179 protein-coding genes, 2 tRNA genes, 2 pseudogenes and 1 riboswitch (1 of these 184 cut by a window edge) are annotated in these 208843 nt (G+C 61.8%); of the genes and pseudogenes, 63 read left to right on the forward strand and 120 right to left on the reverse strand.

What is annotated here, in order from left to right; genetic code table 11:
- Positions 1-771, forward strand: the final stretch of a protein-coding gene (locus tag BLS51_RS22205; RefSeq protein ID WP_139168760.1) for an NACHT domain-containing protein. It extends 2979 nt beyond the left edge of the window; 771 of the gene's 3750 nt are visible here — the last part of the coding sequence; the start codon falls outside the window, past its left edge; its stop codon occupies positions 769-771.
- The gene (locus BLS51_RS22210) at positions 768-1943 is read left to right on the forward strand and encodes a hypothetical protein (protein WP_139168761.1); all 1176 of its coding nucleotides are present in this window, start codon (positions 768-770) and stop codon (positions 1941-1943) included. Before BLS51_RS22205 ends, BLS51_RS22210 begins: the two co-directional genes overlap by 4 nt.
- 689 nt (positions 1944-2632) lie before the next feature.
- Here the strand turns inward: BLS51_RS22210 and BLS51_RS22215 are convergent.
- The 5 genes from BLS51_RS22215 to acs form a co-directional block, all read right to left on the reverse strand.
- Positions 2633-3001, reverse strand: coding sequence for a hypothetical protein (locus BLS51_RS22215; protein ID WP_090189648.1), 369 nt, complete (start codon positions 2999-3001; stop codon positions 2633-2635).
- Positions 3002-3239: 238 nt separating this feature from the next.
- On the reverse strand, positions 3240-5450 hold the full coding sequence (locus BLS51_RS22220; protein WP_175472656.1) for an AAA family ATPase: 2211 nt from the start codon (positions 5448-5450) through the stop codon (positions 3240-3242).
- Positions 5447-5671, reverse strand: a complete 225-nt coding sequence (locus tag BLS51_RS22225) for a helix-turn-helix transcriptional regulator (RefSeq protein WP_090189644.1) — start codon at positions 5669-5671, stop codon at positions 5447-5449. The genes BLS51_RS22220 and BLS51_RS22225 overlap by 4 nt, the downstream gene beginning before the upstream one ends.
- 205 nt (positions 5672-5876) lie before the next feature.
- Positions 5877-5966 (reverse strand) — tRNA-Ser (locus BLS51_RS22230).
- Between the two features lie 63 nt (positions 5967-6029).
- Positions 6030-8015 (reverse strand): acetate--CoA ligase, encoded by a 1986-nt coding sequence (gene acs, locus BLS51_RS22235; RefSeq protein WP_090189642.1) that lies wholly within the window; start codon positions 8013-8015, stop codon positions 6030-6032.
- A 211-nt stretch (positions 8016-8226) separates the two neighbouring features.
- On the opposite strand from acs, the gene BLS51_RS22240 reads away from it, so the two are divergent.
- The 4 genes from BLS51_RS22240 (at position 8227) to BLS51_RS22255 (ending at position 11392) form a co-directional block, all read left to right on the forward strand.
- Entirely contained in the window at positions 8227-8823 is a 597-nt protein-coding gene (locus BLS51_RS22240) for a YqhA family protein (RefSeq protein ID WP_090189640.1), read from the forward strand.
- 25 nt (positions 8824-8848) lie between these two features.
- Complete coding sequence (locus BLS51_RS22245) at positions 8849-10378, forward strand: fumarate hydratase (protein ID WP_090189639.1); 1530 nt, start codon at positions 8849-8851, stop codon at positions 10376-10378.
- Positions 10378-11208, forward strand: coding sequence for a glutamate racemase (gene murI, locus BLS51_RS22250; RefSeq protein WP_090189637.1), 831 nt, complete (start codon positions 10378-10380; stop codon positions 11206-11208). The genes BLS51_RS22245 and murI overlap by 1 nt, the downstream gene beginning before the upstream one ends.
- A 108-nt stretch (positions 11209-11316) precedes the next feature.
- A tRNA-His gene (locus BLS51_RS22255) sits at positions 11317-11392 on the forward strand.
- A gap of 156 nt (positions 11393-11548) precedes the next feature.
- On the opposite strand, the gene BLS51_RS22260 is transcribed toward BLS51_RS22255, so the two are convergent.
- The 3 genes from BLS51_RS22260 to BLS51_RS22270 all read right to left on the reverse strand — a co-directional run bounded on the left by BLS51_RS22260 (position 11549) and on the right by BLS51_RS22270 (position 13223).
- A complete protein-coding gene (locus BLS51_RS22260) occupies positions 11549-11998 on the reverse strand; it encodes a hypothetical protein (RefSeq protein WP_090189635.1) in 450 nt (149 codons plus the stop codon).
- A 188-nt stretch (positions 11999-12186) separates the two neighbouring features.
- Positions 12187-12702: a MuF-C-terminal domain-containing protein gene (locus BLS51_RS22265; RefSeq protein ID WP_139168762.1), complete on the reverse strand. Its 516-nt coding sequence runs from the start codon at positions 12700-12702 to the stop codon at positions 12187-12189.
- A gap of 29 nt (positions 12703-12731) precedes the next feature.
- A complete protein-coding gene (locus BLS51_RS22270; protein WP_139168763.1) occupies positions 12732-13223 on the reverse strand; it encodes a helix-turn-helix domain-containing protein in 492 nt (163 codons plus the stop codon).
- Between the two features lie 409 nt (positions 13224-13632).
- On the opposite strand from BLS51_RS22270, the gene BLS51_RS22275 reads away from it, so the two are divergent.
- Together BLS51_RS22275 and BLS51_RS22280 are read left to right on the forward strand one after the other, a co-directional pair.
- A complete protein-coding gene (locus tag BLS51_RS22275) occupies positions 13633-14316 on the forward strand; it encodes a hypothetical protein (protein WP_139168764.1) in 684 nt (227 codons plus the stop codon).
- Positions 14313-14924 carry a DUF6988 family protein gene (locus BLS51_RS22280; protein WP_090189627.1) on the forward strand — a complete coding sequence of 204 codons (612 nt, stop codon included), beginning with the start codon at positions 14313-14315 and terminating at the stop codon, positions 14922-14924. The genes BLS51_RS22275 and BLS51_RS22280 overlap by 4 nt, the downstream gene beginning before the upstream one ends.
- On the opposite strand, the gene BLS51_RS22285 is transcribed toward BLS51_RS22280, so the two are convergent.
- The gene (locus BLS51_RS22285; RefSeq protein ID WP_090189625.1) at positions 14925-15713 is read right to left on the reverse strand and encodes a DNA adenine methylase; all 789 of its coding nucleotides are present in this window, start codon (positions 15711-15713) and stop codon (positions 14925-14927) included.
- A 151-nt stretch (positions 15714-15864) separates the two neighbouring features.
- Here BLS51_RS22285 and BLS51_RS22290 point away from each other — a divergent pair, with 151 nt between their 5' ends.
- Positions 15865-16677, forward strand: coding sequence for a hypothetical protein (locus BLS51_RS22290; protein ID WP_090189623.1), 813 nt, complete (start codon positions 15865-15867; stop codon positions 16675-16677).
- A gap of 28 nt (positions 16678-16705) precedes the next feature.
- Here the strand turns inward: BLS51_RS22290 and BLS51_RS22295 are convergent, their stop codons facing one another.
- From BLS51_RS22295 to BLS51_RS22470, 36 genes are all read right to left on the reverse strand, one after another.
- On the reverse strand, positions 16706-17131 hold the full coding sequence (locus BLS51_RS22295; protein WP_090189621.1) for a DUF1353 domain-containing protein: 426 nt from the start codon (positions 17129-17131) through the stop codon (positions 16706-16708).
- Positions 17128-17718, reverse strand: a complete 591-nt coding sequence (locus BLS51_RS22300; protein WP_090189620.1) for a hypothetical protein — start codon at positions 17716-17718, stop codon at positions 17128-17130. The genes BLS51_RS22295 and BLS51_RS22300 overlap by 4 nt, the downstream gene beginning before the upstream one ends.
- Before the next feature lie 50 nt (positions 17719-17768).
- Complete coding sequence (locus BLS51_RS22305; protein WP_229207717.1) at positions 17769-18242, reverse strand: glycoside hydrolase family 73 protein; 474 nt, start codon at positions 18240-18242, stop codon at positions 17769-17771.
- Positions 18239-18565, reverse strand: coding sequence for a hypothetical protein (locus tag BLS51_RS22310; protein ID WP_139168765.1), 327 nt, complete (start codon positions 18563-18565; stop codon positions 18239-18241). Before BLS51_RS22310 ends, BLS51_RS22305 begins: the two co-directional genes overlap by 4 nt.
- A 61-nt stretch (positions 18566-18626) precedes the next feature.
- Entirely contained in the window at positions 18627-19055 is a 429-nt protein-coding gene (locus BLS51_RS22315) for a hypothetical protein (RefSeq protein WP_139168766.1), read from the reverse strand.
- Entirely contained in the window at positions 19052-20656 is a 1605-nt protein-coding gene (locus tag BLS51_RS22320) for a hypothetical protein (protein ID WP_090189613.1), read from the reverse strand. The genes BLS51_RS22315 and BLS51_RS22320 overlap by 4 nt, the downstream gene beginning before the upstream one ends.
- Entirely contained in the window at positions 20656-21825 is a 1170-nt protein-coding gene (locus BLS51_RS22325) for a hypothetical protein (RefSeq protein ID WP_090189611.1), read from the reverse strand. Before BLS51_RS22325 ends, BLS51_RS22320 begins: the two co-directional genes overlap by 1 nt.
- A 7-nt stretch (positions 21826-21832) precedes the next feature.
- On the reverse strand, positions 21833-22396 hold the full coding sequence (locus BLS51_RS22330; RefSeq protein ID WP_090189609.1) for a putative phage tail protein: 564 nt from the start codon (positions 22394-22396) through the stop codon (positions 21833-21835).
- Entirely contained in the window at positions 22397-23515 is a 1119-nt protein-coding gene (locus tag BLS51_RS22335) for a baseplate J/gp47 family protein (RefSeq protein ID WP_090189606.1), read from the reverse strand.
- Positions 23515-23961 (reverse strand): phage GP46 family protein, encoded by a 447-nt coding sequence (locus BLS51_RS22340; RefSeq protein WP_090189604.1) that lies wholly within the window; start codon positions 23959-23961, stop codon positions 23515-23517. The genes BLS51_RS22335 and BLS51_RS22340 overlap by 1 nt, the downstream gene beginning before the upstream one ends.
- Positions 23958-24575: a phage baseplate assembly protein V gene (locus tag BLS51_RS22345; RefSeq protein WP_090189601.1), complete on the reverse strand. Its 618-nt coding sequence runs from the start codon at positions 24573-24575 to the stop codon at positions 23958-23960. The genes BLS51_RS22340 and BLS51_RS22345 overlap by 4 nt, the downstream gene beginning before the upstream one ends.
- On the reverse strand, positions 24572-25633 hold the full coding sequence (locus BLS51_RS22350; RefSeq protein WP_090189599.1) for a phage baseplate assembly protein: 1062 nt from the start codon (positions 25631-25633) through the stop codon (positions 24572-24574). The genes BLS51_RS22345 and BLS51_RS22350 overlap by 4 nt, the downstream gene beginning before the upstream one ends.
- Before the next feature lie 16 nt (positions 25634-25649).
- Positions 25650-27152 carry a DNA circularization protein gene (locus BLS51_RS22355; RefSeq protein ID WP_090189597.1) on the reverse strand — a complete coding sequence of 501 codons (1503 nt, stop codon included), beginning with the start codon at positions 27150-27152 and terminating at the stop codon, positions 25650-25652.
- Positions 27149-29440, reverse strand: a complete 2292-nt coding sequence (locus BLS51_RS22360) for a hypothetical protein (protein WP_090189595.1) — start codon at positions 29438-29440, stop codon at positions 27149-27151. The genes BLS51_RS22355 and BLS51_RS22360 overlap by 4 nt, the downstream gene beginning before the upstream one ends.
- A 120-nt stretch (positions 29441-29560) precedes the next feature.
- Positions 29561-30151 (reverse strand): phage tail assembly protein, encoded by a 591-nt coding sequence (locus BLS51_RS30015; RefSeq protein WP_090189593.1) that lies wholly within the window; start codon positions 30149-30151, stop codon positions 29561-29563.
- 1 nt (position 30152) lies between these two features.
- Positions 30153-30521, reverse strand: a complete 369-nt coding sequence (locus BLS51_RS22370; RefSeq protein WP_090189591.1) for a phage tail tube protein — start codon at positions 30519-30521, stop codon at positions 30153-30155.
- Between the two features lie 12 nt (positions 30522-30533).
- Positions 30534-32018 carry a phage tail sheath subtilisin-like domain-containing protein gene (locus BLS51_RS22375; protein WP_090189589.1) on the reverse strand — a complete coding sequence of 495 codons (1485 nt, stop codon included), beginning with the start codon at positions 32016-32018 and terminating at the stop codon, positions 30534-30536.
- Positions 32018-32203 (reverse strand): DUF2635 domain-containing protein, encoded by a 186-nt coding sequence (locus BLS51_RS22380; RefSeq protein WP_090189587.1) that lies wholly within the window; start codon positions 32201-32203, stop codon positions 32018-32020. The genes BLS51_RS22375 and BLS51_RS22380 overlap by 1 nt, the downstream gene beginning before the upstream one ends.
- 8 nt (positions 32204-32211) lie before the next feature.
- The gene (locus tag BLS51_RS22385; protein ID WP_090189585.1) at positions 32212-32847 is read right to left on the reverse strand and encodes a hypothetical protein; all 636 of its coding nucleotides are present in this window, start codon (positions 32845-32847) and stop codon (positions 32212-32214) included.
- A complete protein-coding gene (locus tag BLS51_RS22390; RefSeq protein ID WP_090189583.1) occupies positions 32840-33169 on the reverse strand; it encodes a head-tail joining protein in 330 nt (109 codons plus the stop codon). The genes BLS51_RS22385 and BLS51_RS22390 overlap by 8 nt, the downstream gene beginning before the upstream one ends.
- Positions 33166-33369 (reverse strand): hypothetical protein, encoded by a 204-nt coding sequence (locus BLS51_RS22395; protein WP_090189581.1) that lies wholly within the window; start codon positions 33367-33369, stop codon positions 33166-33168. Before BLS51_RS22395 ends, BLS51_RS22390 begins: the two co-directional genes overlap by 4 nt.
- Positions 33370-34422 carry a major capsid protein gene (locus BLS51_RS22400; protein ID WP_090189579.1) on the reverse strand — a complete coding sequence of 351 codons (1053 nt, stop codon included), beginning with the start codon at positions 34420-34422 and terminating at the stop codon, positions 33370-33372.
- 70 nt (positions 34423-34492) lie between these two features.
- Positions 34493-34906: a head decoration protein gene (locus BLS51_RS22405; RefSeq protein ID WP_090189577.1), complete on the reverse strand. Its 414-nt coding sequence runs from the start codon at positions 34904-34906 to the stop codon at positions 34493-34495.
- Positions 34907-34936: 30 nt separating this feature from the next.
- Positions 34937-35512, reverse strand: coding sequence for a hypothetical protein (locus tag BLS51_RS22410; protein WP_090189575.1), 576 nt, complete (start codon positions 35510-35512; stop codon positions 34937-34939).
- Positions 35513-35532: 20 nt separating this feature from the next.
- Positions 35533-36393, reverse strand: a complete 861-nt coding sequence (locus tag BLS51_RS22415; protein WP_090189573.1) for a S49 family peptidase — start codon at positions 36391-36393, stop codon at positions 35533-35535.
- Positions 36390-38018 carry a phage portal protein gene (locus BLS51_RS22420; protein WP_090189571.1) on the reverse strand — a complete coding sequence of 543 codons (1629 nt, stop codon included), beginning with the start codon at positions 38016-38018 and terminating at the stop codon, positions 36390-36392. Before BLS51_RS22420 ends, BLS51_RS22415 begins: the two co-directional genes overlap by 4 nt.
- Positions 38018-38281, reverse strand: coding sequence for a gpW family head-tail joining protein (gene gpW, locus BLS51_RS22425; protein WP_090189566.1), 264 nt, complete (start codon positions 38279-38281; stop codon positions 38018-38020). Before gpW ends, BLS51_RS22420 begins: the two co-directional genes overlap by 1 nt.
- 10 nt (positions 38282-38291) lie before the next feature.
- A complete protein-coding gene (locus BLS51_RS22430) occupies positions 38292-40367 on the reverse strand; it encodes a phage terminase large subunit family protein (RefSeq protein WP_090189564.1) in 2076 nt (691 codons plus the stop codon).
- A complete protein-coding gene (locus tag BLS51_RS22435) occupies positions 40315-40833 on the reverse strand; it encodes a terminase small subunit (RefSeq protein WP_139168767.1) in 519 nt (172 codons plus the stop codon). Before BLS51_RS22435 ends, BLS51_RS22430 begins: the two co-directional genes overlap by 53 nt.
- A 111-nt stretch (positions 40834-40944) precedes the next feature.
- Entirely contained in the window at positions 40945-41631 is a 687-nt protein-coding gene (locus BLS51_RS22440) for a hypothetical protein (RefSeq protein WP_229207716.1), read from the reverse strand.
- A gap of 145 nt (positions 41632-41776) precedes the next feature.
- Complete coding sequence (locus BLS51_RS29805; RefSeq protein WP_175472657.1) at positions 41777-41938, reverse strand: hypothetical protein; 162 nt, start codon at positions 41936-41938, stop codon at positions 41777-41779.
- A gap of 195 nt (positions 41939-42133) precedes the next feature.
- Positions 42134-42595, reverse strand: a complete 462-nt coding sequence (locus BLS51_RS22450) for a hypothetical protein (protein ID WP_090189558.1) — start codon at positions 42593-42595, stop codon at positions 42134-42136.
- A 334-nt stretch (positions 42596-42929) separates the two neighbouring features.
- Complete coding sequence (locus BLS51_RS22455; RefSeq protein WP_090189556.1) at positions 42930-45668, reverse strand: DUF5906 domain-containing protein; 2739 nt, start codon at positions 45666-45668, stop codon at positions 42930-42932.
- Entirely contained in the window at positions 45669-46088 is a 420-nt protein-coding gene (locus BLS51_RS22460) for a hypothetical protein (protein WP_090189554.1), read from the reverse strand. It lies immediately after the preceding gene.
- On the reverse strand, positions 46088-46570 hold the full coding sequence (locus tag BLS51_RS22465) for a YmfL family putative regulatory protein (RefSeq protein WP_090189552.1): 483 nt from the start codon (positions 46568-46570) through the stop codon (positions 46088-46090). The genes BLS51_RS22460 and BLS51_RS22465 overlap by 1 nt, the downstream gene beginning before the upstream one ends.
- A 58-nt stretch (positions 46571-46628) precedes the next feature.
- Positions 46629-46871: a transcriptional regulator gene (locus BLS51_RS22470; RefSeq protein ID WP_090189550.1), complete on the reverse strand. Its 243-nt coding sequence runs from the start codon at positions 46869-46871 to the stop codon at positions 46629-46631.
- 103 nt (positions 46872-46974) lie between these two features.
- Here BLS51_RS22470 and BLS51_RS22475 point away from each other — a divergent pair, with 103 nt between their 5' ends.
- A complete protein-coding gene (locus BLS51_RS22475) occupies positions 46975-47379 on the forward strand; it encodes a helix-turn-helix transcriptional regulator (RefSeq protein WP_090189547.1) in 405 nt (134 codons plus the stop codon).
- Between the two features lies 1 nt (position 47380).
- Here BLS51_RS22475 and BLS51_RS30660 read toward each other — a convergent pair whose 3' ends face one another.
- The gene (locus tag BLS51_RS30660) at positions 47381-47632 is read right to left on the reverse strand and encodes an Arc family DNA-binding protein (RefSeq protein ID WP_090189545.1); all 252 of its coding nucleotides are present in this window, start codon (positions 47630-47632) and stop codon (positions 47381-47383) included.
- A 100-nt stretch (positions 47633-47732) separates the two neighbouring features.
- On the opposite strand from BLS51_RS30660, the gene BLS51_RS22485 reads away from it, so the two are divergent.
- The 10 genes from BLS51_RS22485 (at position 47733) to BLS51_RS22535 (ending at position 55874) form a co-directional block, all read left to right on the forward strand.
- Positions 47733-48008, forward strand: coding sequence for a hypothetical protein (locus tag BLS51_RS22485; RefSeq protein ID WP_090189543.1), 276 nt, complete (start codon positions 47733-47735; stop codon positions 48006-48008).
- A gap of 332 nt (positions 48009-48340) precedes the next feature.
- Positions 48341-48817, forward strand: coding sequence for a hypothetical protein (locus tag BLS51_RS22490; RefSeq protein WP_139168768.1), 477 nt, complete (start codon positions 48341-48343; stop codon positions 48815-48817).
- A gap of 16 nt (positions 48818-48833) precedes the next feature.
- Positions 48834-50981: a ParB/RepB/Spo0J family partition protein gene (locus BLS51_RS22495; protein WP_175472658.1), complete on the forward strand. Its 2148-nt coding sequence runs from the start codon at positions 48834-48836 to the stop codon at positions 50979-50981.
- Positions 50982-51090: 109 nt separating this feature from the next.
- Positions 51091-52293 (forward strand): hypothetical protein, encoded by a 1203-nt coding sequence (locus tag BLS51_RS29545; RefSeq protein ID WP_139168769.1) that lies wholly within the window; start codon positions 51091-51093, stop codon positions 52291-52293.
- Positions 52293-52871, forward strand: a complete 579-nt coding sequence (locus tag BLS51_RS22510) for a phiTE_072 family protein (RefSeq protein WP_090189533.1) — start codon at positions 52293-52295, stop codon at positions 52869-52871. The genes BLS51_RS29545 and BLS51_RS22510 overlap by 1 nt, the downstream gene beginning before the upstream one ends.
- On the forward strand, positions 52868-53092 hold the full coding sequence (locus tag BLS51_RS22515) for a DUF4224 domain-containing protein (RefSeq protein WP_090189531.1): 225 nt from the start codon (positions 52868-52870) through the stop codon (positions 53090-53092). Before BLS51_RS22510 ends, BLS51_RS22515 begins: the two co-directional genes overlap by 4 nt.
- The gene (locus BLS51_RS22520) at positions 53058-54266 is read left to right on the forward strand and encodes a site-specific integrase (RefSeq protein ID WP_090189529.1); all 1209 of its coding nucleotides are present in this window, start codon (positions 53058-53060) and stop codon (positions 54264-54266) included. Before BLS51_RS22515 ends, BLS51_RS22520 begins: the two co-directional genes overlap by 35 nt.
- A 370-nt stretch (positions 54267-54636) precedes the next feature.
- Positions 54637-54921, forward strand: coding sequence for a hypothetical protein (locus BLS51_RS22525; RefSeq protein ID WP_090189527.1), 285 nt, complete (start codon positions 54637-54639; stop codon positions 54919-54921).
- A 65-nt stretch (positions 54922-54986) separates the two neighbouring features.
- Positions 54987-55253, forward strand: coding sequence for a hypothetical protein (locus BLS51_RS22530; RefSeq protein WP_090189525.1), 267 nt, complete (start codon positions 54987-54989; stop codon positions 55251-55253).
- 171 nt (positions 55254-55424) lie between these two features.
- Positions 55425-55874 carry a hypothetical protein gene (locus BLS51_RS22535; RefSeq protein ID WP_090189523.1) on the forward strand — a complete coding sequence of 150 codons (450 nt, stop codon included), beginning with the start codon at positions 55425-55427 and terminating at the stop codon, positions 55872-55874.
- A 292-nt stretch (positions 55875-56166) separates the two neighbouring features.
- Here the strand turns inward: BLS51_RS22535 and BLS51_RS22540 are convergent, their stop codons facing one another.
- The 6 genes from BLS51_RS22540 to BLS51_RS22565 all read right to left on the reverse strand — a co-directional run bounded on the left by BLS51_RS22540 (position 56167) and on the right by BLS51_RS22565 (position 61303).
- Positions 56167-56586, reverse strand: coding sequence for a hypothetical protein (locus BLS51_RS22540; protein ID WP_090189521.1), 420 nt, complete (start codon positions 56584-56586; stop codon positions 56167-56169).
- Positions 56587-56726: 140 nt separating this feature from the next.
- Positions 56727-57074, reverse strand: coding sequence for an energy transducer TonB (locus tag BLS51_RS22545; RefSeq protein WP_090189519.1), 348 nt, complete (start codon positions 57072-57074; stop codon positions 56727-56729).
- A 67-nt stretch (positions 57075-57141) separates the two neighbouring features.
- A complete protein-coding gene (locus BLS51_RS22550) occupies positions 57142-57471 on the reverse strand; it encodes an energy transducer TonB (RefSeq protein WP_090189518.1) in 330 nt (109 codons plus the stop codon).
- 109 nt (positions 57472-57580) lie between these two features.
- Positions 57581-59338, reverse strand: a complete 1758-nt coding sequence (locus BLS51_RS22555; RefSeq protein ID WP_229207715.1) for a methyl-accepting chemotaxis protein — start codon at positions 59336-59338, stop codon at positions 57581-57583.
- 338 nt (positions 59339-59676) lie between these two features.
- A complete protein-coding gene (gene dusA, locus BLS51_RS22560) occupies positions 59677-60702 on the reverse strand; it encodes a tRNA dihydrouridine(20/20a) synthase DusA (RefSeq protein WP_090189860.1) in 1026 nt (341 codons plus the stop codon).
- Positions 60703-60736: 34 nt separating this feature from the next.
- Positions 60737-61303: a helix-turn-helix domain-containing protein gene (locus BLS51_RS22565; RefSeq protein ID WP_090189857.1), complete on the reverse strand. Its 567-nt coding sequence runs from the start codon at positions 61301-61303 to the stop codon at positions 60737-60739.
- Positions 61304-61346: 43 nt separating this feature from the next.
- Between BLS51_RS22565 and BLS51_RS22570 the strand changes: the two genes are divergently transcribed.
- Positions 61347-61799, forward strand: coding sequence for a GNAT family N-acetyltransferase (locus BLS51_RS22570; RefSeq protein WP_090189514.1), 453 nt, complete (start codon positions 61347-61349; stop codon positions 61797-61799).
- Positions 61800-61859: 60 nt separating this feature from the next.
- Complete coding sequence (locus BLS51_RS22575; protein ID WP_090189512.1) at positions 61860-62984, forward strand: alpha-hydroxy acid oxidase; 1125 nt, start codon at positions 61860-61862, stop codon at positions 62982-62984.
- Here BLS51_RS22575 and BLS51_RS22580 read toward each other — a convergent pair whose 3' ends face one another.
- The 14 genes from BLS51_RS22580 to BLS51_RS22645 form a co-directional block, all read right to left on the reverse strand.
- Entirely contained in the window at positions 62985-65225 is a 2241-nt protein-coding gene (locus BLS51_RS22580; RefSeq protein WP_090189855.1) for a DUF3141 domain-containing protein, read from the reverse strand.
- A gap of 124 nt (positions 65226-65349) precedes the next feature.
- Entirely contained in the window at positions 65350-67182 is a 1833-nt protein-coding gene (typA, locus tag BLS51_RS22585; protein WP_090189510.1) for a translational GTPase TypA, read from the reverse strand.
- Between the two features lie 88 nt (positions 67183-67270).
- Positions 67271-68197, reverse strand: coding sequence for a tRNA pseudouridine(55) synthase TruB (gene truB, locus BLS51_RS22590; protein ID WP_090189508.1), 927 nt, complete (start codon positions 68195-68197; stop codon positions 67271-67273).
- Positions 68197-68586, reverse strand: coding sequence for a 30S ribosome-binding factor RbfA (rbfA, locus tag BLS51_RS22595; RefSeq protein ID WP_090189505.1), 390 nt, complete (start codon positions 68584-68586; stop codon positions 68197-68199). The genes truB and rbfA overlap by 1 nt, the downstream gene beginning before the upstream one ends.
- Before the next feature lie 70 nt (positions 68587-68656).
- Positions 68657-71533 (reverse strand): translation initiation factor IF-2, encoded by a 2877-nt coding sequence (gene infB / locus BLS51_RS22600; protein ID WP_090189504.1) that lies wholly within the window; start codon positions 71531-71533, stop codon positions 68657-68659.
- 46 nt (positions 71534-71579) lie between these two features.
- The gene (gene nusA / locus BLS51_RS22605) at positions 71580-73145 is read right to left on the reverse strand and encodes a transcription termination factor NusA (RefSeq protein WP_090189503.1); all 1566 of its coding nucleotides are present in this window, start codon (positions 73143-73145) and stop codon (positions 71580-71582) included.
- On the reverse strand, positions 73142-73630 hold the full coding sequence (gene rimP / locus BLS51_RS22610; protein WP_090189502.1) for a ribosome maturation factor RimP: 489 nt from the start codon (positions 73628-73630) through the stop codon (positions 73142-73144). The genes nusA and rimP overlap by 4 nt, the downstream gene beginning before the upstream one ends.
- Before the next feature lie 237 nt (positions 73631-73867).
- On the reverse strand, positions 73868-76033 hold the full coding sequence (rluB, locus tag BLS51_RS22615; protein ID WP_090189500.1) for a 23S rRNA pseudouridine(2605) synthase RluB: 2166 nt from the start codon (positions 76031-76033) through the stop codon (positions 73868-73870).
- A complete protein-coding gene (gene scpB, locus BLS51_RS22620; RefSeq protein WP_090189498.1) occupies positions 76020-76694 on the reverse strand; it encodes an SMC-Scp complex subunit ScpB in 675 nt (224 codons plus the stop codon). The genes rluB and scpB overlap by 14 nt, the downstream gene beginning before the upstream one ends.
- Positions 76695-76937: 243 nt before the next feature.
- Positions 76938-77963, reverse strand: coding sequence for a glucokinase (locus BLS51_RS22625; RefSeq protein ID WP_090189496.1), 1026 nt, complete (start codon positions 77961-77963; stop codon positions 76938-76940).
- 192 nt (positions 77964-78155) lie between these two features.
- Positions 78156-79106: a VTT domain-containing protein gene (locus tag BLS51_RS22630; protein ID WP_090189494.1), complete on the reverse strand. Its 951-nt coding sequence runs from the start codon at positions 79104-79106 to the stop codon at positions 78156-78158.
- A 25-nt stretch (positions 79107-79131) separates the two neighbouring features.
- The gene (locus BLS51_RS22635; RefSeq protein ID WP_090189492.1) at positions 79132-80715 is read right to left on the reverse strand and encodes an ABC transporter ATP-binding protein; all 1584 of its coding nucleotides are present in this window, start codon (positions 80713-80715) and stop codon (positions 79132-79134) included.
- Positions 80712-81695, reverse strand: coding sequence for an ABC transporter permease (locus BLS51_RS22640; RefSeq protein ID WP_090189490.1), 984 nt, complete (start codon positions 81693-81695; stop codon positions 80712-80714). The genes BLS51_RS22635 and BLS51_RS22640 overlap by 4 nt, the downstream gene beginning before the upstream one ends.
- Positions 81692-82612, reverse strand: a complete 921-nt coding sequence (locus BLS51_RS22645) for an ABC transporter permease (protein WP_090189488.1) — start codon at positions 82610-82612, stop codon at positions 81692-81694. Before BLS51_RS22645 ends, BLS51_RS22640 begins: the two co-directional genes overlap by 4 nt.
- A gap of 461 nt (positions 82613-83073) precedes the next feature.
- On the opposite strand from BLS51_RS22645, the gene BLS51_RS22650 reads away from it, so the two are divergent.
- The 3 genes from BLS51_RS22650 to BLS51_RS22655 all read left to right on the forward strand — a co-directional run bounded on the left by BLS51_RS22650 (position 83074) and on the right by BLS51_RS22655 (position 89069).
- The gene (locus BLS51_RS22650) at positions 83074-85884 is read left to right on the forward strand and encodes a TonB-dependent receptor (protein WP_229207713.1); all 2811 of its coding nucleotides are present in this window, start codon (positions 83074-83076) and stop codon (positions 85882-85884) included.
- A gap of 174 nt (positions 85885-86058) precedes the next feature.
- Positions 86059-86190 (forward strand): hypothetical protein, encoded by a 132-nt coding sequence (locus BLS51_RS30470; protein ID WP_255369073.1) that lies wholly within the window; start codon positions 86059-86061, stop codon positions 86188-86190.
- A 212-nt stretch (positions 86191-86402) separates the two neighbouring features.
- Entirely contained in the window at positions 86403-89069 is a 2667-nt protein-coding gene (locus BLS51_RS22655; RefSeq protein ID WP_307188164.1) for a TonB-dependent receptor, read from the forward strand.
- Positions 89070-89107: 38 nt separating this feature from the next.
- Here the strand turns inward: BLS51_RS22655 and BLS51_RS22660 are convergent, their stop codons facing one another.
- The gene (locus tag BLS51_RS22660; RefSeq protein ID WP_090189484.1) at positions 89108-91996 is read right to left on the reverse strand and encodes a TonB-dependent receptor domain-containing protein; all 2889 of its coding nucleotides are present in this window, start codon (positions 91994-91996) and stop codon (positions 89108-89110) included.
- A 251-nt stretch (positions 91997-92247) separates the two neighbouring features.
- Positions 92248-93327: a 3-deoxy-7-phosphoheptulonate synthase AroG gene (gene aroG / locus BLS51_RS22665; RefSeq protein ID WP_090189481.1), complete on the reverse strand. Its 1080-nt coding sequence runs from the start codon at positions 93325-93327 to the stop codon at positions 92248-92250.
- A gap of 522 nt (positions 93328-93849) precedes the next feature.
- On the opposite strand from aroG, the gene BLS51_RS22670 reads away from it, so the two are divergent.
- On the forward strand, positions 93850-96486 hold the full coding sequence (locus BLS51_RS22670) for a TonB-dependent receptor (protein WP_229207712.1): 2637 nt from the start codon (positions 93850-93852) through the stop codon (positions 96484-96486).
- 46 nt (positions 96487-96532) lie between these two features.
- On the opposite strand, the gene tldD is transcribed toward BLS51_RS22670, so the two are convergent.
- From tldD to BLS51_RS22685, 3 genes are read right to left on the reverse strand one after another with little or no spacing between them, the layout of a single operon-like run.
- Positions 96533-97993 (reverse strand): metalloprotease TldD, encoded by a 1461-nt coding sequence (gene tldD / locus BLS51_RS22675; protein ID WP_090189477.1) that lies wholly within the window; start codon positions 97991-97993, stop codon positions 96533-96535.
- 42 nt (positions 97994-98035) lie between these two features.
- Positions 98036-98836 carry a carbon-nitrogen hydrolase family protein gene (locus BLS51_RS22680; RefSeq protein ID WP_090189475.1) on the reverse strand — a complete coding sequence of 267 codons (801 nt, stop codon included), beginning with the start codon at positions 98834-98836 and terminating at the stop codon, positions 98036-98038.
- Complete coding sequence (locus BLS51_RS22685; RefSeq protein ID WP_090189473.1) at positions 98833-103014, reverse strand: YhdP family protein; 4182 nt, start codon at positions 103012-103014, stop codon at positions 98833-98835. The genes BLS51_RS22680 and BLS51_RS22685 overlap by 4 nt, the downstream gene beginning before the upstream one ends.
- A gap of 78 nt (positions 103015-103092) precedes the next feature.
- On the opposite strand from BLS51_RS22685, the gene glnE reads away from it, so the two are divergent.
- From glnE to BLS51_RS22700, 3 genes are all read left to right on the forward strand, one after another.
- Positions 103093-105834 (forward strand): bifunctional [glutamate--ammonia ligase]-adenylyl-L-tyrosine phosphorylase/[glutamate--ammonia-ligase] adenylyltransferase, encoded by a 2742-nt coding sequence (gene glnE, locus BLS51_RS22690; protein ID WP_090189471.1) that lies wholly within the window; start codon positions 103093-103095, stop codon positions 105832-105834.
- 100 nt (positions 105835-105934) lie between these two features.
- On the forward strand, positions 105935-106387 hold the full coding sequence (locus tag BLS51_RS22695; protein WP_090189469.1) for a cache domain-containing protein: 453 nt from the start codon (positions 105935-105937) through the stop codon (positions 106385-106387).
- A gap of 241 nt (positions 106388-106628) precedes the next feature.
- Entirely contained in the window at positions 106629-109511 is a 2883-nt protein-coding gene (locus tag BLS51_RS22700) for a TonB-dependent receptor domain-containing protein (protein WP_090189467.1), read from the forward strand.
- A 49-nt stretch (positions 109512-109560) separates the two neighbouring features.
- Here BLS51_RS22700 and gap read toward each other — a convergent pair whose 3' ends face one another.
- The gene (gap, locus tag BLS51_RS22705; RefSeq protein ID WP_090189465.1) at positions 109561-110571 is read right to left on the reverse strand and encodes a type I glyceraldehyde-3-phosphate dehydrogenase; all 1011 of its coding nucleotides are present in this window, start codon (positions 110569-110571) and stop codon (positions 109561-109563) included.
- Positions 110572-110619: 48 nt separating this feature from the next.
- Positions 110620-112614: a transketolase gene (tkt, locus tag BLS51_RS22710; RefSeq protein WP_090189462.1), complete on the reverse strand. Its 1995-nt coding sequence runs from the start codon at positions 112612-112614 to the stop codon at positions 110620-110622.
- Between the two features lie 120 nt (positions 112615-112734).
- Here tkt and BLS51_RS22715 point away from each other — a divergent pair, with 120 nt between their 5' ends.
- Entirely contained in the window at positions 112735-113460 is a 726-nt protein-coding gene (locus BLS51_RS22715) for a 16S rRNA (uracil(1498)-N(3))-methyltransferase (protein ID WP_090189460.1), read from the forward strand.
- A gap of 165 nt (positions 113461-113625) precedes the next feature.
- Positions 113626-114921 carry an aspartyl/asparaginyl beta-hydroxylase domain-containing protein gene (locus BLS51_RS22720; protein WP_090189457.1) on the forward strand — a complete coding sequence of 432 codons (1296 nt, stop codon included), beginning with the start codon at positions 113626-113628 and terminating at the stop codon, positions 114919-114921.
- A 107-nt stretch (positions 114922-115028) separates the two neighbouring features.
- Here BLS51_RS22720 and BLS51_RS22725 read toward each other — a convergent pair whose 3' ends face one another.
- Positions 115029-117923, reverse strand: a complete 2895-nt coding sequence (locus tag BLS51_RS22725) for a TonB-dependent receptor domain-containing protein (protein WP_229207711.1) — start codon at positions 117921-117923, stop codon at positions 115029-115031.
- Between the two features lie 472 nt (positions 117924-118395).
- On the opposite strand from BLS51_RS22725, the gene BLS51_RS29550 reads away from it, so the two are divergent.
- Complete coding sequence (locus BLS51_RS29550; RefSeq protein WP_139168770.1) at positions 118396-118620, forward strand: hypothetical protein; 225 nt, start codon at positions 118396-118398, stop codon at positions 118618-118620.
- A 331-nt stretch (positions 118621-118951) separates the two neighbouring features.
- Complete coding sequence (locus tag BLS51_RS22730; RefSeq protein WP_090189453.1) at positions 118952-120613, forward strand: NAD(P)/FAD-dependent oxidoreductase; 1662 nt, start codon at positions 118952-118954, stop codon at positions 120611-120613.
- Positions 120614-120646: 33 nt separating this feature from the next.
- On the opposite strand, the gene BLS51_RS22735 is transcribed toward BLS51_RS22730, so the two are convergent.
- Entirely contained in the window at positions 120647-122005 is a 1359-nt protein-coding gene (locus tag BLS51_RS22735; protein WP_175472659.1) for a GAF domain-containing sensor histidine kinase, read from the reverse strand.
- Between the two features lie 316 nt (positions 122006-122321).
- Between BLS51_RS22735 and BLS51_RS22740 the strand changes: the two genes are divergently transcribed.
- Positions 122322-124997: a TonB-dependent receptor gene (locus BLS51_RS22740; RefSeq protein ID WP_090189449.1), complete on the forward strand. Its 2676-nt coding sequence runs from the start codon at positions 122322-122324 to the stop codon at positions 124995-124997.
- 54 nt (positions 124998-125051) lie between these two features.
- On the opposite strand, the gene corA is transcribed toward BLS51_RS22740, so the two are convergent.
- A complete protein-coding gene (gene corA / locus BLS51_RS22745) occupies positions 125052-126020 on the reverse strand; it encodes a magnesium/cobalt transporter CorA (protein ID WP_090189447.1) in 969 nt (322 codons plus the stop codon).
- Positions 126021-126092: 72 nt separating this feature from the next.
- Positions 126093-126986 (reverse strand): AraC family transcriptional regulator, encoded by an 894-nt coding sequence (locus BLS51_RS22750; protein WP_090189445.1) that lies wholly within the window; start codon positions 126984-126986, stop codon positions 126093-126095.
- Between the two features lie 93 nt (positions 126987-127079).
- Between BLS51_RS22750 and BLS51_RS22755 the strand changes: the two genes are divergently transcribed.
- A complete protein-coding gene (locus BLS51_RS22755; RefSeq protein ID WP_090189443.1) occupies positions 127080-127817 on the forward strand; it encodes an SDR family oxidoreductase in 738 nt (245 codons plus the stop codon).
- On the opposite strand, the gene ntrC is transcribed toward BLS51_RS22755, so the two are convergent.
- From ntrC to glnA, 4 genes are all read right to left on the reverse strand, one after another.
- Positions 127814-129328, reverse strand: a complete 1515-nt coding sequence (gene ntrC / locus BLS51_RS22760; protein ID WP_090189441.1) for a nitrogen regulation protein NR(I) — start codon at positions 129326-129328, stop codon at positions 127814-127816. The two genes, BLS51_RS22755 and ntrC, sit on opposite strands and share 4 nt — an antisense overlap.
- 63 nt (positions 129329-129391) lie before the next feature.
- The gene (gene glnL, locus BLS51_RS22765) at positions 129392-130504 is read right to left on the reverse strand and encodes a nitrogen regulation protein NR(II) (protein WP_090189439.1); all 1113 of its coding nucleotides are present in this window, start codon (positions 130502-130504) and stop codon (positions 129392-129394) included.
- Complete coding sequence (locus BLS51_RS22770) at positions 130501-130995, reverse strand: DUF4124 domain-containing protein (RefSeq protein ID WP_229207710.1); 495 nt, start codon at positions 130993-130995, stop codon at positions 130501-130503. The genes glnL and BLS51_RS22770 overlap by 4 nt, the downstream gene beginning before the upstream one ends.
- Before the next feature lie 114 nt (positions 130996-131109).
- The gene (gene glnA, locus BLS51_RS22775) at positions 131110-132525 is read right to left on the reverse strand and encodes a type I glutamate--ammonia ligase (protein WP_090189435.1); all 1416 of its coding nucleotides are present in this window, start codon (positions 132523-132525) and stop codon (positions 131110-131112) included.
- 238 nt (positions 132526-132763) lie between these two features.
- Here glnA and BLS51_RS22780 point away from each other — a divergent pair, with 238 nt between their 5' ends.
- On the forward strand, positions 132764-133222 hold the full coding sequence (locus tag BLS51_RS22780) for a rhodanese-like domain-containing protein (protein ID WP_090189433.1): 459 nt from the start codon (positions 132764-132766) through the stop codon (positions 133220-133222).
- An 87-nt stretch (positions 133223-133309) separates the two neighbouring features.
- On the opposite strand, the gene BLS51_RS22785 is transcribed toward BLS51_RS22780, so the two are convergent.
- The 7 genes from BLS51_RS22785 to BLS51_RS22815 form a co-directional block, all read right to left on the reverse strand.
- Entirely contained in the window at positions 133310-134644 is a 1335-nt protein-coding gene (locus BLS51_RS22785; RefSeq protein ID WP_090189851.1) for a TAXI family TRAP transporter solute-binding subunit, read from the reverse strand.
- Positions 134645-134748: 104 nt separating this feature from the next.
- A complete protein-coding gene (locus BLS51_RS22790) occupies positions 134749-137877 on the reverse strand; it encodes a transglycosylase domain-containing protein (RefSeq protein ID WP_090189430.1) in 3129 nt (1042 codons plus the stop codon).
- A gap of 219 nt (positions 137878-138096) precedes the next feature.
- Positions 138097-138882 (reverse strand): competence/damage-inducible protein A, encoded by a 786-nt coding sequence (locus BLS51_RS22795; RefSeq protein WP_090189428.1) that lies wholly within the window; start codon positions 138880-138882, stop codon positions 138097-138099.
- The gene (locus BLS51_RS22800; protein ID WP_090189427.1) at positions 138879-139697 is read right to left on the reverse strand and encodes an EI24 domain-containing protein; all 819 of its coding nucleotides are present in this window, start codon (positions 139695-139697) and stop codon (positions 138879-138881) included. The genes BLS51_RS22795 and BLS51_RS22800 overlap by 4 nt, the downstream gene beginning before the upstream one ends.
- A complete protein-coding gene (locus BLS51_RS22805) occupies positions 139697-140689 on the reverse strand; it encodes a sterol desaturase family protein (RefSeq protein WP_090189425.1) in 993 nt (330 codons plus the stop codon). Before BLS51_RS22805 ends, BLS51_RS22800 begins: the two co-directional genes overlap by 1 nt.
- A complete protein-coding gene (locus BLS51_RS22810; protein WP_090189424.1) occupies positions 140686-141441 on the reverse strand; it encodes a polysaccharide deacetylase family protein in 756 nt (251 codons plus the stop codon). The genes BLS51_RS22805 and BLS51_RS22810 overlap by 4 nt, the downstream gene beginning before the upstream one ends.
- A complete protein-coding gene (locus BLS51_RS22815; RefSeq protein WP_229207709.1) occupies positions 141441-142364 on the reverse strand; it encodes a YVTN family beta-propeller repeat protein in 924 nt (307 codons plus the stop codon). The genes BLS51_RS22810 and BLS51_RS22815 overlap by 1 nt, the downstream gene beginning before the upstream one ends.
- 127 nt (positions 142365-142491) lie before the next feature.
- Here BLS51_RS22815 and BLS51_RS22820 point away from each other — a divergent pair, with 127 nt between their 5' ends.
- A complete protein-coding gene (locus tag BLS51_RS22820) occupies positions 142492-142848 on the forward strand; it encodes an FKBP-type peptidyl-prolyl cis-trans isomerase (RefSeq protein ID WP_090189421.1) in 357 nt (118 codons plus the stop codon).
- 9 nt (positions 142849-142857) lie between these two features.
- Here the strand turns inward: BLS51_RS22820 and BLS51_RS22825 are convergent, their stop codons facing one another.
- Positions 142858-143640 carry a hypothetical protein gene (locus BLS51_RS22825; RefSeq protein ID WP_090189419.1) on the reverse strand — a complete coding sequence of 261 codons (783 nt, stop codon included), beginning with the start codon at positions 143638-143640 and terminating at the stop codon, positions 142858-142860.
- 175 nt (positions 143641-143815) lie between these two features.
- On the opposite strand from BLS51_RS22825, the gene BLS51_RS22830 reads away from it, so the two are divergent.
- On the forward strand, positions 143816-144133 hold the full coding sequence (locus tag BLS51_RS22830; protein ID WP_255490429.1) for an HU family DNA-binding protein: 318 nt from the start codon (positions 143816-143818) through the stop codon (positions 144131-144133).
- 171 nt (positions 144134-144304) lie between these two features.
- The gene (locus BLS51_RS22835) at positions 144305-144556 is read left to right on the forward strand and encodes an acyl-CoA-binding protein (RefSeq protein WP_090189417.1); all 252 of its coding nucleotides are present in this window, start codon (positions 144305-144307) and stop codon (positions 144554-144556) included.
- A gap of 35 nt (positions 144557-144591) precedes the next feature.
- Here BLS51_RS22835 and BLS51_RS30355 read toward each other — a convergent pair whose 3' ends face one another.
- Together BLS51_RS30355 and BLS51_RS22845 are read right to left on the reverse strand one after the other, a co-directional pair.
- Entirely contained in the window at positions 144592-145377 is a 786-nt protein-coding gene (locus BLS51_RS30355; RefSeq protein WP_090189416.1) for a PEPxxWA-CTERM sorting domain-containing protein, read from the reverse strand.
- A gap of 98 nt (positions 145378-145475) precedes the next feature.
- Positions 145476-145757: a polyhydroxyalkanoic acid system family protein gene (locus BLS51_RS22845; protein ID WP_090189414.1), complete on the reverse strand. Its 282-nt coding sequence runs from the start codon at positions 145755-145757 to the stop codon at positions 145476-145478.
- Positions 145758-146001: 244 nt separating this feature from the next.
- Here BLS51_RS22845 and fdxA point away from each other — a divergent pair, with 244 nt between their 5' ends.
- The 5 genes from fdxA to nth all read left to right on the forward strand — a co-directional run bounded on the left by fdxA (position 146002) and on the right by nth (position 150271).
- Positions 146002-146325, forward strand: coding sequence for a ferredoxin FdxA (gene fdxA / locus BLS51_RS22850; protein ID WP_090189412.1), 324 nt, complete (start codon positions 146002-146004; stop codon positions 146323-146325).
- A gap of 33 nt (positions 146326-146358) precedes the next feature.
- The gene (locus BLS51_RS22855) at positions 146359-147426 is read left to right on the forward strand and encodes an NAD(P)/FAD-dependent oxidoreductase (RefSeq protein WP_090189410.1); all 1068 of its coding nucleotides are present in this window, start codon (positions 146359-146361) and stop codon (positions 147424-147426) included.
- A gap of 221 nt (positions 147427-147647) precedes the next feature.
- The gene (locus BLS51_RS22860; protein WP_090189408.1) at positions 147648-148883 is read left to right on the forward strand and encodes a polyhydroxyalkanoate depolymerase; all 1236 of its coding nucleotides are present in this window, start codon (positions 147648-147650) and stop codon (positions 148881-148883) included.
- 69 nt (positions 148884-148952) lie between these two features.
- Positions 148953-149627, forward strand: a complete 675-nt coding sequence (rsxB, locus tag BLS51_RS22865) for an electron transport complex subunit RsxB (protein WP_090189407.1) — start codon at positions 148953-148955, stop codon at positions 149625-149627.
- A complete protein-coding gene (gene nth, locus BLS51_RS22870) occupies positions 149624-150271 on the forward strand; it encodes an endonuclease III (RefSeq protein ID WP_090189404.1) in 648 nt (215 codons plus the stop codon). The genes rsxB and nth overlap by 4 nt, the downstream gene beginning before the upstream one ends.
- Positions 150272-150339: 68 nt before the next feature.
- Here the strand turns inward: nth and proB are convergent, their stop codons facing one another.
- From proB to rplU, 4 genes are all read right to left on the reverse strand, one after another.
- The gene (gene proB / locus BLS51_RS22875) at positions 150340-151458 is read right to left on the reverse strand and encodes a glutamate 5-kinase (protein WP_090189402.1); all 1119 of its coding nucleotides are present in this window, start codon (positions 151456-151458) and stop codon (positions 150340-150342) included.
- Positions 151459-151620: 162 nt separating this feature from the next.
- Positions 151621-152730 (reverse strand): GTPase ObgE, encoded by a 1110-nt coding sequence (gene obgE / locus BLS51_RS22880; RefSeq protein WP_090189400.1) that lies wholly within the window; start codon positions 152728-152730, stop codon positions 151621-151623.
- Between the two features lie 101 nt (positions 152731-152831).
- A complete protein-coding gene (gene rpmA, locus BLS51_RS22885) occupies positions 152832-153092 on the reverse strand; it encodes a 50S ribosomal protein L27 (protein WP_090189398.1) in 261 nt (86 codons plus the stop codon).
- A gap of 37 nt (positions 153093-153129) precedes the next feature.
- Positions 153130-153441, reverse strand: coding sequence for a 50S ribosomal protein L21 (gene rplU / locus BLS51_RS22890; RefSeq protein ID WP_090189396.1), 312 nt, complete (start codon positions 153439-153441; stop codon positions 153130-153132).
- Positions 153442-153689: 248 nt separating this feature from the next.
- Between rplU and ispB the strand changes: the two genes are divergently transcribed.
- Positions 153690-154679 (forward strand): octaprenyl diphosphate synthase, encoded by a 990-nt coding sequence (gene ispB / locus BLS51_RS22895; RefSeq protein ID WP_090189394.1) that lies wholly within the window; start codon positions 153690-153692, stop codon positions 154677-154679.
- Between the two features lie 126 nt (positions 154680-154805).
- Positions 154806-155705, forward strand: coding sequence for a TIGR03571 family LLM class oxidoreductase (locus tag BLS51_RS22900; RefSeq protein WP_090189392.1), 900 nt, complete (start codon positions 154806-154808; stop codon positions 155703-155705).
- A gap of 69 nt (positions 155706-155774) precedes the next feature.
- Here BLS51_RS22900 and arsC read toward each other — a convergent pair whose 3' ends face one another.
- From arsC to BLS51_RS22915, 3 genes are all read right to left on the reverse strand, one after another.
- A complete protein-coding gene (gene arsC, locus BLS51_RS22905; RefSeq protein ID WP_090189390.1) occupies positions 155775-156122 on the reverse strand; it encodes an arsenate reductase (glutaredoxin) in 348 nt (115 codons plus the stop codon).
- 41 nt (positions 156123-156163) lie between these two features.
- Positions 156164-158491, reverse strand: a complete 2328-nt coding sequence (locus tag BLS51_RS22910; RefSeq protein ID WP_090189388.1) for a TonB-dependent receptor — start codon at positions 158489-158491, stop codon at positions 156164-156166.
- 93 nt (positions 158492-158584) lie between these two features.
- Positions 158585-159499, reverse strand: coding sequence for a LysR family transcriptional regulator (locus BLS51_RS22915; RefSeq protein ID WP_090189386.1), 915 nt, complete (start codon positions 159497-159499; stop codon positions 158585-158587).
- A 100-nt stretch (positions 159500-159599) separates the two neighbouring features.
- On the opposite strand from BLS51_RS22915, the gene BLS51_RS22920 reads away from it, so the two are divergent.
- The 4 genes from BLS51_RS22920 to pyk all read left to right on the forward strand — a co-directional run bounded on the left by BLS51_RS22920 (position 159600) and on the right by pyk (position 164883).
- On the forward strand, positions 159600-160688 hold the full coding sequence (locus BLS51_RS22920) for a tartrate dehydrogenase (protein WP_090189384.1): 1089 nt from the start codon (positions 159600-159602) through the stop codon (positions 160686-160688).
- A gap of 79 nt (positions 160689-160767) precedes the next feature.
- Positions 160768-162147, forward strand: coding sequence for a dicarboxylate/amino acid:cation symporter (locus BLS51_RS22925; protein WP_090189382.1), 1380 nt, complete (start codon positions 160768-160770; stop codon positions 162145-162147).
- Positions 162144-163460 carry a glycerate kinase type-2 family protein gene (locus BLS51_RS22930; protein ID WP_090189380.1) on the forward strand — a complete coding sequence of 439 codons (1317 nt, stop codon included), beginning with the start codon at positions 162144-162146 and terminating at the stop codon, positions 163458-163460. Before BLS51_RS22925 ends, BLS51_RS22930 begins: the two co-directional genes overlap by 4 nt.
- A 1-nt stretch (position 163461) precedes the next feature.
- Positions 163462-164883: a pyruvate kinase gene (gene pyk / locus BLS51_RS22935; RefSeq protein ID WP_090189378.1), complete on the forward strand. Its 1422-nt coding sequence runs from the start codon at positions 163462-163464 to the stop codon at positions 164881-164883.
- A 3-nt stretch (positions 164884-164886) separates the two neighbouring features.
- Here pyk and BLS51_RS22940 read toward each other — a convergent pair.
- The 6 genes and pseudogenes from BLS51_RS22940 to BLS51_RS22960 form a co-directional block, all read right to left on the reverse strand.
- Positions 164887-165581, reverse strand: a pseudogene (locus BLS51_RS22940) (PEP-CTERM sorting domain-containing protein).
- Positions 165582-165810: 229 nt separating this feature from the next.
- The gene (locus tag BLS51_RS22945; RefSeq protein WP_090189374.1) at positions 165811-166029 is read right to left on the reverse strand and encodes a hypothetical protein; all 219 of its coding nucleotides are present in this window, start codon (positions 166027-166029) and stop codon (positions 165811-165813) included.
- On the reverse strand, positions 166013-166840 hold the full coding sequence (locus tag BLS51_RS22950) for a chemotaxis protein CheB (protein ID WP_090189372.1): 828 nt from the start codon (positions 166838-166840) through the stop codon (positions 166013-166015). The genes BLS51_RS22945 and BLS51_RS22950 overlap by 17 nt, the downstream gene beginning before the upstream one ends.
- An 81-nt stretch (positions 166841-166921) precedes the next feature.
- Positions 166922-167710, reverse strand: a complete 789-nt coding sequence (locus BLS51_RS30665) for a hybrid sensor histidine kinase/response regulator (RefSeq protein ID WP_373994425.1) — start codon at positions 167708-167710, stop codon at positions 166922-166924.
- 7 nt (positions 167711-167717) lie between these two features.
- A pseudogene (locus tag BLS51_RS30670) lies at positions 167718-170843 on the reverse strand (chemotaxis protein CheB).
- A gap of 36 nt (positions 170844-170879) precedes the next feature.
- Positions 170880-171245: a hypothetical protein gene (locus tag BLS51_RS22960; protein WP_090189370.1), complete on the reverse strand. Its 366-nt coding sequence runs from the start codon at positions 171243-171245 to the stop codon at positions 170880-170882.
- A 301-nt stretch (positions 171246-171546) separates the two neighbouring features.
- Between BLS51_RS22960 and BLS51_RS22965 the strand changes: the two genes are divergently transcribed.
- The 3 genes from BLS51_RS22965 (at position 171547) to BLS51_RS22975 (ending at position 178849) form a co-directional block, all read left to right on the forward strand.
- The gene (locus BLS51_RS22965) at positions 171547-174270 is read left to right on the forward strand and encodes an exo-rhamnogalacturonan lyase family protein (protein ID WP_090189850.1); all 2724 of its coding nucleotides are present in this window, start codon (positions 171547-171549) and stop codon (positions 174268-174270) included.
- On the forward strand, positions 174267-176456 hold the full coding sequence (locus tag BLS51_RS30365; RefSeq protein ID WP_175472660.1) for a GDSL-type esterase/lipase family protein: 2190 nt from the start codon (positions 174267-174269) through the stop codon (positions 176454-176456). The genes BLS51_RS22965 and BLS51_RS30365 overlap by 4 nt, the downstream gene beginning before the upstream one ends.
- 62 nt (positions 176457-176518) lie before the next feature.
- The gene (locus BLS51_RS22975) at positions 176519-178849 is read left to right on the forward strand and encodes a TonB-dependent receptor (RefSeq protein ID WP_090189368.1); all 2331 of its coding nucleotides are present in this window, start codon (positions 176519-176521) and stop codon (positions 178847-178849) included.
- Here the strand turns inward: BLS51_RS22975 and BLS51_RS22980 are convergent.
- The 3 genes from BLS51_RS22980 to BLS51_RS22990 form a co-directional block, all read right to left on the reverse strand.
- Positions 178846-180549 (reverse strand): rhamnogalacturonan acetylesterase, encoded by a 1704-nt coding sequence (locus tag BLS51_RS22980; RefSeq protein WP_229207707.1) that lies wholly within the window; start codon positions 180547-180549, stop codon positions 178846-178848. The genes BLS51_RS22975 and BLS51_RS22980 overlap by 4 nt on opposite strands.
- Positions 180549-183644, reverse strand: coding sequence for a TonB-dependent receptor (locus BLS51_RS22985; RefSeq protein WP_090189365.1), 3096 nt, complete (start codon positions 183642-183644; stop codon positions 180549-180551). The genes BLS51_RS22980 and BLS51_RS22985 overlap by 1 nt, the downstream gene beginning before the upstream one ends.
- A gap of 297 nt (positions 183645-183941) precedes the next feature.
- Entirely contained in the window at positions 183942-184310 is a 369-nt protein-coding gene (locus BLS51_RS22990) for a M17 family peptidase N-terminal domain-containing protein (RefSeq protein ID WP_090189363.1), read from the reverse strand.
- Positions 184311-184426: 116 nt separating this feature from the next.
- Between BLS51_RS22990 and solA the strand changes: the two genes are divergently transcribed.
- The 5 genes from solA (at position 184427) to BLS51_RS23015 (ending at position 188786) form a co-directional block, all read left to right on the forward strand.
- Positions 184427-185593, forward strand: a complete 1167-nt coding sequence (gene solA, locus BLS51_RS22995) for an N-methyl-L-tryptophan oxidase (protein ID WP_090189361.1) — start codon at positions 184427-184429, stop codon at positions 185591-185593.
- Positions 185594-185877: 284 nt separating this feature from the next.
- Positions 185878-186267, forward strand: coding sequence for a nucleoside diphosphate kinase regulator (rnk, locus tag BLS51_RS23000; RefSeq protein WP_090189359.1), 390 nt, complete (start codon positions 185878-185880; stop codon positions 186265-186267).
- 36 nt (positions 186268-186303) lie between these two features.
- A complete protein-coding gene (locus BLS51_RS23005) occupies positions 186304-186879 on the forward strand; it encodes a TetR/AcrR family transcriptional regulator (protein WP_090189357.1) in 576 nt (191 codons plus the stop codon).
- A 54-nt stretch (positions 186880-186933) separates the two neighbouring features.
- A complete protein-coding gene (locus tag BLS51_RS23010; protein ID WP_090189355.1) occupies positions 186934-188091 on the forward strand; it encodes an iron-containing alcohol dehydrogenase in 1158 nt (385 codons plus the stop codon).
- Between the two features lie 14 nt (positions 188092-188105).
- The gene (locus BLS51_RS23015) at positions 188106-188786 is read left to right on the forward strand and encodes a type 1 glutamine amidotransferase domain-containing protein (RefSeq protein WP_090189353.1); all 681 of its coding nucleotides are present in this window, start codon (positions 188106-188108) and stop codon (positions 188784-188786) included.
- Between the two features lie 35 nt (positions 188787-188821).
- Here BLS51_RS23015 and BLS51_RS23020 read toward each other — a convergent pair whose 3' ends face one another.
- From BLS51_RS23020 to BLS51_RS23035, 4 genes are read right to left on the reverse strand one after another with little or no spacing between them, the layout of a single operon-like run.
- Entirely contained in the window at positions 188822-189592 is a 771-nt protein-coding gene (locus tag BLS51_RS23020; RefSeq protein ID WP_090189351.1) for a class I SAM-dependent methyltransferase, read from the reverse strand.
- A 29-nt stretch (positions 189593-189621) separates the two neighbouring features.
- Positions 189622-190194 carry a hypothetical protein gene (locus BLS51_RS23025; RefSeq protein ID WP_090189349.1) on the reverse strand — a complete coding sequence of 191 codons (573 nt, stop codon included), beginning with the start codon at positions 190192-190194 and terminating at the stop codon, positions 189622-189624.
- 23 nt (positions 190195-190217) lie between these two features.
- Positions 190218-191630 carry a PepSY domain-containing protein gene (locus tag BLS51_RS23030; protein WP_090189347.1) on the reverse strand — a complete coding sequence of 471 codons (1413 nt, stop codon included), beginning with the start codon at positions 191628-191630 and terminating at the stop codon, positions 190218-190220.
- 2 nt (positions 191631-191632) lie between these two features.
- Positions 191633-193726 carry a TonB-dependent receptor gene (locus tag BLS51_RS23035; RefSeq protein ID WP_175472661.1) on the reverse strand — a complete coding sequence of 698 codons (2094 nt, stop codon included), beginning with the start codon at positions 193724-193726 and terminating at the stop codon, positions 191633-191635.
- A gap of 137 nt (positions 193727-193863) precedes the next feature.
- A riboswitch (cobalamin riboswitch) is annotated at positions 193864-194083 on the reverse strand.
- 97 nt (positions 194084-194180) lie between these two features.
- On the opposite strand from BLS51_RS23035, the gene BLS51_RS23040 reads away from it, so the two are divergent.
- A complete protein-coding gene (locus BLS51_RS23040; RefSeq protein ID WP_090189342.1) occupies positions 194181-194972 on the forward strand; it encodes a HoxN/HupN/NixA family nickel/cobalt transporter in 792 nt (263 codons plus the stop codon).
- Here BLS51_RS23040 and BLS51_RS23045 read toward each other — a convergent pair.
- Positions 194962-195855, reverse strand: a complete 894-nt coding sequence (locus BLS51_RS23045) for a LysR family transcriptional regulator (protein WP_090189340.1) — start codon at positions 195853-195855, stop codon at positions 194962-194964. The two genes, BLS51_RS23040 and BLS51_RS23045, sit on opposite strands and share 11 nt — an antisense overlap.
- Positions 195856-195942: 87 nt before the next feature.
- On the opposite strand from BLS51_RS23045, the gene BLS51_RS23050 reads away from it, so the two are divergent.
- Positions 195943-197109: a mandelate racemase/muconate lactonizing enzyme family protein gene (locus BLS51_RS23050; protein ID WP_090189338.1), complete on the forward strand. Its 1167-nt coding sequence runs from the start codon at positions 195943-195945 to the stop codon at positions 197107-197109.
- Positions 197110-197134: 25 nt separating this feature from the next.
- Here BLS51_RS23050 and BLS51_RS23055 read toward each other — a convergent pair whose 3' ends face one another.
- The 5 genes from BLS51_RS23055 to BLS51_RS23075 form a co-directional block, all read right to left on the reverse strand.
- Positions 197135-197968, reverse strand: a complete 834-nt coding sequence (locus BLS51_RS23055; RefSeq protein WP_217636481.1) for an alpha/beta fold hydrolase — start codon at positions 197966-197968, stop codon at positions 197135-197137.
- A 264-nt stretch (positions 197969-198232) separates the two neighbouring features.
- A complete protein-coding gene (locus BLS51_RS23060; RefSeq protein ID WP_229207706.1) occupies positions 198233-199939 on the reverse strand; it encodes a glycoside hydrolase family 9 protein in 1707 nt (568 codons plus the stop codon).
- A 65-nt stretch (positions 199940-200004) separates the two neighbouring features.
- Positions 200005-200352, reverse strand: coding sequence for a hypothetical protein (locus tag BLS51_RS23065; protein WP_090189334.1), 348 nt, complete (start codon positions 200350-200352; stop codon positions 200005-200007).
- 62 nt (positions 200353-200414) lie between these two features.
- Positions 200415-200702 (reverse strand): alpha/beta fold hydrolase, encoded by a 288-nt coding sequence (locus BLS51_RS23070; protein ID WP_229207705.1) that lies wholly within the window; start codon positions 200700-200702, stop codon positions 200415-200417.
- A 66-nt stretch (positions 200703-200768) separates the two neighbouring features.
- Complete coding sequence (locus tag BLS51_RS23075; protein ID WP_090189330.1) at positions 200769-201656, reverse strand: LysR family transcriptional regulator; 888 nt, start codon at positions 201654-201656, stop codon at positions 200769-200771.
- Between the two features lie 103 nt (positions 201657-201759).
- Here BLS51_RS23075 and BLS51_RS23080 point away from each other — a divergent pair, with 103 nt between their 5' ends.
- Positions 201760-202128: a DoxX family protein gene (locus BLS51_RS23080; RefSeq protein WP_090189328.1), complete on the forward strand. Its 369-nt coding sequence runs from the start codon at positions 201760-201762 to the stop codon at positions 202126-202128.
- Here BLS51_RS23080 and BLS51_RS23085 read toward each other — a convergent pair.
- Genes BLS51_RS23085 through BLS51_RS23095 form a run of 3 tightly spaced genes read right to left on the reverse strand, consistent with a single transcriptional unit; the run spans position 202118 to position 205971 of the window.
- Complete coding sequence (locus tag BLS51_RS23085; RefSeq protein ID WP_090189325.1) at positions 202118-202900, reverse strand: isocitrate lyase/PEP mutase family protein; 783 nt, start codon at positions 202898-202900, stop codon at positions 202118-202120. The two genes, BLS51_RS23080 and BLS51_RS23085, sit on opposite strands and share 11 nt — an antisense overlap.
- Before the next feature lie 10 nt (positions 202901-202910).
- A complete protein-coding gene (locus tag BLS51_RS23090; protein WP_090189323.1) occupies positions 202911-205280 on the reverse strand; it encodes a DNA polymerase II in 2370 nt (789 codons plus the stop codon).
- A gap of 34 nt (positions 205281-205314) precedes the next feature.
- The gene (locus tag BLS51_RS23095) at positions 205315-205971 is read right to left on the reverse strand and encodes a hypothetical protein (protein ID WP_090189321.1); all 657 of its coding nucleotides are present in this window, start codon (positions 205969-205971) and stop codon (positions 205315-205317) included.
- Between the two features lie 128 nt (positions 205972-206099).
- Between BLS51_RS23095 and BLS51_RS23100 the strand changes: the two genes are divergently transcribed.
- Both BLS51_RS23100 and BLS51_RS23105 read left to right on the forward strand, forming a co-directional pair.
- Positions 206100-206792, forward strand: a complete 693-nt coding sequence (locus BLS51_RS23100; RefSeq protein ID WP_090189319.1) for a response regulator transcription factor — start codon at positions 206100-206102, stop codon at positions 206790-206792.
- Positions 206792-208717, forward strand: a complete 1926-nt coding sequence (locus BLS51_RS23105; RefSeq protein ID WP_090189317.1) for a sensor histidine kinase — start codon at positions 206792-206794, stop codon at positions 208715-208717. Before BLS51_RS23100 ends, BLS51_RS23105 begins: the two co-directional genes overlap by 1 nt.
- Positions 208718-208843: the final 126 nt, after the last annotated feature.

Here is a 208843-nt window from a genome sequence, read left to right on the forward strand (position 1 = left end):
GGATACGCCACCGCGTCAGTTTGGGCGCGTATTCTTGGCGTCGGTGCTGAACGCATTGCCAATGTTGGAGACCTGCTTTGGCCTCTGTTTGAACACACAGACTTACTTGAACATCCTGGAACGCGGCGCGATGCGATCAAGTTTTTTGCGGCCGCCTGGCCATCGCGTTCGTCAGAAGCGCGCCTTCGCTTTGAGACGATGGCACTGGACGAATCTCGGTTTGCCGAGAAGGCGGATCTGGATCGTTGGCAAGCGAGCCTTGGCCGAATTTTAACTACAGTGCCTGAAGAATCGCTTCAATCAGAACGGCTATTCGGAAGACGCCGCACCTTCGAAGCCAGCGTTAGTGCAGCTAGCGATGAATTTAAAATTAACACTTTCATAACACCAGTTAACCATGATGAGCGAACTCGGGAACTGCTACGCCGCGACGGCATTAACACGGACGCGGGGCCCGACCGACAAGTGCTAGATGCCTCGGAATCGCTTAATGCCCTTGTCAAGCAGGCGACGCCCGACAGCGATGCCTCACTGCTCGCAGTCCTATGGAAACAGGCAGCCGCCTTGCTGAAACTGCTCGACGCTTCCCCCACAATCCACGAACGGATCAGTCATTCTGGATGGGGCCACGTGGCAAACGCGGTCTTGCAGGTGGCCTCAGGCAAAAACTACGTGCCCGGAAAGAACGAGATGCCAGAACTTGCTATGATGTTCTCGATGCTCGACCGCCTATCATCGAGCCCGTACCCCATGCCTTCCGAGGAGCCATGATGACCATGTTTTGGAATGGGTGGGATGTACGCGTCGACGCAGCACAAGCATGGATGCACCTTGCGCAACGTAATGCCGCGACACATCCTATTATCCTCGATCGGGTAGCGGCGGTACTGGAAGACCCGGTGGCGACAGTGCGCTTGCAGGCGGCGGGAGATATCGCCATTATTGGCAATTCCTCGCCCGAACGCATGTGGGAAATGGCGGAACGAATTGCGGCTCAAGAAACCAACGCCGAGGTTCTGGCCTCCTTCCTTTGTTCCCTACGTCATTTCAGCCATGCTGCCCCTGAACGCTGCGAGACATTGCTGAACATGATTATGACGCGATGGGCTGAAGGACTTATCGATGAAAATTCGGGGGGCAATCATCTTTCTGAGGCGCTAGGTAATTGGATTGCGCAGTTGTTCATCGGGCAGGCACGAGACTACGCGCGCGACTGGTTGACACAATGGGCTGTCGACCCTTTACGCTTCAGTAATCAGCTCCATGCGCTTATCGGCGTGCTACGCGCCTCGCTATTCCTTCGCTATGCCCCTCCCCCGGAGGCCGAAACGTCGGCCATGAGCGACCGCGCACAGCAAGCTGTTGAGCTTATTATCTCGTCCGCGATTAGGATTGCCAGCGATGCCCATGCGACAGCTATCCTTGAGTCCGTGTCCGAAACCGACAAGCAACAGGCAATCGCACAGTTCCAAGCGGCGGAAGCTGTGATCCTGCACACGGTGAACCAGTTCTATTTCGGCTCGGGCGCTTTTGGGGAAAATGGCATCGAAGATGGGCCAGGCCTGCGAGACGCAGCTACCATGACTCGGTTCCTCACTGATTACTCCAGTACGCTCGCCATGTTAGCCGACACACGCACTCCCGAAGCGCTGCACCACTTGATCGAGTTGTATCAGTTCCTGATCCCTGCGAATCCATCCGCTGTTTTCGGAGTTGTTCATGCGATCCTGCTTGGTCGCGGAGAACAGGAAGGGTATCACTACGAAACGCTTGCCATCGACGTCGTCGTAGGCATCGTACGACGCTACCTTGCCGACTATCGCGCAATTTTCGAAGATGAGGCCAGACGCCAAGATCTGGTTGCCATTCTTAACCTGTTCGCCGACGCGGGATGGCCGGACGCGCTACAACTACTCTACGACCTTCCCGACCTGTTGCGCTGACACCTTGGTCGCCACTATGCTGCTCACAGTGCTTAGGCAAGTACCTCATGCACTGTCCTCGACACCGACAATTTAATCAACGGCGGAGCCAATTGCGGACTGCGGCATAGTGAGTTTTACTCAACTCGCCTAGTTGTTGAACCTGTCGCAGATGGCGCTTCCGCCAAACCCGTGGTAAGCGTCCGGACAAATAACTGCTATCGAGCGGCCTGATTTGGGCTATAAGTTTAGCTCGCGCTAACCGGGCTCGCTCCAGCGGGGTGGACGCCAGATTACTCCGATACCGAAGCGCATGACAATGCCGGCACGCCAGCTCCCCACCGCGCCAGTACAGCGACTGAAAATTTCCCTCATGCGCGCGGGGACATTTTAGGAGGGGACGCACTCGGTCATTTAGGCACGGCACGGACACAATGTCCGCCAACCACACCCGGCCACCCAGATGGACCGCCAGGCGCGTCTCTGACAGCACGGCGACGGTACGCTCGGCTCCATCAACCAGAACGACCTCCGGCCGCCCAGCGGCCTTGATAGCGCGCTGGATCTTGGGCAGGTTCACCTCGAAGGCGCTTTCCAGCACCGGGACTCGTGGAGCTTTTGCTTTTTTCATCTCAGCTACCTAAAACAAAAGCGAACCGGGCACGTTCACGCGCGGTTCGCTTGGTGGGGCTACTGTCGGCTGCGCAAAATCAGCGCAGGTGCGCCTGTGACCATGCCATCGGCTCTATGATGTAGTTGTGGCAATGACGGCCAATCAGGGTAACCGCAATGGGTTTATCCAGTTCGCCCAAGCTGGCGCTCAAACGCTTGCGGAATGCCTCCATGCGCTTGTCGTCCAGATCTGCGTTAACTACGTCAACAACATAGCCCAGTGCTTTGTAGAGGTCGAACATATCGAACGAGCGCGGGCTAATGAAGGAAACGTGGCGGAAGTTTCCCAACGTACGCAGGCACTCCAGATTGCGAATGGTGCCGAATGCGTTCAGCAGTGCAACGGCATCAGCGTGTGGAAGTTTTTTGAAGTCGGCCTTCTGCGGCCATTGGTTGCGTTTGCTCATGAGTCTCCAATGTGAACTATCCCGTCCGAACGGATCGGGCAGTTACCATCATGGCCGGCGAAAGACAATTCGACTTTTTGATGGCAAGCTTTTTTTGATTGGACTTAAACCGGCCGTCCCGGTCCCGCTCTTTCCCGGTTCATGACACTGTGGGAATGTCCGGGCAAGCCGAAATATGTCCCGGTTTTTCCCACTCCCCCTATAAGGGGGAAGGGAAACCGGGAACGGGGAAAATTAACTACGCTGGGCGAACGTAGTTGCTGTCGATTTTGATTTTGCCTTTATCGACCAAGCCGCCGATTGCGGCCTTGGCGCGCTCGCGCTTGTGTTTGTTGTCGACGTCCAACTTCGCGGCCACTGCGGCAATCGCTTCGTCGTAGAGGACCGCCCCCTCTGAGCCGCAGAAGATGGCCTCCAACGTCGCCATTGCTACCACTTGATGCGGCCCCAGCTTCTTGGATTGACGCACTGCAAATGCCGGGCCAACTGGGACTGCCACGCACGATGAGATCTCGTCATCCTCATCATCGACGCCAACTACCAGCGCTTCGAGGCTGAACTTGTAGGCTGTCCCCGTTGCGTCGTCTTTGCACTTCTGGATCACCCACGAGGGACCAGCTTGGCTCGGCATTACGCCAATGACCGCATCCATTGCAGCGAACAGGCTGGAGTGACCACGCATACCTTTCACAGCCTCTTTACCTGTATGGTGCACCAGCATCACCAGTCCACCAGTGAGGCTTTGCAGCCTCTTGGCCGCAGCGATGATGCCGCCCATGTCCTTGGACGAATTTTCATCAGCCTCAGGCGCTGCGCGGTTCAGCGTGTCGAGAATCGTCAGGCCACCAACACCACTGGCCTCAATGATGGCATCAGCCAGATCTTCAATGTCGTTCGAGTGCAGCATGTTGATCGGCTGGGTGATAAACCGCAGGTTGTCCGGCAACGGCTTCCCGTGGTGCTGCGCCCACGCTTTAGCTCGCTTCCCCATACCGCCCTCGCCTTCCAGCACGCAGTAGGTCACTGGGCCATTCTTAACCCGCATGCCGTACCACTCGTCACCGCCGCCTGCGACCATCGCCGCAAGATCCAAAGCCAGGAACGATTTACCGCTTCCGCTCGGGCCGTACAACGCCACCAGCCCAGTCTGCGGGAACAAGCCGCGAATCATCCACTGGAGTGGCGGTGCATTTGCCAGATCGTTCGCGGAAAGCAGCTTATAGCGGCGGGTGGGCTGCGTAACCGGGTGATCTCCTTGCTCGGCCGAGGAGCAGGTGATCGGTGCCGCAGCTGGGTTGCTCATGGCTTTCTCCATGATCTTGCTGATATCGACGTCCTTGATGCGGGCATCCAAGGCAATGCGGCGGACAGTCTCATAGGTAATGCCGCCAGTCGGCTTAAAGCTATTCCACGCTTTTACCAGCGCGGCGGCGTCGTACTTTTCCGGGCAGGTCTGGCTCCACTCGTCCGCAATTTTGAACATGCTCAGGGACTGATCGCGGGCGTGCAAGGCCATCAAGATTTCCAGCCATTCGGCGCGCCTGCAAGCAGCCGAGATATACGACAGATCGTTCTTAATACTCGCTACTTCATGCTCTTGCAGCTCGTCGTTGGTGACATTTTCAACGTTCGGCTCATCACGCTTGGCCTTGCTAAATTTGTCGATCAGCCATTGCGGTGCGTCCGCAATCTCCTGGCCCTCGAATGGGTTGCTAGACCCTTCCCAGCCGTAGAGCCCGCCATTGGCGTGGCGGGAACCAGGCCCAACGACGTATCCGTTAACTTTCAGGTCGATGTTTTCGCCCATCGAGCCCACGAAGCTCAACGAGCTACCAGCCCAGTAATAACAGTGGCGGCCGCCAGCGCCGCTTACCACCTCGGCCGTCTCAGGCAGTCGACCATGAATCGCTTCCAGCATCTCCAGAGCTTCAGCTCCGCCGACTTTGTAGCTGTCCACATCGACTACCATCAGCATCTTGCCGGTATTACCGACCTCGCGCCCCAGACGCACGCCATAATTCAGCGTAGGGTCCTTCTGGAACCACTCGTTGATCGTGTTGAAGTCGGCGGTTGCAGCTTCCATCCACCCCGAGTAGCGCGGATGTTTGCCCGGATGCGTGCATTGATCGGCCTTAGGACAGTGGCAGTGGCCGTTGGAGTTCGCGCCCCAAACCGGAAAGACCGGAATGCCCTTCGATGCCATCTGCAACGCCCCATGATGCGCAGGAGACAGCGCAGTGCCGCTGGCGGGTACGGACATACCTCGACTCACGGCCCCCATGATGGCAACCGCATCACCGGGGTACGATGCCGTCATGATGCGGTTAAGCTCGGTCGTGCTGGTGATGGTAGGCGTAACACCCATTCCGTGGCGCTTTGCCGCGCCATTGGCGCCACCACCGATGCACACCGCGCCGTCATGAACCACAGACAGAATGTCGGCGCTCATGCGCATCCCCAGCTTTTGCGACGCGGCACCGAGCGCGCCTCGGCCTGCGCGATGATCCAGGCGTCGATCTCGGTATTCAACCAGCCTACAGCACGACCACCCAGCGAGATGGGAGCGGGAAACTTACCGTCTTTGATTTTTGCGTAGATTCCACTGCGTGACAGCGGCACTTTGATTTGCACCTGGTCCAGCTTCAACAGTGCGAGTACATCTTGGTCCATCGGATTCCCGTGGTAGTTGAGGAGATCCAAGTTTTGCAAGCGCAGCGCAATTCGACTTTTTACTGCAAGGAGAGAATGGAAGAAAAAAAAACTGGAGCAGAAAAAGAAAGTGGCCCAACTAGTGGGCCACTGATCTTTGAAACATGGGTGGAAACATGGGTAGAAAAGCACAATCACCCTGAAACCCGCATGAATACGTCAATTCTGGCGGAGAGAGGGGGATTCGAACCCCCGATAGGTTTGACCCTATACACGCTTTCCAGGCGTGCGACTTCAACCACTCATCCACCTCTCCTGCATTTCCCAAACCTCGGGAAGCGGCGAATTATAGCAAAGATTCCCCAGAGTACAAAACTTATTAGGATGTCTCTTTCAGCTGCTCCAGAATCGCCGGGTTTTCCAGTGTCGACACGTCCTGCGTAATCGTCTCGCCCTTGGCCAGCACGCGCAGCAGGCGGCGCATGATTTTGCCGGAGCGGGTCTTCGGCAGGTTGTCGCCGAAGCGGATCTCTTTCGGCTTGGCGATCGGACCTATCTCTTTCGCCACCCAGTTACGCAGTTCCAGCGCAAGCTTCTTGGCATCCTCGCCAGTCGGGCGCGCTTGCTTCAGCACGACGAACGCGCAGATCGATTCGCCGGTGGTGTCGTCCGGCTTGCCGACCACCGCTGCCTCGGCCACCAGTGGATTCGCCACCAGCGCCGATTCGATCTCCATCGTGCCCATGCGGTGACCCGACACGTTCAGCACGTCGTCGATGCGGCCGGTGATGGTGAAGTAGCCGGTGTCCTTGTTGCGGATCGCGCCATCGCCGGCCAGGTACATCTTGCCGCCCAGCTCTTCCGGGAAGTACGAGGTCTTGAAGCGCTCCGGATTGTTCCAGATCGTGCGTATCATCGATGGCCATGGACGTTTCACCACCAGGATGCCGCCCTGCCCGTTCGGCACGTCATGGCCCGATTCGTCGACAATCGCCGCCATAATGCCTGGCAGCGGCAAGGTGCAGGAACCCGGCACCATCGGCGTCGCGCCCGGCAGCGGGGTGATCATGTGGCCGCCGGTTTCAGTCTGCCAGAAGGTGTCGACGATCGGGCAACGCTCGCCGCCCACCTGGGTGTAGTACCACATCCAGGCTTCCGGATTGATCGGCTCACCCACCGTGCCCAGCAGGCGCAGCGACGACAGGTCGTAGTTCTTCGGATGCACTTTCGGGTCCACGTCCGACGCCTTGATCAGCGAACGGATCGCGGTTGGCGCGGTGTAGAAGATGTTGACCTTGTGCTTGGCCACGGTTTCCCAGAAACGGCCGGCGTTCGGGAAGGTCGGTATGCCTTCGAATACCACCTGCGTCGCGCCCACCGCAGTCGGTCCGTAGGCGATGTAGCTGTGGCCAGTCACCCAGCCGATGTCGGCGGTGCACCAGTAGACGTCCGATGGCTTCAGGTCGAACGCCCATTTCATCGTCAGCGCGGCCCACAACAGGTAGCCACCGCTGGAGTGCTGCACACCCTTCGGCGTGCCGGTCGAGCCGGAGGTGTAGAGGATGAACAGCGGATGCTCGGCTTCCACCCATTCCGGTTCGCACACCGCCGACTGGCCGTCGACCAGATCATGCAGCCACAGGTCGCGGCCTTCCTTGAAGGCGATGTCCCCGCCGGTGCGCTTGTAGACGATGACGTCCTTGATGGTGTCGCAGCCGCCGAGGCCCAACGCTTCGTCAACAATCGATTTCAGCGGCAGGCGCTTGCCGCCACGCAGCTGTTCATCGGCGGTGATGACCGCCACCGCGCCGGCGTCGATGATGCGCTCTTGCAGCGATTTGGCGGAGAAGCCGCCAAACACCACCGAGTGCGTGGCGCCGATACGCGCGCAGGCTTGCATCGCGGCCACGCCTTCCACGGACATCGACATGTAGATGATGACGCGGTCGCCTTTCTTGATGCCGCGCGCTTTCAAACCGTTGGCGAATTTGCAGACTTTCTCGTGCAGTGCCTTATACGAGACGTGGGTCGCTGTGCCGTCGTCCGCTTCAAAGATGATGGCGGTCTTGTCGGCGTTGCCGTTTTGCAGATTGCGGTCCAGACAGTTGTACGAGACATTCAGCTTGCCGTCTTCGAACCATTTGTAGAACGGCGCGTTGTCTTCGTTGAGGGTGCGGGTGAATGGCGTTTGCCATTCCAGGTGTTCTTTCGCCAGGCGTGCCCAGAAGCCTTCGTAGTCGGAGGCCGCTTCGGCGCACAGCGCGTTGTACGCGTCCATGCCGGAAACTGCTGCCGCTGCTGCAAACGCCGCCGGTGGCGCGAAGATACGGGTTTCTTGTGGTCCTTGGGTAGTTGTGCCGCTCATGGTGTCTCCAATGTTGTAGTAATCGTTTGCTATCAAACATAAACGCGATCGCTTACTGCGCCCTTACAGCCGGCTCATCCCCGGCGGAGGATGGCACGCCGGACAATTTTACCAATATTTCAATGCAGCCTACCGATGCGGTCGCCCGGCAGCGCGTGTAAAATGTCGGCAGTTTTTATAGTCTGCCTTATTTCCAGGAGTTTTGCCGATAATGACCGAGCCTAAACCGAAGCTGCGCCCTTTGCCCGCTTTTATCTTCATGACCCGCTGGCTGCAACTGCCGCTGTATCTCGGCCTGATACTGGCGCAGTGCGTCTACGTGTTCCATTTCTGGGTCGAGTTGAAAGACCTGATCGGCGCCGCCTTCGGCAACGACGCCGCCCTGCAGCACATCATCCAGGCGGTGGCCGTGCCAGGCTCGCCGATGCCGGAAAAACTCAACGAAACCACCATCATGCTGGTCGTGCTGGGGCTGATCGACGTGGTGATGATTTCCAACCTGCTGGTGATGGTCATCATCGGTGGCTACGAAACCTTCATCTCGCGCATGAACCTGGATACCCATCCGGATCAGCCGGAGTGGCTGTCGCATGTCAACGCATCAGTGCTGAAGACCAAGCTGGCGATGGCGATCATCGGCATCTCGTCGATCCATCTGCTGAAGACCTTCATCAACGCCGCCTCGTACAAGCCGGAAGTCATCATCGCGCAGACCGCCATTCACGTGGTGTTCCTGCTGTCGGCCATGGCCATCGCCTACACCGACCGCCTGACGACGATGACGCACAACGATTCAAAACACCATTAAGCCTACACCCTCACGCGAGAACATCATGACCATCATAAAGCAAGAAGACCTGATTGAATCCGTTGCCGCCGCACTCCAGTACATCAGCTACTACCACCCTGCTGACTACATCGAGCACCTGGCCCGCGCCTACGAGCACGAGCAAAGCCCGGCGGCGAAAGACGCCATCGCGCAGATCCTGACCAACTCGCGCATGTGCGCCGAGGGCAAGCGTCCGATCTGCCAGGACACCGGCATCGTCAACGTCTTCCTGAAGATCGGCATGGGCGTGCGCTTCGAGGGCTTCAGCGGCACCGTCACCGACGCCGTCAATGAAGGTGTGCGCCGCGCCTACAACTTCGATGACAACAAGCTGCGCGCGTCGATCGTCGCCGACCCGCACTTCGACCGCAAGAACACCAAGGACAACACGCCAGCCGTGGTGCACATGGAGCTGGTCGAAGGCAACACCGTTGACGTCAAGGTCGCAGCCAAAGGCGGCGGCTCGGAAAACAAATCCAAGATGATCATGATGAATCCATCCGATTCGCTGATCGACTGGGTACTGAAAACCGTGCCAACCATGGGTGCCGGCTGGTGCCCGCCTGGCATGCTGGGCATCGGCATCGGCGGCACCGCCGAGAAGGCAATGCTGATGGCAAAAGAAGTGCTGATGGAAGACATCGACATGTTCGAACTGAAGCAGCGCGGCCCGCAGAACAAGCTGGAAGAACTGCGTATCGAACTGTGCGACAAGATCAACGCGCTGGGCATCGGCGCGCAAGGCCTGGGCGGCCTGACCACCGTGCTGGACGTGAAGATCATGATGCACCCGACCCACGCCGCATCGAAGCCAGTCGCCATGATTCCGAACTGCGCCGCCACCCGCCACGGCCACTTCGTGCTGGACGGCTCCGGCCCTGCCTACATGACACCGCCACCGCTGTCGACCTGGCCGGATGTGTCGTGGGCGCCGGACACCGAGAAATCGCAGCGCGTCAATCTGGACACGCTGACCAAGGAAGAAGTCGCATCGTGGAAGCCAGGCCAGACCCTGCTGTTGAACGGCAAGATGCTGACCGGCCGCGACGCCGCGCACAAGCGCATCCAGGACATGCTGGCCAAAGGCGAAGAACTGCCGGTGGACTTCAAGAACCGCGTCATCTACTACGTTGGCCCGGTTGATCCGGTGCGTGACGAAGTGGTCGGCCCGGCTGGCCCAACCACTGCCACCCGCATGGACAAGTTCACCGACATGATGCTGGAGAAAACCGGCCTGATCGCGATGATCGGCAAGGCCGAGCGCGGCCCGGCGGCGATCGAGTCAATCAAGAAACACCAGTCGGCCTACCTGATGGCGGTGGGCGGTTCGGCCTACCTGGTATCGAAAGCCATCAAGGAATCGCGTGTGCTGGGCTTTGCCGACATGGGCATGGAAGCCATCTACGAATTCGACGTGGTGGACATGCCAGTCACCGTGGCAGTTGATTCGGCCGGCACCTCGGTGCACAACACCGGCCCGGCGGAATGGAAGGCCCGCATCGAGCAGCTGAACGTGCCTGTCGTGACTGCCTGATGCACATCGCCCGCTCACCCAGCGCCCCCATCGGCGTGTTTGACTCCGGCGTGGGCGGGCTGTCGGTGCTGCGCCATATCCGCGCGCAGTATCCGAACGAACACCTGATGTATGTGGCCGATTCCGGCCATGCGCCCTACGGCGACAAGACCGAAGAGTATGTGGTCGAACGGGCGCTGGCGGTGACCGGGTTCCTGCTGTCGCATGGCGCCAAGGCGCTGGTGGTCGCATGCAATACCGCCACCGTGGCCGCCATCAAGGCAGTGCGCTTGCGCTACAGCGATCTGCCGGTGGTTGGCGTCGAACCAGGCCTGAAGCCGGCTGCCGCCGCGACGAAAAATGGCAAGGTCGGCGTGCTGGCGACGGCGCGCACGCTGAAGGGCGAGAAGTTCCTGCAACTGCGCGAGCAGATCAGTGCTGCCACGCAGGCCGAGTTCCTGCTGCAACCGGCGGTTGGCCTGGTCGATGAAATCGAAAAAGGCGACCTGCAGGCGCCGGCCATCCACACCATGCTGGAAAAATACGTCGCCCCGCTGCTGGACCAGGGCGCAGACACGCTGGTGCTGGGCTGCACGCACTACCCGTTCGTCAGGCAAGGCATCGAGCGTGTGCTGCACGACCATGCGCGTGATGACGTGACGCTGATCGATACCGGCGACGCCGTGGCGCGCCAACTGGGCCGTCTGCTGGAAGGCGCCGGCCTGCTGCGTCCCGAGCTAAAACCGGACGCCACGCTGCGCGGTTACACCACTGGCGAGGCCGCAGCGCTGACACAAGCCTTCAACGATTTGCTGGGATTACAGCCCGAGGTCGAAAAGATTGATGTTTAAGCCAGCTGGCCGGGATCGAAACAATGCTCAAATTAAATTTGCAGGAATCGAAACTGGCTTGTATAATTCTGGCTCGTTGTTCAGCGCTAGTTGAATAACAAAACAGCGGTGGCTGTAGCTCAGTTGGTAGAGTCCAGGATTGTGATTCCTGTTGTCGTGGGTTCGAGCCCCATCAGCCACCCCAAAAAATTCAAATAGATCAAAGACTTACGAGAAATTGATTTATTTCGCAAAGTGAAATTTCCGACGAGTTTAGAAATTTTCCGACAGCGTGTAAAAGAGCCGGCATTTGCTGGCTTTTTTATTTGGCGGGCCTACACCAGCAGGATTAGATTGGCGGTCATTTTGCTCGCTGACCATGCAGAAGCTGGAAGGGTTTAATTTCGGGCTTTTCGGTCAGCGCCTCAAGATTTCGAATCCACCACATCTGAACGACCTGTTGCAGCCGACCATCCGCCGGATCTCGCTCCAGCACCCAACCCTCATAAATCTGTCCGTCCTTGTTCCAATCGAACAACACCGGATTATTAAGGTGGGCGATGCTGCCGAGAGCTGACGCAGATGCCCTCAACTCAAGAACGCCGTGAGTGCGGTAGGCCATTCCAGAGCGCGCACCATTCCCGTCCATCCGGTTTATGTAGCCAATCAATGGTTCGGCAGTGGTCAGCTCTGCATAGGAGAGCTTGAAACCACGGCCACGCAAGACGATAACCGCCACCTTCTGGCCAGCCGGCGTATCGGTCTTAGGGCATCCGCCCTCAGCAATGTAGGAATGCGTTTCACTGTACATAAATACAGTATATATAGCGCCTTAACACTTGGCAACGGCGAGAAGACTGGGCTCGCCCTGTCACGCGGGCATGCCTCGAAATTGATACATGCAGCAAATTTGATGTATAATCCTTCCTAAGTCGTTCGCATTTCGTCCCGTATCCCGTCAGCAGAGTGGGCTCTTACCGTGGAATGCAGCGACTTTTTTCATTTCTGCCCCACCAGCTTTAGCGCCACTGGCACCGCTGGCACCGCTGACGCCGCCCACAACAACAACCCCTCCCTCGTCCAGCGATCTTCGATGCTCTCCCGACCCGCAGTGGACTTGGCGTAAACGCTAGCGACATTGTTATAGCTTAAACGGCCCATCTGCTTATTCGGATGAACAGCGATGATAATGGGCGCCATGTTCTTAACTTCATAGGTCAGGACTGCCGAGCCCGGATTGTCCAGGTGCCCCTTAAACACTGCTTTCGGCATTTCCAGCATCGCGTAAATCCGCTCCAGAGTCCCCTTCGGGATGCCGTGCTCGAAATACACTTTGCCCACGACCTTACCAGTAATAGCCAGCTGCAAATCCGGCATACCCAAGTCAAGAAGCACCTGCGGCGTCTTACCAATCGGCAAGATAACCTGATTGTTCGACTTCTGCTTCGCCTCATCGTCTTGTGTCATCGACTTCAACAGCAAGCCCAGGGCGGTTTTAAAGGCTGGATTTTCCATGTTCTACTCGTATGTTGTTATTTTTAAACCTACGCGACTTTAAGCATAGGTTTCTTGCTGCTTACACGCTTCGCCTTTGCCACACGTGCCGCCTCTCTAGCTTGGATTTCTTCTTGGGCGAATGGCTGTAACACGTCGATCAGGCCGGAAAAATCGTACACGTTCGGCTTGTTCCGGTCGTGTTCAACCTTCCGTATGTTGCGCTTGATAAATCCCGCTTTTTCCATCTGAGCAATGCGCCGACGAATAGTGGACTGATCGACTCCGATCATTTCAGCCATCGTCTTCTTTGTCGGATAGGGCAGGTTATCTGCCGTCCACCAATACGTAAGGAGAACAAGCAAAATGTTCACGTGGATCGGCTCAAGCCCCAGCGCCTTTTGGCGCGTCACCAAGGTGCTTGGCAAAATTGTGTAGCCGGCATCGATCAAGGCGTCGCCCCACTTCTTACGGCTTTCTTTTTCCTTCTCCTTGGTCACCAGCTTTGGCGCACTGGAGACTTCTTCTTGCGTGTCGCTCATGTTCGTTTCCTCCTGCTTATTGACGAACAGAGTATGCAGCACGCCCCCTCCCCTTGCCAACCGTCAAGCCGGCGAATAGGGGCGCTCGCTCGCCTCCCACCCCCTTTATATATATTCTGTCTGCTCCAATAATTAATATGCTTATAGCCTTATATGTTTACTGAGGCACTTGCGCCGCCCAATTGCCGTGCGCATTCGCCTCCCACCTGGGCGGCATAAACGCACACCTATGAACCACCACAAAGCAAAAAAATGCGTGCTTTCGTGCGATCTGCGTGACGCACCCTTCAGTCCCTCCGCCTAAAACACTGTATTCTTGCACAGTAGATACTGTGCTATGCTGACTTTCCACTAAGACACCAAAGGAGCGCATTAGATTGTGCAGACGTCTGCACACATGCGGAAACACATGGAACCTTTGCAGGTGATATTCAATGATGGTCGGATCGAAATACAGGGATTCCCAAGCACTCGCGCGATCACGCTGAGCCCGATAGAGGGGAAGTGGCTCGCCGACCTCGCGCTGCACCAGGACGATCTGCGATTTGCAATCCAGTGCCTGGACGGCATCAATCAGCACTCAACCGACCAGTTTATACAGCAAGCCCTCTGGCGGTGCGCTGTTGTCCACTTCGTCAAGTGCTTTGGCGATGGAGCACGACGCTTCCTCCAGCCCGCCCAAGTATTAAAAGGCCAACCCAGCATGGCGACGTGGGCGTTCGACTACATGAAAGCCCTGCGGCACAAGCACATCGTTCACGACGACAATGCGCTCTCGCAAAGCATTCCGGGCGCGCTTATCAACCCGCCGCCTTCGCCGCAGAAAGTTGCCAAGGTCTTCACGATGCCGATCCATACTGACACCCTAATTAACGAAAACTACGGCAATCTTAAATTGCTGTGCGAGGTGACCTTGGCCTGGGTGGACGCGGAGTTTGACCGCGAAGCTGATCGGATCGCAGCCATGCTGGAAACGCTGCCGCATGAAGACCTCATGGCACGCGCTGAGCCGACATGGCGGGCATCGCAGATCGACGAAATCAGCGTATCGCGCAAACAACCAAAGGCATCAAGCACCGGAGGCACCCCTTGAAGGCGCAGAACGCTCTGGCTGAACTTGAAGCTGTCATCGCCTGGATAGACCAACAGACCGCCGGCGTGACGCTACCCGCCGATGATCGCACGCTGCTGGTCGTGGGCTGCCTGGACGTCGCCATCGAGCATCAGGCCGCAATCGCACTCTTGGCAAGGACCGAGCTGCACGGCTCAGCTTTCGCGCTGATTCGCGTCCTCATGGAATCCTTGGTGCGCGCACTATGGCTGCATCGGTGCGCCACCGATGACGATGTGGCCAGGTTCAAACGAGGGAAACTTGATAAGCAATTCGGGACACTGATAGAGGAATTCGAGGCCTTCATTCAAACTCCCGACGGCGTACTTTCCAGCCTCAAGAAAAGCGCGTGGACGGCCCTGAATGGGTTCACGCACACGGGATTTCATCAGGTTTCACGCCGGCACAAGCCAGGTCGTGTTGAGGGCAGTTATGCGGACGAGGAAGTCGCCAACGCCCTCGGCGTCGCCGGGGCGTTGGGCTTGGTCGCTGCAGGGGAGCTGATCAACCTCTCCGATCGACAGGACCGGCTCCCCTTATTTTTTGAGCGGATCAGCGAATATGCACTGACCAAACCCGCTCAAGGATGATTAGAACAAACCCGCCGGCTCGGCCGCGCGATCCCAGCTATAGATGATCAGCTCTTTGCGATCGACAGCTCGACCACCACCGCCAACCGTGTACGAAATGCCCGTGGTCTCCATCTGGAAGCGTGCGAACACGCGCCGAATGTCCGGGTGATCATTTAGGCTGAGAATGGCCTTGCCTTTCAGTCGCGCCATCAGTTCTGCCATACGCTCGTATTCAGGCAACGGAAAATCCACGCCGTAACCCTCCGTCTCCCAGTACGGAGGATCGAGATAGAACAGCGTGTGGGGCCGATCGTATCGCTCCATGCACTTGTACCAGTCCATGTTTTCGATATAGGCGCTGGCCAGCCGCAAGTGTGCAGCCGACAAGTTTTCCTCGATTCTGAGCAAGTTCACTGGCGGCGCCGTGGTCGCAGTGCCCCAGGTTTGCCCTTGCACTTTCCCGCCGAATGCCTGCTGCTGCAAGTAGAAAAAACGCGCTGCGCGCTGAATGTCGGTCAGCACATGGGGCGGCGTCTCCTGCATCCATTTGAACACGTCGCGGCTCGACAGCGCGTACTTGAACTGGCGAACGAACTCTTCCAGGTGATTCTTGACGACACGGTATAAGTTCACCAGCTCGCCGTTAATGTCGTTGATGACCTCGACGTCAGCCGGCGGACGCATGAAGAACAACGCAGCACCACCAGCGAATACCTCGACGTAGCAGGTGTGAGGCGGAAATTGAGGGATAAGACGATCGGCCAGGCGTCGCTTGCCGCCGATCCAAGGAATGATAGGTGTTGCCACAGAGTAAACCTTATTTCGTTTTTATGCTAGACTACTGCCGCCCTCCGGAGGGTGCAGAGCCTTGCTTGGTTCACTGCTAACTCAGTGGAATGAGGCCCGCCGTCGCTGTTGACGCAGTTGCGGCGGGCGCTCTGTCTTGATAGGAGATTGAATGCGCCCTGAACGCACACAGCCAGGCAACCCTCACCGCCTCACGACCAAACAGCACACGCTCCCGAAGCGAAGCATTGAGCGCTTTGCCATCGACGGCGGGGTTGAAGTGCATGAGGTGAAATCTGGCCGAACACGCCGCAGAAGCGCGGCGGATGTACTGTTCTGCGCCGAGCGCGTATGGGATCACCGAATAGAACATGGGCTAATGGGGGATATCGAGATAGCCTTCCAGCAAATCGCCGACAGAATATTGGCCGGAGAGCGGACCTTCGCCCCGGACGAGCACGCCGCCATCACGGATTACTACCTCCTCTGGATTCTTCGCCACAAATTCAAGCAACGCCCTTTGGCCGACCAAAAGCTGCGCATGCGCCGCCCCGAGCGGCCTATCGACAAGGACACGGAAGAGCATCTAGAAAAGCACGGCGTGATGTTCTTCCGCAACGACGGGACAATGCCCGGCCGGCTGCTGGTTGGCCCATCACTCCACGGCATACTTGACGATAATCGCGTCAGAATGGCGGGAACCACCTGGGGCATACTGAGGGCCCGGCCTGGCCACGGGGAGTTCCTTGTGCCAGACACCTTTTCGATGTTCTCGATAGTGCCCTTAACACCCGAAATTTGCCTCGTGGCGGGAATGGAGAACAGCGTGGCCGACTTCCGTGCGATTGGTCATTTCAACGGCGTTGCGGTCGAGAACTCGGCCCAGTATTACTTCGCCCGCAATCTCAACCAGTGCCCTATCCTTAAGCAAGCCGTAGCGCGGCACGCTATCGAAACTGCATTCGATACAAACGGCCAAGCGTAGCTGTGGAGACGTCTGCACAGCTACGTGCTTAGACGATTCGGCCGTCCACGATCAAATGCCCATTGCCACGCGAGTCCTCCAGCCAGGACGACGTGCCGCCAATCTTCACGCCCAGGTAGATGAACGTCCGGCGCCAGGCCGGAATGCCCTCCGCCTCCATCGCTTCGAGCAGCACCTTGTTGGCCGTCTTCTCGTCGCAGATTTCGTGATGGTGATACAGCCAGTCATGGATTACAGCCGCACGGTGCGACGTGTCGCCAAACAGCCAGTACGCCACCGGCACACGCGGCACGCTCGCAAAGTCCGTCAGGAAGCCCGCCTCCACTTCGATCGTGCGCCCGAGAATATCGGATTGATACTGCAACGGCGCCGTGACACGCCAAATGCCGCGCCCGCTGCACGCCAGGTCATCGACCAGCACCGTCGCCAGTTCGCTCAGGAAGCGGCCGGTCATTTCGCCACCGCCTTAGCGTCCGTCGATGGCGGCGTGTACGGCGGTGTTGGGCTGGCTGGAGACAGCTGGACCTGCACCTGGCCATCCTTCGTCTGCACAATGCCAACGTTTGGGATTGGGCACGCCACCAGGGCTGCATTCACCGCGTTCGGATTCCCGGTCGCATTGCGGGCCAGGGCGCCGAGCGGCAAGGCGCAGGCGGCATCGGCCCACACGATCATCTTCATATCGCTGACCGCCATGACGTTTTGCTTAGCGCCGGCGTAGTTGGCCTCGCCGGCCGTGAGCGCGGCGCCGGTATAGGCATTCACTACGCCGCATCCGGAGAGCGCCGCAGCGGAGACCAACGCCAGCATCAGCAGCAACGGCAGCCGGGCGAACCCAGCCTGCTTGGAGAAAGTCGGCGCGTCACCACCGCCAGCTGGCGGGTCGTGCGGGCCGAACAGGTCACGGGCACCATAGCCCAGGAAGCCGCTTACGAGCGCCCAGATGGCCTCGGAATTGGTCGGTGGCGGGAAGTACGAGACACCAATGCCGGCGATGATGGCAAGCACTGCGAAGAACTGGATTGCGACTTGGCGATTCACTGGTAAAGCCTCCAAAAGAAAAGGCCCGGAGAACCGGGCCAGGTGGTGAATTACTGCTTATCGAGCGCTGTCAGGTTACGCCCGCGGATTACTGCGATTATCTTGTTCGCATACTGCGGGTCTGTTGCGTAACCAGCAGCCGCCACCGCGCGCACGAACGATTCCGCTTCATGGCAGGCGAACGCCGGCTTGTAACGCGGATTTTTCAGCAGGAACTGCGCATGGTCATCGATGCAGGCCAGCCAGTCCGGATACTTACGCCAGCGTGCCGGCACGACCACCCACCGACCTTTGATGAACTCTCGTGTGTCCATCGTCAGGATGTCACCAGCCCAGCCGGCGCTCGCCTTCACGCCGAACAGGTTACGGGCCTGGACAGCGAGCTGCGACTTCCCCCAGCTCGACTCCAGCGCGGCCTGCGCCACCGTGAAGCTGGCCGGGATGCGCGTGGTCGCCATCGATGCGCGCGCTGCCGGGCCAACGGCCGCAATGAACTCTACCGGCGTCATCAGAAGCGGGCTCACAGGTGCACCCCGAACAGCTTTGCCGCCAACACAGCGCCGCCAGCCGCCAGAACCGCCTTGGCGATTTCCCACAGCCAGCGCTGGCTGCTCTTGGTGTTCTCGTCAGCGAAGGCGTCCAGCTTCGTCCAGATCACACGCAAGCTTTCCTTGACAGCGATGACCTCCTGCTCCACCAGGCCGACCCGGCTATTGTTCTCGACCAGCTTCTCGTAGCTTTCCGCCATGCGGCGCTGATCATCAGCCATCTGCACGACCAGGTTCTGGAACCCTTTGAAACGCTCGTCCAGTCGAGCGACGGTTGTTTCGATACTTTCTTGCGACATGCGCATTTTCTCCCGGCGAAAAAAAAGCCGCCCGAAGGCGGCCGTGGTGGCGTATTACGAATTACTGCGGAATGCCCTGCAGGATCTCATCTACACGAGCGCTATTCGTGAGAATGCCTGCTCCCGGGCCTGGCTCGACCGGCGCTGCGAGGTATCCGATCGCGTCACGAACTGAAACCAGATTCGGATCGGTAGGCTTGTTCAGCTTTACCGACAGCTCATACATCGCCCAGAACTCCTGCACCATCGGGTCTTTCGAGGCCTTGATAGCGATGCGCTCCGCAGGCGTAAAAGCCATGTACAAAGTCATCGGCGTCAACAGAGGAAGCGACTCTACCAATTCGCCCTCAAACTCAACACGCCAGCTCTGGTCCGGGTCAGAAAAATTGCCTGACGGGGCACGCCAGGCCAAATACTGAGCGTCATAGACTGGTCGGTCATTACCCACCTCATGCCGCTCATCACCCTTAACCAATACGTAGCCCATCATTGCACCCCCTGTAAAACGGCCGTACTACCCACGACCGACATTTTTTGCCCAGGCGTCGCGTTGCCCTGGTTATTTGTGGCGTATGGCTGATTGAAAGCCGTCCGCAAAGTCGCAACGCCGCTAATCTTCACCAACAGTGCCGTATTCTTCGCTGCGCCGGCGATGGCAACGCCGGCCAGCGTCATCTTTTGTACCTGCGAGTTGACGATTGAAAAACCCACCGACGTGCCGTGACCATACACGGCGACGTATGTGATCACGTTTGGATTGATCGTCTGCGACAGGGCCGAGACGAATAAATTCGTGGCCACAGCCGAAACGACCGTGTAGCACGGCGCCCCCAGCAGCGCACCAGCGGGATCAAGTCGGAACACATACACGCTGCTGCTGTACGAGATGGCGGCAGCAAAGCCGCCATCGCTCAGCTGCGCCAACGAAAGTGGCACGGAAACACTCGCCGTGCTAATCGTCGCCGTCGAGCCGACCTGAACGGCGGCGGCATTGAAAACCGCAAAGTACAAAGCTCCGGCGCTCGGCCAGAGCAGCGCATAGCCGCCACCAGCCACAGCGACCATCCGGACACCGGAATTAGCAGCCCCAGCTACAGTGCCCAGCGAGAACGGAACACCGACCACGGTGCCAGTCGCGTCGTATTTCGTCAGCGTGGGGATGAACGAAGCGGAGGCATACTGTGCGAGGACAAATCCGCCATCCGTCAAAGCACAGGCAAACACGTCCATTTCGACGTTGGTAACCGTTGCGCCATAAGCCGCGACCGCCCCCTGCAGGACGCCGCCCGAGTTATATCGTCCAAACTTAGAAGAAGCTGTTGTGCCCGCGTAGAACTCATACGCGATCACGAAACCACCGCCACTCACCGCTGCAATGGACATAGAATCAGGCCCAGGCGACGTGTTCACGCCCAAGGTATCGACCTGCGTAATCGCACCTTGCAGCACCCCTGCCGCGCTATACACAGCAAAGCGCGGCTGATTGATGTTCGACACCTGGCGGTACCAACCCACCACAAAGCCCCCTTCATTCAGTGCCGAGAGTGCGAGCGTGTAGACATTGCCGGTAACTGCCTCAACGAGCGTACCGGCTTTAACCAGCACACCGGCGTTGGTGTAGACCGCATAGTGAGGATTGCCATCGGACGCGATGTAAGCCAGTGCAAAACCACCGCCAACCAGGGCAGCCATCCGCACTAGAAGCTGACTAGCCGCCGCCTCAACGAACACAGAGCTGCCCTGCGGGACGCCAAGCGGGTTGTAGATCGTAAAGTTCAATCCAGCCGAGTTCTGCCACGCGATAGCAAAGTTATTGCTACCAGTCAGTTTGCAAAAGCCTACGCGCGCCGCCTGCGCCGCCGTGGCGCCAGGAATAGCGGTCGTCGGCGCCTGCAGGCTATTTAGCAGCGTGGCCGTGCTCGACATAGGCCGCAGCGAAGCGCCAGGCAGGGAGGGGTCGATCGCATAGTAGCCGAGGCTGTCGGCCCCAATGGTAATGATATCTCCCTGCTGAACGTCTTCACCCGCAGTCAACGTCGCATTGATAGGGGGAGCTCCGGAAATCGACGTTACAAAGTCACTCAACTGCATTACGCTAACCTCCAATCCGTACCGTTAAACCAAATAGAAAATTTCTGATCGCTGACGTTGATCACCAGATCGTTTGCTTGCCCCATGATCGTCCTGCCGTTACGCCCGAGGGTCCAATTGATCCCACCCCAATTCGAGTTCGGGTCAATGAATGTCAACATGTCGCCCTTGCTCGGCGCCGCCGGCAACAGCAGCAAGAACGACCCAGCGCTGGTGTCGACCAAGTAGTTGCCGACCGCCAGCGTCCGCGCAGAATTCACGTACACGCCCACCGACATTGCTTGGGCCTGCGCCAAGCTGACCGCATGCTGCGGCTGGGTCGCAGGCGGCACCTGGACGGCACCCCCGGTACAGCCCAGCAGCACCCATGAATCAAGCGCAGCAATCCAGACCGCCTCTGCAATACCGCCGGCGGCAACTTCGCCACCCTGGAGAGCGGCGTGAGCACGACCGAGCAGCTGTTTCCAGGTTGAACCGTTCACACTCATCTGGCAGGCGCCACTGTTTGAACTCGCCGCCCGGAACATCACCCGCATCCCGTTCGTAAACGACTTGATCGCCGGAGAAAAGTCCACGCTGTAAAGATTGGCGTTGCCGCCGTCAAAGCCGAAACACAAGGCGTTGGTTTGCACTACCGTCTTAGTCGCAGCGTCATCCACCGCATACTTCACACTGGCGCCGTTACAAACCACGTCATCGAGGCCGCCTTGCGAAATGAACACACCTGTGCCTCCCGACGCGTAGCACGCGAGCGTGAAATTGCCAGTTGTCGCGTTGATGATCGTCCAGCGTCCTACAGCCGCAGGGACGATGATGCTGGCGTTCGAGGTCAACGCCCCCGTCACTACAATGATCGAAGCGCTGTACTGCTCCAAGCTGAGGCTCGTAGCTCCCCCAGTCGTGTTGACGGCGCTGGTGGAAGTGGGGGTATATCGAATCAAACTACGAATCGCCGCCAGCACTTGTCCGCTCTGGCCCTTTGCAGGGGTTAAGCCAGCGCCGCTGACCACCCCCAACAATTCCAACATGACAGCGTTCAGGAACTCCGCAGGCACGATGGTCGGGTCAACCCCAGCGACCACATCGCCGTCGGTGAAATACCCTGGCTGGCCGGGCGCGGTAGCAGCAGGCAGCGTCGGAGCCGCGCTGGGCACATCAATTTGATACATGGTCACCTCATATAAAAATGAATCTTAGGAACGCATACGGCGGCGCCAGTCGCTGCAGCTCCCGCTGCAACAGCGTTGGGCCGAAGGCGCCGAAGGGCATCCCAGGCAAAGCGGATGCAGTAACGATCCACTCGAACATTCGATCGGCCGCACCGAGAGCCGCGCTAGCGCTGCTCTGTCCGCAACGAAACGGAGCATTTCCGCGTACGGAGATGGAATATCCAAGCAAGCCGGCATAGTCCTGGAAGTTCGACACCGACACACCGTTGGCACCGACCAGACGCGCAACGACGAGCGCCTGGCGCGCCGCTGCGCTTGCTACCGGACCGGCGCTGGTCGATGTAAGACCCAACGTCGCCTCCCACTCGGGAAGCAGCTCCAGCGCTGAGGCCGGAAAGGCATCGTCCAGCAGATAATTGGACCGCGCATTCTGGGCGGCGTAGCTTCGGGTCAGACCGGCAAGAACCTTAGTTTGCACCGCCCCGTTGTCACGCGGCCAAACACGACCTCGCGGCATTAGCGCCTGCAAAGCCCCCAGGTAGTCTTGGCTGGAGAAGAGTGGCGCCGCCATCTATCCCCCCACAAAAGTAATCTGCCCCAACACTGGCAAGTGGCCAGCAGGGCAAACAATGTCCGTCACCGGGGAAGGAGTGAAAAAATTCCCTGCCGCCACGTTCGCAATAGCTGACCAAATTGCCCCGAATGAAATGGTGCCGCCAGGCGCTCCCTGCACAGTCAATACATCGCTGACTGCTGCCTTAACCGAATCCAGCAGCGCCACGGGAAGCCCCGCAATCTGGAGGTCAACGAGAAATGGCGCCGGCGCGGCAATGTAGACCAAACCAACCGCAGCCTGAAGAGCGAAGACATGGTCTGCGACAGCCAGCTGGTCACCAGCTGCGACCACGCCCCTTGGCTCCGCCGCAGCAACGCCATCAGCCCCAATCGGGAAGCCGTTAGATGCCGCCCGTAGCTCATCCATCATTACGAAAATAACGACGGTACCCAACCCGAAGCCGTTAGCCTTGCACCAGGCGCGCGTTACACCGGGCGCCCCTTTTGCCCAGCTCTCATAGTCGGTTCGACCACCACCTTGTGGCGCTTGCTGGTAGGCGATCAGCATGCGGCTGCGCAAGCTGTCGTTTGACTCCAGATCCGCACCGCCCTTCATCTCAGCATCGACAACGCCGTTTGACTGAACGCCGGCGATCGACTGGGCCAGGGTCATCGTGGCGCCCTTGGCGGTATTACCAAACGCACCAGTCAACCCCGTGGGATCGGGCACCGCAGCCACCGGAATGACCGCTGTGCCGTCCACGCCCAGCACAGCGGCCGCCGTCGTGACGAACGGCGTGCCATCGCTGCGGACAACGCCGGCACCGAGCGGGATCGGCGCGCCGGCGGCGCCGAGAAACTTCACCTGACCGGCTGCCGCCTGCGCGGGCTGGCGAAGCACGCTTTTCAACGCAGCCCAGCCCTCCAGGAACTCGTCCGTGCACGTAAAGGGCACGGCCTGCTTTGCAATCCAGTCCAGATAGCCATAGTGCAGGTTGGCCAGGCCCGCCTGCGCCCGGCCCGTAGCGCCCAGACTGGAGAAGCGCAGCAGCGCGTCGGCACCACCAACCTCGGCCGCAATATCTGCGGCCACCAGCGCCTGTAGCGCCGTCAATGTGGGTCGTGTAAATGGCATTAATTCGTCCTATTCCAGATCCATGAAAACTGCATGGCCACCTTGCTGCTGTCCGGGCGAATAGCCACCACGCGCGCAGCAAGCACGCCCCCGTTCTGCCACTCGACATCGACGCCAAACGCCCCGACAACACCATCATCGATCAGCCATTGCAGCGCCTCGTCGATGTAGTCGCGCGCTCGGTTCAACGTCTCCGCGGTCTTCTTCTCACGCTCCAAAAGCCACAGCCGCGAGCCGATCGGCACCGCCTGTCCTAGGTCGCCCCACCATCCTCGCGGATCGCCCGTGCCGTCCGGGATCTCGTCGTCCTCCCCGGCCATCCTGTCCGTGAACAGGCTGATCAGCACGGCGCTTTCCAGCTCGCCCCCTGAGAGCAGCGTGGGACCGTCCATCGCCCAGTCACCCGTGCCAGTTGCACGGTTCCAGATAATCATCGTGTCGCTCATTGCCCCTGCCCCGGTTTCTTGCTTGCGACGGAATCGGCGCCCGCCTTAACTCCCTCGACCGGGTGCGAGTGGCCGTTGTAGACCTCTCGCATACCAGCCATACTCTTCGCGCCGTGGTCAGAGATATCGCCCTGTGCGACGATGTTGCCGTCCACGTTCAGGTTGCCGTCGATCTGCACGTCCCCGGTAAATATGGCTTTCGGCGTGTCCACCGTGACCTCGGGCGTGTTCTCGATCCGCATCGGCAAGCCGCCGCCGTTGACCACAATGCCGTCCTGACTTAGCAGGACAGACTGCCCGAGGTTGTCGGAGATCGACACCTCTCCTGGTTTCAAGCTGCGCATGCGAAAGCGCTGATTGCCGGTCGCCACGATGACGCCGTTGCTTCGGTTGCCGCCGACGAACAGCACGATTGCGTCCGTGTCCGGCGGCGGCATGGAGTTGAAGCCGTACTCGGCCAGGCGTGGCACGTTGTCCACGGTGTCCATCTGTCCGAGGCGCACTTGCTGCAGCTGGACAGCGCCGTCGTCGGAGCCGGTTTGTGTGCGGCCACGCCCAACGATCAGCAGGATGCGGCGGTACACGCGCTCGATGGCGCCACTAACGTCGCTCATTGACCACCTCCAATCGGGATATCCGCCGGCCCCTGCTGCAGCAGGATCGGCTGCGGCCGGAAGGCATCCGGGTGCATGATCACCAGGTCGGCGCCCGTCCCGCGCATATCGCGCCGGAACGTCACCTCACTAATCAGCCAGGTCTTGCCGGCAGCCTTCAGCGTGGGCAGCTCAAGGTCCACCAACTTGTTCGGCCAATACAGCAGGCCAGCACTATCACGCCAGCCATCCGTAGACAGGCGCAGCTGGGCCGATCGACCGAAGCGACGATTGGCCTCCCAGACCGCGCGCTGCTCGGCAACCTGCGAGCCTGCATCGCCCCCTTCGGCGACAATGATGCGGCGCCGGTGACGCTTCACGTTCGGGTTCACGACCTTGGCCACGACGTTGCCACCGTCGCCCAGATCCTGCAGCACGTCCATCGCCATCCGGACGACCAGGTATTCCGAGAATTGCTGGTCCGCCGTGTAGGCGATCGCGGCGCGCTCGACATTCACGCCCTCCTTGAAGCCACTTGCGGTCTTGTCCGTTCCGACGCGGGACAACACCAGGTTGCCGTCCGGCCCCTCGTAGGCCAGCAGGGCGGCAAAACGGCACACACGCTCGATGACTTCGAACGCCGTCTCGCCACTGTTCAAGATCAGCTGTGGGATTGGCTGACCGGGGTCCGTGGCGCAGGACGCCGACAGACCGTAGGGCTCGCACAGCTTCTGCGCAATCGACAGCGCCGAGGCCGAACTGATCTGCCCACCCGGCCACTCGGCGGCGCAATCGACCAGGTCGGCACACCGGCCGCGTCCGGACACCTGAATGCTGTGCTCTTCCGGGCCGATGGCCGGGTCGAATCGGTCGATATAGCCCTTAATGACTGGATCAGGCCCCAGATACACCTCGCACGGATCACCAGGGAACACTGCAAAGTCGGCGGCGCCGGGAAAGCGCTCCGTCAACGTCAGGTCGAAATCGTTGGGACAGCGCTCCATGCCCGCCGTCACGCGGATCGTGTCCCATCCGGACAAGCGCTGCCCTCTCACGACCAGCGTAAGATCATCATTCATTGCGTTCCTTGAAAAGCTATCGCGCCAGGGCGCTGAAATTGCGAGGCATAAACGCAGGGTGAACCGGATCTGCCGCCGTGATCAGCTCGTCCGACCGGCCCGCATCGCGGTAAATGCGCTGCGCGATCGCCGGTGCCGGCAACGGTCCCGCCAGCTGCACGGTGACGATGGCGGCCAAGCTTTCGGAGCGCGCGGCCATGTCCTGCACCATCGCACTGCGAAGGGTCCGCAGCGTGTTGAACGATTCGTCCTCTCCACGGTCACCCGCGACGACAATCTCTTCGTCCAGATCCGCCAGCACCAGGGCCTGCACGCTTTGCGCATCCTCGCGCGAGGACGGTTGATACTGCGCGGCCAGCTGCACCTGGGCGATGGCGCACGCGCGGCGCAAAAGCGACGACGTGCTGACCTCGATCAGCTGCAGCGCCTGCACCGCCGTGGGAGCCGCCGCCGGGTACGGCTGCGGGACGATCCCGGCAGTGGGCGCCGGCACCGTCGCCGACCTGCGTAGTTGAGCCAACAGCCGCAGGCCATCGGTCGGCGTGGGCGCCACCGCTGCCATCGCCGCAGGCAGCGCGTGCACCGCCTCAGCGAACGACGTCATACTGGCAGTGGCCACGGGCTCAGAGACAGCCGGCCCTGCTGCGCGCTGCAGCGCGACGCCGGATTGCACTACGGCCGTCGATGCCACGGCCACCTTGGTGCGCGCTACAGCGCCCTGTGCAAGCATCGCTTGCACAGGCGTGGCTGCACCGCTGGAGCGCACCGTGCCGTGCCCGAACAGCCGCCCGAAGTCGCCGCGCAGGGATTGCACGTAGTGGTGCAGGTTGGTTGCATCGTTCACCAGCCCCTGAGCTTTCGCCGCCCATCCCTGGACGAGCGAAGTGGCTCTCAGCGCGGTGGCCACGCCCGACTTGATGGATTCGGCAGCACCTTGCAGGAAGCTCTTGGTGGACGCCGATTTCGCAGCGTCCGCAGCCGCCCCGACCGCGTCCTTGGTGGACAGGTCGGACGACGGGAATTTTCGCTCGCCCTGCTCGATGAAGGAGAACCCGATCTCGAACATGCGCCCGCGATCCCAGCGCTCCGTGCACGTCACTTCCTCGGCCAGGCTGACCTTGATGCGCCCCAGCGTCGGGTGCACCAACTCCCCGCCCTCGATGGCGGCAGCCTCTTCGCACGCCTTCAGCAGCTTTTCGCGCTGGGCAATGCAGTCAGCCCCCACCAGGAAGCCCGAGAAGCTGTAGCGCCGTGCTGAGCGCCCCAGATCCTCGACCCACACGGTATCCCGATACGGATACTGGTGAATCGAAATCTTGCGCCCGAATCGCATTTGCGACTCCAGCACGCCGAAGCCCACGCCCCGGAAAGACGCCGGCCGCAGCTGGTCGATCCAATACGCGGCCTTCTGGCCCGAGCCCACGCCCAGGTCGGAGAACACGCGGTTGGTTGCGTTGGACAGGCCCGAAGCGCTGTTGCCCAGCGTTCGGGTCCCGCCCGATAGGTTGGAAAGGCTCATGGTGTCAATCCTGTTGGCATGGTGTAAGCCACGCGCACTGGCATGTTCTCGCCGCCGCGCGTGCGCGCCGTGGCGGACGTGCCGGCTGGAAGGCCGTGCAGCGTGAGCGCCACTTCCATCTTTTGGGCGCCGCCCTGACCACCCTGACCGCCGCTCAACTGCGCGGCCACAACACGGTTGATCATTTCCTCGGTGACGCCGCTGCTGTTACCCTCATGGCGCACGATGCCCGAAATGAGCGGCGCCACCACTTTCGGATCGTCCAGGTTCAGCGCCTGGTTCGGCGCATACCCTGTACGGCGCGACAGATCGGAGATGTATGCCGCCGTGTTGTTTTCACTCGGCGGCGCCCATTTTCCGATAATCCCGGAGATCGTGTTCAGCCCATGCACCTTCTGCTGCGCCACCAGGTTGCGCACCGCAGCGTTCAGCCCCGCCTCCATCGTCGGGAATACCGCATAGCCACCCGCGTCCCTCGGCGTATTGCCCCAACTGCGCAGATTGCCGGGATTATTGTTGCGCACCCCAAGCGGTTGTGCAGACGTCTGCACAGCCACCGCCGCCGCTGCAGTTGGTACAGACACCGCCTGAGGCCGGGTCACGGCAGCCGCAGCAGCCGGAGCCGCTGCAGCCACCGGCGCCTGCGCCCAGCCGTCGATCCCCAACGTGCGCTGCAACGACTTCGGCAGCAGCGACGCCACTGACTTGATGCCACGCACCAGGCCAGCGACGACGCGCTTGCCGGCATCGTACAGGTCGAAGTCGAACAGCCACTTGGACAGGCCGTTCATGGCGTCGCCGATGATCTTCACCGGACTGAACTCCCACAGCGCTTTGACCACCCCGCCGATCCAATCCTCCTCGAACGCATTACGCACGGCCTGGATCTTCTTGCTGAAATAGGCGCCGATGGCATCCCAGTTCTTGTAGATCGCGTACACGCCGAAGGCAATGGCCGCGATGCCTGCAATGAGCCAGCCAATAGGCGTGGCAGCGATTGCCGCGCCGGTAGCCAGGAATGCCGCCGACAAACCGCTCAGCACCGTGCTGAGGATCGGCACGCCCGCCGTGGCCACCGCAAGACTCTCCATGTACAGCCCCATCTTCAGCGTTGCCTTGAGGATGGCCGGAACCAGCGCTGCATCCGCCGCCGCAGCCAGCAGCGCGAACGACCGGATAGCCAGCGGAACCGCGCTCGCACCCAGCGACCCCATCGCCAGGCCGAGATTGATCACGCTGGCGATCAGGCTGCCGTTCATCACCAGCACCAGGCCGATGGCGGCGTTCTTCCAGCCTCCCACCGACTCCACCGCATCATCCACGGCGGTAACGAAGCCGTGCACGTCGTCGCTGATACGCTGGAAGTCCAGCTCGTTCAGACGCTGCACCAGACCGCCGACGAAGTCTCCGACCTTGGTAGCGATCAGCTCGCGGTTGGCCGCGATCCAGACCGTGAAGCGCTCGATCAGCGGCTGCAGGATTGGCAGCAGCTGGGCGCCGATGCTGTTCTTCACGCCCTGCGTGGCCACCGACAGGTAGTTCAGGGAAAGCTCGAAGTCTTCGGCGGCGTGCAGGGCGCTTCCACCCATGACGCCACCCAGCTCAGCGACCTTACGCTCGTATGCCGCTATTGCGACCGGCCCTTGCCGCAGCAGTGGCAGGACCGATTCCAGCCCGAAGGTGCGGGCAATAACCCCTTGCACCTGGACATTCTTGATTCCAACGATCGAGGCCGATAGATCGCGCATGGCGCGTGCGGCGTCGATCGAGCCGTCCTTGGTGTGGTGGATGCCCACGCCAAGGCGGTTAAGCACCACCAGGGCCTGCTGGTTGCGCCCGAATAGCGCGTCCTCCAGCGTATCGCCCAGGCTCTTCAGCCCGCCCGAAAGCTCCTGCGAACCGACGCCGGCCGCAGCCGCCGCCCCGCGCAAGGATTGCAGCTCCGTGGCGGAGATATCGAGCGATCGAGCCGTGCGGTCAACTTCCGCGCCAAGCCGGCCCCATTCCAGCGTCAGGGCTACGATGCCGGCGAGGATACTGCCGCCCACCAGGATTCCCAGCGGACCAGCGATCCCCCCGAGCTTGCCCGTCACATCGACGGCAGCCCGGCCAACGCCCATCAGGCGCTGGCCGAACCTGTCGATGCCGGCTTCGCGCACCAGGTTGCGCACCGACTGGCCGACCTCAACCACAGGCCGCGTCAGGCGCGACATCGACGCATTGACGCGCCGGACAACTCCGGTAGCGCGGTCAACCGCCGAGATCGTGATTTGAAACTTATTTGCCATTGGCAGCCCTTTCCTGATTGGTCATGCGGATGGCCTGGTCGTTCCACCAACGCATCTGCGTCCAGGTGAGCGCCCAGATTTCATCGGGCGACCACCTGTAGAAGCGCGTCAGTTCTGCCGCTACATCGCGCCAGTTTTCGGGCCAACCACGTTGCAGCTGCCCAAAAAATTGCACGCCTCCTCGAAGTCGCGGCGGCACAGGCGACCCACCACAGCACGCGGCACCTTGGCCACCAGCGAGATCAGCACGATGGCCGCACGGGTGTCGTTCGGCTCGCGCGCGGCCTGCTCCTTCTGCCCGCCGGTCGGCTCTGCCATCGCCAGCGTCTCGTAGGTCGTCGCCGCATCAGCCTTGCCCAGAGATACCGGTTTGCGCAGGGTGATTTCCAGCTGGTCCACGAAGTCGTCACCGTCGCCCGTCTCTTGAGGCGGGACGGTAAAGCCATTGAAGAAGGCGTCCGCCTCGGCCAGGTCGCGGCTGCACATGGCCTTGGCCACGCCCGCCGGCACTTGCGCAGTGCTGGCGATAAGCGACATCAAGGCGCCGACGCCCGACACAGCGCGGGATGCAGCTTCCAGTTCATCTGCAATAGGTTCGCGCAGCGTGACGGCCGCGTAGTCCTTGCCGGCGAAGGACACCGGCTTGCGCAGGGTCAGCACCAGCGTATCGGCCACCGATGCGGCCTGCTCGTTTTGTTGATTGATTTGCATATCACACCTCCTCGACGCTAAAGCCGTTCCACTTCACTTCGAAGGTGGCTTCCGTCGTTTCTACAGTTTGGTCATCGACGGTCCACATGTTGCGGCCAACAACGGTCTTGCCGTTGGCCAGCTCCAGGGTGACGGTCACGTTGGTCATGGCGTTGAAGTCCGCCACGGTCAGGCCGCCGGCATCGCGCAACTTTGCCGTGATTTCGCCAGCGACGGGCTTCTCGGAGTAGCCGTGGACACGGTCTTGGCCGGTCAGCGTCTCGCGGGCAACCTTGGATACCTTGTAGCCGAGGTCGCCGGCGAGCATGTAAGTCTTGCCGTCCACGTTCAGGTACGCGATACCGGCGAGGCGATTGGTAGTGTCTGCCATTGAAGTTACTCCTTATTGCAGGCGGAACTGGGCCAGCAGCGCGAAGATGCGCAACTGGTTGATCAGGGTGCCGGGCCACAGAATGTCCACGCGGTTCGGGTTCTGCGTGTTCTTCTGCACGATCAGGCCGTCTTTGAACGCATCACCGTTTTGCACCAGGCCGGCGTCCTCCAAGGTGCGGTAGGCGGCGATCAGGTCGGCGCGGATCATGTTCGGCGTGACGACGTTGGCACCAGGGCCGAAACGCGTGCCGTTGGCGGCCAGCTTCACGCGCGCATACTTCGACGTGATTACGCCTTTCAGCGAGCGCAGTACCAGCGCCAGAGTGAACAGCGTCTCGATCTGCAGATAGCTGTTGTCCGGGGCGCCGGCCGCATTCTTCTGGTACGTCGTAATCAGGTTCTCGATCGCCACGGCGCCATCGTCGGCGACGGTGAAGGTCGAGATACCGTCGAACAGCAGCGTGTTTCGGTCGGTCAGCTGGAAGCGCGAAGCCAGCGGCGGCGCCAGCACGCCGGCCACGCGCACGGTCTGCAGCGGCATTGCCGGGTCCACGCGCACGCTCGAAGCCGCCGCGCCGGCAACCGCAGCGGCCCACTGCCAGCTCGGCGTCGGGCTGTCATTGAAACCCATCACAGAGACGTGCTGGTCGTTGCGGCCGACGCCGAAGGTCGTCAGCGAGCCTACGGTGCCACGCTGCGCGGCGAAGGCGTGGCCGTACAGCTGCGAAGCCCACGACCAGCGGCCGTTTACATCGTTCAGCAGCGCGCCGACGGCGTTCAGGCTTGCCGCGTCGGTGTACGGGCAGACGATAAAGTCAAACATGGTGTCGCCCAGGTTGGCCAGCGCCGCCGCCAGTGCCGGCACGCCAGTGCCATTTGCCATCGGAACGATCGTCACGGCCAAGCCGGTCGGCGTGGCCTCGCTACCGCGCGTGCCCAGGTAGTTCAGGCGCACGTCGATGTCGTTGCCCACAGTACCCTTGTTCAGCGCGGTCAGGGTAACAACGCCCGCAGCAGCAGCGGCGGACACCGGCAGGTTTGGCGTGGCGGCAATCGCCGCGACCAGCGCGGTGGCCAGCTGCGCGACGGTCTGCGTCGGCAGCACGGCCATCTGCACCAGCACGCCGGCCACGTACAGCGACAGCGTGCCTGCGACCGTGGCGGCGGCAGTGAACGTCACCGTGCCCGTTGCAGCCGTGGCGCCGCCGGCATCCTGCACCGGCAGGCACCATACTTCGCCGAAGGTGTCATTCTGGCGATATGCCTGCACCGCCAGGTGCAGCATCGAACCCGCACCGCCCAAGGCAGCAGCGTCGGCCGGGCTCTGGCAGATGGCAGGCACGTTCGGCTGGGCAACGCCAGCAGCGAGCATCTGGCCGATGACCAGGGCGCGCTGATTGAACTCGCCGCTGTTGGCCAGCGAGTTGTCAACCTCGGCGTAGAACAGCGGCACGCGCACGTTGGCCGGCAGCTGCTTGAATGGAATTTTGCTCATCAGTCAGTGCTCCCCTTTGCGGATTGTTTGACGGGTGCAGCGGCCGGTTCGACCAGGACGACGTCCTTGTCGCGCAGGCGGCGCATCCAGTAGTCGGTTTCCGGCACTTCGCGGCCAGTCTCCGGGATCAGGTCCAGCAGGTCCGGGTCACGAATGACCAGGCCGTTGGCAGGCTTTACGAGCATGTGCTCTCCTATGAATTGAGGGTTATTTCGAGGCCACCTTCATCGCGGCCGTCTGGGCCGGTCGTGCGGGGCGCGGCAGGTACGGCGCCAGCGAACTGGGATTCGTACACGCCGTTGGCGTCGAATGGCGCAGCCAGGTCGACGTGCAGCGCCACACCTTCCAGCGGCGGTGCGACCGGCTGCAGCGCGTCCGGCGCGTCGTAGATCGGATCAAAGGCTTCGAACGCCTCGCAGCGCAGCTGCATCCGCGTTCCGCCCACGTGGTTGCGGCCTTCGGAGTTGATCTCGCTTTCCGCTTCCATGCCGAAGCGCTGCACCAGCCGGATCAGCTCCGTATTGGTGAACAGCGCTTGCTCGACTTTGGCGTCCAACTCGTCCAGCTCGTCCTGCGCCGTGGCCGCCGAATTGGCGGACACGCGCGTTTCCAGCTCAACCAGCACCACCGTGGTGAAGTTCGTCGGGCCGGTCGCTTGTGGCTCCTTGGTGGCCTTCGTGACGCGCACCAGGATCGCCGGCACGCGTTCAGGCTGTGTCACCCAGTCACCAGGCGACGACAGGCTCTTCGCCGGGACGACGCCCGCGCCTTGCAGCGCAGCGATGACGGCCTGGCGGATCTGGCGCCGGGCGAGAATCGGATTAGCCATCGCTGACCTCCGCCTCGTTCAGGGACAGCGTTAAGCCGCCCTTGCCGTCGTCGTTGATGTCCTTGACTTCGAAGAGGTCCCCCGTTCGGGTGATCCGCAGCAGGTCACCCTGCAGCGGATGCGCCTTCATTTCAGCGGCGCGCACGCCGACGATCGGGTTCGAGGAATTAAAGCCCGTGCCGCCCCCCAGATGCAGGTCGCGGTTACCTTCGTCATACACGCCGGCGATGGGATAAGCCTCGCCCTCCGCCGGCATGTAAATGACTTCCTCGCCGAAGACGCCGACAGTCGGCGCCAGGACCATCTTGTCCCAGTCGATCATTCGGACTTGACGCCCGGCCCCTCGACGGCTTCCGGCTCATCTTTCGGATCGACCACGAAGCCCTTTTCAAACAGGTCCTTCGCATCTTCCAGCGACAGCTCGATCACGCTGTCGGGGCCGTACAGCTTGCCCTCCACGTCGACAGATTTGCGCTTTGCCACCTTGACGGTGACGATCTCGTTTTTGTCGTTCTTTGCCATTTAGATCACCTGTGCGGACATGCACGCGTTGGCGCGTGCGGGAATTACGATCGGGGAGGATTGGAGCAGCAGCAGGCGCTGCGCGGGGTCTTTCTCAACCCAGGTCTTCGGCGCATACGGCAGCGCCTGGTAGTTGTGCTCCGGGTCGAGGACCTGGCCGAAAGCACGAGTGCCTTGCAGCTCGCCGCCGGTCATGATCAGCGCACCGTCCGGGATCATCGGCTGTTCGACGTTGTTGTCGTCCACGTACCAGTCGTTGTAGACCCACAGGTCATACTGGCCCCAGCGACCTTGGTACTGCGCACCGGGCTTGATCATTGCCGCCGGGTTGATAGCATTGCCGGAATCGCTCAGCTTCGGATACACGATCGCGCCCTGCAGGGCCGGGTCCAGCTTGAAGCCGTTCCACGCGCTGGTGGAGAACACGATATCGGTTGGCGCCGCCCCCGACTTCTTCAGCATCTGCTGGGCCCATGCAGACACGTCGTTGGTAGGCGATGCCGTACCGGCATCGATGTTCGCCTTGATCCAACGGCCGGTGCCGGACTTGGCCACGGTCAGCGAGGCGTCGCGGCCGAAGTCAACGACCACAGTTGGGAAGCCTTCGCCGGTGATCGTTACGGTGCCATTGATCAGCGCGGACGCGGCCATCCATTCCAGACGGCGGTCCAGCATGTCCAACTGGTCAGTCAGCTCCAGCTCCAGATTTGCGGCCTCGCGCTCAGCACCCGTCAGGGAGCCGCCGATCTGTTCGCCGATCGCGCGGCGCACTGGCTTACGCAAGTCGGGTGCGCGCTTGTCCTTGATGTAGGCGGGCTTGAACATATTGGTCTGGGTGCGGCGGCTTTCCACCAGCTTGCCGCCGACCAGCGGCGAGACGAAGGGCGACATGCGGCGCTTGCCGACGTCCACGTCGATCGAGACGTACTCGCTATCGCTCATCTCGACATTCGGGAAGAAGCGGTCCAGCAGGAACTTCTGCGGACGCTTCAGGTTGGGCACCACCGCAATCAGCGTATTGGTGTCGAAAACAAAGTTGGTATTCAACGACATTGCGATTCCTTCACGGAAGTAGGATAAAAAAATCCCGCCAGAAGCGGGATCTCATGTGCATCAGGTGCGGTTAAGTAGGATCAGCCGCGCCAACCACGTTCTTGACGAAGATCGACAGCGAGCGAGCTGCGGCCTTGACCTGCGTGGCAGTCCACGACGCGTCGAAGATCAGCGCGTTGACGTTGAACTCGCCGGTCAGGTAGGCTCCCGCTGGCACGGCACCGCCGGAAGCATCAGCAGCGTCGGCCAGGATCGCGCTCGGGATCTGGCTGCCGTCGTTGGCCGTCTTCACGCACAGGATGTAGTTGCCGGTGGCGGTCACTTGCCCCAGCACGGCGCCGCGCTGCAGATTGCCAGCACCCAGGACGATGGCGTCCGTGACGGGCTTCAGGTGGCCGGCGAACAGCTGGTCCGGCACGTAGACCTGGGCGACCGCGCCGGGGGCTTGCGGGTTTGCACCCACGTTGGTAGTTGCGAGAGGCATGATGTCCCTTTCTGTTGATGAAACTGTGGATTACTGCTCGCCGCGGCGCTTTTTGCCGGCGGCGAGGATCATGGCGGCAGCCGCATTGGCGCCGGTCGGAGCTGCGGCGCCGGCGCCGGTGCCAGTGTTCACCTGCTTGACACCCGACATACGCGATGCCAGCGAGCTGCGCTTCGGTGCGCCAGCCGCAAAGGTCGTCAGCATGCCGATCGCTTCGCTGGCCTTCATGCCGGTCTGGAACGCCAGGTGAGCCGCAAAGTCCGGGCGGGAAGCGGCGGCCGGGCTGGAGAAGATCGCCGCGCAACGGGCGCGCTCGCGTTCACGCGCGGCCTTCTCGCCTTCGGTTTCGTCTTCTGCGTCCGCATCGTCGTCCTGCTCGTCGTCGCCTTCTTTCTTGTCCAGCTCTTCCATGCGCTTGGCGTAGTCCTCGTCGGACTCGTCATCGCGTTGCTTGCGCTCTTCCTCTTCCATGCGCTTGGCGTAGTCCTCGTCGGACTCATCCTCGCGCTGCTTGTTCGGGTCTTCGCCGCCATCTGCTGCGGCCATGCCGATCAGGTGAGCGAAGGAGAATGCCTTGGCAAGGCCGCCTGCTTTTGCTTTCTTCATTTAGGTTCTTCCTTGGGTGATTAATCAAGCTCGGCCAGCAGCGCCCTGAAAGCCGCGTCTGGAGCCATAACGCTGTCAGCCAGGCCCTGGGCAACGCCTGCCGCGCCCAGGAAGGTGCCAGCCTGTGTATCCCGCACCTTGGCGGCGGGGATATTCCGGTTGCGGGCGACCGTTTCGACAAACAGTTCGCCCATCGTGTTGATGTCCGCCTGGAAGCGCGCACGCGCCTCGTCGGATAGTTCAATTTCTGGCCGGCCCTCAGCCTTCAAGTCGCCGTAGGTGATAAAGGTAACTTTGAATCCAGCCTCGGTCAGCGCCTTGGACCAGTCCATGTGCGCCCAGATGACGCCAACGCTGCCCACGCCACCTGTACGCGGCACCAGTACCTTGTCGGCGGCGCTGGCGATCGCGTAACCGGCGCTATAGGCCGACTCGTTCAGAATCGACCAGATCGGCTTGGTGCCGCGTGCACGGTAGATCGTGTCAACCAGGTCGAAGCAGCCGGCCACCTCGCCGCCAGGACTGTCGATATCGAGCACGATGGCCTTCACGCTGGAATCGGCCAGGGCGGTCAGCACGTTCTGCCGAATCCCGTCATAGCCCGTCATGCCCGAGTAGGGGCGCAACGTGCCGAGTTTCTGCACCAGCGTTCCCTGAATCGGAATCACCGCCACGCCGGCGACAGTGTCGTAACCGCTGCGAGGGTTCTGGCCGGGATCGGCATAGCCGTACTCGTCGTCGTCCATCATCTGCGCGCCGGAGCGGGCGATGTGGGAGACCCCCATGCGCTCGGCCAGCGCCGCCATGACCACTTCGGCCTTGCGCGGCGTGATTGCCAGCGGGGTGTTGAACAGCCGCTGGGCCAGGAATGCGAATTTCATTCGACACCATCCTTTTCGTTTGTTTCTGGTTGATCACCGCCAGCTGCCCACTGCGGCAGCGGCACTCCCAGCTCCTGGAATCGCTTGATCTCGATCGCACGCTGCGCGACCGTTTCTCGCCAATCCTTGCCGTCCAACTCGGCCGCCTCGTCTTCCAGCGTCGAGAGCGCCGCGTCCATCCCGAGCACTGAGCCCTGGCGCTCTTTCAGCGGATCGACAATACCGCGCCCCGGCCCCATCCACTTCGCCCGCGCATATGCCGCGCGATACTCGGCAAACTCCGGTGCACCGGCTGGCAAAGGCAGGTCGTCTACCTCCATCGCTTCTTCGGCAAAGCCGCACACGATGGGCTGTGCAAAGCCGATGGCAAAGTCATTTCGCCGCCGCGAAAGGGTCTTCCACGCTTCGAGCATGGCGCCGCGCGCCGAGCTGTAGTTCACATCCGACCAGTTGTTGCTGATCTGCTGTGCCGATAGGCCGGTCGCCGATGCCACATTGCGCAGCACCGCCGCCTCGAAGGCATCAAAGTTGGCGTTCGGCCGAGTGGCCATCACCGTGTTCAGCTTCTCCCCTGGATAGAGGATCGGCATGCGCGCGCCGTTCAATTTCAGGCGCTGCTCGCCGTGGTAGGCCATCCGATCCTTCTGGTAGGCACCAACGTCGTCGTCACCGGCCAGCGCGCCTTCGACCATCGAGTGGTCATATGGCGATTCGATATAGGCTGCAAAGATCGCATTGAGCAGCGCCGCGTCCAACTCGGCGCTGTCGTACTTGATCAGCATTTTGAGGCGCTGAATTACAGGAGTAAAAATGCCCGCACCGCCCCGGTGCTGACCAGCACGCTCCTGCTCGAAGTCGTGCACGATGATCGGGCGGCCCCACTCAGTTTCCCGCTCGATGCGGTCCCAGGTGTACGCACGCCCTGCAGCAAAGTAGTCGCCCTGGTGCGCGCGCCGGATGTGGTACGCCAGCGCCGCGCCGTACTGATCGATCTCGACGCCGCCGCGCAGCTTTTCGGTGTCGATTTGCAACTGCGGGTTGGACAGCCGATCAGGGTCAATCAGTTGTACCGCCGTGGCATATCGCGCCCGCCCTACGCCCACTCGTTCTGGCAGCCAATGCAGCTGCGCAATCGCATCGCCATCGATCAACTTGTGGCGGAAGCCGACACGGATCATTTGCGCCATCGTCAGGTTGCGCTGGGTGTCGCAATAGCGCCCGATGTCGGTTGCCCACAAGCGATAGCTCGCCTCCAGGCCCCGACCGAATTCGTCAGCCCAAACGTGGTCGAAAGCCTTGATGCCCGTGTGGGCTTGCAGGGCCTGCCAATCCGGCTTGAAGATCGGCCGGAAATTGGCTCCGATCGCATTGTCGAGAATCCGCGTGACAGTGCCCGATGCCCAGCCATCATTGCGCACCAGGTCGCGGACGCGGGCAACGATGGTGTCGCGGAAACCGTTCAGCTCACCGTCCGGTGACGGCAAGGTGGGCGACCAACTCGCCATGTGGTCGCTGCTACGGTCGGCGGCGTCGTAAGGCACGCCAGGACTGCCGTGCAGCATGGATGTACGCGCCGGCGCCAGCGGTTGGCCGTTCGCGCCCAGGATCGTGACTGGAGTATTCATCAGAATCGGAACCTCACGGCGCGGCGCGGACGGGGCACGATGCCCAGCTGCGCTTGCAGGGTTTGAATAAGAACGGCCAGGTCGGCGATGTTCGCCTTGCTGTACGTCACCGAGCGCGATCCGTCGCCTTGGGTGTACGAGTAGGACTCGCCTTTGGCGCCAGTGGACAGGTCGATATATGCCTGCTGCGCATTGGTCAGCGCCGTGCGCAGTGCAGACGTCTGCATACCTGCCAGCAGGCTGGCATTGGGATTGAATCGCATTGGAACTCCTCTATTTCTGTATCAACGCCGCCAACCGGCTGCGCGGGGCCTGACCGCCTTGGCCGAGTGTCGTGACCTTGACAGCAGGTTCGGCCTTAGCGGCCTCCCTCAGCTGCTTCAGTGATTCGCCGAGCTTGACCGCGAGTTCGCCAACGGCCAGCCCTTGCACGCCCGCTTCCTCGGGCTCCACTGGCGCATCGAACAGATCGGCCATTGGCGGATTGACCGCAGCTTCCAGCTTTGCCCAAAGCCGGTCGGTGTACTTATGCAGATCCAGCGACTGGGCCGAGAACAGCGCGTACACACTGCAGTCCAGCACCTCGTTGCGGCGTCCGCCGACCTTGACCCATCGATGTTGCTCACCAGTCGCCGTTTTCTGCAGCACCCGCACCTCAGCGGTAAGCTGCTGGTAGAACTCCACCGGCATCGCCTTGGGGAAGTGGACGTAGCCGGGGCCGGGTTGCGTGACCTGCAGGCGACCGTGGATCAAGTCCTTGGCCGTATCGGTCCCGACCATCCACAGCTTTACGCCACGCTTGATCACCTTGCCCTGGTGATTCACGTCCTGCATGCTGCTGCGGCCTTTGACCGGCTGGCCCTGGCGGCTATCACCCTTGACCGCATAAATGCGGCGACGGGCGCGAACGCGGCAGAAGTTGTACGCCTGGTGCGTAAAGTGGCCGCCGGTGTCGATCGCAGCCGCCTCAATCGGGAGGTACTGTCCGCCGACGTGCTTGAACCGCATTTGCAGGTATGGGTCGAGCTTTTCTTCCCACTCCCGCTCATCGGCCGGATTGGCATCGATCACCTGGTAGTCCACGGCCCACATTTCCTCGCCGCGCCCGATGGCCCAGACCACGACCTCGAAGCGGTTGGCCTGTACGTCCACGCCGGCCACCAGCACCAGGCCACCCCTCGGCACCACGCGCAGCGGGTAATCCTCCGCGCGCTGGATCAGTGCGTCCGCCTCGGTCTTCTCGACCTCTTCCTCCCAGGTTTCACCCAGCGTCGTATTGACGAAGGTTTTCAGCTCGCTGGTGTCGCCCGCGCGGGCCTTATCAACCGCAGCCAAGTAGTCGCGCACGATTTGCGCCCATGTCGCCTGCGGGCTGTACGCCGTCCACACATGAAAGGCGATCGAGCGCGGCGCCGGGACCAGCTCGTCGGCAGCGTTTCGGAAGCGGGACTCACCATCGATCCAGGTTCCGTCCGGAGCCTCCCAGCGTCCCTGCGTCCACACCGACAGGTATTCGGCCTGCGTGTACAGCGTCGCGCAGTGCGGACAAACATGGCCGACCGTTTCCGGGTCGCGGTTGATCCACTTGAAGCCGTGCCGCTTATCCTTACCGCCAAACGTGATTTCGTGCCGGTCGCCGCAATGCGGGCATGGCACTTTGAACCGCATCTGCAGGTCGCACTGTTCTTCGCGCGCCTCGGTGCGGCTGAAGCCTTTCAGCTTCGGCGTAGAGCCAAGGATCTCTTTCGGGAACAGCGCGCCCTCAACCCGCTTACCCGCCAGCTTGTCAGGACTGCCTTCCTTCTCGATGTCGAGGTCGAATCCGTCCAGCTCATCAAGAATTGAGTAGTCAACCGAAATACGGCGGTAGCTGCGGGCGGCCTTGCCGCCTTTGGTGTAGAGCCGAGATCCCAAGAACTGCTTGCCTTTGAGCGTGTCGTTCTTGCCTTTGCCTTTACCCTGGCGGAACACCTCGCGCATGACCTTTACGTCACGCAGCATGCTGTCCAACTCGGTTTTCACAAACTCGTCTGAGTCCTCATCCGTGGGTTGCCACACAGCCTGGTTGCGGCGCTTGTGATGGGCCACGTAGGCGATCAAAGCCACCAGCATCTTGGTGTAGCCGACGCGCGCCGATTTCTTGACTACAACGACCTGAATGTCGTCGTTGGAGAAGGCGTCCATGATGGCTGGCTGGAACGGATATGCGCTCCATGCGCCCTCGACATAGGATGACTCCGCCGACAGGTAAAAATGCTTCTCAGCCCACTGCGACAACCGCATGGGCTCAGGCACCTCAAGCGTCTTCAGGCCACTCCTGATCGCCTTCTGAATCTCCGATAGATCCATCCTCGTCCTCGTCTTCCAGCTGCGCGGACGCCGCTATGTTTCGCGCCTTCGCAATTTCCGTCGTGATGATTTCGAAGTCGGCTGCGGTCAGGCCGGGCGACCGGCGCTTGATGCTGACGGGAATCGACTCCAGAACCCTGGCGATCTTCCGCCCCATCGTTGCCATCGCCATCTCCAGCGTGGCGACCGGTGCGCTTTCCTTCCGGGTGAGGGCATTCGCCATTTCAAGGCGGATACGCTGTTCGCGCGCCAACGCAGCGCGCTCGGTTGCGAGATCCAGGTCGCCGGCAGCGGCACGGCCAGCGGCGTGCTCTCGCAGATGTGCGCAGTACCGCTGCAGCCAAATTCCCGCAGGCTCGCCGGCAATCAGCACCTCGCGCTTGACCAGGTCGCTGACAGCCTGCTGGCTGATTCCCACCAGGTCGCCGAACTCAGCCTGTTTCATGGGCGAGGTAAGGTCCACCATACAACCCCCTAGCAAATATTTTGGAAGTAGCGAACGATCGCGGCGCGCAGTGCCCGTGGGAACAGAACGCCCAGGAGGGACCCGTTCCGTTTCTAGCCCGCCTTTTTCGCCCTATCGACCGTTCCGCATCGCGTCCTCCAGCGCCTGCCAGAACTCGCGCTCGACATTCGCCGCGATGATGGTCTTGGCACGCGAGCGGTAGTTCAGCTTCTGCGTTACCGCGATCGGATCACCGAAACGGATCAGCAGCTTCAGCCGCCCGCTGGTGTTGGACTTCGCATCGACCAAGCCATGCCGGCGGGACATCCCCCGCAGCTTCTGGTTGTCGCGGATATGCGGGCGTTGCCATACCCCGTCGATCACTTGACCGCCCTTGGTCTTCACCTTGCCGATGAACACATCAGGCCGTCCGCGCAGCTGGGAGAGCTTCGAGCGCGACAGGTTGCCGTACTGGTTCAGCTGCATACCGTTCTTCGGATTCAACCAGGTGCGACCAGCACCGATCAACTTGTGATTGCCGCCGAACTCGTAAGGCTCCAGGTACGACGCCGCGATATCGCGGACGTACACCGTGGCCACCAGATCATTCTTGCGCGCGGCCTTTACGCCGACCGACTTGACGGTGAATGGCGTCGGCTTATCGAACAGCGAGCGCATGCCGCCCTGCTCGCCCTCCTGGACGCGCCGTCCGATGGCGGTCAAGGCACGCGCGCTGGCGAACGGGAGCTGCTTTCGTGCGAACGTATCAAGGCCACGCTGCATCTCTCTCAAGTTGGAGCGTATCGAAACGTCGAACATGGATGCCCCTGCGTGCAGACGTCTGCACAGAATAAAAAAGCCCGGACGCACCGGGCAAAGAACGAAACGCCAACCTGTATCCCCCGCTATTCAGCGGATCGAGACAAGATCACCCACCTTTCGTCGTTGAGAATTCGAGCCGGGACTAACCCGTGATGTTCTTCACTTCCTTTACCACTTCGGTAGCGGCCGCAGCAACCGGCTTTACGACAGCGTGTGCGACGTTCACGGTCACGGCTACAGGCGCAACTGCGACGCGCACGACATCGGCTCCCAGGCCGACAACGGAATTCAGCAGACCAAACATGAATGACCTCCAGTAGACGCTGTGCGCCGGTAATTGAATTAGGATGCGCTTTACGTTATCGCCCAACGCCGCCATGCTTTGCAATGGCCGAAACAAAAAGCCCCACTGCGGCAACGCCGAGCGGGGCAAATAAAAAAGCCCCGCATGGTGCGAGGCTTTGGAATGGTATGGACGAGCGCCGTCCTGAACGGGATTCTACGCAAAGAAAACGCGCGTTGCAAGATTCTTTCGCAGCAGCGTCGTTAAGGCCACCTCCGCTTCGGGCAGCACGTCGGCGAACACCAGGGACGGGAAGCGCCAGACCGTAGCCAGACGGCAGCGCTGACGGATTGCCCAGTCGAGATGGCGTGGCAGGCTGACCACCATCGCTTCGACTGCCTCGGCAACGCGGTCGTCCATGTTCCCGTACAGCGCATCCGAGTCCGCCTCGTTCTCGCTTTCGATAATCGCGCAACGCCCCCGGAAGCCAAGACGCAAATCATCGCGGCGCTGCCACTCCGTCCACAGGTCCAGGCAGTAGTCCAGCGGCCCCACTTCCTGCTTGTCAGCCACCGGGATCACCCGCATGGCTGGCGCCGTCGCCACAGCCGCCGCACGTCGCTCTTCCACAAAGACCATACCGTCCACTTCGATTTTCGCCACCGCTGTCATCTGCATATCCCTATCGTTTTCCATTTGCCCTGAAACCCTGCCCGGTTTCTACCCTGAACCAACCCTGTAATCCTTCGATCAGACCCTTTACACGCCTTCCGTTGACCCTGTTACGCTGAAACCCGCATGAATACTTGCTTACACAGGGTTAACAGGGTTAACAGGGTATAACTACACACACATATAGATTTCTTCGATGCCTTCTAACCCATCAAACACACACGCGCACGCGGAAGCGCCCCTGCAAACCCTGTTAACCCTGTTAACACCGCATGAACACTGGCTTTGCGCGTAGCAGGGTATGTGCAAGCCCTGTTCATAACCTTGAAATTGTCCACACTCATATCGGGGCCTTGATGTCTGCCAGATCGCGGAAGCGTTCACACCGCTTGCTCAGGCTCTCCTTCGCGTCGTCACCCTCCTGATCCGGCACGTGCAGCACGGTTAAGAGCTTCTTCTTCGTGCCGATCGTGACCCACTGGCGGTCCTTCTTGAGGCGATTCCCCATCAGCTCGGCAAACTTGGTGAGGGACTGGCCGCGCAAGCCGAAGCGGGAGCAGTAGCGGTCGTAGACCAGGTACAGGTCATTCGACAGGCAGGAGCAGTACGGCGCATCCAGCTCGCCTGCAGCCCAAGCCAGATAGAACGCCTCCCAGTCTGGCCGGCCAAAGCTGATCACGCGCTCTTTGGCCGCAGTCATCGGCGGCCAGGTGTGCGGGTTGAAGTCGCCCAGCGGGTACTCCAGCAGGAATGCGTAGAACGCCTCGATCAGACCGTCCTCCAGCACGGCCTTGATCTTCTTAAGCAGCTCCGGGTCCAGCTCGGCGCGCACGTCGGCAACGCAGAAGCGGCGGTCGTGAGGCTCCAGCGGCACGGCCTGGAACTCGTTGGACAGCATGACCGTGTTCATGTGGTTGGCCTCGTCGCGGTCGTCCTTGAACTTCTGGCTGATCGGCTGCGTGCGGCCAGTGATCATGTGCTTAATCAGGCCAATGGAGCTGTACTTGTCTTGGCGCGACAGGATTTCCTCGAAGAGGACGAACAGCTTCTGCGAACGCCACACCGTGTAGGTGGAGTCCAGCTGGTTCTGGCCACCAGTCGCGCCATACTCGCCATAGATTGGCTTGACGATGCCTTCGAAGAACAGGCTTTTGCCGGTGCCCTGCTTCTCGCCGAAGAACAGCAGTGCCGTCTGCATCTTGGCGCCGGGATGCTGCAGCGGATAGGCCAGCCAGCGCAGCACCCACTGGAACAGCTCGTCGCGCCCCGGCTCCGATGCGCAAAGGCTGTACAGCAGCTCCAGGGCCAGCTGCGCTTTCTGCTCGTCCTTTTTCGGCTTGAGCGGGAAGCCTTCGAACATGTTGATGTGCGTTTTCAGGTCCACAGTCTGCGTCGGATCGAACACCAGGTTCTCCAGGTCGATCTCGCGCCGCATTGAATGCTCCAGCCAACGCTCAGCCAAGTTCGAGCCGCGCGACAGTGCCATAGCGTCGTATCCAATGATCTTGCGCCGGTCGTGATCCCACACCGTCTTCGTCCCGTACAGCAGCGTGTACCGCTCCAGCATCATCAGCAGGGAATCATCCCCCGCCCCCCCGCCAGTTGCTGCGACGCCGCGCACAGTGGCCGGGAGATTGCGAGGGCTGATCGAGCGGCGCTGTGGGCTGTTTTCCCATTGCTTCGCGCTTTCCTTGCCGACCATAGTGACGAACGCCTTGCTCTTCATGCGCAGCTTGTTCACCGAGTCCCACACATCGGTCGAACCTTGGATCAGCGCGCAATGCGACAACGCCCACTCCAGCGGAACGAGGCCAATTGCCTCGGGCTCGGCATTCTCTACGGAGGGGGCCGGGGGAGCGTCGGCCGCCGCGACGGCTGGCGCCAGAGGCGCGCATTCCACATGAGAGGGTGCGGGAGACGGCAGGTCAGCGGCAGGCCGATTCTCAATGGCCGCCATCACCTGGGCGCGCGCCACGTCGAGCGATTCCTGAACGTGCAGGTCGTTGAAGTCCGTCCACTTGTTCTCGCCGCGATCTGCGAACGCCGGCCATACCACACGGGCGTTCTCGACCTCACGGGCAGCAGCACGGGCGCTGGCGATGCCGGCGTTCTCAAACTTCCAAATGTGGAAGCGACGACCGGAGCGTACGTCTGCTTCGATGTAGTCCGTGCCAGTCGCGTCCTTACGCCAGGTTGCGCGCACGGTCACATCGTGGCCAGCCGGGTTCTGCAGGACGTGGTCCACGCCGTCGATGGTCGGCGCCACCACGTCGAACTCCTCCAGGACGTCGCGGGCGTAGCGCTGCACCAGTTGCCAGTCGTCGTCCGCGAAGAAGATCAGCTCAGCGTCGGGAAAATCGGCGCGGAGCTTGCGGGCGACCGGAAGCAGGTTCCCAGCGCTGAACGTGACCATTACGGGCAACGCACCGGCGCAGCCCATACGCACGGACTGGCCGCTCGCATAGCCTTCCGCCACGCCGATCTGGCGAACGTCTGCCGACACGGCACCAAGCAGGCAGCTTGCACCAACCATATCGGCGCCGGTGTTAAAGCGCTTCTCGCCATCAGGGGCAATCTTCTGCACGCAGGCCAGCTCTGCGCCGGATCGCGTGTAGTGCCGCGCAGGGACGAGCAGGCTGCCATCCTCATGCACGCGGGCATACTCGCCGACGATTTGCTTGCGCACCAGATAGGCGTGGTCAGCGACCAGCGTAGCGTCCTTGGCCTGCCGCCATTGCCGGCGTGCACGACCAGCAGCGAGGCCAGCGACGTGCTGGCGACGCTCCTCCTCTTGCTTCTGCTTCTCTTCCTGTCGGCGCTTTATCGCAGCCAGGTCAGCATCGCTCAGGCTGGCCCGCCCAATCTCGACTTTGACGGTGCCCGGATCGCGCCCCTGGAAGCGACCAAACGCCCCGGCAATAATAAACCGGCCGTCGTCCAGCTTGATTTCGGAGAGCTTGTACCAGGACTTCTTTCCCTTCCCAAATTTCTTGAACTTGGCATTGAGATCCAGTGGCGTCGGCGGCAGCGCGGGAAGGTGCGCCGCCATTTGCGCCAGTACGTCGTTGACAGTCGCCATTTACTCGCTTTCCGGGCGCACCGAAGACTTGTAGGGAACCTGTACGCCCCCCATCATCGACGGAATGTCACGGTAGTCCAAGGCACCAGCGCGGATCACCATTGGGCTGCGGCTGCGCAGTGGGCGGAAACCCTCACCGACGCGCGGGGCTGCTGGGATGCCCTCATACTCTGGTTCCGCGTCTTTCGGCCCTACGAACTTGTTGCCTGCCCTAGTGATCTCGATTCCCTTTGGAGTAATGACGGCAAGGCCAACCGCGCACAGGGAGCCGATCACTTCGTCCTCGAATTGGACGGCACCACGCTTCCACCCCGAGCGTGTGGCCAATGCTGCAGCCGAAAGAGGTGCGCGGGCAGCATAAAGTGTCACCACCGCGTTGTAAGCTGCTGTGCCGCGACGCGGCATATGGAACGCCGCCATTACGCCACCTCTCGCAATGGCTCGGCGCGAACAGTGTTGGCGCGCGGGCAGTACACGCTGAACATCACGGCCAGCAGGGTTTCGGTCTTGCGATGCAGTTGCGCACCCAGCGCTTCGAGCTTCTGGCGCTCGTTGGAGTCGATCTTGTTGTCTTCAATCGCGCCGATGAACGCGTTGAACAGCTTGCCCAGCTCAGCATAGTTCTCGTTAAACAGCAGCTGAATGGATTCGTTTTCAATCTCGCCTGCCTCTGGCAGCTTTACAAAGGTGCCGCCGCTCGCGACCGCGATCGCTTCCGCAAAGTCTGTGCCGCCCGTGAGCTGCTGCAGAGCCAGGGCATGATCCGTCGAGAGGGACTGCCCCTTGGTTTCATATGCCCGGTTGCGGAGAGAATTCTCCGTCATACCCAGGTGAGCTGCTGCCACGACCCATTTCCCAGGAATCGCGTTGATCAGGTTCAAGATAGCGCTGCGAACATCCATACAAACTCCTAAATATTATGGTTTTGCTACTGCTCTTTCGGCTCTACACTTCGAACCGTCAATGAGGGGATTGCACCTGCCCGGTGCCCCGCAGATATGCCCAGTCCACATCCGGTCGAAGTGCTTCACACCTGACCCTGCCCTGAACCAGCTTTTCGATCGTCGGGCAATACTCTGCTGGGACACGACGGCCGGGCAATTTCCACTGCCCGGCCGCCCCCTTCGTTACGCCCAAGTGCGTCGCCAGCGCTTGGAGCGAGCCCAAAACGGCGACGACTTCGTCTATTGGAGAGGAGTTCATTGTGTTGAGAGAAAGTATGCCAAGTCCGAAGTCTAGTTTTTCTATACCTTTAAGTCAAGTTTTTCTATCCCATAACGGTTTAGAAAACCTATACGATGACGGAATGGAAATTAAAGACGAAATCGCAACCTGGGTTCGCAGTGCGCGAAAACACGCCGGCCTTTCGGGCGAAGCGCTTGGCGCCAAGCTGGCCCTTGAACTCCGGACGACCCGAGGCAACACCAAGGGGAATATCTCGCACTGGGAGCTGAGCAAGCATCAACCTAGCCTGGCTCAAATGCTGGCCATCAGCAAAATTACAGGCTACCCCTTGCCTGCCTCAGTGGAACAAAATGTGGATGCGACTCGCGCGGCGAGCGCCGGCGACAAGGTGCGGCTTGCATCAGCACCAGGCTATGAGTTTTTCTTGAATCACATTAATACCGTACTAGCCGAACGCGAAGTTCCGCCGCACATTCAAAGCGCAGTGATGGCGCTGTTAGACACCTGCCCACCCAAGGCACGGTAAATTATTCAGGCCCCTCGTCGGGCCGTCCGATACGGATGGACACCATCCCCCGCTCATAGCGGTCCGTCAGCTCCCTGATCAAATCCCCGTCCGAATAGCTGCGCAGCGGCCGTTCCGCAGCATCCACGCTTTCATTCAAACGCCCAACGATCTCTGAATTCAGAGATCGGGCGTTCCTACGAGCAAATTTTTCGAGGAGAGCCTTCAAATCGGCTGGCATACGAAGGCCAAATGGGGCGATGTCTCTACTCATAGAGGCGCAGTGTAGAGAATTGACATAACCTGTGATAGCTACACGGTGAAGCCATACTACTATAATGGCGGACTCCGCAATTATCTCTTGGAAACTCTCAATGCAAAATGACAATACGATCCCCAGTCAAACCGCAGCTACTTTCACGCTTACCGCAATGCCGGGCGTTGAAATTGTGATCGCCAAGGAGAGCCTGACCGACTATTTAGAGGCGCGAGCAGCTCAACTGGCGGCGCTGAACCACTTGTTAATGTCAGGCGATTTTGAAGGCTGGGACGAGAACATCAAGTCGGACGCCAAATGGCTGGCCGCCTCGCTCGCAACGGAGGTATCGAAACTCGCAAGTGTTGTGACATTTCGAGAGAATTTAGAATAACTTTACATTAAAGTATAGTTTTTCTTTACTTCAAAGAATAGATTATCTATACTTCGCTCGTATCATTTCTTGATAGGAGCAAACATGGCTTCACCCGAATCCTTCCCTCTTGGTTTCAACGAGCAAGCACTCGCCGAAAGTCCTGTAGTCCGGATTCGCGCGAGCCGCCCTGACCCCTATGCTGGCCTGAAAGGTCACGCTTACATCAAAGCGCGCAACCTGGCGCAACCAGTGAAACGTGTGCAGACGTATGCACACGCTTCACTGACAGCATCTAGCGAGGTGTGCAAATGAATGCGCGCCCTCCATTTCTCACTGTCGCCGCAAATAACTTGAGCGAACACGCCGCAGCCCTGCTTGCCAGCATGACGACCTTGCAGGCAGCAGCAGCGAATGCAACTGAACTCTTGGTACAAGCCGGGTTTGCTGGAATGCGCGGCGACACTGCCGACGACCTTCGGACAGCACTGGCGGCCCACGGCCAGCTGGTACATGAGTTCAACGTCAAGGTACGCACCAGCGCCGGCACCACCACTTTCCAAGCGCACGCCTCGGATGCAGCAAGCGCCGTCGATGCCGCCGTCGAACGCATTGGCAACGCCCCGTGCGGCATCACCGTTACGCCGGCAGAGCCCGACCGCCAGGCACTTGCCGCAGCGCATCGCACCCTGCGCATCGCAAAACCCCTGGACGTTGCTTTGAACGATCCGAGCCTTGGCCGTGCGCTGCGCTCCTACGCGCGGAAGCACCCAGTTCGCCACAACGCCACCACCGATTTCAAATCCCTTGCGGCCAATGACCGCGACTAACCGAAAGACCCACGCCATGAACAAACTTATCGCCCTTCCACCGCCGGCTGTCCTCGCTCCCGCCGACCAGGTCATCGTTGTTGACGAGCTGGTCATGGAGGGCTATCGCGACGTTCCGCTCCACCTGGTGCGTATTTCGTACACGAACCGCACTCGCTTCAACCCCGAAGCACTGCAACAGCTCGCGGATAACATTGCCGAGGTCGGTATCCTCCAGCCGATCCTGATGCGCCCGGTCACCCCCACTGCCGAAGCCCCTCAGATCCTGGAAGTCGTTGCTGGCGAACGCCGCTTCCGCGCGGCCGTCATGGCCGGCCTGCATTGCGCACCGGCCAGCATCAAAATCCTGTCTGATAAACAAGCAGCCGAAATTCAGCTACTGGAGAACATCCAGCGCGAAAACCCCCACCCACTGGAGGAAGCAATCGGCTTCGAGCAGCTGATGCTGAATCATGGCTACACTGCTGACCAACTTGCAGCAAAAGTAAAGCGAAGCCGCTCCTACGTGTATGCGAGTCTGAAACTGTGCGCCCTGTCGCTTCGCGCCCGCGAATTGTTTTTAGATGACGTCCAGCGCTTCCCAGCATCGACCGCGCTGCTGATCGCGCGCATTCCAACACCGGGCCTGCAGGACAAGGCGCTGGGTGAAATCATGGCGCCACAGCACAACGGCGATCCGATGTCCGTTCGCCAGGCGGCGCAACACATCGCTGGTCGCTACACGCTCAACCTCGAAAGCGCGCCCTTCGACCCCAAAGACGCGAAGCTGCTGGCCGGCGCCGGCAATTGTGGGAAGTGCCCCAAGCGCACCGGAAACCAACCGGAAATTTATGCAGACACCAAGAGTGCAGACGTCTGCACCGACCCCGACTGCTATGCAGAGAAAAAAGCTGCGCACTACCAGCGTATCGTCGTCATCGCCAGCAAAAAGGGGATTCCAGTATTGGAGGGCGCCGAGGCCGTCGCTGCGGAACCGTACAGCTGGGGCCGCGACGAAGAGTTCGTGACCGAAGACCACCACCTGAGCGCATTTGATCGTGTGGCACCGGCAACCGGAATGGCTGGGACGATCAAGAAGCACATCGCAGCCGCAGATATGCCAGCCCCTGCGAAGTACCTCAGGTTCCACGATGGCAGCGTCAAGGCGCTCTACCGCAGTGAGGACGTCCAGGCAGCCCTGGAGAAGACAGGCGCATGCGAATCGGAAGAAGCACGCGCCGCCCGCGAAGATGCCGGCGCCGCCGACCCAACCGACGCCGGTAAACCCAACCGACAGCAAGAAGCCGCCGAAAAGCAGCGCCTGGAGCGCGCGGAACGTCAGCGCAAGGCGACCGCAATGACGGTAGAGCGCGTGGCGTTGTACCGCAAGATCCGTCTGAGTGCGAAGGATGGCCTGTCGCTGCACATGCTGCGCGAACTAGCCAAGTTGATGGTGCGCGACGACATGAACGAAATGTCCATCCCGGATGACTTGATCGGCGACTTGTATCCGTTCGACCGCGACGATGATTCCGTATGCGCCTTCATCGACCAGGCCGACGCAGCGACCGTACAACTCCTGGTGATGGACCTCGTCATGGGCGAGGGGCTGAGCGTCTCATCGCACTACATCGAGGAAGAAGAATCGGAACCGGATGCGCGATACCTCGCCATCAATTCCATCGCCGTCGCAGCGGACATCACGACGAACGAAGCCGACCTCGCCGCTACAGCGGCAGCTCTTGTGGTGCGCGGAATCGATGTCTGCGACCTTGAAACGGCCGACGACGTGCTCGAAGTCCTCGAACAGAATTTGGACCACTTGAATGCCGTATGCGCCCACGTCATCGCCGAGGCACCGCACCACCTGAGCAACGTCGAGCAGGCAGCCCACCACCTCGGCTATGAGTATGGAACGGCCGGATGGCACAAGAAGACCGAAGCGCAGGCGAACAGCGCGGACACGACCACGCCGGCAGAGCCCGATCACGCTGAATCGCCAGCTGCCGAACAGCAGCCACGCTCGAAGCTGTCGATCAAACCAAAGGCAGCAGCGACACAAGCCGAGCAAGCCGGGCCGGTCGTCAAGGTCAAGAAGAATCGCGCCGCCCAGGCACAAGCTGCAGCGCCTCTGGCGCCAGCTGCGGCTTGGCCCTTCCCTACCCCGAACCGCTCGCAACCATGAAAGAAGGCTTCGTCCTCGACCTGGTGATGTTCGCCATTCTCGCAGCCGGCAGCGCCTACGTGGTGCTGTTGGCCACCTCATAGGCACCAACGATCAAGAAAACCCAAACATGAACGCATTCAAAAACCACACCAATGTATCGACTAGCCCGGTGTCGGCCCAGCTGGTGATCCGCAATTTAATCTCCGAGCTGACTGCCAGTGATGAAGTTATTCGCACGCTGCACCGCTTCATGCCGGCGCACCAGTTGGTCCACGCCAAGCTCGAACTGCAGGGCCGTGGCGTCGTTGATCAGAACCTCCAACGCCTGAATGAGCGTGCAGCAGTCGTCGCCCTTGCTACATCCTTTCTGGCCGATCTCCCGACGATACCCGCCGCAAGCCTGAACCTGGTGAAACGCCTGCGCACCGTCGCCGGCCAGAGCATCGTTAAACCACCGGCACTGGATCTTGAGGCCGCCGACCACATCGAACGCCTGGAAGCGCGGCTTGCGCTCCAGCAGCAATCGCCTGAGCTGGTGCTGGCACTTCAAGACATCATCCGCAACGTGCGAGAAGAGCAATACGCCTGGAGAGTTGCAAATGACGCGCTCAAAAGCCTGCGCCTGCCAGATCGCGTCAAATTCGTGCAAGTCACGTCCCATCCTGAATTCATCCGCCCCGATCTCGGCGACCGACGTTTCTGGCCTGTTGACCTGCCCTCGCAAGAGCTCACCACCCACGCACCGAACGCCGACCAGGAACTAGTCTCCATTTTGGAAGGTGCGCTGGCCGATGACCTGGTGCAATACCACTCCCAGGAATGGCTGGCTCGCGCGCGCGCCGCCATTGTGAAGCATCGCAGCCCTGATACAGCAGGCGCAGGCCATCAGAGTGAAATCGAACGACTGCGCCGCGAGCAGACCGCCGACGTTATGCGGTTGATCGGCCCCCTATTGGATGCATTCGACGGAACGCAGAAGAAAGACCTTGCCGACGTTGCGCCAGGCTTGGCGAGTCAGCTGGTTGCCATTAACCAGGCAATGGAAGGCCGCAGACCAAGTGCTGTGGGCGCACACGAACAAGTGGCGGGCGGCAAGGCATGGCGAGACGGCGCGCTAATGGCGCTGTCAGTTCTGGTGTCGGTACACGATCAACCGACTATGGCCGCTTCCGTGGTGAACGAACTTAGTCTGTGTGAGGCGGACTGCTCCGAACTGGACGAGTTCGACAAAACCAATTTGAGGAAGATTCAAAAGGCCGGGCGAGGCATGAAACTTCGCGGACTGGACATCAACGCCGCCACGCAGGAAGCGCAGAAAGGCGGCGCGTGATGCAGATTGAACGCAGCCAAGTAACGAAGCTCGTCATCACCGGCGCGCTTCGCCTCGACCCGATCACAGTCTTTCTGGAGGATATCGGACCGCGCCAGGGGAAGATCGTGATCGAATGCTATGGCAAGTCATGGAGCGGGTATTGGGGCGGTATGGGCAACCGCACGATTGCCGAGTTCTTCAGGTCTTGCTCTGTTCAATATATTGCGCAAAAAATCAGCGACACGCCCGCCGAGGTAACCGACGCGGAATCCATCGCAGATGGCGCGCGCCGCCAGATCATCAAGCTCCGCCGTGGCGAGATCATGCGCAGTTTTGCGCCGGCCGGGCGCGCGGGCCGCTTTGGGCGCGACGACATCACCGCCGAGCGGGCGAGCGAACTGTGGGAAGACGTCGATACGGCGACCTTCGGCAACGACGGCTGGGGCGAGTCCAAACTTATGCAGGAGATTTTCGGCGACGAATGGTGGTATTGCCTTCCAACCAAGCCGAACCCCGACTATCAATATCTGCGCCGCGTCATTGAAGCAGTACAGGCCGCGCTGCAGCAGGAAGCCCAGGAAAGGACCGAACCATGAACTACCTTACTGCCAGCGAACTCGCCGAGCTGGTCGAATGCAAGCCGAACCAGCGCAGCAAGATGGTCACCTGGTTGACCTCGAACCGGTGGAAGTTTGAAATCGGCTCCACCGGCCTGCCGCGTGTAGCGCGCGCATATCATGACCGGAAATTGGGAATCATAGAAACGAAAGTACACTTTAAACATGCCGAAGAACCAAACCTCCAAGCCTTCGCGTAGGGAGTTCCTAGCCGGCGCCGAGCGTATCCAGAAGTACGTCGGCAAGCGCAAGGTCTCCTTCTATTATCAGCACGTCGATAAGACGACCGAGACCTTGGCGACTGCGCCGGCGGGCGACCGCAAAGCAATCGCCGAAGCCGAGAGGATCGCCCGCCGCAAGGCTCTGGATATTCAACAAGGCCAGGTTGTAGCCGGATCGATGGCAGCCATTATTGAGCGGTTCCAGGACGAGATTGATCCGACCCACTACCGCGACCAGTCTAAGGATGGCAAGGCCGTGCGAACGTCGGCCTATCGCAATCTGACCGCCTTCTTCGGAAAGATGGCGCCAGCGTCGCTCAAAACCCTTCACGGCTACCAGTTCCTGGACGCCCGCGCCAAGTCCGGCGCACCGGCAAAAGCCAACAAGGAAATGTCGCAGATGTCCACGATCTGCCACTACGCGGTGCGATGGGGAATTCTGGAGTCAAATCCCTTTACCGATATGATGCAGAACAAGACCGAGAAGGACGTCCGCGCAATCAGCCGCAGCCAGGTCGTCAGGTTCTACCTTTGGGCGCGCCGGCAGGAGTCGGCGGGCACGCAGGTCATGGGCTGCGCAGCTATGTTCACCTACCTCACTGGCTATCGTGCCGCCGAGGTACGCCCGTTCCACACGTCGGGACTACTGAAAGAAGGTGTGCGCGTCGAGAGCGCGAAGCGCAAGAAGGGCGAGGCCGAAGTGATCAAGATCCGCGAGTGGTCCGCGAAGCTGCGCACTGTCGTTGCGCGGGCAAAAGATGCGCACCAGGTCACTCGCCTATACCTGTTCGCCAACAGCTCCGGCAAACCATACACTCGCAGCGGATGGGGCTCGCAGTGGACTGACGCACAGTACGAATGGATCGCATCGTTCGACAAGGAAGTTGCAGCGCACCTGGCAGCCAAGAAGGACTGGGAAGAGCGTTATCGCGCAGCACGCAAAAGCGGCCAAGAGGTCGAGCCGTTTGCGGGGTATCGCGTCACCGAACACCCCTCGTACTTTTCCCTGATGGATGTTCGACCAGCCGCCATCACCGCCAAGCTGGATAAGCGCTCCGCCGATGCCTACGATTTCGCCGCGCACGCAAACCCAGCGACTACGCACCACCACTACGACCGACGCAAGGTGAAGAAGGCTACGGCCACGGAGTGATATAATCTTTCCGACCGATGCCCGCAAACCCGCATGAAATGGTGCGAAAAATAACGGTAACGTCGGAAAGTTTTTTGGCTAGAAATGTTTTAAATCAAAGGGTTAGGCAGATTTAACAACCGGATTGTGATTCCTGTTGTCGTGGGTTCGAGCCCCATCAGCCACCCCAAGAATTAAGTGAAAAGCCCAGTCTTCGGACTGGGCTTTTTGCGTTTTACGCCCCTGCTTTTGACGCACCTCCAATCAGCCCCGCACGACGGCAGTACGCTACCTCGATCAACACGGGGAGATCACCATGGCACACAGGAGCTTGCTTGACACTGAATCGGACCGGCCGGATGATGGTCGCTCTTCCGCAAGGGATGCCATCATGAACGAGCTCATCACAGCGATTGAGGTCATCAAATCCAACTACGCTACCCGGGAAGACTTGGCCATCATCAATGCCAATTACGCGACGAAGGAAGAACTGGCCATCCTTAGCGGCAAGGTCGATGTCCTCGCCAGCAACCTTCTGGCGTTTCAGACACATGCCATGCAGACCTTCGCCACCAAGGCCGAACTTGCCGACGCCGTGTATCAGCTTACCTGGCGCATGGCCGGCTTCACCATCGCCAGCATCAGCGCCACTGCTGCGCTGATGCGCTACCTGTAGATCACTGCGAGACAGATAGAATGAACTCTGCACATCCAGATGGTTATCGTCCACCGGCTACAACCATGCACGAGCTGATAACAACGGTTGAGGTCATCAAATCCAATTACGCCACGAAGGAAGAACTGGCCGTTCTTAGCGGTAAGATCGACGTCCTCGCCAGCAATCAACAGGCGCTGCAAGCCAGCCTGCTGGCGTTTCAGGCGTATGCCATGCAGACCTTTGCCACCAAAGCCGAGCTTGCCGATGCGGTGTACCAGCTTACCTGGCGCATGGCGGGCTTCACTATCGCCAGCGTCAGCGCCACTGCTGCACTGATGCGCTATCTGTAGGACGCTGAACGCCCAACTAGAACACTGCTTTCCTTACGATTGCGTAACAATGCAACATTTTGATCATAGATATTGCCCGCTGGAACTGGATTAAAGTTACAATGAACTGTCGTTTGCATTCCCATGCAAACCCGCTCCATCTCTGCTTATCCCCTGAACCCGCATAAGTCTATGTCTCAAGAAAAATCCGTCGTTGAAGTCAGCACCTATAGCAAAGACACGCCTATCGGCCGCCCGGATACCGATGGCCGCGCCGCCGTCTTTATCCCTTCCGAGACCTTTGACTCCGCCAGTAATGCAGCCATCCGCATGGGTTCCGGTATTGTCGGCTTCGGCAACCCGGACGGCACGCTGACCGTCTACTTCGAAGGCAACCGCTTCGATGAAACCAGTTTGCACAAGTGGGAAAACAAGGCCCGCAAAGCCTACGACCGCATGGTCATGGGCGCGCCGACGGTTTCCAAAGCCAAATTGAATGCTTCCATGCTGGAACAGGTAGGCATCATTGATGGCATGGGCATCCATCTGAAGCAGCCGGAGCGCCTGCAGCACTGGCTGGAACGCTCCAATGCAGTGGATACCGCGCCCGCCAGCCCGATCACGCTGTGGAAAACCAAGTAAAAGTTGGCGAAAAGATAGAGATAAGCACTTGTCCTACAGAACGTCGGACATTTGGCTGATGCCGGAAACGCAGGCCCTGGACTATTCTGAAGCCATACCTAGTCCCCCTTTCCAGGAGCCCGTCATGGCACGTTATCTACATATTGCATTTGCTACCTTGCTGATCACGCTGGCTGGCGCGTCCACCTATGAACTATGCTCGGAGAACGTGCTGAGCAAGGCTTCGATCTACACGCTGCGCTAAGCCCCCAGCACCAAGAAAAAGCCCGCTATGCAAGCGGGCTTTTTTACATCAACGGTGGCGATAACCGCCACGGCCGCCCCAGCGGCTGCCGCAACACCAGCGGTTGAACGAGAAGCCCAGGCTGAGCGCGACCGGCGGGTAGTAATACGACGGCGTCGGCGCATAGTACACGGGTGCTGACTGGTAATAGACCGGCGCAGGCTGGTAATACACCGGCGAGCTGACATAGGTGGTGGTCGACGTTGTATAGGCCGGCTCGGTGGTGTACACCACGCGCGACTGCGGCTGCTGTGGCACCTCCTCGGTCCAAGTGCCGGAGCGCATCTGTGAGCCAGCCGGCATCACTTCCACCGTATGCCACTGATAAGGGTCCTGCACGCGCGGGGCGGCAGAATAGTAGGCCGGGCGCTGCGTCGCGCAACCGGTCAACGCCGCCAGCGCGGCAATGGCGATAACGATAGTTTTCATGGCGGTTCTCCTCATTCCAGATCGTACTATATAAGGAAGTGGCGTGCCGTTCGCCTGCCATTACAGTTTCTTACACTCGCAATACAAGCGAAAAAAAAAGGAACCACGAAGGTTCCTTTTTTTGCTCAGCACGCGGCAGATCAGTCCAGTTTCCAGGCGTAATCTACTTTGGTCCAGGTTTCGGCCGGCGCACCGTCCTTGGTGCCCGGCTTGAACTTGCAGGCGCTCAGCGCCTTGATGGCCGCCTTGTCCAGATTCTTGAAGCCGCTGCTTTTATCGACTTTCGAATCCGCTACGCTGCCGTCCGCCTTGACCAGGAAGGACATCGATACCGTACCCTGCTCTTCATTCATCAGGGAGGCTTTCGGATATTCGGCTTTGCAGGTCTTTGCATCAAATGCTGCTGGCACTTCGGCGGCAAACGCTGCCGGGGCGCTCGACACGAGCACTGCTGCAATAACACTCAACCAACGCTTATTTTTAGACATCTGATTTCCCCAAGTGGTATGAATCACGCGTGCAGGCCACGCCCATGCATGGCCCGTTTGAGACGTATTACAGCTTCCAGCTATAGTCGACCTTGGTCCAGGTCTGCGCCACGGCGCCGTCTTTGGTGCCTGGCTTGAATTTGCATGCGCTCAGCGCTTTCAGGGCAGCTTTGTCCAGGCCCTTGAAGCCGCTCGACTTTTCTACCTTCGATTCCACCACGCTGCCGTCGGCGGAGACCAGGAAGGCCATGGTGACGTCGCCTTGCTCTTCGTTCATCAGCGAGGCTTTTGGATATTCGGCCTTGCAGTTTTTATCGTTCAGCGAAGCTGGCACGTCAGCAGCGAAAGCCGAGGTAGCGGCGGACAGGATGATGGCGGCGATTACAGATTTTTTCATGATGCGATTTCCCAACAATTTGTTTTTAAACACTGGTTAAACGAACTCCACAGCGGGCCATGGGTCCACAAGGGTGAACGGCAGACTGCGGCAAAATAATTAAAACTGCTTAAAACTCTTCCCACTCATCGCTGCCGGCGGTGCTGCCTGCCGAGGCGACTTTTTTCGGTTTGGCTGCCGGTGCTGGCGCTGGCGTGGCTTTCGCTGCCAGTTTCTTCACAGGAGCACGGGTTGCAGTGATCGGCTTGATCACGGCTTCCCTGGCGGCTGGCGCTGGCGCTGCTGCAACCGTGCGCTCTTCACCTTCCACCAGCTTGAAGATGCTGACCACGCGAGCCAACTCGCCGGCCTGATCTTGCAAGCTTTGTGCTGCGGCGGCGGCTTCTTCCACCAACGCGGCATTCTGTTGGGTCATGCTGTCCATCTCGATGATGGACTGGTTGACCTGGGCAATACCAGCGCTCTGTTCCTGGCTGGCATTGGCAATTTCACTCATGATGTCGGTCACGCGACGCACCGAGGTCACCACCTCGTCCATCGTCACGCCAGCCTGGCCAACCAGCTTGGTGCCGGCGCCGACTTTTTCGACCGAGTCATCGATCAGCATCTTGATTTCTTTGGCGGCGCCAGCCGAACGCTGGGCCAGGTTACGCACTTCCGATGCCACCACCGCGAAGCCGCGGCCTTGTTCGCCGGCACGGGCTGCTTCAACAGCGGCGTTCAGCGCCAGGATGTTGGTCTGGAAGGCGATGCCATCGATGACGCCGATGATGTCCACAATTTTCTTGGCCGATGCGTCGATCGAGCTCATGGTGTCCACCACTTGCGACACCACCTGGCCACCCTTGACGGCCACATCCGATGCGGCCGAGGCCAGCTGGTTGGCTTCACGGGCGTTGTCGGCATTCTGCTTAACGGTCGAGGTCAGCTCATCCATGGCCGAAGCGGTTTTCTCCAGCGACGACGCTTGCATTTCGGTACGCGACGACAGGTCGACGTTGCCGGCGGCGATTTCACGCGAGGCGGTGCCGATGGTTTCGGTGCCGGTGCGCACCTGGCTGACGATGTCGCGCAGGCTGTTACGCATTTCGCGCATTTCGAAGACCAGGCTGTTCTTGTCGGCGCCGGTGGTGTTGATCGAAATCGACAGGTCGCCGCCAGCGATGGCGCCGGCGATCGACGAGGTGTAATCCGGCTCGCCGCCCAGCTGCTTCTGCAGGCTGCGGGTGATGACCACTGCGGCGGCGACCGAAATCGCCACAGCCAGCAGGCCCATGATGATCATGAAGGTGCGTGCGCTGGAGAAGCCACTGGCGGCGTCCACCTGCATCTGCGCATTCATCTTGTCTTCCAGCGCGCCCAACTGGTCCAGCGCGGTCATCCATTTTTTCTGTGCAGGGCGGATTTCCTTGACCAGCACGCGGGTCGCTTCTTCCGCTTTGCTCGACAGCCACAGTTCCGAAGCCTTGGCGATGGCTGGCATCGCGGTGGCTTCAGCTTCCTTGACGGTGTTCAGCAGCGCTTTCTCTTCCGGCGTGGCTTCGATGGCGAATTGCGCGCTCAGCTTGGTCTGGTATTCGGTGTATTTGCCGGACAGTTCCTTGATGCGGTTCATGTCCGATTCCATGTCGGCCGGATCGGCGATCATGGTCAGCACGCGCAGCGAGTTGACGCGCTCGGCAACGTTGTTACGCATGTCCAGCACCAGGCGCGAGACGACGTTGTTAACGCTGATCACGTGATCGAGGCGGTTCTGGATTTGCGCCATGCGCAGGATGCCGACAGCGGTCACTGCCACCAGGAATACCAGCACCAGAGCGAATCCGAGGCCCAGACGGGTACCGACCTTCATTTTTGCTAAATTCATTTCGTCTTCTTCTTTAGGACACTGTTAATAGAAGTTGCCTTGGAACGCATCGACTTGTGGGGATGCCATCCAAACAAAACCCTTGCTGCTAAGTAATAAGCTATGACAGTAGCAAACAATGACTGCGAATGCAAAAGAAGCGGCTCCACCAGCAGCTTGCATGTAGCTTTTTTGCCCCGCAATACAACACGAAAGTCGGTGGATATGTGTGTATATTCAGGAATTATAGATGTAAATTTTGCCTCAAAGCAAGCAATTACTGCCCGGAAAATACGCAAACGAACTTTCTGTGTGGAAATGCCACCACAACCAATGAAAGTTTGTCAATATACGTATTTCTACGCAGCAATACGCAGGCGTGCTGCGGCTTCAAGGAGCAGATGGGCGTCGCCGGTGGCGAGCTTTTTGGAGTCCGACAAAGTCTGGCGGAAGGCGCGTGCGCCGGGCAGGCCAGTCATGATGCCAAGCATGTGGCGGGTGATGGAATTGAGCTTCAGACCGAGCGGGCCGTACAGGGCAAGTTGCGCCTGGATATAGGGAATCATGGCTTCCAGCACCTGTTCACGGGTCTTCGGCGCGCTGTTGTCGCCGTAGTAGCGCTGGTCAAAGTTGGCCATGACGAAGGGATTGTGGTATGCCTCGCGGCCCAGCATGACCCCGTCCAGGTGCTGCAGGTGTTCATCGATCTCGGCTTCGGTCTTGATGCCGCCGTTGATGATGATTTCGAAGTCAGGGAAATCGCGCTTCAGCTGGTAGGCATAGTCATACTTCAGCGGCGGGATTTCACGGTTTTCCTTCGGCGACAGGCCTTTCAGGATCGCATTGCGGGCATGAACGATGAATGTCGTGCAGCCGGCATCGGCCACCTTGCCGACGAAGTCGCGGACGAAATCGTAGCTCTGCACATCATCGATGCCGATGCGGTGCTTGACGGTGACATCGATCGACACGGCGTCGCGCATGGCTTTGACGCAGTCGGCCACCAGTTGCGGCTCGGCCATCAGGCAGGCGCCGAAAGCGCCCTTCTGCACCCGCTCCGACGGGCAACCGCAGTTGAGGTTGATCTCGTCGTAGCCCCACTTCTCGCCCAGTTTGGCGCTGGTGGCCAGGTCGGCCGGATCGCTGCCGCCCAGTTGCAGGGCGACCGGATGCTCTTCCTCGTTGAAGCGCAAATGGCGCTCGACATCGCCGTAGACCAGCGCGCCGGTGGTCACCATCTCGGTGTACAGCCAGGTATGCTTGCTGATGTGGCGGTGGAACACGCGGCAATGGCGATCCGTCCAGTCCATCATCGGCGCAACGGACAGGCGGCGGCTCGGCACTACAGGTGCTTGGTCGGCGGTCGGCTGGTGGAGGATGGTCATGGTGGCCACTACGGGAAACGGAAAAGGGTCGACATTATAGCGCAAAAGGCAGCGTCACCAGGCTGACCAGGTAGCGGGCCGGCTGCTTGCCCTTGTTTTCGTAAGTGATATTCGGACCTTCGCGGAACGCCAGGCAATCGCCCGGCTTGAGTCGCCAGCGCTGCTCGCCGGCGCTGACGTCGATCTCACCTTCCAGCATCCATAGCTGCTGGTAGATCTCGGCGTCGTTGTGCGTCTGTTCGTAGGCGACGCGGCGGCCGGGCGGAAACTCTACTTCCACCAGTTGCAGCGGCGAGCGCACCGCCGGCGAAAGTTGGCGCCGCGTGTAGCCCGAAGCGGGATCGGTCCACACCGGCTGCGTCTCGCGCGGACTGAGCGGCGACGGCGCCGCGCTGTCCGCTTCAAACAGCGACGCCAGCGTCACGCCCAGAGCGCCAGCCAGCTTGTCCAGCACGGTGGCGGTGGCGCTGCTCTCACCGCGCTCGATCAAGGAAATATTCGAACGACTGACGCCACTGCGTTCAGCCAGCGCCGCCAGTGACAGGCCGCGTGCGTTGCGCAGGGCCAGCACGCGACGTGCAATGAGTTGATTGATGTCCATGAAATCCATTATACTGGATTCAAATCCAACAAACTAACATATCATGACCATCGCCTTTGAAACGCCGGACCAGCCAGATGTGCACGCGCTCATCGCCGAACTGGACGACTACCTGTACGCCCTCTATCCAGCCGAGTCGGTCTACGCGCTGGATATCCGTTCGCTGCTGCAACCGAATATCCGCTTTGCCGTGGCGCGCGATGTCGCCGGCGCTGCCATCGGCTGCGCCGCTGTGGTGCTAACGCCGGAATACGGCGAGCTGAAGCGCATGTATGTGCGCCCCGCCGCGCGCGGCACCGGTGCCGCCGCCCGCCTGATGCAATCGCTGGAGCAAGCCGCCGCCAGCGCTGGCTGCCCGGAAATGGTGCTGGAGGCCGGCCCGGCGCAACCCGAGGCGCTGGCCTTCTACACGCGCAGCGGCTTCCAGCGTTGCGGCCCTTACGGCGACTATCCAGACGATCCACACAGCGTGTTCATGCGCAAGCCGCTCGCTTAGCGATGGAAAAACAGGGCTGCCGGATATACTCCGAATTCCGCAGCCTTCCATCGACCGAAAATGTCCGCTCCGACCATCTCGCTGCCACTCGGCACCATTCCCGCCGACATCCGCAATGCCCAGGATTACGCCGCCCTGGCGCCGCACTTCATGCAGCCATCGCACTACGCTTACATCAGTGGCGGCAGCGGTTACGGGCAGAGCGTGGCTGCCAACGTGAGGGCGTTCGAGCAATGGGCCATCTACCCGCGCCTGCTGCGCGATGTCAGCCATGGCCACACGCGCATCACGCTGGCCGGCGAGCAGCACGCCCATCCGCTATTCCTGGCGCCGGTCGCGTTCCACAAGCTGGCGCACGCCGACGGCGAGATCGACACCGCGCGCGCCGCCGACGCCACCGGCACCTGCATGATCGCCAGCACCCAATCGTCCGTCGTGCTGGAAGAGACGGTCGCGCAGAAAAGCTGGTTCCAGCTCTACCTGCTGCCGCGCCGCGAAGACACGCTGCACTTGCTGCGCCGCGCCGAAGCGGCCGGCTACCGCGCCATCGTGCTGACCGTTGACGCGCCGATCCAGGTGGCCAATCGGCGCGCATTGGCGGCGCAATTCCAGATGCCGGCCGACTGCATCAACGTCAACCTGCGCGACTACGACACCACGCCGCGCTTTGCCGGCAACGGTCCCGGCGAAAGCCGCTTCTTCCAGGGCGCGATGCGCGCAGCCCCAAGCTGGGACGATATCCGCTGGGTGATGAGCGAGACGAGTTTGCCGGTGTGGGTGAAAGGCGTGCTGCATCCGGATGACGCGGTAGCGCTGCGCGACGCGGGCGTGGCCGGCATCGTGGTCTCCAACCACGGCGGCCGCAGCCTGGACGGCGCACCAGCAGGACTCGACGTGCTGCCGGCGGTGCGCGCGGCGGTCGGCAAGGACTTCCCGGTGATGTATGACGGCGGCATTCTGTCCGGCAGCGACGCCTTCAAGGCGCTGGCCCTGGGCGCCGACGCGGTGGCCATCGGCCGCCTGCAACTGTACGCGTTGAGCGTGGCTGGCGCGCTGGGCGTGGCGCACATGCTCAAGCTGTTGCGCGAGGAACTGGAGATCTGCATGGCGATGGCGGGCTGCGCCACCACCGCCGACATCAACAGCGGCGCGCTGCTACGACAGGCGCGCCGCTCTGACGCCTGATCAGGCGCCCTTCTTCTTGCGCACCACCGCCAGCTTCGGCGCTTGCGGCCCGAAGATGGCGGCCACGCGATCCAGGCGCACGGCCGCCTCGCCGGTCAGCGTGCCGGTGGCGCCCGCCACCTGGCGCACGATGCCCAGCGCAGCGGCGCGGCTTTCCGGATCTTCCGGCAGCAGCAGCGGCAAGTCGTTCACCGCCGCTTCTTCATCGACCTGCAACATCAGATACTGCTCACGCAGGATCGTCTTCAGCAGCGTAACGCTCATCTCCTTGTCATCCGATGTGCGCAGCCGCAGCTGGCGCATGGCCGCGAACGCGCGTTCGTCCGCAGCGCTCATCTCCGGACTACGGAAGATGTACAGCAAGCCGCGGATGATGGCCTCGGTCACGCCGCCCTCCTTGGTGCGCAGTGCCGCCGCCGCACGGTTGGCGGTGGTGGCGGCTTCGCGTGCGATGTCGCGGCCGATGCGGCGCGGCTTGCCGCCGTCGGTACTCAGGCCCACCAGCGCCTGCAACACCGGCGAACCGTACACACCGAGGAAGATGTTCTCGGTGGCCTGGTCGCGCGCATCCCGGTAGCGGTCCAGCGCATCGACGATCTGCTTCGACCATGCCTCCTGCATCTGCAGGAAGATATTGTCCTTGGCCACCGGCTTGCGTTCCGCACGCACTTTCTCGGCCAGCGCCGGGATCTGGTTCAGCAGCGGATTCTTGCTGGAAAACGCGGTATAGCGCATGCGCAGCGGATGGGACTCGCGCAGGCGCTCGGCGGTGGCATCGGTCATCAGCGATTTGACCAGCGGGCTGGCAAAGGTCTGGTACAGGCCCTTGTTGATTTCCGATACGCGCGCCACGGTGGCGAAGCGGCGCTCATCGGCCACATCGTTGCCGCCCAGTGCGCGCAATGCGTCCAGGTTGCGGCGCTCGAAACGCATCACGTAATCGCCTGCCGCCAGGTCGCCGGAAGCGATTTCGGCTTGCAGCATCTCCTCATCCTTGTCGAGGAATACCGCCTCGTACAGGCCGGGCGGCATGATGTCGATCATGTCCATCGCGGCGGTGAATTCCTCGTGCTCCTTGTTGGCCACCGAGGCCGAGACAAAGATGCCCAGGTGGCCGATACTCTGGTGCATGGAATAGATGATGGTCTGGCCGCCAGCCACCAGCGCCGCGTCGTCCTCGTACAGGTCGAGCACCCAGCCCAGCGCCTGCTGCGGCGGCGTAATGTCGTCGCCCCACGAGCAGAACACCACGATCGGCGACTTCACATTGCGCAGGTCGATGCGGTGGCCCTGGCTGTCCAGCAGCGCGGCGTCGCTGAGGCGGTTGCCGACGAATAGCGAATCGGTGATGTACTGGATTTCCTCGGCGTTCAGCAGCACCGGATTGCCCCACCATTTTTCAAAGTCGAGGAAGCGCTGCGCCTCGGTATCGATCTTCGAATAAACGTTGTAGTTCTTGCTCCAGAAGGTGTTGGATGGATTCATCTTTTCGAAGTTGGCCACCAGCGCGGCGCCATCGAAGACGCCGTTACCCAGGTCGCCGGCCAGCGCCGTCATCCAGGTGCCCCCGAGGATGCCGCCCAGGTAGCGCAGCGGATTCTTGCCGCGCACGCCAGCCCAGTACGACAGCGGCGCACCGGCCAGCACCAGCGGGCCGACCAGGTCGGGATTCAGCGCGCTGGTCATCATGATCTGCCAGCCGGCCTGGCAATTGCCGATCAGCGCCGGCTTGCCGTCCGCCTGCGGATGCAGCTCGGCCACCCTGGCGATGAATTTGGCTTCCGCCTTGCACACGTCCTCGATGGTCTGGCCGGGCACAGGATGCGGCGTAAAGCCGACAAAATAGCAGGGATGGCCGGCCTTCAGCACGACGCCGATCTCACTATCATGTTTCATGCCACCGATGCCGGGACCGTGGCCGGCACGCGGGTCGAACACAATAAACGGGCGCTTGGTCGGATCGGGCGCGATGCCGTCCGGCTGCAGGATGTGCAGCAAGCCGTAGTTGACCGGACGGTCGAGGTGACGACCATCCATCACCACTTCAAATTCGAAACTCAGGACGTGGGGAGCAGTCTGTTCGGCGCGGTGATTGCTCTCGTCGCCACGGTCGCGTAGCACGTCCATGAACAGGACGCTGCGCTGGACAGCATCGACCCAGTACTCGGTCGCCTGCTGGGCCAGGTTAAAGGGATTGCCGGGCCAGGTATTGAGCCAGGAATTGCGCTGGTCGTCACTCAAGGTCATCCTCCATGCGGTTTTGCTGCCATGCACCAAAGTAACCCAGCAAGAGGGAAAACGCAAATGAAAAAAGCCGCCCGGAGGCGGCTTCTTGATCTGGCGAATTTCCCTAAGGAATCGCTAGTTACGCATCGCGCGATGCTTTCTTGCGCTCGTGCTCTTTCAGGTAACGCTTGCGCAGACGGATCGATTTCGGGGTGATTTCCACCAGTTCGTCGTCGTCGATGAACTCGACTGCGTATTCCAGCGACATCTGGATCGGCGGCACCAGGCGCACGGCTTCGTCGGTACCCGACGAACGCACGTTGGTCAGCTGCTTGCCCTTGATCGGGTTCACCACCAGATCGTTGTCACGCGAGTGGATACCGATGATCATGCCTTCGTACACCGGGTCGTTGTGGACCACGAACATGCGGCCGCGATCTTGCAGTTTCCAGATAGCGTAAGCAACCGCTGCGCCATCATCTTGCGAGATCAGCACGCCGTTGCGACGGCCACCCAGTTCGCCTTTGGTGTTATCCACTGGCGCGTAGGCGTCGAACACGTGCGACATCAGGCCGGTACCACGGGTCAGGGTCATGAACTCGCCCTGGAAACCGATCAGGCCACGGGCTGGAATACGGTATTCCAGACGCACACGGCCTTTGCCGTCCGATTCCATGTTTTGCAGGTCGCCACGACGACGGCCCAGCTCTTCCATGACGCCGCCCTGGTTGGCTTCTTCCACGTCAACCGACAGTTGCTCGAACGGCTCGTGGCGTACGCCATCAACCATTTTGAACACCACGCGTGGACGCGATACGGCCAGCTCGAAACCTTCGCGACGCATGTTTTCGATCAGGATGGTCAGGTGCAGCTCGCCACGGCCCGATACTTCGAACGTGGTGTCGTCGTCGGTCGCGGCAACGCGCAGTGCCACGTTGGCTTTCAGTTCTTTGTCCAGACGATCGCGCAGCTGACGCGAGGTCACGAACTTGCCTTCGCGGCCAGCCAGCGGCGAGTTGTTGACCATGAAGTTCATGGTCAGGGTCGGCTCGTCGACGGTCAGCATCGGCAGCGCTTCTGGAGTCGAAGGATCGCAAACGGTCGAACCGATGCCGATTTCTTCGATACCGTTGATCAGCACGATGTCGCCAGCGACAGCGTCGTCCACCAGCACGCGCTCCAGGCCCTTGAAGTTCAGCACCTGGTTGATGCGGCCCTTGATCGGGGTAGCATCCGGGCCGTTCAGAACGATGACGTCCTGGCCGGTTTTGACACGGCCGCGGTTGATACGGCCAATGCCGATCTTGCCGACGTACGACGAGTAATCCAGCGAGGTGATTTGCATCTGCAGCGGGCCGTCCGGATTGTCGTCACGGACTGGCACGTGTTCCAGGATGGCGTCGAACAGCGGCTTCATGTCGCCCGAACGTACGTCTTCGGTCAGGCCGGCGTAGCCGTTCAGGCCCGAAGCGTAAACGATAGGGAAGTCCAGTTGCTCGTCGGTGGCGCCCAGCTTGTCGAACAGTTCGAAGGTCTGGTTGATGGCCCAGTCAGCGCGCGCGCCTGGACGGTCCACCTTGTTGACCACGACGATTGGCTTCAGGCCCAAGGCCAGTGCCTTGCGGGTCACGAAACGGGTCTGTGGCATTGGGCCTTCTTGTGCATCGACCAGCAGCAGAACCGAGTCCACCATCGACAGAACACGCTCCACTTCGCCGCCGAAGTCGGCGTGGCCTGGGGTGTCAACGATGTTGATGTGGGTGCCTTCGTACTCAACAGCGCAATTCTTCGACAGAATCGTAATGCCGCGCTCTTTTTCGAGGTCGTTCGAGTCCATGACGCGGGTATCAACCGCTTGGTTTTCGCGGAAGGTGCCGGACTGGCGCAGCAGTTGGTCAACCAGGGTGGTTTTACCGTGGTCAACGTGGGCGATGATTGCAATATTGCGAATTGCGCGTTTAGTAGTAGACATGGTCGTTATCTTGGGGAAAAACTGCGGGTACGTACAGGAGGTACGTAAAGCCCACTAGTATAGCATGTTGCGATGCAACTCTATCTTTTTATTGCGCCACGAAGGCGATTAATCGTTCCGGCTGCAGGATGCTGTATTCGGCCAGGTGGGCGGTGCCCAGCAGCTTGTCGTCCAGGTAGACGCGCACCCTGCCCTGTTCTGCCGGCACACTGATCGACGGCTCCTTGCCCAGCGGCAGGCGCTGGCCGTTGAGGAAGCGCTTGGCCAGATCGGCGTTCAGCTGGACTGCCGGGAAGCTGGACAGCAAGGCGTCCACCGGCGACAACAAGGTCAGCGGCGCCGCGTGGGCGTTCAGTTCGTCCAGCGTGATCATGTGCTCGGTGCTGAGCGCGCCGACCTGGGTGCGGCGCAGCGCGTTCAGATGGGCGCCGCAGCCGAGCGCTTTGCCGATGTCCTCGCCCAGCACGCGGATGTAGGTACCCTTGCTGCAGGTGACCGACAGCTTGAGGAATGGCGCTTCATAGGAAATCAGTTCCAGCTTGTGGATGGTGACGTCGCGCGCTTCGCGTTCCAGCGTGATGCCTTCGCGGGCGTATTCGTACAGCGGCTTGCCGTCACGCTTCAGCGCCGAATACATCGGCGGCACCTGCTTGATCGGGCCACGGAACTGCGCCAGCACGGCGTGGATCTGCTCCAGTGTGACATTCACCTCGCGGCTGTCGATCACCTGGCCTTCGGTGTCACCGGTGTCGGTGGTCTGGCCGAGGTGGACAGTGGTGTCGTAGCTTTTATCGGCTTCCAGCAAGTCCTGCGAGAACTTGGTGGCTTCGCCGAAGCACAGCGGCAGCAGGCCGGTGGCGAACGGGTCGAGGGTGCCGGTGTGGCCGGCCTTCTTGGCGTTCAGCACGCGCTTGGCCTTGATCAGCGCATCGTTGCTGGACAGGCCGACAGGTTTGTCGAGCAACAGCACGCCGTCCACCAGATCGCGGACACGTTTCACACGGGCCTGATTCATTATTCCTCGCCGTCGTCGAGCGAGCGGGTGCTGTTGGCCTGGTCGATCAGCGCCGACATCGCCATGCCGCGTGCGGCCGAGGTGTCGTGCACGAAGTGCAGCTGCGGCAGCGTATGGATGTGCAGACGCTTGCCCAGCTGGTTGCGCAGGAAGCCTGAGGCCGCGTGCAAACCAGCCAGCGTATTCTTCACCGATTCCTCGTCGTCCTTCAGCATCGTGAAGTAGATTTTGGCGTGCGCGTAGTCCGGCGTCAGCTGCACCTCGGCCAGCGTGATCATGCCGATGCGCGGGTCTTTCAGTTCAAAGACGATCAGTTCGGACAGATCTTTCTGGATCTGGTCAGCCACGCGCAAGCCGCGCTGTGGAATGTTTTTACTATGTTTTGCCATGATGATTCCCTAAACGGCAAGTGGACGGGAAGGCCCGTCCACTTTACCAGATACTGCTGTGCCCCTTAAATTACAGGGTACGCGCGATTTCCTGCACTTCGAACACTTCCAGCGAGTCACCCACCTGGATGTCGTTGTAGTTCTTCAGCGACAGGCCGCACTCCAGACCGGCGCGGACTTCTTTCGCGTCGTCCTTGAAGCGTTTGAGCGAGTCGATCTCGCCGGTCCACACCACGATGTTGTTGCGCAGCAGGCGTACCGACGAGGTACGTTTGACCACGCCATCGGTGACCAGGCAGCCGGCAATCGCGCCAACTTTCGACACCAGGATGACCTGACGCACTTCCAGCTGGCCGGTGACGGTTTCGCGTTTCTCTGGCGCCAGCATGCCGGACAGTGCTGCTTTCACCTCTTCGATCGCGTCGTAGATGATGTTGTAGTAGCGAATATCCACGCCGTTCGACTCGGCCAGCTTGCGTGCCTGTGCATCGGCACGGGCGTTGAAGCCGATGATGACCGCTTTCGAGGCCACTGCCAGGTTGACGTCCGATTCGGTGATGCCGCCCACCGCTGCGTGCACAACCTGTACACGCACTTCCGAGGTCGACAGTTTCTGCAGCGAAGCCACCAGTGCCTCTTGCGAACCTTGCACGTCGGTCTTGATGATCAGCGGCAGGTTTTTCACTTCGCCTTCGGCCATCTGGTCGAACATGTTTTCCAGCTTGGCGGCTTGCTGCTTGGCCAGTTTCACGTCGCGGAACTTACCTTGACGGAACAGGCCGATCTCGCGGGCTTTACGCTCGTCCGCCATGACCATGACTTCTTCGCCGGCTTGCGGCACTTCGGTCAGGCCCTGGATTTCAACCGGGATCGATGGGCCGGCTTCATTGATCGGCTTGCCGTTCTCATCCAGCATCGCGCGGACGCGGCCGAAGGACGAACCTGCCAGGATCACGTCACCGCGTTTCAGCGTACCGGATTGCACCAGCACGGTTGCCACAGGACCCTTGCCTTTATCCAGACGGCCCTCGACCACCAGGCCACGGGCTGGCGATTCCACCGGCGCTTTCAGTTCCAGCACCTCGGCTTGCAGCAGCACTTGCTCCAGCAGGGTGTCGATGCCGACGCCGGTTTTAGCCGACACTGGCACGAATGGCGAATCGCCACCGTATTCTTCCGGCACCACGCTCTCGGCCACCAGCTCCTGCGTCACACGGTCAACGTTGCCGCCCGGTTTGTCGATCTTGTTGATCGCCACCACCAGAGGTACGCCAGCCGCTTTCGCGTGAGCGATTGCTTCCTTGGTTTGCGGCATCACGCCGTCATCAGCTGCCACCACCAGGATCACGATGTCGGTGGCTTTCGCACCGCGGGCACGCATTGCCGTAAAGGCTTCGTGACCCGGCGTATCCAGGAAGGTGATCATGCCGCGCGGGGTGTCCACGTGGTAGGCGCCAATGTGCTGGGTAATGCCACCAGCTTCGCCCGACGCCACTTTGGCGCGGCGGATGTAATCCAGCAGCGAGGTTTTACCGTGGTCGACGTGACCCATGACGGTCACCACCGGCGCGCGCGGCGTAGCTTCGAAGTGCGCATGTTCGCCCTGGTCGGCCAGGATTGCTTCCGGATCGTCAACTTCGGCGGCGTGGGCTTTGTGGCCCATTTCTTCCACCACGATCATCGCGGTTTCCTGGTCCAGCACCTGGTTGATGGTGCACATCTGGCCCAGCTTCATCAGCTGTTTAATGACTTCAGAAGCCTTGACCGACATCTTGTGCGCCAGTTCGGCGACCGTGATGGTTTCCGGCACGTGCACGTCTTTGATGACGGCTTCGGTCGGCGCCTGGAAGTTGGTCTCGCGGTCATCCGACTGGTGATGACGGCGACCGCCGCCCTTGCCACCGCGCCAGCTGTCACGGCCGGTGCTCGGTCCGGTACCACGGCCCTTGTTGGCGCCGCCTGGTGCGCCGCGTTTCTTGGCGTCGTCCGACCAGGTCGACGACACATTGGCCGACTTGATGGATTTCTTGTCTGCGCCCAGCGCCGGCTTTTTATCGCCTGGCTTGTCGCCCGGTTTGGCGGCAGCGGTGGTTGCAGGTTTGTGCAGCGTGCCTTCAGCCACTTTAGGCTTGACTGGCGCCGGTGCCGGCTCAGGTGCCTTGATGGCGCGGCGTGGCGCGTTCATCATGGCCTTGATCTGGGCCACTTCGTCAGCCACAGCCTGGCGCGCGCGCTCGGTGGCGGCAGCTTGTTCAGCAGCCTCCTTGGCGGCAGCGGCAGTCTTTTTCTTGGCTTCTTCAGCAGCGGCTTTTTTCTTGGCGTCTTCAGCAGCGGTGTCAGCGGCAGGCGCGGCGGCAGCAGCCGGCGCAGCAGCAGCGGCCTTGGCGGCAGCGGCAGCTTTCTTCGCTTCTTCCTTGGCTTCAGCTTCCGCTTCCTTCTTGGCTGCGGCTTCAGCTTCGGCGTTGGCTTTGTCCTGGGCGGCTTTATCCGCTTCCAGCTTGGCCAGACGCTCCTGCTTCTCGCGCAGATCCGCTTCCTGACGGGCGATCAGTTCCGCCTGTTTGCGTGCATCTTCTTCGCGACGAGCGACTTCAGCCGCGTCGATCACCGGCGCTGGCGCTGGGGCGGGCGTGGTGGTCAGCGGTTCGTCGCGCTGCACGAAGGTACGCGTTTTCTTGACGGCGACCTGGATGGTGCGGGCCTTGCCATTGGCATCGGCCTGCTTGATCTCGGTGGTTTCCTTGCGCGTCAGCGTAATTTTCTTCTTCTCTTCAGCACCGGCGCCGTGGGTGCGGCGCAGGTGATCGAGCAGCTTATCCTTATCATCTTTCGACAATGGATCTGACGTCGAACTTTTCTCGACGCCGGCAGAACGCAGCTGCGTCAGCAGCAAATCTGCAGGCATCTTCAGTTCGGTGGCAAATTGGGCTACGTTGTTACTCGCCATTCAGTCCTCTTTTCTATGTGTCGCGGAGATGATAAAAATAATCAAATTAAGCCTTTGCAGATTCAGTCAGACTCCAGGCCTTGGCTTGCAGGCCTTTGGCGCGGTCGTCATACTTCGCATCAACCAACTTCATCTCATCGTCGGTCACATCTTCAAATTCACTCGTAATCAGTGCTCGTGCACGGTCAGACGACAGGGCCAGAATGGCGCCGAACTCGTCATAAGCCAGGCCGGCAAAAGCTTCTACCGTTTTGATACCAGCCAGGCCCAGCTTGCCGGCGGTGATGCGGTCCATACCTTCCAGACCGACCAGCGCCTCGTCCATGCCTTCCAGGCCTTCTTCCGAAGCGATGGCTTCGGTGACCAGGGCGTCACGGGCGCGGGTGCGCAGTTCGTTGACCGTATCTTCGTCGAACGATTCGATTTCCAGCATCTCGGAGATCGGCACGTAAGCGATTTCTTCCAGGCTGGCAAAGCCTTCTTCCACCAGGATGTCGGCCACTTCCTGGTCGACGTCCAGTTTTTCCATGAACAGCGCGCGGATCGCGGCGGTTTCCTGGGCTGCCTTGTCGGCCGATTCCTCAGCCGTCATGATATTGATCTTCCAGCCGGTCAGGTCGGAAGCCAGGCGCACGTTCTGGCCGGAGCGGCCGATGGCGATTGCCAGGTTTTCTTCGTCGACCACCACGTCCATCGCGTGTTTTTCTTCATCCACGACGATCGACGAGACGTTGGCCGGGGCCAGTGCGCCGATGACGAACTGGGCCGGATCTTCGGACCACAGCACGATGTCGACGCGCTCGCCACCCAGTTCGCCGGTGACGGCCTGCACACGCGAACCGCGCATGCCGACGCAAGTACCGATCGGGTCGATGCGCTTGTCCTCGGTGTAGACGGCGATCTTGGCGCGTACGCCAGCGTCGCGGGCTGCCGATTTAATTTGCAGCATGCCTTGTTCGATTTCCGGCACTTCCAGTTCGAACAGCTTGGCGATGAATTCCGGCGCGGTACGCGACAGGATCACTTGCGGGCCGCGCATATTGCGGTCGACGCGCAGGATGTAGGCACGCACGCGGTCGCCGATACGCAGATTCTCTTTCGGGATCATCTGGTCGCGTGGCAGGCGGGCTTCGATCTTGCCGGATTCAACGATGGCGTCACCGCGCTCCATGCGCTTGATGGTGCCGGTCACCAGCGAATCGCCGCGTTCCAGGAAGTCGGCCAGGATCTGTTCGCGCTCGGCGTCACGCACGCGCTGCAGTACCACCTGTTTGGTGTCCTGCGCAAAGCGGCGGCCGAATTCGACGGATTCGATTGGTTCTTCGATGTGGTCGTCCACTTCGATATCGGCGATCTGTTCTTTCGCTTCGAAGTGCAGGATTTCCTGGTCCGGCAGCTGCAGGCCCGCTTCGTCAGGCACCACGTGCCAGCGACGGAAGGATTCGAACTCACCCGACTCGCGGTCGATCGAAACGCGGATGTCTACTTCACCCTCATAGCGTTTCTTCGTGGCTTGCGCCAACGCGAATTCCAGTGCGCCGAAAACGACATCTTTATCGACGTTCTTCTCACGCGCCAGCGCGTCTACCAATAACAAAACTTCGCGACTCATGCTTTGCGTCCCTTAAAATCCACCTGCGGCACCAAGCGTGCCTTATCCACATCGGCGAGTGTGAAATCCAACTGCGCCGGACCTTCATTGCTTTCAAATTCCAACGACAAATTCTCGCCCTCGGGTTCCAGCAGGACGCCCGTGAACGATTTCCGGTTGTTCGTACCCGGCATGGCCGCGCGCAGCTTGATGACTACCTCGCAGCCGGCAAAACGTGAGAAGTCCGCCAGCTTGCGCAGTGGACGATCGAGACCCGGCGACGAAATTTCCAGACGCTCGTAGGGAATATTCTCGACCGTCAGCACGTGCGACAGCTGATGGCTGACGGTGGCGCAATCCTCAACGGTGATCGGACCTTTTTCTTCGGCATCTTCGGCGCTGAAATCGATAAACACGCGCAGCAGTCCACGCTCGGCCCGTTCGACATCAACCAGCTCGTAGCCCAGACCGGTCACGGTCGTTTCAATTAAATCCGCACGCTGCAAGAAATTCTCCAATTCAAGGCTTGTTCATATGGTGCAAAACAAGCCGATCAAAACGGTTCAACAAAAAAAAAATGGGCATCTGCCCATCTTTCTATAACACCTAGCCAGATGAAGAGTTCCGGAGCAGATTGCGCAACCTTGAACTTCTACTAGGCTGGATATTATAACCTTATATGAAGTCCGCTGCAATGCCGCACGGGCGGCATGGCAGACTTACAACAAGGTATAAATGCCTGCTTAACCCTTGCGGCGACGCGGCATGCCGTGGTCGGCAGCGCCGCCGCGCGGCGGCTGGCCGCGGCGCGGCGCACCGCTGGCGGCGCCGAAGCCGAACGTGGTTTGCAGCGGGTCCGGCTGACGCGGGCCACGGCTTGGGCCCTTGGCCTGCTGGCCGCGTGCCTGACCACCCTGGCCACCTTGACCACCTTGACCACCCTGGCCTTGCGAACGGCCGCCCTGCCCCTGCGCGCGCGGCGCCGGTCCCTCACCCAGCGGACGGCCGCCGGCATACGCGCCGATGCCTTGCGGGCGACCGCCCGGACGGCTGGAACCCTGACCCTGACCCTGACCACCCGGACGACCCTTGCCGCCACCACGGTTGCCGTTGCCACCGCCGTTGCCACCGCCGAAACCGCCACCCTGGCCGCGGCCACCACTACGTGGCTGCTTGGCGAAGGGCAATGCATTGGCGTTGTTCAGGTCGGCACGATTGAAGTTAGGCTCGTTGTCATCATCTTCGTCGTCATCGTCGAAGTCACGCTCGTCACGGCGGTTACCGCGCTCAGCCTGCTGGTCGCGATTAGCGGCATTGCCATTTCGGCCACGCTTTTCCGGACCCTTGTTCTGGGCCGGCTTGGCTTGCTGCTGCGGCTTGGCGGCCGGCTTGTCAGCGCCGCCCTTCTTCTCGACGCTGTAAGCCGCCATCAGGCCACGCACGGCGTTTTCTTCCATTTCCTCCCATCGGCCGCGTTTCAGGCTGCTTGGCAGCGTCATGGCGCCGTAACGGGTACGGATCAGGCGCGACACGGTCAGGCCGATCGCCTCGAACATGCGTCGCACCTCACGGTTACGGCCTTCGCCGATGATTACGCGATACCACTTGTTGATACCCTCGCCACCGCCATCGGCGATTTTCGAGAACTGCGCCACACCGTCTTCCAGCTCGACGCCGGCCAGCAGTTTCTGGCGCATGCCCTCTTCCAGCTCGCCCAGCGTGCGTACCGCGTATTCGCGGTCGATGCCGTAGCGCGGGTGCATCAGGCGGTTGGCCAGGTCACCGGAGGTGGTGAACAGCAGCAGGCCTTCGGTATTGAAGTCGAGGCGGCCAACAGCCAGCCACTTGCCGGTCTTCATAGTCGGCAAGCGATCAAACACCGATGGGCGGCCATCCGGATCATCCATCGAGACGATTTCGCCGGCAGGCTTGTGGTAAATCAGCACGCGCGGCGGCTTTTTGCTGACGCGGCGCTGGATCAGCTTGCCGTTGATGCGCACGGCATCGGCCGGCAGGATGCGCTGGCCGATGTGGGCCGGCTCACCGTTGACCGACACGCGGCCGGAAACAATCAGTTCTTCCATGTCGCGGCGCGAACCCAGGCCGGCTTCGGCCAGCACCTTGTGCAGCTTCGGCGCGTCGTCGTCCGAAGTCAGGTCGCGGCGCACCGGTTTGGCTTGCTGACGGCCCTTGCTTTCATCGCTGTCAAAAGCGTCGGAGGTAACGTAGGAGAAAGCGGCGTCCGCATCATTACCCTTGGCGCCGCCGGCGTTCTGACCGCCCTGGCGCTGCTTGCCATTCTTTTTCTTGCCATTGCGCTGGTTGTTATTGCGCTGCTCGTGGCGTGGCTTGCCTTCACGGCCGACAACTGGTGCGGCGCCCTCTTCCGCGCCTGGCGCTGGCGCCTCGGCGGCTTCGGCAGCAACTGGCTCTGGACGCGGATTGCTGGCCTCGCGCGCGGCGCGCAGTTCGCGCATCTGGCGCGGACCGCGTGGACGCGGGCTGCGCCCGGCGTGCTCACCAGCCTCGGCGACCGGCGCTTCGGCGACCGCTTGTTGCGCAACTGGCGCAACTGCTTCTACAGCGACGTCGGCCGATGGCGCTGCCTTCCTGGCACGCGGCTTGGCGGCCTTGGCCACCGGCTCGGCTGCAGCTTCGGCGGCCGGGGCTTCAGCGTCAGCCTTTTTGGCGCGCGATTTCTTCACTGGCGCCAGCGTGTTGGCAGCAACCGCCTCGCCCGCCTCGGCGGCATCCTTGGTCTTGCGTTTCGGCTTGGCGGCAGGCGCGTCACCAGCAGCAGCCACAGCGGCAGCTTTATCAGCCTCGATCTGGGCTTTGGTACGGCGTTTCGGCTTGGCGGCTACCTCGGCAGCGGCGTCGTTCGTCTCAGGGGTATCAGGTTTGTTCATTAGTCGTTTCTTGGTTGTGCTCAGCGTCAACCGTTAAATCTGGCGCAGGGCCTTGTTCTTGCTTCTCAAAGTTCTCTTGCAGAGCCGCTTCCAGGGTTTCCATCGCGTTCTGACCATCACTGATTTGCTGCAACGGCGGCAACTGGGACAGCGAATTCAAGCCCAAATCATCCAAAAACTGCTTCGTGGTGCCCAGCAAGGCCGGGCGTCCGACAACGTCACGATAACCGACCGCATCCACCCATCCACGGTCTTCCAGCATCTTGATCGTCTGAGAATTGACGGCAACGCCGCGTATTTCCTCAATATCACCCCGGGTAACCGGTTGGCGATAGGCGATGATTGCCAGTGTTTCCAGCGTCGCCCGCGAATACTTCGGCGGCTTCTCCGGATTCAGGCGCTCCAGGTACAGCTTCATCTCGGGACGGCTCTGAAAGCGCCAGCCGGTCGACAGGCTGATGACTTCCACGCCCTTGCCAGCCCAGTCCAGCCGCAACTCTTCCAGCAATTCCTTGATCGTATCGGCGCCTACGCCGGGGCCACGCGGCCGCTCCTGGTCATCCAGTTCGACAAACAGTTTTTTCAGACTGTGGATCGATAACGGCTCACGAGCGCATAGCAAGGCGGTTTCGAGGACTTTTTTAGCCTCAAGATTATCCATAAGCAAAATCGAAAGAAATCAATCACATTCAGTGAGGCTGGCGGGAGTACTCGCTGAAGCTGCTTTTCCGACGCCAAGGCCTATGCGCACCCGGCGGGAGAGAGGGACATGCCGGCAACGGCCGAGACCGTTACTTTCTACGTGAAACGTGGGCAGGAAGCCAGACGTTTCATCCAACAACGCGAATTGTACCTGATAAAAGCATAAAACGCGCATTTCGACTTCATCGAAATGTAACTGAGCTTACGCGGCAGCAAGTCTTTCCGACAAAATTGCCGAAACACCAACGAACGCCGGGTATTCTGCCGTGATCACCCAGGTAGGTACATCCGACAGATATTTGTTGAAACGGCCTTTGGCTTCGAAGCGGGCGCGGAAACCGGAGCGGTCAAAACGCCGGCCCAGTTTCGGCACGATGCCGCCACCAATATAGATGCCGCCCTGCGCGCCCAGCGTCACCGCGATGTTGCCGGCAATGGTGCCCAGCATGCAGCAGAAAGCTTCGATGACATCGTCGCACAGCGCGCATTCGCCGGCCAGCGCGCGGCGCGAGATTTCCGCAGCGCTCAGCTTTTCCGCTGGCAGGTCGCCGTGGTCGGCCAGTGCGCGGTAGATCAGCTCGATGCCGGCGCCCGACATCAGGCGTTCCGCCGACACGTGTTCGAATTCTTTCCAGGCGAATTGCAGGATCGCCACTTCGGTCGGATTGGCCGGCGAGAAGGTCACGTGGCCGCCCTCGCTCAGCAGCGCGGTCCAGCCGTCCTTGCCAGGAATCAGGCCGGAAACGCCCAGGCCGGTACCGGCGCCGATCAGACCCAGCGGCGTATCCGGCACGCCAACGCCACCGCCCACCTGATGCTTTTGCGCCGCCGACAGTTGCGGCAGCGAGCTGGCCAGTGCAGTGAAGTCATTGACCACCACCAGCGTGTCGAAGTTGACTTCGCGGCGCAGCGCCTCGATCGAGAATTCCCAGTGGTGGTTGGTCATGCGCACCATGTCGCCGGTAACCGGATTGGCAATCGCAATCGCGCCGTTCCGAATACCGGTGACACCAGATTCGGCGACGGTCGGCGAGGCCAGATACGCAACCAGGGCGGCGGCCAGGGTTGGGTAGTCGGCACAAGCCAGTACTTCGATCGCGGCGATACGGCCCGGAGCGGTTTCCAGCGCAAAGCGTGCGTTGGTGCCGCCCACATCCGCCAGCAGACGCGGGCCACCAGGGAAAATAGTGCTCAGGGAGGGAGGCGTTTGTACGGACTGGGCTGTCATGATCGTTCAGAAATAGTTGAGGCTTAAGCTTAAGATACTTCATCGCCTCAGGCAAGCAGAACTTGTAGTTTTAGTACAGTTTGCCACAGAACTTTACGATCCAGGATGTTTCGGGCGTAGTATGACTACCAGCAATCATGTGGAACCGATTCCATACCTACCATAAAAAAGCGCCGCGAAGCGGCGCCCTGATTACGCGGAGGCGGTATTGTTTTCGGCCAGGTTCTCGCGGCGGAAGGCGGCGTTCCACGCTTCCAGGCCGCCGTGCAGCGGCCGGGCAAGATGGTAGCCCTGCCCGATCAGGCTCTTGGCCACATGCGCCGCCGTCACATCGTTGGGGCAGCTGCAATAGACGATGATGTGGCGCCCCTTGTCCAGACCGACAATCTGAGCGTTCAGCTCGCCGCCATTGAACAGCACGGCGCCGGGCACCGCCGGGTCCAGCATCTGTGCAGTGGCGCTGCGGGCATCGACCAGGATCGGCTCGTGCCCCTGCTCCATCATCTGCTTGAAGTCATCGATGGTGATGCGCTCGACATCGACCGACTGGCGGAAACGCTTGCGCTCCACATATTTGAAGGCGACGAACAGCGCCAGCAGCACGGCCAGCACGATCAGCGCGGTGGTCCCCATGGTGCTGAGGATGTCCAGCAGCTGGTCGACGCTGGTGTGGAAGAAGGCGCCGATGGCAATGCCGGTGCCGGCCCATAGCGTCGAACCCATCACGCTGAAGCACAGGAAAGTGCCCGGCTTGGTGCCCATGGCACCTGACAGTGGCGGCGCGATGACATTAAAGCCGGGAATGAACTTGGCGACGATCATCGCTTTCGGGCCCCAGCGGTTGAAATTGTCTTCGGTCTGGCTGACGCAGTAATCGGGCGACAGCGAAATCTTGCACAGCAGCTTGAGAATGCGCTTGCCGTAGAAACGGCCGGCGCGATACCAGAACGTGTCGCTGATCAAACAGGCGAGCATGGCCACCGCCAGCACGGCGGTCCAGTGCGTGTCGCCGTCGACCGACATCGCGCCGGACACGATCAGCAGCGGAAACGCAGGAATGGGCATGCCGAGTTGTTCGATCAACACGATGCCGAACACGATCAGCACACCGTATTCTTGGAGCAGGAGGATTAAATTCGCCATTCGGATATCTTAACTTAAAAAACGCTTAACCGTGGTGCGGCATCGCGGCCAGCAGCGCGCGCGTGTAGGGGTGCTGCGGGTCGCCATACAGCGCCTCGGTGCCAGCCAGTTCGACCACTGCGCCGTGCCGCATCACCATCACCTGGTCGGCCATATGCCGCACCACCGACAGGTCGTGCGAGATGAAGATGTATGACAGCCCCAGCTCGTCCTGTAAATCCTGCAAAAGATTGAGTACCTGGGCTTGCACCGAAACATCCAGCGCGGACACCGATTCGTCGCACACCAGGATTTCCGGCCGCAAGGTCAGGCAGCGCGCGATGGCGATGCGCTGCCGCTGGCCGCCGGAGAACTCGTGCGGATAGCGCGCGGTGGCGGCAGCCGGCAGGCCAACCTTTTCCAGCAGCTCATGCACGATGGCCATGCGCACGCGGTCATCAGCGCCGATGCGGTGGATGCGCAGCGGTTCGAGCAGAATGTCGCCGACGGTGAAACGCGGATTCAGCGATGCATACGGATTCTGGAAGATGATCTGCATGCGCCGCTTGTATGCCTGGAATTCGCGCACCGGCATGGCCAGCAGGTCGCGGCCCTCGAACAGCACGCTGCCGCCGCTGGCCTGGTGCAGCCGCAACAAGGTCAGGCCGAGCGTGGTTTTGCCACTGCCGGACTCGCCCACCACGCCCAGCGTCTGGCCGCGCGCCAGCGTGAACGATACGTTCTCCAGCGCGTGGAAGGTGCGCCGGCGCAGCCAGCCGTCGCGCAGCAGAAAGGTTTTGCGCAACTGGCGGACTTCCAGCAGCGGCGGTGCCTCGGACGCCGACGCCGGCAACGGCGCGCGGCGGCGTGTCGCCAGTGCGGCGCGACAGTCCAGCAAGGCACGCGTGTAATCGTCGGTTGGCGTGGTGAGCACTTGCTTCGCCGGGCCCGCCTCGCGCACCTCACCTTTGCACATGACGACCACATGGTCGGCAATCTCCGCCGCCAGGTCGAGGTCATGGGTAATAAACAGCACCGACATGCCGCGCCGCTGTTGCAATTCGGCGATCAGTTGCAGGATTTGTTTCTGGATGGTGACGTCAAGCGCGGTGGTCGGCTCGTCGGCGATCAGCAACCGTGGTTCGCAGGCGATGGCCATGGCGATCATCACGCGCTGCTGCTGGCCGCCGGATAACTGGCTCGGGTAGGCGTCGATGCGCTGCGCGGGATCAGGGATGCCCACTTCTTCCAGCAGTTCCAGTGTGCGGCGGCGTGCCTGCGCAGTGCGCATGCCCATGTGCAGCTTCAGTACCTCAGCGATTTGCGCGCCGATGCTGAACACCGGGTTCAGCGACGACATCGGCTCCTGGAAAATCATGGCGATGTCCTTGCCACGCATGGCGCTGCCATCGAAGATGATGCGGCTGTCAGGGTCAATGATGGCGGCGGCCGGGTCCAGCAGGCCCATGATGGCCATGGCGCTGACCGATTTGCCGCTGCCGGATTCGCCGACCAGCGCCACCGTGGCGTTGTGCGGCACGCTGAAGCTGATGCCTTTGACCGCTTCGACTGTGGTGTGGCGGTCGACGCGGAAGGCGATGCTCAGGTTGCGGATCTCCAGCAGCTTCATTGTTTCACCTTTGGATCGAGGGCGTCGCGCAGCGCGTCGGTGAACAAGGAGAAGGCGGTCACCAGCAAAGCCATGGCGGTGGCGGCTGCGGCCAGTTGCCACCAGCGGCCCAGTAACAATTCGCCTTGTGCTTCGTTCAGCATGCTGCCCCAGGACACCACGCCAACCGGCACACCAAAGCCAAGGAAGGTCAGGATGACTTCGGCCTTGATGAAGCCCACCGCCAGGATGGACAACTGCACCAGCGCGACGTGGCTGACGTTGGGCAGGATGTGGTGAAACATGCGGCGCCAGTGCGAGGCGCCGATGGCGTCGGCCGCCAGCACGTATTCGCGCGCCTTGTGCTTGATGTATTCAGCGCGGATCAGGCGGAACGGCGCGGTCCAGCCGGTCAGGCCGAGGATCAGCACGATGGTCAGCACGCCCTTCTGCTGTAATACCGCCGCCACCGCGAGTATCATCAGCACCGACGGAATGGCGGTGAAGATGCTGTAGAACCAGTTGAAGAAGTCGTCCACCACGCCGCCGCAGTAGCCGGACAGCGCGCCGAACACAGTGCCGATGGCCACCGCCAGCAAGGCCGCCACCAGGCCGACCACGATCGAGGTTTCGCCACCCTTGATGGTCTTCTTGAGGACATCGTGGCCCCACTTGTCGCCACCCAGCGGCAGCGTCGCCCGCCGCGCGACACCCGTAGTCGCCGTCGCGCTGGCCAGTTGCGCGCGCAGTGCGCGGATGTCGTCGGCCAGCGGATCGAACGGATTATCGGGCAAGGCTTGCGCCGGCGCGGCCGAGCTCACGCTGCTGGCTGCCATAGCGCCCGCAAACAGCGGCGGCGCATAACTGACGCCAACCTCGTCCTCCCAATCCGCCGCGACCAGGCCGGCTGCCGACAGCGCGGCCAGCAGCAGGAACGCCGCCAGCAGCGCCAGCGCCACCATCGCCACCCGGTCCGCGCACAAGCGCCGCCACGCCCTCATGCCAGCTTCACGCGCGGATCGATCGCCTGGTACAGCAGATCCGTCAACAGATTGAACACCATGGTGGCCGCCGCCACATACACCGTCACCGCCTTAATCACCGGAAAATCGCTGCGCTCGACCGCCAGGATCACCTCGCGCCCGATGCCGGGAATGCCAAAGAAACGCTCCAGCAGAAACGCGCCGATCAGCAATGCCGGCAGATTCGACATCACTTGCGTGACGATCGGGATCGCCGCATTGCGCAGCACATGCACCCACATCACGCGCCGCTCGCTGAGACCTTTCGCGCGCGCCGTGCGCACATAATCCTGCCCCACCTCATCCAGCACAAAGCTGCGATACAGGCGCAAGGTCGGCGCCAGCGACACCGCCAGCCCGATCAGCACCGGCAGCACCACATACTGCGGCCCACCCCATCCCTGCACCGGGAACCAGCCCAGCCGGTACGCCAGCCCATACTGGAACACGATGAGGTACACCAGGATGCTGACCGACATCGCCACCGTGCAGGCCAGCATCACCAGCCGGTCGGTCAGCGTGCCGCGCACCGACGCCAGCGCCAGGGCAAGCGCGATGCCAAGCAGGGTCTCCAGCAGCGTCAGCGGCAACAGCACCGCCAGCGAAGGGCCAAGCCGCGTCGCCATCACCTGCGACACCGGCTCGCCGGTCGCCCAGCTCAGACCGAAATCGAAGGTCACGATCTGTTTGATGAAAATCCACAGCTGCACGTAGTACGGCTGGTCGACGCCCAGCTGGCGGCGGATATTGGCAATGCTGCCTGCATCGGCCATCTTGCCGGCCAACAGATAAGCCGGATCGCCGCCGACCCAGTTAAACAATACAAACACCAACAACACCACGCCCAGCATGGTCGGCAACATCTGCCACAGGCGACGAACGGTGTAAGCCAGCATCTCTGTCCTTGATGAAAAACGGTTGTTAGCATAAACCCATTCAAAATTTACGCAAAGCCGCATCGATATAAGCGGTTCATATAAGTTTTAACGCTGATCAAATAAGGAATTAGCCCGATCCACCGCGAAGCGTGGCGCCAATGTAACGCACTGTAAAAATATGAACGTTGATTCATAAAAATTATCAATCACAAAATTGGTGCGACGCGCCATATATTTGCTTGCAATGTGCTAGTCCGGCAGTTTTTCCACTTCCAGAAATCCGTCGCGCACCAAATTAGAGCGCTCGGCCGCGCAACATTGTTCCACCGAAAGTCCCGCCCATGGAAATCCCCGTAAGGGTTTCCTCATTGTGGCGATCTGGCCACGGGTGATCTGATGAACAAAAAATTAATACAAACACACCCTGTTGTTCATCGTTTCACTTTTGGGAGCTAAGCATAATGATGGTTGAAAACGTTTTGTCGCGATCAGTACGCCTGGTCTGCGCCAGTGGCCTGGCGCTGGGCATGCACAGCGCAGCGGCGCAAAGCACCGACGCGCCGGTGCAGCGCGTGGAAATTACCGGTTCAAGTATCAAGCGCATCAACGCCGAAGGCGCATTGCCGGTACAAACGCTGTCGAAGGCACAGATCGAGCAGTCCGGCGCCACCAACGTGGCCGACCTGATCGCCACGCTGCCGTCGATGCAGGGTTTCACCACTTCGTCGATGTCGGTCAACGGCGGCGGCGGCGGCCTGCAGACCGCCTCGATCCACGCGATCGGCGAAGGCTACACGCTGGTGCTGTTGAACGGCCGCCGCCTGGCGCCATCGACCTCCGGCTCCACCGTCAACCTGGCCAGCATCCCGCTGGCGGCGGTCGAGCGGGTCGAGATCCTGACCGACGGCGCCAACACGCTGTACGGTTCGGACGCGATTGCCGGCGTGGTCAACTTCATCCTCAAGAAAAACCAGCAGGACGCCATTATCGAAGCATCCTACAGCCAGCCGCGCAGCGTCGGCGGCGCCACCTCCACTGCTTCGCTGTCGAAGGGCTGGGGCGACCTGGAGAAGGACGGCTTCAACGTGCTGGTGTCGTACGCCCACGATGAGAGCAAGGCGTCCTGGGCCAGGGACCGCGACTTCTCGCAAAGCGGCGTGATTCCGTTCTATGAGAACGGCAAGGCTTACCAGCTGTACCAGACCAGCGGCAACTCGATTCCCGGCATCGCCGCCGTGCGTCTGAAGAACGGCTCGGCGGTCAGCTTCAGCCCCAACCTGCTGAGCACCGGTTCCTGCAACGGCGACAACCTGTTCAGGGTCGGCAACACCTGCCGCTATGACTACGCCGCCACCGTGCAGAACACGCCGCAGCTGAAACGCGACAGCGGCTTCGGCTCGTTCAACTGGAAGATCAACGACAACACCACCTTCTTTGCCGAGGGCCTGGTGTCGAAGTTCTCCAACACCGCGCAGTACGCCGCGCCGGCGCAGCCGCTCGGCCTGCCGCTGGGCAGCCCGCTGTACGCCAAATGGATACTGCCCAACCTGGCCAAGGTCGGCATCACCGATCCGAGCCAGGTGGCCAGCGTGACCATGAACCTGCGCCTGATCGACGCCGGGGGCCGTGCCGACGAGTACGCCACGCTGGCGCGCCACTTCGCCTTCGGCGTCGAAGGCGCGTTCAAGAACATCGATTACCGCGCTGCGTACACGCACTCGGAAAACCGCCAGACCGATACCGCCGCCGGCGGCTACATGAGCCTGAACACCTTCGACGCGCTGGTTGCGGCCGGCAAGTTCGATCCCTTCCTGCCGCCAAGCGCTGCCTCCAAGGCAGCGCTGGCGCCGGCCGTGCTGAATAACGAGTTCAGCGTCACCAAGTCGAAGATCGACATGGTTCAGGCCAGCGCTTCATCCGAAATCTTCAAGCTGCCGGCCGGCCCGGCCATGCTGGCCCTTGGCGGCGACTTCACCAAACAGTCGTACTCGGAAGCGCCGGACGCCTTCTCGCAAGGCCTGAACAAGCAGCAGCCGAACTTCACCGACGCCATCGTCGGCGGTGGCGCCGGCGCGCTGCCGATCGACGCCAGCCGCAAGAACTGGGGCGCTTACGGCGAGCTGCTGCTGCCGGCACTGAAGAACCTCGACATCACCGTGTCCGGCCGCTACGACGACTTCACCGCTGTCACCAACGACAAGAACTTCGACAGCGACGGCAACCTGATCGCGCCGGGCAAGCAAGGCGAGTCGGCCAACAAGGCCACCTACAAGCTGGCGCTGCGCTGGAATCCGATCGAACAGGTGCTGGTGCGCGGCTCCTACGGCACCGGCTTCAAGGCGCCGAGCATGAGCAACATCGTCAAGCCGCTGGTCAACGGCGGCTCGTCGCAATTCCACGCCTGCCCGATCACCAACGCCAGCGATCCACGCTACAAGCTGTGCTTCCCTGGCTCGTCGGAATACGGCCTGCTGTCGGGCGGCAATGCCGCCACCGGCGCCGGCGCGCTGAAGCCGGAGGAATCGAAACAGGCCACGCTGGGCATCCGCATCGAGCCGACCAGCAGCATCTCGCTGGGCTTCGACTGGTGGGATGTGAAGCTGGAAAACCAGATCCAGACGCTGTCGGAAGACCTGGTGTTCGGCAATCCTGGCGTGTACGACAGCCTGCTGCGCGTGTATTACGACCCGATCCAGAAACAGAACGTGCTGGTGGCCGCGCTGACACCATTCAACCTGGCCAACGCGCACTACCGCGGCATCGACTGGGACCACACCTTCCGCACCAGCACACCACTGGGCAAGGCCTCGCTGCAGTGGACCGGCACCTATATGCTGAAGGCGGAACAGGAGGCGCCAGGCACCGGCCTGGAGAAAAACATCGGCCGCTTCAACTCGTATGCCGATGTGACCTTCCGCATCATCTCCAAGCTGACCGCGTCGCTGAAGACCGAGCGCTTCACCAACTCGCTGACCGCCAACTACCATTCCGGTTACACCGACCAGGAATACAACAGCAGCAACAGCGTGGTGCGTGAAGTGATCAACGGCGTCGCTGGCAACTATGTGCCGATGACTCGCCGCGTGGCGTCGTACACCACCTTTGACTGGCAGACCAAGGCCCAGCTCAGCAAGCAGTTCGCGCTGACCGCCGGTATCAAAAACCTGGCTGACATCGACCCGCCGTTCACCATCCGCAACGCCGGTGGCGGCAACCAGTCGGGCTACGATGGCCGCTACACCGACCCGCTCGGCCGTACCTTCTACCTGAACGCGTCGTACAAGTTCTAAGCAACCGGGGCTCCTGCGGGAGCCCCTCCGCATTATGCGCGCGACGCATATCTCTTATGCGGCACACCATTCACATTTCATATGGCACATATCGAAACATAGAATTATATTTATATCTGAGTTTCCTGTAATCTGCACACATCGACCTTCACCGCAGTTCACAGGAGAACTTCCATGACCACCATCGCCGCCACCCTGACCGCCAAACCAGTCCAGCCAGCCACCCGCCGTTCGTGGAAGCAGATTATCCGCCGCGCCTTTGAAACGCTGGGCAAACACTACTCGCACGGCCCTTACATGCTGTAAGCGCGCTGTTGCAGCACAACAAAAAAGGGCCGTGGGTCCTTTTTTTTCGCCGTTGTTTTTTATGAACAGACAACCTTTCTGAATTGACAGCCCTACGCTCTGTAATGAATTATCAAGCCTCTTGAACACCTTCACCGAGGTTCAGGAGCCATGTCAACTTTACCAAAAGTTGGTTAATAAAAATATTCAGTTCGTATTGGGAGTAGAGAGCAATGATGAAAGAAACTGTTTTGTCCCGTTCCGTGCGCCATATCTGCGCCGGCGGCCTGCTGGGCCTGGGACTGATCGCGCCGCTGGCGCAGGCGCAAACCGACGCGCCGATGCAGCGCGTTGAAGTGACCGGCTCGTCGATCAAGCGCCTGGTGTCGGAAACCGCCAATCCGCTGACCGTGATCAAGGCTGACGACTTCGTCAAGCAAGGCCTGACCACCGCCCAGGAAGTACTCGACCGCATTCCATCCAACAGCTCCAGCTTCAGCTCCGGCAACGTGGTGGGCGGCAATAGCTCCGGCCTGCCGACCGGCGGCCAGGCCAGCGCCGACCTGCGCGGCCTCGGTGGCGACAAGACCCTGGTGCTGCTGAACGGCCGCCGCATCGCCAACCACCCATACGACGGCGCCAGCGTCGACCTGAACATCATTCCGATAACCGCACTGGAACGCGTCGAAGTGCTGCGCGACGGCGCTTCGGCCATCTACGGCACCGACGCCATCGGCGGCGTGATCAACTTCATCACCAAGCGCTCGGTGCAGACCACCACCATCACCGCTGAAGCCATCCTGCCACGCAAGGACGGCGGCGATGAGAAACGCGTCAACCTGTCGAGCGGCTTCGGCAATCTGGACACCGACGGCTTCAACGTGTTCGGCGTGTTCGACTACCACAAGATCGACATCCTGACCTCGCAGCAGCGCGACTTCTCCAAGACCGGCGTGATCCCGGACCGCGGCCTGAACCTGACCTCCGGCACCACCTTCCCCGGCAACTACTTCGACCCGACCTCGGGCGCCACCGGCAACCCGGGCTTCGCCACCGGCTGCGATGCGCCGCTGTCGGTACCGCGCGCCAGCAACGGCACCTGCCGCCAGGATTACACGCGCCAAATCGACAACCTGCCGCAGCAAAAGCAGACTTCGTTCTTCGGCAAGGCCACCTTCAAGATCAACAACGACCACCAGGCGTCGATCGAGTACCTGCACTCGCAAAACGATGTGGTGTCGCACACCGCACCGCCGCCGCAGACTGGTCTGATCCTGCCGAAAACCAGCAAATACTATCCAGGCAATTCGGGCGGCGTGCCAGCCATGCCTGGCCTGTCCGGCGATCCGCTGAACGTCAGCTGGCGTCCGACCGAAGCCGGCCCGCGCGAGATCAATTCCAAGGGCGCGGCTGACCGCTTGGCGATCGCCGCCGAAGGCCTGTTCCGCGAATGGGACTACAAGGCCGGCTTCACGCTGTCGGAAAGCCGCTCGGCGGAATACTTCACCGGTGGCTACGTCAACGACGCCCAGTTCGCCGCCGGCGTCACCAACGGCATCCTGAACCCGTTCGGCAAGCAGGACGCGGCCGGCAAGGCCTACCTGGACAGCACCGCGCTGCGCGGCCAGGTACAGAAAGGCAAGACCCGCAACACCGGCATCGACGCCAAAGCCAGCCGCGAGCTGATGGACCTGGCCGGCGGCAAGCTGGCGGTCGCCATCGGCGGCGAACTGCGCCGTGAAGAAGCCGACTTCTACGTCAACCGCGACATCGCCGGCCAGGCTGCTTCGTCCGGCCTGTCGGGTTCGCAGTCGACCGACGGCGCGCGCACCATCAAGGCGGTGTTCGGCGAGGTCAACCTGCCACTGCTGCAAGACCTGGAAGTCAATCTGGCGGCCCGCTACGATGATTACAGCGACGTCGGCAGCACCACCAATCCGAAGGCATCGTTCCGCTACCAGCCAGCCAAGCAAGTGCTGTTCCGCGGTTCGGCCTCGACCGGCTTCCGCGCACCGACGCTGTTCGAGAAAAACGCGCCACAGTCGAAGAACGATACCAACAACTCGTACAACGACCCGATCCTGTGCCCTGGCGGCGTGCTGTCGTCGAATCCGATCGCCAACCCGCTGCGCGACTGCGACCTGCAACAGTTCAAGCTGCAAGGCGGCAACCAGAACCTGAGCCCGGAAAAATCCAGGACCTTCTCGGTCGGCGCGGTGCTGGAGCCGATTTCGCAAGTCACGCTGGCAATCGACTACTGGAACATCAAGCTGAAGGACAAGATCAACGCGCTGCCGGAAGAAGCCATCTTTGGCGACTACGAGAAGTACAAGGCGCGCTTCCTGCGCAATCCTGACGGCTCGCCGTACGCCATCCTCGACCTGAAAGAAAACCTGGGCAAGGTCAACACCGATGGCGTCGATGTCTCGCTGACGCTGCGCTCGGGCGCCACCCAGGCCGGCAACTTCACGCTGACGCTGGACGGCACCTATGTCCACAAGTATGAATACCAGGATGAACGCGATGGCCCGTACAACCAGAACGTTGGCCGCTACGCCGCCAACAATCCGGTGTTCCGCTGGAAGCACAACCTGGCGCTGAACTGGCGTCTGGGCGACTGGAACGCCACGCTGGCGCAGTCGTTCAAGACCGGCTACACCGACCAGAACCTGGACATCGAAGACAAGTACCTGAACAAGGTGCCGTCGTACCAGCTGTGGAACTTCTCGACCAGCTACACCGGCATCAAGGGTGTGACGCTGACCGCTGGCGTGAAAAACCTGCTGGACAAAGAACCGCCGTTCTCCAACCAGGGTACGCTGTTCCAGAAAGGCTATGATCCACGCTACACCGATCCGGTCGGCCGCGCGCTGTACCTGCGCGGCAGCTACAGCTTCTAAGCCTCAAAACGAAAATCCCGGCGCTGCCGGGATTTTTTTTAGAACTTATAGTTCCCGGTGATGTAGAACGACCGTCCCGCCGGGTCGGCATAGCGGCCGTCATAGCCGATCTGGTTGCCACCGCCGGCATTCTGCAAAGTGAACGGCGGATCGCGGTCAAACAGGTTCTTGACGCCGGCGGTCAGCGCAAACTGGCCGAAGTCGTACTTGGCCTGCCAGTCGACCGTGGTGTACGACGGTACCTTCAGGCCGGCAAACGCCACCGAATCGCCAACGCTGCCATCCGCATTCACCGCAAACACCGCCGTGTCGATCGGATAGGACTGGTCGTGATAGCCGGACTTGTAATGCGCCACCAGCGTGTTGGTCAGCTTGCCGGTGGTCAGGCTCAGGCTCAGATTGCTCTGCACGCGGAACACCACGCCATTGTCCGGGCCGAAGCGCCCGAGGTTGGACTGCACTTCGCCGTCGGCGCTGGTGGTGTAGTCCTGCTTGATCATATAGGTGCCGTTCCACGCCGCGCGCAGATCGCCAATACCGGTCTTGCTGCGGTAGCTGAAGTCCCAGTCGACGCCGCGATAATGCGCCACGCCGCCGTTGATCGGCGCCAGCAGGTAGGCAATCGTGGTGTAGCCGGCCGGATCAGGATAGGGATTGACGAACAGGTTCTTGTACTGCTGCGGATTGGCGAAGCCCTCCTGCTCCGGCACGCCGGCCGACAGCACCTGGTTGCGGATCGTCACATTCCACAAGTCCAGCCCCAGCGACAGGCCGCGCAGCGGTTCGACCCGGCCGCCCAGCGTCCATTGCTTGGACTTCTCCGGCTGCAGGCCATCGGGACCGTTCAGCGCATTCGGGCCGCTCAGCAAATCGTACTGCGCCTGCCCCACCTGGCAGCCCGGCGAGCCGGGGAACGGGCAGGCATAGCTGCCGGCAGTGCTGCCATTGAAGGTGTTGGCGCCGGCGATGTCGCTCAGGTTGGGCGCCTTGAAGCCGGTGCCGTAGGAACCACGCAGCAGCACCGTGTCGAGCGGCGACCACTTCAGGCTCAGCTTGTAGGTGCCGGCGCTGGAGCTGTTGCCGATATCGCCGCTGGCCAGCTGCGGGATCAGGCCGCTGGCGTCCGGCACGCTGGCGAAGATGTAGTTGCTGTGTACCTTGTCGTAGCTGTCGTAGCGGCCGGAGACGGTCGCTTCCACCGTCTTGTGCAGCGGCAGCAACACCTCGGTGAACACGCCCCAGTTGTCGCGGCGCGCATCGAACGGCACCACGCCGTAGCTGCCACCGACCGGATAGTTGGCCGAGGCCGGCTGGGTCGAGAAGCCGGAGTTGGCCAGGATCAGCGGATGATAATCAACCTCGTAGCGCGTCTTCGAGTAATCGCCGCCGACCGAGATGATGGAGGTGCCGCCCGGCAGGTTGAACAGGTCGTGCTGGGCGCCGGCATGCACGGTGTTCAACGTTGATTTGCCGCGCGAGAACACGGTGCCGTTCAGCAGCGCGCTGTTCAGCTGATCGGCGCCCTGGCCGGTGACCGGATCGTATTTTCCGGCCGCCACCAGGCTTTCCAGCATATTGAAGTCGGAGTAGCCGCCGGCGGCGGTGTCCTTCAGCTTGGCCTGCGACAGGATCAGCGAAGCGTTATAGGTCCAGCCCAGCGCGCTGCCGTCGATGCCGGTGGCAAAGTGGCGCGAGGTGGTTTCATACTGGTCGGCGCGGCCGCCGATCAGCACCGAGCGGTAGCCCAGCGTGGCGTTGCCGCTCGGGTTCTCCAGGCCGTTGGCGGTCAGATAGGGCTGCACATATTTCGCATACAGCGCCGGGAAGCGGGTGGTCGAGTTGACGCCCATCGGCTGCGCCGACGGTGCGTACTGCGCGGTCATCGCGTATTGCGACAGCACCAGCTCGGCCCAGGCGGTGGTGTCCTCGTTGATTTTGATGGTGCCTTTCAGCAGGCCGCTGTCGCGGTGACTGCCCGGCACGTTTTCCACTGTCGACGCATAATTGAAGCGGCACTGCGCGCCCAGCGGCCCGGCCAGCGCGCTGCCGCAATTGCCGTTGGCGGCCAGGTAGGGATTGATGGCGTAGCCGCTTGCATCGCCAGTCGAGCCGATCGGGCGCGCGTTGAAGGTGATGTTGGCCGGCTCGGTGTTGCCGGTGCGCTGGTCGAAGTAATACTGCTTGCCGTTGGCGCCGAACTTGAAGAAGGCGCCGCGCGCCGAGAAGTCGCGCTGCAGCGCTGTGATGCGCTCCAGCTCCTCGTGGCTGTACGAGGCCAGCACATTCCAGCCGTTTTCCTGCAGGTCGCCCCAGCCCTTGGTGATGCCGGCGCTGCTCCATTTGCCGCCGTTCTTTTTCGGCTGGCCGTAGGTGGCGTATGCCTCGCCGGTGGTCAGGTTTTTTTTCAGGATGAAGTTGACCACGCCGGCGATCGCATCCGAACCATACAGCGCCGAGGCGCCGTCGGTCAGGATCTCGACCCGCTCCACCGCTTCCAGCGGAATGCTGGACAGGTTGACCGCGTAGCCGCCGCCCTGGCCGGAGCCGATGGCGCTGGGCGCCACGCGCTGGCCGTCCAGCAGCACCAGCGTGTACTTCGATGGCAGCGAATGCAGCGAAGCGGTGGTGACGCCGGCGCCACCGCCGTTGACCGAACTGGAGGAAGGCACAAAGCCCTGCATCGACGGCAGCATCTGGATCAGGTCGGTCGCCGAGGCAGCGCCGGTCTGCTTGATCTCGGCGGCAGTCAGCACCTGCACCGGCAATGCGCCCTCTTTCTGGATGCGCTTGATTGACGAACCGGTGATTTCGACGCGCTGGATCGGCTGTTCGCCAACCGCATCCTGCGCCAAGGCTGGCAGCGCCAGCAACACGCTGCCTGAAAACATCAGGCGCAGCGAACGGGACAGCACTCTTTCTTGCAGCATAAACAACCTCCTGTTGTGGTTTTGGGATGCAACGATCCAACGCCCCCGGCCGCAAAGACCGGAGGACGACGAACAATGACGCACATGGGGTATGTCTATAGGAAGGTGTTCTGTGACACCCGGGCCTCGTCTTCTATCAAAGCATGCAACTAGATTAACTGTCAATCGGGTTGTTACCTGCTTTGGCGTTAGCGCAACAGCCAGCCCATCAGGCTGGCCCCGGCATTGCGCCGGGGCCACAGAGGAAATGCTTACTTCGCTGCAGCTTCGTTTGCCTGGGTGGCAAGACGGCGCTGGCGGACGGCGGCGGCCAGGCCTTGCAGCACCTGCACGCTGCTGTCCCAGTCGATGCAGCCGTCGGTGACCGACTGGCCGTAGGTCAGTTCCTTGCCCGGCACCAGGTCCTGGCGGCCGGCCACCAGATGCGACTCCACCATCACGCCGACGATGCGCTGCTCGCCGCCCGCCACCTGGGCGGCGATGTCGGCGCACACCGGCACCTGGTTCTCCGGCTTCTTCGAGCTGTTGGCGTGCGAGGCGTCGATCATCAGGCGCGCGGCCAGGCCTTGCGCGGCAATCGCCTTGCAGGCTTCATCGACGCTGGCGGCGTCGTAATTGGGCGCCTTGCCGCCGCGCAGGATGATGTGGCAATCCTCGTTGCCGTTGGTCGAGACGATGGCCGAATGGCCGCCCTTGGTCACGGACAGGAAGTGGTGCGGCTGCGAAGCGGCCTTGATGGCGTCGACCGCGATGCGCACATTGCCGTCGGTGCCGTTCTTGAAGCCGACCGGGCACGACAGGCCGGAGGCCAGTTCGCGGTGCACCTGCGATTCGGTGGTGCGGGCGCCGATCGCGCCCCACGAGATCAGGTCGGCGATGTACTGCGGCGAGATCACGTCGAGGAACTCGGTGCCGGCCGGCAGGCCCAGTTCGTTGATGTCGCGCAGCAGTTCGCGCGCCATGCGCAGGCCGTCGTTGATGCGGAAACTGTTGTCCATGTACGGATCGTTGATCAGGCCCTTCCAGCCGACCGTGGTGCGCGGTTTTTCGAAGTAGACGCGCATGACGATTTCCAGGTCGGCGCCCAGTTCCTGGCGCAGCGGCGCCAGGCGGCGCGCGTATTCCATCGCCGCTTTCGGATCGTGGATCGAGCATGGGCCGATTACCACCATCAGGCGGTCGTCCTGGCCGTGCAGGATGCGGTGCAGCGCCACGCGGGCGTTGGCGGCGGTCTGTTCAGCCGCTTCCGTGCACGCATACTCGCGGATCAGGTGGGACGGTGGCGTCAGTTCCTTCATCTCGCGGATGCGCAAATCGTCGGTACGGGGCATGCTGTTCTCCAGGTGAGCTTAAAAATAATGGGTAAAAAAAAACCGCCTCGGAAGGAGGCGGTTTTTTGGGATTCTGCTGGGACTCGTTTTGCTTCTACGTGCACCGGCCGCTAATCCACCGCCTGAGGGTTGGAAAGCTAAAGTAAAACCAGCCGGTAAAGAAGAAGTGGGTCATGTAAAGTCCGTAAGTGTCGAAAGACTATAACAACAGTTTGCGCCATCTGGCAAGCACTTTATCGCGCGCTGCTGGCGGCGCCCTGCCCTTCCCAACAAAAATTTACATGCTGCGGCCTGGCGTTAAGTTCTTAGCGCCTGTATCCGGATGTAAGCTGCGCCAGCCCGCAGCGCGCCAGCGATGGCGACCTGGAGGCAGAAAACCGTCTTAACAGCAGTAAGGCTTTGCTGGCTGTCGCATCGCCGCACACTTGTTCAAGCGTCATTGTTCCCGCCTCCCGCGAATGGTCTGATCGCTTTGCTCAAAAAGCAAACACCCATTCCCATATCAATGCAGGAGTTAAAACAATGATGATTGAAAGAGCCATGTCGCGCAGCTTGCGCGTGCTGTTTGCCGGCGGCCTTGCGGTCGGCATGCACGCCGCCGTCGCGCAAACCGACGACGCCCCGATCCAGCGCGTGGAAGTCACCGGTTCCAGCATCAAGCGTCTGGCCAGCGAGACCGCGCTGCCGATTACCAGCATCAAGGCCGCCGACTTTGAAAAGCAGGGCCTGACCACCGCTGCCGAAGTGATGAACACGCTGTCGATGAACCAGAGCTCGACCGGTAGCAGCCAGTCGGTCGGTTCCGGCACCGGCGGCATCGCCACCGCCGACCTGCGCGGCCTGGGCAGCAACAAGACGCTGGTGCTGCTGAACGGCCGCCGCCTGGCCAACCACCCGTTCAACGGGTCCTCGGTCGACCTGAACATCATCCCACTGTCGGCGCTGGAACGGGTGGAAGTGCTGCGCGACGGCGCCTCGGCCATCTACGGCACCGACGCCATCGGCGGCGTCATCAACTTCATCACCAAGCGCTCGGTCAGCGGCGTCACTGTCAGCGCCGAACGCTACCAGCCGCAGGCCAGCGGCTCGGGCGCCGAATCGCGCATCAACCTGTCCGGCGGCTACGGCGACCTGGACAAGGACGGCTGGAATGTCTTCGGTGTCATCGACCTGCACAAGCAGACCGCGCTGGATGCTTCAGAACGTGATTTCGCCAGCACCAGCGTGCGGCCGGAGCGCGGCGTCAACGGCAGCAGCGGCACCTCGCAGCCAGCCAACTTCTACTCGGACAACGGCATCACCGGCAACCCGTACTACGCCAGCGGCTGCGTTGGCAAGGGCCTGATCCAGAGCAGCACCGGCACCTGCCGCACCGACACCAGCACCTACATCCAGGCGATTCCGAAGACCAAGCAGGAATCCTTCCTCGGCAAGGCCACCTTCAAGCTGAACCAGGACGACATCGCCACCATCGAGTACCTGCACAGCCGCTCGACCAACAGCAGCGCGATCGCGCCGTCGCCGCTGACCGGCATCACCATGACGTCGGCCAGCCCCTACTATCCGGGCGGCAGCGCCGGCGTGCCAGCAGTGGCCGGTCTCAGCGGCGAAGACCTGAGCATCAACTGGCGCACCGTCGCGGCCGGCAAACGCCAGGGCTATGACACCTCGATCTCCGACCGCCTGGTGCTGGCTTCGGAAGGCCTGGTGGCTGGCTGGGACTACAACGTCGGCCTGACCTATGCCGTCAACAAGGCCAGCAGCGCCTTCGCCGGCGGCTACACCAACGACTCGCTGATGAAAGCAGGCGTGCTGAGCGGCATCCTGAATCCGTTCGGCGAGCAATCGGCCGAAGGCGCAGCCTATATCGATGCTGCCCAGCTGCGCGGCGAATACCTGTCGGCCAAGATGACCAGCGTTGGCGTCGACGGCAAGATCAGCCGCGAGCTGTTCCAGCTGCCGGCCGGTGGCGTCGGCTTCGCGCTGGGCACCGAATTCCGTCACGACAAAGCCACTTACAACGTCAACCGCGACCTGGCGTCGCAGGCATCCAGCTCCGGCTACGCCGATGCGCAGGACCAGGCTGGCCAGCGCAACATCTCGGCCGTGTATTCGGAACTGAGCGTGCCGCTGGCGAAGACGGTGGAACTGTCGGCCGCCGCCCGCTACGACCACTACAACGACGTCGGCGGCAGCTTCAATCCGAAAGTCGGGCTGCGCTGGGAAGCCAGCAAGCAGGTGCTGTTCCGTACCTCGTACAACACCGGCTTCCGCGCGCCGACGCTGTACGACCTGCACGGCCCGGCCACGTCGACCTTCACCAGCAACGCGTATAACGATCCGGTGCTGTGCCCGGGCGGCAGCGCGATTACCGGCGCCAATCCGAACGTCGCCTGCGCGCAGCAGCAGTACATCCGCAGCGGCGGCAACGCCAACCTGAAGCCGGAGAAATCCAAGACCTTCGCGCTGGGCGTGGTGTTTGAGCCGCTGAATGCGGTCAGCGTCTCGTTCGACTACTTCAACATCAAGATCAAGGATTCGATCGGCACGGTGTCTGAATCGACCATCTTCGACAACTACGAGAAGTACAAGGACTACTTCGTCTACTCGGCCGACGGCAAGACGCTGCAATATGTCAACGCCGTGCTGGACAACTTGGGCGAAGTGAAGACCTCGGGCATCGACACCAGCCTGCGCTGGAAGCTGCCGCGTACCTCAGCTGGCGACTTCATGTTCCAGTTCGATGGCACCTGGGTGCACAGCTACAAGTACCAGAACGAAACCGGCGGCGAGTTTGTGGAGAATGTGGGTGTGTACGGCGACAACGCGCCGGTATTCCGCTGGAAGCACAACGCCACGGTAACGTGGAAGAAAGGCACCTGGAGCGCCAGTTTCGCCAACAAGTACCTGAGCGGCTACGAGGATCAGAACAGCGTGGCGGAGCAGTACGTCCACCACGTGCGCGCGTACTCGACCTACTCGCTGTCGACCAGCTACAGCGGCATCAAGAACACCGACCTGACGGTGGGCATCAAGAACCTGTTTGACACGGCGCCGCCCTACACCAACCAGGGCACCACGTTCCAGAGTGGCTACGATCCGCGCTACACCGATCCGCTGGGCCGTACCTTCTACGTGAAGGCAACCTACAAGTTCTAAACCAACATCGGGGGCAGTGCCGACATTCGGCACGACCCCGAATTTTTTAGGCTGTGCCGCCGACGGTGACGCCGTCGATGCGCAGCGTCGGCTGGCCGACGCCGACCGGCACGCTCTGGCCTTCCTTGCCGCACACGCCAACGCCCGGGTCCAGCTTCATGTCATTGCCGATCATCGATACGCGGTTCAGCACTTCCGGACCGTTGCCGATCAGCGTCGCGCCTTTCACCGGATAGGTGATCTTGCCGTTTTCGATCATGTAAGCCTCGCTGGCCGAGAACACGAACTTGCCGTTGGTGATGTCGACCTGGCCGCCGCCGAAGTTCACCGCGTACAGGCCATTCTTCACCGACGCCAGGATCTCGCCCGGATCTTTATCGCCGCCCAGCATATAGGTATTGGTCATGCGCGGCATCGGCAGATGCGCGAACGATTCGCGGCGCGCGTTACCGGTCACCGGCATCTTCATCAGGCGCGCGTTCATGGTGTCCTGGATGTAGCCTTTCAGGATGCCGTCTTCAATCAGCGTGGTGCACTGGGTCGGATTGCCTTCGTCGTCGATGTTCAGCGAGCCGCGGCGGTCCGCCAGCGTGCCGTCATCCACCACGGTCACGCCTTTGGCTGCCACGCGGTCGCCGATGCGGCCGGCAAACGTCGATGAACCCTTGCGGTTGAAATCGCCTTCCAGGCCGTGGCCGATCGCTTCGTGCAGCAGGATGCCTGGCCAGCCAGGGCCCAGTACCACCGTCATCGGACCGGCTGGCGCCGGACGCGCATCCAGGTTCACCAGTGCCGATTTCACCGCGTCATCCGCATACTGCTCCAGCAGCGCGTCATCAAAATACGCATAGTCGTAGCGGCCACCGCCGCCCGACGAGCCGACCTCGCGGCGGCCGTTCTGCTCGACAATGACGGTCAGCGACACGCGCACCAGCGGGCGGATATCCGCCGCCAGCACGCCATCGCTGCGCACCACCAGCACCACATCGTATTCGCCAGCCAGGCTGGCCATCACTTGCACCACGCGCGGGTCCTTGGCGCGCGCCATCTTCTCGATGCGTTCCAGCAGCTGCACCTTGGCGGTGGCGTCCAGCGACACCAGCGGATCGTGCGGCAGGTACAGCGAGCGGCCGCCGACGTGGTTCATCGCGCCAGCCACCTTGATCTTGCCGCTGCCCGCGCGGGCGATGGTGCGGGTGGCCGAGGCGGCATCCAGCAGCGCTGCTTCGGAGATTTCATCCGAGTACGAAAACGCGGTCTTGTCGCCCGACACGGCGCGCACGCCAACGCCTTGATCGATAGAAAAACTACCGGTCTTGACGATGCCTTCTTCCAGGCTCCAGCCTTCGTTTTTGGTAAATTGGAAATACAAGTCGGCATAGTCGACTTTGTGCGTGAACATGCTGCCCAGCGTCTTCAGCAGCTTGGCCTCGTCCAGCCCGAACGGCGTCAGCAGGATATCGCGCGCAACGGCCAGGGTGGACAGATTCGGTTCAAATGGCTTCATGGTGATGCTTTCTGTGAGGTGTTACCGGCATTGTAGTGGATATCACATGGTCCGGTGTTTCAAGGCCGGCAAGCTGTCGCGCACGCCTTGCATGTATTCGAGGTCGATTTCACCCTGCACCACGCCCTCGCCCTCGGCCAGTACCGACTTCACCGTACCCCATGGATCGATCAGCATGCTGTGGCCCCAGGTGCGGCGACCGTTCGGGTGGATGCCGCCCTGCGCCGCCGCCAGCACGTAGCACTGGTTTTCGATGGCACGCGCGCGCAGCAGGATTTCCCAGTGCGCCATGCCAGTCGTATAGGTGAACGCGGCAGGCACGACGATCAGCGACACCGGCCCCATGGCGCGGAACAGTTCCGGGAAGCGCAGGTCATAGCACACCGACATGCCAACCTTGCCGAATGGCGCTTCGAACACACCCACGTTCTTGCCCGGCACAATGGTCTTCGATTCATTGTACGATTCGCTGCCCTTGCTGAAGCCGAACAGGTGGATCTTGTCGTAGCGGCTGGCATGCGCGCCGTCCGGGTTATACACCAGCGTGGTGTTGATGACTTTCTCGGCGTCGTCAGAGGCCAGCGGCAAGGTGCCGCCGATCAGCCAGATGTTCAGTTCGCGCGCCAGGCCGGACATGAAATCCTGGATCTTCCCCTGGCCCAGCGGTTCGGCCACCTTGACCTTGTCGCTGTCGTTGAGCCCCATGATGGCCCAGTATTCCGGCAGCAGCACCAGCCTGGCCCCGGCCTGCGCGGCCTGCGTCACCAGGCGGCGCGCGGTGGCGATGTTTTCATCCACGGTGGGCGAGGAAATCATTTGAATGGCGGCAACAGTATGGTTCATGGCGATCCTTTGGGCGGTTCGGTTTTGGTGGCGTCCAGCTTGGTGACGACCGGCGCCTTCCACGGGCCGGACACCTGCATATGATAAGTCAGCGCCTTCATCACCGGAGCGCTGAGGAATAGCTGCGCCAGGAAGCTGCCGAGGCCGATGACCGGATTGACCGCCAGCGCATACACCAGCGGCGCCGTGCCCAGGTTGACCTCGGGTATCACCACCACGTGCAGGTTGGTGGTTTCATTGGCCATATCGGCCACGCCATCCATCAGCACAGTTGCGGCCACGCCGTGCATTTTCAAGTTATCGGTGCGCACGATGCCGCGCTCGATCGTGGCGCTGGCGGTGATGCCGTCGAACGCCAGTCCCTCGGAGAAGACGTCATGGAAGTCCAGCTTCAGCAGGCGTGGCAAGGCTTGCAGGCTCAGCACGCCCAGCAGCTTGGCGGCGCCCGGGTCCTGCTTGAGGAACTGGCCCTTCTCGACATTGAGTGCGATCTGGCCGGACAGGCTCGGCAGGTCCAGCGAATACGGCACGCCCTTCCAGGCGATATCGCCCTTCAGCGTGCCCTTGCCGTTCTTGACTGTGTCGGCGAAGCCGAAGCGTTCCAGCAGCTTGCCGGCATCGTGGATCGCCAGGTTGAAGTTGAGGCTGGTGTCATGCACGCCGCTCTTGCTGACCCATTTGCCGCTGCCATTCAGCTCGCCATCGGCATTCGCCAGCGACAGCTTGCTGACGCGCCATTCGCGCGCATTCGGCAGCTGCGCGTTATGCGCCTGCAATTCCAGCCGGCCGAGCGGCTTGTTGAACAGCTCAAAGCGCTCGACCACCACGTCCAGCGCCGGGATGGTGGCAGCAGCGCTCTTGCCATCCAGCAGCTCCTGCACTTCGCTGGAGGCCGATGCAGGGATCACCAGCGACGACAGGCGCGCGGTCGCCTTGCCCAGGCCGGCGCCGGTGGACGGCTCGATCCAGGTCACATAACCATTCGCCTGGGTGGAGTCGATGCTGGCCTGCCAGCTGCCCTTCAGATGGGTGACGCCGACCACGATGTTTTCCAGCTTGCGGCCACCAATGATGAGCTCACTGGAGCGCGCGGCAATCGCATCCGGCAGCACGTATTGGGTGAAGTCGGTAGCGTCCAGTGCCGGCGAGGCGCTTGCCGCCGCCGCGCCCTGGCCGGCGATGGCGTCACCGAAGTCCAGCCAGTTGTCGACGTTCAGCTCGCGCATATTGATGTTGAAGGCCAGGCCGCTGTCCGGTTCCGGCGCCGGCGTATTGACGCCAATGCCGCCGCGCACCAGCTTCCAGTGCTGCCGCGTCATTTTCTGCCGCTGGTAGCGTGCCATGACACTGCTGCCCAGGCTGATGCGGATATCGTCATGCAGCAGGCCGCCAGCATCCGGCGTCAGGCCGGCGTTCAGCAGGAAACGCACCGGCATGCTGTCGGTGGTGCTTTTCTGCAGCGGCGCCGGCAGGTCCAGCGCCAGCCCGGTCAGGCTGGAATCGACGGCAATCTGCAACTGGTGGTCGCGCGCCGTCACCGTGCCGCTGTAGCGCGTGCTGCCGCTGAAACGATCAGCCAGGCGCTGCATGGCCGGCATCGGGTAGGCCTGACGGAAACCGTCGGCGGTCAGCAAGCCGCCCAGCTTGACGACGATGGAATTATCCTTCTGGCTGCCACCGGTAATCGACACCGGGCCGCCAAGGAAGTTGCCGGACAGCTGGTTCAGGTTGACGCCGTGTTCGTTGAATTCGATCTTGCCCTGCGACGATTGCACCACCGGCAAATCGTTCATCAGCGTGATGTCGTTGTTGGCCAGCGTCAGCGTGCCGTTGACCTTGGTATCCAGCGCGTGTGCCAGCGGAATGCGCAAGCTGAGCGCCAGCTTGGCGTTGCCAGTGGCCTGGGTTTCGTCGGTGAAGTGCGAGATCCAGCCAAGCACCGGGCTGATCGCCACATACTTGAGGAATTCCTGCATCGGGCCAGCGGCGTTGCCGTCGATTTCCAGCATCGAATCGTGGATGCTGAGGTCAGGAATCACGGCTTTGACGTTGCTCAGCGCTACGCCGGCAGTGGTGGCGGTGTCGCCACGGATTTCCATGCGCGCGCGCTCGAACACAAAGCTGCCCTTGATGTGTTCGGCTTGCGGCCACAGCGGCAGCGGCTTGCCATCCTTGCCCAGCTCCTTGCCGTCGTGCAGGTAATAGCCAGGCTCGTAGTTCAGTTTGGCGTCGGTCAACTTGCCGGCGACGCGGAACTCGCCATGCGCCTTGCCCTCGCCGTGGAAGGGGAAATGCGCCAGGTCGCCGCGCAGGCGTATCGTCACGTCGCTGGCCGTGCCGCCCTCCAGCGCGCCGGTCAGCCAGTGGGTGATGTCGTGCGGCGTCTGCATCGGCAGGTAGCGGCCGATGCGGTTGATCTGGAAGCCGGTCAGCGTGCCGCTCAGGTCGGCCTTGCCGGGGCCCTTGCCGGCCAGCGACAGCAGGTGCGTGCCTTGCAGCGTGCCTTGCAGGCCTTCCTGCTCGAAGTCCATGCTGTCGATCTGGAACAGCAGATTGTTGTCCGCCTCAAACGACCAGCGCGCCTTCAGGTTCAGGTGATCGAACGGCATCGACGCTTCGGCGAAGTAATCCGGCATTTGCAGCACCAGTTGCTGCGAGTTCAGGCTGAAGCTGCCGCCCTGCTCGGTGGCGTCGATCGCGCCGCTGAGATTGTCGAAACCGGGTAGGGCCGGCATGCCGGCGATGGCGGGCGTCTTGCCGGATCTGGCCTGCGGCAGGCGCGGTGGCTGCGGCTTCAGGCCCAGTCCCACCAGGTCGCCCTTGACGCGATAGGTCTGCAAGGCCGGGAAGCTGCCCTGCCATTCAGCGGAGAAATTTTTCAGCAGGCCGCGCGGCGCGAAGCCGGCCACCATCTGATGCTGGCGCTCGGACAGCGGCAAGCGTTCGGCCAGGCCGGCGATGGTTTGCAGGTCCAGCTGACGTGCGCGCACTTCGACTTTTTCCGGCCTGGCGCCGGCCGCCGCCACATAGGTTTCCGACAGCGAGGTCGGCGCCATCACCAGGCCATCGCGCGTGGTCAGCGTCAGGTCGCGCAATTCCAGCGTGTGGCCCAGCGCGCCGAAGCGCGGCGTGCTCGCGCCCTTGCGCGCCAGCGGCGGGCGGATGTCTTCGTGCATGGCGATGCGGCCGCTCATTTGCTGCAAGTCGAGCAGCGGCAAGTCCTTGCCCAGCACAGCGGTGACATCGTTCAGGCCGACATCGGCGGTGAAGCCGGTCAGGCGCGACTGGTCGACGCCAACCCAGGCGCGCAGCGAGCCGCTGCCCTTGCTCAACTCAAATGGATAATCGATCCAGCTTTTCCACGCCAGCAGGTCGGCGTTGCGCAGGTCGGCGTACAGCTCGCCCTTCCACATCGACACGTTGGAGATGCGCGCGCCAAACGCCGGATGGCTGAAATCGGCGCGCACATCCAGCGGCGCCGCCAGTGCGCCCGGCGGCGTGGCGCGCAGCGAGAATTCATGGTGCAGCCAGTTGTTGATCAACACCAGCGTTACATTGTCCAGCGCCAGCGGCGGCGCGACGCGCGTGCGGTCGGTCCATTGCACCCGGCCTTCGTGGATGACGATCTGGCGCTGGGTCAGCAACCAGTCCAGGCCCTTGCCGTCGCTCGGCTTGTCGGGATCGATAAAGATGCCGGCCACGTACAGTTTGCCGTTATTGTCGCGCAGGATGTTGAGGTCGGGGCGGTGCAACTCCAGCGCATGGAAACGCACGGTGCCGGTCACCGCTGTCCACCACGACAGCGTGGCTGACACGCTTGGCAGCGTCAGCGCAGGCCGGCCGTGCTGGTCGTGCAGCACCACGTCGCCAAGGAACAGGTTGGGACGGAAACCGCTCCACGACGCATACACGCGGGAAATCGTCACCTGGTTGCCGACCGCGTGGCTGGCGGCGCGCTCGATATCGTCGCGGTAGTGGTCGATATTCGGCAGCACCACATAGCGCAGCGTCAGGAACAGGATGGTGAAGGCGAAATACAACAGCAGCGCCAGCTTCACGGTGAAGCCCAGCACATGGTGGGTGGCCTGGTTGCAGAACCGATAGGCGGCACTGAGCCGATGCCAGCGCGCGGCCAACGGGCCCTCGCCTGTCACGGTCTCCTCTTCTGGTTTTTGCATCAATACGCTAATAAATCAGGCCATGCATCAAATAAATAGCTAAACTCGGTTTTTGGAGCAATTCTACCTTATCCCTCTATGAGTTCACCGTCCGTCTCCCCGTTAGCCTCCCGCTTCTATCAACGCTGGCTCGCGGCCGCGCCCGATCGTGCCGCCAAGGCTGATGCGCTCTCGCAATTATCGCTGGATCAAATCAATCTGAATGATTATTTACAAATAGAAGCACATGGCAATTTGCCGCTGCCGCGCGCCATGCGCCGGCTGCGCAACCTGCTGGTCTGCACGCTGATCCGGCGCGACCTGGAGGGCAAGGCCAACCTGGCGGAAGTGGTGGAGACCATGACACGCTTTGCCGACTTTGCAATTCAACAACACATGGCCGAGTTGCACACGGAAATGGTGGCGCTGCACGGCCAGCCGATCGGCCATGATTCCGGCCTGCCGCAGGAAATGATGGTGCTGGCCATGGGCAAGCAAGGCGGCGGCGAACTGAATGTGTCGTCCGACATCGACCTGATTTTCGTCTATCCGGAAGACGGCGACACCGCCGCCGGGCCGGGCCAGCGCAGCCTGTCCAACCATGAATTCTTCATCCGCCTGGGCAAGAAGCTGATCGCCGCCCTGGCCGAGATCACCGAGGATGGCTACACTTTCCGCGTCGATATGGCCTTGCGACCGAACGGCAACTCCGGTCCGCTGGCGGCCAGCCTGGGCATGGTGGAAAACTACCTGATCGTGCAGGGCCGCGAGTGGGAGCGCTACGCCTGGGTCAAGGCGCGCGCTGTCACCGGGCGCGCCGAGGATATCGCCGCGCTGGAGGCGATTGTCCGCCCGTTCTGCTTCCGCCGCTACCTGGACTTTGGCGTGATTGACGCCATCCGCAATATGCACGCGCAAATCCGTGCCGAGGTCAACCGCCAGGAGCGGCTGCACCCGGACCGCAGCAACAACGTCAAGCTGGGGCGTGGCGGCATCCGCGAAATCGAGTTCCTGGCGCAGGTATTCCAGCTGATCCGCGGTGGCCGCGACGCCGCCCTGCGCGACCGCTCGACCCGCACCACCTTGCGCATCATTGCCGAGAAAGGCTTGCTGAGTCACGCCATCGTCTATCAACTGCTGGCTTCCTACACCTTCCTGCGCAATCTGGAACACCGCCTGCAATACCTGGACGACGCCCAGACGCACACGCTGCCGGCCAGCGACGAGGATCGCCAGACCGTCGCCAAAATGATGGGCCTGCCTGACGTGGCCACGCTGCTGACGCAGCTGGACGCGCACCGCCAGTTCGTCGCCGGCCAGTTCGACGAGATGTTCTCGGACAAGACCGAAAGCAGCGAAAACGATATCGACCTGCAATCAAGCAATGAATGCGCCGATCCCGACAACCGCGAAGCGATGGTGGCCCGCTTCACCGCGCTGGGCTTCGACCAGCCGGAAGACGCCACCAAGCGCCTGATCGCCACCTGGCAGGCGCCACGTCTGCAATCGATGCCGGAGGCCAGCCGCAACCGCCTGCAAGGGCTGATCAATACCGCGCTGCCGCTGATCATCCAGGCCGCGCAGGAATCCAGCGGCGGCAACCAGCTGGCCACGCTGGGCCGGCTGCTGGATTTCCTTGAAGCCATCGCCCGCCGTTCAGCCTACCTGTCGCTGCTGACCGAATACCCGCACACGCTGGCGCGGGTGATCCGCATGGTGCACGCCAGCGGCTGGGCCGCGCAATTCCTCAGCCAGCACCCTATCCTGCTGGACGAGCTGCTGGACGACCGCGTGCGCACCGCCGTGTTCGACCCGGTGGCGCTGGCCAGCGATATTGACACCCAGCTGAGCGCCTGTCCCGGCGACACCGAGCGGCAGATGGACGTGCTGCGCGAAATCCACCACGCCCAGCTGTTCCACCTGCTGGCGCAGGACCTGGCCGGCGACCTGACGGTGGAAAAGCTGGCCGACCACCTGTCGGCGCTGGCCGACACCATCGTTGCCGCCACCATCAAGGCGGCCTGGCAGACGGTGGCCACGCGCCACCGCGAGGTGCCGCTGTTCACCGTCATCGCCTATGGCAAGCTGGGCGGCAAGGAGCTGGGCTATGTGTCCGACCTGGACGTGATCTTCCTGTACGACGACCCGGACCAGGAAGCGCCGGCCCAGTACGCCAAGCTGGCGCAGCGCTTCATCACCTGGATGACCTCGCACACCTCGGCCGGCATCCTGTTCGACATCGACACCGCGCTGCGCCCGGACGGCGCCAGCGGCATGCTGGTGTCGACCGTGACGGCATTCGAGAAATACCAGAGCAATGCGGCCTGGGTATGGGAACACCAGGCGCTGACGCGCGCCCGCTACTGCGCCGGCGACCTTGCCATCGGCCAGCGCTTCGAGCAGATCCGCGACGCCGTGCTGCGCAAGGAACGCCCGGCCGACGGCCCGCTGAAGCAGGAAGTGATTGCCATGCGCAAGCGCATGGTCGACGCCCATCCCCACAACGGCGCGCTGTTCGACCTCAAGCAGGACCCGGGCGGCATGATCGACATCGAGTTCATCGTGCAATACCTGGTGCTGCAGCACGCCTGCACCTATCCGCAGCTGACTGATAATTTTGGCAATATTGCGCTATTGCGTATCTGCGCCGAGCTGGGCCTGATCGACGCCGGCCTGGCCGCCAGCGTGGCCGACGCTTACCGCAACTATCGCAAGCTGCAACACCAGTTGCGCCTGCAGGGACAGGACCTGGCCCGCATCGCGCCGGAGCTGGTGGCCGAGCAGGCAGCCCAGGTCCGCGCTTTGTGGACCAGCTTGTTTGGTGGCGGCGTTGCCAATTAGCAACGTCAAACGACGCATACGCTGCCCACTGCGCTACTATGGCTAGTCATAATAAAGGCGCAGTTGGGGCGCGCTGTCATTTAAACCTTGGAGGACTCGCATGAAGACATTATTAGCAGCAGCCGCTTTCAGTCTTGCAATATGTGGGATGGCTTCGGCAGCGGATAAAGGCAGCAAGGAAGAAGCAGTCGCCATGGTGAAAAAAGCCGTGGCCCTGGTTAAATCCGACGGCAAGGAAAAAGCGTTTGCGGCAATCGCCGATCCAGCCAATACCACTTTCCATGACCGCGATTTATATATCTACGTGTATGACTTTAATGGCGTGGCTTTAGCGCACGGCAATAATCCTAAAATGGTGGGAAAATCTTTAATCGGCCTGAAGGATAATGAAGGCAAGCTGATGATTAAGGAAATGGTGGAGGTCGCCAAAACCAAGGGCAGCGGCTGGGTCGATTTTAAATGGCCGAATCCGGTAACCAAGGCAGTGGAATCCAAAGCCGGTTATGTCGAGAAAGTCGACGACTTCCTGATCGGTTCCGGCGCTTACAAATAAGTCGCAAGCTTCGCTCCCCCCACAAGCCGGGCTCGACCCGGCTTTTTTGCGTCCATACCACACTATCGTGCCAACAAATGGCATGTACGTACCAAAAACCAGTCTAGCACGCCCTTCCCTGCGCACGATTGAATGTATGGACTCCGTTGTATTCATGTCCACTCATCCATGAACAATCTTTATTTGCTTCCTATACTGAATCAGCAGCACCCACGATTCAAATAACCACGAGGGAGTCTGAATGAATAACATCGCCTTGAAAGCCAGCGTCATTGCTGTCGGTTTAACGCTGGGTTCGTCATATGCCCAGGATGCGCCCATGGAGAAAGTGATTATTACGGGTTCCAATATCAAGCGTATTGATGTGGAAACCGCCACGCCGGTACAAGTATTGCGCCGCGAAGAAATTACCCGCCTTGGCGTTAATTCGGTAAGAGATATTATCGATACGTTGACCTCCTCGGATAGCAGCGCTTTATCCGATATCGGCGGCTCGAATTCATTTGCCAGCGGCGCCTCTTCCGCCTCGCTGCGTAATCTCGGCAAACAATCGACGCTGGTGTTATTAAACTCACGCCGGGTCGCACCGTATGCCCTGGCCGACTATAACGAGGTATTCACCAATCTCGATTCATTACCGCTGGACGCCATCGAGCGGGTGGAAATATTACGCAATGGCGGCTCGGCGATTTACGGTTCCGATGCGGTCGCCGGTGTGATCAACATCATTACCCGCAACGATTTCCAGGGCGTGCAGCTGCGCGCCAATTACCAGCAATCGCTGAAAAACGAGCAGTTCAAGACCAGGACCGCCAGCCTCACCGGCGGCTTCGGCGACTATCAAAAGGATGGCTACAATGTGCTGGCCAACATCGAGGTGTTCAAGCGCGACAGCGTCATCTGGCGCGATGTGCTGGATGACATCAACCCGGCTTACGGCGATAAATTCTCGGCGGTGGCGCCCGGCAGCGGCGCCATGTTCGGCCACCGTGGCGCGCCGTCCACTTTCTCTTATCCCGGCAACCTGATCGGCCAGGGACCGGTGACCGGCTGCACCACGCTGAATGCCGCCGGCCTGTGCGTCTACGACCGCTTCGCCCAGTTCGAAGCAGTGCCGAAGGCCGAGCGCGTCAGCGCGCTGGTCTCCGGCAAGCTGAAGCTGAGCGAGCAGGTGGAGGCCTATTCGGAGGTGCTGTACTCCAAGACCAAGACCAATTACATCTCGGCGCCCGGCACCTATGGCTCGACCAACCCGGACACGGTGTGGGGCAACCCGGCCACCGGCGCCGGCAAGCTGTTCGGCTACCGCTTCCTGTCGCCGGATTCGCCGCTCAACACCACCGGCGAACCGCTGGAACTACGCTACCGCTATGCCGACGCGCCGCGCGGCAATCCGAATGATAGCGACCAGTACCGCGCGCTGGCCGGCCTGCGCGGCACGCTGTCGGAGCGCTGGGACTGGGATACGGCGGTCGGCGTCATGGGCAGCAAAACCTGGTCGCGCAACAACGGCGCGCTCAGCGACAGCGGCTTCAAGGCGGTGGTCGGCGACTACACCCGGACGCTGGCCGGCGACCCAAACTGCGAGGCCAACTTCCCCGGCTATTGCGAATACACGGCAGCCGACCCGAATTTCTTCAACGGCCTGTACAAGCTGGGCCAGCAAAACTCGCCGGAAGTGCTGCGCCAGCTGTTCCCTGAACAGGGCTACGACGGCAAGATCACGCAATATTTCATCGATGGCAAGATCAGCGGCGAGATCGGCAAGATCGGCGAGCGCGCCATCGCGCTGGCGGTCGGCGGCGAGGTGCGCCATGAGAAATTCAAGATCACGCCGACCAGCAACCTGGCCAACGGCGACATCGTCGGCTACGGCGCCGCCAGTGCCGACGCCAGCCGCACCACCGAGGCGGTATTTACCGAGGTCAACCTGCCCGTCACCGACAAGCTGGAATTGGTCGGCGCCGCCCGCATCGACAAATTCCCTGGCTTCAAGGCCCATGCCTCGCCAAAAGTGGCGGCGCGCTGGGAAGTGACGCCGGCCTTCATGCTGCGCAGCACCTATGAAGGCGGCTTCCGCGCACCCAACCTGACCGAAAGTGCGCAATCGAGCAAGTTCGCCTTCGATAACGGTGTCACCGATCCGAAGCGCTGCAACCAGGCCCGTGCGCTGGCGCGCGACCTGCGCACCGCCGCCAACGCGCTGCCGGATAGCGATCCCAACCAGGCGCTGCAACTGGCGCGCGCCGACATCGTCGAACAGAACGAATGTGCGGCAGGCGTCGCCAGCGTGGTGCGCAACAATCCGGGCCTGAAGCCTGAAACCACCCGCAGCGCCACCGTCGGCTTCGTCCTGGAGCCCGTCAAGGGCAGCAATCTGTCGCTGGATTACTGGCACATCGAGCGCAAGGATGAAATCGGCCTGAAGTCGACCGACGACCTGCTGGCCTCGGAGGCCGACCAGCCGGAAGGCGTGATCACCCGTGGCGCGCTGGCATCGGACAAAACCTTCACCGCCGCCGAGCGCGCCCAGTACGGCGTCACCACCGGGCCGCTGCTGTCAACCTCGGGCCGCTTCGAGAACGTGTCGCGGACCAAGACCAGCGGCATCGACCTCAGCGCCAACACCCGCTTCGACACCGGCATCGGCCGCGTCGACCTGGGCCTGAACGCCACCCGCCTGCTGCAGCTGAAAAACTTCAGCTCGACACGCAACGACTACGGCGACAATCTGGCCGGCCGCTACAGCTATCCGAAAACCGTGGCCAACCTGACGTCAACGCTGCGCACGGGCGCCTTCAGCAACGGCCTGCGCCTGGTGTACCAGAGCAAGACCTCGCTGCACGGCGATTTCTTCGACGAGGTCTACACCGACCAGGGTTGCGTCGACCTGGAGTGGAACGCCAGCGAATGCCAGGTCAAGGCTTACGGCCGGCTGGATTACACCTTCAGCTACAGCGGCATCAAGGACCTGACGCTGTCGCTGTACGTGCGCAACATCACCAACCGCCGGCCACCGCTTGACCTGCGTGAGTTCTCCGAGCAAGGCGGCGTGATCCCGCAAAACATCGCCGACGTCCAGGGCCGCTCGGTGCGCGTGACCGCCGAGTACCGCTTCCGCTAGACGAAAAAAAGGCCACCGCGAGGTGGCCTTCTGCATGCAACAGCGAAGATTACTTCGCGTTCATCAGTGCAACAGTGGTGTCCAGCATGCGGTTCGAGAAGCCCCACTCGTTGTCATACCACGACGACACTTTGACCAGGCGGCCCGACACCTTGGTCAGCGTCGAATCGAAGTTCGACGAGGCCGGGTTGTGGTTGAAGTCGATCGATACCAGCGGTTCGGTCTGGTAGGTCAGCACTTCTTTCAGCGCGCCTTCCGAAGCGGCTTTCATCAGCGCGTTGACTTCTTCGACGGTGGTGTCGCGCTTGGCGATGAACGACAGGTCGACCAGCGAGACATTGATGGTCGGCACGCGGATCGCGAAACCGTCCAGCTTGCCGTTCAGCTCAGGCAGCACCAGGCCAACCGCAGCGGCAGCGCCGGTCTTGGTCGGGATCATGCTCATGGTGGCCGAACGGGCGCGGCGCAGGTCTTCATGCATCACGTCCGACAGCACCTGGTCGTTGGTGTAAGCGTGCACGGTGGTCATCAGGCCGGTTTCCAGGCCGATGGCGTCGTTCAGCGGCTTGACCAGCGGCGCCAGGCAGTTGGTGGTGCACGAAGCGTTCGAGATCACGGTGTCCGTGGCTTTCAGCACTTGCTGATTGACGCCGTAGACGATGGTGGCGTCGACATCCTTGCCGCCCGGTGCCGAGATGATGACTTTCTTGGCGCCGCCTTTCAGGTGGGCCGAAGCTTTTTCCTTGGTGGTGAAGAAGCCGGTGCACTCCAGCACCACGTCCACGCCCAGGTCGCCCCATGGGATTTCAGCCGGGTTGCGCTGAGCGAACACGCGGATCACGTCACCGTTGACGATCATGTTGTCGCCATCGACTTCCACGGTGCCAGGGAACTTGCCGTGGGCGGTGTCGTAGCGGGTCAGGTGGGCGTTCGACTTGGCGTCGCCGAGGTCATTGATCGCCACGATCTGGATGTCTTGCTTTTTGCCGCCTTCGTAGAAAGCACGCAGTACATTACGGCCGATGCGGCCGTAGCCGTTGATTGCTACTTTGATCGTCATACTTTGCTCCTGATTAAAAATATTGTTAATGCAACCAGCAATTATAGATTAAGCAATGACCGCTTTGACTTTCGCGACGACATTTTCGACGGTGAAGCCGAAATGCTTGAACAGCACGCCCGCCGGCGCCGACTCGCCGAAGGTATCGATACCGACCACAGCGCCTTCCAGACCAACATATTTGTACCAGAAGTCGGTGACGCCGGCTTCGATCGCCACACGTGGCACGCCCTTGGTCAGCACGGCGGCCTTGTAGGCGGCTTCCTGACGGTCGAACACATCGGTCGACGGCATCGACACCACGCGCGCCACAATGCCTTCGGCAGCCAGCGCCGAGGCAGCGGCTTGCGCCAGTTCGATTTCCGAACCGGTGGCGATCAGCGTGACTTTGGCGTCGGCCGCTTCTTTCAGCACGTAGCCGCCGCGGGCGATATCGGCGATCTGCGCGTCGCTGCGCTCCTGGTACGGCAGGTTCTGGCGCGAGAAGATCAGCGTCGACGGGCCATCCTTGCGCTTGACCGCCGCGCCCCACGCCACCATCGATTCGGTGGTGTCGCACGGACGCCAGTTGTCCAGGTTAGGAATCAGGCGCAGCGACGAGACGTGCTCGACCGACTGGTGGGTCGGGCCGTCTTCGCCCAGGCCGATCGAATCGTGGGTGAACACAAAGATCGAACGCTGTTTCATCAGCGCAGCCATGCGCAGCGCGTTGCGGCTGTAATCGGCAAAGGTCAGGAAGGTGGCGCCGAACGGGATGTAGCCGCCGTGCAGGGCAACACCGTTCATGATCGCCGACATGCCGAACTCACGCACACCGTAGTTGATGTGATTGCCTGGCTGGCCGGAACGCACTGGCGTGATTTCCTTCCAGTTGGTCAGGTTGGAACCGGTCAGGTCGGCCGAACCGCCAAGGAATTCCGGCAGCACTGGCGCCAGCGCTTGAATCGCGTTCTGGCTGGCCTTGCGGGTGGCGATGTTTTCTTTCTTCTCGACGGTAGCGGCAATGCCTGCTGCCAGCGCGGCGTCGAAGTTGCCTGGCAGTTCGCCGGCCATGCGGCGGCTCAGTTCTGCGGCTTCTTGCGGGTATTTGGCGGTGTATTCGGCGAACTTGGCAGCCCAGTCGGCTTCCAGCGTGGCGCCGGCCGATTTGAAGTCCCAGGCGGCGTAGACGTCGGCCGGCACTTCAAACGGGGCGGCGCTCCAGCCGATGTATTCACGGACGGCAGCCACTTCCTTGTCGCCCAGCGCGGCGCCGTGCACCTTGTCGCCGCCTTGCAGGTTAGGCGAGCCTTTGCCGATCACGGTCTTGCAGCAGATCAGGGTTGGCTTGCCGGCTTGCTTGGCGGCTTCGATGGCGGCTGCAACTGCGTTGACATCGTGACCATCGACCGCGCGGATGACGTTCCAGCCATAGGCTTCGAAACGCGCCGGGGTGTCGTCGGTGAACCAGCCTTCGACTTTACCGTCGATCGAAATGCCGTTATCGTCGTACAGGGCGATCAGTTTCTTCAGGCCCAGCGTGCCAGCCAGTGCGCAGGCTTCGTGCGAGATGCCTTCCATCAGGCAGCCGTCGCCGACAAAAGCGTAGGTGTAGTGGTCGACCACGTCCAGGCCTGGCTTGTTGAATTCGCTTGCCAGCAGCCATTCAGCCAGCGCCATGCCGACCGCGTTGGCGATACCCTGGCCCAGCGGGCCGGTGGTGGTTTCTACGCCCGGGGTGTAGCCCACTTCCGGGTGGCCCGGCGTCTTGGAGTGCATCTGACGGAACGATTTGATGTCGTCCATGGTCACCGCATAGCCGCTCAGGTGCAGCAGCGCGTAGTGCAGCATGGAGCCGTGGCCATTCGACAGCAGGAAACGGTCGCGGTTCACCCAGCCTGGGTTGGCCGGGTTGTGGCGGTAATGGCCACTCCACAGCGCAACAGCGATCTCGGCCATGCCCATCGGCATGCCTGGGTGGCCGGAATTGGCCTTCTGGACGGCGTCCATGGCCAGCGCGCGGATCGCATTAGCCTTTTGTGGGTGTGGGAGCGTAGAAGTCATCGTAGATATCACGGAAGTATGGAAACTGTGAGCAAGGGCGGCGCTTGCAGAGCCCATTATTTTACCAGACGATGACATGGACCATTTAAAATTGCAGCTCTAACTTGACCGGACTTACGTATGCCCCGCTTTTTCTGCCCCCAGCCGCTGGCCGTCGGCCAGCTGGTCCAGCTGCCGGACACGGTCGCCCATCATATACAAGTGCTGCGCCTGGCCCCGGACGCGCTGATCACACTATTTAATGGCGACGGCGGCGAATACACGGCGGTGCTGACCGAGGTGGCGCGCCGCAGCGCCAGCGTCGAGATCAAGGCGCACACCGCGCGCGAGGTCGAGCTGCCGTTCGCGGTGACGCTGGCACAGGCGCTGCCCGAGGGCAGCAAGATGGACTGGATTATCGAAAAAGCCATCGAACTGGGCGTGTCCGGCATCCAGCCGCTGGCGGCGCAGCGCTGCGTGGTGCGGCTGTCGGCCGAGCGCGCCGAGAAGAAGCTGGAGCACTGGCGGGGCATCATCGTCTCGGCCTCCGAGCAGAGCGGCCGCAACCGGCTGGCGCAGCTGGCCGCGCCGCAAGACTATAAACAGTGGATCACCCAGCAGGACCTGCACCGCCGCATCATCCTGACGCCGCGCGCGGAACAGTCGCTGGCCGACTGGGCGAAACACCAGCCGCCGCAGGCGGTGACGCTGGTGGTCGGCCCCGAGGGCGGCCTCAACGAAGCAGAGGAAAGCGACGCCATCCGCCACGGTGCCTTGCCGCTGGCGATGGGCCCGCGCATCCTGCGCACCGAGACCGCCGGCCTGTCGGCGCTGGCCATGCTTGCCGCATTTTGGGGAGGCATGTAACGAAATGTAGCATGAATGTAACAAAATGATGCATTGCTTCCGGCATTAACCTAGTTTTACGCTTGCATGGATTTTGCAATGAAAGCTGCAGGGCTATAATTTTTTTCATGGCCATGCGCGGTTTTCCGCTCCATACCAACGTAACTGTCGGAAGTGATACATCAAATGCTCAATTCTCGCGCAGCACAGCCAGAGATTTCCATGCTGGAAGCGGCCGCCATCCAGGCGGCCCAGGGCGGCAAGGAAGAAGACGCGGCACGCATGTGGGCGCGCATTCTTGACCTGCAGCCTCAACACCCCCTTGCCCTCAGCGCGCTCGGCAAGCGCGCCTTCCGCTACGGCGACGTGGCAACCGCGCACCGCGCCTTCACCCGGCTGACCGCAGCCGCTCCGGAAGATCCGCAAAGCTGGATCAACCTGGCGCTGGCCTGCCAGGGCATGAAGGACGAAACCGGCGAGGAAAATGCCATCCATCAGGCGCTGGTGGCCGATCCTTCGCACATGGTGGCGCTGATCATGCGCGCCAACCTGCTGGAGCGCCAGGGCAAGAACCACCAGTCGGCCTCGGTGTATGGCGCGGTGGCAGCGGTGGCGCCGCCGCTGGAACAGCTCGAACCTGGCCTGCGCGGCGCGGTGGAACATGCGATGCGCTATGTCGACGACTACAATGCCGGCTATGGCCGCTTCCTCGACGACTTCCTCGAACAGCAGTACCAGGAGCACCGTGGCGATGACCTGCGCCGCTTCCGCGACTCGATTGACATCATGCTCGGCCGTAAGCGCCGCTATGATTCGCAATCGCTGCTGTACCACTATCCCGGCCTGGCGCCCTACGCCTTTTTCCCGCGCGAAAACTTCCCGTGGCTGGATGCGATCGAGGCCGGCACCGACGTCATCCGCGATGAATTCCTGCAGGTGCTGGAGCGCCAGCAAGGCTTCACGCCCTACCTGACCTATGCCGACGACGTGCCGCACAATCAGCTCGCCGAACTGAACAACTCACCTGACTGGAGCGCCTTCCATCTGCTGAAGGATGGCGTGCCGGTGCCGGAAAACATCGCCCAGTGCCCGCGCACCATGGAATTGCTGGCCGCTGCGCCGCAGCCGGACCAGCCCGGCCGCACGCCGGTGGCGATGTTCTCGCTGCTCAAGCCGAAGACCCGCATCCCGGCCCACGTCGGCGCCAGCAACGCCCGCCTGCTGACCCACCTGCCGCTGATTATTCCATCCGATTGCGGTTTCCGCGTCGGCAGCGAAACGCGCGCCTGGGTGCCGGGTCAGGCCTGGGTATTCGACGACACCATCGAGCACGAGGCCTGGAACAATAGCGACAAGCTGCGCGTCATCATGATTTTCGACATCTGGCATCCGCACCTGTCGCCGGCCGAGCGCGAGATGATCACCGCCCTCACCGATGGCATCAACCGCTTCCGTGGCCAGCAAGGCGGCTACGGCGGCTGAGCCTCTTGCTGCCAGATGACAACGGCGCCTGCGGGCGCCGTTGTTATTTGCTTCGGACGAAAAAAAAACGGCGCCCGAAGGCGCCGTCTGGACTGAGCTAGCTCAGATTAGAAACGTGCGGTCACGTTCATGTAGATGAAGCGGCCCAGCGAGTCGTACACCTGTGGATAGGTGTTGCCGTTGGCGAAGCCAGCAGCAGCGGTCACGTTGGTCGACACCAGTGGAGGATCTTTGTCGAACAGGTTGTTGATACCTGCGCTCAAAGTGATCTTCTTGGTCAGTGGATACTGCAGGTTCAGGTCGAAGTAGCTACGCGAAGCCAGGTGATCTTCGATCTTGGCCGGTGCTGCGCCGCCCAGCAGTTCGTTGTCGCTCAGCAGTTCCGACTTGGTTTTGCCCATATAGCGCCAGGTCGCAGCGATATCCAGTTTCCAAGGGGTCGACCAGCTGGCGCGGAACTTGTGACGCCATTTCGGAGTCGGGGTGCCGCAGGTTGCGCCGAAGTAGCCGACGCAATCGTACTCGCCCAGGCCCGGAACGTTTTCAACGGTCGAGGTTTTCATCAGGGTGCCGTTCAGGTTCAGACCCAGGCTACCCCATTGGCCCATACGCTGGTTATACGCTGCACCCAGATCGAAACCGGTGGTGCCAACCGAACCGATGTTGGCGTTGGTGGCGGTGATGTAGCCGTTGGTGGTCAGCCACAGCGAACCTTGGTTGTCACGCTTGACCAGCGAGCAGAATATCGGGCTGCCGGTGGTCAGACACTGGTTCAGAGCGATCGATGGATCCACCGTCGAAATGGTGTCTTCAATCTTGATGTTGAAGTAATCCAGCGTCAGCGTCAGGTTTTTCACCGGATTCAGCACCAGGCCCAGGGTGTAGGTGGTGCCGCGCTCTGGTGCCAGGTTCGGGTTACCGCCGGTCAGGCTCTGGTACTGGTTAGCCGAGTTGTTCTCGATATGGCCGTACTGGGCAGCGGTAACACCGGTGCGTGCGCACTCTGCTGCGCTAGCGGTCAGAGTCGTGCTGCCGATGGCGCCCGAGCATGGGTCTTGTGCAGGACCGCCGTTGCCAACCGATTGCGGGTTGTACAGGTTGGCGATGGTCGGTGCACGCACTGCGCGCTGGTAGCTGCCGCGCAGGCTGAACTGATCCACCACGGCCCAGTCAACACCAGCACCGTAGGTATTGGTTTTGCGCTCGGTGCTGTAGTCCGAATGACGGTAGGAACCACTCAGGTTCAGCGACTTGGCGAAGGCGACGTTTTCCAGCAGTGGCAGGCGGAACTCACCGAAGATTTCCTTGACCGAATAGCCGTTGGTCAGTGGAGGCGCTGCGCCGCTACCGCCCGACAGGTCGCCCGACAGCGAGGTTTCATCCGGATCGAAGACCAGCTTTTCCGAACGATGTTCGACACCGAACGACACACCCAGACCACCGGTTGCCCAAGGCGTCTTGATGCCGTAGTTGCCCAGGTCGGTACCAATGTTACCGCCGTAGATGATCTGCTGCACATAGCCGCTGATCTGACCGGAGGTGCTCAGGTAAGCCAGTTGTTCCGGGGTAATGGCGCCGCCGTACAGGTTGTACGGTACGCAGTTAGGATCTTCACCGCTGATGACGGAGGCGCAGACTGCTTTACCGCTGGCGTCAGGACGGACATCCATGGCCTTGGCGATACGTGCTGCGGAGAAGTAGTTCTTGCTCTTTTCCGAGTGGTTGACGCGGGCGTACTGGCCGAATACGTCGTAGCTCCAGTTGTTGATCTCGCCTTTCACGCCCAGGACTTCGCGGAACGAGGTGTCGCTGATCGAGCTGATACGTGGACCGCCTTCGACGTTACGCTTGCCGATGGTGGCTACCGTGGTCGAGGTTGGATCGCCCTTGGTCAGGCCCAGTGCGTTCAGCCAGGCATCGCTCAGCAGCGGGTTGTCGCCGCGCAGCGTGGTCTGTACACCGTAGAAGATACCGCCCGAAGCGATCTGCGCGTCGGTCGAGTAGTTGTGGAAGCCGAATTCGCTGTAGACGCGGGCTTTCTCGTTCAGGTCGTAGTGCGCCTGGGCGGTGAAGTTGTAGTTCTTCGAAGGACGCTGCAGGTAGTTCAACGGACCGAAGTTGTACGCGTCGGTAGTGGCGTTGTAAGCACGTACCGTGCCGTTGCCGCCGTTGGTGAACGCGCCTTTGGAGGTGGTCACGCGGCCGCTGGCCTGGGTGCCCGAACCCGAGCAGCTGTAGCCGGCGGAGCCGCCAGACAGTGCGCACGAGGTGAAGTCGCGCTGCGATTGCAGGGCGGCATCGGTGTCTTTGTAGCTGAAGTAGACAGTCGCGTTACCTTTGCCGTCGGCAAAGTTGCCGCCCATCAGAACGCTCACGTCTTTGGTTTTACCATCGAAGTTGGCATCGCCTGGCACTGGATAGTTGCGGGCCTTGACCACCGACGCCACATCGTTGTGCTGTGAGTGGTTGTAGCCGGCCAGATTGGCCTGGACTTCCACGCCTTCAAAGTTGTCGCGCAGGATGAAGTTGACCACACCCGCGACCGCGCCCGCACCGTAGACGGCGCCGGCGCCGCCGGTCAGCACTTCAACGCGCTTGATCAGGCCAGTTGGAATCTCGTTCAAGTCAGGCGCGGAGGTTTGCACGCTACCCGCTGGCAGACGCTTGCCGTTGACCAGCACCAGAGTGCGGTCGGCGCCCAGGTTACGCAGGTTGACGGTAGCGGTACCGGTTGCACCGTTCGACACGGCAGCGCCCTGGCCAGCGAAAGCCTGTGGCAGGTTGTTCAGCAGGTCTTCTGCAGTACGCACGCCATCGGCCTTGATGTCCTTGGCACTCAGCACGGTCACCGGGCTGGAGCCTTCGGTCACCAGGGTCGGAATACGCGAGCCGGTAACTTCCACTTTTTGCATGGCTTCTGGCGCGGCTTCCTGTGCCATTGCCGCAGCATGCATACCGAGCACGACACCGCCGACGGACATCAGGCGGATCGAGCGAGACAAGACTGTTTCCTTGATCATTGTTTCAATTCCCATGGGAGTGTGATTATTAGACGGTTCATTTTTATTTTTAATAAAAACAAAACGACCCTTTTTATATAAACCAAGCCAAAACACGAATTAATCTGGATAAAAAAAATCCGAATTTTGCGGGCAATCCAATTCAATTTTATTCTCGGTCTTATCGGTGCCTGTTTCATGCTCAGTGAAATAAACACCAATCTTTCCGTTGTTCATGGAAACATAGCCTGCGAAGCGTTGTCAACGCATCTGCGTTGGGCCGGACGTCCGAGCGGACAGTGCTAAAAAAAATCGCACCGCTTTGGAGCGTCATGCAAAAAACAAGTAAGCTTATACGAATGTTATATTTTTAGCACTATTTCGTAATTGTCTTTTTTAAACAACAGGATCGGCAAAAACGCACCGTAAGCGGGCAAAAACTTATTTTATGAATATCAAAAGTTATCCTTGAATCATGATTACTATCGCAGAAAAACAACAGATCAGCACACTTATTGGCCTGCTGCATGAAAAGCAGATATTCCGGATACTGTCATCAAAATTTCTCGCCTGTGCACAAATAGCCACTGAAAATCAACGAAAACCAGCGGCTAACCAAAACAAACCACATCGAAAGGCGCAGTTTGCCGCCGTGCTTTTCACCTCCGATGTTACAAATTACATGCTCGGATGCAATTAAATAACAGGGTTTTCGGGCCACGGTGCAGGCTTGAACCAATTTGGTGCAAGTCGCCCTTTTACAACAAACTGAGGATTTGCAAGCCTGCTGAATGCTTCAGTAGTGAAGATTTTGCATGGCTGCTCAGGCGGCCACCAGCAACAATTAATTATGTTGAAACAAACTCTGTTATTTAAAACTTCTATAAAGACTTTAAACCCGGATATCCCCACAAGGTTTCAAGTTGCAACATTGCAAGACAAATTCACCTCGGCGCAGGCCCGGTCAAGACGGTAAAATATCGGCCTGACCAAGCCATGACGCCTAAACAGCGTCCTACCAGGAACCCATCATGTTGCGACTCAACGAAGTAAAGCTGCCTCTCGACCATGCCGAGGAGGCGCTGTCTGCCGCCATTCTGGCGCGCCTGTCCATCCCCGCCGCCGACCTGCTCGGCTTCACTGTTTACAAGCGCAGCTACGACGCGCGCAAGAAATCCGCCATCGTGCTGATCTACGCGCTGGACATCGAAGTGGCCAATGAAGCAGCCGTGCTGCAACGCCTGCAGCATGATGTGCACCTGATGCCGTCGCCGGACATGGCATACAACTATGTCGCCGACGGCCAGGCGCTGGCCGCGCACCCGGATTTCCAACGCCCGGTGGTGATCGGCATCGGCCCGTGCGGGCTGCTGGCGGCGCTGATCCTGGCGCAGATGGGCCTGCGCCCGATCATCGTCGAGCGCGGCAAGGTAGTGCGCGAACGCACCGTCGACACCTTCGGCTTCTGGCGCCAGCGCAAGCTGAATCCGGAATCGAATGTGCAGTTCGGCGAAGGCGGCGCCGGCACCTTCTCCGACGGCAAGCTGTACAGCCAGATCAAGGACCCGAAACATTACGGCCGCAAGGTGCTGACCGAGTTCGTCAAGGCTGGCGCGCCGGAGGAAATCATCTACGTCAGCAAGCCGCACATCGGCACTTTCCGCCTGGTCAAGATGGTGGAATCGATGCGCGAAACCATTGAAGCGCTGGGCGGCGAGTACCGCTTCGAGAGCAAGGTCACCGACATCGATGTCGAGGAAACCGCCGACGGCCGCCAGATCCGCGGCATCACGCTGGAGAGCGGCGAGAAGATCGCCACCCAGCACGTGGTGCTGGCGATCGGCCACAGCGCGCGCGATACCTTTGAAATGCTGTATGAACGCGGCGTGTATATTGAAGCCAAGCCGTTCTCGATCGGTTTCCGCGTCGAGCACCCGCAATCGCTGATCGACGCCTGCCGCTTCGGCCCCAACGCCGGCCACCCGATCCTCGGCGCGGCCGACTACAAGCTGGTGCACCACGCCGCCAATGGCCGCGCGGTGTACAGCTTCTGCATGTGTCCGGGCGGCACGGTGGTGGCGGCGGCGTCCGAGCCGGGCCGCGTGGTCACCAATGGCATGAGCCAGTACTCGCGCAACGAGCGCAACGCCAACAGCGCGATCGTGGTCAGCATTTCGCCGGAAGTCGACTATCCGGGCCACCCGCTGGCTGGCATCGCCTTCCAGCGCGACCTCGAAGAGAAGGCATTCAAGCTGGGCGGCGGCACGTATAACGCGCCGGGCCAGCTGATGGGCGACTTTGTGGCCGGCAAGGCATCGACCGAGTTTGGCGCGGTGGTGCCGTCGTACAAGCCTGGCATCACGCTGACCGACCTGGCGCAGATCCTGCCGGAATTTGCCGTCAGCGCGCTGCGCGAAGCCTTCCCGGCGTTCGACAAGCAGCTCAAGGGCTACTTCAAGCACGACGCCGTGCTGACCGGGCTGGAGACGCGCACCTCGTCGCCGATCCGCATCAAGCGCCGCGACGACACGCTGCAAAGCCTGAACACGCGCGGCCTGTTCCCGGCCGGCGAAGGCGCGGGCTACGCCGGCGGCATCCTGTCGGCCGGCGTCGACGGCATCAAGGTCGCCGAAGCCGTCGCCCTGTCGATGGCCGCGCGGAATTCCGGTGTCAGGTCTGACATTGGTACATGAGCTCGTGTGCGATTGTCAGACCTGACACCGGTTTTAGTCGCGGACGGGGAGGCGCAGCTTGAGGCGGCAGCCGGCGCTGCCGGGCTCGCTGGCGGCCACCGCCACCTGGCCGCCCATCTGGTGCACAATGGTGTAGACGATGTGCATGCCCAGCCCGGAACCGCCCTGCCCGCGCTTGGTGGTGAAGAAGGGTTCGAATAGGCGCTCGCGCACTTCGCCGGTCAGGCCGACGCCATCGTCGGCAAACTCCAGCAGCAGCCAGCGCATGCCGCCTTCCAGCGCCAGGCGCGCCGCCAGCGTCACCTTGCCGGGACCGCCATCCGGATAACCGTGCTTGGCGGCATTCATCAACAGGTTCGACAACACCTGCGACCAGCGCCCGGCGTCCAGCCGCGTGCGCAGCTCGGGCGCGATGTCGACCTGCACCGCCAGCCCCACCTTGCGCAACTCCGGCCCATGCGCCGACACCACGCTCAGCGCATGCTCGCGCAGCGCCACCTCCGTTTCGTGCACGCTGCCCTGGTCCACCGCCAGCTGCTTGAAGTTGCCGATCAGGTCGGCCGCGCGCGCCAGATTGCGCTCGATCAGTTGCGCGCCCTCGGACAGGCGCTGCGCCATCGCCAGCAACTCCGAGCGGCTGACGCGCTCGGCGCTGACGCATTTGACCAGGTCCTCCGCATAGCTGGCCATGGTGGACGCCGCCGTCACCGCCACACCGATCGGCGTATTGACCTCGTGCGCGACGCCCGCCACCAGCGCGCCCAGCGCCACCATCTTTTCCTGTTCCACCAGCGTGGCCTGCGCCGCCAGCAAGGCATCGGTGCGGCGTTGCACCTTGGCCTCCAGCTGCTGTTCGCGATCCTGGTGCTGCAGCTCGGCAGCGCCGCGCGCGGCAAAGATCGACAGCAGCGACAGCGCCAGCAGACGCTTGTCCTCGGAGATAGGCTTGGTGTCGATCGCCGACAGGATGCCCAGCGTCTGCCCTTCGGTGTCGATCATCGGCATGCCGATATAACTCTCGGCGCGCATCTCGACCAGCAGCGTGTCGTCCGGATAGTCGGCCTGGATGCCGCTGGCATGGAAGCACATACATTGCTCGGTGACGTCCTGGCACGGCGTGTGGCGCAGACTGTATTCCATATTGGGCGCGTAGTCGGTGCCGCCCCACACCGCCAGCGTGCGGATGCCCTCGCCGTCCGCCATCGCAATCACCCGGCCGGCGATGACGTAGGCGACGTCCAGCGCCTGCGCCAGGTCGCGTACCAGTATCCGCAGAAAGTCGTCGCCGCGCGCCCGCGCCGTCGACGCGGTGATCGACCTCAGGGCCGCTTCGGCCAAGGTCCGTCCATCTGCCGCGTCGAACAGCGGCGCCTCCCCATGTTGCTCGCTCATTGCCTGGCTCCAGGTCGCTAAGTCTGCAGCCATTGTAACGTTTTTTATCTGGCTTAACTTAGATGAATATTCGGTCAGTAGCTAACACAGCTTAGCCATAATCCGGTTGAAACTTTGTATAAATGTGTAAAAAACTCGTAAATTTTGCTAAAAACCGCATTTAGTGTTGTTTATTTCAAAGTTGTTACAGAACCCTAATTGACCTGCCAAGGCGGCGAATGGTCTGATGGCCGCCACGGAATAATCCCGTAACGAGATTATTCGTAGTGGTACTTCGAATAACAAAGTCATACGTAACACCCCAAGGAGTTGATCAATGATGATGGAAACTGTTTTGTCGCGTTCGCTGCGCGTGATGTTCGCCAGCGGCGCCGCGCTGATGCTGGCACAACCGGCACTGGCCCAGGATACCGCGCCTATGCAGCGCGTTGAAATTACCGGTTCGGCAATCAAGCGTATCGACGCTGAAACCGCCGTGCCAGTCACCGTGGTGAAAATGGCCGACCTGAAAAAGGAAGGTATCACCACTGTTGAGCAAGTGATGGCCAACCTGAGCGTATCGCAAGCCTCGACCGGCACCAGCCAGTCGGTCGGACTGAGCACCGGCGGCGCTTCGTTCGCCGACCTGCGCGGTATCGGCGCCAACAAGACTCTGGTGCTGCTGAACGGCCGCCGCCTGGCCAACAACGCCATCGACGGTTCGGCTCCCGACCTGAACATGATCCCATTCGCCGCGCTGGAGCGCGTTGAAGTGCTGCGTGACGGCGCCTCGGCGCTGTACGGTTCCGACGCGGTCGGCGGCGTGATCAACTTCATCACCAAGAAAGACTACCAGGGCGGCTCCGTGACCGTGGGCGCCGACAGCGCCGAGAAACAAGGCGGCGAGTCGAGCAACTTCAACGCCAGCTATGGCTGGGGCGACCTGGACAAGCAAGGCTTCAACATTTTTGCCGTGGTGGATCGCCAGCAGCAAAACCGCCTGGGCGGCACCCAGCGTGACTTCAACACCCGCTATCCAGGCGGCCTGTCGCCGACCACCTACCCGGCCAACTGGGCGCAAGGTTCTCTGGCAGGCAACCCGAACGGTCCTGGCTGCACCGCAGCCTACCTGGTGCCTGGCAAGGATGGTCAATGCCAGATGACCACCTCGTCCTTCGTCGATTACCTGCCGAAGAGCGAACGCACCACCGGCCTGATCAAGGGTACCTTCAAGCTGAGCGAAAACCACGAACTGGGCATCGAACTGCTGTCGACCAAGAGCAAGGTTGAAACCCAGATCGCACCAGTGCCACACGGCGGCCTGTACATCAACCGCCTGCGCCCGGACGGCACCGCCAACCCGTACTTCCCGACCGCCGCCGGCCTGGACCCGACCTACATGGACGAGGTTGCCGCAGCCGTGCCTGGCGTGCAGCCTGGCTTCGTGACCGCCAAGTGGCGTAACCTGGTGGCCGGCCCGCGCGCCGATGAAAACATCAACAAGCAGAACCGTGCCGTGGTATCGCTGAAAGGCGTGGTATGGGGCTGGGATTACGATGCAGCCGTCAGCTACAACGAAAACAAGGTCACCCAGAACCTGTCCGGCTACGATGATGACAACATCATCTCGCAAGGCATTCTGAACGGCGTGATCAATGCATTCGGCGAGCAGAGCGCCGCCGGCGCCGCGCTGCTGCAAGGCGCCACGCTGGCCGGTAACCAGCGCAACTCGAAAGGCACCAACAAGGGCGCCGACCTGAAACTGAGCCGTGAAATCGGCGACTGGCTGAACACCGGCCACCAATCGGCAATTGCGGTTGGCGCCCAGTACGAGCACCAGAAGTTCCTTGATGCCGCCAACAGCGAGTTCGCCGCCAAGGTAGCCTCGTCGACCGGCCTCGACCCGAACACCCTGAACGAAGGCTCGCGCAGCGTGTCGGCGTTCTACTCGGAACTGAACGTGCCGCTGCTGAAGAACCTGGACGTCACCGCCGCCGTGCGTTATGACCGTTACAACGACTTCGGCCACACCACCAATCCGAAGTTCGGCTTCACCTTCCGTCCGGTGAACTCGCTGCTGTTCCGCGGTTCGTACTCGAAAGGCTTCCGCGCACCGTCGCTGTATGAGATCAACTCGGCCACCTCGTACACCAACTCGTCGCAAGGCAACGATCCGATCAACTGCCCAGGCGGCACCCCGGCGCCAGGCAAGCCATCGTCGTCGAACTGCGACCAGCAGTTCCAGGTGATGAACGGCGGTAACAAAAACCTGAGCCCTGAGAAGTCGAAAAACGGCACCATCGGTGTGATGTGGGAACCGGTCAACAACCTGTCGCTGAGCGCCGACTGGTGGACCATCCGCCTGACCAACCAGATCGGCATCCTGACCGATACCGACGTGCTGGCTGATCCGGTCACCTTCGCCGATTACTACCACCGCAACGTCGGCGGTAACCTGTCGACCGACGGTACCCAGTGCCCGAACCCGATCACCTGCGGCTACCTGGACCTGCGTACGCAGAATCTGGGCGACATGAACACCAACGGTGTCGACCTGTCGGCCAGCTACCGCATGCGCACCAAGGACTACGGCAACTTCACGATGAACTACTCGAGCACCTGGGTGCACAAGTATGAGTATCAGAACTTCATCGGCGACGAGATGCACCAGCGCGTAGGCGTGTACTCGGGCGACCTGCCAGTGTTCCGTTGGCAGCACACGCTGAACCTGGGCTGGTCCAAGGGCGATGTGGCTGCCGGCATGACCGGTCACTACAAGTCGGGCTATGTGGACCAGGACCCGGACAACCATGTGCCGTCGTACACCACCTGGGATGGCTATGGTTCGTGGAAAGCACTGCCAGGCCTGACCCTGACCGCCGGCGTGCGCAACCTGTTCGATCGCAAACCGCCACTGTCGTACCAGACCACCACTTTCCAGGCTGGCTACGATCCGCGCTTCACCGATCCACTGGGCCGTACCATGTACGTGCGCGCAACCTACGACTTCTAAGAAGTTGATTTGAAAATCCCCGGCCACGCTCTGCGCAGCCGGGGATTTTTTCGTCTATAGCCAGCCGGCTTTCTTGAAGCGCCGGTGCAGGTACAGGCAGACGCCAACCATGATGCAGATCGCCATCGGATAGCCGAACTTCCAGTCCAGCTCCGGCATGTATTTGAAATTCATGCCCCACAGCCCGGCAAACGCGGTGACGATCGCAAAGATCGCCGCCCATGCCGCCAGCCGCTTGTTGACTTCACTTTCCTCGATCGCCGTCATCGACAGGTTGACCTGGATCGCCGTGGCAATCGTGTCGCGGATGCCGTCCAGCGATGAACTGATGCGGTGCAGGTGGTCGTGCACATCGCGGAAGTATTCCTGCGTCTCCTGGCACATCGACGGCACCCGGCCGCCGTGCAGCCGCCCCACCGCCTCCATCAGCGGCGCCACCACATGGCGCACCGTGGTCACCTTGCCCTTCAGCTCATACAGGCGCTGGATATTGTCGCGCTGGCGGCCCTGCGTGAAAATCAGTTCCTCGATTTTTTCCAGCTCGGTTTCCAGCATGTCCAGCACCGGGAAATAGCGATCGACCACCGTATCCATCAACGCGTACAGCACGAACGCCGGGCCGAGGCGCAGCATATGCGGCTCCTTCTCGGCGCGCGCCCGCACGCTCTGGAAGCCGTGCTGGCTTTCGCCATCGCGCGACGACAGCACATAGTTCTGGCCGACGAAGATATCCACCTCGCCGACCGCCACCTCACCATCATGGCACTCGATGGTCTTCACCACCACGAACAGCGAATCACCATACTCCTCGATCTTCGGCCGCTGATGGCCGCGGCTGGCATCCTCGACCGCCAGTTCATGCAGGCCGAACTCGTGCTGCATGGTCGCCAGCTCTTCGGGCAGGGCGTCGCGCAGCGCCACCCAGACAAACGTCTCCGGTTTCTCCAGATAGTCGCTAATATCTTCCACCGGTATGTCGGCCATTTTCTTACCATCCTGGTAGGCCACACAATTAATCAGCATACGTCATCCATAAAAAAGAAAAGCCCTGGGCTTGAATAGCCCAGAGCTTACCTCAAGCGCAACAATACTTGCTTAAGCGTGTGCCAGATAGCGTGTGGGCGGCACGCCAACGTGGCGGGTGAACGCCACGCTGAAGGCGCTGGCGGAACCATAGCCGACCTGTTGCGCCACCTCGGCGACCGTGCCGCACTGCCGCAGCAGCAGCTTGGCGCGCGCCATGCGCCAGCGCAGCAGATAAGCCATCGGCGCCACGCCGACCGCGCTGCTGAAGCGCTCGAAGAAGGCCGAGCGCGACAACGCCGCTTCGCTGGCCAGTTGCGCCACGGTCCACGGCCGCGCCGAGTCCTCGTGCATGCGCCGCAGCGCCAACGCCAGCCGCTCATCGGCCAGCCCGCGCAGCAAACCCGGCGAGGCGGCAGTACCGGCGCCCGAGCGCAGCGCTTCAATCAGCAGCACTTCCAGCAGATGCGACAGCACCAGCTCACGCCCTGGCCGTTGCGCCCGCGATTCATCGCGCACCAGCTGCACCAGTGTGGCCAGCCGCTGCTCGCCACGAATATGGATCAGTTGCGGCAGCAACGACACCAGCAAGGCGGCATCCGGCGAATCGAATGCACAGTGCCCGACCAGCAAGACTGTTTCGGCCGGCCCTTCGTCCGTGCCCAGCCGGAAGGCGCCGTCAGCCAGCGCCAGCGGTGGCGCATCGGCGGCGGTGTCCGGCGGCGGTTGCAGGCTGGTCATCGCAAACTCGTGCGACTCGGGGATCAGCACAAAATCCCCCTGCCGCAGCGGCAACGGTTCCTGGCCGCCGACGGTCAGCTGGCTGACGCCTTCCAGCACCACGCAATAAAACGGCTGCCCCGCATGCGAGCGCCGCACGCGCCAGGCGCCCGCACCGCTGACCACCTTGGAGTAGCGGGCGCGCGGCTGCAACAAGGTCACGACCTCCGCCAATGGATCGATCATCTCCGGACTCCTGCTAACGAAACATGGACTATCGATTGTAGCAAGTCCAGCATCATCGGACTACAGTGTCAGTACTCAACTGAAGGAGCTTCCATGAAAACCATTTTGATTACCGGCTGTTCGTCGGGCTTCGGCCTGGAAACCGCGCGCCATTTCCTTGAGCGTGACTGGAACGTCATTGCCACCATGCGCGTGCCGCGCGCTGATCTGCTGCCGGCTTCGCCACGCCTGCGCATGTTGCCGCTGGATGTAGCCGACGCCGACAGCATCGCGCGCCTGGTCGCGGCAGCCGGGCCGATTGACGTACTGGTCAACAATGCCGGCATCGGCGCACTGGGCGCGCTGGAAAGCGTCGATATGGCAACCGTGCGCGAAGTGTTCGAAACCAATGTGTTTGGCACCATCGCCATGACGCAGGCGCTGCTGCCGCAGTTCCGCCAGCGTCGCGCCGGCGTGGTCATCAACGTGACGTCCAGCGTGACCTTGAAGTCGCTGCCATTGTTGTCGGTGTACACCGGCAGCAAGGCGGCGGTGAATGCGTTCACGGAATCGCTGGCGCTGGAATTGGCGGCGTTCGATGTGCGTGCGCACTTGGTGCTGCCGGGACGCGCGCCATCCACCAGCTTCGGTGCGAACGCGCGGGAGCGCCTGCAAACGCACCAAGCCTATGCCGAGCTGACGCAGAGTATCTTTGCAGGATGGGCGCAATCCACCGAGGCCGTCACCGAAGCGGGCGACGTGGCGGAAGCGGTATGGCGCGCCGCCACCGATGCGGCTGCGCCGCTGCGGATTGCAGCGGGAGCCGATGCGGTGGCGTTGATGCCGGACTAGTCGTCCTTGGCGCCGTCGATGCCGAGTTCGGCGATCTTGCGGGTGATGGTGTTGCGGCCGATGCCCAGGCGCACCGCCGCGTCGTTCTTGCGGCCATGCGTGTGCTTCAGCGCAGTACGGATCAGCGCCGATTCGAACTGCCGGCCCAGCACCGCCATCACTTCCTGCTGGCCGCCGCTGAGCATGCTGGCGGCCTGCATTTCCAGCAATCCCAGCCACGCGTCCGGCAAACCGGCGGCGCCATGGCCATTGGCGCCCGCCACCGGGGTGACAGTGCCGTGATGTTGTTGCGTGCTGTAGCTTTCGCCCGATGCCGGCGTCGAAGGCGCTGCCGCTGCCGCTGACGCGCTGCCTGCCTGTTCCTGCGACAACTCCAGCGGCAGGTCCTTGATCTCCACCGTCTGCCCCGGTGCCATCACCGTGATCCAGTTGCACAGGTTCTCCAGCTGGCGCACATTGCCCGGCAATTCCAGGCTGCACAGGAACTGCAAGGCGGCGTCGCTCATGCGCTTGGCTTCGACACCCAGCTGCTTGGCGCTCTGCACCAGGAAGTGACGCACCAAAATAGGGATGTCCTCGCGGCGCTCCCTCAAACTGGGCAGGCGCAGGCGGATCACATTCAGGCGGTGGAACAAGTCCTCACGGAACAAGCCGTCGCGTACACGCTGCTCCAGGTTCTGGTGCGTGGCGGTAATCACGCGCACATTGGCTTTCAAGGGCTGGTGGCCGCCGACGCGGTAGAAATGGCCGTCCGACAGCACGCGCAGCAGGCGCGTTTGCAAGTCAAACGGCATGTCGCCGATTTCGTCGAGGAACAGCGTGCCGTTCTCGGCCTGCTCGAAACGGCCGCGGCGCGTGGTCTGCGCGCCGGTGAAGGCGCCGCGCTCGTGGCCGAACAGTTCGGATTCAAGCAAGTCCTTCGGGATCGCCGCCGTGTTCAGCGCGATGAAGGGCTGCGCCGCGCGCGGCGAATGCTTGTGCAGCGCGCGTGCCACCAGTTCCTTGCCGGAACCGGATTCGCCGGTGATCAGCACCGTCACGTTCGATTGAGAGAGGCGACCGATCGCGCGAAAGACTTCCTGCATCGCCGGCGCCTGGCCGAGGATTTCCGGCGTTTCGGCCGGCCCGGATTCAACGCTGGTTTCGCGCAGGCTTTCGTCCAGCGCGCGGCGGATCAGCTCAACGGCCTTGTCGATATCAAACGGCTTGGCCAGGTATTCAAAGGCGCCGCCCTGGAAGGCCGCGACAGCGGAGTCCAGGTCGGAGAAGGCGGTGATGATGATGACCGGCAGGCCGGGGAAGCGTGACTTCACCAGTTGCAGCAGGTCCAGGCCGGAATCGCCCGGCATGCGGATGTCGGACACCAGCACCTGCGGCGTCTCGTACTCCAGCGCCGCGATGGCGTCGCGCGCATTGGCAAAACTCTTGGTGGCCAGGTTTTCCCGGGCCAATGCTTTTTCCAGTACCCAGCGGATCGATTCGTCGTCGTCTACTATCCAGATTGGCTTCATGTGTTGTGTGGTTTCCGCGAGGATCGTCAATCAAGGGACACGGTCCGCAATGCCCGCCACGGCTTATGGCAGCGGCAGCAAAATACGGAAATCCGTACATCCAGGCCGGCTCTCGCACTCGATCACGCCCATGTGCTGTTGCACGAAGGTCTGTGCCAAGGTCAGCCCCAGGCCGCTGCCGCCTTCCCTGCCCGATACCAGCGGGTAGAAGATGCGGTCGCGGATCTGGGGTGCGATACCCGGTCCATTGTCAATGATATGCAAGTCTAATGCCAGCCCGTACCTGACCTTGGCCAGCGTGACCTGGCGCGCTACCCGCGTCTTCAAAACAATCTGTGCCTCGCCGGCTTCGATCTGCGCCGACAAGGCTTGGGCGGCGTTGTGGGCGATGTTCAGTACGGTCTGGATCAGCTGTTCCTTGTCGCCACGGAATTCGGGGATGGAAGCGTCGTAGTCGCGCAAAATGGTCAGGCCGGACGGGAACTCGGCCAGCATCAGGCTGCGCACGCGCTCCAGCACCTCGTGGATGTTGACGTCGCCAACGATGTGCGGCCGGCGGTGCGGCGCCAGCAGCCGGTCCACCAGTGTTTGCAGGCGGTCGGCTTCCTTGATGATGACCTGCGTGTACTCGCGCAGCTGTACCGCGTGCGCGCCCGGCAGTTCCATCTCCAGCAGCTGGGCGGCGCCACGGATGCCGCCCAGCGGGTTCTTGATCTCGTGCGCCAGGTTGCGGATCAGCTCCTTGTTGACCTGGCTCTGGTCGAGGATGCGCTCCTCGCGGTCCAGCTTCAGGTGCTGCTGGTTTTCGCGCAGCTCGATCAGCACGCCGCCGGACGGCTCCTCCACCGCCGACACCATGCTATGCACATGCAGCGGCTCGCGGCCAGCGCGTTCCAGCGTCAGGTCCTGGCGCAGGTCGGAGAATTTATGTTCGCGCGCCTGCGCGCAGATGTGGTCCAGCTCGTCCGGGTTGACGAACTGCGCGCTCAGTGTCTGACGCGACAGCGCCTTCAGCGAGCTTTCCAGCAGGTTCTCGGCGGCAGCGTTGGCGTAGGCGATCTTGCCTTCGGCATCGACCAGCACCACGGCCGACGCCAGCAGCTCCAGGCCCGCCAGCGATGGCGGACGGTTGATAGCGGCGGCCGCGCGGGCCGCGATATTACTCACAATACTCATCGGATATTCGCGATCTCACGTTTCAAGGCATCGACATTTTTCTCCGAGCGGCCGATGCTGTCGCGCAGCCCCGCCACCCGCTCCTGATACTTCGCGTAATTGCGTTCATCGCCACGTCGTTCCGGCTCGCCGCCGTTGAATTCACGGCGCAGCTCGCTCAGCTTTTGCATCTCCGCCTTCAGCTCTTCTTCAAGGATGGCGCGGCGGTCGGCGTCGCGCGCCTTCTGCTCGGCGCTGTCGACGCGCGGGAAGGCGCCGGGAGTCGCTTCGGCAGCAGCAGCCGGCTGCGCGCCGCGAGCCGGTCCGACACGGCGCGGCGGCGCCGGAATCCCGCCCGGCACATCCATCAACTCACAGTGCGGACCGACCTTGAAATTGGTCAGCTCCTTGCTGCCGCTGGGTGTGGTGCACTTGTAAATCTGCCCATGCGCCGCTGTGGCCGAGGCCAGCAGCGCCGGCAACGCCAGCAACAGCGTCAGTTTCAAACTCATTGTCATTCGTAGATCCGTGGTCAAAAACATCCCTCACGAATATACAGCATCCAAATAAAAACGCGGGGAAAGCTCTGCTCGCCCCGCGTTGCTTGCTACCTCACCAACAGGTGATTACAGCGAGTAGTACATGTCGAACTCGGCAGGGTGAGTCGTCATGCGCATGCGCTGGACGTCCTGCATTTTCAGTTCGATGTAAGCGTCGATCATGGAGTCGGTGAACACGCCGCCACGGGTCAGGAACGCGCGGTCCTTGTTCAGGTTGTCCAGTGCTTCTTCCAGCGAAGCGCACACGGTCGGGATCAGTGCATCTTCTTCCGGCGGCAGGTGGTACAGGTCTTTCGACGCTGCTTCGCCTGGGTGGATCTTGTTCTGGATACCGTCCAGGCCGGCCATCAGCAGCGCAGCGAAGCACAGGTACACGTTCGCCAGTGGGTCCGGGAAGCGGGTTTCGATACGGCGGCCTTTAGGATTGGCCACGTGTGGAATACGGATCGAAGCCGAACGGTTTTTCGCCGAGTACGCCAGTTTCACTGGTGCTTCGTAGCCTGGCACCAGGCGTTTGTACGAGTTGGTGCCTGGGTTGGTGATCGCGTTCAGCGCCTTGGCGTGCTTGATGATGCCGCCGATGTAGTACAGCGCTTCTTCCGACAGGCCGGCATAGCCGTCGCCAGCGAACAGGTTTTTGCCGTCTTTCCAGATCGACTGGTGCACGTGCATGCCCGAACCGTTGTCGCCAACGATAGGTTTTGGCATGAAGGTAGCGGTTTTGCCGTAGCTGTGGGCCACGTTCCACACCACGTACTTCAGGTTCTGGGTCCAGTCGGCGCGCTCAACCAGGGTCGAGAACTTGGTGCCGATTTCGTTCTGGCCGGCGCCAGCCACTTCGTGGTGGTGCACTTCAACCGGGATGCCCAGCGATTCCAGGATCAGGCACATTTCCGAACGCATGTCCTGGAAGCTGTCCACTGGTGGCACCGGGAAGTAGCCGCCCTTGACGGTTGGACGGTGGCCGCTGTTGCCGCCTTCGATTTCCTTGTCGGTCGACCACGACGCCTCGTCGGAGTCCACTTTGACGAAGCAGCCGGACATATCGATCTTCCAGCGCACGCTGTCGAAGATGAAGAATTCTGGTTCCGGGCCGAAGTAGGCGGTATCGCCGATGCCCGAGGCTTTCAGGTAGGCTTCAGCGCGCTTGGCGATGGAGCGTGGATCGCGGTCATAGCCCTTGCCGTCAGCTGGCTCGATGACGTCGCACTGCATGAACAGCGTGGTTTCTTCCATGAACGGGTCGATGCGCGCGGTGTTTGGGTCCGGCAGCAGGATCATGTCGGATGCTTCAATGCCTTTCCAGCCGGCGATCGAGGAACCGTCAAACGCGTGACCCGATTCGAACTTGTCGATGTCGAAAGCCGACACTGGCACGGTGACGTGCTGTTCTTTACCACGGGTATCTGCGAAACGGAAATCAACGAATTTGACTTCGTTTTCCTGGACCATTTTCAAAACTTCTGCGGCCGTAATTGCCATGCGTATCTCCTAAAGGGAATATGTGGAACTCGTGAGACCTAAATAAGCAGTAACCGTGCCAGCCCGAACCGCATGGAGCGCAGAGTAATCACGCACTGTTTTAGTGCGACTCCTGCATTTTGCACCTTGTGAGTGCATTTTGGGATAATTTCTGAAAGACGCATGGTTTTGGTGCATCGGGGTCACGGGCTTACGCGGACGCCATATAATAAACTCAAACCCATCACCGGAAAACCTTATGAGCAAAATAGATGAGATCCTCGCCCTTGCCCGTAGCCGCAGCAAGGATTGGCCCTATGCCGGTGCGGTGACGCCGGCCGAGGCATATGAGTTACTGGGGGCGGAAAACGGCATCAAGCTGGTTGACGTGCGCACGAATGCCGAGCGCGACTGGGTCGGCCGGGTGGCGATACCTGAGGCCCAACATGGTGCGGTGCAGTGGAACACTTATCCTGGCGGCAACGCCAACCACGAATTCATCGAGCAATTGAATGGTGTGGCGCGCAAGGACCAGGTGATTTTGTTCCTGTGCCGTTCCGGCGTGCGCTCGCGTGGTGCAGCCAAGCTGGCGACCGAGCACGGCTACCAGCACTGCTACGACATCCTCGAAGGCTTCGAAGGCGAAAAGGACGACAAGGGGCACCGCAAAAACATCAACGGCTGGTGCCACGCCAACCTCCCCTGGATCGGCGCCTGAAAAACCGGGGTCAGTTCTGCCAAACGTACACGGGCTCAACTGCTGCGCAGTTGAGCCCGTGTACGTTTGGCAGAACTGACCCCGGTTTTAGGCTTCGCCCATCAGGAACAGGATGCGCTTGCGGACGAACTGGATGTGGCTGCGCAAGCCGTACAGGCCGTCGGCGAACGATAGCGGGATCGATACCTGGTTGACCAGTTCTTCGATCTCGTTGAGCCGCTTGAGCTGCTCTTCGTAGACTTGCATGCGCGTCGCTTCCGGCGCCTCTTCCACCTTCTGCTCTACCGCGCGCAACTGGCCGTACCACTTGTACACGCGCGAGCGGATGCGCCACACGTACAGCGGCGGCACTACCTTCGACAGCGGCAGGATCAGCGCACCCAGCGCCACCACCAGCACCCACATGCGGTCGAAGAAATTCGCCAGCCAGAAGGTCATGTAGCGCTGCAGGAATGGCGGACCGCTCTTGTAGTACTTGGCTGCTTCCGGATCGACCGGGATCTCCGTGTACTTCGCAGACGGGAACTGGCCCTGCTGCTGGAACCAGCCAGCGCCACCATGAATGCCGGACGCCGCTTGCACAAACAAATCCACCAGCGCCGGATGCAGGTCTTCGCGGCCGACCAGCGTGGCGGTCGGCGCGATCAGGTTGTAATCCTCGGCCGGCAGGTTGCGGCCCAGGTCGACGATGCCCTGCGGCAGCATCACATGCGTGAGGAAAGGCAGCTTGCGCGAGTAGGCCTCCGCCTGGTTGAAGTCGAACAGCTTGATGCCCGGCGTTTGCAGCAGCATCTGGATCAGCGGCGCTTCCGGCGCCGAGGTGAACACCAGGCCGTCGATGCGGCCTTCCAGCAGCTCCACCGTGGCTGGCGTGTTGGCCAGCGAATAGCGTTCGACCTCGCCCTTCTCCACGCCGTTCAGTTCGAGGATCTGGCGGAACAGGCGCGGCGAACCGGCGCCTTTCGGGCCGTAGTTGATTTTCTTGCCGCGCAAGTCGGTCAGCTTGGTGATCGGCGGCTTGCCCTTCTCTTCGCGCAGGAACAGCCACAGCGGCTCGACAAACAGGCTGCCCAGCGAGGACAGGCCTTCACGCTCGGCCGCTTCCTCGTTGGTGGAGCCGCTTTGCACGAAGGCGATATCAACCTTGCCTTCCTTCAGATTGCGCAGGTTTTCGCTGGAGCCGGCGGATGGCACCAGCGTCACCTTGACGCCATGCTTGGCCAGCGCGGCGGCGTATTTCTTGCCGAATTCCTCGTAGGCGGAGTTTTCCTGTCCGCTGCCCAGGCGCACCGTGCGCGGCGGCGCCGGGTCCACCAGCCAATAGGCCAGCAGGCAGACGCCAACGATGGTCAACACCGTCGGCGCGGCGGCGATGATCAGGTCTTTCACCGAAAACTGGGTGAACTTGAGGATCTTGGTCATATGGTGGCGCAGTGGTTTCATGGGCTGATACATTGCCAATAATTATGAAACTATGCAAGGGGCGCACGCGGCGGCGGAGCACGCCTCCGCCGCGTGGCGTAAAGTTAGCCGCCGCAGGCTGGCAACGGTTTTGCCGCTGCCGGGGCCGCGCCGCCGGCCTGCAACGCCACCACCGGCGGCGTTGCACCAGGTTTCGGGACGGCGTTCGGTTCGATCAGCGGCATCAGATGCGGCGCCAGCACCACCAGCAGTTGCACCGGCAGCGCGCTGGTGAAGTCATAGTTCTTCGATTCCGGCCCGTGCACATAGGCGGTCATCGAACCAAAGAAACGCCCGCCAATGTTGAACACAAACGTCGCCGACCGGTTCACATAGCGCGACTCGATCAGGCGGCCGCCAGCGCCATACACATCAAAACGCTGATCGCCCGTGCCGGTCTTGCCACCAACCGGAATGATGACGCCATTTGCATCGACAAACGCGCCCTTGACCCGCTTGGCCGTACCATCCGACACCACGCCACGAATCGCCTCCGCCACCACCTGCGCCACTTCCGGCGCCAGCACCTGCTCATTGGTGGTCGGTGGCGCCTTGGTCACCAGCGTCTCGTACGGCGTGCCCTTGGCGAAGTGCAGCGACGTCACGCGCTGCGAACTCTTGCGCACGCCGCCGTTGACGACGATCCCCATCATCTCTGCCAGCGATGCCGGCCGGTCAGCCGAAGCGCCCAGCGTGGTCGCATATGACGGCACCAGCGATTCAAACGGATAGCCCATCTTTTTCCACTGCTTGTGGATTTCCATGAAGCCTTCCACCTCGATCAGGCCGGCGATACGGCGATCCTGCGCGTGCTTGCGGTGCGTCTTGAACAGCCACTGGTACACATCCTGGCGTTCCTGTTCGCTGGCCTTGGTCATCTCGCTCAAGGTCGCGCCAGGATGCAGGCGCAGATAGGCCGCCATCCACAGTTCCAGCGGGTGCACGCTGGCCAGGTAGCCACGGTCGGCCAGCGACCAGTTGCCGATCGCGTACTGATCGTACAGCTTGGCCACGCGCTCGTCCGATACCTCGTTCTGCGACGGCAGGTTGTCCTTCAGGAAGGCGGCAAACTGCGCCGGCGTCGCCAGCGGATAAACGGTGCGGTGTATCACCGCCAGCCGCACCGGCGTGCTGCGGATATTCGCCAGCAGGATCTTGTCCAGCTCGTTCTGAGGCTTGCCCTTGTACTTGGCGTAGAAGCGCGCCAGGAATTCCTTGCCTTCCTTGTCGGCGAAGCGCGCCAGGTAGCCGGCGCGGCGCGGATCATCCGCATCCGCCAGCAGCGATGCCGACGAGCCGGGCGACTGGAACATATAGTACTTGGCGACGTCACGCATCAAGCGCACGAACACCAGGTTGGTCGAGCGCCGCAGCGCTTCGGTCACGGTCAGGATCTTCGCGTTGTCTTCCTTGGAGAAGTTGCCGAAGTAATGCAGCCCGCCGCCGGTGAAGAAGCCCTCGCCCGGATTGCCTGAATACCTGCGTTCCATCGCCGCGTGCAGCATCGCCGTCAGGTCGCGCTTGTCGACAGGCAGGCCCTTGAAGTATTCCAGCGCCCATGCCGACAGCTTGTCCTGCGGGTCCACCTTGACCTGCGACAGCGCCGCGTTGTCCATGGCGCCGTATTTCTTGTGCAGCTGGTCCATGATGTCCAGGTAGGAAATCAGCGTGCGCAGCTTGGCGGTCGAGCCCAGATCCAGCTTGGCGCCTTCGTTGATGTCCAGCGGCTGGTCGAAGTTGTCGGTCTGCAGGCGCAGCAGGTTGTTCTGCTCGCCCTTCTCCAGCAAGGTGAAGCTGTACACCACCTTGGCCGGATCGCCATTGCCCAGCATGCCCTTGCCGGTCAGGCCGGCGGCCTTGGCCTTCTCCGGATCATGCAGGTCTTGCAGCACCTGCGTGACGGCAAACTGCGCCTGCGCGTCCAGCGTGCTGACCACGCTCAGGTCGAGGCGGTCCAGGTTGTACATGCGGTTGTCACCCAGCAGATTCGCCAGGTGGTTGCGGATCGCGTTGGTGGCCTTGCGGCTGACAAAGGTTTGCGCCGGCGCCGATTGCAGGCCGTTGCCGGTCGCCGGATGCAGCACCTGTTTCAGCGCCATGTCGCGCAGCGCCGGCGTGATGGCGCCGTCGGCAGCGAGGATGCGCAAGTGGCTGTTGGCCAGCACTTCCAGGTCGGCAGTGCCATCACCCAGATAATAGCTCGGGCGGCGCTGCGCGATCATCAGGCTCAGCGCCTCCTTGAACACCAGCGCGGTTTCCGCGTCCGGCTTATCCAGCTTGCCGGTCAAACGCTGGTTGACGTCGTCGAACGGACGGCCGTACCACACCCACATGCCATCGCCCAGACCATTCACCTCGCCATAGCCCGGCTTGGCCGACAGCGGCACGGTGTTCAGGTATTCCAGCACGACGCGGCGGCGCGCCTTGGTGGTGTCCGGGCCGTCCATATAGGCACGCATCGTCGCCGACACCATCTGCTGCAGCTTGTCGGTCATCGAGCCGGTGCGGCCTTCCGGCGAATGGCGGTACTTCTCAATCTGTGTCGCCAGCGTGCTGCCGCCAGCCGCGCGATGGCCGCCAGCCACGGCGCTGACGCTCTTTTCCAGCACCGCCTTGGCCAGCCGGTCCCATTCCACCGCCGGATTGCGCTTCGGATAGGTGTTGTCCAGCAGCTCGCGGTTCTCGATGAACAGCAGACTGTTGACCAGCGCGATTGGCGCCTGCTCGAAGCGGTTGTAGATGCGCTCCGGATAGCTGGCGGCAAACAGTTCCTGCGCGCGGCAGTCATAGATCGTCAGGCCGGTCTTGGTCTTCTCGCGATAGGTGGCAAACACGCCCATGTCGATCAGGTCAGCCATCTTCGGCGAAATGCGCGCCTGCGCCGTGACCTGGTAGTCGCGCTGGCTCAGCTTGCCGATATAGTCCGGCAGGCCGGCATAGCCTAGCCGCTCGTCATACGGACTGTCGTGCGGGAAGCGGATCGATTTGCTCGGTCCCTTCTCCATGCGATAGGTCATCTTGCTGGCCAGGTCGCTGAAGACGGCGGCTTGCATCGTCGAGTTCAACGTTTCGCGATAGCCCCAGTAGGCGGCAAAGGAGACGCCCACCAACAACACCAATAGCAAGGCATTGCGTGAGCGCTTGCTTTTCTTTGGCGCGCCCTCTTCCGGCGGTGGTGGGGATGGCGGGTCCATCTGCGCTTGCGCCAGGTGGTCTTCGGTTGCTTCAGGAGTATTAGGAGGGAGCATCACGATGTTTCAGTCAATCTTGCTAGCTTCCATTGCACCACATCAGAGCGATGCTGACCGGCGCCAACGCACAATAATTGTATGACGCCGTTTGTTTTTCGCAAAAAAACAACGGCGCTCTACCTGAAGCAGGAGCGCCGTGTCATGCGACCGTCACAAAGCGGACTAGGTCAGCTTGAACTCTACATTAAGCTTGCGCAATTCGTCGCACAATTGAATGAAGGCAGTCGCCGTCTGTACCGGTTCGCCTTTGACGCCCAGCTCGATATGCCGGCGCGTGCTGGCATCGCCCACGTTCGGCAGGCTGAACACCTTGACGCGCGGGTACTGCTGCTCCAGCGCCACCATCAGCGGCGTCAGCGCCGATTCAGCCGCCTCGTACACCAGCACCGATTCCTCCAGGCGCGGTTCGCGGTTGAACAGGTCGGCGTAGTGGTTGTCCAGCACCCACTCCAGCATCGGCCAGGCCATCACCGGAAAGCCCGGCACGAAGTAGTGCTTGCGCAGCGCAAAGCCGGCGATGTTGTTGTACGGGTTGGGAATCAGCGCCGCGCCTTCGGCGAATTCGGCCATTTTGAGGCGATGCAGGTTTTCGGCGGAATTCAGGTCGGCGCTCTGGCCGGCTTCCTGCGCCATTTGCACGATGCGCTGCTGGATATTGACCTTGCCCTGCGCGTGCAGCACCAGCGGCAGGCCCAGCGCGTCGGCCGCTGCCTGGCGCGTGTGGTCGTCCGGCGTGGCGCCGATGCCGCCGCAGCAGAACACGATGTCGTCGCTGGCGAAGGTGCGCTTCAGCGTATTGGTGATACGCTCCGGATCATCCGGCAGGACCTCGGCCCAGGTCAGCTGCAGGCCGCGCGCCGCCAGCATCTGCACCACTTTCGGGAAGTGCTGATCGACCCGCCGGCCCGACAGGATTTCGTCGCCAATAATGATGAGTCCGATAGTCATGCCAACTCCTTGGTTATTTCTTGCTGCGCCCGCAACTGCGCCAGCGCATCCATGCAATAGTACGCGAACCACAGGCCGGTGAAGATAAAAATCAGTACGTACAGCCAGATCGACGCCGCCGCCAGGAAGGGGAAGAACACCACCGCCATCACGCCGCCCAGCCAGATCGCGCCCGGCAGCGCGCCGGCCGCGCCGGAAATGACGCCTATCGCCAGCAGCCGCAAACGGTGCTGCTTGAGGATCTGGTGCCGCTCCTCGCTGCTGGCGTAATCGGCCAGCACGTCGTACACCATCACGCGGCAGGTCAGCCAGCCCCACAGCAACGCCTGCACCAGCACCGCCAGCGGCGGGAAGGCATACAGCGGCAGCGTGACGATCCACAGGCCGATGAAAATCAGCATGCCGCCCAGCGCCACGCCGACGCTGCCGAGGATGGAGCCGCCCTTGCGCTGCTCCAGCTGAGGGAAGTGGCGCAGGCCGACGTGGCGGCCGATCACCGGCATCGCCACCACGCCGATGAAAATCAGCGCAGTCAGTATCATCAACGGCAGCAGCGCCAGCATGGCGATCAGCGGCGGCACCACCGACGTCAGCGTGCCCAGGCCGAGGCTGCGCAGCCAGCTGGTGCTGGTGGCGAACAGGTTATGTTCGGTGAACAGCGCGTGTAGATAATCGACCAACGGTTGCAAGTAAAAATACAAGGCCGCCGCCCAGACGCCCAGCGCCAGCAGGAAGGGAGCGATGCTCATCAACAGCATCTTGCCATGCCATTGCGACAGGAAAGCGCGGCTCCACGCGCGGAGTACGGCGCCCATCAGACCACATCCTTGCGCGCAAATTCCACCATGCGCTTGAGGCCCAGCAGTTGCTGCGACCAGAAACCTTCACCATATTCGCGACCCGGCGCGGCGCGGCCATGCGCATCGCTGCGCGGCAACTGGTCGCGGATGCCGGTGGCGACAAAGCGCGGCGTAAAGTTCGCGGTGCGGAAGATGATGTCCCACACCGGTAGCAGCACGGCGAAATTGCAGCCGCCCAGTTTGCCATCGCCGTTTTCATGGCCGACGCCAATCGCGTGATGCATGCGGTGATAGCGCGGCGACACCAGCAACCGCTCGCCCAGCCAGCCGAAGTGGATGCGCACATTCGCATGCTGCAGGCTTTGCAGGATGCGCGACACCGACACCAGCAGCACATATTGCGCCGGCTCAACGCCGATGCACAGCGCGATCACGCCCATATAGACATCGCGCAGCAGGTCGTCCAGCACGTGGTTGCGGTCATCGCTCCACAGGTTCATATTCTGCTGGCTGTGGTGCAGGCCATGCAGCGCCCACCACCAGTTGAACTTGTGCGAGGCGCGGTGATACCAGTAATCGCAGAAATCCAGCACCACGAAATACACGGCAAACGCGGCCAGCGGCCCGATGCCGGGCCACAGCGATTCCAGGTTCAGCGGCTGGAAGCTTTCAAACCGCAGCCAGCCGGCGATGGCGTCCATCAGCGGATCAAGCGTGAAGAAGATCAGCAGCGAGAAGATGCCGATGCGGTGCAGCACCGTGTAGAGGAAGTCATTCCAGCGCGCGCGGCGGTCGGTGATCTGCTGCGCCGGAATCAGCGACTCCAGTGGCCGCAGCACCAGGAACAGCAGCGCCAGTTCCAGCATGCCGATCAGCAGCCATTCGGTGCCCTCGAACGCGTCCTCGACGTGTTCGCCGAAGCCCAGCTGGAACACCAGCGGCTGGATCGCGGTTTCAAACAACCAGCCCTGGGCCAGGCCCAGCCAGTCGGACAGAGTTTCTATCATTTTTTATAGTCAGGATGCTCGCGCAGCGTGGCAAAACACATGCCTTGCTGCGCCAGGCCGTTAATCAGAGGTTCAAGATTCGCTGGCGCCCAAGCATCCTTGCGCGACCAGATACCCATATGCATCAAGACGATATCGCCGCCGCGCAGGTCGCGCAACATCTTTTGCAAAAGTACCGTATTCGGATACGCGGCGCTCGGCAACTCGTCACCGGAGAAACCGGCCGGCGCCCAGCCTGCATGCGCGTAGCCGCAAGCCTTGCCGATCTCCAGCAGCCGCGTCGAGGTACGGCCGGCCGGCGCCCGCCACAAGGGATCGAGCGGCTTGCCAGTCAGTTCCAGGAAGCGCTGGTCGACCCGCTTCAGCTGCTCGCAATATTGTTGCGGCGTCCAGCTGACCTGCTTGCCGGCCTGCGGGCCGAAGCCGGGCTTGACCACCACCTTGCCGTCGGCGCCATCGCGCACGAACACTGCATGGTCCCAGGTGTGCGTGCCGATTGCATGGCCTTCCGCCACGCGCGCCTTCCAGTAGGCGGCCCACGACGGATCGAGCGAATAATCGCCACGCACGGTTTTCTCGTTGGCGAGGAAGAAGGTGGCCTTGATCTGGTGGCGCTTCAGCGTGTCGGCGATCAGTTCGGCCTGCGACTGGCTACCGGTATCAAAGGTCAGATAGATGGTGCCTTTGCAGGCGGCCTGCGCGCTCGGCGCTGCCGCCAGCGCCATCATGGTCAAGGCGGCGGCGCGTTTCATCAGCGTTGCGCGGAATTGAAGAAGAACACGCCGTGCGGCGAGCGGCCGACCGGTATGGTCTTGATGACCTTGCGGGTCTTCAGGTCGATCACCGCCACCTTCTTGATCCAGCGCAGCGTCACCCACATGGTCTTGCCGTCATCGCTCACTTCCATGCAATCCGGGCCGCCTGGCACATTGATCTGGCCGACGTTTTCCAATGTCTTCTGATCAATGATGTTAATCGAATTGGAAACACGGTTCGACACATAGGTATAGCGGCCATCGCCGGCGGAGCGGAAGTTGTGCGCGCCCTGCCCTGTCTTGATGCGCTTGACGGTCTTCTGCGTTTTCCAGTCGATCACTTCAACGTAATCGCCGCCCATGATGCCGACCAGCAGATACTTGTCATCCGGCGTCATGACGATACCGGCAGGCAGCTTGCCCACCGGGATGGTCCACTTGACCGTCTGCGTGCTCAGGTCGATGGCGCTGACTTGATCGCTGCCCTGCTGGGTGATGAACACCATGTTACTGGCGGCGTTGAAGGCCATGTGGCTGGGCAGCTTGGGCAGCGGCAGGCGCTTGGCCAGCGTCAGGTTGGCGCCGTCATATTTGTACAGGTCGACGCGGTGCAGGCGCAGCGAGTTCGATACAAACCACTTCTGGTCGGGCGAAAAACCAATCTGGTACGGGTCGGGAATGTTCTTCAGCGTGCGCTGCGGCTGGCCGGTTTTCGGATCGAGGAAGATCAGCTCATTGCCAACCGAGCTGGCGACGATCAGCGATTTGTTGTCCGGCGTCGCCATCAGGTGGTGCGGCTCCTTGCCGACCGGGATGGTCGACAATTCCTTGTAAGTGGCCTGGTCCAGCAGTTGCACGGTGGCGTCGCGCGAATTCAGCACCACCACCACATTCGCTTGCGCGTTGCCGATGGCAGCCATGGCGCAAACACACGAAAAAACGAAACTGCGTAACATGTAGAGGATCGCTATCAAGGCAAAACCGCATTTTACGTGCAAAGCCTATGCCCTGCTACAATTCTGGCCTGTTTCTAATGAAAGGAAGATCATGTCCACCATCACCACTCCATCGGGCCTGCAATACATCGAACTGAACGAAGGCGAAGGCGCTGAAGCCAAAGCCGGCCAGAACGTCACCGTTCACTACACCGGCTGGCTGCGTAACGACGACGGCAGCAAAGGCCCTAAATTCGATTCGAGCAAAGACCGTAACGATCCATTCGAGTTCGCCCTGGGCGCCGGCATGGTCATCCGCGGCTGGGACGAAGGCGTACAAGGCATGAAGATCGGCGGCACCCGCCAGCTGATTATTCCAGCGGACCTGGGCTACGGCGCACGCGGCGCCGGCGGCGTGATTCCACCAAACGCCACGCTGATCTTTGACGTCGAACTGCTGGGCGTTTAAGCACCCGGCCTAGCGCTGCCAGTTTCTGCGCAGCGCTTCTAATTCTGCTCGCGTGTCGAGCATGCCGCCGACGATGCGCTGGTCGATCGCTTCCAGCACCGCCGTCGGCATCTCGGTGCCTGCCATGCGATGCGCACCCATGGTCGCCAGCGGCCGCGCGTTCTGCGCCAGCACCGGCACCCGCCACTCATCGTTGGCGCGGCACGCCAATCCCACCAGATCCTGCGTGATCCCCACCAGCGTGAAGCTGCGGCAATACGTTCCCTCATTGGATAAGAAGCTCAGGCCGACGCGCACATCATTATCAGCTTGCGCCGCCGCGCCGCCCAGTTGCTGACTCAGGGAGGCGGCCAGCCTTCCCTGCGCCAACAGCAAGCCATTGCGGCTGATCACTTCGGTCGGCGGTGGCGTGCTGTCGCCAAACCAGCCCGGCTGCCACTTGGCCAGACCGAACTTGCCGGCGGCCAAACCCAGCACCATGACCAGCGCCAGCGCGCTCCACTCCAGCCAGCCCCAGTGGCGCCGCGTCGCCGCCCTGCGCAAGGCCTGCTGCTGCGCCAGCCGTTGCGCCCGCACCGTGGCCAGCTGCACCACATTGGCGCCCTGACGCGCGCGCATCGCGGACGGATTGTGCTGATCGGCATAAACACCTTCATCGCGCGCGGCACGCAGCCGCGCCACGCGGCGCGTCAGGCTGCTGTCGTGGCGCATCGCGGATTCGACCGCCAGACGGGTCACTTCGTCCAGTTCGCCATCGGCATACGCTATCAGTGTCTCGTCTGAAAAGCTCATGTTCCCCGTCCTTTACGCATTCCATCATAAACCTTTTTTGTAACGAATGCGGCTTTGCAGAAAACGTGTAAGCCCTTTAAATACAAGGCTTTAGTTACATTGCGGCGCAGCGGCTCAGCAAATACAAGGCTCGCTTCATAAGGAAACCATTACTTTTAACAATATTTATGCTAATCTGCGCGCTCCAATAACCAAGGAGGTAGTAATGAAAAAAGGCGAACTGATTGCAGAATTTGCGAAACGCACCGAGCTGTCCGCTGCTGCCGCCAACGGCGCAGTAAACACGCTGATCGCCATCATCACTGAGCGTCTGAAAAAAGGCGACTCGGTAGGCATCACCGGCTTCGGCACCTTCTCCGTAGCCAAACGCGCTGCACGTAAAGGCCGCAATCCTGCAACCGGCGAAGCGATCAAGATCGCAGCGTCGAAAACCCCGAAATTCTCGGCTGGCGCCACGCTGAAATCGGCAGTCAACCCGACGAAGAAGAAGTAATTCTTCCGGAGTTTTCACCGAGTGCCCGGGAGGGCACCGGCGACGGCGGCTCATGCGGGTACATCCCGGCATGGCCGCCGTTCTCTTTTGGAGCACGCCCTCTAGCGGGATTTGCCGCAGCTGCGGTTATGATGGCGCGTCTATCCCATCAATCACAGCAAGGAGCGCGGTATGAGTTTGCAAGAACAGTTTGAACAAGCCCAGGCGGACTCGAAGAATCTGCCGGAACGCCCGGACAACATGACGCTGCTGAAGATCTACGCCCTGTTCAAGCAGGCGTCGGCCGGCGATGCGACCGGTGAGCGTCCAGGCATGACCGACTTCGTCGGCCGCGCCAAGTACGATGCCTGGGCCGAGCTGAAAGGCAAAAGCCAGGACGAAGCCAAACAGCTGTACATCGATCTGATCGAAGATTTGAAGTGATAAAAAAAGGCCCTTGCGGGCCTTTTTACTTTTGCTTACTGCTTTTTCTTGCGGCGTGCGGCGAAGCCGACCAGGCCAAGACCGGCCAGCATCATTGCGTAGGTTTCCGGTTCCGGCACGGCCGAAATCAGGCTGAACGAGGTGATGCGCTGGTCAGCGTCGGTGCCGGCGACGCCGCCGGTGAAACCGACATACATGGTGCTGCCGAATTTCTGGCTCAGGTCGACGATGGCAGCGTCGCTGATGTTGTAGGTCAGGCCGGTTTTACCATCGGTCAGCGTGCCGGTCATGGTCAGCTCATGCGTGGTGGCGTTGTAGCTGACGGTCTGGGTGCCAGTCACATTGTTGGACGCGCCCAGGTTGAACGCGGCCGGCGTCAGGTCAGCCTGCACCGTGCCGTTGGTGCTCAGGCCGTATTCATTGTGGGTCCACGAACGGATGATCGAACCCACCGCGCTCGAACCCGAGCCGCCGATATTCCAGTAGCCCACATCGCCGCCGCCGACGCCGGTTACATTGGTGCCGACATTCTGGAAGGCCAGAGCGATACCGTCCGCCATCTTGCCCGAGTCGTTACCCTGCAGCGAGAAAGCAAAGCTGGTGCTGAACGACGTGGCGGTCGATACGCCCTGGGTCAGCCAGCCGGCGCCGGACACGCCCGACGCATTCGATGGACCATTGGTGTTGGTCAGCTGCAGCGAATTGCCCACGATTTTCGCGCTGCCAGCCAGGTTCAGCGTGGACAGGTCGATCACGGCGGCCGAAGCCGGCACGGCAAAAGCAGCTGCAACAACGGCGGAAATGGCAATCATGGAACGCATGGGGAATCCTTAAATTGAAGATATTCAAGTATTATACCGATGCATTCCTAAATTGCAATTTATTTTTTCATTAAACAACAATAATTAATATTTAGCAACTAAATTGCAGCAAACAGTTTACGCATCTTTTCACTCACCTTGGCCTCCACCTGGCTGGCCATCATGCTGATCGGGAAGCCCAGCGCGATCTGGATCTGCGCCTGATTCGGCTGCAAGGTCAGCGCGCCATTGACGCCATTGCGCTCGAAACGCAGCACGTCGCCGTCCCAGCGGCACGCCAGGTCGAATTGTTCGGCCAGTTTATCGGCCACTTGTTGCGCGGCCGCGCGGGCCTGCTCCGGCGCCAGCGTATGTTGCTGGACGATGTTGATGTCCGCCATGCGGATCCCCCTGCTCTGAATAAACAAAGGCGCCATGATGCCAGCTGCCTGCACGCGGCGCCAGTGTGCAAAGGGCGCGCCGATATATGTCGCGTTCCTCAAACGTATTTGCTTATATGTATTGTATATAAGCGCAATTTGTGAGAAATAGCGAATTACCTTAAAATGTAGTGCTTTGCCGAGGTTAGCCAGGCACTGCCCCGCCCGCCGACGCCGCTAGCACACCAACATTGATAGGACTGTTATGACCCACGTTGTCACCGAATCTTGCATCGCCTGCCGTTACACGGACTGCGTCGATGTTTGCCCGGTAGATTGTTTCCGCCAAGGCCCGAACTTCCTCGCCATCGATCCGGACGAGTGCATCGACTGCGCCGTCTGCGTGGCCGAGTGCCCGGTTAACGCCATCTATGCTGAAGAAGACGTCCCAGGCGACCAACAGCAGTTCATCAAGATCAACGTTGATTTGGCACGCAAATGGCCTTCGATCACCAAGACTGTCGCTCCCCTGCCGGATGCCGAACAGTTCAAGGACGTCAAAGAAAAACTGCAACTGCTGGCGCGCTAAGCCGCCATCTTTGAAATCACAGGAAACCCACGTATGAATAGCACCGTTACACCACCTGGCGTCATCGAAACCGATGCCGTCATCATTGGCGCCGGCCCGGTCGGCCTGTTCCAGGTCTTCGAACTCGGCCTGCTGGAAATCAAAGCCCACGTGATCGATTCGCTGGGCGCCGTAGGCGGTCAATGCGTGGAACTGTATCCTGACAAACCGATCTACGACATCCCTGCCGTGCCATCGTGCACCGGCCAGGAACTGACCGACAACCTGCTGAAGCAGATCGAACCGTTCGCGCCGACCTTCCACCTGGGCCAGGAAGTGACCAAGGTAGAACGCCGCGACGACGGCCGCTTCGACGTCGAAACCACGCTGGGCACCAAGTTCCTGACCAAGACCATCTTCATCGCCGCCGGCGTCGGCTCGTTCCAGGCGCGTACGCTGAAAGTGGACGGCATCGAAGTGTTCGAAGGCTCGCAGCTGCATTACAAGGTCAAGGACCCGGCGCAGTTCGAAGGCAAGAACCTGGTCATCTGCGGCGGCGGCGACTCCGCGCTGGACTGGGCGCTGAACTTCGTCGGCAAGGCCGAATCGGTGGTGCTGCTGCACCGCCGTGAAGACTTCCGCGCCGCGCCAGCATCGGTCGCCAAGATGAAAGCACTGTGCGACGACTACGAAATGCAGCTGCTGGTCGGCACCGCCACCGGCTATGAAACCGACGACGCAGGAAAACTGAACCACCTGAAAGTCACCGCCGCCGACGGCGTCACCCGCCGCGTGCCGCTGGACATGCTGCTGGTGTTCTACGGCCTGTCGCCGAAACTCGGCCCGATCGCCGAGTGGGGCCTGGACATCGAGCGTCGCCAGCTGAAAGTGCAGGACACCGAGAAGTTCGAAACCAACGTGCCAGGCATCTTCGCCGTGGGTGACATCAACACTTATCCGGGCAAGAAAAAGCTGATCCTGTCGGGCTTCCATGAAGCCGCGCTGGCTGCTTTCGGCGCCGCGCCGTACATCTTCCCGGACAAGAAGATTCACATGCAGTACACCACCACCTCGCCGAAACTGCACAAGGTGCTGGGCGTGGAGACGCCAGTCTTCGACTAAGCTTCAGGCGAGCAACAGTCCTACAGAAAAGCAGCGGAAACGCTGCTTTTTTTATGCCCGCGCAGGTATTATTCTTTTTTACAAGATTGCCTGTGGATAGTACGTAGCCTTTGCCCTGCAGCACCAGCAAATGCCTTACACCAAAAACACAGCACCTATAATTTGGCTTATGATGTAGATATTGGTGCACCGCACCAAGCCTATAAAATCGGGATGCCTTTATGCTCTACCAACTCCATGAAATGCAACGCTCGTTGCTGACGCCGCTGATGCAATGGGCCGATGCCTCATCCAAGCTGTTCACCAATCCGATCTCGCCTTTTGCGCACACGCCGTTCTCGCAACGCATCGCCGCCGGCTACGAATTGATGTACCGCCTGGGCAAGGACTACGAGAAACCGGCATTTGAAATCGACAGCACCGAGATCAAGGGCGAGACGGTAGGCATCATCGAACACGTGGCGGTCAACAAAGCCTTCTGCCGCCTGATCCACTTCAAGAAAGACCTGGACGACAAAAAGTTCAAGGCACTGAAACAGCCGACCGTGCTGCTGGTGGCGCCGCTGTCCGGCCACCACTCGACGCTGCTGCGCGACACCGTGCGCGGCCTGCTGGTCGACCACGATGTCTACATCACCGACTGGACCGATGCGCGCATGGTGCCGCTGTCCGAAGGCGCGTTCCACCTGGACGACTACATCTATTATGTGCAGGACTTCATCCGCGCGCTCGGCCCGGACGTGCACGTGATCTCGGTCTGCCAGCCGACCGTGCCGGTACTGGCGGCGATCTCGCTGATGGCCTCGGACAATGATCCGAAACTGCCGAAGACCATGACCATGATGGGCGGGCCGATCGACCCGCGCAAATCGCCAACCGCCGTCAACAACCTGGCCACCGAGAAGAAATTCTCGTGGTTCGAGAACACCGTGATCTATCCGGTGCCGCCGAACTATCCAGGCTTTGGCCGCAAAGTGTATCCGGGCTTCCTGCAGCACGCCGGCTTCATCGCCATGAATCCGGGCCGCCACGCGCAGAGCCACCGCGACTTCTACGATCACCTGGTCAAGGGTGACGAGGAAACTGCCGAGTCGCACCGCAAGTTTTACGACGAATACAACGCTGTGCTGGACATGCCGGCCGAGTACTACCTCGACACCATCAAGACCGTGTTCCAGGACTTTGCGCTGCCGCGCGGCGAATGGCTGGTGGGCGGCAAGCTGGTGCAGCCGGCCGACATCAAGACCGTGGCGCTGTTCACCGTTGAAGGCGAGCTGGATGACATCTCCGGCGCCGGCCAGACGCAAGCCGCGCACGACCTGTGCACCGGCATCCCGGCCGACATGCAGGAAGACTTCGTGACACCAGGCGCCGGCCACTACGGCATCTTCTCCGGCCGCCGCTGGCGCGAAATCGTCTGCCCGAAAATCACTGACTTCATCAAGAAGCACGGTTGAGAGCAAGGTTAAGCGCCCCGCATGACGGGGCGTTTTATATAATGGCGTTTTATCGCCATCCGTCAAACCGTGTCCACCGACAAATCCCTTACCGATCGCATCGAAGATGCCCTGCCACAGACGCAATGCACCAAATGCGGCTATGACGGCTGCCGTCCGTATGCGGAAGCGATAGCGGCCGGCGCGGCCGAGATCAACCAGTGCCCGCCCGGCGGCGCCGAGGGCATCGCACGGCTGTCGTCGGTCACTGGCCGCAAGGTGATTCCACTGAATCCGGTAAATGGGCTGGAGCGGCCGCGCGCGGTCGCCTACATCGACGAATCGCTGTGCATCGGTTGCACGCTGTGCATCCAGGCTTGCCCGGTCGACGCCATCATCGGTGCGGGTAAGCTGATGCACACCATCGTGCCGGCCCTGTGCACCGGCTGCGACCTGTGCGTGGCGCCCTGCCCGGTCGATTGCATCGTCATGTATCCGGTCACCGAAACCACCGGCTGGGACGCCTGGTCGCAGCCCGACGCCGACGCCGCGCGCGAACGGCACGACTTCCGCACATTCCGCCTCAAGCGCGACAAGGAAGAAAACGATGCCCGCCTGGCCGCCAAAGCGGTCGCCAAGCTGGATAAAGTGAATGCCATCGATCCGGCCGACGCCGAATCGGCCGCCGCGCTGGAACGCAAGCGCGCCATCATCGCCGCTGCCATGGAACGCGCCCGCCTGAAAAAAGAATCTGACAACAAATGAACGCAGCCAAACGCTACGAAATGTTTGTGCGCTTCCGCGCCGCCAATCCCCACCCCGTCACCGAACTTGAATACACCACGCCGTTCGAACTGCTGATTGCCGTGCTGCTGTCGGCGCAGGCCACCGACGTCGGCGTCAACAAGGCCACGCGCAAGCTGTACCCGGTGGCGAACACGCCGCAAGCGATCCTGGACATGGGTGAGGAGGAACTGAAGACCTATATACAGACCATCGGCCTGTACAAGACCAAGGGCAAGAACGTCATCGCCACCTGCAAGATCCTGGTGGAGAAGCATGGCGGCGAAGTGCCGCAGGACCGTGAATCGCTGGAAGAGCTGCCTGGCGTCGGCCGCAAGACTGCCAACGTGGTGCTCAACACCGCCTTCGGCCAGCCGACGATGGCGGTCGACACGCACATCTTCCGCGTCTCCAACCGCACCGGCCTGGCGCCGGGCAAGAACGTCGACATCGTCGAGCAGAAGTTGCTGAAGTTTGTGCCGAAAGAGTTTCTGCACGACGCCCACCATTGGCTGATCCTGCACGGCCGCTACACCTGCAAGGCGCGCAAGCCCGAATGCTGGAACTGCATGCAGGTCGACCTGTGCGACTACCGCGCCAAAACCCCCGCTCCCGCCACCGCCTGACACCCCCGGTGTCAGGTCTGACAATCGCACACGAGCTCATGTACCAAAGTCAGACCTGACACCGGTTTTTAGACCAGCACCAGGTTATCGCGGTGAATCAGCTCTCTGCCCTCGACGAAACCGAGGATGGACTCGATTTCGCTGGATGGCTTGCGCATGATGCGGCGGGTTTCGCCGCTGGTGTAGTTCGACAGGCCGCGCGCCACCGGCTCGCCGGCTTCGTTGACGCAGGTAATGACCGCACCGCGTCCGAATTCGCCCTTTACTTCCACCACGCCGATCGGCAGCAGCGACTTGCCTTCGCCGGTCAGCTTCAGTACCGCGCCAGCATCCAGCACCACCTGGCCGGCGGTATGCAGATGATCCGCCATCCACTGCTTGCGTGCAGTCAGATGGCCAGTCTGCGCCGCCAGTTCGGTGCCAATCGATTCACCGCTGGCCAGTCGCGCCAGTACCTCATGCTCGCGGCCATACGCTATCACGGTATGCGCGCCCGACTTGGCCGCGCGCTTGGCGGCCAGGATCTTGGTCAGCATGCCGCCGCGCCCCAGGCTGCTGCCGGCGCCGCCGGCCATCGCCTCCAGCGCCGCATCGCCGGCACGGCCATGCTGGATCAGCACCGCCGATGGATCCTTGCGTGGATCAGCGCTGAACAAGCCCTGCTGATCGGTGAGGATAATCAGCGCATCAGCTTCGATCAGGTTGGCGACCAGCGCGCCCAGCGTATCGTTATCGCCAAACTTGATCTCATCGGTGACGACGGTATCATTCTCGTTGATGATCGGGACCACGCCCAGGCGCAGCAAGGTGGTCAGCGTCGAACGGGCATTCAGGTAGCGCTCGCGGTCAGCCAGGTCGGCATGCGTCAGCAGCACCTGCGCGGTGCCCAACTGATGCGCGCGGAAGCTGGTTTCGTAGATCTGCGCGAGGCCCATCTGGCCGACGGCGGCGCAAGCCTGCAATTCGTGGATATCGGTCGGGCGCTGTTCAAAGCCCAGGCGCAGCATGCCTTCGGCGATGGCGCCGGACGATACCAGCACCACCTGCTTGCCGAGCGCACGCAGGCCGGCAATCTGCGCGGCCCAGCGTGCAATCGCGGCGTGATCGAGTCCGCGCCCATCATTGGTGACCAGTGACGATCCAACCTTGATGATGATGCGGTTTGCTTTTTGTATGACGGAATTCATAAGGCGACAATCTCAAAACAAGCGTAGGAAAATCTGCTGTGATTTGGCGGGCGGGTCGCCCTGCTTTGCCGCTAACAGTCGCCGGCCCTGCGATGGCAGGACGGGCGCCGAGATGGAAAGGCATAATCAGCTGATAACTGATTATGCCGGTGATGCAGTAGTTTAGTCGAGGATCTTGAAGCGCGGATCGTCAGGATCAATCGACGAAATGCCGCGCACATCTTCGACCATCTGGGTTTCTTCCGCGCGCTGCTCGGTCTGGCGGGTTTCTTCCAGGTGCTTCTGGATGGCGTTGACCAGCTCCTGCGTGCCGTTGTGGCTCAGCGCGGAGATCTCGAACACCGGACCCTTGAAGCCAAACTTCTTGATGAAGTCCTTGACCTTCTTGGCGCGCTCTTCTTCCGGCACCATGTCCAGCTTGTTCAGCACCAGCCAGCGTGGCTTGTCGACCAGCTGTTCGTCATACTTCTTCAGTTCATTGACCAGCGCCTTGGCTTCCTTGACCGGATCGACAGTCGCCTCGAACGGCGCCAGATCAACGATGTGCAGCAGCAGGCCGGTACGCGACAGGTGGCGCAGGAACTGGTGTCCCAGGCCGGCGCCTTCGGCGGCGCCTTCGATCAGGCCCGGAATGTCGGCGATCACAAAGCTCTTCTCGTGCGATACGCGGACCACGCCCAGGTTCGGGTGCAAGGTGGTGAACGGGTAATCAGCGATCTTCGGACGCGCATTCGACACGGCGGTGATGAAGGTCGACTTGCCGGCGTTCGGCATGCCCAGCAGGCCCACATCGGCCAGCACCTTCAGTTCCAGGCGCAGCGTGCGGACTTCGCCTTCCTTGCCGGGCGTCTTCTGGCGCGGCGCGCGGTTGGTCGAGGTCTTGAAGTGGATGTTGCCCCAGCCGCCCTCGCCGCCTTTGGCCAGCAGTTCCATCTGACCGTGTTCGCTCAGGTCGGCCAGGATTTCGCCGGAGGTGTCGTCGATGATCAGCGTGCCCAGCGGCATGCGCAGGTGCATATCATCGGCGCCACGGCCATAGCAGTCGGCGCCACGGCCGGCTTCGCCGTTGCCGGCGCGGTGGACTTTGGAGAAGCGGAAATCGACCAAGGTATTGATGTTACGGTCCGCTACGGCCCAGATCGAGCCACCCTTGCCGCCGTCGCCGCCGTCAGGGCCGCCAAACGGGCGGAATTTTTCACGGCAAAACGACGAGCAGCCATTGCCACCGTCACCACCGATTACTTCAATTTTTGCTTCGTCGATAAACTTCATGATGTACCGCCATAAAACTAAAAGGCTCTACCTATGGGCAGAGCCTTTCGATTGAAGGCTTGCGCCTTACAAACGGCCTCATCAAGAGGCCGGAGCGTAATTTACGCTGCTGCTACTACGGTGACGAACTGTTTCGAGCCTTCACCTTTTTTAACGAACTTGACCACGCCGTTCACCAGAGCGAACAGGGTGTGGTCTTTGCCGGTGCCGACGCCTTCACCAGCGCGCACTGGCGTGCCGCGTTGACGAATGATGATGCCACCAGCATTGATCGATTGACCGCCGTAAACCTTAACGCCCAGGCGTTTTGATTCTGAGTCACGACCATTTCGCGTTGTGCCGCCGCCTTTTTTGTGTGCCATGCTAAAGCTCCTTGACTAAAAAAGTGTCGATCCGCAATTAAGCGTTGATCGAAACGATTTGGATTTCGGTGTAGTTCTGACGGTGACCCTGACGCTTCTGGTAGTGCTTACGACGACGCATCTTGAAGATCGTCACTTTTTCGTGACGGCCGTGGGAAACCACAGTGACCAGAACCTTGGCACCTTCAACCAGCGGAGCACCGAACTTGATGCTGTCGCCCGCGCCAACGGCGAGGACTTGGTCAATGGTGATTTCGGAACCAATGTCTGCCGGTATCTGTTCTACTTTAAGTTTTTCACCTGCGGCAACTTTGTATTGTTTGCCGCCGGTTTTTATGACCGCGTACATGATTTGAAACCTCTCAAATGTTTATAAAAATCCACCGGGGGAAACCGGGGAACCGCAGATTATACACAGGAACCATTTTTGCGTCAAAAACTATTCACAAATGGCGGATGGCGTGGTATGTCAAACAATTTTTTCATGGCAGAGCTTGGCAATCAGGCAATTTCCTCGCGCCAAACAGCCCTTACGCCCCGGAGCGCGGGGCATGGCGTATAATTCCGGCACCAATAGTCTAACTGCACAGGTTCGCCTTGTCTGCCGCTACCCAAAACGTTACCCAAAACACCATCATCGAAACCATTGCCGCCGACATGGACGCGGTCAACTCGGTGATACGCCAACGCCTGCATTCCGAGGTTTCCCTCGTCAATCAGATTGCCGAATACATCATCAGCGCTGGCGGCAAGCGCATCCGTCCGGTGCTGGTGCTGCTGGTAGCGAACGCTTACTCCTACAAAGGCGCGGCGCATCACGAGCTGGCGGCGGTGGTGGAATTCATCCACACCGCGACCTTGCTGCACGATGACGTGGTCGACGAATCGTCGCTGCGCCGTGGCCGCGCCACCGCCAACGCCCTGTTCGGCAACGCCGCCTCGGTGCTGGTGGGTGACTTCCTGTATTCGCGCTCGTTCCAGATGATGGTGGGCCTGAACAATATGCGCGTGATGCAGATCCTGTCGGACGCCACCAACGTCATCGCCGAAGGCGAAGTGCTGCAGTTGCTGAACATGCACGACCCGGATGTGACGCGCGAACGCTACCTGCAAGTGATACGCTCCAAGACCGCCAAGCTGTTTGAAGCGGCCGCCGAACTGGGCGCGCTGGTGGCTGGCGCCAACGACGCGCAGATCGCCGCCGCCGGCGAATATGGCCGCTCGCTGGGCACTGCCTTCCAGCTGATCGACGACGTGCTCGACTACGCCGGCGACGCCAGCGAAATCGGCAAGAACGTCGGCGACGACCTGCGCGAAGGCAAGCCGACGCTGCCGCTGATCTACCTGATGGAAAACGGCACGGCCGAGCAGCGCGCGCTGGTCCGTTCGTGCATCGAGAATGGCGACGAGCAGCACTTCGACACCATCCTTGCAGCGATCACCAGCAGCGGCGCACTGGATTACACGCGCGAACAGGCAGTAATCGCCGCCAAGCGCGCCGCCGACGCCATCGCCGACCTGCCGGACAGCCTCCACAAGCAATCGCTGCTGCAACTGGCCCACTTCTCGGTCCACCGCAACCACTAAACAGAACGGCGCCTCAAGGCGCTGTTTTTCATTGCGGCCATCGCAACAATCATTTGTACCTGGACGGATTTTTCTTTGCCTTGCGGAAGCCTAGACTGAGGCCTTCGAATCAGGCAAGGAATAATCATGCTGGACAAACTGACGCAAGGCGGCTTCTCGATTGGCCTCGAACTGCCGCTGGACAATGACTGGTCGCCGGCCGGCGAGCGCGCCCGCCGCGAGTCTGGCCGCCTGCCGGGCGAGCCGGACATCCAACAGCACGCCGAACTGGCGGTACTGGCTGACCAGCTCGGCTTCCGAGCCCTCTGGGTGCGCGACGTGCCGCTGTACGATCCATCATTCGGCGATGCGGCGCAAGTGTTTGAAACCTTCAGCTACCTCGGCTACCTGGCTGGCGTTACCAAGAACATCCTGCTCGGCACCGCCGCTGTCGTCCTGCCGCTGCGCGAACCGGTGCTGACGATGAAATCCGCCGCCACGGTACAACAACTGAGCAACGGCCGTCTGCTGCTGGGCACCGCCAGCGGCGACCGGCCAGTGGAATACCCAATCTTCGGCAAAGACTTCGCCGGACGCGGCGCCGCCTTCCGCGAACAGATCGCCCAGCTGCGCGCCGGCCACAATCCAGCCTGGCCGCCGGGCGTGCAACTGCTGCCGCGCGCAACGCAGCCAATCCCGTTGCTGGTGGCCGGCCTGGCGCAGCAGACGCCGCAATGGGCAGGCGCCAACATGGACGGCTGGCTGGCCTATCCAGGCACTGCGGAAGATCACACGCGCCGCGTGGCGCTATGGCGCGAAGTCGCCGGCGACAAGCCGTACATCAGCTTCCTCCACCTCGACCTGCTGGAAGATCCCGACGCACCGCTGCGCCGCCACCGCTTCGGCGCCTCAACCGGCCGCAACGGCCTGATCGCCGAACTACAAGCCATGCGCGCCGCCGGCGTCGACCACATCGGCCTGCACCTCCGCCGCAACCAGCGCCCACTGCCAGAAACAATGGAAGAAATCGCCACCCACATCCTCTAACCGTCCGGGGTCAGTTCTGCCAAACGTACACGAGCTCATGTACATTTGGCAGAACTGACCCCGGTTTTGTTACAGGATTTCCTGGACCAGTTCGGAGGGGCGGCACAGGCGGACGCCTTTTTCGGTGATGACGAATGGGCGCTCGATCAGGATCGGGTGCGCCATCATGGCGTCCAGCAGCGCGTCGTCCGATAGCGTGGTGTCGGCCAGGCCAAGCTCGGCGTACAGGTCGCCCTTGTTGCGCATCGCCTGGCGGACTGTGAGGCCGGCCTGCGCGATCATCGCTTTCAGCGCGGCGCGCGATGGCGGGTTCTTGACGTAGTCGACGATCTCCGGCTCCACGCCAGTCGCGCGGATCGCTTCCAGCGTCTTGCGCGAAGTGCCGCAGGCGGTATTGTGATAAATCGTGATGCTCATGATGCTGCCCTTGTGCTGAATGACAAAGGCAGCATTATCGCTTAAAACTTCGTCGCCAGACTCACACCCACGCTGCGCGGCGCCAGCCGATATCCCTGCACGATCGACGCCACCTGCGGATGCTGGATGATGGTATCCGTGTCAAACGCATTCTTCACAAACGCCGTGAACGCATACGCGCCAAACGTCATGCCGGCGCTGAAGTTCGCCGTGTGGTATGACGGCCGGTCATGGTCGGTCTGCTCCGGGTCCAGCGAGCCTTTGCTGGCGCCCACCCACTGCACGCCGCCCATCACAAACGCCGGCCGCTCCCACGCGGAGAAATTGTAGGTCGCATTCACTGCGGCGTTATATTTCGGCACGCCCTGAATCCGCGCGCCCGCCACCGCGCCCACCACGCCGTTCTCGATGCCGACATCATTCGACAACTCGGCCTTGACGTAGCCGCCCGACGCGCTCAGTGTCAGCCCAGGCAAAGGCTTGGCCTTGATGTCGAACTCGAAGCCCTTGGTGGTGGCGTCGCCGGCGTTGGCGTTGTAGGTGTAGGCGCAGGTCGGCAGGTACACGCCCTGCTGGATGTTCTTCCACTTCACGTAGAACACGTCTGCATTCACAGTCAGCCGGTTATTCAGGAAGCGCGATTTGCTGCCTACTTCATAGCTCCACAAGCTGTCCGGCGAATACGATGGCGGCCCGGCCGCGATGCCGTTTGCTTCCAGATCCGGGCCGCAGGTGGTCGTCGGCACGTAGATATTCGCGCCGCCGAGGCGGAAGCCTTTGGCCACGCTGCTGTAGACGGTATTCGTCGGATTGATTTCCCACGTCAGCGCATACTTCGGTGTGAACGCTTTCGAGGTGGTCTCCGCGCCACTGTTGTTGCCGGCGCCAGCCAGATAATTCCCGTTGCGCTGCTCCAGTGTGGTATTCGCTTTCAGATAGCGCGCGCCAACGGTGGCGTGCACGGTCGGCGTGAAGTAGTAATTCAGTTCGCCGAAAATCGATGCCTGCTTCTCGCGATAATGGAAGGCGCCCGCAAACGAGTTATCGTTGGGGAACTGACCAGGCCCAGCATCCGGCAGCAGCTCAGGGTCCGCAATATCAAAGCCAAACTGTTTGAAGGTGTCCGTCACACCGAAGATCGGATCGTTCTCGATGATGTTGGTGTGCTGGCGCGAGAAATAGGTCCCCACCAGCCAGGTCCACGGCGATACCTTCTCGTCGTAAGCACGCGACGCCACGCGAAACTCCTGCGATACCTGGCGCACCTGGTTGTTCAGATACACCGCCGACGGCAGACCCGCAATCGCTTCGATCAGCTCCGGCGGCGCCTTGCCGCCATCGTCGGTGGACGTCAGGAAGGTCGACAACGAATAGCTGTTGTAGGCCGAACCATTCTGCGTGCGGTCGAACTTGCGCTGGAAGTAGCTGGTGGCCGAGGTCAGATCAAAGTCGCCCAGGTCCCAGTTGACGGTGACGCTGGGCGCCAGCAGCTTGTCGATCGATGGTTCGCGCACCTGCTTCTGCGCCTGATAGGCCGGCAGCTCCAGGTTGAAGGCGGCGATATCCTTGGCGTCGATGCGCTGGTAGTACACCGACGGCGTCACCGTCAGCGCGCGTGTCGGCTTCCACTTCAGCGAGGCACGGAATTCCTGGTCGCTGATCTTGTTGATATTGTTGGCGACAACCTTGCCGTCACCATCCACCTGATCGATATAGCCGCCGGTGTGCTGCGCCTGCACGCCGATGCGCAGCGCCAGCTCGTCGGCGATCAGCGGGAAGTTGGCGACCACGCTGGCGGCGTAATTGGCGCTGCCGCCCCTGGTGTTGGAGCCTTCGGTATAAGTGGTGAATTCGCGCTCCTTCAGATCCGGCTCATTTGGCACAAACTTGATCGTCCCGCCCATCGAGCTGGCGCCGTACAAGGTGGCCTGCGGGCCGCGCAGCACCTCCACCCGGTCGATGTCGAAGAAGCGCGGCTCGATATTCCCCATGGTGTAGACATTGCCCACCGTGACCGGCGTGTCGCCGAGATAGATGCCCACCGTGGCCGCGCCGGCGGTGGAGCTGATGCCGCGGATCTCAACGTTAGAGGTGCCAGGCCCCGCGCCGCCATTGCCGCTGGCGGCGGTGAAGGAGATGTTGGGCACTACGCGCGTCAGGTCGGTGATGTCGCGCACATGCTCGGCCTGCAGCTGCGAGCCGGTGACGGCACTGATACTCATCGCCACCTTGGCCGGATCTTCCTTGCGCTTTTGCGCCGTGACCTTGACGACTTCGATTTCGTCCGAGGACGGCTGTTGCTGTGCCCAGGCCGGGGCGCCGATGGCCGCCAGCACGGCGGTGGCGATAATGGTGCGTCGAATTTCCATGTCCGATCTTCTCCTTGGCGCCCCAAAGTTGGGCATTTGCTTATATTTACCACATTGGTATTTTGATAAAGCAAAAACTTTGCCAAGTGTCGGTTATTTGAAACGCTTGAAACTCTCGGACAGATAGTCGACAAACGTGCGGATGCGCGCCGATAGCTGGTGCCGCTGCGGGTACACCGCATAGATGTCGGCATCCGGAGTTTTGAAGTTGGGCAGCACTTGTACCAGCCGCCCGCTTTGCAGATAGCGTTCGATGTCCCACTCGGCGCGCATCAGGATGCCGTGACCGTCAAGCGCCCAGTTGACGGCGATCTCGCCATCGTTGGTGGTCAGGTTGCCGCGCACGCGCACCGCATCGGTGCCACGATGCGCCTCGCGCCCGGTGAACAGCCGCCACACGCCATACGCCTCGTCGCCCTGGCGAATGCAGATGCAATTATGCCGCGACAGCTCCGCCGGCGATTTCGGCTCGCCGTAGCGCTCCAGGTATTTGGGCGAGGCGCACAGCAAGCGCCGGTTGGCCGCCAGTCGTTTGGCGATCACGCGCGTATCGGCCGGCGCGCCGAAACGGATGCAGACATCAAACTGGTCATCGGTCAGCGGTGGCGGATCGACCGACAGCTGCAACTGCACATCCACTTCCGGATACTTCAGCACATATCGCGAGATCGCCGGCGCGATGTGCAGCCGGCCGAAGCCCAGCGTCGCGTTCACGCGCAACTGCCCTTTCGGCACGCCTTTGGAGTTGGTCAGCAGCTGATCGAGATCGGCAATCTCGCCGAGAATCCGGCGCGCATGCTCCAGCAGCACCTCGCCTTCCGGCGTGAGGCTCATGCGGCGCGTGGTGCGGTTCACCAGCGGCACGCCGACGCGCGATTCAATGAACGCCAGCCGCTTGCTCACCGCCGAGGTGGTGATGCCCAACTCGCGCGCCGCGCCACTCAGGCTGCCCGCATTGGACAGCGCGACGATAAAACTCAGCTCTGCAGGCTGGAATCCGGCACTCATCGATTGTGGAGTTCAAGGTTGATAATGGATTGAGTTTAGCCACCTTAACGCGTGCCGTCCATTCCTTAAAGTGCTTCCATCAACTTTTGAGGAGACACACATGAAAACCTATCACATCGCCACCATTCCAGGCGACGGCATCGGCAAGGAAGTCGTGCCGGCAGGCCGGCAGGTGCTGGAAGCGCTGGCCGCCGCCAGCAGCAGCTTCCAGTTCACCTTCGAGGATTTCGACTGGGGCGGCGATTACTACCGCGAGCATGGCGAGATGATGCCAAAGAGCGGCCTGGACGCGCTGCGCAACAAGGACGCCATCCTGTTCGGTTCCGCCGGCGATCCGGACATCCCTGACCACATCACGCTGTGGGGCCTGCGCCTGAAGATCTGCCAGGGCTTCGACCAATATGCCAACGTGCGCCCGACCCGCATCCTGCCGGGCATCGACGCGCCGCTGAAGCGCTGCAAACCGGAAGACCTGAACTGGGTGATCGTCCGCGAAAACTCGGAAGGCGAATACTCCGGCGTCGGCGGCCGCGTGCACCAAGGCCACCCGATCGAAGCAGCAACGGACGTCTGCATGATGACCCGCGTTGGCGTCGAACGCATCCTGCGCTTCGCCTTCAAGCTGGCGCAATCGCGTCCACGCAAGCTGCTGACCGTCATCACCAAGTCCAATGCCCAGCGTCACGCGATGGTGATGTGGGACGAGATCGCCCTGGAAGTGTCGCGCGATTTTCCGGACGTGAAGTGGGACAAGGAGCTGGTCGATGCCGCCACCGCGCGCATGGTCAACAAGCCGGCCACGCTGGACACCATCGTTGCCACCAATCTGCACGCCGACATCCTCAGCGACCTCGCCGCCGCGCTGGCGGGCAGCCTGGGCATCGCGCCAACCGGGAATATCGATCCTGAACGCCGCTATCCATCGATGTTCGAACCTATCCACGGTTCCGCCTTCGACATCATGGGCAAGGGCCTGGCCAATCCGGTCGGCACCTTCTGGTCGGTAGTGATGCTGCTGGAGCACCTCGGCGAGCACGAAGCCGCACAGCGCGTGATGCAGGCGATTGAATCCGTCACCGCCACGCCATCGCTGCATACCGGCGACCTGGGTGGCAAGGCCACCACAGTTGAGGTGACGAAGGCCGTGTGCGCCCACCTGGGCGCCGACAAGGAGCGCAAGGCCGCCTGATCAGCCCAGCCTCCACCAGGCCGCCAAGAGTCTGGGGAGGCCTGCCGTTCGCGGCAGCCCACAAACAAAAGGAGACATCATGTATAAGCGATTTTTCGGCAAGCTATACGTGCAGGTGCTGATCGGCGTCATCGCCGGCGGCCTGCTCGGCTATTTATATCCAACCTTCGGCGCGGACCTCAAGCCACTGGGTGATGCGTTCATCCGGCTGATCAAGATGGTGTTCGCACCGGTCATCTTTGCCATGGTGGTGCTGGGCATCGCCAAGATGGAAAGCATGAAGGAACTGGGCCGCGTCGGCGTGCGCGCGCTGATCTACTTTGAAGTGATGTCGACCTTTGCGCTGGCATTGGGGCTGATTGTGGTGAACGTGGTCAAGCCCGGCGCCGGCATGAACGTCGATCCTGCCACGCTGGACACCCACAGCATCGCCAGCTACACCGCCGCTGCGGCCAAGTCGGGCGGCTTCGTCGAGTTCCTGCTGCATATGATTCCTTCCAGCGTCATCGATGCGCTGGCCAAGAACGACATCCTGCAAATCCTGGTGTTCGCCACGCTGTTCGGTATCGCCCTGTCGCACATGGGCCGCCGGGCCAAGCCTGTGGTGGATTTCCTGGAAGCTTTCAGCAACAGCATGTTCGTCGTGGTCGGCATGATCATGCGCGTGGCACCGATTGCGGCGTTTGGCGCGATTGCTTTCACCGTCGGCAAATACGGCCTGGGCTCGCTGCTATCGCTGGGCCAGCTGATGGGCAGCATGTACATCACCTGCGTGGCGTTCGTGTTCATCGTGCTGGGCACTGTGGCGCGTGTATCGGGCTTCAGCCTGTGGAAGTTCTTGCGCTACCTGAAGGATGAAATCTTCACCGTGCTGGGTACCAGCTCGTCGGAATCGGTGGTGCCGCAGATGATGCGCAAGCTGGAGCACGTCGGCGTATCCAAGCCGGTGGTCGGCCTGGTGATTCCCTCCGGCGTGACCTTCAACCCGGATGGCCAGTGCATCTACTACACCATGGCGGCGATCTTCATCGCCCAGGCGACCAATACGCCATTGACGCTGACCGACCAGCTGGTGGTGCTGGGCGTGCTGATGGTGACCTCCAAGGGCTCGGCCGGCGTCACCGGTTCCGGCTTCATCACGCTGGCGGCGACGCTGGCGTCGATGGGCAAGATTCCGGTAGCAGGCATGGTGCTGCTGCTCGGCGTGGACCGTTTCATGTCCGAGGCGCGCGCCATTACCAACACCATCGGTAACGCTGTCGCCACGATGGCCATCGCCCGCTGGGTGGGTGCGCTGGACCAGGAGCGCATGCACCGCGTACTGAATGGTGAATCGTCGCCAGAGGAGCTGCGCCAGTTGTACGAGAATGATGATGCGCCTGAACCAGTCGCCAGCGTTACGCCGCTCGCACCAGCCGGTGCGAGCGAACTGCCGGTCTTGCACAAGGCGTCAGCATGAGCGCCGATCACACAGGCAGCGCCGCTGCGGAAGGCGCCGTGCCGCGTGAAGCGGCGGCGCGCACCCTGCTGCGCCAGATGTTCGACGCCGCCATCGCCGCCGCACAGCCGGCGCTGTGCATACCGCCGGCCCTGCCGGCCGCGCCGAAGGGCCGGCTGATCGTCATCGGCGCCGGCAAGGCTTCCGCCGAAATGGCACGCACCGTGGAGCGCAACTGGCCAGGCGCACTCACCGGCCTGGTGGTCACCCGCTACGGTTATGCCGTTCCTTGTGAGCGCATCGAAATCATCGAAGCCGCCCACCCGGTTCCCGACGCGGCCGGCCTGCAAGCCGCCCGCCGCATCCTCGACCGCGTGCAGGGCCTGGGCGCCGACGACACGGTGCTGTGCCTGATCTCCGGCGGCGGCTCGTCGCTGCTGCCGCTGCCGCTGGAAGGCATCACGCTGGAAGACAAGCAGCAGCTCAACCACGCGCTGCTGCAATCCGGCGCCAGCATCAGCGAAATGAATTGCGTGCGCCGCCACCTGTCCGCCATCAAGGGCGGCCGCCTGGCTGCGGCCTGCCATCCGGCCAAGGTGGTCACGCTGCTGATCTCCGACGTCCCCGGCGACGACCCGCGCGATATCGCCTCCGGTCCCACTGTGCCGGATGCCAGCACCTGCGATGACGCTCTCGCCATCATCCAGCGCTACGCCATCGACTTGCCGCCGAACGTGCTGGAAGCGCTGCGCAGCGGCCGTGGCGAATCCGTCAAGCCCGGCGACCCGCGCCTGGCCAGCAACGAAGTCCACATCATCGCCACGCCGCAGATGGCGCTGGAAGCCGCCGCCCGCGTGGCCGAGGCCAACGGCATCGCCGCCCACATCCTCGGCGACAGCATCGAAGGCGAAGCACGCGACGTCGGCAAGGTCATGGCCGGCATCGCGCTGCAAGCCGCGCGCCACGGCCAGCCGTTCAGCGGCGCTTGCGTGTTGCTGTCCGGCGGCGAAACCACCGTCACCGTGCGCGGCAAGGGACGCGGCGGCCGCAATGTCGAATTCCTGCTGTCCTGCGCGATCGCGCTGCAAGGACAGCCAGGCATCTACGGCCTGGCCGGCGATACCGACGGCGTCGACGGCCAGGAAGAAATCGCCGGCGCCTGCATCACGCCGGACACGCTGGCACGCGCCTGGGCCGCCGGCATGCGCCCCGCCGACCACCTGGACAACAACAATGGCCATGGTTTCTTCCAGGCGCTCGGCGACAGCGTCGTCACCGGCCCCACGCTCACCAACGTCAACGACTTCCGGGCGCTACTCATCACTGGAAATTAATATGCACCGCAACCGCAATGCCAAAATCGTCGCCACGCTCGGCCCGGCCAGCAGCGACCGCGACACCATCGAAGCCCTGTTCAACGCCGGCGCCGACGTGTTCCGCCTGAACTTCAGCCACGGCACGCACGCCGACCACAAGGCGCGGCTGGACATCATCCGCGCCATCGAGCGCGATAGCGGCCGACCCATCGGCGTGCTGCTTGACCTGCAAGGCCCCAAGCTGCGCCTGGGCGCTTTCACTGACGGCGCGGTCGCGCTGCGCGCCGGCGACAGCTTCCGTCTCGACATGGACCACGAACTGCTGGGCGACCAGCACCGCGCGCCGCTGCCGCATGCGGAAATCTACGCCGCGCTGGAAGTCGGCACCGAGCTGCTGATCGATGATGGGCGCGTACGGCTGCGGGTGGAATCGTTTGGTCCCGAACATGCGGAAACGCGCGTCATCATCGGCGGCCGCGTTTCGGACCGCAAAGGCGTCAACGTGCCGGGCGTGGTGCTGCCCCTTTCCGCCATGACCGACAAGGATCACGCGGACCTCGACTATGGCCTGAACCTGGGCGTGGACTGGATCGCCCTCTCCTTCGTGCAGCGCGCCGAGGACATCGAAGAAATCAAGCGCATCGTCAACGGCCGCGCCGGCGTGGTGGCCAAGCTGGAAAAGCCGTCGGCGATTCACAGCCTGGAAGCCATCGTCGCCGCCAGCGACGCGCTCATGGTGGCGCGCGGCGACCTGGGTGTCGAGATGCCGCCGGAGCAGGTGCCGGCGATCCAGAAGCGCATCGTGCGGGCCTGCCGCAAGGCCGGCAAGCCGGTGATTGTCGCCACGCAGATGCTGGAATCGATGGTCAGCGCACCGGTGCCGACGCGCGCCGAAGCCTCCGACGTCGCCACCGCCATCTACGACGGCGCGGACGCCGTCATGCTCTCGGCGGAATCCGCCTCGGGCCAGTATCCGCGCGACGCGGTACGCATCATGGAGTCCATCATCGCCCAGACCGAAGCCGATCCGCACTACCGCGAGACAGTGGCCGCTGGCGTCAGCGACGAAGGCGGCATGCTGGCCTCGGACGGTATCGGCGTCGCCGTGCGCAGCGTGGCTTTGGCGCTGAAGGTGGCGGCCGTGGTGGCCTACACCAGTTCCGGCTACTCGGCGCTACGCATGGCGCGCGAGCGGCCGTGCGCGCCCATCGTCGACATGACGCCACGCGCCGCCATCGCCCGTCGCCTGGCGCTGGCCTGGGGCGTGTACCCGGTGCTGTGCCACGAAGTGGCCGATGTGATGGAGATGAGCGCCTGGGCCAGCCGTGCGGTGCAAGCCGAAGGCGTGGCGCGCGAAGGCGACAGCATCGTCATCTCCGCCGGCATTCCATTCGCCACGCCCGGCACCACCAACCTGCTGCGCATCATGCAGGTTGGCTAACGGTTAGAGGGCTGGCGCCCGCTGCCGGCGTCGCGCCAGCAGCCCACCAGTCCCAAGCCGCCGATCAGCATGCCGTAGGTTGACGGCTCAGGCACGGCGGAAATCGACACATTGTCGATCGCCACGTCGAAGTTGGTAAAGCCGTAGAAATAGCCGGGCTGCAGCGTGGTGAACACCACCTCGTCCACACTTGCCAGGACGCTGGCGAAGCTGCGGCCAGATGGCAGCGTCGGCCCTGTCCCATCCGGGCCGCCATAACCGCCCCAACCGGCGGGCAACAACTGCGCGCCGGTGTCGCTGATCGTCACCGACAGGTGCTGCCAATCCTTGGTGGAGTCGATGCTGCCGAGGTTGTAGAACACGCTGGTGTAAGGCAGATTTTCCGGCTTGTTGTCATAGTCGCGCAACTCCACCACCACATTGCGTGACACGTCCTGGCCGAAGTAATTGATCTGCTGCGCCTTGATGTCCAGTCCGAGGGTGACGGCGCCCACCTTGGTGTAGTCGCCAATGAAGGGCTGATTGCTGCTGGTGCCCCAGGTTACGCCGAAGTTCTCGATCACGGTGCGCAAGACCGGCGCCGAATTGCCCAGGGTGGTATCGATGCCGGAACCGCCGACGCCATTTGCGGGCTGCATGCCCCACCAGCCGCTCTCCCCGCTGGAGAAGTCCACGGTAGTGGAGGTTGGCACAGCCATTGCCGTGCCGCCGGCCAGTGAGTGTTAAATTCTGCGCTAAAACCGTTATGTTCCTATGAACAAGGCATTTAACATTTCTCACGAGTTTTTACTGCTGGCCAAAACAAATCGGTCAATCAGCCAATATTTGCAATGTTGTTTTTTGCTACATTAAGAACAGCATGCCCACGCTGTGGCTACCCGTCACTGCTGCGCGCCGGTGCGGCACTGATGCGGCTGAAGGTGGAGATTATTTTTGATGACCGGAAGTTTTGTGCGTCATCAGCCGGCGCAGCACTTCTGCGTCTTCATGCGCTTTGCCGGCCTGCGCGGTGTATTCCGCCGCCAGTTCCACGTGCTTGTGAAGCAGCGCCTCTTCCGCCATCGTGCGCAGCAGCATCTCGCGCTCGTGCAGCGCGCGCATGGCGGACCAGACCGCGTCCTCCACCTTGTCATCCTGCAGCGTCACCAGACTGGCGGCAGTGTAGGCATGGCCGGTATGACAGCGGAAGCGCTGCGGCCGCAGGTCCTGAATTTCCCACAGCGTGCCGTGACATTCCGGACACGTGAAAGTCGACGGCTTGGCTAACCGGGCCAGGTTGTCCATCTCCACTCCCTCCAAGGCAAACTGGTTTTCGATCCGCACCCAGTCGGGCACCTGCCGGGGGCTTCAGCGCGGCGCCGGCCTGTCGCGCATCGATCAGTCGTTGCAGCAACGGCGGCATCTCGGCAAGCCGCACCACGTGATCGACTTCGACATTGTCGATGGCGCTGATCGGCATATCCGGCGCCAGCGCTTCATCAGGATCTTGCACCACGACGAGGCCCCCGCAGGCCTTGATGGCGGCCAGTCCGGCCGTGCCATCATCCAGCGCACCGGTGAGTATCACGCCAATAGCACGCTCTCCCACCACTGCCGCCGCCGAGCGGAACAGCGGATCTATCGCCGGCCGCGTGTGGTTTTCCTTGGCGATACGCGCCAGCACCACCCGATAAGCCTCGCCCTCGCGCCTGATGCTCAGGTGCAGATCGGGCGGCGCCACCAGGATGCGGCCTGCTTCGACCAGATCGCCTTCACGCGCCTGGCGCACCGGCAAGATCGAGGTACGGGCCAGCAATGACGGCAAAATGGTGTTGTTCGTGCCGATATGCATGACGATCAGGACAGCGGCCGGGAAGCCCGAAGGCAAGCCGGCAACCAGTTGACGCAGGGCTTCGACGCCGCCGGTGGAAGCGCCGACCACAACCACGTCGCGCGCGGGGATAGGGGTATTGTTCATACACAGAGCATGGCCCGGCGCCCGGCCAGCGTCCGTGCGTTGCCGCACATGGGAAAATGCTGGCCGCTACTTGCGTTGCCGCTACAACAGCGGCGCGTGGCCATCGAGCAGCTTGCAGATGGTGTCGCACAGCAGATCAACGTTGACCGGCTTGGTCAGCCAGGCAGAAAAGCCGGCATTCTGCGCTTCGGCCTTGTTGCGCTCACGCCCCAGGCCGCTGGCGGCGATCACCGGCAATTGTTCCAGGCCTGGCGTCGCGCGTACCCGGCGGATGAATTCGTAGCCATCCATGTCCGGCATCGAAATATCGGAAACCACCGCATCGAATGGTTGCTGTGCCAGCAAGGCCAGCCCTTCCAGCGCGGTCGACGCCATCGCCACGCTCGCCCCTTCATACTCCAGCAGTTCCTTGAACAGCGCCGAGGTATCCTCCGAATCGTCCACCAGCAGCAGGCGGCGGCCGCTGATGCAACTGGCGCTTGCCACATCGTCGGTGCTGGCATAGCTGCTTTTCAGGTGCGACAAGGGCAGCCGCAAGGTGAAGGTGCTGCCGTGGCCGACGCCAGCCGAGGTCACGCCGACCTTGCCGCCGTGCAGCTCGGTGATCTGGCGCACCAGCGCCAGACCGATCCCCAGTCCAGCCTTGCTGCGCAAGGCGGTGGCGCCGCCCTGGCCAAACATGTCGAACACGCGCGCCAGGAATTCCGGCGCGATGCCTGCGCCAGTATCCTGCACTTCCAGCACGGCCTGCTCATCGTTGATGTGCAGGCTGATACTGACCGTGCCACCGGACGGCGTGAACTTGATGGCGTTGCTCAGCAGGTTCAGCACCACCTGTTCGATGCGCACCGGGTCGGCCGCGATCACCACCGGCCGTTCATACGGCTTGAACACCAGTTGCAGATTGTCGGTGGCCGGATCGGCGCGCATGCCGTCCACCAGCTTGGAGGCGATGGCAACCAGGTCGACATCCTGCACCGCCAGCGTCAACTTGCCGGTGGCCACCCGCGACATGTCCATCAGGTCTTCGATAATCTTGGCCTGGCTGCTGACCGATTCGCGGATGATGCCGGCCGAACGCAACGCCGGTGGCGACTGCCGTACCGCCGGCAGGCGCGCCAGCAGTTCGGCATTGATATAGATGAGGTTGAGCGGATGGCGCAGTTCGTGCGACATCACCGCCAGGAACTCATCCTTCATGGCGTTGGTCATCTCGGCCTGCGAACGATTGGCCTGCTCGTGCGACAGCGCCACCTCGCGCTGATGCTCATGACGGATGCGCGAGGTCTGATCGCGGGCAATCTTGGCATAGCCTTCAAAGTCGCCGTTCTGCAGGATGGTGGTCACGCCGATGCAGAAGAAACGGCTGCCATCCTTGCGCAGATGCCAGCGCTCGTCCTCGGCGCGGCCTTCGGCTCGCGCGCGGCGACGCTCGTCTTCGGGCACGCCGGTGTCACGGTCTTCCTGCACATAGATCCGGTCCAGGCTGGTGCCCAGCATTTCCTGCTCGCTGTAGCCGAAGTTGCGCTCGGCGCCCTTGTTCCAGGCGGTGACCTGGCCTTGCTTGTCGGTGGTGATGATGGCGTAGTCGTCGGTGCTGTCCGCTACCAGGCGCATCCATTCCTCGCCCATGCGCGCCTTTTCCTCGGCCTCGCGGCGGCGGCTGATGTCGATGAAGGTCATCACCGCGCCTTCGATCTTGTCTTCGGTGGTGCGGTACGGCAACAGGCGCACGATGTAGTAGCGGCCGTCATTGCTGCGCAATTCGCGCTCGACCGGCCGCAAGGTCTCGAAGGTGGCCGAGACATCTTCCGCCAGCAGACCGTAATCAAGGCGGTGCGTGATGTCCGGCAGCGAGCGGCCGATGTCGGTGGGGATGATCGAGAAAATGTCCGCTGCGCGTGGCGTGAAGCGCTTGATGCGCATCGCCCGATCGACAAAGATGGTGGCGATGTCGGTCGAGGCGATCAGGTTGTTCAGGTCATCGTTGGCCTTGCCGGTTTCCTCGACCTTGACTTTCAGCTCGTAGTTGACGGTAATCAGTTCCTCGTTGACCGACTGCAATTCTTCCTTGCTGGTCTCCAGCTCTTCGGTGGCCGAGCGCAGTTCTTCGTTAATCGCCTGCAACTCTTCGTTGGAGGCGCGCAGTTCCTCATTCGACACTTCGGCGTGTTCGATGGTCTCCTGCAGTTTTTCCTTGCTGCGCTGGAGTTCCGCTTCCAGCTGGTTGAGCACCAGGTCTTTCGGCTCCACCTTGGTGGAGTCCGGCTGGGAATTCATGGTCTGCTCGATTTCCTCGAACAGCACCAGCAGAAATTCGCTGCTGGCGATTTCGTCGTTGAGCGGCCGCACGATCATGTTGACGAAATACGTGCGGTCGTCGCGCTTGATCATCACCCGTTGCGCCTCCACACTGCTGCCGGTCTGCAAGGCCTGATACACGGCCATGCGCAGTTCCAGGCGCAATTCCGGCAGCACAAGCGCCAGCACGTTGCGCGACGGCTCGCCGCCGACGTGGCGCAGGAAACGCCCCGCCATGTCGGACAGGTGGACGATATCCGAATCGCGGTCAATCACCAGGCTCGGCGGTGCAAACTTCGACAAGGCGCGCTGGTGCACGTCGGCATACGCAAACTGGCTGCGCACCTGGGTGCCGATATGCGCCAGTTCCGGCAGCCGGTGCGCCGGCGGGCTCGACAAGGCAGGCAGGTAGCGTGCCGAGCGCGACAGCATGCGCGCGCGGTAAATCCGGTTCTTCTTGTCAAACGGCACGAAGAACTCGGAAGCGGCATCGGCCGATTCGGAAGAACCGAGGAACAGGAAACCGTCCGGTTTCAGTGCCAGATGGAACATTTCCAGCACCCGCAACTGCACGTCACGGCTGAGGTAGATCAGCAGATTGCGGCACGAGATCATATCCAGCTTGGAGAACGGCGGATCGCGCAACAGATTGTGCGAAGCAAACAGGATGCGGTCGCGCAGGGTTTTGCGGATGCGATAGCGGTCGTCTTCCTTGGTGAAGAACTGGCGCAGCCGCGATGGCGGCACATCCATCATGATGGCAGCCGGATAGGTGCCGGCGCGCGCCACCGCGATCGCATTATCGTCGATATCGGAAGCAAACAGCTGGACATCGGCCGGTTTGGCCAGCGTTGCCGCAGGCTGCCACCCATACGCGGACCTGCTCACCCTGCGCCTTGTTGCGGAACAGCTCCGGCACCACACTGTGTTCCAGCGCATCGAACGCATCGCGGTCGCGGAAGAAATTGGTCACGCCGATCAGCAAATCCTTGAGCAAGGCCTTGAACTCCAGCGGCTCGCGTTCCAGCAGGTCGGCATAGTCGCGCAGCGAGGTCACGCCCTTCACCAGCAGGCGGCGCTCGATCCGCCGCAATACCGTGGCGCGCTTGTAGTGACGGAAATCGTGACCGGTATCGGCGCACAACATCGTAATCACGCGTTGCAAAGCTTCCTCGCTGGTGGCCACCTCGCCGGTTTTTTCGCCTTCGCGCAGCGCTTCGTCCGGCGCATCGTCGGCGTCGACCAGCTGGATGTGGCGTGCGACTTTACGCAAGGCAATCAGCTTGGCGGCAATCTGCTCCGTGCTCAGCACGAAGTCGACCATATTGGTGGCGATGGCGGCCAGCGGCATGCCATCATGTTCGCTTTCGCCAGGGTCCTGCGCCATCGTCACGCCGCCCAGCTCCTTGACGTGTTCCAGGCCATAGGCGCCGTCGCTGCCGGTGCCGGACAGCACCACCGCCACCGCGCGTTCACGGTGCGCCTCGGCCAGGGTGCGGAAGAATACATCGATGGCGATGTGGGTGCCACGTGGCCGTTCAATGCCGGCAAGCCGCCCGCCGAGGCGCCCAGCCCGACCACCGGAAAGCCGAGATTGCTGCGCGCCGGCTGGGCCGGCAGGTCTTTTTCTGAAGTGGCCTTGGGCTTGCCTGAAGTCATTGTGGATGCATGGGTGGGAAGTGAACAGGGAGTCTAGCGCAATTGTGTCAGTTTGTTAAGCACACAAGCCGACCGCGCGTCATTCCGGTGGGGGCAACCGCAGCCGCAGCGTGCCCTCCGCCTGGTGCAGCACGCGTTCGATGACTTCTTCAGGCAGTGCTTCCCGCCGCATCAGCTGCCTGACGCGCTCGCTGCCGAGCTGCGCGTGCAGGCTCAGCGCCGCTTGGACGACCGCCGTTTTGATCGCATCACGGCGGCGGCCATTATTGCAGTAAAACCGTTCGGCGAGCTTGCTGGATAGCGACAGTGCATCCTGCATCGACACCACCGACGGCGGCCGACGGCTTTCACTGTAGAGCACCCGCTCGATCAATTCCTCGGGCACAGCTTCCGCGCGCAAATAGGCCAGCGCATCACCTGAACCCAGCATGCGTTCAAACACCATTGCTGTTTCAATCTTGGCGGACGTTATCCGATCTTTTCGCGTTTGCAATGTCGCCCCCTCGCATTGTCCTGAACAAAAACTGATGGCGCCCTACCCGGCGTTGGTCATCATAGCATTGCCATGGCGTTGAAGGGCGCCTTATACCGCAAGGGTCCCCACAAAAATGAAGCGTTGTTGCAGCGGAAGCCGATGCGCCATCTCCGTTTGACAATCACAAAAGTGATTAGATAGCGCCAGCCGTTGACACTGTCTGGCGTGATACCGATACTCGGTGCACGCCAATTACCAGCAGATGGAGACCATGTCACTGAGCCGCCGCAGTTTTCTGAAATCCGCCGCCGCTACCGCATTGCCCGCCGTTGCCACGGCTGCGGGAGCGGCGGCTGCCACCTCGCCCGACCGCAATACCGTCACCACCGGCGACGGCACCGCCGCCTTGCATTGGCTGGAAGGCGGCGTACCCGGCCTCTCTGCCGGCACCACGCTAGGCGTACCATGGCCACGCGGACGCCATACCGCCAAACAGGCTGTTGCGCTGGCGACAGAGGACGGCAAGCAGGTGCCGGTACAAAGCTGGCCGCTGGCGTGGTGGCCGGATGGCTCGATCAAATGGTCGGCGCATGCACTGCCCGCCAACGCTGGCTTGTCAGCCACGCTGCAACTGAAGCCGGTCGCCAGCGCGCCGACGCCAGCCAGCGCCGTCACGCTGACGGAACGCAGCGACAGCATCGTGGTCGACACGGGTGTCATCCGCTGCACCGTGCCGCGCCGTGGCAACCATGTGATCCAGTCGATCACGCGCGACGGCCGCGATATCGCGCGCAACGGCAGGCTGGTGGCGCTGACCGCCAATACGCCGGACACCGAGGCCGCCAACACCGTTCAGCGGCATTACGACAGCATCGTCAGCGCCGTCACCGTGGAACAGCACGGGCCGGTGCGCGCGGTGGTCAAGGTCGACGGCAAGCACAGCGCCGATGGCCGTGCGTGGCTGCCATTTTCGTTGCGCCTGTATTTTTATGCCGGCGGCGAATCGGTGCGCATCATGCACACCTTTGTTTTCGACGGCGACGAGCATCAGGACTTCATGCGCGGCCTCGGCATGCGTTTCGATGTGCCGCTGGATGGCCCGCTGTACGACCGCCACGTGCGCTTCGCCGGTGAAAATCCGGGCCTGTGGGCCGAAGCGGTCCAGGGTCTGACTGGGCTGCGCCGCGATCCCGGCGCAGCCTTCCGCCAGGCGCAGGTGGCAGGCATGCCCTGCCCGCCCATCGCGCAGATGGCGCCCCGCGTGTCGTCGGCGTTGCACTTGGTGCCTGCCTGGGGCGACTACACGCTGTCGCAACTAAGCGCCGACAGCTTCCAGATCCGCAAGCGCACCAAGCCTGGCCACGGCTGGATCGACGCCGACGCCGGCCGGCGCGCCGCCGGCAGCGGCTACATCGGCGGCAGCGGCGGCGGCGTCGCCTTTGGCCTGCGCGATTTCTGGCAGCGTCACCCAACCCGCCTGGATATCCGCAACGCCCACACCAGCACCGCCGAGGTCACGCTGTGGATGTGGTCTCCGGATGCGCCAGCGATGGACATGCGCTTCTACCACGACGGCATGGGCATGGAAACCCACGCGCAGGAACTGCAAGGCCTGGACATCACCTACGAAGACTACGAGAAAGGCTACGGCACACCGCACGGCGTCGCCCGCAGCAGCGAGATCACGCTGTGGGCGCTGACCGCCACACCGAGCCGCGAGCGCATGGTGCAGATTGCGGCGGCGGTGCAGACGCCGCCGCAACTGGTGGCGCAGCCGGCGCACTTCCTGGCCAGCGGCGTGTTCGGCGGCCTGTGGAGCCTGCCGGACCGCTCAACGCCGGCGCGCGCGGCCATCGAGGATGAGCTGGACCGCCGCTTCGATTTCTACAAGGGCCAGATCGAACAGCGCCACTGGTACGGCTTCTGGAATTACGGCGACGTCATGCATACCTATGACGCCGACCGCCACGTCTGGCGCTACGACGTCGGCGGCTACGCCTGGGACAACTCCGAACTGTCGCCCGACCTGTGGCTGTGGTACAGCTTCCTGCGCGGCGGCCGCGCCGACATCTTCCGCCTGGCCGAAGCCATGGTGCGCCACACCAGCGAAGTCGATATCTATCACCTCGGCCGCTTCGCCGGCCTGGGCACGCGGCACAATGTGCAGCACTGGGGCTGCAGCGCCAAGCAGCTGCGCATCAGCGCCGCCGTCTACCGCCGCTTCTATTACTACCTGACCGCTGATGAACGCATCGGCGACATCATGCGCGAGCTGCTGGATGCGGACAGCAAGCTGGAAGCCACCGACCCGGTGCGCAAGATCGCCAACGCACCGCCCAAGGGCAAATATCCGGCGCGCGCCAGCTTCGGCACCGACTGGGGTTCGCTGGCCGGCAACTGGCTGACCGAATGGGAACGCGGCGGCAATCTGCGATACCGCGACAAGCTGCTGACCGGGATGAAGGACATCGCCGCCATGCCACATGGTTTCTTCAACGCCGACCGCGCCGGCTATGAGCAGGACAGCGGCCACCTGCACAATATGACCGGCGAGCAGGTCGCAGCCAGCCATCTGAATTCGGTGTTTGGCGCGGTGGAGATCTTCGCCGAGCTGATCACGCTCACCGGCCAGCAGGATTTCGAGAAGGCGTGGCTCAGCTACTGCACGCTGTTCAATGCCGACAAGGAGACGCAGAAGCGTGCGCTGGGCATGCCGCACGGCGGCAGCACCGTGCTGCGCGTCGGCCATTCGCGCCTGACCGCTTATGCCGCCTGGCGCACCGGCGATGCCGCGCTGGCCCGCCGCGCCTGGAGTGAATTCTTCGACCAGCCGCTGAAGCCCCTGCGCACGGTCGCCCTCCACGGCCCGGACGTGCTCAATCCGATCCAGGAGGCCGAAGGCATCAGCACCAACGATGCGGCGCAATGGGGACTGGCGGCGATCCAGAACCTGGCGCTGATCGGCGACTACCTGCCGGGCGGAGGTGGCCAATGATGCGCCGCGCCTTCGCGCTCGCCGTACTGGCATCTGTCTGCGCGCACGCCGCTGCGGCAGAGGCATGGCACTTCAGCTTCGGCGACCGCCAGCCGGCCGCCGGCCACACCGCCGTCCGCGCCGACATGCAGTATGACGGCAAGCGTGGCTACGGTTTCGAACCGGGCGCCGAGGTGCGCGGCAGCACCGCATACCTGACCAGCGACAGGCCTTTCTTCTTTTCCGCCGATCTGCCGGAGGGGAACTACAACGTCACCGTCACACTGGGCGGCAACGAGGCATCCAACACCACCGTCAAGGCGGAGCTGCGGCGCCTGATGCTGGAACGCGTGGCGACCGCGCCGGGCGCCACCGCCACGCGCACCTTCACCGTCAACATCCGCACGCCGCGCATTCCCGCTGCCGTCGGCGTGGCGGCCGGCGCGGTCGAGCTCAAGGTGCCGCGCGAGACTGTGCAGGAAGCCTGGGCCTGGGACCGCCGTCTGACGCTGGAATTCAACGGCGAACATCCAGCCATCCGCGCTATCGACATCACACCGGTGCAGGCGCCCACACTGTTCCTGCTGGGCGACTCCACCGTCTGCGACCAGCCGGGTGAACCTTATAACAGCTGGGGCCAGATGCTGCCGCGCTTCCTCAAGCCAGGCATCGCCGTTGCCAACCATGGCGAGTCCGGCGAAACCTATCGCGACTCGCTGACGCGCCGGCGGCTGGACAAGATCCTCAGCGCCATGCGTCCCGGCGACACGGTGCTGATGCAGTTCGGTCACAACGACCAGAAGCAGATCAAGGAAGGCAAAGGCGGTCCCTTCACCACCTACAAGGACGAAATCCGCAACCACGTTGAAGCGATCCGCGCACACGGCGGCACACCGGTGATCGTATCGTCGATGGAGCGCCGCCGCTTCGACGCCAACGGCAAAGTGGCGCCATCGCTGACCGATTACGCAGAAGCCGCGCGCCAGTCAGCGCAGGAACTGCGGGTGGCCTTCATCGACCTGAATGCGATGAGCAAGCCGTTCTACGAAGCGCTGGGGCCGGAGAAATCCGCAGCAGCCTTCGCCGAGCCGCAGCCGGGCAAGGCCGATAACACGCACCATAACAACTACGGCAGCTACCAACTGGCGCAGGCGGTGCTGACCGGGCTGCGTCAAACCGGCCTGCCGGTGGCCAGCTACATCGCCGACGGTTACGGCAACTTCGATCCGGCGCATCCCGATCCGGTGGCTGCTTTCGCTGTACCGCCCAGCCCTCAATTCACCAATGAGCGTCCGCTAGGCGATGAACAAAACGCCTCCGCGCAGGGTTATCTGTTCACCTACTTCATCGGCAATGGCGAAGATGGCTTGCACCTGGCTGCCAGCGACGACGGCTACCATTGGGAGAAGCTGGGCCAGGGACGCAGCTTCCTCAAGCCGGGAATCGGCAACGCGAAGCTGATGCGTGATCCCTGCATCGTGCGCGGGCCGGACGGCGTGTACCACATGGTCTGGACCTCGGGCTGGAAGGAGAACAATATCGGCTACGCCTCGTCCAGAGATCTGATCCACTGGTCGGCGCAGCGCGCGCTGCCTGTCATGGCACATGAACCGGGCACGCTGAACGCCTGGGCGCCGGAGATCATCTACGACGAGCAGCGTGGTGAGTACCTGATCTTCTGGGCCTCCACTGTAACGGGGAAATTCCCGCAGACCGACGGCTCGTCCGAGGACAAGTACAACCACCGCATGTACGCCACCACCACCAAAGACTTCGCCACCTTCACGCCAACCCGGCTGTTTTACGATCCTGGCTTCAGCGTGATTGACGCCACCTTCTTGCGCGCCAACGGCAAGCGCTATCTGCTGGTCAAAGACGAAACGCGCAACCCGCCGCGCAAATACCTGCAGGTGGCTGAAGCGCCGGACTTGCAAGGTCCGCTCGGTAAACTGAGTTCGCCGATCTCCCCGCCTGGCGTGTGGGTGGAAGGCCCGACCGCCATCCAGGTCGGCGCCGACACCATCATCTACTTTGACGCCTACATGGACAAGCACTACGGCGCGCTGCGCTCGCGCGACATGGTGCACTGGGAGGACGTCAGCAAACAGATGCACTTTCCCGACGAAGGCACGCCGCAGCGCGTCCGTCATGGCACAGTCATCGCGGCGCCCAAGGAACTGCTGGACAGCTTGCGCAGGACGAAATAACATTTATATTGGCTTTTTACAAAGCAGAAATACGCCAGCAACAAGACTTGTTTAGATTTGTAATGATGCAAACTCCCCTGATCCCCGCCGGCCTGGCCGGCCTGACCTTGCTGTGCGCTGGCGCCGCAGCGCACGCACAGACGCAGCCTGCCACGCCTGCCGCGCCGGCAAAACCGGCCGTCTCCGCTGAAACCAGCAAAAAGCCCGAGGAAAAGCCCGTCGACGATAGCGCCATGCAGCGCATCGAGGTAGTGGCGCAACGGCCGAATGAGCAGATCGACCGCTCCGTCTACGATCTCAAACAGGAAGTGATTACGCCTGCGGCATCGGCCGCCGACGTTATCGCCAACGTCCCCAACGTGACGGTGGACCAGGATGGCAAAGTCGCCATTCGCGGCAATCAGAACACCCAGATTTTTGTCGACGGCAAGCGCTCCGCGATGTTCTCCGGCGCGAACGCCGGCGATGCGCTGAACAGCTACCCGGCCGAAGCCCTGGAAAGCGTCGAGGTCATCACCGTGCCGGGCGCCGAATTCGGCTCCGAGGGCGGCGGCGGGCCTATTCTCAACCTGATCACGCGCCGCGTCCGTCCCAAGGGCGGCCAGGGCGCCATCAGCGCCGGCATCGGGCCGGATGGCCGCCATAACGCCTCCATCGTCGGCAGCTACAACGAGGGCCGCTACCAGATCGAGGGCCAGGCAGGCGTCAACCGCAACGTAAACGAGCGGACAGGCTGGTCCAATTCGCTGGTCAACAGCGGCACCAGCACCTCGTCCACGCTGCGCGAAGGTTCGAGCCGCTCGGCCTCGAACACCTTCATGCTGAATCCAACCTTCACCTACAACATCGGCGAAACCGACCGCGCGCGGCTGGCGCTCAACTACAACCGCACCAATAGCGACAACGCGTCGCTGTATGACTACCTGACCTACCAGGGCGCACCGACGCCGTACCAGCAATACAGCCAGCGCAGCAACGGCGACAGCCACATGACGGTGTATCAGGTGGCGTTCACCTACGAGCAAAAATTCAATCGCACCGATAAGCTGAACTACGATTTCCGCACCTCCGGCAATGACCGCGAAGGTGAGAGCCGCAATCTGAACAGCTACACCATCCTGCCGCCGACCGGTCCGCGCGCGCAGTTCCTGAACGGGAATAACACCACCAGCCGCCTGAGTGAATTCAGCATGGACTACACCAAGGCCATTACGCCGATGGTGCTGCTGACGGCAGGCGCCAAAGCCGGCGTCAACACCGGCCAGACCGACGCCGACTACTTCAACGTCGATCCGCTCACCGGCGAGGAGATCATCGACGTCAACCGCGCCAGCGCGTTCAAGACCACCGAGCACTCTTACGCGGTCTACTTCACCGCCAACACCAAGCTGACCGACCACTGGACCATCAAGCCTGGCCTGCGCTACGAGAAGATCGACCGCGACATCGAGTACATCAACCAGAACAACTCCAGCGGCGATACCAGCAAGCGGCTGATGCCAAGCATGTTTGTGCAATACGCGTGGGGAGAGCTGGGCAACTCCACGCTGACCGGTGCGTTCACCCGCCGCATCACGCGCCCTTCGCTGGCGGACATCAACCCGAATGTCCAGTATGTGAACGACACCAGCTACACGCTGGGCGATCCGCGCATCGCGCCGATGCATGGTGATAAATACGAACTGAAATACGATGATAAATCCGGCTGGCTGAATTACACCATCACGCCCTATCGCGAGAAGGACTCGCCGCTGATAGGCCGCGCGCTGACGCCGGTGCCCGGTACAGCGATCGTGATCAGCGAGGCGATGAACTATGGCGCGAAAACCACCAGCGGCATCAGCATCAACGTCCAGGGCCGCCCTGACCGTTCGCTGAACTTTGGCGCGACCATTAATCTCCAACACCTGACGCAATCCGTGCTGGCGAACCAGTACAACACCGATGGCACGCGCTACACCAAGGAATTTGAACTCGTTTCCAATCCCAGGATCGTGCAATTGCGCGCGCAATACACCGTCGGCGACCACACCTTCCAACTGAATGGAAATTACAACGGCAAGCGTTTGAACGGCTTAAGCCAGGTCGACTCCACGTGGCAGGTCAATCCCGGCTGGAGCTGGCGCCTTGCCCCTGGCATTACGCTGCGCTCCAGCATCCGCGATCTGTTCAACAGCAACGTGAATCACAACATCCAGTATTCGGACACGGTGCAGTCGGAAAGCTACAGCAAGCAGGCTGGCCGCGTCTATACGGTCGCGCTAAGCTTCAGCCTGGGCGGCGTGACTGGCGATTCGCGCCTGCGTAACGGCGGCAATATGTTCCGTGGCCAGCCTGGCGAAGGTGGGATGCGCGGTCCTGGCGGCGGCGGTGGCCGCAGCGGCCCCGGTTAATTCGCGCTGACGGGCAGCGAAGGCGCCGGTCTCAGATCGGCCGCCGCAATCGATTGCCCTTGCGCCGACAGGTAGGCGCCAAGAGGATTGCCTTGCAATCCCTTGAAGGCCGCCACCACGCTCTGCGCATTGAACACGGCCCCAGCGTCATTGGTGTGCGTGCGCGCGTCGGAGAAATAGGTGCCGACAGTCTGCGCGCCGAGCTTGCGGTAGCCGTCGCTGACCACCATGGTCAGGTCGGCGAATTGCGCGCCCTCGTTGCGTGCCACGTGCTGGTCCCAGGCGGCGAAGCTGGCGAAATCTCGGCTCTGCTCCCATACATCCTTGTGCGGCACCGGCGACAGCAGGATCACGCTGGCGCCCTTTGCACGCGCACTGGCCACGTAGTTCGCCATATACCAGCCGAAGGTGTGAACCTGCTCCTTGCTGCCATCCGGCTTGCTGTCCTCCACCGTCTCCGGGCCAATACCTTTTCCGGATGCGCGGCCTTTCATCGCAGGATCGCCAATGCGGCCGCCGTCATTGTGGCCAAACTGGATCGCCACCACATCCCCCGGCTTGAGCTGATCCAGCACACGCTGCCAGCGGCCTTCCGTATAAAAGGTGCGGCTGCTACGGCCACCGATGGCGTGGTTGACCAGATTGATCTTGTTCGCATCGAAGTATGGCGCGATGCGTTCACCCCAGCCGATGGCGCCATTCACGCCGCCACTTTTCACCGTCGAATCACCGACCAGAAATAACGTTGGCAACGCCGCATCGCGCGGCTTCTCGGCGGAGACTTTGGCGGCATCGACCACCGGCCGTTCATCCTCCAGCGGCGGTATCGCCTGGCCGGCGCTGCTCAACGCCAGCGGCAGCCGCAAGGCTTTCAATCCAGCCACCACCGTGCGCGCATTCAGTTCGGCGCCGGCCCAGTTGGTATGCACGCGTTCTTCCGGTGTGGTTTGCGGGAACAACTGCATCACCGCATCGCGACCCAGTGCGTCGTACTGGCGCGCCACCTGCTCGTTCAAGTCGATAAAGCCGACCTGCTGCTGGCGTGCCACCTGCGCCGCCCAGCCGCCGTAGCCGTCACGGCTGCGGCCTATCTTTCCATCAGCCTCCCACGCCTTGCGGGGAATCGGCGAACAGATCACCGGCGTTGCACCGCGCCGCCTGATCTCGGCGATGTAGAAGCGCAGATACCAGCCGTAGCTATGCACTGTCTCGTGCTTGCCGGTCAGGAGGTTGTCGATCTGTTCGCTTTCCTCGCCAACGCCCTTGATGGTGCCGCGTGCGCGGCTGGTGTCGTTGATCGCACCGCTGTCGTTGTGGCCGAACTGGATCAGCACCACGTCGCCAGCCTTGATAAACGCCTGCGTGCGCTCCCAGTGGCCGCTGCTCAGGTAAGTACGGCTGCTCAAGCCACCAACCGCGCGGTTGACCACATTGAGCCTGGCCGTATCGAAGTATGCGGCCAGCGGATTGCCCCAGCCCCACTGCCCCGCCGGTCCCTTGCCCTGGCCATCATCATGGCCGTTGCGCACGGTGGAGTCACCGATCAATATCAGCGATGGCAGGCCTGGAATCGCCGGCTCGGGCAACACCACCTGTGCCCGTGCCGGGTCCGTGTTGACGGCAACCGGCACGGCCTGGGCAATCGCTGCTGTGGCGCAGCACCACAGCAGCATCGTGGCGATCCAGCGGCACCGCATCATCAGTTCCGCACCGACACCGTCAGGAAGTAACGGCGACCCGCCCACGCCACTTCATTGACGCGCAGCGAAGAGCCACCATCGGTGGTCTGCGCCTGGTCGGTCAGGTTCTTGCCTTCCAGCGAAACGGTGACGTGCTTGTTGTAGCGCCACTGGATCTTCGCATCCAGATAACCGCTCTTCTGCTGGAAGGTCGGATTGCCTGCCACGTCCGCATTGCCGGTGTAATAGCGGTCGCGGTAGTTGTAGGCCACGCGGGCATTGATATCACCCAGGTCGTACCAGATCGCCGCGTTATAGCTGTTCTTCGACAAGCCAGGATAAGTCAGCTCGGTGCCGTCCAGCGGGTTAATCAGCGCCGTGCCCGGCGCATACTTGTAATTCATGCGGGTGTAGTTCATGTCCAGACCCAGGCCGCGCGCATAGCCCGGCAGGAAGGTCAGCGCCTGACGCCAGGTCAGCTCCACGCCGTTGGTGGTGGCGCCCTGGCCATTCATCGGACCGGTCACGTCAAACAGTATGCCGTTGTGGAACAAGTCGGCATTCTTGCGCAGCGCCTTGTCGACGATGTAGCTGTCGATCTCCTTGCGGAAGAAGCCGGCCGTCAGCTGGGTATCCGCGCTTGGGTAGTATTCCAGGCTCAGATCCTTGTTGGTGGCGCGATAAGGCTTCAGGTCGGGATTACCGGCGGTGCAGTCGTCGGTGCCGTCGCCGCCCACCAGGCTTGAGCCGCTGCCCAGGATGCACGAGGCCGCAGGCACCAGCTTGTCGATCGCCGGACGCGCCATCACCTTGCCCCAGCCGAGGCGCAGCATGAACTGATCAGGAATCAGCCACATCATGACGTTGGCGCTAGGCAGGTAGTCGTGGTACTTGCTGTCCACACTGACGATGCCGTTGCTGATCACTGTATCGGTATAAGCGGTGCCGCTGCCGGTCGGTCTACGCACGGTCAGCTTGTTCAAGCCGGTCGACGTATTCTGCGTGCCGGTATAGCGCACGCCGATGTTACCCCACAGGTTGCGGTCGAACAGCTCGGTGTCGAAGTCGGCGCGCACATACGCCGCGCGTACCGTCTCCTTGACCTTGAAGGTCGGGATCTGCGGATACACCTTGCCATCGTTGCCGGTGGCCGAATACACATTATCGAAGTTGAAGTGCGAGGTATCGAAGTACTGCAACGCGTTGTTATACACCGGCGTCATCCAGCTCGACGGCACATTGTGGACGCCATCATAGCCGCCGAAGAAGGTGCCTGGCGTGCGGCCGGCAACCGCCGAAATCAGCGCAGCCATCTGCGCCTGGTTCACATACTTGTCGTTGTAGTTGAAGTTCGGGTAGGTCGGCACCGAGCTGGCGCGCAAGGTGCCGGTGGTGTTGAACGGGTCGAACAGAATGGTCGAGTTGACGTTGGCCGACGGGATGTAGATATCATCCGCCGTCGCCGCCGTGTCATTGTTGTTGACCAGGTAACCGCCGCCGTCATAGCGCTGCGAATCGGAACGGCGGCCCTGCGCGCCAAACCATATCTTGTTGAAGAAAGGCGTGCTCAGACGATATTTGAAATCCAGCTTGGCCTGGTCTTCCGTGTTCTTGGTTTCGTATGGACGATACTGCAGTTGCGCCTGCACGTAGGAACTCGGATCATCCGGCGAGTAGCCGGCCGGGAAGGTAAAGTGCGGCAGTCCCTGCTCGTCCAGCTGGACTTTCAGGCCAGGCGCATTCTGCGTCAGCACAATCGAGTTGGTCTCGTTGTGGTACTTGGACTTGGAGGTATTCAGCAAACCCTCCACTTCCAGATCGCCGCGCTTGAAGTTGAAGCCGGTGCTGAGGTAGTCCGATTTGATCTTCAGCTTGAAGTCGCGCGCCGAGGTGCTGAACGCGCCCTGGCCGCCAACGCCACCAACGTACTGGCAATCGCCGACGGTATATTCGGTGACGATGTGATTGCTGACCACCAGGCCCGCCGGCGTGCCAGTGGCCGGCAAGGCGCTACAGGTGCCGGTACCGGTGTTCGGAGCACCGGTCGCCGGGTTGTACACCGGTGCGACACCAGCGCTGGACAGGCGCGTCAGCGTATTGAAGTCGGTGCCGTAGTTGCGATCGTTCAGGCGCTGATCCTGATCGTTGCGCTGGTAGCTGACGTAGGCATTGAAGTCATTGCTGAACTTGTACTGCGCGGTCATCTCGGCCGAGGAACGCTTGTGATCGCGCGTCCAGATGCCGTAGCGCGAGGTGCCGGGATTGTAGTCATACCATTGCTGCTGGCAGGCGGTCTTTTGCGCCGCCGACAGCGTGCTGGCCGAGCAGCCGGCGGCCGTTCCAATGGCGGCCACCGCCGGGTCAAGCGAGGTGACGGTTTTCTCCGGCGAGCCATCCCAGTCGCGCAGGAAGCGCCAGCTGGTGTTGCGGCTGTAATCATTCTGCGTCAGCACCTTGTCGTAGACAAGATTGGCCATGATGCCCAGGCGGCCATCCATGAACTTGTCCGCCCACAGCAGGCTGGCGCGCGGCTGCGTACCGCCACGGCTGGTGGAGTGTTCGCCTGCCACGGTGGCGGCAATGGTCATCTCCTTGAAGTCCAGTGGCTTGCGGGTGCGGATCTGCACGGTGCCGCCGACGCCACCTTCGGTCAGGTCGGCCGTAGTACCTTTGAAGACGTCGATCGACGCGATCAGTTCGGATGCCAGCTCACGCAGCTCGGCGCCACGGCCGGCATTGCCATTGGTGCCTAAAACGGACATACCGTTTATCTCGATACGGTTCAGGTCCGGCGCCACGCCACGGATCGACACTTGCGAGCCTTCGCCGAAATCGCGGGTCAGCTGCACGCCGGTGATGCGCGACAGTGCCTCGCCGACGTTCTTGTCAGGGAACTGGTTGATGTCCTCGGCCACGATGGAGTCCGACACGGTGGCATTGCGAATTTTTCGGTCGATGGCGGACGCCACCGATTTACGCGTGCCGACCACCATCACGGTAGTGGTGGCGTCCGTTCCTTCCGCTGCGCGCGGCGTTTCCTTTGCAGCGGTTTCTGTCTGCGCCATGGCGGCATTGCTGGCCAGGATGGCGAGTGCCGATGCGACGGCGATAGTCATGACTGGGCGTGCCAGGCGGTTGGCTTGCGTTGACTTGCTCACTTGATGTCCCCCGTTATTTTTTAATCAGCTTGTGGCTGCATTCTAGGTGGGACTTGCAAGAAAAAATCGCCGCCAAGACAAAGAATCAAATAGTTGATTGGGGCGTGCTCACTCTGTTGTTTTGGGCGCAACGCGCAAGCGATTACTGCGCGGGGCCGATTGAGCGCCCTGCGATAACATTCACGTTATTCTTGATCTGATCAGTTGCGTGATTGGAATGCAGCACTGAATTCCTGCGCCGCAGCATGAACACGTTCAGCACCGACATCGAAGGTGCAGTGCCTCAGCGTGAGCGGCGCAGCGCAGGCGCTCGCCATCCAGCGTGGCCGGATCGCCCATGCCGATCACCAGCACCGCGCGCGGCGCCATGACGGGCGGCGGCAACTTGACCAACAACGTCTCCATTTCCTGTGCGCGGAAAGCGCCACTGGTGCGCAGGCGGGTCAGATGGCCATCCAGCGCCAGCAGACCGCCGGCGATGGCGGCATCGCCTGTCTCGTGCTCGAACATGCAGGCCACGCTGAAGTCGACATCGGCATGCGCCGGCCCCCAGGCGACTACGTCGAACTGTACGCCATCGATGATTCCTACAGGCAGACGTGCAGGGGAAGATGCGTCGGTCATGACATGGCTTTCGTATGTAAAGCACCGATCTTATCGACTACCAGACGGCTTCCGCAACTGGTCTAAGGGTACAATCAGCCGGGCAAGGGCTTAGCCTCTGAACGCGAAAGGATCAAATGCATTATGACGTAATCGTGGTCGGTCTCGGTGCAATGGGCGCTGCCACGTTGTATCAGTTGGCAAAGCGCGGCGTGCGGGTGGCCGGCGTAGACCGCTACGCGCCGCCACACGATCAAGGCTCCAGTCACGGCGACACGCGCATCACGCGGCTGGCCATCGGCGAAGGCGCGGCGTATATTCCACTGGCGCTGAATTCGCACCGTATCTGGCGCGAACTGGAAGCGGAGAGCGGCGTACCGCTGCTGGAACAATGCGGCATGCTGATGCTGAGCGACAGCCAAGTCGCCGCAAGCGGCCATGGCACGCCGGATTTCGCCGGCCAGACCGCCGCGCTGGCGCGGCAGTACGGCATCGCCCACGAGTTGCTGGATGCCGCCGCCATCGCACAGCGCTTCCCGCAGTTCACCGGCTACGGCCCGCATGCGCTGGGCTACTACGAGCCGGGGGCCGGCTATGTGCGGCCCGAGCGCTGCATCGCAGTGCAGATCGAACTGGCGCAACAGGCCGGCGCAGCGCTGCACCTGAATACTCAGGTACGCTCGATGTCGGCGCGTGCCGGTGGCGGCGTGCAGGTAGAGACCGCCAACGGCAGCCTGACGGCCGATCACGTTATCTCATGCGCGGGCATGTGGAGCGGCAAGCTGCTCGGCGGACCTTTTACCGGCCTGCTGAAAGTCTGCCGCCAGAAGCTGTACTGGTTCGAGCTGGATGAGCCGCAGCGGTTCGCGCCCGGTTCGCCGGTATTCATCCGCCTGGATGCGGGCGCGGATAGCGATAGCTGCTACGGCTTCCCACCAGTCCCCGGCGAAAACGCCATCAAGATCGCCACCGAGGACTACACCGACCGCAGCGATCCGGACCATGTGGACCGCGACATCAGCGCTGCCGATGCCGCCGCCATGTACCAGCAGCATGTGGCTGGCCGTCTGGCCGGCGTCTCCGGCCGCGTATTGAAATCAAAGGTCTGCACCTACACGATCACGCCCGATTTCAACTTCCTCATCGACGCGCATCCCGACCTGCCCGGCGTGACCGTTGTTTCTGCCTGTTCGGGCCACGGTTTCAAGCACTCGGCCGGTGTCGGCGAAGCGCTGGCCAAGCGCTACTGCGGCGAGGCGGATGCGGTCGGCCTGTCGGCGTTCGCCTTGCCGCGCCACGGTTGACGAATAAGCTAAACGGTATATACTCGGCCCATCAACAGGCTTTTCTGACGACGCTCCGTGAACACCGACCGCATTTCCCTGTCGCGTAACTGTTCCGCCCTGCACCAGGGAGCATCGCCTATGGCCGGACGCCGATGCGCGTCCACGAAGGATATCGCCAGCCTTTCTTTGGCTCGGTAAGCCAGAACCCCACGTTCTTTCGCCTGCCGAGCGCCCTCCCTGTTCCTGAATCGCCCGCTGGACGCAAGGTCTATGCGGCACCGTCACGCACTTTTGGAGTGAAAATGAAACCGCACATCACCGTATCAACACTGGATATCGAACGCCTGGAAACCCTGCTGGAAACCCACCATAACCAGGCCTTGCAGGACGAGCTGGCGCGCGCCAAGGCCGTCGAGCCGGAAGACATCCCTTCCGACGTGGTCACCATGCGCTCGCAGGTGCGCTTCGAGATCGAACAGCCACCACAACAGCTGTGCCTGACGCTGGCTTATCCCAAGGATATGCCCGAGCTGGAGGACGGCATTTCCATCCTGACGCCGATCGGCACCGCGCTGCTCGGCCTGAAAGTCGGCGACAGCATCGACTGGCCGCGCCCGGATGGTCAGATGACCACGCTGCGCATCCTGGAAGTGCCTTACCAGCCGGAGCGCGCAGGCGAAACTTTCCGCTAACTAGACGACTGGTCTAATTATGTTATACTGCATCGCATGAAAGCCGAATACACCGACGTCCGCCAGCATATTCTCGATCAAGGGAAGGCCATTATCACGCGCAAAGGTTTTGCGGGTGTGGGCCTGAACGAAATCCTGACGGCCGCCGATGTGCCCAAGGGTTCCTTCTACCACTACTTCAAGTCCAAGGAACTGTTTGGCGAGGCGCTGCTGGAAGATTATGTAGCGCAATACCTGGCAGAGATGGAAGCCACGCTGACCAAGCCAGGCCAGGACGCCGCACGTTCGCTGATGGATTACTGGACCGGCTGGTTCTCCGAGGATTGCGGCTGCCGCTGCCTGGTGGTCAAGCTGAGCAGCGAAGTGGCCGACATGTCGGAACCGATGCGCGTGGCGCTGCTGGACGGCACCAACCGCATCATCGCCCGCATCGCAGTCACGCTGGAGCAAGGCGTGGCGGACGGCTCACTGCCGACCGTGACCGAAGCCGCGCAAACGGCGCAGACGCTGTACCAGCTGTGGCTGGGCGCCGCTATGCTGACCAAGCTGCGCCGCGATCCGAGTGCGCTGCAATCTGCCTGGCAAGCCACGCTGGCCCTATTGAAACTGTAAGCATTTTTTTGAATCATTTTCTAGACGACCAGTCTAATACAAAAGGAAAAACAGATGAAAAACTTCGAATTCCACAATCCGACCAAAATCGTCTTTGGCGCCGACACCGTCGCCAAGCTGTCCAAGCTGGTGCCGGAGACCGCGCGCGTACTGATCCTGTACGGCGGCGCCAGCGCCGAAAAGACCGGCACGCTGGCCGAAGTCCGCACCGCACTGGGCGGCCGCCACGTGCAGGAATTCAGCGGTATCGAGCCTAATCCAAGCTACGAAACGCTGATGCGCGCTGTCGAACAGGTGCGCAAGGAAAAGCTGGACTTCCTGCTGGCGGTCGGTGGCGGTTCGGTCATCGACGGCACGAAGTTCGTTGCCGCCGCCGCGCTGTATGACGGCGAGCCATGGGAAATCGCCGAACGCGGCGGCTCCAACATCAAGCAAGCCCTGCCCTTCGGCTCGGTGCTGACCTTGCCCGCCACCGGCTCGGAAATGAACGCCGGCAGCGTCGTCACCAAAAAAGCCACGCAGGCCAAGCTGGCCTTCCACAGCGGGTTGGTATATCCAAAATTCTCGATCCTCGATCCGCGCAAGACCTTCACGCTGCCGGTCAGCCAGGTGGCCAACGGCCTGGTCGACGCCTTCGTCCACACCACCGAGCAATACCTGACCTACCCGGTCGATGCGCGCGTGCAGGACCGCTTTGCCGAAGGCCTGCTGCAAACGCTGGTGGAAATCGCGCCACAAGCGATCGCATCGCCGGACGACTACGCCACCCGCGCCAACCTGATGTGGACCGCGACGCTGGCACTGAACGGCCTGATCGGCGCAGGTGTGCCGCAGGACTGGGCCACCCACATGATCGGCCACGAACTGACGGCACTGTACGACATCGACCACGCGCGCACACTGGCGCTGGTGCTGCCGGCGCTGCTGGACGTACAGCGCGAGCCGAAGCGCGCCAAGCTGCTACAGTTTGGCGAGCGCGTCTGGAACATCAGCAGCGGCAGCGATGACCAACGCATCGACGCCACCATCGCCCGCACCCGCGCCTTCTTTGAAGGCCTGGGCATCCCAACCCGCCTGTCCGCCTATGCGCTGGGACAGGAAGCTGTCGAGGCCGTGCTCAAGCAACTCGAAGCGCACGGCATGACCGCCCTCGGCGAGCACCGCGACATCGACCTGGCACGCAGCCGCCGCATTCTTGAAGCAGCACTTTAATAAAGGAAACGCACATGAAAAAGATTCTGATGGTACTGACCTCGCACGACCAACTCGGCAACACCGGCAAGAAAACCGGCTTCTGGCTGGAAGAGTTCGCCGCGCCGTACTACACGCTGAAAGCCTCCGGCGCACAAATCACCGTGGTGTCGCCAGCCGGCGGCCAGCCGCCGCTGGATCCGAAAAGCGACGCGCCGGAATCGCAAACCGAGGCGACCAAACGCTTCAAGGCTGATACCGCAGCCCAGTCTGTGCTGGCCAACACCGGCAAGCTGGCCGACGTCAACGTCGCCGACTTCGACGCCGTGTTCTACCCAGGCGGCCACGGCCCGCTGTGGGACCTGGCCGAAGACCGCCACTCGATCAAGCTGATCGAAGACATGATCGCCGCCGGCAAGCCGGTCGCCGCTGTCTGCCACGCACCAGGCGTGCTGCGCCATGTGAAAGGCACGGACGGCAAGCCGCTGGTCAACGGCAAGAAAGTCACCGGCTTCACCAACACCGAAGAAGACGCGGTCGGCCTGACGGATGTGGTGCCATTCCTGGTGGAAGACATGCTGAAGCAAAACGGTGGCGTTTACTCCAAGGTCGGCGACTGGCAGCCTTACGCCATCACCGACGGCCTGCTGGTCACCGGCCAGAACCCGGCCTCTTCCGAAGCCGCCGCCGACGCCTTGCTGAAGCTGCTGGCCTGACGGTCGTGTGCGGGTACCGCAAAACCCGCACGGCTTTAGACACCAACTTTTGAGGGGCGACGCGTCTCATTCAGACGTCCTATGCGCATGTTGACGGGCCAGGTTACGAGGCGCTGGATGTTCTCGTCGCCCCACAGCGCTTCGAGATCGCCGGAAAATTTCACCAGGATGTCTTCACGCCCTGCTTCCCTGGCGCTGCGTACCGCCGACCAGGTTTGCAGATAGCCGAGAAACTCAGGCAGGCACCACGCCACACGGATCTGCAACGGCGGCGCCTTGAATTCGTTAAACGGGAAATCGATGGTCGCGTAGCCGCTGTCGACCAGCTTGCGCTCCGGCGGCCAGTACGGCCCGATCTCGTCCCAGTAAAAGCGCTGGAAACGCTCATTGAGCACAGGCTCAAGTTCCAGCACGCCATAGCTGATCAGCGCCAGCACGCCGCCATCCACGCCGGTGCGGCGCACCTCGCGGTAAAAGGCGGGCAGGTCAAACCAGTGCGCCGCCTGCGCTGCCGTCATCAGGCTGACGCTATGATCCGCCAGCGGCAGCTGCTCCGCCGGCGCGCATTGATAGCTGACGCGCTCGCCGGGGCTGGCGTTATCGATCTGGTCGGCGCTCGGATCAAGCCCGACCACCTTGTCGAAATGCGCTCCCAGCAATTGCGTCAGTTGACCGTTGCCACAGCCAACGTCAACCGCGAGATGCCTATCAGGCGCCACCGAAGCCAGGTATTCCGACAGTTGTGGCGGGTATTGAGGGCGAAAGCGGGCGTAGTCACTGCCACCTTGATCAAACCAGTTTTTCATATTGCGCTTTCATGCGGTCAGGGCGCGGATCACTTCGGCATGGCCTTGGCAGCTTCCGACGGCGTCAGGTAGCGTTGAAGGATGGCTTGCATGGTGCCGTCGCTGCTCAGCGTTTTGGCCAGCGCGTTCCAGGCCGCCAGTTGTTCGGTTGTGAAGCGCTTGCGCGACAAGGCGAGGTTGCGGGTCGTCGGCGGCTCTTGCGGGAACCAGTCGATGATGGTCATCTGGTCGCGCAGGCCGCGGTCCTTCAACTCTTTCTCGTACTGCATGGGGATCGCAAACAGGGCGCTGAAACGGCCGCCCTGCAACATGCGGTAGGCGATCGCCGGCGTCGGCGCGATTTGCACCCGCCCCGCCGCTGTCATCTGGGTGGTCCATTTGTCGCGCGGGACGCCGTAGCTGACGCCGCGCACCATGCAGCCCGAGCGGCGTTGCAACTCCTTGACCAGGTCGACATCGACGCCCTTGCCTTCGTAATAAAACAGCCCACTTTCATAGAAGGCCAGCCGGATCGGCTGTTGCGGACACAGGCCAGCAGCCCAGGCGGACGGACTCAGCAGGCCCAGACTTGCCAGCAGCAGCGCGTAAGGTGGTGTCGCCATATGCCTTTCCGTGGTTCTGAAGGTTAGCGTTTCTTCAAACGTCGCCAGCCGAGTACCACGCCGGTCAGCGTGGACACCGCGCCAATGACGCACAGCCCAATCACCAGTATGTCCCATATTGGCCGGGAACGCACCATCGCGGCAAAATCCAGCTGATGCAGACCGTTGAACAGCCAGCGGTTCCATTTGCTGTTGCGGTCCGCGTAGCCGACGATCGCGCCTTGCGCCGGGTCGATGTAAAAGGTAGTTTCGTCGGCCAGCGCAAATTGCGCGCGCAGCACCGGCAGCACGGCGTGCTGGTGGTGGCTGTAGTAGTAGTCATCCTCGCTGGTCAGCGTCTCCAGCCGCAAGGGAACGCCGGGCCGCAATGCGGCGATAGCGTGCCGCAGGCGTTCAGCGGGCACCGCTTGCAGCAGTTGGCGGCGCGTGCGATCCAGCATGCTGAAATTCAGCTGGCCGTCGACGCGGCGCCATTCCAGTTCCAGAAGACCAGGATGGTCGCGGACGATGTCGTCCACCGGCGCCGACAAGTCAGCGCGGCTCAACGCACCGCCGCCGAAGGCCAGATGGTCGCTGGCGGTGACGCCCGGCGACGACAACCAGTCAAACGGTGTCACCGACAGCCAGCCGCTGAACAGCCAGGTCAGCATCAACGCGCCGATGCCGAGGCCCATCCAGTGATGCCAAGCCTGCCAGCCGCGATATGGCGAATGGCGTCCGCCCGCATACGGCTGGCGCAGGCGCAGGCGCTGGATGCCCAGCACCATGCCCAGCATCACCAGCAGCAGCGCCGCGCCGGAAGTCCACATCACCACCTGCCGCCATGGCTGGCCATGTTCGCGCAGCGGTGTGAAGTAGATCCAGTGGATCACCGAACCGGCCCAGTTCCAGGCGCGTTCGCTGCGCGTGGTATCGCGTACCAGTTCGCCGGTGCGGCTGGACACGTACAACACGCTGCCCGCCGCGTCGTCGGCGCTGACACGGTACAGCGGCTTGTACTCGCGCACGCTGCCGAAGGTCCACTGGTCGATGTCGATCAACTCTGCCGACAATACCTTCGCCTCGGGCGCGGCGTTGCGTGCGCCCTGCTCCGCCAACTTTGCCGTCATCTGCAAGGGCTGGCCAATGTCGGCCCATACCGACCACCAGCGGCCATCGGCCTTGAAATGATAGGCGGGCCGCCCCGTCACTTGCGTCAACCGCACCGCCGATGGCACGCCGGGCCGGTCGGCCGCCTGCCAGGCGTTCCAGGCGTTGATCTGCAACTGCCCGGCGTCCAGCGGTGCCAGCCACGCCATGCGTTCCTGCTCGGTCAGTGCCGGATACGGCACGTACATCATGACGATGCCCGAGCCGAACCACAGCAGCACCAGCAAGCCAAGCACAATGCCCAGCCAGCGGTGCCACAGGTGCGCCTGGCGCTTCCAGGAACGCATGATCAGTAGCGCCACTGGACGGTCAGCTCGGCGTGACGGCGATCGCCCAGCAGATACTGGCTGTCGCTGTATGAAGTGACGGCATACAGCTTGTTGCCCAGGTTGCGCAGGTTCAGCTGCACCAGCACATTGCGGCTGTAATTCCAGCCGAGCGAGGCATCGAAAGTGGTGTAGGCCGGCAGTGCCTGGCTGTTGGCGTTGTCGATATAGCGTTCGCCGACATAGCGCGCGCCGAGCGCACCACGCCAGCCATCGGCGCGGTAGTTGAGCCACAGATTGGACGACATCTTCGGCACGTCGGTCGGACGGTTGCCGGCACGCGAGACATTGCCGCCTTCAATCAGCTGGTCGAACTGGGCGTCGGTCCAGGCGGCGTTGACGTCCACGCGCCAGGCAGCATTCAGCGCCACGCTGGCCGTCACTTCGGCGCCGCGCGACGACTGCGAACCGCCCTGGATCGACAGCGCGGCGTTGGCCGGGTCGCGCGTGATGATGTCGTCCTTGCTGATGCGGTACAGCGCTGCCGTCCATTCGGCCTTGCCGCCGGCCAGCGATTGCTTGATGCCCGCTTCCACCTGGCGCGACGACGTCAGCTTGTAGCGGCTGTTGGCCAGGTTCAGCGACAGCAGGCTGGTAACCGGGTCGCTGCCGCTGCTGACCTGCGTGTACAACGAGGTGGCCTGGTCCAGCTTCCACGTCAGGCCCAGGCGCGCGGCGTTCGATTGCAGTTTCGAGGTGAAGCCGGCCGCGCCCAGCAGGCTGACGCGCTCCACTGAATAGCGGTCGTGCCGCAGGCCGGCCAGCAACAGCAGCTCGGGCGTCAGGCTGTAGGCATCTTCGATGTAGAAGGCGCTGGTGGTGGTGTCGGTGGCGAAGTTCGGCTTGAGCGGGTCCGGGCTGTCGAACACGCCGGGATTGAAGCCGGTGGGCGCCACCACCGATGCGCCACCGTATGGCGAGTTATTGGTGTGCTTGAAGTTGATGGTCGATGCTTCCCAGCCAGCCACCACGCGGTTGGCACCCACTATCCAGCGCGCCTCCAGGCGGTTGCCGGTCTGCTCCTGGTCGTGATGGATGGCGATGTAGTCGCTGCGCTCGACCACGCTGGCGGTGGCGTCGTAGTGGTAATACTCGACGTTGCGCCAGTTGCGGCGCGCCTTCATGTAGGCCAGCTCATTGCTGATGGTCAGCGCCGGCGAATAGCGCCAGGTCAGGCGCGCCACCGCCTTGTCATCGACGAAATAAATGTCGGCGTCGCTGACGTTGTAGTTCTGGTCGCGCAGAGCGTGCGACAGGCGGCCGTTGACCAGCGGCGTGCCGAAGTAGCGTTGCGGTTTTTGTTCCAGATGGTCCAGCGACAGGTCGAGATCGAGGTTCGGCGTCAGCGCGTAATTCACACTGGTCAGCAGCTTGCCGTGACGCGCATCGCCACGGTCGATGAAGCCGTCGCTATGGTCGGCATAGGCATCCACGCGGAACGCGCCCTTCTCGCCCAGTGCGCCGGTCGCGCCAACGCCTGCACGCAAGGCCTGGCCATCGCCGACACCTGCCATCGCCTCGAAGGAACTGGTGCGCGAGGGCGCCTTGCGCACGGCATTGATGGTGGCGCCGGTGGTGCCGCTGCCGTAGACGATCGAACCCGGACCGCGCAGCACTTCGATGTATTCATAACCCCATGGGTCGGCCGGATAGGTGGCCGTGCCCGAACCTACCTGCGGACGCTGGCCGTTCTCCAGCAAGGCGATCGAGCCGCTGCCGGTGAAGCCGCGCGCCGAATACGCCACGCCATTGCCCGGCGAGCTGATGTCGGTCAGGCCGGTGGTGCGGGTGATCGCTTCCTTGACCAGCAGGTCGCCACGCGCCGCCATGGTCTCGGCGCTGAGCGCTTCGACGCTGGCCGGCAGTTCCTGCGCCGTCAGGTTCAGACGGCTGGCGGTGGCGTTCTGGCGTGCCAGTCCCAGCCCTTCATTGGCGCTTGCGCCCTGTACGGTGACGGTAGGCAGGACATCTGCTTCAGCATCGGCGGCGAAAGCGCCGCCGCTGCACAGCAGGGCGATGAGGGTGGCGAGAGGACGCGAGGAAGGGCAACGGATCATGATTTTTCTCTGTGCTGAATAGTTGGAATAATTCGGCGCGCAGACGAACGGACACGCACACGGCAAAGCGTGCGACAGTTGTGACAGGTCGGAAGCAGCAACGAACAAATAACAGGCAAAAGCCACACCCCGGGCTTTGCGCATTAATCGTGACTGGCCGGTCTTCTGGCTTGCCCTCATCCTTCGCTGCCCTTGCCTTCCCGTGCGGATGCACAGTGGCGTTCGGTCAGCGTCGTCAGGCTTACAGCAGCGGGGGCTGCGCCGGACTGGCGCGCAATGAAAATCGCGCGCGTCACCGGCTTCCCGTTTCACCCTGCGGCTGAAAAGACGCAGGGCACCATTCACGTATGAGAGCGGATTCTACCTCAATGCCCCTAAGACTGTCATGGAGAACACACGGGCGAGCCGGTTAGCCTATATAATTAACGCAACTGACTTGCATTTAGGATTGTATATGACCGAATCGCTTCCGACAATTGAATTGGCGTTGCTGCTGGGTTTGCGGCATGGCCTGGCGCCCGATCACCTGGCCGCCATCGATGGCTTGACGATGCGTGCACGCCCGGCCAGCGCGCCGTGGATGGGCGCGTTGTTTGCCATTGGCCACGCCGTCATCGTGCTGCTGGTGGTGGCGCTGGCCGAACTGCTGTCGGCCTGGCTGCGACCGGACTCCAGCCTGATCGCGGCGCTGACACTGCTTGAATGGCTGCCCGGCGTACTGCTGCTGGCGCTGGCCGCGCTGAACGCCCGCAGCCTGCTACGGCCGGCCCTGGGGCACATCAAGCCGTCATTCGGTGCGCGCATGCTGGCGCCGCTGACGGATGTGCGGCCACGGACCGCGCTGGGCATCGGCATGCTGTTCGCTCTGGGTGTGGAAAGCCTGTTGCAGGCAATGGCATGGGGATATGCCGCCGCGACGCTGGGCGCCGGCAACTGGCATGCGTTGCAGGTAGCGGGGGCGTTCGTACTCGGCATGGCGATCACCGATGCGCTGGACGGCTACGCCACCGCGCGCATCGCGGCTGGCGCCGGCCAGCAGGCGATACAGCAATTCCGCCGGCGTATCGGCTGGCCTATCGTGGCGCTGTGTACCGTCAGCGGCTTGCAGCTGTTGATGTCCAAGCTGTGCGCCAGTTGCACGCTGGCCGGCAACGGCCTGCAACTGCTGGGCATGGCGATGGTCGCGACCACAATGGCCTTGTATGCGTGGACGTGGATGCAGCAGCCTCGCCACGTCAAGGCTTGAATTCCTTGACCACGTAATCGATAAAGGCGCGCATCTTGGCCGGCAGGTTGCGCCGGCTCAGGTAGTACAGATAGAGATCGGCCGAAGGCAGCGTGTAGCCGGGCATGACTTCGCGCAGGCGGCCGCTTTCCAGGTACTTGGCGACATCCCATTCGGAGCGCTGGACGATGCCGTGCCCTTCCAGCGCCCAGTTGAGGACGATGTCGCCATCGTTGCTGGAAACCGCGCCGCGCACTTTCACCAGCTCCACCGTGCGACCCTTGTGCAGCCGCCAGGTGCCGTAGACATCATCGTTCTGGCGGTGCAGGATGCAGCGGTGGCGATGCAGTTCCTGCGGTGTCTGCGGCTCGCCCGCTTCTTTCAGGTAGGCCGGCGAGGCGCACAGGAAGCGGCGGTTCTTCATCAGGCGGCGCGCGGTCAGGCGCGTGTCGGGCAGCTCGCCGAAACGGATGGCGAGGTCGTAGGCTTCTTCCACCAGGCTGATCGGACGATCGGTCAGGTGCAGCTCGACCTCCACCTCAGGATACTGGTGGGCGAAACGCGAGACGATGGGCGCAATGCGCGTGCGGCCGAAGCCTGGCGTGGCATTCACCCGCAGCAGCCCTTTCGGCGCGGCGCGACCACTCGATACCGATTCCTCCATATCGCGGATGCGATGAAGGATTTCGCTCGCTTGCGCCAGGTACAGCTCCCCCTCATTGGTCAGGCTGATGCGGCGCGTGGTGCGGTTCACCAGGCGCACGCCAAGCCGCTGCTCCAGCAGGCTGAGGCGCTTGGTGACGGCCGGCGGCGTCACGCCCAGTTCGCGCGCGGTGGCGCTCATGCTGCCCAGCTTGGCCAGCAGGACGAAAAAATGCAGGTCCGGCGCCACTTCGGTTTTCATTTAAAGTGAAGAATGGTTTAAATTACGGTGAATTATAAATCACCAATTCAAGAGTAAGCTGTGTCCATGTTTAATCAGGAGCACAGCATGAGAATCGTAGAAATCCGCGAGAAGACCGTCGCGATCAGTTCCCCTATCCGCAACGCCTATATCGACTTCAGCAAGATGACGCTGAGCCTGGTGGCGGTGGTCACCGACGTCATCCGCGATGGCAAGCCGGTGATCGGCTACGGCTTCAATTCCAACGGCCGCTACGGCCAGGGCACGCTGATGCGCGAGCGCTTCATTCCGCGCATCCTGGAAGCAGACCCGGCCAGTCTGGTCGACGACAGCGGCAACAATCTCGATCCGCACAAGATCTGGAACTGCATGTTCACCAACGAAAAACCGGGCGGCCACGGCGAACGCTCGGTGGCCATCGGCACAATCGACATGGCGGTGTGGGATGCGGTGGCAAAGATCGAGGGCAAGCCGCTGTTCCAGCTGCTGGCAGACCGCTACGGCAATGGCAAGGCGGACCGCAATATCTTCGTCTACGCGGCCGGCGGCTATTACTATCCGGGCCAGGATCACGAAAAGCTGAAGGATGAAATGCGCAGCTATATCGATCGCGGCTATACGGTGGTGAAGAAGAAAATCGGCGGCGCCTCGCTGGACGAGGATTTGCGCCGCATTGATTCGATCCTGAGCGTGCTGCAAGATGGCCAGAAACTGGCGGTGGACGCCAACGGCCGCTTCGATCTGGATACCGCGATCAAGTACGCCAAGGCGCTATCGCAATACGACCTGTTCTGGTACGAGGAGCCGGGTGATCCGCTCGACTTCGAGCTGCAAGCCACGCTGCGCAACTACTACGCCAATCCGATGGCCACCGGCGAGGATCTGTTCTCGATGCAGGATGCGCGCAACCTGATACGCTACGGCGGCATGCGCGCCGACCGCGACTGGCTGCAGTTCGATTGCGCGCTGAGCTACGGCCTGGTGGAATATCTGCGCACGCTCGACATGCTGCGCGAGCACGGCTGGTCGGCCAAGCGCTGCATTCCGCATGGCGGCCACCAGATGTCGCTGAATATCGCTGCGGGCCTGGGCCTGGGCGGTAATGAATCCTACCCGGACCTGTTCCAGCCGTATGGCGGCTTCCCGGATGGCGTCAAGGTCGACAATGGCCACATCCTGCTGCCTGAATTGCCAGGCATCGGCTTCGAGGGCAAGGCCGACCTGTACCGCGAAATGGTCAAGCTGGCAGCCTGACGCGCGGCACAGGTCGTGACGACGATCAGGACTTGAAGAAGGCCAGCAAGTCTTTGTTGATGACGTCAGCGTGAGTGGTCGGCATGCCGTGCGGGAAGCCTGGATAGGAAATCAGCTTGCCGTGCTTCAGCAATTTGACCGACTTGGCGCCGCTGTTGTTAAACGGGACGATCTGATCGTCTTCACCGTGCAGTACCAGCACCGGAATATCCAGCGCACGCAGGTCGTCGCTGAAGTCCACTTGCGCGAACTGGAAGATGCAATCGTAAGCGGCTTTGACGCCACCCATCATGCCCTGGCGCCACCAGTTGTTGCGCACCGCTTCCGACACTTTCGCGCCAGGACGGTTGAAGCCGTAAAACGGGATCGTCAGGTCCATGTAGAACTGCGAGCGGTTAAAGGCGGTGCCCTTGCGGATGTCATCGAACACGCTCAGCGGCACGCCGTCCGGATTGGTGGCGGATTGCACCATGATCGGTGGCACTGCGCTGACCAGCACAGCTTTGCTGACCAAGCCCTTGCCGTGTTGACGCACGTAGCGCGCCACTTCGCCGCCGCCGGTCGAGTGGCCGACGTGGATCGCCTTCTTGACTTTCAGCGCGGCGACCAGCGTGGCGACGTCGGCGCTGTAAGTGTCCATATCGTTGCCGGTATCGGTCTGGGTGGAGCGGCCGTGACCGCGACGGTCATGCGCAATCACGCGGTAGCCGTTCTGCAGGAAGAACATCATCTGCGCATCCCAGTCGTCCGAAGTCAGCGGCCAGCCGTGATGGAACCAAACGACCGGCGCTTCCTTCGGTCCCCAATCCTTGTAGAAAATCTGCGAACCGTCCTTGACGGTGATGTAACCGCTGTCCATTTGTGATGCTCCGTGATGAGGTGTGGTCGAAGATGGGGTGGCGCCTGCGGCGGCGGCCGGCAGGCCTACAGCTGCTGCCGCCACGGCACCCAGGCCGCCGATGATGGCCGAGCGGCGCGCGGCAATGACGTCCGAAGAGGTTGGATCAGAACTCACGTGATACTCCTAAGTTGGGGTGAATTGTTCAAGAGCGATTAAACCACTGCGCACGCACTCTTGATAATCCCCCCTTCGGGAGGTGAATCACTACCCCCACCACCTCGTTTATTGAGAACCTGGCGTCAGCGCTTGCAGCGCGGCGGAGACATACACCAGCGGCGCATTCCAGTTGATGGCGATTTCGTTGCTGGCGTAGGAGCACTCATGATCCAGGTAAGACTTGGCTGGCAGCCTGGATGGATATGGTTGCGGACAATGATGCTGATCCTGCTGGCCGGGTTGCGGACCACCCGCCAGGAAGCCGGGCACCGGCGCGGCGATGCCGTCCGCTTCCGAAGGACGGTGGTGGGGATGCAGTGTCGACCTGGCGCCGTAGCCGGTAACGAAGGATGTGTCGACAGCGTTGCGGCCGAGCACGTAATCGAGGCTGGCTTGCGCGGCGTCCAGATAGTCGCGCTTGCTGGTCAGGCGGTAGCCGTGCAGCAGCACCATGGCCTGGTTCAGCGCCACCGCGTTGCTGCCCCAGACGAAGTCGCTGGTCTGCATCGGAATGCCGTAGGCCGACTGTTTCCAGCCATCTGTCAGCTTTTGCGCCAGCGTATCGATGCGGCTGGCGATCAGTTGCTGGTCGGCGGCGGCGCTCAAGGTCTTGCGATGCCGCGCCAGCGACATCCACGCCAGTCCGCGCACCTCGCCCCACGATGGGACGATGGCAGCCTGCTCCGGTGCGCGCAGTGCCTTGTAGTAATCGTCGTTGCCGGTGGTGATGTAGAGCTCGGCGGCAGCCCAGACGAATTCATCGCTGACATCCTTGTCGCCGTATTCGCCGGTGGCGACATCCTTGGGTTGCTGGTAATACTCGCGCGGATGGGCTTCGGCCCAACGCCAGGCAGACTGCGCGGCTGTCAGCATGCGCGCTGCCAGTGCCTTGTCGAATGGCGCGTAGACGCGGCTGGCGGTGGCCATGACAGCGGCGAAGTCGAGCGCGGCGGCGGTGGTCTTTTGCACCACATAGCGCGGCTGTGTGGCCTTGTCCGGCATCACGTTGCCGTCAAAGCGCAGGTTGGTCAGCTTGTGGTAGACGCCGCCGTCGGCAGAGTCCTGCATGGTCAGCATCCATTCCAGGTTCCACCAGATTTCTTTGAGGATGTCGGGCCGGCCGTTGCCGCTTTCGGGGATGTTGAGGTTTTGCTTCTGGAAGAACGCCGGGAAGTCTTCATAGGCGGCCAGCAAGGTGTAGGTGGCGATGCCGGAGTTGACGATGTATTTGTTGTAGTCGCCAGCGTCGTACCAGCCTTTCGGGCTGGAGATGACGGCGCCGGCTGGACGTGCGGCCGAGGCGGCCGAGGCGTGGATCAGGACTTGCGTATCCGGGTGGCCGGCAGCGCGGGCATAAACACCGGCGTGTTTTGCGTCCAGGGCGACGCTGGCGCGGTTGAAGTAAAACGCCTTGAGCGCGGCGGCGCTGACAGCCTGGTAGGCTGAGGGGCTGATGTCGAACGGTTGCGAGTCGGGCAGGCCGGCCACGCGCAGCTGGTATTTGCCTGGCTTGTTCAGCGCGGCGAAGCTGGCCAGGCGGACGGTGTCGCCGGCGTCGGACGAGCGTGCGGCCGGGCCGAGCGCGCCGCTCAGCACTACCTTGCCGCTGCCGGCCTCCACCACCGTGAAGTCGCGCGCGGTGCCATCCGGCACCACTGCTACCTTCGCAGCGCCCGGTAGAAAGCCGAGTTGATTAAGTTTGATGTCGTCGGCGATGGTCACGCCGTGCGCGCCCATGCCGGCCAGCGCCAGCAGCAACAGGTTTTGTCTCACGTCTCTTCCTTTGTTTTGAAATCGTTTTCAAAACATGATGGCGTATTTTGCTCGGGAGATCAACCTCAAAGATAACGTGCGAAGGCAAAGCCGGCGCTGAGCAGCACGCTGCCAAATGCAGCCATGCGCCAGGTGAGCTGATAAACAGCATTGGCTACCTCCTCCTTGGTGGCGAAGGTACGGTACATCATTTCGGTGTGGGCCTTGAACGCCTGTTCCAGACGTAGGTCGATGTATCGCTTGAGCGCGAGCTCAATCTGCCCTGGCATCGCGTCCACCTTACCAGCGAGTACGTCGACCTTGCCGCTAAGTATCGCCAACTCTTCCTTGGTGACGTAGTTGGACTCGATGACTCTCACGCTGAGCGTGAGTTCTTCAAGTGCGGCGGCGGTGAGATCGGTTTGCGTGCTCATGGCTTTATGCTCTCGCTGGCACGCTTGACTGTCAAGCAAGCTCGACCAATGCCATGCGGCCGTCACGCTGCATGGTGTGCTGGCTCAAATGTGCCCGCATTAGCGGCGGCTGCGTACGCTGGTGCGGCAGTGCGTGCGGCTCTTGCGGCGCGAGGCGGAGCGGCGCCCTGGTCCACCCAGGCTTGCGCGGACATGGTGATCAGCGCCACACCAGCATCGGGATACATGGCCGCGCATGCGGCCGCCATGCAGCCGCCGACGCTGTGGCCGAAGGCGATGAAAGGTTCCATTTCCAGCGCGGCGCGCAGCAAGGGAAAATACAGCCACGCCTCGTCATGGATGAAACGCACCACGTAATAGTGACACGGAACATCTTATACGTGCCGCTAAGCAGGAAACACGCACCATATCTATCGCTACTGTTTCAGGCAGTTGACGAACCAGCGCCCCGCCGGGCCGGGAGGATGATCCTTGCGGTGGATCGCGTGCATCGAGAAGCCGCCGCCCAGATTGGGATGGACGGCGACATTCAGGCGCACCAGGCGGCCGGCGCGCAGGTCGTCCTCCACCATGTGCAGCGGCATGTGGCCCCAGCCCAGGCCAGCCTTGAGAAACGCATGCTTGGCGCCCAGGTCGGCCAGGCGCCAGGTCTGTTTGGCCATGACGCCGAAGTTGCGGCCGGCCGTCAGCGTCGAGCGGTCGGTTAGCACCAGCTGCACATGCTGGCCGGCCTGCTGATGGGTGATCTTGCCCTTGCGCAGCGCCAGCGGATGTTGTGGCGCGGCCACGGCCACCGCGTCCACCGTCAGCAGGAATTCGGAAGCGCAATCGGCCGGTATCTCCGGCAGCGAGCCGATGATGGCCACCCGGCAGTGGCCGTCCAGCAGCGGCTGCGCCACGGCGCCCAGCGCTTCGACAAACAGCCGGATCGGCGTGTCGGGGAACTCCTGCTGAAACGCCTGCACCGCCGACGTCAGCGTGGCGATCGGGAACATGACGTCCACCGCCACCGCCAGTTCCGGCTCCTGCCCTTCGGCCAGCGTGCGGGCGCGCGCCTTGAAGGCGTTCATGCCGTCGACAGCAATGCGCGCCTGCTCCAGCAGCGCGGCGCCGCCCTCGGTCAGGCGCGGATAGCGGCCGGTGCGCTCGAACAAGGCAAAGCCGACCTGCTGTTCCAGATTGGCCAGCGTGGCGCTGACCACCGACTGCGCCCGCCGCAGCTTGCGGCCGGCTGCGGAAAAACTTCCCTCTTCCGCTGCGGCGATAAAGGTCCGCAGCTGGTCCATGGACATGGCGTCAAGCATGTATCGATTCCCTAGATGGCAACCATCGAATTATATAGGCTATCCAGATGGATCTAAGGAAACTAAGATACGTCCATCCAACCAATCTTTTAGGAGCAACACCATGAACACCAACACCATCTCGATCATCGGCCGCGTACTGCTGGCCACCATCTTCGTCTTCAGCGGCATCGGCAAAGTGATGGCGCCGGAAGCCACCATCGGCTACATCGCCTCCTCCGGCCTGCCATTTGCGACGCTGGCCTTTGCCGGCGCCGTGGCGGTGGAACTGGGTGGCGGCCTGGCGCTGGCCTTCGGCTTCAAGGCGCGCATCGTGGCCGCCGTGCTGGCCGCGTTCTCGGTGGCGACGGCGCTGGCCTTCCACAACAACTTTGGCGACCAGAACCAGCTGATCAACTTCCTGAAAAACATCGCCATGGCCGGCGGCCTGCTGCAAGTGGTGGCCTTCTACAGCAACAAGGCTAAGGCTTGAGGAACAAGGCCTGCAGATCGCCATACGGCATGGCCTTGGCGATCAGCGGGCCGGCGTTGCCGGTATCCAGGAAGCCGTGGGCCATGCCGGCGGCGACCGACCACAAGGCCTGCGGGATGCCACTGCCCGCACTCAGACGCGCCACACCCAGCTGATGCAACACATCGGCGGATGGCAGGCCTGGCCAGTCCATGACGTTGACCGGCAAGCCAGCGCCAGCCACCACTTCCCTGATCTCTTCCACCTTGCAGATGCCCGGCACGAACAAGCCGTCGGCGCCAGCTTCCTTGTACAACGCGGCGCGCTTCAGCACTTCCGCCACCCGCTCGCCTTCCGGCGCCAGCCCTTTCAGGTAGACATCGGTGCGTACATTGATGAAGATCTCGCGGCCCAGCTGTTTGATGGCGCGGATCTTGTCAGCCAATAGCGATGGCGCATCGCCGCCATCTTCCAGGTTGATGCCAGCCACGCCAACATCGATCAGCCGCTGCACATTGCGCGCCACCTGCTGCGCATCGGACGCGTAGCCATTTTCAAAATCCACCGACAGCGGCACCGTCAGCACGCGGGCGATGTTGGCGGCCACCGCGACGGCGCTATCGACCGGCAGGTGATCGTTGTCGGCATAGCCCTGCGCCCAGGCGACGCCGGCGCTGGTGGTGGCAATGGCGCTGGCGCCCAGGCTTTCAAACAGACGGGCGCTGCCGGCATCCCAGGCGTTGGGCAGGTGCAGCAGTTTGCTGCCGTCGTGCAGCGTCTTGAACTCGCTCATATGATCTCCATTAGAAAAGGCTGGCTTGCGCCGTGGTCAGGCTGTTGAAACTGTCGTTCATCGGCAGCAGGATCGAATCGGCGATCGGCTGCAGTTGCTTGGTCAGGTAATGCTCGTAGTCGATGTGCGAACGCACCACTTCCAGCGGCTCCGGGCCGCCGGTGGTCATGATGTAGCTGATCCAGCCGCCGTTCTGGTAACGCAGCGGACGCCGTTGCGACTGATTGTATTCGTCAGCGATGCGCGCGGCGCGCACTTGCGGCGGCACGTTGACCTTGTATTCGTCCAGTGGCTGGCGCAGGCGCTTGCGGTAGACCAGCAGCGCATCATGGTCGCCCGACAGCGTTTTCTCGGCATACTCGCGCACGTAATCCTGATACGGCTCGTCCTTGAAGATGCGGGTGAACAGGCCTTGCTGGAACTGCTGCGCCAGCGGCGTCCAGTCGCTGCGCGCCACTTCCAGGCCACGGTAGATGACTTCCTCGTCGCCCTTGGCGTTGACCGCCAGGCCGGCGTAGCGCTTCTTGCTGCCCATGTCGGTGCCACGAATGGTCGGCATGAAGAACTTCTGGTAGTGCGTGTCGAACTCGATTTCGAGATGGCATTCAAGGCCATGCTTTTCCTTCAGCATGCTGCGCCACCAGTGGTTGATGTATTCCGCCAGGCCGTGGCCGATGGCCAGCGCTTCCTCGTTCGGGTATTCCTTTTTCAGCCAGATGAAGATGGAGTCGGTGTCGCCGTAGATGACGTCGTAGCCTTTTGCCTCCACCAGCTCGCGCGTCTGCTTCAGCATCTGGTGGCCGCGCAGCGTCACCGACGACACCAGCCGTGGATTGAAGAAGCGGCATTCGCTGGCGCCCAGCACGCCGCAGAAGGAATTCATCAGCAGCTTCAGCGCGGTCGACAGTGGTTCGTTTTTAGCGCGCTTGGCGGCGTCGCGCTGCTTCCAGATATCGGTGGTGATGGCCGGCAGACAGTGCTTCTCGCGCGAAAACACGGTGCCGTTGACGCCTTCCACCACATCGGCGGGATCGGCTGCAATCTCGCCTTCAACCAGGCCAACCGGGTCGACCAGGAAGGTACGGATGATCGACGGATACAGGCTTTTGTAGTCCAGCACCACCACCGAATCGTACAACCCCGGCTTGGAGTCGATAACGAATCCGCCCGGCGAGGCGCCGCCGCTGATATCACCGACATTTGGCGCCACATAGCCTTCGCGGTGCATGCGCGGCAGGTAGTGGTGGTTGAAGGCGGCGATCGAGCCACCCAGGTGGTCGGCCGCCAGCCCGGTCACCGTGGCGCGCTCGATCATGAAAGCCAGCAGATTGGCCTTGGCGAAGATGCGCGTGACCAGCTCGCAGTCCTTCAGGTTGTAGATGGCCAGCGCCGGCTTGTCGTGATGAAAGCGGCGTTCGATTTCCGCCATCTTGTCGTAGTCGTTGCCGATTTCCTTGCCCTCGCCGAGCATGGACTGCGCTACATTCTCCAGGCTGAACGAGGGAAACATCCAGGAGGCTGCCTTCAGGGCGTCGATGCCGTCGAGGATAATGCGGCCCGGCAGCGGCGCAAACAGATAGCCCTGCTTGCCCGGATGCTCGCGCCATTCGATGCCCTTGCCTTCGCGCCCCAGCGCCAGCGGCACCTTGTACTTGTCGGCGTTTTTTTGCAGTACGCGCAAGTCGAACTGCACCACGTTCCAGCCGATGATGACATCCGGGTCATGGCGCGCCATCCAGGCGTTGAGGCGTTCGATCAGCTGGCGCGGCGTGGCCAGGTATTCCAGGTCGAAGTCCACTTCGGGCGCATCGGCCGGCGCTTCGCCCAGCATGTACACCTGGCGCTGGCCACAGCCTTCCAGCGCGATCGAATACAGGTCTTCGTAGGCGCTGGTTTCGATGTCCAGTGACACCATCTTCAGCGTCGGGCGGTAGTCCGGTGCCGGCTTGAGCTTGCAGTTGTGGATGACGGCGCCGCTGGCGTGCCCGCCTTCGGTCTGCACGCTGGCGGTGATGAAACGCTCCATCAGGTAACGCTCGGGCGGGCGGATGTCGGCCTCGTACAGCTTGATGCCGTGATCGCGCAGGCTACGCTCCAGCGCGGTCAGCTGCTTGTAGCGCGAGGCGTAGACGCCAACCACCGGCTGCTGCTGAAAGGTCTTGAGTTGCAGCTCGCGCAGTTCGATACCGGCATCCGGCACGATCTGCGCCTGGATCGTTTCACGCAACGCGGCCTCGGCAAACGCCACCGACGTCTGTGCGGTGAGGCGGACTTTCCTCGGGCCGGCGTCGGTCGCCAGCCAGAAATCGATCTCCGTGCCGCTGGGCGTGTCGCGCCAGTGACGGGTCAGGATAAAGCCGGTTTGTGCGGTATGCGTCATGCCAGAATTATACTGTATGCGCATACAGCCAACACTATTCTGTTTTGAGCCATCCTCCGGCGCGGTAGGCCAGGCGCAAGGCCGCTGGGCCGCGTGGCGCCGGGCGATGTTCCGGCTGGCCGGGCGCGCCCGGGCGTTCGACATCGAAAGCGACGCCATCCAGGCTGATTTCTACGCTGGCGCCGTCCTCGTCGCGGCCGGAGAACAGCAGCAGCGAACCGGGACCGCGCACCGCGCCACGCAGCGTCGAAAGGCCGGACCAGCGATAGCTCATCAGCTCGCCCGCCAGCCGCGTGGCCGCCTGCACCAGCGGCAGGCGCTGCTCGTGCGACGGATCGCCACCGCTGATCCAATGCAGGTGCACCTCGCTCAGCACGCCATATTCGGCATCGAACAGGTAGTGCAGCCGCGCCGGGCCGGGGCCGGGCGGCAGGCTGGGCAGCGTCAGCTCCAGCCGCTGCCCGCCGGTCAGGCGGTCATAGTCGTGGCGCAGCGACGCCTGCGCCTTCGGATGTTCGCGTTCGATCGTTTCCATCACCGCGTGCAGGTCCATGCCCCAGCGCGCGCGGCCGTAGCCGCTGCAGCGGTACAAATGCTCACGCACCCGCCAGGAGCGCGGCTGGCCGGTCAGGGACAGCTCCAGCATGGGACGCCGCAGGACGCGCTGCGACAGGTTGTCTTGGAGGTGCATGGGATGGTAATACGGCTATTAACGGCACCGATTGTATGTTGCTATCCGGCACCTTGTATGTAGCACAAATGTGCTACAAAGCCCCCCGGTTTCCCTTGGCGGCAGGGCGAAACGCGTAGAATGACCGCATGACGCATACCCTCCCCTCCACGCCCCAGCGCATCCACGTCGCCTTTGTCGAAGACGATCCGGATTTCGGCACCGCCCTCAGCCTGGCGGTGCAGGATAGCGCCGACATGCAACTGATCGGCAGCGCCGGCACCCAGGCGGCCGGCCTGGCGCTGCTGTCCGGCCCGCCCGCCGACGTGCTGCTGGTCGATCTCGGTCTGCCGGATGGCTCGGGCATCGAAGTAATCCGCGCCGCCGCGCGCCTGTGGCCCAGCTGCAGCATCATGGTCAGCACCAACTTTGGCGATGAAACCCATGTGATGCGCTCGATCGAAGCCGGCGCGGCCGGCTACCTGCTGAAGGACAGCTCGCCGGCGAGGATGAGCGACGAGATCCGCAGCCTGGCCAGCGGCGGCAGCCCGATCAGCCCGATCATCGCGCGCCAGGTGCTGGCGCGCTTCCGCAACACGCCGGCCGAGGCGCCCGCCGCCGCTGCGGCGATGGCCGCCGACGCGCCGCCGTTGCTGTCGCAGCGCGAGAAAGAAGTGCTGGACTACATCACCAAGGGCTTCAGCGTGCACGAGATCGCCGGCCTGATGGCACTGTCGCACTTCACCATCCGCACTTTTGTGCGCCGCATCTACAGCAAGCTGAAAGTCAGCTCCAAGGCCGAAGCCATTTACGAGGCGCGCACCCAGGGCCTGTTGTCCTGATGGAGCGCCTGTCCCGGCTGCTGGCCAGGCTGTTGCTGCTGTTCTCGGTCGCCGTCCTGATCGCGGCAGCCTTTCTATACCTGGAAAACGATGGCAGCGCCGGCGCGCCATTGCGGCTGAGCCAGGCCGGCTGGCAGGAAACCGTCGCCAGCGGCTACACGCTGCCGCCAGCGGAAGTCGACAGCGCCGCCCTGCCGCGCGCCTGGCAGCTGGTGCCGCTGCCGTTTAACCCGTCGATCGCGCTGCTGCGCCAGGCGCGCTCCGGCGCTGACGATGCGCCACGGCAGGTGCGCGTGACCTGGCTCAAGGTAGCGCTGGACAGCATGCCGGCCGAAAACCGCCACCTGGCGCTGTACAGCGCCCGCGTCAAGACCGACGGCACCATCGCCGTCTATATCAACGGCCGGCTGGCGCACCACGCGCAGCAGCGCGGGCCGTCGTGGAACAGCACCCGCACGCCGCTATGGTTGACCATCGACAGCAGCGTCGGCGCGCCGCCGGTGCGCGAGATCCTGCTGCGGCTGGAGCACAGCGATGCATCGCAGACGGCTGTGGCGTCGCTACGGCTGGGAGCGGCCGACGCGCTACGTCCCGCCTATCAGGTGCGGCTGTGGCTGCAACAACAGCTGCCGGCCATGCTCAGCGCCGCCTTCATGGCGGTCGGCGTATTTGCCTTATTCGTCTGGCTGCGGCGCCAGCATGAAATCGCCTACCTGCTGTTCTTCAACCTGTCCGCCACCGCCTTCCTGCGCGGTCTGCATTTCTATGTCGACCTGCCGATCGAAAACGACTGGTTTGCCTGGCTGACGGTCAACTCGCTGTTCTGGCTGGTGCTGGCGGTGCATTTCTTCCTGTGCCAGCTGCACCAGCGTCCGCTGCGCTGGCTGACCCGCGCGTTGGTGGCAACCACGCTGCTGATCGGCGTGCTGACCTTGCCATTCCTGGCGGTGCTGCCAAACATGCCGACCATGACGCCGCTGATCTACCCGGTCGCCGCAGCAATGAGCCTGGTGGCCTGCGTGGTCGGCGGTGTCTGCGCCTGGCGCCATTCGTCCGAGGGGCGGCTGGTGGTGTATGGCCTGTTCGCCTGCACCGCCATGGGCATTACCGACTGGCTGCTGCAAAACAATGTCATCAGCGCCGAAGGCTGGTATCTGGGCGCGTATGCGCCGGCGGTGTGCTTCGTCACCTTCGGCATCCTGATGTACCGCCGCTATGTGGATGCAATCGCCGAGGTCGAACGGGTCAATGCCAGCCTGGCCGAACGGCTGAAGGCGCGCGAGGCGGAACTGGAGGAAAGCCACCAGCGCCTGCGCGCCATCGCGCTGCGCCAGACCATCAGCGACGAGCGCCAGCGGCTGATGCAGGACATGCACGACGGCCTCGGTTCGTCGCTGATCAGCGCGATCCGCTCGGTGGAGCGCGGCAATATCAGCGACATACGCGTGTCGCAAATCCTGAAAGATTGTCTGGATGACCTCAAGCTGACCATCGATTCGATGGAGCCGGTGGAGGCCGACCTGCTGCTGTTGCTGGCCACGCTGCGCTTCCGCCTGGAGCCCCGGCTGGAGGGCAGCGGCGTGCAACTGCTGTGGGAAGTGCGCGAGCTGCCGGCGCTGCCGTGGCTGAATCCTTCCAGCGCGCTGCACATCCTGCGGATTGTGCAGGAAAGTATCGCCAACATCCTGCGCCACACGCGCGCCACCGAAATCCGCGTCGGCACCACCGCCGGCGCCGATGGCGTGCAAGTGCATATCGCCGACAACGGCTGCGGCTTCAATGTGGCGCAAGCACTCAGCCAGGGTGGCGGTCGCGGTCTGCAAAACCAGCAACGCCGCGCCGCCTCGGTAGACGGCAAGATCAGCTGGCAGTCGAATCCTGCCGGCACGCTGTTCACGCTGTGGCTGCCGCTGGAACGCAAATAAACCAGGCAAAAAAAAGGCTCTTCACGGATTGCTGTGAAATGCATCTAGAAATGAGAAAGCGGTGAAGAAAAGTTAGACTTGTTGTGCGACCAACAAAACTTAACTTTACCCACCGCTTTCATGCAT

Source organism: Duganella sp. OV510 (assembly GCF_900100205.1).
Classification (GTDB): Bacteria; Pseudomonadota; Gammaproteobacteria; order Burkholderiales; family Burkholderiaceae_D; genus Rugamonas.

Coding starts and splice junctions, on each gene's coding strand:
- BLS51_RS22755 (WP_090189443.1), top strand. CDS start 127,080: ATGAAAACCATTTTGATTACCGGCTGTTCGTCGGGCTTCGGCCTGGAA.
- BLS51_RS22735 (WP_175472659.1), bottom strand. CDS start 122,005: ATGAGCGAGCAACATGGGGAGGCGCCGCTGTTCGACGCGGCAGATGGA.
- arsC (WP_090189390.1), bottom strand. CDS start 156,122: ATGAGCATCACGATTTATCACAATACCGCCTGCGGCACTTCGCGCAAG.
- BLS51_RS22220 (WP_175472656.1), bottom strand. CDS start 5,450: ATGAGCGCCGACATTCTGTCTGTGGTTCATGACGGCGCGGTGTGCATC.
- BLS51_RS22530 (WP_090189525.1), top strand. CDS start 54,987: ATGCACGAGCTGATAACAACGGTTGAGGTCATCAAATCCAATTACGCC.
- corA (WP_090189447.1), bottom strand. CDS start 126,020: ATGCTGATTAATTGTGTGGCCTACCAGGATGGTAAGAAAATGGCCGAC.
- BLS51_RS22465 (WP_090189552.1), bottom strand. CDS start 46,570: ATGGATGTTCGCAGCGCTATCTTGAACCTGATCAACGCGATTCCTGGG.
- BLS51_RS22310 (WP_139168765.1), bottom strand. CDS start 18,565: ATGTCGCAAGAAAGTATCGAAACAACCGTCGCTCGACTGGACGAGCGT.
- BLS51_RS22835 (WP_090189417.1), top strand. CDS start 144,305: ATGAGTTTGCAAGAACAGTTTGAACAAGCCCAGGCGGACTCGAAGAAT.
- pyk (WP_090189378.1), top strand. CDS start 163,462: ATGCACCGCAACCGCAATGCCAAAATCGTCGCCACGCTCGGCCCGGCC.
- BLS51_RS22695 (WP_090189469.1), top strand. CDS start 105,935: ATGAAGACATTATTAGCAGCAGCCGCTTTCAGTCTTGCAATATGTGGG.
- BLS51_RS22795 (WP_090189428.1), bottom strand. CDS start 138,882: ATGACTATCGGACTCATCATTATTGGCGACGAAATCCTGTCGGGCCGG.
- BLS51_RS22225 (WP_090189644.1), bottom strand. CDS start 5,671: ATGGACCAAGATGTACTCGCACTGTTGAAGCTGGACCAGGTGCAAATC.
- scpB (WP_090189498.1), bottom strand. CDS start 76,694: ATGGATAATCTTGAGGCTAAAAAAGTCCTCGAAACCGCCTTGCTATGC.
- BLS51_RS22330 (WP_090189609.1), bottom strand. CDS start 22,396: ATGGCGGCGCCACTCTTCTCCAGCCAAGACTACCTGGGGGCTTTGCAG.
- BLS51_RS22715 (WP_090189460.1), top strand. CDS start 112,735: ATGCCCCGCTTTTTCTGCCCCCAGCCGCTGGCCGTCGGCCAGCTGGTC.
- BLS51_RS22270 (WP_139168763.1), bottom strand. CDS start 13,223: ATGAGCGACACGCAAGAAGAAGTCTCCAGTGCGCCAAAGCTGGTGACC.
- BLS51_RS22565 (WP_090189857.1), bottom strand. CDS start 61,303: ATGGACATCAATCAACTCATTGCACGTCGCGTGCTGGCCCTGCGCAAC.
- BLS51_RS29550 (WP_139168770.1), top strand. CDS start 118,396: ATGATTACTATCGCAGAAAAACAACAGATCAGCACACTTATTGGCCTG.
- BLS51_RS22410 (WP_090189575.1), bottom strand. CDS start 35,512: ATGAAGAAAGCAAAAGCAGGCGGCCTTGCCAAGGCATTCTCCTTCGCT.
- gap (WP_090189465.1), bottom strand. CDS start 110,571: ATGACGATCAAAGTAGCAATCAACGGCTACGGCCGCATCGGCCGTAAT.
- BLS51_RS22730 (WP_090189453.1), top strand. CDS start 118,952: ATGTTGCGACTCAACGAAGTAAAGCTGCCTCTCGACCATGCCGAGGAG.
- solA (WP_090189361.1), top strand. CDS start 184,427: ATGCATTATGACGTAATCGTGGTCGGTCTCGGTGCAATGGGCGCTGCC.
- rplU (WP_090189396.1), bottom strand. CDS start 153,441: ATGTACGCGGTCATAAAAACCGGCGGCAAACAATACAAAGTTGCCGCA.
- BLS51_RS23035 (WP_175472661.1), bottom strand. CDS start 193,726: ATGATCCGTTGCCCTTCCTCGCGTCCTCTCGCCACCCTCATCGCCCTG.
- BLS51_RS22635 (WP_090189492.1), bottom strand. CDS start 80,715: ATGAAGCTGCTGGAGATCCGCAACCTGAGCATCGCCTTCCGCGTCGAC.
- BLS51_RS22240 (WP_090189640.1), top strand. CDS start 8,227: ATGACCGAGCCTAAACCGAAGCTGCGCCCTTTGCCCGCTTTTATCTTC.
- BLS51_RS22965 (WP_090189850.1), top strand. CDS start 171,547: ATGTCACTGAGCCGCCGCAGTTTTCTGAAATCCGCCGCCGCTACCGCA.
- nusA (WP_090189503.1), bottom strand. CDS start 73,145: ATGAGTCGCGAAGTTTTGTTATTGGTAGACGCGCTGGCGCGTGAGAAG.
- BLS51_RS23085 (WP_090189325.1), bottom strand. CDS start 202,900: ATGAGCGAGTTCAAGACGCTGCACGACGGCAGCAAACTGCTGCACCTG.
- BLS51_RS22825 (WP_090189419.1), bottom strand. CDS start 143,640: ATGAGCTTTTCAGACGAGACACTGATAGCGTATGCCGATGGCGAACTG.
- BLS51_RS22575 (WP_090189512.1), top strand. CDS start 61,860: ATGTCCGCTCCGACCATCTCGCTGCCACTCGGCACCATTCCCGCCGAC.
- BLS51_RS22820 (WP_090189421.1), top strand. CDS start 142,492: ATGTCCACCATCACCACTCCATCGGGCCTGCAATACATCGAACTGAAC.
- BLS51_RS22930 (WP_090189380.1), top strand. CDS start 162,144: ATGAGCGCCGATCACACAGGCAGCGCCGCTGCGGAAGGCGCCGTGCCG.
- BLS51_RS23015 (WP_090189353.1), top strand. CDS start 188,106: ATGAAAAAGATTCTGATGGTACTGACCTCGCACGACCAACTCGGCAAC.
- BLS51_RS22210 (WP_139168761.1), top strand. CDS start 768: ATGATGACCATGTTTTGGAATGGGTGGGATGTACGCGTCGACGCAGCA.
- BLS51_RS22990 (WP_090189363.1), bottom strand. CDS start 184,310: ATGACCGACGCATCTTCCCCTGCACGTCTGCCTGTAGGAATCATCGAT.
- BLS51_RS29545 (WP_139168769.1), top strand. CDS start 51,091: ATGAACGCATTCAAAAACCACACCAATGTATCGACTAGCCCGGTGTCG.
- tldD (WP_090189477.1), bottom strand. CDS start 97,993: ATGAAGCCATTTGAACCGAATCTGTCCACCCTGGCCGTTGCGCGCGAT.
- BLS51_RS22335 (WP_090189606.1), bottom strand. CDS start 23,515: ATGCCATTTACACGACCCACATTGACGGCGCTACAGGCGCTGGTGGCC.
- BLS51_RS22485 (WP_090189543.1), top strand. CDS start 47,733: ATGCAAAATGACAATACGATCCCCAGTCAAACCGCAGCTACTTTCACG.
- BLS51_RS22815 (WP_229207709.1), bottom strand. CDS start 142,364: ATGGCTGCCATCGGCAACGCGCAAGCGAATGTGGTGGTGGTGCTGAAT.
- BLS51_RS22470 (WP_090189550.1), bottom strand. CDS start 46,871: ATGAACTCCTCTCCAATAGACGAAGTCGTCGCCGTTTTGGGCTCGCTC.
- BLS51_RS22340 (WP_090189604.1), bottom strand. CDS start 23,961: ATGAGCGACACGATGATTATCTGGAACCGTGCAACTGGCACGGGTGAC.
- BLS51_RS22455 (WP_090189556.1), bottom strand. CDS start 45,668: ATGGCGACTGTCAACGACGTACTGGCGCAAATGGCGGCGCACCTTCCC.
- BLS51_RS22550 (WP_090189518.1), bottom strand. CDS start 57,471: ATGAAAAAATCTGTAATCGCCGCCATCATCCTGTCCGCCGCTACCTCG.
- BLS51_RS22780 (WP_090189433.1), top strand. CDS start 132,764: ATGAGCAAAATAGATGAGATCCTCGCCCTTGCCCGTAGCCGCAGCAAG.
- BLS51_RS23020 (WP_090189351.1), bottom strand. CDS start 189,592: ATGAAAAACTGGTTTGATCAAGGTGGCAGTGACTACGCCCGCTTTCGC.
- BLS51_RS22915 (WP_090189386.1), bottom strand. CDS start 159,499: ATGAGTGCCGGATTCCAGCCTGCAGAGCTGAGTTTTATCGTCGCGCTG.
- acs (WP_090189642.1), bottom strand. CDS start 8,015: ATGAGCGGCACAACTACCCAAGGACCACAAGAAACCCGTATCTTCGCG.
- rluB (WP_090189500.1), bottom strand. CDS start 76,033: ATGAACAAACCTGATACCCCTGAGACGAACGACGCCGCTGCCGAGGTA.
- BLS51_RS22680 (WP_090189475.1), bottom strand. CDS start 98,836: ATGAACCATACTGTTGCCGCCATTCAAATGATTTCCTCGCCCACCGTG.
- glnA (WP_090189435.1), bottom strand. CDS start 132,525: ATGGCAATTACGGCCGCAGAAGTTTTGAAAATGGTCCAGGAAAACGAA.
- BLS51_RS22740 (WP_090189449.1), top strand. CDS start 122,322: ATGATGATGGAAACTGTTTTGTCGCGTTCGCTGCGCGTGATGTTCGCC.
- BLS51_RS22860 (WP_090189408.1), top strand. CDS start 147,648: ATGCTCTACCAACTCCATGAAATGCAACGCTCGTTGCTGACGCCGCTG.
- dusA (WP_090189860.1), bottom strand. CDS start 60,702: ATGACCATCCTCCACCAGCCGACCGCCGACCAAGCACCTGTAGTGCCG.
- BLS51_RS22345 (WP_090189601.1), bottom strand. CDS start 24,575: ATGAGCGACGTTAGTGGCGCCATCGAGCGCGTGTACCGCCGCATCCTG.
- BLS51_RS22325 (WP_090189611.1), bottom strand. CDS start 21,825: ATGTATCAAATTGATGTGCCCAGCGCGGCTCCGACGCTGCCTGCTGCT.
- BLS51_RS22910 (WP_090189388.1), bottom strand. CDS start 158,491: ATGGAAATTCGACGCACCATTATCGCCACCGCCGTGCTGGCGGCCATC.
- BLS51_RS22630 (WP_090189494.1), bottom strand. CDS start 79,106: ATGGCGAATTTAATCCTCCTGCTCCAAGAATACGGTGTGCTGATCGTG.
- BLS51_RS23075 (WP_090189330.1), bottom strand. CDS start 201,656: ATGCTTGACGCCATGTCCATGGACCAGCTGCGGACCTTTATCGCCGCA.
- BLS51_RS23040 (WP_090189342.1), top strand. CDS start 194,181: ATGACCGAATCGCTTCCGACAATTGAATTGGCGTTGCTGCTGGGTTTG.
- BLS51_RS22430 (WP_090189564.1), bottom strand. CDS start 40,367: ATGGATCTATCGGAGATTCAGAAGGCGATCAGGAGTGGCCTGAAGACG.
- BLS51_RS22275 (WP_139168764.1), top strand. CDS start 13,633: ATGGAACCTTTGCAGGTGATATTCAATGATGGTCGGATCGAAATACAG.
- BLS51_RS22920 (WP_090189384.1), top strand. CDS start 159,600: ATGAAAACCTATCACATCGCCACCATTCCAGGCGACGGCATCGGCAAG.
- BLS51_RS22800 (WP_090189427.1), bottom strand. CDS start 139,697: ATGGGCGCCGTACTCCGCGCGTGGAGCCGCGCTTTCCTGTCGCAATGG.
- BLS51_RS30365 (WP_175472660.1), top strand. CDS start 174,267: ATGATGCGCCGCGCCTTCGCGCTCGCCGTACTGGCATCTGTCTGCGCG.
- BLS51_RS23055 (WP_217636481.1), bottom strand. CDS start 197,968: ATGGACAGCGGTTACATCACCGTCAAGGACGGTTCGCAGATTTTCTAC.
- BLS51_RS22515 (WP_090189531.1), top strand. CDS start 52,868: ATGAACTACCTTACTGCCAGCGAACTCGCCGAGCTGGTCGAATGCAAG.
- BLS51_RS22685 (WP_090189473.1), bottom strand. CDS start 103,014: ATGCAAAAACCAGAAGAGGAGACCGTGACAGGCGAGGGCCCGTTGGCC.
- BLS51_RS22360 (WP_090189595.1), bottom strand. CDS start 29,440: ATGGCAAATAAGTTTCAAATCACGATCTCGGCGGTTGACCGCGCTACC.
- rpmA (WP_090189398.1), bottom strand. CDS start 153,092: ATGGCACACAAAAAAGGCGGCGGCACAACGCGAAATGGTCGTGACTCA.
- BLS51_RS22525 (WP_090189527.1), top strand. CDS start 54,637: ATGAACGAGCTCATCACAGCGATTGAGGTCATCAAATCCAACTACGCT.
- BLS51_RS22495 (WP_175472658.1), top strand. CDS start 48,834: ATGAACAAACTTATCGCCCTTCCACCGCCGGCTGTCCTCGCTCCCGCC.
- BLS51_RS30660 (WP_090189545.1), bottom strand. CDS start 47,632: ATGAGTAGAGACATCGCCCCATTTGGCCTTCGTATGCCAGCCGATTTG.
- BLS51_RS22415 (WP_090189573.1), bottom strand. CDS start 36,393: ATGAAATTCGCATTCCTGGCCCAGCGGCTGTTCAACACCCCGCTGGCA.
- BLS51_RS23030 (WP_090189347.1), bottom strand. CDS start 191,630: ATGCGTTCCTGGAAGCGCCAGGCGCACCTGTGGCACCGCTGGCTGGGC.
- BLS51_RS22395 (WP_090189581.1), bottom strand. CDS start 33,369: ATGGCAAAGAACGACAAAAACGAGATCGTCACCGTCAAGGTGGCAAAG.
- BLS51_RS23105 (WP_090189317.1), top strand. CDS start 206,792: ATGGAGCGCCTGTCCCGGCTGCTGGCCAGGCTGTTGCTGCTGTTCTCG.
- BLS51_RS22320 (WP_090189613.1), bottom strand. CDS start 20,656: ATGCAGTTGAGTGACTTTGTAACGTCGATTTCCGGAGCTCCCCCTATC.
- BLS51_RS22475 (WP_090189547.1), top strand. CDS start 46,975: ATGGAAATTAAAGACGAAATCGCAACCTGGGTTCGCAGTGCGCGAAAA.
- BLS51_RS22790 (WP_090189430.1), bottom strand. CDS start 137,877: ATGGACCCGCCATCCCCACCACCGCCGGAAGAGGGCGCGCCAAAGAAA.
- BLS51_RS22450 (WP_090189558.1), bottom strand. CDS start 42,595: ATGCAGATGACAGCGGTGGCGAAAATCGAAGTGGACGGTATGGTCTTT.
- BLS51_RS22385 (WP_090189585.1), bottom strand. CDS start 32,847: ATGGCTAATCCGATTCTCGCCCGGCGCCAGATCCGCCAGGCCGTCATC.
- BLS51_RS22750 (WP_090189445.1), bottom strand. CDS start 126,986: ATGATCGATCCATTGGCGGAGGTCGTGACCTTGTTGCAGCCGCGCGCC.
- BLS51_RS22440 (WP_229207716.1), bottom strand. CDS start 41,631: ATGTTCGACGTTTCGATACGCTCCAACTTGAGAGAGATGCAGCGTGGC.
- BLS51_RS23100 (WP_090189319.1), top strand. CDS start 206,100: ATGACGCATACCCTCCCCTCCACGCCCCAGCGCATCCACGTCGCCTTT.
- BLS51_RS22640 (WP_090189490.1), bottom strand. CDS start 81,695: ATGAGGGCGTGGCGGCGCTTGTGCGCGGACCGGGTGGCGATGGTGGCG.
- BLS51_RS22265 (WP_139168762.1), bottom strand. CDS start 12,702: ATGGAAAATCCAGCCTTTAAAACCGCCCTGGGCTTGCTGTTGAAGTCG.
- obgE (WP_090189400.1), bottom strand. CDS start 152,730: ATGAAGTTTATCGACGAAGCAAAAATTGAAGTAATCGGTGGTGACGGT.
- BLS51_RS30355 (WP_090189416.1), bottom strand. CDS start 145,377: ATGCGTTCCATGATTGCCATTTCCGCCGTTGTTGCAGCTGCTTTTGCC.
- BLS51_RS22540 (WP_090189521.1), bottom strand. CDS start 56,586: ATGAAAACTATCGTTATCGCCATTGCCGCGCTGGCGGCGTTGACCGGT.
- BLS51_RS22460 (WP_090189554.1), bottom strand. CDS start 46,088: ATGGCGGCGTTCCATATGCCGCGTCGCGGCACAGCAGCTTACAACGCG.
- BLS51_RS22520 (WP_090189529.1), top strand. CDS start 53,058: ATGCCGAAGAACCAAACCTCCAAGCCTTCGCGTAGGGAGTTCCTAGCC.
- BLS51_RS22350 (WP_090189599.1), bottom strand. CDS start 25,633: ATGAATGATGATCTTACGCTGGTCGTGAGAGGGCAGCGCTTGTCCGGA.
- BLS51_RS22400 (WP_090189579.1), bottom strand. CDS start 34,422: ATGTCGTTGAATACCAACTTTGTTTTCGACACCAATACGCTGATTGCG.
- BLS51_RS22770 (WP_229207710.1), bottom strand. CDS start 130,995: ATGAGTTTGAAACTGACGCTGTTGCTGGCGTTGCCGGCGCTGCTGGCC.
- BLS51_RS22900 (WP_090189392.1), top strand. CDS start 154,806: ATGCTGGACAAACTGACGCAAGGCGGCTTCTCGATTGGCCTCGAACTG.
- BLS51_RS23065 (WP_090189334.1), bottom strand. CDS start 200,352: ATGAGCACGCAAACCGATCTCACCGCCGCCGCACTTGAAGAACTCACG.
- BLS51_RS23080 (WP_090189328.1), top strand. CDS start 201,760: ATGAACACCAACACCATCTCGATCATCGGCCGCGTACTGCTGGCCACC.
- BLS51_RS22625 (WP_090189496.1), bottom strand. CDS start 77,963: ATGACAGCCCAGTCCGTACAAACGCCTCCCTCCCTGAGCACTATTTTC.
- BLS51_RS22670 (WP_229207712.1), top strand. CDS start 93,850: ATGATGATTGAAAGAGCCATGTCGCGCAGCTTGCGCGTGCTGTTTGCC.
- gpW (WP_090189566.1), bottom strand. CDS start 38,281: ATGCGATTCAATCCCAATGCCAGCCTGCTGGCAGGTATGCAGACGTCT.
- BLS51_RS29805 (WP_175472657.1), bottom strand. CDS start 41,938: ATGTTTGGTCTGCTGAATTCCGTTGTCGGCCTGGGAGCCGATGTCGTG.
- BLS51_RS22645 (WP_090189488.1), bottom strand. CDS start 82,612: ATGCTGGCTTACACCGTTCGTCGCCTGTGGCAGATGTTGCCGACCATG.
- BLS51_RS22980 (WP_229207707.1), bottom strand. CDS start 180,549: ATGATGCGGTGCCGCTGGATCGCCACGATGCTGCTGTGGTGCTGCGCC.
- glnL (WP_090189439.1), bottom strand. CDS start 130,504: ATGAGTATTGTGAGTAATATCGCGGCCCGCGCGGCCGCCGCTATCAAC.
- nth (WP_090189404.1), top strand. CDS start 149,624: ATGAACGCAGCCAAACGCTACGAAATGTTTGTGCGCTTCCGCGCCGCC.
- typA (WP_090189510.1), bottom strand. CDS start 67,182: ATGTCTACTACTAAACGCGCAATTCGCAATATTGCAATCATCGCCCAC.
- infB (WP_090189504.1), bottom strand. CDS start 71,533: ATGGCGAGTAACAACGTAGCCCAATTTGCCACCGAACTGAAGATGCCT.
- BLS51_RS22720 (WP_090189457.1), top strand. CDS start 113,626: ATGCTCAATTCTCGCGCAGCACAGCCAGAGATTTCCATGCTGGAAGCG.
- ntrC (WP_090189441.1), bottom strand. CDS start 129,328: ATGAAGCCAATCTGGATAGTAGACGACGACGAATCGATCCGCTGGGTA.
- BLS51_RS22215 (WP_090189648.1), bottom strand. CDS start 3,001: ATGAGCAAACGCAACCAATGGCCGCAGAAGGCCGACTTCAAAAAACTT.
- BLS51_RS23025 (WP_090189349.1), bottom strand. CDS start 190,194: ATGGCGACACCACCTTACGCGCTGCTGCTGGCAAGTCTGGGCCTGCTG.
- BLS51_RS22260 (WP_090189635.1), bottom strand. CDS start 11,998: ATGTACAGTGAAACGCATTCCTACATTGCTGAGGGCGGATGCCCTAAG.
- BLS51_RS22245 (WP_090189639.1), top strand. CDS start 8,849: ATGACCATCATAAAGCAAGAAGACCTGATTGAATCCGTTGCCGCCGCA.
- BLS51_RS22545 (WP_090189519.1), bottom strand. CDS start 57,074: ATGTCTAAAAATAAGCGTTGGTTGAGTGTTATTGCAGCAGTGCTCGTG.
- BLS51_RS22700 (WP_090189467.1), top strand. CDS start 106,629: ATGAATAACATCGCCTTGAAAGCCAGCGTCATTGCTGTCGGTTTAACG.
- proB (WP_090189402.1), bottom strand. CDS start 151,458: ATGAATTCCGTCATACAAAAAGCAAACCGCATCATCATCAAGGTTGGA.
- BLS51_RS23045 (WP_090189340.1), bottom strand. CDS start 195,855: ATGAAAACCGAAGTGGCGCCGGACCTGCATTTTTTCGTCCTGCTGGCC.
- BLS51_RS22785 (WP_090189851.1), bottom strand. CDS start 134,644: ATGACCAAGATCCTCAAGTTCACCCAGTTTTCGGTGAAAGACCTGATC.
- BLS51_RS22975 (WP_090189368.1), top strand. CDS start 176,519: ATGATGCAAACTCCCCTGATCCCCGCCGGCCTGGCCGGCCTGACCTTG.
- BLS51_RS23005 (WP_090189357.1), top strand. CDS start 186,304: ATGAAAGCCGAATACACCGACGTCCGCCAGCATATTCTCGATCAAGGG.
- BLS51_RS22570 (WP_090189514.1), top strand. CDS start 61,347: ATGACCATCGCCTTTGAAACGCCGGACCAGCCAGATGTGCACGCGCTC.
- truB (WP_090189508.1), bottom strand. CDS start 68,197: ATGAATCAGGCCCGTGTGAAACGTGTCCGCGATCTGGTGGACGGCGTG.
- BLS51_RS30470 (WP_255369073.1), top strand. CDS start 86,059: ATGACCACCATCGCCGCCACCCTGACCGCCAAACCAGTCCAGCCAGCC.
- glnE (WP_090189471.1), top strand. CDS start 103,093: ATGAGTTCACCGTCCGTCTCCCCGTTAGCCTCCCGCTTCTATCAACGC.
- murI (WP_090189637.1), top strand. CDS start 10,378: ATGCACATCGCCCGCTCACCCAGCGCCCCCATCGGCGTGTTTGACTCC.
- BLS51_RS22315 (WP_139168766.1), bottom strand. CDS start 19,055: ATGATGGGCTACGTATTGGTTAAGGGTGATGAGCGGCATGAGGTGGGT.
- BLS51_RS22420 (WP_090189571.1), bottom strand. CDS start 38,018: ATGAATACTCCAGTCACGATCCTGGGCGCGAACGGCCAACCGCTGGCG.
- BLS51_RS23050 (WP_090189338.1), top strand. CDS start 195,943: ATGAGAATCGTAGAAATCCGCGAGAAGACCGTCGCGATCAGTTCCCCT.
- rbfA (WP_090189505.1), bottom strand. CDS start 68,586: ATGGCAAAACATAGTAAAAACATTCCACAGCGCGGCTTGCGCGTGGCT.
- BLS51_RS22805 (WP_090189425.1), bottom strand. CDS start 140,689: ATGATAGAAACTCTGTCCGACTGGCTGGGCCTGGCCCAGGGCTGGTTG.
- tkt (WP_090189462.1), bottom strand. CDS start 112,614: ATGACTTCTACGCTCCCACACCCACAAAAGGCTAATGCGATCCGCGCG.
- BLS51_RS22290 (WP_090189623.1), top strand. CDS start 15,865: ATGCGCCCTGAACGCACACAGCCAGGCAACCCTCACCGCCTCACGACC.
- BLS51_RS23095 (WP_090189321.1), bottom strand. CDS start 205,971: ATGCACCTCCAAGACAACCTGTCGCAGCGCGTCCTGCGGCGTCCCATG.
- aroG (WP_090189481.1), bottom strand. CDS start 93,327: ATGCCCCGTACCGACGATTTGCGCATCCGCGAGATGAAGGAACTGACG.
- BLS51_RS22925 (WP_090189382.1), top strand. CDS start 160,768: ATGTATAAGCGATTTTTCGGCAAGCTATACGTGCAGGTGCTGATCGGC.
- BLS51_RS22390 (WP_090189583.1), bottom strand. CDS start 33,169: ATGATCGACTGGGACAAGATGGTCCTGGCGCCGACTGTCGGCGTCTTC.
- BLS51_RS30015 (WP_090189593.1), bottom strand. CDS start 30,151: ATGCAAATCAATCAACAAAACGAGCAGGCCGCATCGGTGGCCGATACG.
- BLS51_RS22985 (WP_090189365.1), bottom strand. CDS start 183,644: ATGACTATCGCCGTCGCATCGGCACTCGCCATCCTGGCCAGCAATGCC.
- BLS51_RS22295 (WP_090189621.1), bottom strand. CDS start 17,131: ATGACCGGCCGCTTCCTGAGCGAACTGGCGACGGTGCTGGTCGATGAC.
- BLS51_RS22380 (WP_090189587.1), bottom strand. CDS start 32,203: ATGCTCGTAAAGCCTGCCAACGGCCTGGTCATTCGTGACCCGGACCTG.
- BLS51_RS22375 (WP_090189589.1), bottom strand. CDS start 32,018: ATGAGCAAAATTCCATTCAAGCAGCTGCCGGCCAACGTGCGCGTGCCG.
- BLS51_RS22660 (WP_090189484.1), bottom strand. CDS start 91,996: ATGCTGCAAGAAAGAGTGCTGTCCCGTTCGCTGCGCCTGATGTTTTCA.
- BLS51_RS22960 (WP_090189370.1), bottom strand. CDS start 171,245: ATGGTGTTTGAACGCATGCTGGGTTCAGGTGATGCGCTGGCCTATTTG.
- BLS51_RS22355 (WP_090189597.1), bottom strand. CDS start 27,152: ATGAGCCTTTCCAACCTATCGGGCGGGACCCGAACGCTGGGCAACAGC.
- BLS51_RS22655 (WP_307188164.1), top strand. CDS start 86,403: ATGATGAAAGAAACTGTTTTGTCCCGTTCCGTGCGCCATATCTGCGCC.
- BLS51_RS22810 (WP_090189424.1), bottom strand. CDS start 141,441: ATGAAACGCGCCGCCGCCTTGACCATGATGGCGCTGGCGGCAGCGCCG.
- BLS51_RS22950 (WP_090189372.1), bottom strand. CDS start 166,840: ATGAACAATACCCCTATCCCCGCGCGCGACGTGGTTGTGGTCGGCGCT.
- BLS51_RS22855 (WP_090189410.1), top strand. CDS start 146,359: ATGAATAGCACCGTTACACCACCTGGCGTCATCGAAACCGATGCCGTC.
- BLS51_RS22370 (WP_090189591.1), bottom strand. CDS start 30,521: ATGGCAGACACTACCAATCGCCTCGCCGGTATCGCGTACCTGAACGTG.
- BLS51_RS22435 (WP_139168767.1), bottom strand. CDS start 40,833: ATGGTGGACCTTACCTCGCCCATGAAACAGGCTGAGTTCGGCGACCTG.
- BLS51_RS23090 (WP_090189323.1), bottom strand. CDS start 205,280: ATGACGCATACCGCACAAACCGGCTTTATCCTGACCCGTCACTGGCGC.
- rnk (WP_090189359.1), top strand. CDS start 185,878: ATGAAACCGCACATCACCGTATCAACACTGGATATCGAACGCCTGGAA.
- BLS51_RS22405 (WP_090189577.1), bottom strand. CDS start 34,906: ATGCCTCTCGCAACTACCAACGTGGGTGCAAACCCGCAAGCCCCCGGC.
- BLS51_RS22555 (WP_229207715.1), bottom strand. CDS start 59,338: ATGAATTTAGCAAAAATGAAGGTCGGTACCCGTCTGGGCCTCGGATTC.
- fdxA (WP_090189412.1), top strand. CDS start 146,002: ATGACCCACGTTGTCACCGAATCTTGCATCGCCTGCCGTTACACGGAC.
- BLS51_RS23010 (WP_090189355.1), top strand. CDS start 186,934: ATGAAAAACTTCGAATTCCACAATCCGACCAAAATCGTCTTTGGCGCC.
- BLS51_RS22845 (WP_090189414.1), bottom strand. CDS start 145,757: ATGGCGGACATCAACATCGTCCAGCAACATACGCTGGCGCCGGAGCAG.
- BLS51_RS22510 (WP_090189533.1), top strand. CDS start 52,293: ATGCAGATTGAACGCAGCCAAGTAACGAAGCTCGTCATCACCGGCGCG.
- BLS51_RS22535 (WP_090189523.1), top strand. CDS start 55,425: ATGTCTCAAGAAAAATCCGTCGTTGAAGTCAGCACCTATAGCAAAGAC.